The sequence below is a fragment of the Bradyrhizobium daqingense genome (assembly GCF_021044685.1).
GTDB lineage: Bacteria > Pseudomonadota > Alphaproteobacteria > Rhizobiales > Xanthobacteraceae > Bradyrhizobium > Bradyrhizobium daqingense.
This window is the reverse complement of record NZ_CP088014.1, coordinates 2,301,866-2,527,016: the sequence shown is the minus strand read 5'-3', so window position 1 is coordinate 2,527,016 and position 225,151 is coordinate 2,301,866. Positions and strand designations below refer to the sequence as shown.

At 64.5% G+C, this 225,151-nt stretch carries 211 protein-coding genes, 3 tRNA genes and 2 pseudogenes (2 of these 216 cut by a window edge); 86 read left to right on the top strand and 130 right to left on the bottom strand.

Features of this window, described 5'->3' with window-relative positions; translation table 11 throughout:
* Positions 1–283 carry the end of a pyruvate kinase gene (gene pyk, locus LPJ38_RS12090; protein ID WP_145632685.1) on the top strand. Its footprint begins 1,154 nt before the window's first position, so 283 of the gene's 1,437 nt are visible here — the last part of the coding sequence; its start codon lies off the left edge, out of view; it ends in the stop codon at positions 281–283.
* Between the two features lie 147 nt (positions 284–430).
* On the opposite strand, the gene LPJ38_RS12085 is transcribed toward pyk, so the two are convergent.
* Positions 431–1,111 (bottom strand): TetR/AcrR family transcriptional regulator, encoded by a 681-nt coding sequence (locus tag LPJ38_RS12085; RefSeq protein ID WP_145632688.1) that lies wholly within the window; start codon positions 1,109–1,111, stop codon positions 431–433.
* 447 nt (positions 1,112–1,558) lie between these two features.
* Here LPJ38_RS12085 and LPJ38_RS12080 point away from each other — a divergent pair, with 447 nt between their 5' ends.
* Positions 1,559–2,386, top strand: coding sequence for a hypothetical protein (locus tag LPJ38_RS12080; RefSeq protein ID WP_145632691.1), 828 nt, complete (start codon positions 1,559–1,561; stop codon positions 2,384–2,386).
* Positions 2,387–2,492: 106 nt separating this feature from the next.
* Here the strand turns inward: LPJ38_RS12080 and LPJ38_RS12075 are convergent, their stop codons facing one another.
* On the bottom strand, positions 2,493–2,657 hold the full coding sequence (locus tag LPJ38_RS12075; RefSeq protein ID WP_145632694.1) for a Flp family type IVb pilin: 165 nt from the start codon (positions 2,655–2,657) through the stop codon (positions 2,493–2,495).
* Positions 2,658–3,042: 385 nt separating this feature from the next.
* On the opposite strand from LPJ38_RS12075, the gene LPJ38_RS12070 reads away from it, so the two are divergent.
* Positions 3,043–4,533 carry a hypothetical protein gene (locus LPJ38_RS12070; protein ID WP_145632697.1) on the top strand — a complete coding sequence of 497 codons (1,491 nt, stop codon included), beginning with the start codon at positions 3,043–3,045 and terminating at the stop codon, positions 4,531–4,533.
* A gap of 87 nt (positions 4,534–4,620) precedes the next feature.
* On the opposite strand, the gene LPJ38_RS12065 is transcribed toward LPJ38_RS12070, so the two are convergent.
* Together LPJ38_RS12065 and LPJ38_RS12060 are read right to left on the bottom strand one after the other, a co-directional pair.
* Positions 4,621–5,574, bottom strand: coding sequence for an ABC transporter substrate-binding protein (locus LPJ38_RS12065; protein WP_145633282.1), 954 nt, complete (start codon positions 5,572–5,574; stop codon positions 4,621–4,623).
* Positions 5,575–5,745: 171 nt separating this feature from the next.
* Entirely contained in the window at positions 5,746–7,473 is a 1,728-nt protein-coding gene (locus LPJ38_RS12060) for a cache domain-containing protein (RefSeq protein ID WP_145632700.1), read from the bottom strand.
* A 167-nt stretch (positions 7,474–7,640) separates the two neighbouring features.
* Here LPJ38_RS12060 and LPJ38_RS12055 point away from each other — a divergent pair, with 167 nt between their 5' ends.
* Positions 7,641–8,504, top strand: coding sequence for an alpha/beta fold hydrolase (locus LPJ38_RS12055; RefSeq protein WP_145632703.1), 864 nt, complete (start codon positions 7,641–7,643; stop codon positions 8,502–8,504).
* Between the two features lie 260 nt (positions 8,505–8,764).
* Here the strand turns inward: LPJ38_RS12055 and ftsH are convergent, their stop codons facing one another.
* The 10 genes from ftsH to tolQ all read right to left on the bottom strand — a co-directional run bounded on the left by ftsH (position 8,765) and on the right by tolQ (position 21,168).
* On the bottom strand, positions 8,765–10,687 hold the full coding sequence (gene ftsH, locus LPJ38_RS12050) for an ATP-dependent zinc metalloprotease FtsH (protein ID WP_061880851.1): 1,923 nt from the start codon (positions 10,685–10,687) through the stop codon (positions 8,765–8,767).
* A 276-nt stretch (positions 10,688–10,963) separates the two neighbouring features.
* Entirely contained in the window at positions 10,964–12,019 is a 1,056-nt protein-coding gene (gene tilS / locus LPJ38_RS12045) for a tRNA lysidine(34) synthetase TilS (protein WP_145632706.1), read from the bottom strand.
* A gap of 81 nt (positions 12,020–12,100) precedes the next feature.
* The gene (gene ybgF / locus LPJ38_RS12040) at positions 12,101–13,180 is read right to left on the bottom strand and encodes a tol-pal system protein YbgF (protein WP_167520443.1); all 1,080 of its coding nucleotides are present in this window, start codon (positions 13,178–13,180) and stop codon (positions 12,101–12,103) included.
* A gap of 205 nt (positions 13,181–13,385) precedes the next feature.
* Positions 13,386–13,874 carry a peptidoglycan-associated lipoprotein Pal gene (gene pal, locus LPJ38_RS12035; protein ID WP_035704649.1) on the bottom strand — a complete coding sequence of 163 codons (489 nt, stop codon included), beginning with the start codon at positions 13,872–13,874 and terminating at the stop codon, positions 13,386–13,388.
* Between the two features lie 280 nt (positions 13,875–14,154).
* A complete protein-coding gene (locus LPJ38_RS12030; RefSeq protein ID WP_145632712.1) occupies positions 14,155–14,880 on the bottom strand; it encodes an N-acyl amino acid synthase FeeM domain-containing protein in 726 nt (241 codons plus the stop codon).
* Between the two features lie 157 nt (positions 14,881–15,037).
* The gene (locus LPJ38_RS12025; RefSeq protein WP_145632714.1) at positions 15,038–17,368 is read right to left on the bottom strand and encodes a putative bifunctional diguanylate cyclase/phosphodiesterase; all 2,331 of its coding nucleotides are present in this window, start codon (positions 17,366–17,368) and stop codon (positions 15,038–15,040) included.
* Positions 17,369–17,607: 239 nt separating this feature from the next.
* Complete coding sequence (tolB, locus tag LPJ38_RS12020; RefSeq protein ID WP_208750535.1) at positions 17,608–18,972, bottom strand: Tol-Pal system beta propeller repeat protein TolB; 1,365 nt, start codon at positions 18,970–18,972, stop codon at positions 17,608–17,610.
* A 23-nt stretch (positions 18,973–18,995) separates the two neighbouring features.
* Complete coding sequence (locus tag LPJ38_RS12015; protein WP_145632717.1) at positions 18,996–19,955, bottom strand: protein TolA; 960 nt, start codon at positions 19,953–19,955, stop codon at positions 18,996–18,998.
* Positions 19,956–19,958: 3 nt separating this feature from the next.
* On the bottom strand, positions 19,959–20,408 hold the full coding sequence (gene tolR, locus LPJ38_RS12010) for a protein TolR (protein WP_008546340.1): 450 nt from the start codon (positions 20,406–20,408) through the stop codon (positions 19,959–19,961).
* 43 nt (positions 20,409–20,451) lie between these two features.
* Positions 20,452–21,168, bottom strand: a complete 717-nt coding sequence (gene tolQ / locus LPJ38_RS12005) for a protein TolQ (RefSeq protein ID WP_145633288.1) — start codon at positions 21,166–21,168, stop codon at positions 20,452–20,454.
* A 381-nt stretch (positions 21,169–21,549) separates the two neighbouring features.
* Between tolQ and LPJ38_RS12000 the strand changes: the two genes are divergently transcribed.
* The gene (locus LPJ38_RS12000; protein WP_145632720.1) at positions 21,550–22,068 is read left to right on the top strand and encodes a DUF2231 domain-containing protein; all 519 of its coding nucleotides are present in this window, start codon (positions 21,550–21,552) and stop codon (positions 22,066–22,068) included.
* A gap of 112 nt (positions 22,069–22,180) precedes the next feature.
* Here the strand turns inward: LPJ38_RS12000 and LPJ38_RS11995 are convergent, their stop codons facing one another.
* Positions 22,181–22,438 (bottom strand): hypothetical protein, encoded by a 258-nt coding sequence (locus LPJ38_RS11995; protein WP_145632723.1) that lies wholly within the window; start codon positions 22,436–22,438, stop codon positions 22,181–22,183.
* A gap of 128 nt (positions 22,439–22,566) precedes the next feature.
* On the bottom strand, positions 22,567–23,334 hold the full coding sequence (locus LPJ38_RS11990; protein WP_145632725.1) for a serine acetyltransferase domain-containing protein: 768 nt from the start codon (positions 23,332–23,334) through the stop codon (positions 22,567–22,569).
* 280 nt (positions 23,335–23,614) lie between these two features.
* Between LPJ38_RS11990 and LPJ38_RS11985 the strand changes: the two genes are divergently transcribed.
* Positions 23,615–24,778 carry an acyl-CoA desaturase gene (locus LPJ38_RS11985; RefSeq protein ID WP_145632728.1) on the top strand — a complete coding sequence of 388 codons (1,164 nt, stop codon included), beginning with the start codon at positions 23,615–23,617 and terminating at the stop codon, positions 24,776–24,778.
* 134 nt (positions 24,779–24,912) lie between these two features.
* Here LPJ38_RS11985 and LPJ38_RS11980 read toward each other — a convergent pair whose 3' ends face one another.
* The 4 genes from LPJ38_RS11980 to LPJ38_RS11965 form a co-directional block, all read right to left on the bottom strand.
* Entirely contained in the window at positions 24,913–25,404 is a 492-nt protein-coding gene (locus tag LPJ38_RS11980; RefSeq protein ID WP_145632732.1) for a DUF2852 domain-containing protein, read from the bottom strand.
* Between the two features lie 121 nt (positions 25,405–25,525).
* Positions 25,526–26,266 (bottom strand): TetR/AcrR family transcriptional regulator, encoded by a 741-nt coding sequence (locus tag LPJ38_RS11975; RefSeq protein ID WP_145632736.1) that lies wholly within the window; start codon positions 26,264–26,266, stop codon positions 25,526–25,528.
* Positions 26,267–26,392: 126 nt separating this feature from the next.
* A complete protein-coding gene (locus LPJ38_RS11970; RefSeq protein ID WP_145632739.1) occupies positions 26,393–26,758 on the bottom strand; it encodes a YciI family protein in 366 nt (121 codons plus the stop codon).
* Positions 26,759–26,812: 54 nt separating this feature from the next.
* Positions 26,813–27,217, bottom strand: a complete 405-nt coding sequence (locus tag LPJ38_RS11965; RefSeq protein WP_145632741.1) for a YciI family protein — start codon at positions 27,215–27,217, stop codon at positions 26,813–26,815.
* Between the two features lie 367 nt (positions 27,218–27,584).
* Here LPJ38_RS11965 and LPJ38_RS11960 point away from each other — a divergent pair, with 367 nt between their 5' ends.
* The 4 genes from LPJ38_RS11960 (at position 27,585) to LPJ38_RS11945 (ending at position 31,699) form a co-directional block, all read left to right on the top strand.
* Positions 27,585–29,249, top strand: a complete 1,665-nt coding sequence (locus tag LPJ38_RS11960; protein WP_145632744.1) for a methyl-accepting chemotaxis protein — start codon at positions 27,585–27,587, stop codon at positions 29,247–29,249.
* Positions 29,250–29,414: 165 nt separating this feature from the next.
* A complete protein-coding gene (locus LPJ38_RS11955; RefSeq protein ID WP_145632747.1) occupies positions 29,415–30,203 on the top strand; it encodes an SDR family NAD(P)-dependent oxidoreductase in 789 nt (262 codons plus the stop codon).
* A gap of 136 nt (positions 30,204–30,339) precedes the next feature.
* On the top strand, positions 30,340–30,777 hold the full coding sequence (locus LPJ38_RS11950; protein WP_145632750.1) for a hypothetical protein: 438 nt from the start codon (positions 30,340–30,342) through the stop codon (positions 30,775–30,777).
* Between the two features lie 556 nt (positions 30,778–31,333).
* A complete protein-coding gene (locus tag LPJ38_RS11945; RefSeq protein ID WP_145633291.1) occupies positions 31,334–31,699 on the top strand; it encodes a hypothetical protein in 366 nt (121 codons plus the stop codon).
* Between the two features lie 105 nt (positions 31,700–31,804).
* Here LPJ38_RS11945 and LPJ38_RS11940 read toward each other — a convergent pair whose 3' ends face one another.
* From LPJ38_RS11940 to LPJ38_RS11925, 4 genes are all read right to left on the bottom strand, one after another.
* Entirely contained in the window at positions 31,805–32,218 is a 414-nt protein-coding gene (locus LPJ38_RS11940; protein WP_145632754.1) for a VOC family protein, read from the bottom strand.
* A gap of 33 nt (positions 32,219–32,251) precedes the next feature.
* Positions 32,252–32,791, bottom strand: coding sequence for an SRPBCC family protein (locus LPJ38_RS11935; protein WP_145632757.1), 540 nt, complete (start codon positions 32,789–32,791; stop codon positions 32,252–32,254).
* Between the two features lie 162 nt (positions 32,792–32,953).
* Positions 32,954–34,246 carry an RNA polymerase sigma factor gene (locus tag LPJ38_RS11930; RefSeq protein ID WP_145632761.1) on the bottom strand — a complete coding sequence of 431 codons (1,293 nt, stop codon included), beginning with the start codon at positions 34,244–34,246 and terminating at the stop codon, positions 32,954–32,956.
* Positions 34,243–34,611 carry a YciI family protein gene (locus LPJ38_RS11925; RefSeq protein WP_008546388.1) on the bottom strand — a complete coding sequence of 123 codons (369 nt, stop codon included), beginning with the start codon at positions 34,609–34,611 and terminating at the stop codon, positions 34,243–34,245. The genes LPJ38_RS11930 and LPJ38_RS11925 overlap by 4 nt, the downstream gene beginning before the upstream one ends.
* A 140-nt stretch (positions 34,612–34,751) precedes the next feature.
* Here LPJ38_RS11925 and LPJ38_RS11920 point away from each other — a divergent pair, with 140 nt between their 5' ends.
* Positions 34,752–35,717, top strand: coding sequence for a 2-hydroxyacid dehydrogenase (locus tag LPJ38_RS11920; protein ID WP_145632764.1), 966 nt, complete (start codon positions 34,752–34,754; stop codon positions 35,715–35,717).
* Positions 35,718–35,752: 35 nt separating this feature from the next.
* On the opposite strand, the gene LPJ38_RS11915 is transcribed toward LPJ38_RS11920, so the two are convergent.
* On the bottom strand, positions 35,753–36,421 hold the full coding sequence (locus LPJ38_RS11915) for a TetR/AcrR family transcriptional regulator (RefSeq protein WP_145632767.1): 669 nt from the start codon (positions 36,419–36,421) through the stop codon (positions 35,753–35,755).
* 117 nt (positions 36,422–36,538) lie between these two features.
* On the opposite strand from LPJ38_RS11915, the gene LPJ38_RS11910 reads away from it, so the two are divergent.
* Positions 36,539–37,183 carry a glutathione binding-like protein gene (locus LPJ38_RS11910; protein ID WP_145632769.1) on the top strand — a complete coding sequence of 215 codons (645 nt, stop codon included), beginning with the start codon at positions 36,539–36,541 and terminating at the stop codon, positions 37,181–37,183.
* Positions 37,184–37,232: 49 nt separating this feature from the next.
* Here the strand turns inward: LPJ38_RS11910 and LPJ38_RS11905 are convergent, their stop codons facing one another.
* From LPJ38_RS11905 to LPJ38_RS11865, 9 genes are all read right to left on the bottom strand, one after another.
* On the bottom strand, positions 37,233–38,537 hold the full coding sequence (locus LPJ38_RS11905; protein ID WP_145632772.1) for a TRAP transporter large permease: 1,305 nt from the start codon (positions 38,535–38,537) through the stop codon (positions 37,233–37,235).
* A 31-nt stretch (positions 38,538–38,568) separates the two neighbouring features.
* Positions 38,569–39,159 (bottom strand): TRAP transporter small permease subunit, encoded by a 591-nt coding sequence (locus LPJ38_RS11900; protein WP_145632775.1) that lies wholly within the window; start codon positions 39,157–39,159, stop codon positions 38,569–38,571.
* 13 nt (positions 39,160–39,172) lie between these two features.
* A complete protein-coding gene (locus LPJ38_RS11895) occupies positions 39,173–40,174 on the bottom strand; it encodes a TRAP transporter substrate-binding protein (protein ID WP_145632778.1) in 1,002 nt (333 codons plus the stop codon).
* 40 nt (positions 40,175–40,214) lie between these two features.
* The gene (locus LPJ38_RS11890; RefSeq protein WP_145632780.1) at positions 40,215–41,873 is read right to left on the bottom strand and encodes a hydantoinase B/oxoprolinase family protein; all 1,659 of its coding nucleotides are present in this window, start codon (positions 41,871–41,873) and stop codon (positions 40,215–40,217) included.
* Between the two features lie 2 nt (positions 41,874–41,875).
* Positions 41,876–43,960 (bottom strand): hydantoinase/oxoprolinase family protein, encoded by a 2,085-nt coding sequence (locus LPJ38_RS11885; protein WP_145632783.1) that lies wholly within the window; start codon positions 43,958–43,960, stop codon positions 41,876–41,878.
* Positions 43,961–44,101: 141 nt separating this feature from the next.
* On the bottom strand, positions 44,102–44,923 hold the full coding sequence (locus LPJ38_RS11880; protein ID WP_145632786.1) for an NAD-dependent protein deacetylase: 822 nt from the start codon (positions 44,921–44,923) through the stop codon (positions 44,102–44,104).
* Between the two features lie 74 nt (positions 44,924–44,997).
* The gene (locus tag LPJ38_RS11875; RefSeq protein WP_145632789.1) at positions 44,998–46,797 is read right to left on the bottom strand and encodes a cation:proton antiporter domain-containing protein; all 1,800 of its coding nucleotides are present in this window, start codon (positions 46,795–46,797) and stop codon (positions 44,998–45,000) included.
* A gap of 128 nt (positions 46,798–46,925) precedes the next feature.
* Positions 46,926–47,762 carry an SDR family oxidoreductase gene (locus LPJ38_RS11870; protein WP_145632792.1) on the bottom strand — a complete coding sequence of 279 codons (837 nt, stop codon included), beginning with the start codon at positions 47,760–47,762 and terminating at the stop codon, positions 46,926–46,928.
* 72 nt (positions 47,763–47,834) lie between these two features.
* A complete protein-coding gene (locus LPJ38_RS11865; RefSeq protein ID WP_145632795.1) occupies positions 47,835–49,154 on the bottom strand; it encodes a solute carrier family 23 protein in 1,320 nt (439 codons plus the stop codon).
* A gap of 141 nt (positions 49,155–49,295) precedes the next feature.
* Between LPJ38_RS11865 and LPJ38_RS11860 the strand changes: the two genes are divergently transcribed.
* Positions 49,296–50,630, top strand: a complete 1,335-nt coding sequence (locus LPJ38_RS11860) for a dicarboxylate/amino acid:cation symporter (protein ID WP_145632798.1) — start codon at positions 49,296–49,298, stop codon at positions 50,628–50,630.
* Between the two features lie 183 nt (positions 50,631–50,813).
* Here the strand turns inward: LPJ38_RS11860 and LPJ38_RS11855 are convergent, their stop codons facing one another.
* The 10 genes and pseudogenes from LPJ38_RS11855 to LPJ38_RS11810 form a co-directional block, all read right to left on the bottom strand.
* Positions 50,814–52,424: an ABC-F family ATP-binding cassette domain-containing protein gene (locus LPJ38_RS11855; protein ID WP_145632801.1), complete on the bottom strand. Its 1,611-nt coding sequence runs from the start codon at positions 52,422–52,424 to the stop codon at positions 50,814–50,816.
* Between the two features lie 168 nt (positions 52,425–52,592).
* Positions 52,593–52,940 (bottom strand): RidA family protein, encoded by a 348-nt coding sequence (locus tag LPJ38_RS11850; protein WP_145632804.1) that lies wholly within the window; start codon positions 52,938–52,940, stop codon positions 52,593–52,595.
* A gap of 15 nt (positions 52,941–52,955) precedes the next feature.
* A pseudogene (locus tag LPJ38_RS11845) lies at positions 52,956–54,076 on the bottom strand (NAD(P)/FAD-dependent oxidoreductase).
* Complete coding sequence (locus LPJ38_RS11840; protein WP_145632807.1) at positions 54,073–55,491, bottom strand: FAD/NAD(P)-dependent oxidoreductase; 1,419 nt, start codon at positions 55,489–55,491, stop codon at positions 54,073–54,075. Before LPJ38_RS11840 ends, LPJ38_RS11845 begins: the two are co-directional and overlap by 4 nt.
* The gene (locus LPJ38_RS11835; protein ID WP_063694135.1) at positions 55,488–55,784 is read right to left on the bottom strand and encodes a (2Fe-2S)-binding protein; all 297 of its coding nucleotides are present in this window, start codon (positions 55,782–55,784) and stop codon (positions 55,488–55,490) included. Before LPJ38_RS11835 ends, LPJ38_RS11840 begins: the two co-directional genes overlap by 4 nt.
* Before the next feature lie 27 nt (positions 55,785–55,811).
* Positions 55,812–57,008: an NAD(P)/FAD-dependent oxidoreductase gene (locus tag LPJ38_RS11830; protein WP_231088613.1), complete on the bottom strand. Its 1,197-nt coding sequence runs from the start codon at positions 57,006–57,008 to the stop codon at positions 55,812–55,814.
* 8 nt (positions 57,009–57,016) lie between these two features.
* Complete coding sequence (locus tag LPJ38_RS11825; protein WP_145632810.1) at positions 57,017–57,823, bottom strand: ABC transporter permease; 807 nt, start codon at positions 57,821–57,823, stop codon at positions 57,017–57,019.
* The gene (locus LPJ38_RS11820) at positions 57,820–58,695 is read right to left on the bottom strand and encodes an ABC transporter permease (RefSeq protein WP_145632812.1); all 876 of its coding nucleotides are present in this window, start codon (positions 58,693–58,695) and stop codon (positions 57,820–57,822) included. Before LPJ38_RS11820 ends, LPJ38_RS11825 begins: the two co-directional genes overlap by 4 nt.
* Positions 58,692–59,732: an ABC transporter ATP-binding protein gene (locus tag LPJ38_RS11815; RefSeq protein ID WP_145632815.1), complete on the bottom strand. Its 1,041-nt coding sequence runs from the start codon at positions 59,730–59,732 to the stop codon at positions 58,692–58,694. The genes LPJ38_RS11820 and LPJ38_RS11815 overlap by 4 nt, the downstream gene beginning before the upstream one ends.
* A 27-nt stretch (positions 59,733–59,759) precedes the next feature.
* Entirely contained in the window at positions 59,760–60,794 is a 1,035-nt protein-coding gene (locus LPJ38_RS11810; protein WP_145632818.1) for an ABC transporter substrate-binding protein, read from the bottom strand.
* Between the two features lie 271 nt (positions 60,795–61,065).
* On the opposite strand from LPJ38_RS11810, the gene LPJ38_RS11805 reads away from it, so the two are divergent.
* Positions 61,066–61,992, top strand: coding sequence for a LysR substrate-binding domain-containing protein (locus LPJ38_RS11805; RefSeq protein WP_145632821.1), 927 nt, complete (start codon positions 61,066–61,068; stop codon positions 61,990–61,992).
* Positions 61,993–62,044: 52 nt separating this feature from the next.
* The gene (locus LPJ38_RS11800) at positions 62,045–62,779 is read left to right on the top strand and encodes a type 1 glutamine amidotransferase (RefSeq protein ID WP_145632824.1); all 735 of its coding nucleotides are present in this window, start codon (positions 62,045–62,047) and stop codon (positions 62,777–62,779) included.
* A gap of 203 nt (positions 62,780–62,982) precedes the next feature.
* Here the strand turns inward: LPJ38_RS11800 and LPJ38_RS11795 are convergent, their stop codons facing one another.
* The 9 genes from LPJ38_RS11795 to LPJ38_RS11755 all read right to left on the bottom strand — a co-directional run bounded on the left by LPJ38_RS11795 (position 62,983) and on the right by LPJ38_RS11755 (position 68,163).
* Complete coding sequence (locus LPJ38_RS11795) at positions 62,983–63,450, bottom strand: nuclear transport factor 2 family protein (protein WP_145632827.1); 468 nt, start codon at positions 63,448–63,450, stop codon at positions 62,983–62,985.
* Between the two features lie 94 nt (positions 63,451–63,544).
* On the bottom strand, positions 63,545–63,949 hold the full coding sequence (locus LPJ38_RS11790) for a YbgC/FadM family acyl-CoA thioesterase (RefSeq protein ID WP_208750537.1): 405 nt from the start codon (positions 63,947–63,949) through the stop codon (positions 63,545–63,547).
* A 53-nt stretch (positions 63,950–64,002) separates the two neighbouring features.
* Positions 64,003–64,446: a tol-pal system-associated acyl-CoA thioesterase gene (gene ybgC, locus LPJ38_RS11785; protein WP_011089947.1), complete on the bottom strand. Its 444-nt coding sequence runs from the start codon at positions 64,444–64,446 to the stop codon at positions 64,003–64,005.
* 222 nt (positions 64,447–64,668) lie between these two features.
* Entirely contained in the window at positions 64,669–64,854 is a 186-nt protein-coding gene (locus LPJ38_RS11780) for a hypothetical protein (protein ID WP_014492328.1), read from the bottom strand.
* Between the two features lie 288 nt (positions 64,855–65,142).
* The gene (locus tag LPJ38_RS11775; protein ID WP_014492327.1) at positions 65,143–65,352 is read right to left on the bottom strand and encodes a hypothetical protein; all 210 of its coding nucleotides are present in this window, start codon (positions 65,350–65,352) and stop codon (positions 65,143–65,145) included.
* 46 nt (positions 65,353–65,398) lie between these two features.
* Complete coding sequence (locus LPJ38_RS11770) at positions 65,399–65,869, bottom strand: hypothetical protein (RefSeq protein WP_014492326.1); 471 nt, start codon at positions 65,867–65,869, stop codon at positions 65,399–65,401.
* Positions 65,832–66,206, bottom strand: a complete 375-nt coding sequence (locus LPJ38_RS11765; RefSeq protein WP_162130959.1) for a hypothetical protein — start codon at positions 66,204–66,206, stop codon at positions 65,832–65,834. Before LPJ38_RS11765 ends, LPJ38_RS11770 begins: the two co-directional genes overlap by 38 nt.
* A gap of 221 nt (positions 66,207–66,427) precedes the next feature.
* A complete protein-coding gene (locus LPJ38_RS11760) occupies positions 66,428–66,697 on the bottom strand; it encodes a hypothetical protein (protein WP_167520444.1) in 270 nt (89 codons plus the stop codon).
* Positions 66,694–68,163 (bottom strand): tyrosine-type recombinase/integrase, encoded by a 1,470-nt coding sequence (locus LPJ38_RS11755; protein ID WP_231088612.1) that lies wholly within the window; start codon positions 68,161–68,163, stop codon positions 66,694–66,696. The genes LPJ38_RS11760 and LPJ38_RS11755 overlap by 4 nt, the downstream gene beginning before the upstream one ends.
* A 746-nt stretch (positions 68,164–68,909) precedes the next feature.
* Between LPJ38_RS11755 and LPJ38_RS11750 the strand changes: the two genes are divergently transcribed.
* On the top strand, positions 68,910–69,710 hold the full coding sequence (locus LPJ38_RS11750; RefSeq protein WP_145632833.1) for a class I SAM-dependent methyltransferase: 801 nt from the start codon (positions 68,910–68,912) through the stop codon (positions 69,708–69,710).
* Between the two features lie 93 nt (positions 69,711–69,803).
* Here LPJ38_RS11750 and LPJ38_RS11745 read toward each other — a convergent pair whose 3' ends face one another.
* The 3 genes from LPJ38_RS11745 to LPJ38_RS11735 all read right to left on the bottom strand — a co-directional run bounded on the left by LPJ38_RS11745 (position 69,804) and on the right by LPJ38_RS11735 (position 73,697).
* On the bottom strand, positions 69,804–71,873 hold the full coding sequence (locus tag LPJ38_RS11745) for a discoidin domain-containing protein (RefSeq protein WP_231088611.1): 2,070 nt from the start codon (positions 71,871–71,873) through the stop codon (positions 69,804–69,806).
* On the bottom strand, positions 71,870–72,526 hold the full coding sequence (locus LPJ38_RS11740) for a glycosyltransferase family 2 protein (RefSeq protein WP_145632840.1): 657 nt from the start codon (positions 72,524–72,526) through the stop codon (positions 71,870–71,872). Before LPJ38_RS11740 ends, LPJ38_RS11745 begins: the two co-directional genes overlap by 4 nt.
* Positions 72,527–72,797: 271 nt before the next feature.
* The gene (locus LPJ38_RS11735) at positions 72,798–73,697 is read right to left on the bottom strand and encodes a LysR family transcriptional regulator (RefSeq protein WP_145632845.1); all 900 of its coding nucleotides are present in this window, start codon (positions 73,695–73,697) and stop codon (positions 72,798–72,800) included.
* Between the two features lie 113 nt (positions 73,698–73,810).
* On the opposite strand from LPJ38_RS11735, the gene LPJ38_RS11730 reads away from it, so the two are divergent.
* From LPJ38_RS11730 to LPJ38_RS11720, 3 genes are all read left to right on the top strand, one after another.
* The gene (locus LPJ38_RS11730; RefSeq protein WP_145632847.1) at positions 73,811–74,590 is read left to right on the top strand and encodes a carboxymuconolactone decarboxylase family protein; all 780 of its coding nucleotides are present in this window, start codon (positions 73,811–73,813) and stop codon (positions 74,588–74,590) included.
* Between the two features lie 115 nt (positions 74,591–74,705).
* Positions 74,706–75,101: a (R)-mandelonitrile lyase gene (locus LPJ38_RS11725; RefSeq protein ID WP_208750546.1), complete on the top strand. Its 396-nt coding sequence runs from the start codon at positions 74,706–74,708 to the stop codon at positions 75,099–75,101.
* Between the two features lie 46 nt (positions 75,102–75,147).
* Complete coding sequence (locus tag LPJ38_RS11720) at positions 75,148–75,921, top strand: SDR family NAD(P)-dependent oxidoreductase (RefSeq protein WP_145632851.1); 774 nt, start codon at positions 75,148–75,150, stop codon at positions 75,919–75,921.
* 26 nt (positions 75,922–75,947) lie between these two features.
* Here LPJ38_RS11720 and LPJ38_RS11715 read toward each other — a convergent pair whose 3' ends face one another.
* The 4 genes from LPJ38_RS11715 to LPJ38_RS11700 all read right to left on the bottom strand — a co-directional run bounded on the left by LPJ38_RS11715 (position 75,948) and on the right by LPJ38_RS11700 (position 78,286).
* Complete coding sequence (locus LPJ38_RS11715) at positions 75,948–76,622, bottom strand: hypothetical protein (RefSeq protein WP_145632855.1); 675 nt, start codon at positions 76,620–76,622, stop codon at positions 75,948–75,950.
* 126 nt (positions 76,623–76,748) lie between these two features.
* Complete coding sequence (gene greA, locus LPJ38_RS11710) at positions 76,749–77,231, bottom strand: transcription elongation factor GreA (protein ID WP_145632858.1); 483 nt, start codon at positions 77,229–77,231, stop codon at positions 76,749–76,751.
* Between the two features lie 68 nt (positions 77,232–77,299).
* Complete coding sequence (locus tag LPJ38_RS11705) at positions 77,300–77,797, bottom strand: hypothetical protein (RefSeq protein ID WP_145632861.1); 498 nt, start codon at positions 77,795–77,797, stop codon at positions 77,300–77,302.
* 159 nt (positions 77,798–77,956) lie between these two features.
* The gene (locus LPJ38_RS11700) at positions 77,957–78,286 is read right to left on the bottom strand and encodes a hypothetical protein (protein ID WP_145632865.1); all 330 of its coding nucleotides are present in this window, start codon (positions 78,284–78,286) and stop codon (positions 77,957–77,959) included.
* Between the two features lie 257 nt (positions 78,287–78,543).
* Here LPJ38_RS11700 and LPJ38_RS11695 point away from each other — a divergent pair, with 257 nt between their 5' ends.
* Positions 78,544–78,777, top strand: a complete 234-nt coding sequence (locus LPJ38_RS11695) for a DUF3551 domain-containing protein (RefSeq protein WP_008563627.1) — start codon at positions 78,544–78,546, stop codon at positions 78,775–78,777.
* Between the two features lie 103 nt (positions 78,778–78,880).
* On the opposite strand, the gene LPJ38_RS11690 is transcribed toward LPJ38_RS11695, so the two are convergent.
* From LPJ38_RS11690 to LPJ38_RS11680, 3 genes are all read right to left on the bottom strand, one after another.
* Positions 78,881–79,807, bottom strand: a complete 927-nt coding sequence (locus LPJ38_RS11690; protein ID WP_231088610.1) for a Bug family tripartite tricarboxylate transporter substrate binding protein — start codon at positions 79,805–79,807, stop codon at positions 78,881–78,883.
* A gap of 320 nt (positions 79,808–80,127) precedes the next feature.
* Positions 80,128–80,643: a hypothetical protein gene (locus tag LPJ38_RS11685; protein ID WP_145632871.1), complete on the bottom strand. Its 516-nt coding sequence runs from the start codon at positions 80,641–80,643 to the stop codon at positions 80,128–80,130.
* 36 nt (positions 80,644–80,679) lie between these two features.
* On the bottom strand, positions 80,680–82,227 hold the full coding sequence (locus LPJ38_RS11680) for an acetolactate synthase large subunit (protein ID WP_145632874.1): 1,548 nt from the start codon (positions 82,225–82,227) through the stop codon (positions 80,680–80,682).
* Between the two features lie 263 nt (positions 82,228–82,490).
* Between LPJ38_RS11680 and LPJ38_RS11675 the strand changes: the two genes are divergently transcribed.
* Together LPJ38_RS11675 and LPJ38_RS11670 are read left to right on the top strand one after the other, a co-directional pair.
* Positions 82,491–83,069 carry a L,D-transpeptidase gene (locus LPJ38_RS11675; protein ID WP_145632876.1) on the top strand — a complete coding sequence of 193 codons (579 nt, stop codon included), beginning with the start codon at positions 82,491–82,493 and terminating at the stop codon, positions 83,067–83,069.
* A 90-nt stretch (positions 83,070–83,159) separates the two neighbouring features.
* A complete protein-coding gene (locus LPJ38_RS11670) occupies positions 83,160–83,975 on the top strand; it encodes a DUF2927 domain-containing protein (protein WP_145632880.1) in 816 nt (271 codons plus the stop codon).
* 183 nt (positions 83,976–84,158) lie between these two features.
* Here LPJ38_RS11670 and LPJ38_RS11665 read toward each other — a convergent pair.
* A pseudogene (locus tag LPJ38_RS11665) lies at positions 84,159–85,286 on the bottom strand (threonine synthase).
* Between the two features lie 312 nt (positions 85,287–85,598).
* On the opposite strand from LPJ38_RS11665, the gene LPJ38_RS11660 reads away from it, so the two are divergent.
* From LPJ38_RS11660 to LPJ38_RS11645, 4 genes are all read left to right on the top strand, one after another.
* Entirely contained in the window at positions 85,599–86,855 is a 1,257-nt protein-coding gene (locus LPJ38_RS11660; RefSeq protein ID WP_145632883.1) for a GTP cyclohydrolase II, read from the top strand.
* A gap of 7 nt (positions 86,856–86,862) precedes the next feature.
* On the top strand, positions 86,863–88,101 hold the full coding sequence (locus LPJ38_RS11655; RefSeq protein ID WP_145632887.1) for a URC4/urg3 family protein: 1,239 nt from the start codon (positions 86,863–86,865) through the stop codon (positions 88,099–88,101).
* A 128-nt stretch (positions 88,102–88,229) separates the two neighbouring features.
* Complete coding sequence (gene upp / locus LPJ38_RS11650) at positions 88,230–88,859, top strand: uracil phosphoribosyltransferase (RefSeq protein WP_018317218.1); 630 nt, start codon at positions 88,230–88,232, stop codon at positions 88,857–88,859.
* A gap of 63 nt (positions 88,860–88,922) precedes the next feature.
* The gene (locus LPJ38_RS11645; RefSeq protein WP_145632890.1) at positions 88,923–89,135 is read left to right on the top strand and encodes a hypothetical protein; all 213 of its coding nucleotides are present in this window, start codon (positions 88,923–88,925) and stop codon (positions 89,133–89,135) included.
* 18 nt (positions 89,136–89,153) lie between these two features.
* On the opposite strand, the gene LPJ38_RS11640 is transcribed toward LPJ38_RS11645, so the two are convergent.
* Both LPJ38_RS11640 and LPJ38_RS11635 read right to left on the bottom strand, forming a co-directional pair.
* Entirely contained in the window at positions 89,154–90,266 is a 1,113-nt protein-coding gene (locus tag LPJ38_RS11640; protein WP_145632893.1) for a M48 family metallopeptidase, read from the bottom strand.
* A 3-nt stretch (positions 90,267–90,269) separates the two neighbouring features.
* Positions 90,270–91,415, bottom strand: coding sequence for a YjgN family protein (locus LPJ38_RS11635; RefSeq protein WP_208750547.1), 1,146 nt, complete (start codon positions 91,413–91,415; stop codon positions 90,270–90,272).
* A 309-nt stretch (positions 91,416–91,724) separates the two neighbouring features.
* On the opposite strand from LPJ38_RS11635, the gene LPJ38_RS11630 reads away from it, so the two are divergent.
* Both LPJ38_RS11630 and LPJ38_RS11625 read left to right on the top strand, forming a co-directional pair.
* On the top strand, positions 91,725–92,990 hold the full coding sequence (locus tag LPJ38_RS11630) for a cytochrome P450 (protein ID WP_145632899.1): 1,266 nt from the start codon (positions 91,725–91,727) through the stop codon (positions 92,988–92,990).
* 25 nt (positions 92,991–93,015) lie between these two features.
* Entirely contained in the window at positions 93,016–94,290 is a 1,275-nt protein-coding gene (locus LPJ38_RS11625) for a cytochrome P450 (protein ID WP_145632906.1), read from the top strand.
* Between the two features lie 229 nt (positions 94,291–94,519).
* Here LPJ38_RS11625 and LPJ38_RS11620 read toward each other — a convergent pair whose 3' ends face one another.
* A complete protein-coding gene (locus tag LPJ38_RS11620; RefSeq protein ID WP_145632909.1) occupies positions 94,520–95,440 on the bottom strand; it encodes a LysR substrate-binding domain-containing protein in 921 nt (306 codons plus the stop codon).
* Between the two features lie 125 nt (positions 95,441–95,565).
* Here LPJ38_RS11620 and LPJ38_RS11615 point away from each other — a divergent pair, with 125 nt between their 5' ends.
* The 4 genes from LPJ38_RS11615 to mdlC all read left to right on the top strand — a co-directional run bounded on the left by LPJ38_RS11615 (position 95,566) and on the right by mdlC (position 100,474).
* Positions 95,566–96,735, top strand: a complete 1,170-nt coding sequence (locus LPJ38_RS11615; protein WP_145632912.1) for an acyl-CoA dehydrogenase family protein — start codon at positions 95,566–95,568, stop codon at positions 96,733–96,735.
* Between the two features lie 10 nt (positions 96,736–96,745).
* A complete protein-coding gene (locus LPJ38_RS11610; RefSeq protein ID WP_145632915.1) occupies positions 96,746–97,849 on the top strand; it encodes a CaiB/BaiF CoA transferase family protein in 1,104 nt (367 codons plus the stop codon).
* 14 nt (positions 97,850–97,863) lie between these two features.
* Entirely contained in the window at positions 97,864–98,715 is an 852-nt protein-coding gene (locus tag LPJ38_RS11605) for an HTD2 family dehydratase (protein ID WP_145632917.1), read from the top strand.
* Between the two features lie 136 nt (positions 98,716–98,851).
* Positions 98,852–100,474 (top strand): benzoylformate decarboxylase, encoded by a 1,623-nt coding sequence (mdlC, locus tag LPJ38_RS11600; RefSeq protein ID WP_145632920.1) that lies wholly within the window; start codon positions 98,852–98,854, stop codon positions 100,472–100,474.
* A gap of 82 nt (positions 100,475–100,556) precedes the next feature.
* Here mdlC and LPJ38_RS11595 read toward each other — a convergent pair whose 3' ends face one another.
* Entirely contained in the window at positions 100,557–101,333 is a 777-nt protein-coding gene (locus LPJ38_RS11595) for an SDR family NAD(P)-dependent oxidoreductase (protein WP_145632923.1), read from the bottom strand.
* Positions 101,334–101,411: 78 nt separating this feature from the next.
* Here LPJ38_RS11595 and LPJ38_RS11590 point away from each other — a divergent pair, with 78 nt between their 5' ends.
* The gene (locus LPJ38_RS11590; protein ID WP_167520445.1) at positions 101,412–101,873 is read left to right on the top strand and encodes a MarR family winged helix-turn-helix transcriptional regulator; all 462 of its coding nucleotides are present in this window, start codon (positions 101,412–101,414) and stop codon (positions 101,871–101,873) included.
* 131 nt (positions 101,874–102,004) lie between these two features.
* On the opposite strand, the gene LPJ38_RS11585 is transcribed toward LPJ38_RS11590, so the two are convergent.
* Together LPJ38_RS11585 and trhA are read right to left on the bottom strand one after the other, a co-directional pair.
* Positions 102,005–102,799: an SDR family oxidoreductase gene (locus tag LPJ38_RS11585; RefSeq protein ID WP_145632929.1), complete on the bottom strand. Its 795-nt coding sequence runs from the start codon at positions 102,797–102,799 to the stop codon at positions 102,005–102,007.
* Between the two features lie 63 nt (positions 102,800–102,862).
* Complete coding sequence (trhA, locus tag LPJ38_RS11580; RefSeq protein WP_145632932.1) at positions 102,863–103,558, bottom strand: PAQR family membrane homeostasis protein TrhA; 696 nt, start codon at positions 103,556–103,558, stop codon at positions 102,863–102,865.
* Between the two features lie 179 nt (positions 103,559–103,737).
* Here trhA and LPJ38_RS11575 point away from each other — a divergent pair, with 179 nt between their 5' ends.
* Both LPJ38_RS11575 and LPJ38_RS11570 read left to right on the top strand, forming a co-directional pair.
* The gene (locus LPJ38_RS11575) at positions 103,738–105,207 is read left to right on the top strand and encodes a YcjX family GTP-binding protein (RefSeq protein ID WP_145632934.1); all 1,470 of its coding nucleotides are present in this window, start codon (positions 103,738–103,740) and stop codon (positions 105,205–105,207) included.
* Positions 105,204–106,232 (top strand): YcjF family protein, encoded by a 1,029-nt coding sequence (locus tag LPJ38_RS11570; RefSeq protein ID WP_145632937.1) that lies wholly within the window; start codon positions 105,204–105,206, stop codon positions 106,230–106,232. Before LPJ38_RS11575 ends, LPJ38_RS11570 begins: the two co-directional genes overlap by 4 nt.
* A 123-nt stretch (positions 106,233–106,355) precedes the next feature.
* Here the strand turns inward: LPJ38_RS11570 and LPJ38_RS11565 are convergent, their stop codons facing one another.
* On the bottom strand, positions 106,356–107,924 hold the full coding sequence (locus LPJ38_RS11565; RefSeq protein WP_231088659.1) for a glycosyltransferase family 39 protein: 1,569 nt from the start codon (positions 107,922–107,924) through the stop codon (positions 106,356–106,358).
* Positions 107,925–108,141: 217 nt separating this feature from the next.
* On the opposite strand from LPJ38_RS11565, the gene LPJ38_RS11560 reads away from it, so the two are divergent.
* The 5 genes from LPJ38_RS11560 to LPJ38_RS11540 all read left to right on the top strand — a co-directional run bounded on the left by LPJ38_RS11560 (position 108,142) and on the right by LPJ38_RS11540 (position 113,395).
* Positions 108,142–109,869, top strand: a complete 1,728-nt coding sequence (locus LPJ38_RS11560; protein WP_145632946.1) for an adenylate/guanylate cyclase domain-containing protein — start codon at positions 108,142–108,144, stop codon at positions 109,867–109,869.
* Between the two features lie 299 nt (positions 109,870–110,168).
* Positions 110,169–111,122 carry a hypothetical protein gene (locus LPJ38_RS11555; RefSeq protein ID WP_145632950.1) on the top strand — a complete coding sequence of 318 codons (954 nt, stop codon included), beginning with the start codon at positions 110,169–110,171 and terminating at the stop codon, positions 111,120–111,122.
* A 344-nt stretch (positions 111,123–111,466) separates the two neighbouring features.
* Positions 111,467–112,666, top strand: coding sequence for a SorA family sulfite dehydrogenase catalytic subunit (gene sorA, locus LPJ38_RS11550; RefSeq protein ID WP_145632953.1), 1,200 nt, complete (start codon positions 111,467–111,469; stop codon positions 112,664–112,666).
* Positions 112,667–112,678: 12 nt separating this feature from the next.
* Positions 112,679–112,987 (top strand): SorB family sulfite dehydrogenase c-type cytochrome subunit, encoded by a 309-nt coding sequence (gene sorB, locus LPJ38_RS11545; RefSeq protein WP_167520446.1) that lies wholly within the window; start codon positions 112,679–112,681, stop codon positions 112,985–112,987.
* 207 nt (positions 112,988–113,194) lie between these two features.
* Positions 113,195–113,395 (top strand): cold-shock protein, encoded by a 201-nt coding sequence (locus tag LPJ38_RS11540; RefSeq protein WP_008563500.1) that lies wholly within the window; start codon positions 113,195–113,197, stop codon positions 113,393–113,395.
* Between the two features lie 173 nt (positions 113,396–113,568).
* Here the strand turns inward: LPJ38_RS11540 and LPJ38_RS11535 are convergent, their stop codons facing one another.
* Complete coding sequence (locus tag LPJ38_RS11535; RefSeq protein ID WP_129274244.1) at positions 113,569–114,030, bottom strand: Lrp/AsnC ligand binding domain-containing protein; 462 nt, start codon at positions 114,028–114,030, stop codon at positions 113,569–113,571.
* 114 nt (positions 114,031–114,144) lie between these two features.
* Here LPJ38_RS11535 and putA point away from each other — a divergent pair, with 114 nt between their 5' ends.
* Entirely contained in the window at positions 114,145–117,144 is a 3,000-nt protein-coding gene (gene putA, locus LPJ38_RS11530) for a bifunctional proline dehydrogenase/L-glutamate gamma-semialdehyde dehydrogenase PutA (RefSeq protein ID WP_145632959.1), read from the top strand.
* A 115-nt stretch (positions 117,145–117,259) separates the two neighbouring features.
* Positions 117,260–118,465 carry a CaiB/BaiF CoA transferase family protein gene (locus tag LPJ38_RS11525; protein WP_145632962.1) on the top strand — a complete coding sequence of 402 codons (1,206 nt, stop codon included), beginning with the start codon at positions 117,260–117,262 and terminating at the stop codon, positions 118,463–118,465.
* A gap of 51 nt (positions 118,466–118,516) precedes the next feature.
* Here LPJ38_RS11525 and LPJ38_RS11520 read toward each other — a convergent pair whose 3' ends face one another.
* From LPJ38_RS11520 to LPJ38_RS11495, 6 genes are all read right to left on the bottom strand, one after another.
* On the bottom strand, positions 118,517–118,681 hold the full coding sequence (locus LPJ38_RS11520; RefSeq protein WP_167520447.1) for a hypothetical protein: 165 nt from the start codon (positions 118,679–118,681) through the stop codon (positions 118,517–118,519).
* 80 nt (positions 118,682–118,761) lie between these two features.
* Positions 118,762–120,312, bottom strand: a complete 1,551-nt coding sequence (locus LPJ38_RS11515) for a hypothetical protein (RefSeq protein ID WP_145632964.1) — start codon at positions 120,310–120,312, stop codon at positions 118,762–118,764.
* 87 nt (positions 120,313–120,399) lie between these two features.
* On the bottom strand, positions 120,400–121,377 hold the full coding sequence (locus LPJ38_RS11510) for a hypothetical protein (RefSeq protein WP_167520463.1): 978 nt from the start codon (positions 121,375–121,377) through the stop codon (positions 120,400–120,402).
* A 325-nt stretch (positions 121,378–121,702) separates the two neighbouring features.
* A complete protein-coding gene (locus tag LPJ38_RS11505) occupies positions 121,703–122,200 on the bottom strand; it encodes a TPM domain-containing protein (RefSeq protein WP_145632970.1) in 498 nt (165 codons plus the stop codon).
* 5 nt (positions 122,201–122,205) lie between these two features.
* Entirely contained in the window at positions 122,206–123,099 is an 894-nt protein-coding gene (locus LPJ38_RS11500) for a TPM domain-containing protein (protein ID WP_167520448.1), read from the bottom strand.
* Between the two features lie 137 nt (positions 123,100–123,236).
* Positions 123,237–123,845 (bottom strand): LemA family protein, encoded by a 609-nt coding sequence (locus LPJ38_RS11495; protein ID WP_008563456.1) that lies wholly within the window; start codon positions 123,843–123,845, stop codon positions 123,237–123,239.
* Between the two features lie 143 nt (positions 123,846–123,988).
* Between LPJ38_RS11495 and LPJ38_RS11490 the strand changes: the two genes are divergently transcribed.
* From LPJ38_RS11490 to LPJ38_RS11480, 3 genes are read left to right on the top strand one after another with little or no spacing between them, the layout of a single operon-like run.
* Positions 123,989–124,843, top strand: a complete 855-nt coding sequence (locus LPJ38_RS11490; RefSeq protein WP_145632976.1) for an enoyl-CoA hydratase — start codon at positions 123,989–123,991, stop codon at positions 124,841–124,843.
* 4 nt (positions 124,844–124,847) lie between these two features.
* A complete protein-coding gene (locus tag LPJ38_RS11485; RefSeq protein ID WP_145632979.1) occupies positions 124,848–125,996 on the top strand; it encodes an acyl-CoA dehydrogenase family protein in 1,149 nt (382 codons plus the stop codon).
* A 15-nt stretch (positions 125,997–126,011) separates the two neighbouring features.
* Positions 126,012–127,208 carry an acyl-CoA dehydrogenase family protein gene (locus LPJ38_RS11480; RefSeq protein ID WP_145632982.1) on the top strand — a complete coding sequence of 399 codons (1,197 nt, stop codon included), beginning with the start codon at positions 126,012–126,014 and terminating at the stop codon, positions 127,206–127,208.
* A 120-nt stretch (positions 127,209–127,328) separates the two neighbouring features.
* Here the strand turns inward: LPJ38_RS11480 and LPJ38_RS11475 are convergent, their stop codons facing one another.
* The 4 genes from LPJ38_RS11475 to LPJ38_RS11460 all read right to left on the bottom strand — a co-directional run bounded on the left by LPJ38_RS11475 (position 127,329) and on the right by LPJ38_RS11460 (position 132,968).
* Entirely contained in the window at positions 127,329–129,650 is a 2,322-nt protein-coding gene (locus LPJ38_RS11475; RefSeq protein ID WP_145632985.1) for a xanthine dehydrogenase family protein molybdopterin-binding subunit, read from the bottom strand.
* Between the two features lie 138 nt (positions 129,651–129,788).
* Positions 129,789–130,895, bottom strand: coding sequence for a S1C family serine protease (locus tag LPJ38_RS11470; RefSeq protein ID WP_145632989.1), 1,107 nt, complete (start codon positions 130,893–130,895; stop codon positions 129,789–129,791).
* 166 nt (positions 130,896–131,061) lie between these two features.
* Positions 131,062–131,937: a dihydrodipicolinate synthase family protein gene (locus LPJ38_RS11465; RefSeq protein WP_145632991.1), complete on the bottom strand. Its 876-nt coding sequence runs from the start codon at positions 131,935–131,937 to the stop codon at positions 131,062–131,064.
* Positions 131,938–132,002: 65 nt separating this feature from the next.
* Positions 132,003–132,968: a VOC family protein gene (locus LPJ38_RS11460; protein ID WP_145632995.1), complete on the bottom strand. Its 966-nt coding sequence runs from the start codon at positions 132,966–132,968 to the stop codon at positions 132,003–132,005.
* Between the two features lie 197 nt (positions 132,969–133,165).
* On the opposite strand from LPJ38_RS11460, the gene LPJ38_RS11455 reads away from it, so the two are divergent.
* Together LPJ38_RS11455 and LPJ38_RS11450 are read left to right on the top strand one after the other, a co-directional pair.
* Positions 133,166–134,023: a S1C family serine protease gene (locus tag LPJ38_RS11455; protein ID WP_145632999.1), complete on the top strand. Its 858-nt coding sequence runs from the start codon at positions 133,166–133,168 to the stop codon at positions 134,021–134,023.
* A complete protein-coding gene (locus LPJ38_RS11450) occupies positions 134,020–134,391 on the top strand; it encodes a response regulator transcription factor (protein WP_145633003.1) in 372 nt (123 codons plus the stop codon). Before LPJ38_RS11455 ends, LPJ38_RS11450 begins: the two co-directional genes overlap by 4 nt.
* A 140-nt stretch (positions 134,392–134,531) precedes the next feature.
* On the opposite strand, the gene LPJ38_RS11445 is transcribed toward LPJ38_RS11450, so the two are convergent.
* Positions 134,532–136,868 (bottom strand): Tex family protein, encoded by a 2,337-nt coding sequence (locus tag LPJ38_RS11445; RefSeq protein WP_167520449.1) that lies wholly within the window; start codon positions 136,866–136,868, stop codon positions 134,532–134,534.
* A gap of 280 nt (positions 136,869–137,148) precedes the next feature.
* Between LPJ38_RS11445 and atzD the strand changes: the two genes are divergently transcribed.
* Positions 137,149–138,261, top strand: coding sequence for a cyanuric acid amidohydrolase (gene atzD / locus LPJ38_RS11440; RefSeq protein ID WP_145633009.1), 1,113 nt, complete (start codon positions 137,149–137,151; stop codon positions 138,259–138,261).
* Between the two features lie 131 nt (positions 138,262–138,392).
* The gene (locus tag LPJ38_RS11435) at positions 138,393–139,862 is read left to right on the top strand and encodes an amidase (RefSeq protein WP_167520450.1); all 1,470 of its coding nucleotides are present in this window, start codon (positions 138,393–138,395) and stop codon (positions 139,860–139,862) included.
* 39 nt (positions 139,863–139,901) lie between these two features.
* Here the strand turns inward: LPJ38_RS11435 and LPJ38_RS11430 are convergent, their stop codons facing one another.
* Complete coding sequence (locus tag LPJ38_RS11430) at positions 139,902–140,219, bottom strand: hypothetical protein (protein WP_008563405.1); 318 nt, start codon at positions 140,217–140,219, stop codon at positions 139,902–139,904.
* Between the two features lie 144 nt (positions 140,220–140,363).
* Between LPJ38_RS11430 and LPJ38_RS11425 the strand changes: the two genes are divergently transcribed.
* Together LPJ38_RS11425 and LPJ38_RS11420 are read left to right on the top strand one after the other, a co-directional pair.
* Positions 140,364–141,272: a PaaI family thioesterase gene (locus LPJ38_RS11425; RefSeq protein ID WP_145633012.1), complete on the top strand. Its 909-nt coding sequence runs from the start codon at positions 140,364–140,366 to the stop codon at positions 141,270–141,272.
* A gap of 65 nt (positions 141,273–141,337) precedes the next feature.
* Complete coding sequence (locus LPJ38_RS11420; protein ID WP_167520451.1) at positions 141,338–141,703, top strand: hypothetical protein; 366 nt, start codon at positions 141,338–141,340, stop codon at positions 141,701–141,703.
* Positions 141,704–141,761: 58 nt separating this feature from the next.
* On the opposite strand, the gene poxB is transcribed toward LPJ38_RS11420, so the two are convergent.
* The 3 genes from poxB to LPJ38_RS11405 all read right to left on the bottom strand — a co-directional run bounded on the left by poxB (position 141,762) and on the right by LPJ38_RS11405 (position 145,166).
* Positions 141,762–143,498: a ubiquinone-dependent pyruvate dehydrogenase gene (poxB, locus tag LPJ38_RS11415; RefSeq protein WP_145633016.1), complete on the bottom strand. Its 1,737-nt coding sequence runs from the start codon at positions 143,496–143,498 to the stop codon at positions 141,762–141,764.
* 107 nt (positions 143,499–143,605) lie between these two features.
* The gene (locus tag LPJ38_RS11410; RefSeq protein WP_145633019.1) at positions 143,606–144,238 is read right to left on the bottom strand and encodes a 2-dehydro-3-deoxy-6-phosphogalactonate aldolase; all 633 of its coding nucleotides are present in this window, start codon (positions 144,236–144,238) and stop codon (positions 143,606–143,608) included.
* A gap of 13 nt (positions 144,239–144,251) precedes the next feature.
* On the bottom strand, positions 144,252–145,166 hold the full coding sequence (locus tag LPJ38_RS11405) for a 2-dehydro-3-deoxygalactonokinase (protein WP_145633022.1): 915 nt from the start codon (positions 145,164–145,166) through the stop codon (positions 144,252–144,254).
* A gap of 218 nt (positions 145,167–145,384) precedes the next feature.
* Between LPJ38_RS11405 and LPJ38_RS11400 the strand changes: the two genes are divergently transcribed.
* Together LPJ38_RS11400 and LPJ38_RS11395 are read left to right on the top strand one after the other, a co-directional pair.
* A complete protein-coding gene (locus LPJ38_RS11400; RefSeq protein WP_145633025.1) occupies positions 145,385–146,482 on the top strand; it encodes an LLM class flavin-dependent oxidoreductase in 1,098 nt (365 codons plus the stop codon).
* Between the two features lie 57 nt (positions 146,483–146,539).
* Positions 146,540–147,109 (top strand): flavin reductase family protein, encoded by a 570-nt coding sequence (locus LPJ38_RS11395; RefSeq protein ID WP_167520452.1) that lies wholly within the window; start codon positions 146,540–146,542, stop codon positions 147,107–147,109.
* Between the two features lie 26 nt (positions 147,110–147,135).
* Here the strand turns inward: LPJ38_RS11395 and LPJ38_RS11390 are convergent, their stop codons facing one another.
* The 3 genes from LPJ38_RS11390 to LPJ38_RS11380 form a co-directional block, all read right to left on the bottom strand.
* Positions 147,136–149,001, bottom strand: coding sequence for a sigma-54-dependent Fis family transcriptional regulator (locus tag LPJ38_RS11390; RefSeq protein WP_167520453.1), 1,866 nt, complete (start codon positions 148,999–149,001; stop codon positions 147,136–147,138).
* Positions 149,002–149,248: 247 nt separating this feature from the next.
* A complete protein-coding gene (locus tag LPJ38_RS11385) occupies positions 149,249–152,548 on the bottom strand; it encodes an acetyl-CoA carboxylase family protein (RefSeq protein ID WP_145633031.1) in 3,300 nt (1,099 codons plus the stop codon).
* A 195-nt stretch (positions 152,549–152,743) separates the two neighbouring features.
* A complete protein-coding gene (locus tag LPJ38_RS11380) occupies positions 152,744–154,423 on the bottom strand; it encodes a methyl-accepting chemotaxis protein (RefSeq protein ID WP_145633034.1) in 1,680 nt (559 codons plus the stop codon).
* 363 nt (positions 154,424–154,786) lie between these two features.
* On the opposite strand from LPJ38_RS11380, the gene LPJ38_RS11375 reads away from it, so the two are divergent.
* Both LPJ38_RS11375 and LPJ38_RS11370 read left to right on the top strand, forming a co-directional pair.
* Positions 154,787–155,287, top strand: coding sequence for a hypothetical protein (locus LPJ38_RS11375; RefSeq protein ID WP_145633038.1), 501 nt, complete (start codon positions 154,787–154,789; stop codon positions 155,285–155,287).
* A gap of 11 nt (positions 155,288–155,298) precedes the next feature.
* Positions 155,299–155,772, top strand: coding sequence for a hypothetical protein (locus tag LPJ38_RS11370; RefSeq protein WP_167520454.1), 474 nt, complete (start codon positions 155,299–155,301; stop codon positions 155,770–155,772).
* A gap of 143 nt (positions 155,773–155,915) precedes the next feature.
* Here LPJ38_RS11370 and LPJ38_RS11365 read toward each other — a convergent pair whose 3' ends face one another.
* The gene (locus LPJ38_RS11365; protein ID WP_145633044.1) at positions 155,916–156,515 is read right to left on the bottom strand and encodes a TetR/AcrR family transcriptional regulator; all 600 of its coding nucleotides are present in this window, start codon (positions 156,513–156,515) and stop codon (positions 155,916–155,918) included.
* A 168-nt stretch (positions 156,516–156,683) separates the two neighbouring features.
* Between LPJ38_RS11365 and LPJ38_RS11360 the strand changes: the two genes are divergently transcribed.
* Positions 156,684–157,061, top strand: coding sequence for a tautomerase family protein (locus LPJ38_RS11360; protein WP_145633048.1), 378 nt, complete (start codon positions 156,684–156,686; stop codon positions 157,059–157,061).
* 19 nt (positions 157,062–157,080) lie between these two features.
* On the opposite strand, the gene LPJ38_RS11355 is transcribed toward LPJ38_RS11360, so the two are convergent.
* Both LPJ38_RS11355 and LPJ38_RS11350 read right to left on the bottom strand, forming a co-directional pair.
* Positions 157,081–158,007, bottom strand: coding sequence for a CobW family GTP-binding protein (locus LPJ38_RS11355; RefSeq protein ID WP_145633052.1), 927 nt, complete (start codon positions 158,005–158,007; stop codon positions 157,081–157,083).
* Positions 158,008–158,010: 3 nt separating this feature from the next.
* A complete protein-coding gene (locus LPJ38_RS11350) occupies positions 158,011–159,501 on the bottom strand; it encodes an amidohydrolase family protein (RefSeq protein ID WP_145633055.1) in 1,491 nt (496 codons plus the stop codon).
* 279 nt (positions 159,502–159,780) lie between these two features.
* On the opposite strand from LPJ38_RS11350, the gene LPJ38_RS11345 reads away from it, so the two are divergent.
* Together LPJ38_RS11345 and LPJ38_RS11340 are read left to right on the top strand one after the other, a co-directional pair.
* Positions 159,781–160,218 (top strand): hypothetical protein, encoded by a 438-nt coding sequence (locus LPJ38_RS11345; protein WP_145633058.1) that lies wholly within the window; start codon positions 159,781–159,783, stop codon positions 160,216–160,218.
* A 129-nt stretch (positions 160,219–160,347) separates the two neighbouring features.
* Positions 160,348–161,373: an alpha/beta hydrolase gene (locus LPJ38_RS11340; RefSeq protein WP_145633061.1), complete on the top strand. Its 1,026-nt coding sequence runs from the start codon at positions 160,348–160,350 to the stop codon at positions 161,371–161,373.
* Positions 161,374–161,398: 25 nt separating this feature from the next.
* Here the strand turns inward: LPJ38_RS11340 and LPJ38_RS11335 are convergent, their stop codons facing one another.
* Positions 161,399–163,216 carry a DEAD/DEAH box helicase gene (locus LPJ38_RS11335; RefSeq protein ID WP_145633064.1) on the bottom strand — a complete coding sequence of 606 codons (1,818 nt, stop codon included), beginning with the start codon at positions 163,214–163,216 and terminating at the stop codon, positions 161,399–161,401.
* A 165-nt stretch (positions 163,217–163,381) separates the two neighbouring features.
* Positions 163,382–164,065 carry a TetR/AcrR family transcriptional regulator gene (locus LPJ38_RS11330; protein WP_158644756.1) on the bottom strand — a complete coding sequence of 228 codons (684 nt, stop codon included), beginning with the start codon at positions 164,063–164,065 and terminating at the stop codon, positions 163,382–163,384.
* 27 nt (positions 164,066–164,092) lie between these two features.
* Between LPJ38_RS11330 and LPJ38_RS11325 the strand changes: the two genes are divergently transcribed.
* The 3 genes from LPJ38_RS11325 to LPJ38_RS11315 all read left to right on the top strand — a co-directional run bounded on the left by LPJ38_RS11325 (position 164,093) and on the right by LPJ38_RS11315 (position 167,482).
* Positions 164,093–164,476, top strand: coding sequence for a hypothetical protein (locus LPJ38_RS11325; RefSeq protein WP_145633068.1), 384 nt, complete (start codon positions 164,093–164,095; stop codon positions 164,474–164,476).
* 784 nt (positions 164,477–165,260) lie between these two features.
* Complete coding sequence (locus LPJ38_RS11320) at positions 165,261–165,980, top strand: response regulator (RefSeq protein WP_145633071.1); 720 nt, start codon at positions 165,261–165,263, stop codon at positions 165,978–165,980.
* On the top strand, positions 165,977–167,482 hold the full coding sequence (locus tag LPJ38_RS11315; protein ID WP_145633074.1) for a sensor histidine kinase: 1,506 nt from the start codon (positions 165,977–165,979) through the stop codon (positions 167,480–167,482). Before LPJ38_RS11320 ends, LPJ38_RS11315 begins: the two co-directional genes overlap by 4 nt.
* 104 nt (positions 167,483–167,586) lie before the next feature.
* Here the strand turns inward: LPJ38_RS11315 and LPJ38_RS11310 are convergent.
* From LPJ38_RS11310 to LPJ38_RS11300, 3 genes are all read right to left on the bottom strand, one after another.
* Positions 167,587–167,661, bottom strand: a tRNA-Glu gene (locus LPJ38_RS11310).
* Between the two features lie 139 nt (positions 167,662–167,800).
* Positions 167,801–168,388: a DUF2846 domain-containing protein gene (locus LPJ38_RS11305; RefSeq protein ID WP_145633077.1), complete on the bottom strand. Its 588-nt coding sequence runs from the start codon at positions 168,386–168,388 to the stop codon at positions 167,801–167,803.
* Between the two features lie 96 nt (positions 168,389–168,484).
* The gene (locus LPJ38_RS11300; protein WP_145633080.1) at positions 168,485–168,829 is read right to left on the bottom strand and encodes a hypothetical protein; all 345 of its coding nucleotides are present in this window, start codon (positions 168,827–168,829) and stop codon (positions 168,485–168,487) included.
* Between LPJ38_RS11300 and LPJ38_RS11295 the strand changes: the two genes are divergently transcribed.
* Positions 168,828–169,835, top strand: a complete 1,008-nt coding sequence (locus tag LPJ38_RS11295; RefSeq protein ID WP_145633083.1) for an RluA family pseudouridine synthase — start codon at positions 168,828–168,830, stop codon at positions 169,833–169,835. The two genes, LPJ38_RS11300 and LPJ38_RS11295, sit on opposite strands and share 2 nt — an antisense overlap.
* Positions 169,836–170,052: 217 nt before the next feature.
* Complete coding sequence (rpoH, locus tag LPJ38_RS11290; RefSeq protein ID WP_145633086.1) at positions 170,053–170,952, top strand: RNA polymerase sigma factor RpoH; 900 nt, start codon at positions 170,053–170,055, stop codon at positions 170,950–170,952.
* Between the two features lie 137 nt (positions 170,953–171,089).
* Here the strand turns inward: rpoH and LPJ38_RS11285 are convergent, their stop codons facing one another.
* The 4 genes from LPJ38_RS11285 to LPJ38_RS11270 all read right to left on the bottom strand — a co-directional run bounded on the left by LPJ38_RS11285 (position 171,090) and on the right by LPJ38_RS11270 (position 174,710).
* Positions 171,090–171,713 carry a peptidoglycan recognition protein family protein gene (locus LPJ38_RS11285; RefSeq protein WP_145633089.1) on the bottom strand — a complete coding sequence of 208 codons (624 nt, stop codon included), beginning with the start codon at positions 171,711–171,713 and terminating at the stop codon, positions 171,090–171,092.
* 37 nt (positions 171,714–171,750) lie between these two features.
* The gene (locus tag LPJ38_RS11280; RefSeq protein WP_167520455.1) at positions 171,751–172,959 is read right to left on the bottom strand and encodes a GGDEF domain-containing protein; all 1,209 of its coding nucleotides are present in this window, start codon (positions 172,957–172,959) and stop codon (positions 171,751–171,753) included.
* Positions 172,960–173,673: 714 nt separating this feature from the next.
* Entirely contained in the window at positions 173,674–174,285 is a 612-nt protein-coding gene (locus LPJ38_RS11275) for a LysE family translocator (protein ID WP_145633098.1), read from the bottom strand.
* A 50-nt stretch (positions 174,286–174,335) separates the two neighbouring features.
* Complete coding sequence (locus tag LPJ38_RS11270; RefSeq protein WP_145633101.1) at positions 174,336–174,710, bottom strand: response regulator; 375 nt, start codon at positions 174,708–174,710, stop codon at positions 174,336–174,338.
* A gap of 121 nt (positions 174,711–174,831) precedes the next feature.
* Between LPJ38_RS11270 and LPJ38_RS11265 the strand changes: the two genes are divergently transcribed.
* Entirely contained in the window at positions 174,832–175,662 is an 831-nt protein-coding gene (locus tag LPJ38_RS11265; protein ID WP_145633104.1) for an SDR family NAD(P)-dependent oxidoreductase, read from the top strand.
* A gap of 77 nt (positions 175,663–175,739) precedes the next feature.
* Here LPJ38_RS11265 and LPJ38_RS11260 read toward each other — a convergent pair whose 3' ends face one another.
* Positions 175,740–176,546: a lytic murein transglycosylase gene (locus LPJ38_RS11260; RefSeq protein ID WP_145633107.1), complete on the bottom strand. Its 807-nt coding sequence runs from the start codon at positions 176,544–176,546 to the stop codon at positions 175,740–175,742.
* 62 nt (positions 176,547–176,608) lie between these two features.
* Positions 176,609–176,944: a hypothetical protein gene (locus LPJ38_RS11255; protein ID WP_145633111.1), complete on the bottom strand. Its 336-nt coding sequence runs from the start codon at positions 176,942–176,944 to the stop codon at positions 176,609–176,611.
* 262 nt (positions 176,945–177,206) lie between these two features.
* Between LPJ38_RS11255 and LPJ38_RS11250 the strand changes: the two genes are divergently transcribed.
* Positions 177,207–177,443 (top strand): hypothetical protein, encoded by a 237-nt coding sequence (locus LPJ38_RS11250; protein ID WP_145633114.1) that lies wholly within the window; start codon positions 177,207–177,209, stop codon positions 177,441–177,443.
* Between the two features lie 18 nt (positions 177,444–177,461).
* Here the strand turns inward: LPJ38_RS11250 and LPJ38_RS11245 are convergent, their stop codons facing one another.
* From LPJ38_RS11245 to dnaG, 6 genes are all read right to left on the bottom strand, one after another.
* A complete protein-coding gene (locus tag LPJ38_RS11245; protein WP_145633117.1) occupies positions 177,462–177,842 on the bottom strand; it encodes a thiol-disulfide oxidoreductase DCC family protein in 381 nt (126 codons plus the stop codon).
* A 216-nt stretch (positions 177,843–178,058) separates the two neighbouring features.
* Positions 178,059–179,774: a coiled-coil domain-containing protein gene (locus tag LPJ38_RS11240; RefSeq protein ID WP_158644757.1), complete on the bottom strand. Its 1,716-nt coding sequence runs from the start codon at positions 179,772–179,774 to the stop codon at positions 178,059–178,061.
* 199 nt (positions 179,775–179,973) lie between these two features.
* Complete coding sequence (locus LPJ38_RS11235; protein ID WP_145633122.1) at positions 179,974–180,489, bottom strand: ABC-three component system middle component 5; 516 nt, start codon at positions 180,487–180,489, stop codon at positions 179,974–179,976.
* Positions 180,486–181,070 carry an ABC-three component system protein gene (locus LPJ38_RS11230; RefSeq protein WP_145633124.1) on the bottom strand — a complete coding sequence of 195 codons (585 nt, stop codon included), beginning with the start codon at positions 181,068–181,070 and terminating at the stop codon, positions 180,486–180,488. Before LPJ38_RS11230 ends, LPJ38_RS11235 begins: the two co-directional genes overlap by 4 nt.
* A 362-nt stretch (positions 181,071–181,432) precedes the next feature.
* Positions 181,433–183,577 carry an RNA polymerase sigma factor RpoD gene (rpoD, locus tag LPJ38_RS11225; protein WP_145633127.1) on the bottom strand — a complete coding sequence of 715 codons (2,145 nt, stop codon included), beginning with the start codon at positions 183,575–183,577 and terminating at the stop codon, positions 181,433–181,435.
* Between the two features lie 376 nt (positions 183,578–183,953).
* Positions 183,954–185,972, bottom strand: a complete 2,019-nt coding sequence (dnaG, locus tag LPJ38_RS11220) for a DNA primase (RefSeq protein WP_145633130.1) — start codon at positions 185,970–185,972, stop codon at positions 183,954–183,956.
* A 234-nt stretch (positions 185,973–186,206) separates the two neighbouring features.
* Here dnaG and LPJ38_RS11215 point away from each other — a divergent pair, with 234 nt between their 5' ends.
* Complete coding sequence (locus LPJ38_RS11215; protein ID WP_145633132.1) at positions 186,207–186,770, top strand: chlorite dismutase family protein; 564 nt, start codon at positions 186,207–186,209, stop codon at positions 186,768–186,770.
* On the opposite strand, the gene LPJ38_RS11210 is transcribed toward LPJ38_RS11215, so the two are convergent.
* Positions 186,767–187,165, bottom strand: coding sequence for a gamma-glutamylcyclotransferase family protein (locus LPJ38_RS11210; RefSeq protein ID WP_145633137.1), 399 nt, complete (start codon positions 187,163–187,165; stop codon positions 186,767–186,769). The two genes, LPJ38_RS11215 and LPJ38_RS11210, sit on opposite strands and share 4 nt — an antisense overlap.
* A gap of 122 nt (positions 187,166–187,287) precedes the next feature.
* Between LPJ38_RS11210 and LPJ38_RS11205 the strand changes: the two genes are divergently transcribed.
* Positions 187,288–188,091 (top strand): N-formylglutamate amidohydrolase, encoded by an 804-nt coding sequence (locus tag LPJ38_RS11205; RefSeq protein WP_145633141.1) that lies wholly within the window; start codon positions 187,288–187,290, stop codon positions 188,089–188,091.
* Between the two features lie 3 nt (positions 188,092–188,094).
* On the opposite strand, the gene LPJ38_RS11200 is transcribed toward LPJ38_RS11205, so the two are convergent.
* A complete protein-coding gene (locus LPJ38_RS11200; protein WP_208750545.1) occupies positions 188,095–188,715 on the bottom strand; it encodes a LysE family translocator in 621 nt (206 codons plus the stop codon).
* A gap of 106 nt (positions 188,716–188,821) precedes the next feature.
* Positions 188,822–190,270, bottom strand: coding sequence for an LVIVD repeat-containing protein (locus LPJ38_RS11195; RefSeq protein ID WP_145633144.1), 1,449 nt, complete (start codon positions 190,268–190,270; stop codon positions 188,822–188,824).
* A gap of 128 nt (positions 190,271–190,398) precedes the next feature.
* Here LPJ38_RS11195 and LPJ38_RS11190 point away from each other — a divergent pair, with 128 nt between their 5' ends.
* Together LPJ38_RS11190 and LPJ38_RS11185 are read left to right on the top strand one after the other, a co-directional pair.
* Entirely contained in the window at positions 190,399–190,713 is a 315-nt protein-coding gene (locus LPJ38_RS11190) for an ArsR/SmtB family transcription factor (RefSeq protein ID WP_145633311.1), read from the top strand.
* A gap of 69 nt (positions 190,714–190,782) precedes the next feature.
* Positions 190,783–191,295, top strand: a complete 513-nt coding sequence (locus LPJ38_RS11185; protein WP_145633147.1) for an SRPBCC family protein — start codon at positions 190,783–190,785, stop codon at positions 191,293–191,295.
* A 149-nt stretch (positions 191,296–191,444) separates the two neighbouring features.
* Here the strand turns inward: LPJ38_RS11185 and LPJ38_RS11180 are convergent, their stop codons facing one another.
* The 7 genes from LPJ38_RS11180 to LPJ38_RS11150 all read right to left on the bottom strand — a co-directional run bounded on the left by LPJ38_RS11180 (position 191,445) and on the right by LPJ38_RS11150 (position 197,204).
* On the bottom strand, positions 191,445–192,218 hold the full coding sequence (locus tag LPJ38_RS11180; protein ID WP_145633150.1) for a DUF2189 domain-containing protein: 774 nt from the start codon (positions 192,216–192,218) through the stop codon (positions 191,445–191,447).
* A gap of 130 nt (positions 192,219–192,348) precedes the next feature.
* Complete coding sequence (locus tag LPJ38_RS11175) at positions 192,349–192,792, bottom strand: hypothetical protein (RefSeq protein ID WP_145633153.1); 444 nt, start codon at positions 192,790–192,792, stop codon at positions 192,349–192,351.
* A gap of 2 nt (positions 192,793–192,794) precedes the next feature.
* Positions 192,795–193,091 carry a nuclear transport factor 2 family protein gene (locus LPJ38_RS11170; RefSeq protein ID WP_231088609.1) on the bottom strand — a complete coding sequence of 99 codons (297 nt, stop codon included), beginning with the start codon at positions 193,089–193,091 and terminating at the stop codon, positions 192,795–192,797.
* A 152-nt stretch (positions 193,092–193,243) separates the two neighbouring features.
* A complete protein-coding gene (locus LPJ38_RS11165) occupies positions 193,244–193,711 on the bottom strand; it encodes a MarR family winged helix-turn-helix transcriptional regulator (protein WP_145633159.1) in 468 nt (155 codons plus the stop codon).
* Between the two features lie 9 nt (positions 193,712–193,720).
* Positions 193,721–195,331 carry an acyl-CoA synthetase gene (locus tag LPJ38_RS11160; protein WP_145633162.1) on the bottom strand — a complete coding sequence of 537 codons (1,611 nt, stop codon included), beginning with the start codon at positions 195,329–195,331 and terminating at the stop codon, positions 193,721–193,723.
* A gap of 150 nt (positions 195,332–195,481) precedes the next feature.
* Positions 195,482–196,618, bottom strand: coding sequence for an epoxide hydrolase family protein (locus LPJ38_RS11155; RefSeq protein WP_145633165.1), 1,137 nt, complete (start codon positions 196,616–196,618; stop codon positions 195,482–195,484).
* 130 nt (positions 196,619–196,748) lie between these two features.
* Positions 196,749–197,204, bottom strand: coding sequence for a GatB/YqeY domain-containing protein (locus LPJ38_RS11150; RefSeq protein ID WP_145633168.1), 456 nt, complete (start codon positions 197,202–197,204; stop codon positions 196,749–196,751).
* 226 nt (positions 197,205–197,430) lie between these two features.
* Here LPJ38_RS11150 and carA point away from each other — a divergent pair, with 226 nt between their 5' ends.
* The gene (gene carA, locus LPJ38_RS11145; RefSeq protein ID WP_145633171.1) at positions 197,431–198,621 is read left to right on the top strand and encodes a glutamine-hydrolyzing carbamoyl-phosphate synthase small subunit; all 1,191 of its coding nucleotides are present in this window, start codon (positions 197,431–197,433) and stop codon (positions 198,619–198,621) included.
* A 248-nt stretch (positions 198,622–198,869) separates the two neighbouring features.
* On the top strand, positions 198,870–199,397 hold the full coding sequence (locus tag LPJ38_RS11140) for a cupin domain-containing protein (protein ID WP_145633174.1): 528 nt from the start codon (positions 198,870–198,872) through the stop codon (positions 199,395–199,397).
* A gap of 118 nt (positions 199,398–199,515) precedes the next feature.
* Here the strand turns inward: LPJ38_RS11140 and LPJ38_RS11135 are convergent, their stop codons facing one another.
* A complete protein-coding gene (locus tag LPJ38_RS11135) occupies positions 199,516–200,040 on the bottom strand; it encodes a Dps family protein (RefSeq protein ID WP_008544798.1) in 525 nt (174 codons plus the stop codon).
* A 104-nt stretch (positions 200,041–200,144) separates the two neighbouring features.
* On the opposite strand from LPJ38_RS11135, the gene LPJ38_RS11130 reads away from it, so the two are divergent.
* Both LPJ38_RS11130 and LPJ38_RS11125 read left to right on the top strand, forming a co-directional pair.
* Positions 200,145–200,846 (top strand): class I SAM-dependent methyltransferase, encoded by a 702-nt coding sequence (locus tag LPJ38_RS11130; protein WP_145633177.1) that lies wholly within the window; start codon positions 200,145–200,147, stop codon positions 200,844–200,846.
* Between the two features lie 55 nt (positions 200,847–200,901).
* Positions 200,902–200,977: transfer RNA gene (locus LPJ38_RS11125), tRNA-OTHER, on the top strand.
* A 106-nt stretch (positions 200,978–201,083) separates the two neighbouring features.
* Here LPJ38_RS11125 and LPJ38_RS11120 read toward each other — a convergent pair.
* Positions 201,084–201,461, bottom strand: coding sequence for an ArsR/SmtB family transcription factor (locus tag LPJ38_RS11120; protein ID WP_145633180.1), 378 nt, complete (start codon positions 201,459–201,461; stop codon positions 201,084–201,086).
* Between the two features lie 113 nt (positions 201,462–201,574).
* On the opposite strand from LPJ38_RS11120, the gene LPJ38_RS11115 reads away from it, so the two are divergent.
* The 3 genes from LPJ38_RS11115 (at position 201,575) to greA (LPJ38_RS11105) (ending at position 207,038) form a co-directional block, all read left to right on the top strand.
* Positions 201,575–202,744, top strand: coding sequence for an MFS transporter (locus LPJ38_RS11115; protein ID WP_145633183.1), 1,170 nt, complete (start codon positions 201,575–201,577; stop codon positions 202,742–202,744).
* A 143-nt stretch (positions 202,745–202,887) separates the two neighbouring features.
* Entirely contained in the window at positions 202,888–206,352 is a 3,465-nt protein-coding gene (gene carB, locus LPJ38_RS11110) for a carbamoyl-phosphate synthase large subunit (protein ID WP_145633185.1), read from the top strand.
* 212 nt (positions 206,353–206,564) lie between these two features.
* Complete coding sequence (greA, locus tag LPJ38_RS11105) at positions 206,565–207,038, top strand: transcription elongation factor GreA (RefSeq protein ID WP_008544783.1); 474 nt, start codon at positions 206,565–206,567, stop codon at positions 207,036–207,038.
* 356 nt (positions 207,039–207,394) lie between these two features.
* Here the strand turns inward: greA (LPJ38_RS11105) and LPJ38_RS11100 are convergent, their stop codons facing one another.
* A complete protein-coding gene (locus LPJ38_RS11100; RefSeq protein WP_008544781.1) occupies positions 207,395–207,874 on the bottom strand; it encodes an Lrp/AsnC family transcriptional regulator in 480 nt (159 codons plus the stop codon).
* Between the two features lie 266 nt (positions 207,875–208,140).
* On the opposite strand from LPJ38_RS11100, the gene trxB reads away from it, so the two are divergent.
* The 5 genes from trxB to LPJ38_RS11075 all read left to right on the top strand — a co-directional run bounded on the left by trxB (position 208,141) and on the right by LPJ38_RS11075 (position 212,004).
* Complete coding sequence (gene trxB, locus LPJ38_RS11095) at positions 208,141–209,106, top strand: thioredoxin-disulfide reductase (protein ID WP_145633188.1); 966 nt, start codon at positions 208,141–208,143, stop codon at positions 209,104–209,106.
* A 4-nt stretch (positions 209,107–209,110) separates the two neighbouring features.
* Entirely contained in the window at positions 209,111–210,034 is a 924-nt protein-coding gene (locus LPJ38_RS11090) for a LysR family transcriptional regulator (RefSeq protein ID WP_026312114.1), read from the top strand.
* A gap of 448 nt (positions 210,035–210,482) precedes the next feature.
* On the top strand, positions 210,483–211,391 hold the full coding sequence (locus LPJ38_RS11085; RefSeq protein WP_145633191.1) for a 4-hydroxy-tetrahydrodipicolinate synthase family protein: 909 nt from the start codon (positions 210,483–210,485) through the stop codon (positions 211,389–211,391).
* A 189-nt stretch (positions 211,392–211,580) separates the two neighbouring features.
* Positions 211,581–211,727, top strand: a complete 147-nt coding sequence (locus LPJ38_RS11080; RefSeq protein ID WP_167520456.1) for a hypothetical protein — start codon at positions 211,581–211,583, stop codon at positions 211,725–211,727.
* A 130-nt stretch (positions 211,728–211,857) separates the two neighbouring features.
* Complete coding sequence (locus tag LPJ38_RS11075) at positions 211,858–212,004, top strand: hypothetical protein (RefSeq protein ID WP_156489447.1); 147 nt, start codon at positions 211,858–211,860, stop codon at positions 212,002–212,004.
* A gap of 78 nt (positions 212,005–212,082) precedes the next feature.
* On the opposite strand, the gene LPJ38_RS11070 is transcribed toward LPJ38_RS11075, so the two are convergent.
* A complete protein-coding gene (locus LPJ38_RS11070; RefSeq protein WP_145633314.1) occupies positions 212,083–212,760 on the bottom strand; it encodes a ParA family protein in 678 nt (225 codons plus the stop codon).
* Between the two features lie 367 nt (positions 212,761–213,127).
* Positions 213,128–213,478, bottom strand: coding sequence for a hypothetical protein (locus LPJ38_RS11065; RefSeq protein WP_145633194.1), 351 nt, complete (start codon positions 213,476–213,478; stop codon positions 213,128–213,130).
* 506 nt (positions 213,479–213,984) lie between these two features.
* On the opposite strand from LPJ38_RS11065, the gene LPJ38_RS11060 reads away from it, so the two are divergent.
* The 4 genes from LPJ38_RS11060 to LPJ38_RS11045 all read left to right on the top strand — a co-directional run bounded on the left by LPJ38_RS11060 (position 213,985) and on the right by LPJ38_RS11045 (position 217,998).
* Positions 213,985–215,151 carry a CaiB/BaiF CoA transferase family protein gene (locus tag LPJ38_RS11060; RefSeq protein WP_145633197.1) on the top strand — a complete coding sequence of 389 codons (1,167 nt, stop codon included), beginning with the start codon at positions 213,985–213,987 and terminating at the stop codon, positions 215,149–215,151.
* A 2-nt stretch (positions 215,152–215,153) separates the two neighbouring features.
* Positions 215,154–216,077, top strand: a complete 924-nt coding sequence (locus tag LPJ38_RS11055; RefSeq protein WP_145633200.1) for an HpcH/HpaI aldolase/citrate lyase family protein — start codon at positions 215,154–215,156, stop codon at positions 216,075–216,077.
* 225 nt (positions 216,078–216,302) lie between these two features.
* Positions 216,303–217,241: an AEC family transporter gene (locus LPJ38_RS11050; protein ID WP_145633202.1), complete on the top strand. Its 939-nt coding sequence runs from the start codon at positions 216,303–216,305 to the stop codon at positions 217,239–217,241.
* Positions 217,242–217,593: 352 nt separating this feature from the next.
* Positions 217,594–217,998 (top strand): nuclear transport factor 2 family protein, encoded by a 405-nt coding sequence (locus LPJ38_RS11045; protein WP_145633205.1) that lies wholly within the window; start codon positions 217,594–217,596, stop codon positions 217,996–217,998.
* 181 nt (positions 217,999–218,179) lie between these two features.
* On the opposite strand, the gene LPJ38_RS11040 is transcribed toward LPJ38_RS11045, so the two are convergent.
* The 5 genes from LPJ38_RS11040 to LPJ38_RS11020 form a co-directional block, all read right to left on the bottom strand.
* A complete protein-coding gene (locus LPJ38_RS11040; RefSeq protein ID WP_231088608.1) occupies positions 218,180–219,430 on the bottom strand; it encodes a vanadium-dependent haloperoxidase in 1,251 nt (416 codons plus the stop codon).
* A gap of 292 nt (positions 219,431–219,722) precedes the next feature.
* On the bottom strand, positions 219,723–220,397 hold the full coding sequence (gene tenA / locus LPJ38_RS11035; RefSeq protein WP_145633210.1) for a thiaminase II: 675 nt from the start codon (positions 220,395–220,397) through the stop codon (positions 219,723–219,725).
* Between the two features lie 523 nt (positions 220,398–220,920).
* A tRNA-His gene (locus tag LPJ38_RS11030) sits at positions 220,921–220,997 on the bottom strand.
* 71 nt (positions 220,998–221,068) lie between these two features.
* Entirely contained in the window at positions 221,069–221,239 is a 171-nt protein-coding gene (locus tag LPJ38_RS11025; protein WP_167520457.1) for a hypothetical protein, read from the bottom strand.
* A gap of 167 nt (positions 221,240–221,406) precedes the next feature.
* Positions 221,407–221,841: a phasin gene (locus tag LPJ38_RS11020; RefSeq protein WP_008544748.1), complete on the bottom strand. Its 435-nt coding sequence runs from the start codon at positions 221,839–221,841 to the stop codon at positions 221,407–221,409.
* A 656-nt stretch (positions 221,842–222,497) separates the two neighbouring features.
* On the opposite strand from LPJ38_RS11020, the gene LPJ38_RS11015 reads away from it, so the two are divergent.
* Positions 222,498–225,151: the 5' portion of a PAS domain-containing protein gene (locus LPJ38_RS11015; protein ID WP_145633213.1), read on the top strand. 667 nt of this gene lie beyond the right edge of the window; 2,654 of the gene's 3,321 nt are visible here — the first part of the coding sequence; the start codon lies at positions 222,498–222,500; its stop codon lies beyond the right edge, outside the window.

Sequence of the window (225,151 nt, the reverse complement as noted above, 5' to 3'; positions counted from 1 at the left end):
CGTGGCGCGCGAGCGGCCGAAGCCTCCGATCGTGGCGATCACGCCGAACATCACCGCCGGCCGCAGGCTCGCCGTGGTCTGGGGCGTGCATTGCGTGGTGGCCGAGGATGCCCGCGACCAGGACGACATGGTCGGCCGCGCCGGCCAGATCGCGTTCCGGGACGGCTTCGTCCGCGCGGGCCAGCGCGTCATCATCGTCGCCGGCGTGCCGCTCGGCATTCCCGGCACGACCAACATGGTGCGCATCGCCTCGGTCGGCCCCGAGGGGGACGCCAACATCTGATTTTTCGGCCGCTCGCACCAAACTGCGAAAACAACCCCATGCACAGTAGAAGGCGCGCCCTGCGCCGGTGCTGTGGTCTTTTCGAATAACCCTGCGCGACCAACGGCCTGAGCGCGATCAAGCCGCCGATCCGCTTCGCGCGGCGATCTACGCCCCGACCAGCGCCTTGGTGGTCGGCAACAGCGTCTGCTGCACCACCAGGCCCCTGGCGCGAGCGTCCATGACGCCGACGGCACGCAGCGCCAGCAGCGTCACGGTCTGCACCGCATCGCGCATCTTGACGGGATCATCGAGATTGTCGGGCGCGAGCGGTCCGACCAGCGCCTCATGCAGGGCGCCGAGCAGCGCGGTGGCGGCGAGCGCGGTATCCTGCGCCGGCAAATGACCCGCGCGCACGGCGGCATCGATCCGCGCGGCGATCTCGCCCGCGATCTCGCGCCGGCTGGCAAGGCGGGAGGCGCTGACATCGACATCGACCGGCTCGGCCAGGATGCCCCAGGCCAGCCGGCGCTGCGACAGCGTATGGACCGCCACGGTGGTGACGGCGGCCGCCAGAGCCGAGGACGGCCCTGGCGCGGCGTCGGCCGCCCGCCGGATCGCCGCGAGCTCATCGCGCGAGACCTCGGCAATGAGCTCGGAGATCAGCTCGGCCTTGGAGGGGAAGTAACGATAGACCGTTCCGGCCGCGACACTGGCCCGGACCGCGACCGGCGCAATCTGCACCGCCGCCATCCCGCCTTCCGCCGCTGCCTCCCGCGCCGCCGCCAATATCGCACTGCGCCGGGCCGCAAGGCGCTTCACCACTTGATGCGTCCGCCGATAAACCATGGCGCGCTTCCTGTCCCACCCACGCCAGCCGCACGCCCTGCGGCCGAACGCTTCGTCACGTCGAAAGATGCAAATCGCCCCGCAAGGACTGAACAACTATTCAGGGGGGATGACAAGATGGAAATGCGTGGGGCGCCATTGCGAGCGGGCTGGAGCGTCGAAACTCTGTCGGCGGCATCTTGCCGAAGCCACCTTCAGAATGGTCGCAAGGCCACACGAGCAAGGCGGGATCAACGTCATCTTTATCGTCCGATCACTTGCAGCGAACCGCCCGCAAGACCGAATGGGCATTCTTCGGCGTCCGGACTGCCAATTCACATCAGATTTGGATCTTCGCCATCTGCTCGTGAAACGCAGCCTCAGGATGCGTTACGATAAGTTACTCTTATGGGTTTATTTACACAATTCGCAGCCGGACGTTGACGCGAGTCGGTGCGCAGTGTGCTGATGGCGTCGACCTTCGACGCCAAGCCACGTCAAAAAGTTCGAGGGGCTTTCCGGCGCTGCCAAGCCACGGCGGAAAGTCTCATGCAGGAAGGAGCGCGCGACATGAATCGGTTTTGGGGTCTCGCCCTCGTTCTCTTCCTGACGCTGGCGGCAGGTCACGCGGCAGCCGCTGAACTGTTCTCGGTGCGGTGCGAAGGTGGCGCACCCGCCCGCCCCTACTTTGCGACGATCGACGTCGATGCCAAGACTGTTGTCTTAGAAACGCCGCCTATAAACATCGAAACAAATTTCGGCATCAATGCCCATTCGGGAGAGATCGTTTCCGCAAACGATGGCAAGATCGAATTCATGCTGCGCGTCTATCCAGGCAAGATCGACCTGATCTTTGATCGCATTAAGAAGACGATGACGTGGCCAGGATTTGATGACCCCACTTTCCGGCCAACATTAACCCATCAGTGCAGCATCACGCCTCCGCGAAGCATTTTAAGATTCCGGGTTCGCGATCCCATTCAGCACCCAATCTCCGTCCGCTGTGAAGACGCCGGATACATGTACTTCACGATGGATGTCGCTTCAAAACAAGCACTCTTCGAGCGTGGCCAGGAAGCAAGGGGGTTTCGCGGTGAGGTCACTGATGCGAGCCAGGATGAGGTCACGTTATTGATGAATTTCGACGTTCCCCGCCGCATCGTATGGAACCGAATAAGCAAGACCATCACGATTGAAAGCATCGCGGGCGATGCAGCGCGACCCCGGACCGTCATGCACTGTGAGGAAGTGCCGGGCCGAACAATGATAGAAATTTATAGAGACCCACAGCGGTAAGAGCCGCCTCTCGCCCTTGGAGAGAGACCGCCAGCCAAGGCACTCAGCCCAAAAGAAAAGAGCCCCGTCGGGGACGGGGCTCTCGAAATTCTCTGGTCGTCCGGTCTTACTTCAGGCTGGACGAGATCGAGCCGAACTTGGTGTTCATCGTGCTGCCGAGGTTGTTGACGACGGTGATGATCGCGAGCGCGATACCGGCGGCGATCAGGCCGTATTCGATGGCGGTGGCGCCGGATTCGTCCTTCACGAAACGCGAAACGAGGTTCTTCATAGACTGCTCCAAGGAGTAAACGGGGCTACAAAATGGTCTGGTCTTCTCGGCTTCCCAGCACCGCCCGACCATGAAACGAACGTAGAGGCAAAGAATTTCGCCGCAGTTAATTCGGCTGCGTAAACAGGGAGCGGTTTGCACGTATTCGCCGATGGTAAACCGAAATTGAAAACAATCGGTTAAATCGTCGAAACCTGAGGGCTGCCGAAAGCTGCCGGTTTACTCGAAGTTATGTCCGGCCATGCTCCAATGCGGCCCGCCCGGACTGACGCGCGATGATGTTCAACGCGTTCCGGCTCATCGTTCGAGCATGATGTTCCGGAAAGCCGCACCACGCTTCTCCGGATCAAGCTCGGCGGGCAAGAACAACAGGACGACGAGGCGGATGTCCCTTTCCTTTGCCAACAGCATTGCGGTGCAGAGCCGCGCCCGCACCATGGTGCCGCTATGCGTCGGTGCCGGCGCCTATCTCTTCTTCCTCTTCGTAGGCGACACCCTGCTTCAGGACTCCGACTCGTTCTGGCAGATCAAGATCGGGCAATGGATCCTCGACCACGGCACCATGCCCACCACCGATCTCTATTCCTTCACGCGGACCGGCGCGCCATGGATCTCGACGTCGTGGCTGTCGCAGGTGATGTTCGCGTTCTCCTACGCGCAATGGGACTGGGCCGGGCCCGTGATCCTCACCGCGATCGGGGTCGCGCTATCGGTCGCGATCCTGGTCCATCTGCTCGACGCGCAGATCGAGGCTCCGCGCGCGGTGCTGTTCGCAATGCTGGCGCTGCTGCTCGCGCTGCATCACGTGCTGGCGCGTCCGCACATCCTGGCGCTGCCCGTGATGGTGGCGTGGGTCGGCCTCCTGATGGCGGCCGCGGACCGCAGGAACGCGCCGTCCTGGGCCTGGCTGCCGCTGATGGCGCTGTGGGCGAATCTGCACGGCGGCTTCGTGCTGGGCCTCGCGCTGATCGGGCCGATCTCGCTCGAAGCGGTCGAGCATGCCGAGAAGGGAAAACGGCTTCAGCTGTTCCTGCGCTGGGTGCTGTTCGGCATCGGCGCGCTGGTCGCGAGCTGCTGCACGCCTTACGGCTGGAAGACGCTGATGGGCGCGACCGGCATCCTCGGCCTCGGTGAGCTGCTGTCGGTGATCTTCGAATGGATGCCGGCGAACTTCGCCACCTTCACTGCGTTCGAAGGCGCGCTGCTCGGCCTGATCGCGCTCGGTTACTACCGCGGCCTCGTGCTCTCGGCACCAAGGATCTTCCTGATCCTGTTCCTGACCTGGAGCGCGCTGACCCACGTCCGCAGCATCGATGCCTTCGCCTTCCTGGTGCCGCTGGTGCTGGCCAAGCCGCTCGGCGAGATGTTCGGCCGCCCGCCTGCGGACGCCGCCGGCGCTGACCGCCGGCCGGCCCGCTACCTCACCGTGCTCGGCGCGTTGATGATCGTGGCGGCGAGCTGGACCTCGACCTCGCTCTACATGAACCACCACCGCTTCACCTTCACGATGACGCAGACGCCGGTCGCGGCGGTCGACCTGCTCGAGAAGCTTGGGGCGCAACGCATCTTCAACGCCTATCAATTCGGCGGCTATCTGATCTCGCGTGACGTCCCCGTGTTCGTCGACGGCCGCGCCGAGCTCTATGGCGAGAAGTTCGTCATGGACTTCTTCAAGGCGACCGAGGGCAAGAAGCCCGAGCTGCTGCCGCGCCTGCTCGACGAATACAAGATCGACGCGACGCTCCTGGTCGCCGAGGCGCCGGGTCCGCAGATCCTCGACCAGCTCAAGGGCTGGAAGCGCATCTATGCGGACGGCATCGCGGTGATCCATGTGCGGGAGAACGCGAACGGCGCGGCGACGACAGCGTCGAAGTGAGGCGCGGCTTATCCTCTCAAAGGCGATGTTCGCCTGGAGATGTGAGGCGGACTTGAGCACGCTCTCCGACCGCTTGTGAAGCGCAGTTTACTCGAGCACCTCATCTGCGCCGGCAACGAATGCGGAGGAGAACGGGTGACCTAGCAGTTTGGCTGCCTTCAAGTTGATCACGAGCTCCACCTTGGTCACGAGCTGGACGGGAAGATCAGAAGGCTTCTCGCCCGACAGGATCCGGCCGGCATAGATTCCCGCGCGCCGGTGCGACTGCATGAAATCTCCGCCATAGCTCATCAAGCCTCCCGCAATGGGGAAGTCCCGGGTCTGCGTGATCGCGGGCACGCGATACTTCATCGCGAGAGCAGCCAACCGGGAGCTGCGAAAGGCAAAATAGGGGTCGGAGGTGAACACAAGTCCACCTGCCCCGTCACTGGTCGCGGCAGCGAACACAGATTCGAATTCATCTTCCTTGCTTGCACCCAAAACTTCCAATCGAACACCCAGCGTGGCTGCAGCTGCGTGAAGCTTCTGCAATTGTGACTGTGCGGTCGGGCTTGTCGGGTTGACGACAACCATCAGTTTCGTCGCCGTGGGTACCAGGTCGCGCATGAATTCAAGGCGCTTTGGCGAAACGTCGACACTCAGGCTCGAAACCCCCGTGATGTTTCCGCCCGGCCGCGACAGGCTGTCGACCACGTGGAGCTGGACGGGGTCGCCTCCCATCTCGAAAACGATCGGCTTGGTCGCGCTCGCAGCTTTCGCGGCAAGTGCGACGGGAGCGCCGCCAGGCGCCACGAGGACATCCACATTGCGGGCAACCAGATCGGCTGCCAAGGCAGGTAACCGGGAATATTGTCCGTCGGCCCATTGGAATTCGATCTTTACATTGCGGCCCTCGACGAAGCCGGCTTCTCCCAGTCCCTGGTGGAAAGCCTGAAGTCGGCTGGCAAATAGCTCGGGCGACTCCGGACAGAGATAGCCAATGATCGGCATGGAGGGCTTCTGCGCATGCGATCTGGTCGTTGACATCGCGACGCCTGCCATCAAGAGCAGGACATCGCGCCGCTTGACGCGACGTCGCAGCATTACCGCTCGAGAGTTGGCGCGCCTCATGGTCTACGAACCCGCTGCCGTCAGCCGATTGGCAGAGCATAGCCCCGAACGCTCGAGCAGTCCCCAACTGGATGACCTTGGCGACCCGGTCGTCAGCCTCTATCAGAGAGAGTGGAAGGATATCCCGAAGACCGGAATGGCTTCGTCAAATCCCTTGATTTTGCGCCCGCCAAGCTCCTCAACGGGCCGCTTGCCCTTGACGTCGGCGGCGACCTTGGCGTCGATCAGAATTTCCTTGTCTGCGGCAGATGCGCACAGTCGGGCCGCGAGATTCACGACGCTGCCAATGGCGGTGTAATCGAGCCGATCCTTGTAGCCGATCCGGCCGACCGTCGCGGGGCCGCTGGCAAGACCAATTCCGAAACCAACGTGGTAGCCACGGGATCGCCAGCCGGCGATGAGGGCTTGCACGTTCTTCTGCATGTCGACCGCGAGATCGATGGCTCTCAGAGCAGGCTCTTCGATCGGGACGGGAGCGTTCACCAGAACCATCAGCCCGTCTCCAGAGAAGTTGACCAGCGTTGCCTCGAATTTCGCGATGACCCCGCCAAGGCTCTCATAATATTCCGACAGGACACCCATGACCTCTTCAGGCGTAGCTCCTGCTGAAAACGCGGTGAAACCTCTCAAATCGCAGAAGACAACGACGACTTCCGTACGGCGGCCGTCCAGCACACTGTCGTCGCCGGCTCGATCGACGAGATCGGCGACCTGAGGGGCAAGAAAACGCCTGAGCCTGGCTATGCGCTCCTGGTGCTGCTGCGCCAGCTCCAACTCGGAAGCCATTCTGTTGAAACTATCTGCAAGGCGCTGAAACTCGTCCCCGGTGTGTATTGAGATGCGGTGGTCAAACGACCCGGCACCAATCTTCTCCGTGCCCTTCTCGAGCAATTTGATTGGCTCCGTCATCCGGTCCGCCAATGCATAGGCCAGAATCCCCGCGAGTAGGCTGCTTATTGTGAGAAGCATTGCTGTCCGCCACAGTGCGGCATAGATCGGCGCGTAGGCTTCGGATAGCGGCTGCTCGACCACGACTGTCCAATCGGTGCCCTGTACGGGAGCCGCGCTAGCAGCGACATAGTGTCCTTGCGCATCCCGGCTCGTAGCGAAACCTCGTCCCGGCCCTATCGCGTCCCGCACGGCCCGGAAACGTTTGGAGGTTGCTTCTTCCGCCCCGCGCAGAACGAGGCTGATGTCTGGGTGGGCGATCAGGCGGCCTGATCCGTCCAGGATGAAGGCGTAGCCGGTTTTTCCAAACTTGATCGCCGAGACCACGTCCCAAATCAGCTTGAGGTTGACTTCGGCCACGACGGCGCCGGCAGCCGGCCGGTTGCCGACGGTCGCAACGGTCAGGTACGGCTCGGAGCCTCTGTTGTAGCTGACGTCGCTGAACCAGATCTGAGTTGCGCGGGCACCAACCAAGGCGGGATCGGCTGATCGGTCCGCGCGGCTCTCAATTCGATTGAGGCCGATCCGCGAGACGTACAGACGCTCCAGACCATTGCCGTCGAGGAGCGTGAGACTGGCGATGGCAGGCGCCTGTCGAAGCAAGCGCAACGCGTCGGTTCGCCGGCGTTCATCGGGCTCCTCGGTCCACGGAAGCTGGACCAGCCAGCCCAGCTGAGTTGTGATCCCGTGGATGAAATCGTGGATTTCCGCGGCCGCTGATGCCGACTGGAGACCAAGCCACTGGTCGAGCCTCGCGCGCTGATCGCGATAGCCGAACCACCCTTCGATAACGCCATTAAAAGCCAGCGGGGTTGCGACAGCCACGAAAAGCGCGAGCAAGTATTTATGAAAGAGGCTGCGAAACCGATCTCGAGGAATCATGATTCGGTCTCCTGGACAATCACTATAGATACTATGGCTTAGAATAACATGTCGCTCCGCCCGCGCGGCAAATGGAGATCAAGAGGCTTCTCGTAGCGGACTATGTCGCGACGCGACGCACCCGCCTCGCCATGCGGTAATATCCAGGGGTCGAACAGGAGGGTCTCATGCGGGTTCGCAATCTCGTCATCGCGCTTGCCGTGATGGTCTCGATGGGCACGCTGCACGCGGCGCCGCGATGGCTGAGCCTGCCGCCGACGCCGGCTTTGCCCAAGGCCGCCCAGAGCGGATTGGCGCCCATCAATGGAGTCAAGATCTGGTACGCGGTGTTCGGCCGTGGACAACCGGTGCTATTGCTGCATGGTGGTCTTGCCAACGCCAATTATTGGGGCCACCAGGTCCGCGCGCTGCAACGGCATTATCAGGTCATCGTCATGGAAAGCCGCGGCCATGGGCGCAGCAGCCGCAACCAGGAGCCCTACAGCTACGATCTGATGGCCTCGGACGTGATTGGGCTGCTCGATCATCTCAAGATCAGCAAGGCTGCGATCGTGGGCTGGAGCGACGGCGCGATCATCGGCCTCGACATCGCGATGAAGCATCCAGAGCGAGTGAGCAGGCTGTTCGCCTTCGCGGCGAACTCGGATCCGTCGGGTGTTGCGGACATCGCGACGAGCGACGTGTTCAACGCCTACATCGCCAGGGCCGGCGAGGAGTATAAGCGCCTCTCACCGACCCCGACCGAATACAAGAGCTTCGTCGCCGACATCACCAAGATGTGGGAGAGCCAGCCGAAATGGACCGCGTCCGACCTCGCGACGATCAAGGTCCCGACCTGGATCGTCGATGGCGATCATGACGAAGCGATCAAGCGCGAGAACACCGAATTCATGGCGGCGAACATTCCGGCGGCCGGCCTCTTGATCCAGCCCGAGGTCAGCCACTTCTCGTTTTTGCAGGACCCCGAGCAGTTCAATGAGGATGTGCTGCGTTTTCTTGAGCGCCAGATGCCAGCAGCATCGGCGAAATGAGGCATCGTAGGGGAACGGCGCTTTGCGTAATTGAGCATCGTGCCTTCCTCTCGTGGCCCGGACGCGCTGCAACGCGCCAGCGTTGCTGTGCAGAGCCGGGAGCCAGAAGGCCGCACACCCCCCGCTGCTGCATGGGCCCCGGCTCTGCATTGCACCACGTCGCAAGGGCGACGCGCACGAGAGCATTGAGCACAATGCGATCAGCCCACAAAAAACGCGGCGTTGCCGCCGCGTTTTCAATTTGACCTGCCGCGTGGAGCTTACGCCTGCGGCTGGGGCTCCAGGCCGGGATCCGGGTCGGGACGCGGGCGCGACTTGCCGGCGGGGGGCACGGCGGAGGCGCGCGGGGTGGTCGGCTCGAGCACGGACTCGCGGTTCGGCTTCTTGCCCTTGAGGAGGTCGACGATCTCGTCGCCGGTCAGCGTCTCGAACTCGAGCAGGCCCTTGGCCAGCGCCTCGAGGTCGGCGTGCTTCTCGGTGAGGATGCGGGTCGCTTCCTTGTAGCCTTCCTCGACCAGGCGCTTGATCTCGGAGTCGATCTTCTGGACGGTGGCTTCGGAGGCGTTCTGCGTGCGCGACACCGACATGCCCAGAAACACCTCGTCCTGGTTCTCGCCATAGGAGACGGTGCCGAGCTCTTCCGACAGGCCCCAGCGCGTCACCATCATGCGGGCAAGGCGCGTGGCCTGCTCGATGTCGGAAGCGGCACCCGAGGTCACCTTCTCGCGGCCGAAGATCAGCTCTTCGGCGACGCGGCCACCCATCATGATGGCAAGGCGCGAGGTCATCTGCTCCAGCGACATCGACAGCTTGTCGCGCTCCGGCAGCTGCATGACCATGCCGAGCGCGCGGCCGCGCGGGATGATGGTCGCCTTGTGGATCGGATCGGTCGCAGGCACGTTGAGGCCGACGATGGCGTGACCGCCCTCGTGATAGGCCGTGAGCAGCTTCTCTTCCTCGGTCATGACGAGCGACTTGCGCTCGGCGCCCATCATCACCTTGTCCTTGGCTTCCTCGAACTCGGCCTGCGTCACCATCCGCTTGTTGCGACGGGCGGCGGTGAGTGCAGCCTCGTTGACGAGGTTCATCAGGTCGGCGCCGGAGAAGCCGGGCGTGCCGCGCGCGATGGTCTTGAGGTTGATATCCGGCGCCAACGGCACCTTGCGGACATGAACCTTCAGGATCTGCTCGCGGCCGACGACGTCGGGATTGGGCACCACGACCTGGCGGTCGAAGCGGCCCGGACGCAGCAGCGCGGGATCGAGCACGTCGGGGCGGTTGGTGGCGGCGATCAGGATCACGCCCTCGTTGGCCTCGAAGCCATCCATCTCAACCAGCAGCTGGTTGAGGGTCTGCTCGCGTTCGTCATTGCCGCCGCCGAGGCCGGCGCCACGGTGACGACCGACGGCGTCGATTTCGTCGATGAAGATGATGCAAGGCGCGTTCTTCTTGGCCTGCTCGAACATGTCACGGACGCGGCTCGCGCCGACGCCGACGAACATCTCGACGAAGTCAGAGCCCGAAATGGTGAAGAACGGCACGTTGGCTTCGCCCGCGACCGCACGCGCGATCAGGGTCTTACCGGTGCCGGGAGGTCCGACCAGCAGCACGCCGCGTGGAATGCGGCCGCCGAGGCGCTGGAACTTGCCGGGGTCGCGGAGAAATTCGACGATCTCCTGCAGGTCCTGCTTGGCCTCGTCGACGCCGGCGACATCCTCGAAGGTGACGCGGCCGTGGGCCTCCGTCAGCATCTTGGCGCGCGACTTGCCAAAACCCATCGCCTTGCCGGCGCCGCCCTGCATCTGCCGCGACAGGAAGATCCAGACGCCGATCAGGGCAATGAAGGGCAACCAGGAGACCAGCAGCGAGACGAACCACGGCACGTTGTCGCCGGGCGGCTTCGCGGTGATCTGCACCTTGCTGTCATAGAGGCGCTTCACCAGCGTCGGGTCGTTCGGCGCATAGGTCTGGAAGCTCGAGCCGTTGGTGAAGGTGCCGTGGATGTCCGGCCCCTGGATCACGACGTCGCGCACATTGCCGCGGTCAACTTCGCTCAAGAGCTGGGAGAAGGCGATGTCCTGCGAGGAGGCGCGCTGACCCGGATTCTGGAAGAGCGTGAACAACGCCAAAAGCAGCAAGACAATGATGACCCAGAGGGCGAAATTGCGCAGATTGGCGTTCATCGATCTTCCTTCGTGGTCGCGCGGATCGCGGCCTGATCCTTGGGCAAGTTGATTGGCTCAGTGCGAGGAAATCCCAAGGAATCCTCATCGTTAGACGCATACAATTTAGGTGCCGCCCCGGTCGCTGCCAAGGGAACGAGATGGGACTATTTATCCCATCTTACCGCGATTCCCGCTGAAATAATGGCGCCGAAACCGGGGTTTCTCCTGCCTGGTTAAGGTGGCCTGACGGCGCGGATTCGAATTGGCCGGTGTCATGATCCGCCCGTTTCGCGCTTATCTGCCTTTGCGCCGGCGGGCCGGCGCCGGCGCAATCTGGATACGCCCGCCGGCCAGGCTGATCAAGGCTCCCGCGAGGGTCTGCTTCAGGACCGGCCGGCCATTTGCGGCCGCTCCGGGACCGGCCATCGCCCGGTCGAGCGTAGACATCAGGTTTTCGACCTTGCCGAGTTCCGCGGGCCCCTCGTGCCCGAGCGCGTCGATGGCCCGCAGCAGCAGCCGCAAGCGAACCTCCTCCGGCAGAGCGGCAAAAGCCGAGGCCTCGAAGCTTCGAATCCCCACCTGCGGCGCAACGTCGCGATCCCGCAAGCGCAAGAAGCGCTCGGCGCCATCGGCCAGCACCTCGACCGCTGCATTGGCGCGCGCCAGCCTTGCCGCGAGCCGCACCAGCGTGCGGGCATCGCCGCCCTCGGCTGCGAGCAGCGGCAGCAGCGCGCGCAACCGCGGCCGGGTGAAGGCGGTGTCGCGGTTGGTGGGGTCGTCGGCAAAGCCGAGCTTCGCCCGCTTCAGCGTCGCGATCAGTTGCGCCTTGGGAACATCGAGCAGCGGCCGCGCCAGCACGATGCCGTCGCGCTGGCTGACGCCGGCCATCGCCGACAGCCCGCCAAGCCCGCTGCCCCTGAGCATGCGCATCAACACGGTCTCGGCCTGGTCGTCCCGGGTGTGCGCGGTCAGCACGTGGCTGGCGCCCACGGCCCGCGCGGCTTGGGCGAGCAGGCGGTAGCGGGCCTCGCGGGCTGCGGCGGGAAGCCCGGTCTTCGGCTTTGCACCACGCCAGCGCAGGGTCCGGTGCGGCAGTCCGAGTTCAGTTGCCAGGCGCTTGACCTCGCGTGCCTCGCGGGCCGCTTCCGGGCGCAAGCCGTGATCGACGGTGACGACGGTGAGCTCAGGGCCGCGCGCAAGAGCGCGCCGCCAGCGCGCCGCGAGCCACATCAGCGCGACCGAGTCGGGCCCGCCGGAGACCGCGAGCACCAGCGCCGGCGCAGCCTTCAGGCCGGCGAAGAGCCGCCTCGCCTCGCGCGCGGAGATGGGTGAATTGTCGTCCTCTGACATGACGCGGCCCGGCATCAGCGGCGGATGGTCCGCGATGTTTAGCGCAGCACCATCCGCATTGTCAGGACCCGGACGCGGGCGTCAGCACTTCACCCGCTTCTGCTCGCGGTCGACCGCGGCTTTGACGCCGGCGGAGGCGCGCGGATATTTGCGGCCGATCTCGCCGAAGGCGGCGCAGGCGGCCTCCTTCTCCTTGAGGGCGGCGAGCGACTGGCCGAGCCGCAGCAGCGCGTCCGGCGCCTTGGCCGATTTCTCGTATTTGGTGGTGACGGCGAGGAAGGCTTCCGCGGAGTCGCGATATTGCTGGCGCTGGAAGTAGCTCTCGCCGAGCCAGTATTGCGCGTCGCCGAGCAGCGGATCGCTCGGGTATTTCTGCGCGAAATTCTTCATGGTCTGCTCGGCGAGCGCATAGTCCTTGCGCTGCATGTAGCCGATGCCGAGATCGAACTCGTCGCGCGGCGTCGCCGAGGGCGGCAGCGTCGTCAGGCCGGCGCCGCCGGACGGCGCGGGATAGCCGGATTGGGCCGGCGGATAGCCGGGCTGCGCGGCCGGAGGAGCAGCCTGCTGCTGATAGCGGGGGCTGGTGTTGGCGAGATCGAGCGGCTCGCCGGCGCCGCGGCCGCCGGGCGCGCCAATGGGGGCTCCCGCCGACATCGGCTGCTGGCCGCCGCCGAGCGCACGCGGCGCGCCAGGCGCGTTCGGGTTCTGGTTCGGATCGAAGGCATCACCGCGACGGCGCGTGCCGGGGGCGCCGGGCGCCGGCTGCTCCTGCACGATCGGCGCGGGCGCGGCGATCTGCGGCTGTTCGTAGTTCGGCTGCACGGCCTGCTGTTGCGGCTGCTGCTGACGATAACCCGGGGCGACTTGGCCTGGCCCGATCTGGGCGGGTGGCATCGCCGCGACGCTGGGCGCCTGTCCGGGCGCGGCTTGTGCACCGCCTTCGAGCGCCCGCAGCCGCTCTTCGAGCTGGCGATTGCGATATTGCAGCTCTTCGTTCTGGCCGGTGAGCTGGCGCAGCTGGTTCTCCAGCCGCTCGATCCGCATCTCGGGATCGGCATCATCGGACTGCGCAAAGATCGATTGCGCAAGCGCGGGCGAGCACAAGGACAGCAGCGCGGCGGTCGCCACGGTGCCGGTAAAGACCTTAAATCTGGATGACATCTTGCCCTGACGACAAAAGCGAAATGGCCTGCGACGGAACATTCGTGGCGCCACACATCGAAGTGGAGTACGCCAAAAATGTGACTGGTACCAAGGGGTTTCTGTCACAGAATGCTGAAACGAAACCGGCGCCCGAGAGGGCGCCGGCATAATCGGTTTGTGAAGATGAACGGCGGCTGACTGATCGTCAGGACCTGACTGAGCCTCAGGAGCTCGCGTTCAAGACGGTGACGGCGCGCCGGTTCTGCGACCAGCAGGAGATGTCGTTACAGACAGCGACCGGCCTCTCCTTGCCGTAGGAGATCGTGCGCATGCGGTTCGGATCGATGCCGCGCGAGGCGAGGAACGAACGCACCGACTGGGCTCTGCGAGCGCCGAGGGCGATGTTGTATTCGCGGGTGCCGCGCTCGTCGGCATGGCCTTCGATGGTGAAGCTGTAGCGCGGATAGGTCTGGAGCCACTGCGCCTGCTTCTCCAGGGTCACGATGGCCTGCGGGGTCAGATCGGTCTGGTCGCTTTCGAAGAACACGCGATCGCCGACGTTGACCACGAAGTCCTGCTGGCTGCCCGGCGTCGCCGCGTTGGCCATCGCATCCGTCGCAGCATTCTTGTTGGCGCAGGCGCCCATCGACAGCGCGACGGCAAGTACCGCGACCAGCTTCAATCCCTGGAGGATACGCATAGGATGTTTCATTCCGGAGCCTCCACGCTCGCGTTAGTCCACTGCTGTCCGGTCTACAGGGGGTTGGTTAAGCGAACGTTCCGTCAACCTTGACGGAACCTTGCCTCAGCCGCTCAAATGCCCCCAACCAGCGAAAAGCAAACGCCATGGTTAATGGGTTGTAAATGTGGCGCGAGGGTGAAGGCAAGTCGCATGGCCGGCAAAAACCCCGGCGTTTGCTGGAAATTTGGGCCGATCTCGTCTGCGTCGCCGGCCGCACGGGTCGGTTGGAGGCAAAATTGCGGGCCGACCTTCAGGCCTGCGCCGTACTTGCGACGAGCACCGGGCGCTGCACCGCGTTGCGCACGTTCGCACGGTCGAACAGCATGCGCCGCTCGAAGGCGCTCGAGCGCATGATCGGGAAGCGGGTCAGGACCCGCTCGCGCAGGCTGCGGAAATCGGAAGCCATCAAGGCGACCGGCTTCAGCACGTTCGGGAACGAACGCGGCTCCGTGATCGCCTCGTGCAGGAAGACCCGGCGGTAGAACGCCTGATGCTCCGCCCGGACCTGCGCGAGCCCGGTGTCCGCGTTGAAGTGGTCGCAAGCCAGATAGGCAAGGCGCAGGGTGACGTAGGGCAGCTCCGGAAACCGACGGGCCTGCTCCGGATCGGCAACGAAGCGCGCCGGATCGACGAAAACCTCGCCGCGGTCGAGACGGGGGTGAAGCACGTCGCCGAACAGCTCGGTCGCATAGGACATGCGCTGGTCCGACGTCAGGATGTGCAGGCGGACGGAGCTGCAGAGCTCGCCATCGACGTGTATCCCGAACGTCCAGGCGTTCGGCGCATCGTCATAGCGGTCGCTGACGCGACGCGTCTCGGACGGCAGGATCAATCCGCCGTGCAGATAAGCGCGATAGCGCATTTGATAGAGGCGGTCTTTGTCTTCCGGAGTTTCGATGAGCCTGTAGTCGACCCGATCAAAAATCCCTGCCCCCCGCATCAACAGCGGAGCGCGCGGCTCGGCCCGGGATTCCATCTGATACTCCACTCATCCAGCAACTTCCGCGAGTTTAAAACATTAACGCCTCCTTAACCGAATTGCAAAGGCTTGAATCGATTACGGTTAACCCCCCGTACGACTACGGTGGCGCTGCAAAGCGCAGCAAACGACGGGAAATCTCGAGACTGGAGAATCAGGCGAACGAGCGTGAGGAGAGCGCAACGACCTGACCGTCTTGCATCCGACGACCATGCGAGGCGTTGAGCAATTGGCGCACGCGCACCGCCGGCACCGGCCGGCTGAACAGATAGCCCTGTCCCTCGGTCACCGTGCCGTCGGCACTGATCAGTTCGAGCTGCTCGTTGGTCTCGATGCCCTCGACCACGACGGCCATGCCGAGATCCGCCGACAGCCGTGCTACGCCGCGCAGCAGCGTCAGCGGCCGGTCGGTATCGATGCCCTCCAGGAATGAGCGGTCGATCTTCACCTTCTGCATCGGGAAATTGTGCAGATAGCTGAGGCTGGAATAGCCGGTGCCGAAATCGTCGAGCGAGATGCGCACGCCGAGCGCATGCAATTGCGACAGTATGTCGTGCGTGAGCTGGGTGTTGCGCAGCAGCGATGATTCCGTGATCTCGATCTCCAGGCGGTGGGCCGGAAGCCCCGAGACCTCGAGCGCGTAGCGGATTTCGCTCAGCACGTCGCGCTGATGGAATTGCTGCGGCGAGAAATTCACGGCGACGCTGACGCCCTCCGGCCACTTCATGCATTCCATGCAGGCGCGGCGCAGGATCCAGCGGCCGAGATCGACGATCAGGCCCATGTCTTCGGCGACCGGGATGATGTCGACCGGCGAGACCGTGCCGCGCACCGGATGATTCCAGCGCAGCAGCGCCTCGCAGGTGGTGATCTTGCCGGACCTCAAATTGACCAGCGGCTGATAGAACAGCTCGAACTCCTCGTTGGCGAGCGCCTTGCGCAGGTCGAGCTCGAGGATGCGGCGGGCCTCGACGGTCGCCGCCATCTCGTCGCGGAAGAAGCAGAAGGTGCCGCGGCCGTCGGCCTTGGCGCGGTACAGCGCCATGTCGGCGTTCTTGAGCAGCGTGTCGGCGCTGGTGCCATCCGGCGCGGTCAGCGCGATGCCGACGCTGGCGCCGATCTCGACCAGATGATTGTCGATGCGATAGCGCTCGCTCAGCCGCTCGACGATGCGGCGGGCAAGGCTGGCGGCATCCTCGGGCGACGACAGGTTCTGCTGGAACACGACGAACTCGTCGCCGCCGAAACGGGCGACGAAATCCTCGGGGCGCAGCATCTCGCGCAGGCGGTTGGCGACCGCGCACAGGAGCTGGTCGCCGCAGGGATGGCCGAGCGTGTCGTTGACCTGCTTGAACTGGTCGAGATCGATGAACAGCAGCGCGGAGAGCTGCTCGGCGTGGTGCGCGCTCGCCAGCAGCCGCTCGATCTCGTCGCGGAAGCTGACGCGATTGGGCAGCGCCGTGAGCTCGTCGTAGCGGGCCAGATGGCTGATCTTCGCCTCGGCACTCTTGCGCTCGGTGATGTCCTCGAGCAGGAGGACAGCACCTCCGTCCGTCATGGGCTGAATGGTCCATGACAGCGTACGCCCGCGTGCGAGGTCGGGATCGGTCGTCACAATCTCCTTGTTCCGGAGCTCGCGGATGCCCTGCAGGATCAGATCACTACTGTCCTTCGAGATGGATTGGGTATCGACGCAGGCCGCCATGATGCGCGCCGCACTGGCGCCGCTCTTCACGAGATCGTCGGGCAAGCTCATCATCTCGCCGAAGCGATAGTTCATGACCGCGAGCTGACCGTCGACGTGGAACATGCAAAGGCCGTGCGGCATGTTGTTCAATGCGGTGTCGAACTGGCCGGCAAGCGCCGCTTCGCGCTCGCGCGCGGCCAGTGCGCGCATGAATATCCGGTGCAGATTGGCCGAGATGCCCATCAGCGAGAACAGGAACGCCGCGCTGACGATCGACATCGCCACGTAGAACGGCGTGCCGCGCAGCGCGAGGGCAATGACGATCGGAACGAAGACGAGGCTGACCTGGAGTTGGAAGATCCATTGCCGGCCATAGGCTCTGCCGGCGCCGCCCGCCGCGATTCCTGTGGTGACGGACAGCGCGATCATATGAGCCACGGCATCGTCGCTGGCCAACAGGGTCGTCGAGCACCACGTGCCGATCGCAGCCGCCTGAACCATCGCGCCGATCTGATAACGCTTCTGCCAGCGCGCTGCCCCTTCGGCCGTCAGCGCCGATTTGCGTTTCTGGTACAGATGCAGGTCGAACGCGCGGATGATGCCGGCGAAGACGAGACATCCGACGCAGGCCCAGATCAGGGGCTCTCCCGTCTTCAAGGCAGTGAGCGCCGCGCCGATGGAGACGAATACGAGGCCGGCCAGCAGCGGACGGGGAGCCTCGAACAGCGAATCGATCAGCGCCGCCGAAATCTTCGGCGATGCCTGCTCAGGTTCTTCGCTCTGGCTTGCGAACTGCATTTGTGTTTGTACGCGCGTCCTGTCTGGCGCGTACTTTTACTCAGGCCTGATGAAGCCTTTCTGAGGGAACATCGTTAAAGTCGAGTTGTTTTTCGGCAATGACGAACCCGTTTCCGCTTAGATTTCAAGCAACTAGGCAAGCCTTGCCGGGCACAAGGTGAAGAAAGGCTTGCCTTGCGCAGCGGATCCGAAAAAATCGGCGCATTTTTTCGACAACATCGCGCGTCTGAACGGGTGAACTATTGGCCTGCAGTCGAGGACAATAGCGGCGACCAGGCCGGGTCGGAGGCGAAGCCCGGCGTCGGCACCTTCAGCTCGTTGCGACCGGAGATGTCGACGCTGTACAGCGACGGGCCGCCATTGCCGCCGGGATCGCGGAAGAACATCAGCACGCGGCCGTTCGGCGAAAAGGTCGGCCCCTCGTTGTGGAAGCCGGAGGTGAGGATGCGCTCGCCGGAGCCGTCCGGCTTCATGACCCCGATCGCGAACTGTCCGCCGCCCTGCCTGGTGAAGGCGATGTAATCGCCCTTCGGCGACCACACCGGCGTCGAATAGCTGGCATTGGTGTCGTCCTTGGAGAAGGAGATGCGCTGCGCCTGCCCTCCGCCCGCCGCCATCACGTAGATCTGCGACCTGCCGCCGCGATCGGATTCGAAGCAGATGCGGGCGCCGTCCGGCGAGTAGGACGGCGACGTGTCGATCGCCGGCGTGTCGGTGAGGCGCGTGGTCGAGCGCGAGCGCAGATCCATCACGAACAGGTTGGAATTGCCGCCCTGCTGTAGGCTCATGATGACGCGCTGGCCGTCCGGCGAGAAGCGCGGCGCGAAAGTCATACCCGGAAAATTGCCTACGATCTCGCGCTGGCCGGTCTCGATGTTGAAAAGATAGACCTTCGGATCGCCCTGCCCGAACTCCATGTAGGTGATCTCTTGCGAGTTCGGCGAGAACCGCGGCGTCAGCACGAGGTCGGAGCCGCGCGTCAGATAGCGCACATTGGCGCCGTCCTGGTCCATCATCGCAAGCCGCTTGACGCGGCGCTCCTTTGGTCCGGTCTCGTCCACGAACACGACGCGGCTGTCGAAATAGCCCTTCTCGCCGGTCATCCGCTCGTAGATCTGGTCGGAGATGATGTGGGCTATGCGGCGCCAATATTCCGGCGAGGTGAAATATTGCTGTCCGGTGAGCTGCTGGCCACTGACCACGTCCCACAGGCGGAATTCTGCCTTGAGGCGACCGTCCGGCTGGCGCGTCATCCGGCCGGTGACGAGGGCCTGCGCGTTGATGGTTTTCCAGTTCTGGAACTGCGGCGCGACGTCGATGTTGCTGATGCGCTCGATGAAAGCGGCCTGGTCGATCGGGGCGAAAAGACCCGAACGCTTCAGATTGTTGGTGATGACCTGCGTGACACCGTTGCCGACGTCGCCGTCGGACGGCGAGCCCGGCACGAAGTTGCTGATCGCGATCGGGATCGGCTGGAATTCAGTTGGATTGATTTCAAGCCGTTTTTGCGCCTGGGCCACGGTACGTCCAGTCCCGAGCGTCGCGAGCGCGGATCCGGTCAGCGTCATGAAGCGGCGGCGGTTTATTGATCGAACGTCATTCATCGCAGAATTCTTTTGTTCGGATGTCACAACATATCCTTCAGGCCGAAGCGCATCGGAATGGTTTTCCAAGTGTCATACTGTTGCTTCGGCAGGAACGAATAGGCCTGACATTGCATGATGGCGCGCTTGCCACTGTCAGCCACCGCCTGTGCAATCGACCGCGACGGTCCCCTCACCGCGACGACGACCGGCTCCGATGCCAGCGTTCCATCGATCTTCATGTAAATATCAATGTCAGCTTCGTATTGATCGGCGTCCTGGCCGTTGTAGGTCGGCGTGAAACAGCGTTTGACCGCTGACAAAAACGCACCTTGCCAGGTTGCGACGTTGTTGGCCGCCGTCCCGGTCGCCGCCCCCAGCGAGGCCGACGCATTCAGTGCCGAACCCGTCTGCTCGTGCCGGGTCGCGGCGCGCTTGTCGAGATCACGCTGGATCTGCGCGGGATCGAAGGTGCGCTCCTTCGGCTTGGGCTGCTGCTGCGGCTGCACCGCCGCAACCTTCTGCTCCACGGGCTTGGGCGGCGGCTTCTTGGTGTCCAGCTTCTTCTGCAGCTCGGCGATCGGATCTTCCTTGGCCGGATCAGGCTTCTTTTCCTGCGGCTTCGGCTCTTCCTTCGGCTTGGCCTCGGCGACGGGCTTCGGCGGCTCGGGCTTCTTCTCGACCGGCTTCTCGACGGGTTTCGGCGGCGGCTCCGGCTGCGAGTTGGTCTTGATCAGCTCTTTCTTCTCCGTGACCTTGCCGACGGCGTCTTCCTCCGGCTTGGGCTCGGCGATCTTCTCGATCTTGGGCTTCAGTTCTTCCTTCTTGCCGGTCTTCTGTCCCGCCATCATCTTGGCGAGCTGATCCGAGGAGATGATGTCGACCGGCAGCGACTCTTCCGGCGCCACATAGGCCTTGCTGCTGAAGGTGACGAGCCCCCATCCCAGCACGAGGACATGGAGCACAATCGACGCAACGAGTGTCTTGTCGACGTTCACCTTCACGGCCTACCCCTGATCCGCTTCGGTGACGAGGGCAAGCTTCTTGAATCCTGCGCCGGACAACTGGCCCATCACCTTGGCCACCGTGCCGTAATCCGCCTTCTTGTCGGCGCGCAAATAGATGCGCTCCTCGAGCCCGCCGCGCGCGTCCGTGATCGCCTTGAGCTTCGGCACGAGGTCGTTGATGGCGATTTCGGCATCGTTGATGAACACTTTGCCCTTGATGTCGACCGACAGCTGGATCGGCTTCTGGTCGCTGTTTTCGATGCTCTTGGCCTGGGTCTGCGGCAGATCGAGCGGCACGCCGACCGTCAGCATCGGCGCCGACACCATGAAGATGATGAGCAGCACCAGCATCACGTCGACCATCGGCGTGACGTTGATCTCGGCCACGACGGGCTTGCGCCGGCCACGGCGCCCGCCGCCTCCGGATGAACTTGCGACGTTCATGCCCATGGTCTGGTGCCCAAATTGCCCTTCACACTATACATGCCGTCCGTCAGCCACGCTCATCGATCTGACGGGACAGGATGGCTGAAAATTCATCGGCGAAGCCCTCGAGCCGCTGGGCCTGCCGGTTCACCTCGGACGTGAACTTATTGTAGAAAATAGTGGCAGGAATGGCGGCGATAAGGCCGACGGCGGTCGCAAACAGCGCCTCCGCGATACCGGGCGCCACCACCGCCAGAGAGGTATTTTTCGACGCCGCGATCGACTGGAAGCTCGACATGATACCCCAGACCGTGCCGAACAGGCCGACGAAGGGGCCGGCGGAGCCGACGGTGGCGAGCACCAGCAGGCGGCGTTCCAGCCGCTCGACCTCGCGCGCGATCGAAACGTTCATCACCTTGTCGATGCGCATCTGCAGGCCCGCGACGGAGCGGGCATGGCTCTCGAACGAGCGCTTCCATTCGCGCATCGCCGCGACGAAGCATGCTGCCATGGAATGCGTCGGCTTGGCCGAGAGCGTGCGGTAAAGCTCCTCGATCGATTCGCCGGACCAGAAGGCCTGCTCGAAGCGGTCCATCGAGCGCCGCGTCCGCGCATAAAGGAAGATCTTGTCGATGGCGATGGCCCAGACCCAGACCGAACAGGACAGAAGTCCCAGCATCACCGCCTTCACGATCCAGTGAGCCTGCCAGAACAGCGCAATCAGCGACACGTCGGCGGAGGCAGCAACCGGAAGGGCTGACTGAGCCATGTCGGCCGGATTCATAAGCAGTATCCTCTCAAGGCGATCGTTACCTAATGTCCTTCGGCCAGCAAATCGGCCGGTGCTCCCCAACAGCCGCGCTAGAACCCGCGCGGCCGGCAAGCCTGCTCAAAGCCTTGTCTTTCTGGGGTGCAGGGCTCGTCCAAAGCCAGCCGCCTGCATTCCCCGCCAAGATGTCAAAACTATGGGCCTCGACACGACTTCGGGCGTGACTGTCCGCAAATACCAGAGCCCGGCGTTGGTTAATGCGCGGTTACCGGCGACGAATTTGGCTGCGGGAAATGCAGGCCGCAAAGGGGGATGCCCGGGCGCCCGTCGCCCGTAGGAACCGGCCCACCCGGCAGAAAATTGTCCCGGAAATGACCCTTTTGGCGAGGTTATGCCATGAGTATCAACCCTAAAACGACCGCCGCGATCGGCGATCATCCCCTGCACCCCATGCTGATCCCGTTCCCCATCGCATGCCTGGTCGGCGCGCCCATCGCCGATCTCGCCTTCATCGGAACCGGCGACGGTTTCTGGGCAAGAGCCGCAATCTGGCTGATCGGCGCCGGCATCGTCATGGCGCTCCTCGCTGCCGCGGCGGGCTTCATCGATTTCTTCAGCGAGCCCCGCATCCGCAGCCTGGAGGACGCCTGGTATCACATGGTCGGCAACCTCGCGGCAGTCGTGCTGGCGCTGGTCAATTTCTATGTCCGCTACGCCCAAGGCGCTGAAGCCGCCGTAAAGCCGTGGGGCGTGGTGCTGTCGCTGATCGTCGTCGGCATCCTCTTGTTCACGGGATGGAAGGGCTGGGAGATGGTGTACCGGCATCATGTCGCAGTACTGGACGCACCCGGCCAGACCAGCTCGGAGCCCGTCAATCCGCATCATGGCGGCGAAAGGCACCGCCGCGCCGCCTGAATGCAGCGAGCGTGTTACGGGCGAGTCCGCTGACGCAGGCTGAGCGCATAGAGCCAGCCGCCCGCCGCGATCAGCACGGGCAGAACAAAGAGCGCAAAGTCGCGGAGCAGGATCATGGGTCCAACTCCGCTTGTGCAAAGGAGACGGCGCGCCTGAGCGCAAAAGCGGCAAGGCAATAGAGAGCCCCGCTCAGAAAGACCTGCCAGGCGTTGGTGGTTACGAGGTCATGATAGGACTTGAACTCGGTCGGCCATCCATTGAGGAGGGCGATCGCGAGCGGCAGATAACATCCGAACCGGTCGAACAGGTCCGAGGCACGCGCGAGCAACGCGATGCGCCGCCTGGTCTCCTTACACACAGCAGTGGTCATGGTCGTACCCGTCGGCGCAGGCGAAAAGGCGCCGTATGGGCTTTGGTCGAGCTTCGTCGCGATCGGGTTCTAAGGCGCCTTGTCTTTTGCGCAGGCGCATGGACCAGACCGTCACCTCTCGGTGAGCGTCAGGCGGCGGACGCTGGTTCGGGGCAATTGGTGAGCCGCGCGGGATTGCCGATTGCGGTGCAGCCGGCGGGCACGTCGGCGGTCACGACCGTGCCGGCGCCGATCTTGGCGAAATCGCCAACATCGATGTCCCCGAGGATGGTCGCGCCGGAGCCGATGAAGACGCCGCGACCGATGCGAGGCGAGCGCATCGGTAGGCCGCCATGGCGCCCGATGCTGACGTTCTGAAGAATGGTGGCCTCGTCGCCGACAACGACATTGGCACCGATCACGATGCCGGTGGCGTGGTCGAGATACACCGACGATCCAAGGCTCGCGGCTGGATGAATGCTGACCTGCAAAACGTTCGACGCCTCGTTCTGCAACAGCAGCGCCGCGTCGTGCTGGTCATGACGCCATAGCCAGTGCGAGACGCGCCAGGCTTGCAGCGCGACGTAGCCCTTGAAATGGAGCAGCGGCGGCAGCAGGCCGGCGACGGCGGGATCACGCAGCACGATGGCGCGCAAGTCGCGGCCGGCCGCTTCGACCAGATTTGGCTGACCGCGAAAGGCATCGCGCGAAAACGTCGTGAAGCGCTCGCGTTCGGCCGCGGTGCCGCCGAGCCGACGACCGATCAGGTCGGCCAGGGCGGAGGTAAAATCGTCATGGGCAAGGATGGCGCCGGCAACAGCCTTGCCGAAGATTGGATCCGCCGCTGCGGCGCGCTGCGCCTCGCCGCGGATGTCACGCCAGAGGATCTCGCTCGCTATGATCACAGTCTCCGCCATCTTCGCCGCCTGCGGTGTTTTGACGCTTGCTTCTCGTATCGAATATAGGAGGCAGGCCGCCTGCCCGCCAATTGGCGTCAGCAACACGCGCGGTCGTCTGTGCGCCATGCTCCCCCGTGAGGCTACGAGCTTGCTTGCCAGAGAGCCGTAACCATATAGTCGGTCGGTCCTTCGACCGAAGCCCGCGGTGGTCCGCCATCCGCGGGTTTTTCGTACCCGGCCGCCGCCAAGCTGCCCGATCCAATTCCGCATCCACGTCATCCAAGGTCACGCTGAAAATATGTCGCCCAACGCCCCTGCCGACGACCACCACGACGACATCATGTACCCATCCGCCATACCGTTCCTGCTGGTCCATCTCGGCTGCTTTGCGGCGATCTGGTCCGGCGTCACCTGGCAGGCGGTCGCGATCTGCGTCTCGCTTTATTGCCTGCGGATGTTCGGTATCGGCGCAGGCTATCATCGCTATTTCTCGCATCGGGCGTTTGCAACCGGCCGGGTGTTTCAGTTCATCCTCGCCTGCATTGCGCAAAGCAGCGCGCAGAAGAGCGTATTGTGGTGGGCGGCCAAGCATCGCCACCACCACCTGCATTCCGACACCGAGAACGACGTGCATTCACCGCGTCACCGCGGCTTCCTCTACAGCCACCTCGGCTGGATCTTCGACCGGCAGCACGACGCGACCGACCTCGTGAAGGTCGGCGATCTCGCCGCCTATCCCGAGTTGATGTGGCTGCATCGGCTGGAGCTGCTGCCGGCCTTCGTGCTGGCAGGACTCTGCTTCCTGGTGGCAGGATGGTCGGGTCTGGTCGTCGGCTTCCTCTGGAGCACGGTGCTGGTCTATCACGCCACCTTCTGCATCAATTCGCTCGCCCATGTGCATGGACGTAAGCGCTACGTGACGGGCGACGATTCCCGCAACAACTGGCTTCTAGCCTTGTTCACGCTGGGTGAGGGCTGGCACAACAATCACCACGCCTACCAGAGCAGCGTGCGACAAGGCTTTCGCTGGTGGGAAGTCGACGTGACCTATTACGTCCTGACGGTCCTGTCTTGGATCGGCGTCGTCTGGAACATGAAGGCACCGCCCGAACAGGTGCTACGCAACGAGCAACCGCTCGGCGCGCGGGTCATCCAGCGGGCCGGCCGCGAGCTCGCCGGACGGTTCGATGCGCAGACTCTGGCGCATGCGATCTCGTCGGCCCGCCGCCGGGCCGATCTCGCGCAGCTGCAGCTGCCGTCGCTGCACGACATCCTCAACCGCGCACATGAAGGTGTCGACGCGCTGACGCATCTGCATCTGCCGAAGATTCCGACCCGCGAGGAGTTTTTGGCGGAGGCCAAGGCGATGTTCGCGCGCACGCGATCGCTCAACGAGATCGTTGATCACGCCTACGACCATTTCCTCTCGTCGGTTCGCGCGCAGCTCGCGGCGACGGCCTGAACCGTCCCGGGGCTGCCGCTAAGCTGCCCCCAAAACCAGACCGCCCGCCTGCGGGTTGCGCAGGCGGGCGGCTCGGGGCCATCAGGACTTTGGGGGCATGCGCCTGAAGGCTTTGAGAGGTGCAAACCTTCGGATCAGCCCTGCTGCTGGTCGGTCGGCGGCGGGGTCGGACGCGTCTTGTGCTGCGCCATGAACTGGTCGAACTCTTCCTTGTCCTTGGCGTGACGCAGACGGTCGAGGAAGTTCTTGAACTCGACCTGCTCCTCCTCGAGCCGGCGCAGCGTCTCAGAGCGATATTCGTCGAAGGCGCGGTTGCCGGAGGACGGCGGGCCGAAGCCAAAGCCGAAGCCGCGGCGTTCCATGCGATCGCGCATGCGATCCATCTTGTACTGCATCCGCTCCATCTTGTTCTGCCAGCGATCCTGGTGGCTCCAGCACGACATTCTTCTGCTCCCGAGTGTGAAAAAGAGAAGGGCAAGTCCGATCGGCCACCAGATGATGAAGCCGAGGATGGTCACGGCGATCCAGCCCGGATGCCAGGGCGTATCAAGCATGCGAGGACGCTCGTACTGTTGGTATTGGTCCGAGGGGCCGCGCCATCGATTGACATCAGCGGTGTAGGCCATTTCCCATCTCCATCACGGCACCAGCGCCGTTGTGAATGTAAATAACATTTACATAGGTAGACCATCCCGCGATTTTGTCAAGCTGGCCGCCAGACACGCCCGCGTGATTATTTGCGTAACTTTATTTCGGCTTGCCCGAGGGACTGGCGGGCGGCAGGCCCGAACCGGAGGACGCCTCCGGCGGCACCGGCGGTGGCTCGGCGCCCTTGGCTGGAGGGCGGCGGTCGGTCGGGAAGCCGAGGCCGCGCAGATAAATCAGCACCTCGGCCTCCAGCAGTTCGTCCGGCGACATCGGCAGTTTTCGTCGCGCGGCATCGCCGCGGGAAAACAGCGAGGCCACGCCGTGCGCCATCGACCAGATATGCAAGGCCATCATCATCGCCGGCGGCCGTGGCGTGCCGGGCGGCGTCAGCGCCGCGAGCCGCTCGGCTGCAGCGCGAATGATGTTGAAGGCCCGTTCGCTGGCGGTCTGGAGCGCGGGATTGGCATCCACCGGCACGCCCGATTCGAACATCGCGTTATAGAAGGCGGGCTCCTCGCGGGCGAAGGCGAGATAGGCCTTACCGACGCGCTCGAACGCGGTGACCGTATCGGGGCGCCCGTCGTCCCAGGCCGCGGACAGTCGTGCCTCGAATTGCTCGAAGCCGCGCTGGGCGATCGAGGACAACAGCTCGTCGCGGTCGCGGAAATGCCGATAGGGAGCCGCGGCACTGACGCCGGCCATGCGCGCGGCATCGGCAAAGGTGAAGCCCGCCGCGCCTTTCTCGGCGATCAGGCCGAGAGCGGCCTGCAACAGGGCCTCCTTCAGATTGCCGTGGTGATAGCCGCGCTCGGCGCGGCGCTGCTCCTTGCGCCAGCTCATGTGAACGACCTTTACATGAGCTTGGCGTGAAGGTCACTAGCGGCGGTGAGGCGTGACTGGCCCGTAGATCCACGGGTGGTGCCGGGCCCGACACTCGGGAGCGAGCCCGGAGGCGAACTGGCGACGCTACATCTGCGGAATCGGCAGCACGGGCATGACCTCGATCGCCTCGCCCGGAAAGATCGCAAAATGCGGATGGTCCTCGAACAGCCTTGCGGCTTCCTCCTGCGAGGCGGCGCGCACCACCGTGAAGCCGGTCAGCGCATTGCTGATCTCGGTGATGCCGCTTCCGTCAATCCTGCGGGTCTTGCCGAGCGGGCCGCCCATCTCGACGATGACGGCCTGATGTTTCTCGACCCAGCCGTGCCAGGCGGCCATGCCCTCCTGCTCCTTTGCCTTCCGTTCAGCCTCGGGCAGCGCACGCCAAGCCGCCATTTTCGCTCCGCTCATGCTGCCGAGGTAGACGGCGAGGAATCTGTGTTCGGTGCTCATCGGTCTCTCCCTTGTTGATCTCTTGACGACAGCCGCGGAATTCTCCGCGGCCGGCTACTTCCTCAGATCGTCCAATCCGGCTGCGGCCTGCTCCACGTCAGGCGGAAAGTCGCTCATCTCCTGCACCTGCCGGATTTCGACGATTTCGTTCGGCGAGGCCGGGCATTTCTTCGCCCAGGCGATCGCCTCGGCGCGCGAGGCGACCTCGATCATCCAGTAGCCGCCCAGGACTTCCTTGGCCTCTGCAAAGGGCCCGTCAGTGACCACGGGCTCGCCGGTCGCGAACGAGACGCGCGCGCCCGTCGAGGGCGGGTGCAGGCCGTCGAGTGTGATCAGCACGCCGGCATCCTTCAGCGCCTCGTTGTAGCGCATCATCGCCGCGACACGCTCGGGATCGAGTTGAACGTCCGGCGGCGCGCTCTCGTAGCCGAGCGGGATCATCAGCATCATGAATCGCATGGGTCGTGTCCTGGGTTCTGCGGGCCGGCGCTCACCTCCAGGACGAACGACCGGTTGCGAATCCGACAAGCGAGCAGAAATATTTCGGGACTGACCAACGGGCCGGCTTTGGCGGCGTTCGGCAGCGAGAGCCGGAAAAATAATGCCCCCACGCTCCCGTACAATTACGGGCGCCCTCTGAACAGCACCGTGCATATAGACCCAAAAGTCTCGTTCATTGAACAGGATAGACGGCGCACGAGCTACAGGAGCGGCAGCAGCCTCCGCAAGAATTTAACCATTTGGTCAAGAAGGTCGGGCAACTTTTTGTCTCCGGAAAAACCGTACGGCAATCCTTCATTATTCATCGAGCTATTGCGGGGCTTACGTGTTCAATTTCCAAAGCAAGAAAGTCAGGCACGCCGTTGCGGAGGTCGAGGCACTCGACCGGTCGCAGGCTGTGATCGAATTCGGTCTCGATGGGACCATCCTCGATGCCAATGAGAACTTGCTCAAGCTGAGCGGTTACACACTTGCCGAGATCAAGGGCAAACATCACAGCATCTTCGTCAGCCCGGCCGAGCGCGAGAGCGCCCGTTATCGCGACTTCTGGGCCGGCCTGAACCGCGGCGAGTTCCAGACCACGCAATACAAGCGTTTCGGCAAGGGCGGAAAGGAAATCTGGGTTCACGCCTCCTACGCGCCGCTGCGCGACGAGAACGGCAAGGTGGTCAGCTTCATCAAGTTCGCCACCGACATCTCGGCGAACAAGATCAAGGCCATGGAGGATTCCGGCAAGATCGCTGCGATCAACCGCGCGCAGGCGGTGATCGAGTTCAACATGGACGGCACCATCGTTACCGCCAACGAGAACTTCCTGAACGCGATGGGCTACTCGTTCGACGAGGTCAAAGGCAAGCATCACAGCATGTTCGTGACGCCCGAGGACCGCGCCGGTGCGGCCTATGCCGCCTTCTGGGCCAAGCTGAACCGCGGCGAGTTCGAGGCCGCCGAATACAAGCGGCTGGGCAAGGGCGGCAAGGAGATCTGGATCCTCGCCACCTATAATCCGATCCTCGACGAGAACGGCAAGCCGTTCAAGGTGGTGAAGTTCGCGACCGACGTCACCGCGCAGAAGATGAAGGCGGCCGACAATGACGGACAGCTCGCCGCCATCCAGAAGTCGCAGGCGGTGATCGAATTCAACATGGACGGCACGATCCGAGCCGCCAACGAGAATTTCCTCGCGGCGATGGGCTATTCGCTGACGGAGATCAAGGGCCAGCACCACTCCATGTTCGTCGAGCCGAACGAGAAGAATTCGGCGGCCTATCGCCAATTCTGGGAGACCCTCAACCGGGGCGAATACCAGGCCGCCGAATACAAGCGGATCGCCAAGGGCGGGCGGGAGATCTGGATCCAGGCCTCCTACAACCCGATCTTCGATCTCAATGGCAAGCCCTACAAGGTGGTGAAATACGCCACCGACATCACCGCGCAGGCGATCGGCCGCAAGAAGGCCGACAATGCGCGCGGCCTGATCGAGGCTGTCGCAGCCGGCAGCGAACAGATGAGCGCCTCGATCCGCGAGATCTCCGAGACCATGGCGAAGTCGCGCGAAACCTCCAAGGTCGCGACGACCAGGGTCGAGTCCGCGGACGGCCAGGCACAGAAGCTGGCCGCAGCGGCGCAAGCCATGAGCGGCATCGTCGAGATGATCTCGGGCATCACCAGCCAGATCAACCTGCTCGCACTCAACGCCACGATCGAATCGGCGCGGGCGGGCGAAGCCGGCCGCGGCTTCGCGGTGGTCGCCTCCGAGGTGAAGAGCCTCGCGAACCAGGCCAAGCAGGCGACCGACACGATCACCTCCGAGATCGACGCATTGAACGTGATCTCGGGCGACGTTGCGAGCTCGCTCACCGCGATCAAGGCCGCGATTGCCGGCGTCAACGAGTTCATCGCCTCCACCGCCGCCGCGGTCGAGGAACAGAGCATCGTGACGTCGGACATGTCGGCCAACATGCAGCGGGCCTCGGCGGAGCTGGCCTAGGCGCCATCCTCTTCTCTATCGCCATCATCCCCGATTTCGCGGCCACTCTCATCGAGGTCTGCGAACTCGGCCGCATCGCTGTAGCCCCCTTCCGCGCCGGGACGAAAGCACAGTAAAAGGAGCCTGCACGCGACGCACCCTCTCGACACAGGACGGGATCCACCCATGCCGCAAGCCCCGCAAAAAGTTGTCCTCGTCACCGGCGCCGCGCGCGGAATTGGTCTGGCGACGGCGAAGAAATTTCTCGCCGAGGGCTGGCGTGTGGCGCTGCTCGACATCGAGGGCGAGCTGCTCGGCCGCGCCGTTGCCGAGATCGGCCAGGACGAGGCAACGCTGGCGCTGACCTGCGACATTTCGGATGCAGCCGAGGTGAGCGCGGCAATGACGATGGTCGAGCGGCGGTTCGGCCGGCTGGACGCGCTCGTCAACAATGCCGGCATCGCGGTGTTCGCGCCGCTGATGGAGACGTCGGAGGCCGACTGGCGCCGCGTGCTCGAGGTCAATCTCACCGGCCCGTTCCTCTGCACCAAGGCCGCGGTGCCCCTGATGCGCGACGGCAATGGCGGCGCCATCGTCAACATCACCTCGATCTCGGCGGTGCGCGCCTCGACGCTGCGCTCGGCCTACGGCACCAGCAAAGCGGGCCTCGCCCATCTCACCAAGCAGCTCGCCGTCGAGCTCGCCTCGCTCAACATCCGCGTCAACGCGGTCGCGCCGGGGCCCGTCGACACCGCGATGGCGAAGCAGGTGCACACCAAGGAGATCCGTGCCGATTATCACGACGCCATCCCGCTCAACCGGTACGGCTTGGAAGTGGAGCTCGCGGACGCGATCTACTTCCTGTGCTCGGCGAATGCGAGCTACATTACCGGCCAAATTTTGGCCGTTGATGGCGGCTTCGATGCGGCGGGTATCGGCCTTCCGACGCTGCGCGGCGAACGACGGAACGGGTAGAACCTGGAGGGTGAATGAGCACGGCGGCTGCGCGAAGCGCGGCCGGCGGGCGTAACCCACCTCTTCTCACGCGGCGCCAAGATGGTGGGTTACGCTACGCTAACCCACCCTACAAGATCCAGTTGGTGGAGGCTTCATGCGACGCGTCTCATTCCTCAATGTCCTGATGCTTGCAGCCACGCTGCTCGTCTCTGCGCCCGCGGCCGCCGAGATCCGCATCCTCCAGTCGCCGGGCGGACAGGTCGGCCCGTTCCTCGATCTGTTCGAGAAGGTGCGCGAGAGCGGCGAGCGCGTCGTGATCGACGGTCCCTGCCTGTCCGCCTGCACGCTGGTGCTGAGCATCGTGCCCGGCGAGCGCATCTGCGTCACCAAGCGTGCGGTGCTCGGCTTCCATGCCGCGCGCTCGGTCGACCGACGCGGGCGCTTCTATGCCGAGCCGGAAGCATCGGTCGCGGTGCTCGACGCCTATCCCGGCCCGGTGCGCGATTGGATCAGCCGTCGCGGCGGTCTCACCTCGCGGTTGCTCCTGCTCAAGGGGCGCGATCTCGCCGCGATTTATCCGCGTTGTCGCTGACGAAGTTGGCAGCTGCCCGCGTGTGACGTGAATGGGCTCTGTGAACCGCGTCACATTAGAGGCGATCTTGGCAGTTGACTTGGCGGCTTACTTGGCTGGCCCCAGGCCATACGCCGGGTTCCCTGTGCTCGCATGCAGCGTACGCACCGGGAGATTTGCGCCATCAGGCGCTGGCTGCATTCAGAAGAGAGTCTGTATCACCGGTGCCAGCTTCGCGCTGGCGCAGATGAGCATTCCCCAAAGAGCAAAGTTGATCTGTAGCGCCGCTGCCATCGGTCGCTCCCCTAAGTGACGTCCATCCCAGTTTGTAGCTTTTATGAATCACCAATAGCGATTCTGGCGTGCAGATCACAGCCCAATATTGCGTCAATTGTTGTGCGATGCAGTTGGCGTGATTTCACGAAGCGGCCGCACTGCTCCCGCAAAGTGATGCGAATCGCGAGTTAATTACATGGCCGTGCCGGCCGACCCGTTTGCCTTAAGTTCCATTTCACCGACGCGATGCAAGCCCTCCCGCGTGGAACTTGCGCAGCGCGCAGCGAACTTTGGGTCCGGCATGATGCGATACGGCTTTATCTTGCTTACTTTCTGCACAACGCTGCTTGGCTGTGCAGTCGCAGCAGCGCAGGAGCGCCGTCCGATCGCGTGGGATGGCCTCGGCCAGGACCCCAACAAGAGCGCGAACCGCGTTCATGCCGCGAAGCGGCCGACAGCGCCCCCTGCGCCCGCAGCGAGTGATCCCAATCAGGATCGGGAACGCGTGCTCGGCACCTTGCGGCCTTATTCCGAAGCGTGGTGGGCGGTCCACGACGAGATCGAAGCGGAGAAGGACAGGCAGCTCGGCACCAAGCTCGTGATCTGTCCTCGCTGCGTGCAACCATCATCGCCGCAGGGCGAGGACGTAACCGGCTCGATCCGGTGAGACCACGGCGATCGGCGCGCGACGGAACGATCCCATGCGCGTCCCCTCTCCCGCAGCATGGAGAGAGGGAACCGCAGCTCCATCAAACATGTGCGCAATCGCGCATCACATTCCTTCGGCCGGACAGTTCACCATCCAGGGAATGCCGAACTTGTCGACGCACATGCCAAACCCTTTCGCCCAGAACGTCTTGCTGAAGGGCATGGTGACGGTGCCGCCGTCGGCGAGCGCGTTGAACTTGCGCTCGCCATCCGCGGGATCCTTGACCGTGAGCGAGATCGCAAAGCCTTGCGGCTTCTGAAAATGCTCGGGCGGCGAGTCGGACGCCATCAGCACAGTGCCGTCAGGCAGCGACATCCGCGCATGCATGATCATCTTCTCGCGGCCGGGTGTAGCCGGCATCTCCGGCGGCGCGTCCGACGAACGCATCAGCGCGTCGATCTTGCCGCCGAGACTCTTTGCGTAATAGTTGAACGCGGCTTCGCAATTGTCCTGATAGAACAGATAGGGATTGAGCATCGTTTCTCTCCTCTTCTTCCTTCGCGGTGAAGTCTATTGCTTCTCGGCAAGCTTCTTCAGGCTGGCGAGGCCGGTCTCGAAATCCTTGCCGATCATGCTGTCCATGTTGATGAACACCTGCATCACTTTGGACACGAACGGGGCCGGACCGTCCATGGTCCATGTGACCAGTGTGCCATCGCCTTGCGGCACAAAGGTGAACTCGGCGGTGTTGTGGCCTTCGAACGGACGCTCGAAATCGAGCTTGATGCGGAGCTTCGAGGGCGCATTCGCCTCGAGGATTTCCATGTGCCCGGCGCCGACATTGCTGTTGCCGTCCCAGGCGTAGGTCGCGCCCTTGCCTTCCGCGGTTCCGCCAAAGGTCCGCTTCATGGCGGGGTCGCGGTTTTCATAGGGCGACCAGGCGGTCCAGCGGCGGAAATCGGCGACCACCGGATAGATCGCATCGGCCGGCGCTTTCACGGCAAGACTGCGCTCGACGCGGAAAGTGTCGGGCTTCATCAGGGCAAAGACGAGGATTCCCGCAAGTCCGGCCGCGAGAACGATGGCGATGATGGCAATGGCTTTCAGCATGGATGACTCCCTGGATACGGGATGAAGACGAAGGGAGGGAGCCGGCGCCGACAATCATGGCAATGTTTTTTGATTGTCATTCCGGGATGGTCCGAAGGACCAGACCCGGAATCTCGAGATTCCGGGTTCGATGCTTCGCATCGCCCCGGAATGACGAGGCCGCTACTTCACCTTCGCCTTGCCGGACGCCGCCCCCTTCGGCTGGCTGTCCCGAATCAAGCGATCGAGATGCATGCGGATGTGGGCGGCCTCCGCGGACGTGTTGGCCAGCGCAATGGCGCGGTCGAAGGCGATGCGGGCCTCGTCGTTGCGGCCTAGCTGCATCAGGAAGGCGCCGCGCACGCCATAGAAGTGGAAGTAATTGGCGAGCTTCGGCGCCAGCGGCTCGATCAACTCGAGCGCAGCCTGCGGCCCGCGCACCTTGGAGACCGCGACCGCGCGGTTGAGCGTCACCACCGGTGAAGGCTGCACCACTTCGAGCGCGCCGTAGAGCAGGTCAATCTGGGTCCAGTCGGTCTCCTCCGGAGTCGCTGCGCGCGCATGCAGCGCGGCGATCGCGGCCTGGATCTGGTAGGGTCCGCTACGGCGGTGGCGCATCGCCTTGTCGATCAGCGCGAGGCCTTCCGCGATCATAGTGCCGTTCCACAGCGAACGGTCCTGGTCGTCGAGCAGGATGAGCGAGCCATCCGCGGCAAAGCGCGCGGCGCTGCGCGCATGTTGCAACAGGATCAGCGCCGTCAGGCCCATGATCTCCGGCTCACTCTGGAACAGCCGCAGCAGCAGGCGCGCCAGCCGGATCGCCTCTTCGCACAGCGGCTTCCTGATTTCCGCGGTGTCGCCGCTCGCCGAATAGCCCTCGTTGAAGATCAGGTAGATCATCGCCGCAACGCCAGCGAGCCGCTCGGAGCGCTCGATCGCGCCGGGCGCCTCGAACGGGACGCCGGCGTCGGCAACCTTGGCCTTGGCGCGCGTGATGCGCTGCTCCATCGCCGCTTCCGAGACCAGGAAAGCGCGTGCGATCTGCTTCACGGTGAGACCGGAGACGATGCGCAGCGCCAGCGCGATCTGCTGCGTCGCCGGCAGCTGCGGGTGGCAGCAGATGAACATCAGCCGCAAGATGTCGTCGCGGTAGTGCGAGCCGTCGAGCCGCTCGGCGAGCGCACCCTCGGCATCATCGAGATCGGAGATCGCCTGGTCGTCCTCGGGCAGCGGCTGCTGCCTGCGGGCGCGGCGCACCTCGTCGATGGCGACGTTGCGGCCGACCATGATCAGCCATGCCGCGGGATCGCGCGGCGGCCCGTTCTGCGGCCAGGTTTTCAGCGCGCGCAGGCAGGCGTTCTGGAAGGCCTCCTCGGCCGTATCGAGATCGCGGAAATAGCGCAGCAACGCGCCGACCGCCTGGGGTCGCGCCGAGGTCAGCGCAGTCTCGATCCAGGCGGTGTCGGCTTCGCTCACGTCAGATTCCCTCCGGGCCTGAACACGCCGACGGGACGCACTTCATAGGCACCGCCGGGATTGGCCGCACCGAGATCGCGCGCGACGTCGAGCGCGTCGTCGAGGTTCTTGCAATCGACGATGTAGAAGCCGAGCAGCTGCTCCTTGGTCTCGGCGTAGGGGCCGTCGAGCACCAGCGGCGGATCTTCCTTGCGCAGCGTCGCCGCCGCCGTGGTCGGCAACAGCCGAGCAACCGGGCCGAGCCGGCCCTGGCTGGTGAGCTTCTCCTGCACCACGGCGAGCTTCTTCATCACGGCCTCATCCTGCTCCTTGCTCCAGGAGCCGACGAAGTCCTCATCGTGATAGCAAAGGATGGCATAAAGCATAGGCAACACTTTCCTCGTCTGTTCTAAAGACGCGCCAATATGCCCCGCTCCGACAGGGCTGCGGAAAAAATTTGCAAGAAAAATCCGTCAGATCATGCCAAGGAGGGCCTTCTCAAGCGGAACTCGACGAGGCACTTCGAATGACCAAGGGCACACTGGCCGTCCTGATCAACAGCATGCAGCAGAACTGGTCGCCGGAGCGCTGGAGGGCCCGGTTCGACGCGGTCTGCGGCGGCCGCCGCGTCGTGCTGCTGCCCGACTCCGCGCTTGATCCGGCCGAGGTGCACTATGCGGCAGTGTGGAAACCGGTGCCGGGCGATCTCGGCGCCTTCCCCAATCTGCGTGCGATCTTCAATCTCGGCGCCGGCGTCGACGCGTTGATGGCGGACAAGAGCCTGCCCGACGTGCCGCTGGTGCGCGTCGCCGTGCCCGACCTGACCAACCGCATGACCGAATATGTCGTGCTGCACGTGCTGATGCACCACCGCCAGGAGCTTTATCTGCGGGAGTCGCAGCGCGTAAAGCGCTGGGCACCGACATATCAATGGCCCGCCAGCGCGGTCACCGTCGGCATCATGGGATTGGGCACGCTGGGCACGGATGCTGCCGACGTGCTGCGCCGGCTCGGCTTCCGCGTTGCCGGCTGGAGCCGCAGCCCGCGGACGATCGAAGGCGTCGAATGCTTCCATGGCACGGCCGGGATGGATGCGTTCCTGCGCAAGACCGATATCCTCGTCAGCCTGCTGCCGCTGACGCCCGACACGCATGGCATCCTCGACCGCGACGTCTTCGCAAAGCTCAACCGCAACAGCCCGCTCGGCGCGCCGGTGCTGATCAATGCCGGCCGCGGCGGCCTGCAGAACGAGGCCGACATCCTGGCCTGCCTCGACGACGGCACGCTGGGCGCCGCCTCGCTCGACGTCTTCGTGCAGGAGCCGCAGCCGCAAGACAGCCCGTTCTGGACCCACCCCAAGGTGGTGCTGACCCCGCATAATGCCGCCGACACCGACGCGGACGCGATCTCGGCCTATGTCGCCGAGCAGATCGCGAGATTCGAGGCGGGCGCCACGCTGGAGAACGTGGTGGATCGGGCAAAAGGGTATTAGAGGCGCTACACACTCGCTGTCGTCCCGGCGCCGGCTCAGGTTTTTGGCCCAGCCCCCACCATCACGTCGATCGCGCCCTTCACGATCGCCTCGAGCTCCTTGCGTGGAACGCGCGCACGCGAGCGGATGGCGATGGTGTGAATGGTGGCGGAGGCGATCTGCGCCAGCGCGAATGGATCGGCGCTCTCCGGCAGCTCGCCTTTCTCCTTGGCGCGGCGGAAACAATTTGCAAAAGCTTTGTCGAGGCCAGTGAGGCCTTCGAGCACCATGGCGCGGATATCGGGATCGCCAACGGCTTCGGACGCCGCGGTCACCACCGTGAAGCAACCGCGAGGGCCAGTGTCACCGGACAGATAGATGTCCAGCGCGGCGGCGTAGATGCGCTCCAGCCGCTGACGCACCGGCATCTCCTCGCGGAAGATATCGACCATCGCCGCGCCGGCTTGCTCGCGGTAACGCTGGTAGCTCTTGATGTAGAGCTCGCGCTTGTCGCCGAAGGCGCCATAGAGACTCGGACGATTCATCCCCGTCGCCTCGCTGAGATCGTCGAGCGAGGTCGCGGCAAAGCCCTGCTTGCGGAACAGGTCGAGCGCGCGGCCGAGCGCGACATCGGGCTCGTAGGCGCGCGGACGGCCGCGGCGCTTGGGTTCGCCGCGGCGCGCGGGCGCACTTGCGGCGGCTGGCGGCTTCGATTTTTGTACCATTTCGCAATTTAATCCTTGACCGCCCCCATATTATGCAAGATGGTACAAAAATCAATCTGGCCAGGTTGAGCGACACTCCGAAAAGTCACATCGAGGAATTGCCCAAGGAGGCTACAGATGGATCTCTATTTCTCGCCGCTCGCCTGTTCGATGGCGACCCGCGTCGCGTTGTACGAAGCCGGCGCCGAGGCGAATTATGTCGAAGTCGATCCGCCGTCCAAGCAGGTGCTGAACGACGGCTCCGACTTCCGTACCGTGAATCCGATCGGCCTCGTGCCGACGCTGCGCACCGATGAGGGCGTGGTACTGACCGAGAACGCGGCGATCCTGCAATATGTCGCCGACCGCTTTCCGCAATCCGGCCTCGGCGCCGCCGCCGGCATCGAGCGCACGCGGCTGCATCAATGGCTCTGCTTCATCGGCACCGAGCTGCACAAGAGCCTGTTCGTTCCCCTGCTCGACCGCAAGGCGCCGCAGGAGGCCAAGGCCTATGCGCTGGAGAAGAACCTGTCGCGGCTCGACTATCTCGACGACCATCTCAAGGGCCGCGACTTCCTGCTCGACCATTTCAGCGTCGCCGACGCCTATCTCGTCACGGTCATCAATTGGACCATGGCGACCCCGCCGGTCGAGCTCGCGAAATGGCCGAACCTGAAGGCCTATCACGACCGCCTGCGTCAGCGTCCTTCGATTGCCCGCGCGATCGCCGAGGAGTTCGAGCTGTACAAGGCCGAGCTCGCGCGGAAGAAGGCGGCGGCGTAAGCCTGGAGAATCGAAACGCCGTCCCGGCCGCAGCCGGGACGGCGCGACTCTACCCGTACAGCACACGCGGCAGGATCGTGACGATGCCCGGCCAGACCGTCAGCAGCAGCACGAAGCCGATCATGATCACCAGATAAGGCAGCGTCACGCGCGCGATGTAGCCGAGACCGTCGTCGGTCAGTCCCTGGATCACGAACAGGTTGAATCCGACCGGCGGTGTGATCTGCGCCATCTCGACGGCGAGCACGAGGAAGACGCCGAACCAGATCTCGTCGAAACCCGCGCCCTTCACGATCGGCAGCACGATCGGCAGCGTCATCACGATCATCGAGAAGCCGTCGAGGAAACAGCCGAGGACGAGATAGAAGACGACCAGCACCACGATCAGCATGAACGGCGACAGGCCGAGGCCCTTGACGAAGGCCGCGACCGCCTGCGGGATGCCGAGGAAGGCCGCGGCATTGCCGAGGATCGAGGCCCCCAACACGATCAGCGCGATCATCGAGCAGGTCACGACCGAGCCGATCAGCACGTCGCGCATCACCTGCTGCGACATCGAGCCTTGCGCCCAGGCCACCAGCGCGGCGCCGAGCACGCCGACGGCAGCGGCCTCCGACGGCGTCGCCAGCCCGCCATACATCGAGCCGAGCACGCAGGCGATCAGGAACAACGCCGGCGCGAGATCCTTCAGCGCGGCGAAGCGCTCGCTCCACGGCACCTCGGCGAGCTTTGCTTCGGTCTCCGGCCCCATGGTGCGGTTGAGGGTAGTGTGCAGCATCACCCAGGCCATGAAGGTAGCGGCCAGCAGAAATCCCGGCAGGACGCCGGCCGTGAACAGCTTCAGGATCGAGACGTCGCCGAGCACGCCGTAGATGATCATGATGTTGGACGGCGGAATCAAAAAGCCGAGCGTGCCGGCGCCGGCGAGCGAGCCGATCGCGATGTCGCGCGAATAGCCGCGGCGCGTGAGCTCGTTGAGCGACATGCGGCCGATGACCTGCGTGGTCGCCGCCGACGAGCCGGAGATCGCCGCGAAGATGGTGCAGCCGATCACGTTCACATGCAGCAGGCGGCCGGGCAAAAGCCCGGCCCAAGGTGCCAATCCCTGAAACAGCGAGCGCGACAGACGGGTGCGAAACAGCAGCTCGCCCATCAGGATGAACAGCGGCAGTGCCAGCAGCTCCTGCGTGGTGAGGATGTTCCAGGCGTATTGCGGCAGCAGCTTGTCGAGCGGGATCGAGCGGAACATCGCGAGCAGCAGCGTCGCGGTCAGCGCCAGCGTGAGGCCGATCCAGACGCCGCAGGCCAGCAGCGCGAACAGGATCGCAAAGAGAGCGACGACTTCGATGGTCATGCGATCCTGAATCCTGGAACGAGCAAAGCGATCATTCGACGGGCGAAGCCTTCATGCGGTGATCCTCCAGCGGCAGCCCGAGCGCGGCCTGGATCGCGCGCGCCAGGAACTGGAGCGTCAGCAGCAGCATGCCGAAGGTGACGACCGCTTCGGGAAACCACAGCGGCGTATCGCTGGACGTCGAGACCTGGCCGCGCACATAGGCGGCGAAGGCGAACTTCGCCATGGCCGAGGTCAGGAACGCCATGAAGGCGAACCCGGCCGCCGCCGACAGGATCTCGAGCGCACGCTGCACCGGCGCTGGAGCGTTCTTGAGCAGCAGCACGACGCGGATGTGACCGCCGACCCGCAACGTCATGGCAGCGCCGAAAGTGAAGGACGCCGCCATCAGATAGGAGGAGTATTCCCAGGCGATCGAGATCGACGGCGGGAAGAATGAAAAGAAGTTCGAGAGGAAGCGCGTTGCGACCTCGCACAGCATCAACAGTGTCAGCATCAAAAGGCAGCCACCGCCGATCCACCCGTCGAGCCGGCCGAGGCGGTCGATACCGTCAAGGATGATCCGCAGCGGCGCGGGCGCCGCTGCGTTGAGGCTCTGCGGAGCTTCGGACGAGACGCTCACCTTGGACGACCCCTCAGCCGCGCTTCATTTCGGCGAGATAGGCCCGCACCGGCTTGTCAGCGGCCGGCACGCGTTTGAGGAACGCATCGAGCTGCGGCGCAGTCTTGGTTCGGATGTCCTTCATCATGGCGTCCGAGACCGGCACCACCTCCATGCCGCCCTCCTTGAGGCGGTTGAGGCTGTCGACGTCGGCCTTGAGCGAGTTGGCCCAGAAGATTGGCTCCATCTTCGCCGCGGTATCCGCAACGAGCTTCTGTTGATCTGCGGACAGAGCCTTCCAGGAATCGAGATTGACGGTGAGCATCTGCGACGACCAGACGTGGTTGGTCGGGTAGACGTATTTCAGGAATTCCCAGAATTTTCCGTCGACACCCGAGACGGACGAGGTGGACACGCCCGAGACCGCACCCGAGGCCAGCGCCGGTATTGTCTCGCCCCAGGGGATCATCACCGGGGCCATGCCGACCACGGCCAGCATGTCGACGGCGTTCTTGTCGGGCACGCGGATCTTGATGTTCTTCAGGCCTTCGACGTCAGCGACCTTGACCTTGAGATGCAGATATTGCGTCGGCCACGGCACGATGTAGAGGATCTTCTGGTTGTTGCGCGCGGCGACCTTCTCGTATTCGGGCCGCACATATTTGTGCAGCACCTTGAGCTCGTCCATCGAGCTGCACAGGAAGGGAATGCTCTCGACGCCCATGAAGGGCTCGTCGCCGACCTGCTGGATGTTGAGGACGTCGGCGAGCGGCACCAGGCCATCGCGCACGGCGCGCAGATGCTCGGGGCCCTTGAAGCCGAGTTGGCCGCCGGCCTTCACGGTGATGCTGACCGTGCCGCCGCTCTGCTTCTTCACCTCCTCCGCGAAGGCCATCGCGTTCTGGGTGTGGAAATTGCCGTCCGGCCAGACCGTGGACAAGTCCCAGCTCACGTTCGCCGCCTGGGCGCGGGTCGAGACGTGGCCGGCCGCCAGCAGCGTCGCTGCGCCCGCGGTGAAGTTTCGACGCGTGATCATTGCACCCCCTCCGTTTGCTATCGCACAAGACGGCAGCGCGTCACCGTGCGTACCCATAGACCGCAACTGCATTGTCAGCAGACACCAGGCCGCTTTCGACGTCGTCCTGGATCGCCGCTCGATCGCGCTGGGCAGGCGCGCCGATGCCGGCGCCGCCAGGCGTCAGCACCACCAGCCGGTCGTCCGGCGGCACCTGCTGAAAGCCTTTTCCACGCAGCTTCTTGCCCGACTTGAGGCCGACATAGCCGGCCTCGCCGTCCTTGCCGCCGTCGCGCCCGCGCGGCGGATGATCGATGCGGTCGAACGCGGCCAGGATGTCGAACGGCGCATCGACGCCGCTGCCGACCTCGATGATCTGACCGAGCCCGCCGCGCGTGCGCCCCGCTCCGCCGGAATCCGGCCGCAACTCCTTGCGCCAGAAGATCAAGGGCGTCTGCGTCTCCGCGATCTCGACCGGGGTGCCGCGCACGCCGCTGGGATAGGCGGTGGCCGACAGCCCGTCCTTGCCGAAGCGCGCGCCGGTGCCGCCATTGGAGGTCACCGCCATCGAGAATCCGTAATTGCCGCCGGCGCCGCTGCGCGTCTGGCCGCGCACGTTGAGATTCCACAGGCACGAGGTGCCTTCGGCCGGCACGCGCTCGGGAATGATCTGGCGCAGGCAGCCGAACACGACGTCGGGCAGCATCTGGCCGATGACGTGGCGCGAGGCGACCGGCGCCGGCTTCGGCGCATTGAGGATCGCGCCCGGCGGTGCCGACACCGTCAGCGGCGAAAGCGAACCGGCATTGTTCGGGATTTGCGAGGCGACGACGCAGCCGAGCCCGAATACGGTATAGGCGGTGGTGTAGGACAGCGGCACGTTGATGCCGAACTTGGAGGCAGTCGAGGTGCCGTCGAAATCGACGTGGATGCCTGCATCCGAGATCGTCAGCGTCGCCGCGAGCGTCACCGGCGCATCATAGCCGTCGACGACCATGGTGTTGCGCCAGCTCCCCTTCGGCAGCTTGGCGATCTCCGCGAGCACGGCCTCGCGCGAGCGGTCGCAGATGTAGTCGCCGAGCTCGTCGAGCGTATCGATGCCGAACTCGGTCATCATCTCGACCAGGCGCTCGCAGCCGACGTCATTGCAGCCGGCGAGCGAATAGGTATCGCCCTCGGTGTCGATCGGCAGCCGCGTATTGGTGCGGATCATCGCCATCAGCGTCTCGTTGACGACGCCCTGGTCGATCAGCTTGAGCATGGGGATGTAGAGCCCCTCCATGAACACGTCGGTGGCGTCGGGCCCGAAGCCGATGCCGCCGATGTCCATGAGATGGCTGGTGCAGGAGAACAGCGCGACCGGCTTGCCGTCCTTGAAGCAGGGCGTGGTGACGACGAAGTCGTTGAGATGGCCGGTGCCCATCCAGGGATCGTTGGTGATGTAGGCATCGCCTTCCTTCATCGTCTCGATCGGGAAGTGCGCAATGAAATGCTTGACCGATTCCGCCATCGAGTTGACGTGGCCGGGCGTACCGGTCACCGCCTGCGCCAGCATGCGGCCCTTGAGATCGAACACGCCGGCCGAGAGATCGCCGCATTCGCGCACGATCGGGCTGAACGCGGTGCGCAGCAGCACCTGCGCCTGCTCTTCGACGACGGCGATCAGCCGGTGCCACATAATCTGGAGATCGATCAGGCTCGCGCCGTTTGCCTTGCTCATGATCAGGCCGCCTTCCGTTCCATGACGATGCTGCCAGCACCGTCGATATGGGCGTCGAAACTGGTGGAGACGAAGGTCGAGGTTTCGTCCTCCGCGATCACGGCCGGGCCGGCAATGGTCGCGCCCGGCGCCATGTCCTCGCGGCGATAGAGCGGGATCTCGATCACCTCGCCTGCGCGGCCGTCGAAGAATTTGCGACTGCCGATGGCCTTTGCCGCCGGCTTGCGCGCGACGGCCGCAACAGCAGATGGATTACGCGCCTCCGTCGTAGCGAGCACCGACCAGCTCAGCACCTCGATCGCGGCGCCCGGGATCGGCCGCTCGAACATCGCGGTATAATCCGCCTCGAACTTCTGGCGCAGGCCGGCGAGATCGGCCGTGGTCAGCCGCCGGTTCGGCAGCTCGACCGAGATCTCGTGGCCCTGGCCGACATAGCGCATGAAGGCGGCGCGGCGCTCGCGCACCGGCGCGCCGGCGGCACCCGGCTCGACCAGCGCGCGCGCTTCGCTCGCCATCTCCTGCAGCAGATCGGAGACCGCCTCGGTGTCGAAATCATCGAGGCGGACATGACGGCTGCGCACCAGCTCATAGGCGATCGGCGCGGCAAGAAAGCCGACGGCCGAGCCGACACCGGCATTGGACGGCACGATCACGCGGGAGACGCCGATCTTCTCGGCAACGCGCGCCGCATGCAGCGGCGCGGCGCCGCCGAACGCGATCAGCGTGTGCTGGCCGACCACGGCGCCGCGCTCGACGGCGTGCACGCGCGCCGCGCTCGCCATGTTCTCGCAGACGACTTCGTGCACGGCATAGGCCGCGGTTTCCGCCGACAGGCCGAGCGGCGCACCGACGTCGCGCAGCAGCGCCTGTTTCGAAAGCTCCGGATCGAGCTTGATCGTGCCGGCCGCAAAGGCATCGGGATCGATCATGCCGAGCGCAACGTCCGCATCCGTCACCGCCGGACGCTGGCCGCCGCGGCCGTAGCAGGCAGGTCCCGGCTCCGATGACGCACTCTCCGGCCCCACGGTGACGCGCTTCATCGCATCGACATGCGCGATCGAGCCGCCGCCGGCGCCGATCTCGACCATCTCGATCACGGGGATGCGCACCGGCAGACCGGAGCCCTTGAGGAAGCGGGCAGCGCGATCGACCTCGAACACGCGCGAAGTCTCGGGCTGATACTTCTCGATCAGGCAGATCTTCGCCGTGGTGCCGCCCATGTCGAAGGACAGCACCTTGCTCTCGCCAAGACGCGCGGCGATCTGCGCCGCGAAGATCGCACCGCCGGCCGGACCGGATTCGACGAGACGCACCGGAAAACGCCGCGCCGTCTCGATGGACGTCACGCCGCCGCCCGACGTGACGAGATAGATCGCACCGCGGAACTGCTCCACCTGCAAGGCGTCCGCCATGCGAGCGAGATAGCCGTCGATCAGGGGTTGCACATAGGCGTTGGCAACCGCAGTGGAGGTGCGCTCATATTCGCGGATCTCCGGACACACCGCCGACGACACGGTGACGGCGATGCCGGGCATCTCTTCGCTGATGATCGCAGCCGTGCGCCGCTCGTGCTCGGGATTGGCATAGGAGTGCAGGAAGGCGATCGCGACACTCTCGACGCCTTGTTCACGCAATTTAGGCGCGAGTGCGCGCACCGCCGCTTCGTCGAGCGGGAGCCGGACGGCGCCGTGCGCGTCGATACGCTCGGGCACGGTGAAGCGGAGGCTGCGCGGCGCCAGCGGCTTCGGCTTGTCGATGCTGAGATCATATTGGTCGTAGCGGCTCTCGGTGCCGATATCGAGCACGTCGCGAAAGCCGTCCGTCGCGATCAGCGCGGTTTTCGCGCCGCGGCGCTCGATGATGGCGTTGGTGGCGAGCGTGGTGCCGTGAATGAAGACGTCGATGTCGCTGATATGCGCGCGCGCATCAGTGAGGATGAGGCGCATCCCCTCCAGCACCGCCTGCTCGGGCCGCTGCGGCGTCGTCAGCACCTTGCGTGTCTTGCGATCCTGCCCCACGTCCAGCACGATGTCGGTGAACGTGCCACCGATATCGACAGCAAGCCGTACCTCGGCTCCCTCAAGCATTCCAAATTCTCCGCGCTGATCGTCAAGACTGAGGTCGAAAGCGCAGCAATTTCCATGCCATGGACGACGAGGACAACGCCGCGCCCGGCTATTCTGCTCGGCACCTATGCAATAGGCAAGACGTGTTCGTGGTCGAGGCGATCAGAGCAGGAATGCGAGCGCCGCCTCGCAGCGCTCCTCGACCTTCAGCGTCAGCAGATCGTCCGCGCGGGTGCGGCCGAGATTGACTGCCGCAATCGGAATGTTGCGCTGCGCGGCAGCCTGCACGAAGCGAAATCCGGAATAGACCATCAAGGAGGAGCCGACGACGAGCATGGCGTCGGCCTGCGCCAGATGATCCCGCGCAGTGGCGACGATGTCGCGCGGGACGTTCTCGCCGAAGAACACCACGTCGGGCTTGAGGATGCCGCCGCAGGCTTCGCAAGCCGGCACCTGGAAGGACGAAAAATCCTCGTGCTCTAGATCCGCGTCGCCGTCGGGTGCATCGGCGGCATCGAGTGTCAGCCACGCCGCATTCGCGCGGCCAAGCGCGTGCTGAAACTCATCGCGCGGCGTCTTCGCGCCGCAGCCCATGCAGCGGACCAGATCGAGCCGGCCGTGCAGGTCGATCACCTGCCGGTGGCCTGCAGACTGATGCAGCCGGTCGACGTTCTGCGTCAGCAGCATCCCGCACCGACCGCTCGCCTCGAGCCGTGCCAGCGCATGATGCGCATCGTTCGGCAGCGCCTGGCCGAACCGCCGCCAGCCGATCAGGCTACGCGCCCAATAGCGCCGGCGCGTATGCTCGTCCGACATGAAGGCCTGGAAATTGACTGGCTGGGTTCGCTTCCAGTTGCCGTGGCTGTCGCGATAATCGGGGATGCCCGAATTGGTGCTGCAGCCGGCGCCGGTCAGCACGAACAGGCGTTCGTGCCGGCCGATGAAATCCTGAAGCGGAGGGGTTGCCGGAGGAGCATTCGTCATGGCGCATGATGTAGGTCGTGCGGGCTCGTTTTGCCAGATCAAGGCCAATGCGCATGGCGGGCCCGCATAGCCCGCTATCGCGGGGATCGCCGCCCCGTCAGATCGAGCGGGCGAGGCTTCTCCTGTCCAGCCTTGCGAGCGGCTTGCTGCAGCGTCAGCCGGAATTCGTCCCGCTTCTCGTGCACCGAGGCGATCGCATGACCGACCGCAACGCCGAGACCGACCAGCGCGGCCTCGGAAAGCTGCAGGCTCGCCTCGATGGTTTCGGGCACCGCATCGGTTACGCCGATCGCATAGAGATGGCGGGCATGATCAGCATCCCGCGCACGGGAAACGATCAGCACATCCGGGCGCACCGCGCAGATCCGCTCGACGACGGCATCGATCGCCGGCCGCGACTGAATGGTGATGATCACGCCGGTGGTCTGCATCAGGCCGCAGGCTTCGAGGAAGCCCGGCTCTGTCGCATCACCGAAATAGACCTTGTGACCGTCGCGGCGGTCGCGCGCCACGGCGATCGCGTCATGATCGACCGCGATGTAGTCCAGGCCATGGCTGGTCAGCAGGGAGCAGACGACCTTCCCGACGCGGCCGTAGCCGACCACGATAGCCTGCGCCCGATCACCGGGCGGCCGAACCGCCAGTTCGGGATCGGGCGAGCGCTCGGGACTTAGCTTCGCAGCCAATCGTCGTCCGAGCATGCCCAGAAACGGCGTCGAGGCCATCGTCACCGCGGTGACGGCGACGGCGAAGCTCGACACGCGAGGCTCGATCAGGCCAGCGGCCACCGCCATTCCGATGCTGACGAAAGCGAATTCGCCAACGGGACCCAGCAGAAAGCCGATCTCGACCGCCGCCGGCCATGACAGCCTGAAGAGGCGCCCCAGGATGATGAGCACAATCGCCTTGCCGGCGACAATGCCGATAACCGCGGCCAGCAGCCAACCCGGGTCGCGCATGAACACGCGGAAGTCGATGGCCATGCCGACGGTGAAGAAGAAGATGCCGAGCAGCAGGCCCTTGAACGGCTCGACGGTGGCCTCGATGGCCTTGCCATACTCGGTCTCCGCTAGCATCAGTCCCGCAACGAATGCCCCGAGCGCCATCGACAGGCCGGCCTGGTGCGCGGCAAGCCCTGCGCCGACGACGACGAACAAGGTCGCGGCGACAAACAATTCCGTCGAATGGGTGCCCGCAACCATCTGGAACAGCGGGCGCATCAACAGCCGTCCGACCAGAGTGAGGAAAGCGACCGCCAATGCAGCCTTCAAGACCGCACTGGAAATGTGCGCCACGACGGAGCCGCCGCTGTCTGCGCCGAGCACCGAGACGAAAACCAGAATGGGAACCACTGCAAGATCCTGTGCCAGCAGCACCGAGAAGCTGGCACGCCCGGCGGTCGTGGAAAGCCGCCTCTCAGCGGACAGGAGCTCGAGCACGATCGCGGTGGAGGACAGCGCAAGGCTCGCGCCGAGGATCACGGCCGTATCGGAGCTCTGTCCGGAGAGCAGCGCGGCGCCGAAAATCAGGGCTGAGGTGACCAGAACCTGCAGGCCGCCGAGCCCGAACACCAGGCGCCGCATCGTCACGAGCCGTCTGAAGGACAGCTCGAGCCCGATCAGGAACAGCAGGAACACGATGCCGAGATTGGCGATCCCCTCGACATTCTGCGCGTCCGCCACCGTGAACCAGTACAGGAACGGAAGGTCCTTGACGAGCGAGCCGAGCCCGAGCGGGCCGAGGATGGCGCCGGCGCCGAGATAGCCGAGGACCGGATTGATGCCCCAATGGCGGACGATCGGCACCACGACGCCGGCCGTGCCGAGGACCACCAGCGCGTCGCTATAGGCATTGATGTTGATGGTTGTGGTCACGAGCCCTTCACGTGTCGGCGTCTGCCAATAACGGCAGCGTCGTCCACGGTCGATAGCACACGGCGCCGCAGAGGCCCAACCGGGCCCGAACCACTATCCCGCGCGGAGGGCGTCCCCCAAGCCGGTTTTCAGCTCGCCCAGTTCTCCCGAAACTCTGGAAACAGCGTCAGGCCTCCGCAGGCATAGAGGGTCTGCCCGGTGATGTAGCTGGCGTCGTCCGAGGCGAGGAAAGCGAACACGGCGGCAATCTCCTCCGGCGTGCCGACGCGCCCCATGGGGATGTGGGAGGTGACGACGCCCCGCTTTTCGGGATCGCCGGTCCAGGCCGCGTTGATCGGCGTGTCGATCGCGCCGGGACCAACCGCATTGACGCGGATGCCCTGGCCGGCGAATTCGAGCGCCAGCGTGCGCGTCAGATTGGCCATGCCGCCCTTGCTGATGGAATAAGCGAGATAGCCGGGCTTGGGAATGATCTGGTGCACGCTGGAGCAATTGATGATGCTGCCGCCTCCGCCGCGCGCGACGAAATGCGCGAGCGCCTTCTGCGCGCACAGCACCGCGCCATTGAGGTTGACGTCGATGATGCGGCGATAGGTTTCGACGTCGAGCGCGTCGCTCGGCGATTCCCGCTGGAAGCCGGCATTGTTGACGAGACAGTCCAGGCGCTTCCAACGCGAAAGGATGGTCTCGAACATCGCGGCGATGTCCTGCTCGTTGCCGACATCGGCCTTGACCACGACATGGTCGAGCCTGCCATGGCCGCGGTCGGCGGCTGCCGTTCGTGCGAGCGCGAGCGTCTCGTCGGCCCCTTCAGGGCTGCCGAAATAATTGATAGCGACGGTCGCCCCTTCCTGGGCAAGCCGGACGGCAACGGCACGGCCGATGCCTTGGGAGGCGCCGGTCACCAATGCGTGTTGGCCGACGAGACGCGAGGGAAAGGAGCTTGAGCGATCGGTTTGCGGCATGAGAGATCTCCGGGGGATGCGTGATCATCGACGGAAACGGCGTTTTGTTCCATCCCTCAACGCATTGTGCACTCAGTCGGCGTGCTGGGCGCGAGTCAGGGTCAGGATCTGGTAGAATATGATGGCGCCGAAGGTTGCCGTGCCGATGCCGCCGATCGTGAATGCACCGAATTTGAGCGTGAGATCGCCGGCGCCCGCAATGAGCGCCACCGCGACGGTAATCAGGTTCGCGGGATCTGCAAAGTCGACCTTGTTCTCGACCCAGATCCGGCCGGCCATCGCCGCAATCAAACCGAACAGCACGATCGAGAGGCCGCCGATGACGGGGCCCGGGATCGACAGGATCAGCGCGCCGAATTTCGGCGAGAAGCCGAGCAGGATCGACACAAGGGCCGCGAAGGCGAACAGCAGGGTGGAGTAGACCTTCGTCGCCGCCATGACGCCGATGTTCTCGGCATAGGTGGTCACACCGGTGCCGCCGCCGCTGGCGGCCACGATGGTCGCAAGGCTGTCGGCGAACAGGGCGCGGCCGAGATAGCGATCGAGGCTCCGGCCCGTCATGGCACCGACGGCCTTGATGTGCCCGAGATTCTCGGCGACGAGGATGACCGCAACGGGCGCAATCAGGAAGATGGCATCGGCCTGGAATGTCGGCGTGGTGAAGTTGGGCAGACCGAACCACGGCGCGGCCGAGAGTGGCGCGAAGTCGATCGGCTTGCCGAAACCGAAGCCGTTCGCGAACACCAGGTACAACAGATATCCGCCGATCGCGCCGACAATGATCGGCAGCCGGCGCCACAGGCCTGGCGCTGCAACGGCTACCACGCCGATGATCAGAACGGTCGCAAGCCCGATCCAGGTGTCGAATGCGCCGGCGCTCACCGCCTTCACCGCCACGGGCGCGAGGTTGAGGCCGATCGCGGCGACCACGGCGCCGGTGACGGCCGGCGGCAGCAGCCTCTCGACCCAGCCGACCCCCGACCACATCACGACCAGCGCAATCAGGCCGTACAGCACGCCGGCTCCGACGATGCCGCCGAGCGCCACCGAGACGTTCGGGTTCGGCCCCTGTCCGGCATAGCCGGTGGCGGCAATGACGACGGCGATGAATGCGAAGCTAGAGCCGAGATAGCTCGGCACGCGCCCGGCGACGATGACGAAGAAGATCAGTGTGCCGACGCCGGAGAACAGCACCGCAACATTGGGATCGAACCCCATCAGCAGCGGCGCGATGATGGTCGAGCCCGACATTGCGACGCAATGCTGGAGACCGGAGACGACGGTCTGGCCCCAGGACAGCCGCTCCTCCGGCATGATCACGCCCGAGGTCTTGAGCTTCCAGCGCGGAAAATAGCTTTCCGCTTGCTCGTCCGAGGCGATTGCAGTCGGCACGTTTCCCCCAGTTCCGGTGCAGCGATTGATCTTCGTGCGATCCGACAAAAATGTGATTGTCACTTCTGCGGCGGCCATCACATGGTGCAAATCAAGCAGGAGCCAAATCCTGCAAGATCAATGCGTTCCGGGGCCTACAATATGACACAAGTCGCGATCCAGCCAGCAATCCTCCGCCGGCGCCAGCCCTGGTACAAGATTCTCTACATCCAGGTCCTGATCGCGATCGCGCTCGGCGTGCTCATCGGCTACCTCTATCCGGATCTCGGCAAGGCCTTGAAGCCGATCGGCGACGGTTTCATCGCGCTGATCAAGATGATGATCGCACCGGTGATCTTCTGCACCGTGGTGCACGGCATCTCCTCGATGGGCGACCTCAAGCGGGTCGGGCGGGTCGGGCTGAAGTCGCTGATCTATTTCGAGACGGTCTCGACTGTCGCTCTCGCGGTCGGCCTCCTGGTCGGCGAGATTCTCCAGCCTGGGCACGGCTTCAACATCGATCCCGCTACGATCGATCCAAAATCGGTGGCGACCTACGTCACCAAGGCCCACGAAGAGGGCATCGTCGCCCATCTGATGGCGATCATTCCCGACAGCTATCTGGGCGCGATCGCGCGGGGCGATTTGCTTCAGGTGCTGCTGATCTCGATCCTGTCGGGCTTCGCCATCGCCTTCCTCGGCAAGGCCGGCGAGCCCATCGCGGACGCGATCGACAAGGCCGCGAAGATGTTCTTCGGCATCATCCGCATCATCGTGCGCGTCGCCCCGATCGGCGCCTTCGGCGCGATGGCGTTCACCGTCGGCGCCTACGGTCTCGGCTCGCTGCTCAACCTCGCCGCCCTGATCGGCACGTTCTACCTGACCAGCATGCTGTTCGTCTTGGTCGTGCTCGGCGCCATCGCCCGGCTCTCCGGCTTCTCGATCCTGCGCTTCATCGCCTACATCAAGGACGAGCTGCTGATCGTGCTCGGCACCTCGTCCTCGGAGACGGTGCTGCCGCAGATGATCCAGAAGATGGAGCATCTCGGCGCCTCGCGCTCGGTGGTCGGCCTCGTCATTCCCACCGGTTACAGCTTCAATCTCGACGGCACCAATATCTACATGACGCTGGCGACGCTGTTCCTAGCACAGGCGACCAATACCCATCTGACCATCTGGCAGGAGCTCGGCATCCTCGGCATCGCCATGATCACCTCGAAGGGCGCCTCCGGCGTCACCGGCGCCGGCTTCATCACGCTCGCCGCGACGCTCTCCATCGTCCCTGACATCCCGATCCAGTCGATCGCGATCCTGGTCGGCATCGACAAGTTCATGAGCGAATGCCGTGCGCTGACCAATCTGATCGGCAACGGCGTCGCCTGCGTCGTCATCAGCATCTCCGAAGACGAGCTCGATCGCGACGCGCTGCACGAGACCATGGCCCACCCGCTGGAGATGGGCGAAGCCCTGGAGCCTGGCGGTGGCACCGCCTCGTAGTCGCGCGGCAGAACTCCGGTTCCATTCCAGTGCGGTAGTTTCCCGGAGTAGAAAATTGACGCAGCACGAGTCACAACAATGGCGTTGGGATCACGGATTGATACTCAGTTTTTCCGCCCGACGCGCTGGGGGCAGGGCGTCGGGCTTTTGATATTCTCCACCACATTTTGACCGGGGGTGAGATCAGATGATCTCACCATTGGCGCGCATCCCGGCGGCAAGATCGAGCCGTCGCGTAATTCGGATCGCCTGCAGGAACGCCTGGTCGTGGCTGACGACAAGCAGCGCGCCGTCATAGGCCCTCAAGCCAGCTTCAACGGCTTCGGTGGACTCGATGTCGAGATGATTGGTCGGCTCGTCCAGGATCAGCAGGGATGGCGGCCTCGTCCCGCCCAGCACGCAGGCTAGCCCCGCACGGAACACTTGGCCGCCGCTCAGGCTGCCGACGACCTGCAACGCTGCATCGGCGCGAAACATGAACCGGGCCAGCGCGGCATGGCACGCATTGGTGCCCGCCGCTGGATTGAGACGGCCGAAGTTCTCCAGGATCGATAAGGCGGGATCGAGCAGGCTGACTTTCTGGTCGAACAGCGCGAAATCGGGCCTGACCCGCACGGTGCCCACAATTGGGCGCAACTCGCCGGCGATCAGCTTCAGCAGCGTCGACTTGCCCGAGCCGTTGGGCCCGACCAACGCGACACGCTCCGGCCCGACCATCGTGAACGACAGATCGCGGAAGACCGGCTGCTCCGGCCGATAGCCGGCGCTGACGCCGTCGAGCCAAAGCACTTCCCGGCCCGCTGGCAGGCCAGTCACAGGTAGCTTTACCGACAGCGGCTGAAGCACTTCGATGCGGCGGCGTGCCGTATCGACGGCGTCGAGCGCGTCCGCGCGCCGCCGCTCGGCGATTTGCGCATTCTTGCCGCCGGTATCCTCGCTGCGGTCCCTGCGTGCACCGGCCAGGATGCGCGGCATGTCACCTTTCGCCCCCTTCTTCCTGCCACCGCTGTCCTTGCGCGCTTTCCGCTCGGCGGCCTCCTGGGCCTTGCCGTCGATCTCAGACAGGCGCCGCTCGGCATGCGCGAGATCGTGTCTCACGGCCGCGAGCTCGACGGCTTTCTGCGCGCGAAAACTGCTCCAATTGCCGCCGTATCGTGTTGCGCCCAGCGACGTCAGCTCGACGATCGCATCCATCGTTTCGAGCAAGTTCCGGTCGTGGCTGACGACGATTGCGCCGCCGCGCCAGCCGGCGAGGAGATCGGTCACCGCCTTGCGTCCGTCCCGGTCGAGATTGTTGGTGGGCTCGTCGAGCAGCAGGAAGTCGGGCTCGGCAAACACAAGTGCGGCAAGACGAACGCGCGTGATCTGGCCGCCGGACAGGCGCGACAGCTGCGTCTCGGGAGAAGGGTTGAAGCCGAGGCGCGCCAGCGCGGCCTGAAGCCGCGCTTCGAGCGTCCAGTCGATCGCGGCGATGTCGTCAGCCGAGGCGTCGCCCCGCTCCGCACGGCGCATCAGCTCCAGGGCCTGCCGCACGCTGAACAGATCAGCCACCGTGCTATCTGCGGGCGGTTGAACGTCCTGGCGCAACAGGCCGATGGTGCCATTGATCAGAACACGCCCGGACTGGGGAACATGCTCGCCCAGGATCGACGCAAGCAGCGTCGTCTTGCCGACGCCGTTGCGGCCGACGAGACCGGTGCGCTCGGCAGCGAAAGTCAGATCGATGCTTGAAAGAAGAGAACGGCCGTCAGGCGTGGACAGCGAGAGGTTCGACAGGATGATTGAAGCAGGCATGGAATTCCCCGTGAGCAAGGCGGATGGGCGTTGCGGTCGGGGTAGAATCCATGGCTGCGAAGTTCCTGATTGAGAGCCCTCTAACTAGTCCTGCAAAGGCGCAAGATCAAGCCGCTGTTCGAGGGAACGACAGCGCCGCGGAAAGCGCTGTCGTCGATAGGCCGGCGATCAGCCCTTGAGCGCGGTGACCACCACCTCGATCAGCGCGCTGCCGCCGAGATCGGCGACGCCGACGGTGGCGCGGGTCGGCAGATTGTCGCCGAAGAACTCGGTCCAAGCCGCGTCCATCTCCTTCTTCTTGGAGAGGTCCGTGACGAAGATCGATGCGCTGACAACGCGTGACTTGTCGGTTCCGGCTTCCTTCAGATAACCGGCGATCTTGCCGAGGATGTTTCGGGTCTGCTCGCCCATCGAGACCGACGTGTCGTCGGCAATGGTGCCGCCGAGGAAGACGAAGCCGTTGGCTTCGACGGCGCGGTGCATGATCGGCGTGCGGATGCTGCGGCTGATGCTCATGATGTCCTCTTGTTGTTAGAGCGTGGTGGGATGGAAGCGGTCGATGCCGAGATCGCTGATTCGGGTCTGGGTGCCGCCATTGACGATCAGCTCCGCCATGACGGCGCCGGCGCCGGGGCCGAGCTGGAAGCCGTGCAGCGAGAAGCCGAACTGGTGATAGAGACCTTTGTGACGGCTGCTGGGTCCGAACACGGGGATGTCGTCCTTCATCTTGGCTTCGATGCCGGCCCAGGCGCGCACGATGGTGGCGCTGCGCATCACCGGGAACAGCTCGAACAGGTCTGCGCGCTGGTCGCAAGGCTTTTCCAGTCCAGCACCGTCTCGTTGCGGTCCTGATAGGGCGTCGCCAGATGGCCGCCGCCGATCAGAACGGTGCCGTTGGAGAACTGCTTGAAGGACAATTTGCGCCCGCGCAGGATCACGACGGGATCGATGAAGTGCGGCACGCGCGAGGTGATCATCAGCATCGGCGCCACGGTCTCGACCGGAACCGGCTCGCCGAGCGCGGCCGCGATTGTCCCGGCCCAAGCACCGGCAGCATTGACGAGCACCGGCGCGGCAAAAGTGTCCGCGCCGACGTCGACGTGCCAGAGGCCGCCGCTGTGACGGATATTGCCGGCCGCGACGCCCTCGCGCACGGTCGCACCTAACTGTTCGGCCTTGCGACGGAACGCCGTCGTGGTCTGCGCCGGATTGGCCGCGCCGTCGCGGCGCGAGACCACGCCGCCGGGGCAGGTCTCGGCAACCGCCGGAACGAGACGGCGCAGTTCAGCCGCGTCGATCAGCTCCTCATGGGTGAAGCCGAGCGCGTTGAGCTCGGCCACGCGCGTCCGGCAAACCGCAAGCTCCTCCTCGTTCTCCGCGACCAGCACCTGGCCGTGGCTCTCGAAGCTGCAATCGTCGTCGAGGAGATCGCCGATCTTCTCCCAGATCCCCATCGAACGGATCGACAGCGGGATCTCGGGGATGTGCCGCGCGAGCTGGCGCACGCCGCCGGCATTGACGCCGGAGGCGTGCCGCCCGGCATAGTCCTTCTCGATCAGCACCGGTTTCAAGCCGGCGAGGCACAGATGCAGCGCCGTCGAGCATCCGTGGATGCCGCCGCCGACGACGATCGCATCCACGTTCCTGGTCATCCGCGCACCACCGCCTTGACGTCCGCCTCGCTCTTGGGAACGGCGGCGAGCTCGGCGAGCGTGATCGGCTTCACCGGCGCGCGCAGCCTATAGTAGCCGATCTCCTGCGGCGTCTTCCCACGCGCCTGCGCCATCAGCTCGGTGACGGTGAGACCGCAGAGCCGGCCCTGGCACGGGCCCATGCCGGTGCGGCGATAGGCCTTGAGTTGGTTCGGTCCCGTCGCGCCGATCGCGACGGAATCGAGAATGTCCTTTGCCGTCACCTCCTCGCAGCGACAGACGATGGTATCGCCCGAGGGAATGCGGAACTGCGGCGACGGGCGGAACAGCGTGTCGAGGAAGACGCGGCCGCGCTCGGCCTTGGCGAGATCAGCGCGCAACGTTGCCATCGGCGCGAGCTTCGCGGCGGCCGCTGGCGCCAGGGCTTCCACCGCTGCGCGCGCAGCAATCCGCCCGCGCACCACGGCGGCATTGGCGCCACCAATGCCGGCGCCATCGCCGGCGATCGCGATGCCTGCGACCGACGATTCGCCGCTCGCGTCCAGCACCGGCGACCAGCACAATTGCAGATCGTCCCAACGGTGCTCGACGCCGGCCGCCATCGCCAGATTGACGTTGGGCACGACGCCCTGATGCAGCAACAGCAGATCAGCGGGGATGGTCTCGCGGTGGCCACCAGCGACATAGCTCACATTCGCCAGCTGGCCGTCGCCGGATGCGGCGAGATCGGTGACGGCGGAGACCACCTGCACCTTCGCCTTCACCTCGCGCATCATCGACAGGCCCTTGGCAAAATAGGGCGAGGTCAGGAAGCCGAAGGCATGCGGAAGCGCGGCGAAGTAATTGCCGCGCTCGGTGGTATCGAGGATGCGGTCGATGCGGCCACCGAGACGCAAAATCTGCGCGGCGAGCAGCCAGAGCAGCGGCCCCTGCCCCGCGATCACCGTGCGGCCGTCGGGCACCAGCGCCGATGACTTGAGCATGGTCTGCGCCGCGCCGGCGGTCATCACGCCCGGCAGCGTCCAGCCCGGTATCGGGAACGGCCGCTCCAGCGCGCCGGTCGCGAGGATCACGCGCTTCGCGTTGATGAACGCGGACGCGCTGCCGATCGACACGGCGATATCGAGGTTGCGATCGAGGCTCCAAACGGTGGCACGATGGATGACCTCGGCATTGCTCGCGCGCAACGCCTGCACGAGGTCGGCACCGGCCCAATAGTCCGCGCCGAGTTGATCGCGCTCCGTGACCGGCGTCGAGGAGATGGCGCGAAACACCTGGCCGCCGGGGCCGATGTTCTCCTCGAGCAGCAGCGTCGAAAGACCGGCTTCGGCGGATGTCGCTGCAGCGGCCAGGCCTGCCGGGCCGGCGCCGATCACCACGACGTCATAGGCTTCGCGCTTGGGAGCCACACTCATCTTCCGATCTCCCGCTTGCCCTTCTGGATCTCGACTTGCATGCCCTCGGCGACGGGCACGAGGCAGCCCTGGCGGTTGCCGACGCCATCGATGGTGACGAGGCAGTCGAAGCACACGCCCATCATGCAATAGGGCAGCCGCGGCGCGCCGCTCACCGCAGTCGAGCGTCGCGCGTCAACGCCGGAGGCCAATAGCGCCGCGGAAACGGTGTCGCCCTGGCGCGCCGCGACGGCAACGCCGTCGACGAAGATCTGCACCTGAGGACGCTTGTCCTGTTCGGATCGTCTAAACATGGATGCCTCTTGGCTCCTTCAATATCGCTAATAGCCGCTGTTGTTCGCAGCGCCCACGCCGCCGAAGCGGCTCGCAGAGAACGCGCCGACCAGCTTCGGCTCCAGCGCGCCCTGCACCACCATGCGCGCGATCTCGAAGGCGTGGTTGGAGGCGAGCGTCACGCCGGAATGGCAGCAGGCGACGAAGGCGCCGGGATGCGTCTCCGACTGGTCGTAGATCGGAAAGCCGTCCTGCGGCATGACGCGGATGCCGGCCCAGCTCCTGACCACGTTGAGCCGCGACAGATGCGGGAACATGCGCTGGGCGCGATCGGTCATCACGGCGCTGATCGAGTGCTTCAGCGCGCGATCATCCAGCTCGTCCTCCTTGCTGTCGCCGATCATCACCGTGCCCTCGTCGGTCTGGCGGATCGTCGTCAGCGGATGCGGCAGGAACGGCATGGTGCGCTCGGTCACCACGATCTGGCCGCGCGTCGGCCCCATCGGCGCGTAAAGGCCGACCATCGGCGCCAGCGTCTGGTTGGCGTTGCCGGCGGCCAGCACGATCTTGGCGGCGCGCAGCTCGCCCTGCGGCGTGGTCAGGCGAAATTCGCCGCCGCTCTTGCTGATCGCCGAGACCGGACGCTCCGGAAAATAGTCGATGCCGAACACCTTGAAGCCGGTGTGGAACGCACGGAACGTGCGCAGCGAATTGACGTGACCATCGAGCGGACAATAGCTGCCGCCGGAGACCTCCGGCCCGATCAGCGGCAGCGCCTTCTTCACTTCGGAGGCGGGCAACATTTCCATCTTGTAGTCGGCGGCGCCGGCTTGGTTGTGCATGCGCTTGACGAGCTCGGTGCGCTGGCCGAATTCGTCTTCACCCAGCGTGAGGTGGAAGCCGCCGTTCTGCTGAAGCGAGACGTCGAGGCCGGTCTGTTGCTTCAGTTCGGAGGCAAGCCGGCCCCACGCTTGTGATGCCTGCACGGTCCACACGGTGTAGGCCGGCATGCCCAGGCCCTTGCTCTGGACCCAAACCAACGCAAAGTTCGCGCGGGAGGCGCGCTTGGTGATGTCGCCTTCGTCTAGCACGGCCACGCTCTTGCCGAGCCGGCCGAGGCCCCAGGCAATGGCGGAGCCGAGCAATCCGCCGCCGACCACGGCGACGTCATAGTCAGACTTCTGTTTTGACGCGTTTTCTCTACGCGAACCGGCGTCCACTTCGCTCGAAAACGCTTTAGGCATAGGTTCTCCTATCGTCCCGTATCGCCCTTGCCGGCGAGCACGCGGTCGAGTCCGTAGAAGCGGTCGAGCACAATGAGGGCGCCCATGGTGATCGCGATCACGCAAGCCGAGACCGACGTCACCAGCGGATCGATGTTGTCCTGGATGTAGAGGAACATGCGCACCGGCAATGTCTCCGCGCCCGGTGCCGCGAGGAAGACGGTCATGGTGAGATCGTCGAAGGACTGGATGAAGGCGAGCGCCCAGCCGCTGATGACACCGGGTAGGATCAGCGGCAGCGTCACGCGGCGGAACAGCGTCCAGCCGCCGGCGCCGAGCGAGACCGCCGCCATCTCGACCGTGCGGTCCATGCCGGTCGCGGCCGCCAGTGTCAGCCGCAGCGCGAACGGAAATACAATGATGACATGCGCAACGAGCAGCGCCACGAAGCTGCCCCCGAGCCCGGCGGAGGTGAAGAAGCGCAGGAAGGCGATGCCGAGCACGACATGCGGGATCATCAGCGGCGACAGGAACAGGGCTGCCAAGGCGTCGCGACCGCGAAAGCGATAGCGCGCGATCGCGAGCGCCGCCGGCACCGCGAACAGCAGCGCCACCAGGGACGACAGCGCGCCGAGCCCGAGGCTGACCCAGAAGGCGTGGACGAATTCCGGATAGTTCGCGATCGTCCTGAACCAGCGCAGCGAAAAGCCGTTGGTCGGCAGCGACAAATATCCCTCGGGCGTGAACGCGACCAGGCAAACCACCAGGATCGGCGCCACCATGACCACGACGAAGACGGCGTGGAAGATCAGGGCGAGCGGGCCGTTCCGTCTCATCGGAACACCTCCGCATAGCGGCGCTCGATCAGCGCGTTGCTGCCGACGACGATCAGCACAAGCGCGGCCAGCAGCAGCGTTGCGACGGCCGCACCGAGCGGCCAGTTCAGCGTGTTGAGGAATTCGTCATAGGCGAGCGTCGCCGCGACCTTGAGCCGGCGGCCGCCGATGATCGCCGGCGTCGCGAAGGCGCTGGCCGAGAGCGAGAACACGATGATGGCGCCCGACAGCACGCCGGGCATGATCTGCGGCATGATGATGCGGCGGATGATGGTCGCAGGATTCGCGCCGAGCGACATCGCGGCATTCTCGATCTGGGGATCGAGACGCTGCAAGGCCGCCCACACCGACAGCACCATGAACGGCATCATCACATGCGCGAGCGCGATCACCATGCCGGTTTCGGTGAACATGAAGGGAATCGGCGAGCCGATCACCCCGAGCGACATCAGGAGCTTGTTGACGAGCCCGTTGTTGCCGCCAAACAGCAGCGCCCAGCCCAGCGTGCGCGCCACCACGGAGATCAGCAGCGGCCCGAGAATGATCAGCAGGAAGAAGCTCTTCCAGCGGCCGCTCATACGGTTGAGGATGCAGGCTTCGGGCGCCCCGAACAAGGCCGTGAGCAGCGTGGTCAGGATCGCGATGCGAAACGTTCGCCAGAACATCTCGGCGTAATAGGGGTCGGTCGCGATCTCGTGCCAGTTCTTGAGGATGAAGACCGGCTCGATGCCCTTGTACTGGCCCCAATCATGGAACGACAGCATCACGGTCATCGCCAGCGGGATCAGCAGCACGCCGACGAACAGCATCAAAGCGGGCGCCGTCAGCGCCCATGGCGCACGCGTGCTGCGTTCCTCGGCGACCGCACTCATGCGCCGGCCCTTGCGCGCACGCTCATGTCCTCGGGCCGCCAGGCCAGGCGAACCGCCTCGCCTTCGGCCGGCTGCGTCTTGCCGTCGTTCTGCCGGATCACGATGGCCGGGCCGCACTCGCTCTCGCACTGGAACAGCCAGTGATTGCCCTGGAAGATGCGCGTGAGGATTTTTGCGTTGAGGCCCGCTTCGCCAAAGCCGATGCGCTCGGGGCGGATGCTGACGGTGACGGGACCATTGAGACCGGCCGGCGCCGGCGCCCTCCAGGAGCCCGCGGTCAATTGCGCCGGCGTCGCGGTCCGGTCGACCGTCGCGGCAAAATCGTTGGTCTTTCCGAGGAATTGCGAGACGAAAGCCGAGGCCGGCTTCTCGTAGGTCTCCTGCGGCGACCCGATCTGCTCGATCTTGCCCTGGCTCATCACCACGATGCGGTCGGACAGCGACATCGCCTCGTTCTGGTCGTGGGTGACCAGGATCGTGGTGGTGCCGATGGTGCGCTGGATCTGGCGCAGCTCGATCTGCATCTCCTCGCGCAGCTTTGCATCGAGATTGGACAGCGGCTCGTCGAGCAGCAGCACGCTCGGCTTGATCACCAGCGCGCGCGCCAGCGCCACGCGCTGCTGCTGGCCGCCGGACATCCGGCGCGGATGACGGTCCTCGTAGCCGGCAAGGCCCACCATCGCGAGCGCGGCACGGACGCGCTCGGCGCGCTCATTGCGCGGCACGTTACGCATTTCGAGACCGAAGGCGACATTCTCCGCCGCGGTCATGTGCGGAAACAGCGCGTAGCTCTGGAACACGATGCCGAGGCCGCGTTTGGCCGGAGGGATCGCGGTGAGATCCTTGCCCTCCAGGCGGATCGCGCCGCGCGTCGGGTCGAGGAAGCCCGCGATCATCTGCAACGTCGTGGTCTTGCCGCAGCCGGACGGGCCAAGGAAGGAGATGAATTCCCCCTTCCCCACCGACAGGCTGAAGTCGTCGACCACGGTCTGCGTGCCGAACTGCTTTGCGACCCGATCGAGCTCGAGATAGGCCATGCGCTGTCTCCGCTAGCGACGATCAAGTCAGCGCTCGACCTCGCGATTCCAGCGCTTGGTCCACTCCTCGCGCTTTTCGTTGATGACGGTCCAATCCGGATTGTAAAGCTTGGCCGCGCGCTCGCCGATCGGCGCCATCTTGCCGAGCTCGGGCGGGATCACCAACGATTTCAGCACTGGGCCATAACCGTAATCCTTGAGCAACACGAGCTGGATCTTGGGATCGAGCAGCATCTTGACGAAGCTCGCAGCGAGCGGCGAGGCATTGGGCTTGTTGATCGGACACGCCGTCGTCAGCAGCGTTGCCGCGCCTTCCTTCGGATAGACGAAGTCGACGGGGAAGCCGGTGTTGGCAAAGCTCTGCACGCGGCCGGTGCCCCACACTGCGATCACGGCCTGACCGGACTGGAACAGCTCGGTCATCTTGCCGGGCGACGGCTCATAAGCCAGCACGTTCGGATTGATCTGCTCCTTGAAGATCTTGAAGCCGGACTCGACATTGGTCTCGCCGCCGCCGTTCATCTTCGACAGCATCACCAGCGCTTCCAGGCCATAGGTGTTGTTGATCGGCGGGATCACCAGCTGCTTGGCGTATTTCGTGTCCTTCAGATCGTTCCAAGAGGTCGGCGGCGCCCAGCCTTTCTCCTTGAACACCTTGGTGTTGTACATCAGGCCGGTCGCGACGATGCCGATCGCGACCGCGCGATCGTCCTTGAAGCGCGCGGTGTCGTAGAGATCGGCCGGCAGTCCCTCGAGCTTGCCGCAGAAGCCGAGCTGGATCGCTTGGTACATCGGGCCGTCATCGACGATGGCGACGTCGATCTGCTGGTTGCCCTTCTGCGCCTGGAGCTTGGCCAGCGTGTCGGTGGAGTTGCCGGCGACGTACTCGACCTTGACGCCGTTCTCCTTCTCGAACGCCGGGATCACCTCGTCGCGAATGGTCTTCTCGAACGAGCCGCCATAGCCGGCGACATAGAGCGTCTTTTGCTGGGCCGAGACGGCCGACGGGACGGCAATGAGGGCTGCGATGCTGACCGCGGCCAGAAGGCGAAAAGTCTTCATGTGGTCCGATCTCCATACCGGAATGAGGTGACGTGCCGACAAGTCTCCGGCCGAAGCGCCTTCCGCATTTCCTTCCGCGCATCCCCTCCCCGGCCAGGGCTCCGGCCCCTGGTCGGCGGGTTTTGGCGCGATCTGGAGGTTGAACCCCTCCAATCTGCCGAAAAAGCGGGCTGGCTCCAGCTCTGATGAAAAAGATCGCAAACCCAAGCTTCCATCGTCCAATGAATAATGGCACCCTCTGCATGCCGAAATGTTATGAATGGACGTTGGAATGGGGCGGATCAATTCGCGGCAGGTGGAGGCCTTCCGGGCGACGATGCTGACCGGCAGCGTCACCGAGGCTGCGAAGCTGATGGTGGTGACGCAGCCCGCGGTCAGCCGGCTGCTGCGCGACTTCCAGGCACTCTTGAAGATGGAGCTGTTCGAGCGCCGCGGCACCGGTCTGGTGCCGACTGCGGCGGCGATGGCGCTCTATACCGAGGTCGAACGCTCCTTCGTCGGTCTCGAACGCATCACCGCGGCCGCCGAGGAAATCCGCGGCCGCCGCACCGGCTCGCTGCGCATCGCCGCGCTGCCTGCCTTGGCGAACGGCTATTTGCCGCGACTAGCGGGGCACTTCTTGAGGGAGCGGCCCAACCTGAACCTCGCCTTTTTCGGCGTGATCTCGCCGATCGTGGTCGACTGGGTGCTGAACAATCAATGCGACATCGGCTTTGCCGAGGTGCCGATCGCGCATTCCGGTCTGCCCAGCCTGCGGCTGCCGGCGCTCGCCCGCGTCGCCGTGCTGCCGACCGGACATCATCTGGCGGAGAAGGAGGTGCTGGAGCCGCGCGACTTCGAGGGCGAGACCTTCATCTCGCTGTCGGCGGGCTCGTCGAGCCGCCACCTTGTCGACCAGGTTTTCCATCGCAGCGACGTCCGCCGCGTGCTCCGGGTCGAGACCACACTGTCGGAGATCATGTGCGGGATGGTGTCATCGGGACTCGGGGTGTCGATCTGCGATCCCTTCACCGCACAGGAATTTGCCACGCGCGGCGTCGTCGTGCGCCGCTTCCTGCCGCGCATCGACTTCGAATTCTCCGCCGTCTTCCCGGCGCAGCGCAGTCCCTCGCCGGTGGCGCTGGATCTGGTCGAAACCATGCGCAAGGCGCTCACCGAGCTCGAGGACGAGTTCACGCGGGATTTTGCGCCGGGTTGACTTGGACGTCTTGCAGGTCCTGAAGTATCCTCCCCGTCTCCGAAGGCACCACATGACACGCATCACCATCATCGAGACCGGGCTCGTTCCTGAAAAACATCGCGAGCGCCATGGCTCTTTTCCGGACATGTTCGCGCGCATGGTCCGCGCCGAAGATCCAGCAGCCGATGTGGATGTCATCAGTATCCCGAACGGCGATGCCCTGCCCGATCCACGCACGCTCGACGCCGTGCTGATCACCGGCGCGGCGGCCGGCGTCTATGACGGACTCGATTGGATCGCTCCACTGGAAGATTTCGTTCGCACGGCTTACGCCAAAAAGACGCCGATGGTCGGCGTCTGCTTCGGCCATCAGCTGGTCGCACAGGCGCTCGGCGGCACCGTGCGCAGGTCGGACAAGGGCTGGGGCATCGGCCGCCACGTCTATCAGGTGCTGCCGGAAAACGGTGTCGTCGATGGCGAAACGGTCGCGATCGCCGCCTCGCATCAGGACCAGGTGATCGAGCCGCCGTATGACGCGCTAACGATCCTCTCGTCAGACTTCACGCCGCATGCCGGCCTGCTCTACGCCAACGGCACCACGCTGACCGTGCAGCCGCATCCGGAATTCGACGTCGAGTTCGCACAAGTGTGCTGTGATCTGCGCGACGGCAAGGCGCCAGATGACGTCGTTGCGACCGCGCGGCAGTCGCTGGCGCTGCCGATGGACAGCGCGAAGCTCGGCGGCGCGATCACGCGGTTTTTGGCGCGGCGCGCGGCGCCTAAACTTTCTGCTGGATGGGAATGAGCCTCGTCGCACGATCAGTCTGATGTTTGCCTCGGCCCTAATTATCGTTGGGCTGGTGGGTTTGATATATCTCCTTTTCTTCGCGCTTCAGTGGACGGGCTGGATGCTGATGGCCGCCGGTTTCGTGACGGCGCTAGGAGCCATGTGGGCTTGGGAGGACCTTCCGAAAGCAGGAGCCAAGAGCAATTCAGGCAGTTAGGTAATCAGAACGGATCCGTCCCCAGCCCCGGCACATCGGCCGGCCGCGGGCCCGGCGCAGGCCAGTGAAAGCGGCGGTCCTTCTCGGCGATCATGATGTCGTTGATCGAGGCCTCGCGCCGCTTCATCAGGCCGTGCTCGTCGAATTCCCACTGCTCGTTGCCGTAGGAGCGATACCATTGGCCTTTGCCGTCGTGCCATTCGTACTGGAAGCGCACCGCGATACGGTTCTCATCGAAAGCCCAGAGGTCCTTGATCAGACGGTAATCCTGCTCCTTCTCCCATTTGCGGGTGAGGAAGGCGACGATGGCCTCGCGGCCCTGAAACACTTCCGAGCGATTGCGCCAGCGGCTGTCCTCGGTATAGGCGAGCGACACCTTCACCGGATCGCGCGAATTCCAGGCGTCCTCGGCCATGCGCGCTTTCTGCGCGGCGGTTTCTCTCGTGAAGGGCGGAAGCGGCGGGCGCGACATCGGGGACCTCGTCGATTGGGTGAGGACGCAATCTATCGCCGCGTCTGACGGAGTCGATAGGCCATCACAAATCAGGCGATCACTTATCGGGCGATCACGAAATCAAATCGGCCTTCATCAAGGTGCGGATCGATTTGGGGATCGGCTGGGCGCGGCCGCCGCTGATGAAGGCGACCCGTACCTCGGCCTTCACCAGCACGTCCTCACCACGCCGCACCTCCTGCGCCAACATGATGGAGGCGCCCTTCACCGCGATCGGCCAGGTCACGACGTCGAGCACGTCGTCCATCCGCGCGGGCTTGAGGAAATCCAGATGCATCGAGCGCACGACAAAGGCAAAGCCCGCGCCCTCGGTCTCGACCTGGTCGAACAGCGCCTGCTGCTCGGCGCCCATCAGCCTCAGATGATTGGTCCGCCCGCGCTCCATGTAGCGCAGGTAATTGGCGTGATAGACGATCCCCGAGAACTCTGACTTGACGATATCGCAACAAAAGGCCAACGCATTGATTTCATTGGGTCGCTGGAGCGTTAAAGCGTGAACGAAAGGCAGATTTATCTGTGCTCTTCCATAGCAAGCCTCAGAGCCTTTGGGATGCGCTGCGCTTTTCCGCCTGAGATAAACGCGACCCGTACACGCGCCGAGACCAAGAGATCACCCCCGCGCCTGCACTCCTGCAGCAAGGCAATCGACGCGCCTCTCACCTCTTGCGGGACCGTGACAATGTCAAGCAGGTCGTCCAAGACTGCCGGTTTTAGAAAATCGATTGTCATCGAACGGACAACGAAGGCGAAGCCCGGCGCATCGTTCCGCGTTTCCTCGAGCAGCGCTTGCTGATTGGTGCCGAGCAGGCGCAAGTAATTCGTTCTGCCACGTTCCATGAAACGCAAAAAATTCGCGTGATAAACAATCTGGCCGGAATCGGTATCTTCGAAATAGACGCGGACCTGCATGTAATGCCGTCCGTCTCGAATTTCGCCGTCAAGAGAGAGTGTCACAGCGCGGTTTCCTCTTATTGCGCGTACAGGGACCCATTGTCTTGCACAGAGGCGGTTTTCTGAGCAATCGTCTTGAGCTTGGCTCCTGCTGCCGGAAGCTGAGGCAACCGCCTGAATGCGGCAGGCGTCGCGCTGCTGCCATCGACTTCGGATGAATATGTCGGAGATCTATCGTCAACGCGTACCCGGCTTGAGGACGACGTTCATGAATGCGCCTCCGGCTCATGAACCTAGGCGAGCCAGTCCTTCGCCGCAATCGCTGAACGAAAAATCGCCGAGGCCGGCGAGGCCGTAAATGGCCTTGCCCTTGGCGATGGCCTCGTGCTCGCTGCTGGCGAGCACGAGGGGTTCGTATGTCATCCAGCTTTTGAAGCCGACGTCGTAGCCCCGCGTGGCGGCTGGGCTCATTGCCCCGCCTCCGCGTCGGCCTTGGGTTCGCGAACCACGAGGCGGCCGTTCAATGGCAGGCAGCTCAACTGGATGTTGAAGCCCTTGCCGTCCTGTTGCCAGGCCGCGCGCCGATCTTGGTCCAGAAGGGTCTACAAGGCGACAAAAGCAGAAGACCTCACTCAACTGCCTGCGAGGAGCGGGCTTGGCCTGACGCACATTGATGGCGGAAGCATCGAGCCTGTTCTTGATGTGCGCCGCATAGAACTTCTCGATCATCTCCACTGAGGTTCGGCAGTTCTTCGCTATCTAGTAGCTGTCCGCCCCTTCCATCAGGCGCATGCAGATGTAGGTATGCCGCAGGCTGTATGCGGTCCGCCGATTGCCATCCCGATCCAGCTTCAACTCGCTCCTATCAAGCAGGGCATTGAACATCTTGATGTGATTGCCCGGAAACACGTGGTCGGTCGGCTTGGGCAACTGCGGCGGCTCGTTAGAGGGCGGCAGCTTCGCCAGCACCCGCGCTCTGCCCTGCTTCACGTATTTCGCGCGGCCTAGCAGCCGCTCATAGGGGTCGCACCGCGCTCGGCATGCTCTTGCAGTAGCCGACGCCCCGCTTGCCGCGCACCTCGATTTCCAGGATGCGCTCGCCGCTACGTTCGTCCTCAACAATGGTCACGTCGCGATGCTGGAGGTTCTTGGCCTCATCCGGCCGCAAGCCGGTGTTGGCCAAGAACAGGACGTAATCATGCAATTGCTCGGCACTCCAACGGTGGTGGATCTGGCTGGCCTTCGCGTGCGCCCGCGTGGTTTCGTAGAGCTGCTTGTATTCCTCGGGGCTGAACCACGGCCGATGCACCACCTTCCCCGAAGTCTTATAAGGAGGAGAGAAGTCCGGCAGGTGCGCGAGCCATTCATGGCGAATGGCAGTCTTCAACACCTGCCGCAACGTCACGACCTCGTCGTGGATAGTGCTGCGCGCGGGCGCCTTGCCGGTCTTAGACGTTGCGATCCGGTGTAGGCGATATTCCTGCACCTTGCCTGAAGAACGGCAACAGGTGCAGGCGAAGCCTGATCTCGTAACCCTGGACCCAGCGCTCGCTGCGCTGGCCCTCGGTGATCACCTCATACTCTTTCAGGAATTGGTCAGCGGCTTGGCGAAAGGTCTTCTCATTCACCAACAGCCCCTCCCGCGCCTTCCCACGAAGACCGATAAACGAGTCCTCCGCAAACTGCTTGGCGAGGGAGAGATCTTCCTCTCCGGTCGTGCTGCGGTGTTGGCGGCCGTCGATGGAGGCCGAACAGTGCCAATACCGGCCGTTTCGCCGGTATACCTGAATCAGACCACCTAGAAGCTCGTGCCTGGCCATCATGCACCTCCACGTGCATTTTAGCGCAGGGAACCAAAAAGTCGAATTTTGTGCTAGGCGCGTGCTAGGCCATTTACGAAAAATTAAAGGGTTAGGCTTTCGCCCAACCCGTTGTATTACATCAGAAATTTGGTTGCGGGGATAGATTTGAACCTATGACCTTCAGGTTATGAGGCCGAAGGTCTGCCGGGCTGGAACCGGTTCGTCCTATTTGTACGCCACAGCTACCCAGCAACCATACCTGCGCACTTGGTTTCTTTCTTGCCGGAGCAGCCTACGATCTTATTGCCCAGACCGATCATGGTTCGGGGCGGAGGCATGCGCGGCAAAGACGAAAAGATTGGGATCGAGGCATTTGGGTCGGCAGGTTCCAGCAAAATACCGCGGGCGAATCGCCGTCGCAAGAACCGTGGCATGCCGCCGCCCGCGACGTTCGATATCGATACGCTGCCGGGCAGCTCTAATTTGACGGCATTTGAGGCGGCCGCGGTCATCCGGCGTACGCCCGGCGCGTTGGAGCAGTGGCGGCGCAATCCGAGCCACCCGCTGAAATGGCGCTACGTCGATGGCCGCCCCCTCTATCGTGTCGATGCGGTACGCGACTATCTGGCCAAGTGCGATAAGACCACTGAGATGCCTCAGCCGCATAATGCTCACGGAGACGGCCGAGGAGCTCGGCCTTGATCGGGTCAAGCGGATTCGTCCGCTGCAGGCGCACGATTTTGCCGACCCGTTTCGCGCCGACCAACTCCGCAATGTAGTCGTGAGCCGCTTCGAACGCCATTTTGCGGATGATCCACTGTTCGTCGTGATTGTAGACCTGATCGATTCCGCTTGGCCTTTGCCCGACACACAGCCGCTGGATTTCGTTGTCGTAGCCGCAGCGAGACATGACGGTTCGTAAGCTGCGCCTTAGGTCATGCATGGTAAACTTGGCAACACCCGCTTCCTTGACCAGGCGGTTGACCATCTTGGTGAACCCGGACATCTGGCCGCCGGTCTTTGGTGACGGGAAGACATAGTCGGACGTTGCGCGCTGGAAGTGTTTGGCGGCCGCGAGCACCTCGTTTGCGAGGTGGGTGCGCGGCACGTCGTGGTGCAGGCCCATCTTGGTCCACGCCGCATCGAAGGTGATACGGTCATCCATGATGTGCTTTCGCCACTCGATCATGGTAGGCTCGCTGCGGCGCGGGCCACCGAGCAGGCACATGCGAGCCAGGAGACCAAAAGCCCCGAGCTTGCCGGATGCATCCCAGACTTTGATGATTTCCTCATCGGTCAGCGCGCGGCCCTTCGTTCGGCGTCCGACCCTTTGCGCGCGGGTTTCCTTGGGCGCGCGATAGCCGGCGAGCACGTTGTGCTCGACATAGCCCTCACCGACGCACCATTCGAGCAAAGTATGCACGTGCTTGCGCAAGTCCTTGGCTGCACCACGCTTGCCGGTCTTGGCAATCTTATCGACCGCAGCCATGATCTGCCGTCGCGTCAGGTCCCCCACGCCGCTCTCGGCGTGATCCTTGAGCCCGCGCCGCAGCGCCGACATTGCTGGCTTCCAGTTGACGACTTGACGTTCGGTCATAGACGTCTGGTAAGGACCATCTTCAACAATGAGGGTCGCGAGCGTGGTGCGCTGCTTCTCGGCTGCCTGTTGCCGCCTCGCCTCGCGCTTCGCGTCGTTCGGGTCCAAGCCCTTGACGACTTCGCCTGCGGCGATGGTGGCGGCCTTGCGGGCGGCCTTCTCATTATATTTGGGCCACGCGCCGAGGGTCTTGCGCTGGGTCCCCCTCACCCCCGGCTTGGTGAAGAGGTAGACCCAGGTCCGGCCGCCGGTGGCGCGCATGCGCAAGGCGAGGCCGGGCAGCTTGTCGTCGTGGAGATAATGCTGCGCCTTACCCGGCGGCAGCGTTGCGTTGCGGATCACCGCATCGGTGAGTGTCAGCTGGTTGGCCGGCTCCGTCATGATTCCTTCCCTCTCTCTGTGCCCCAGTGTGCCCCGCAAGAAGGGCGGTGAGCCTCGAACAGAACCGGGTCTCAGACCTCCCCCGTTTGTGTGCCCCAAGGGAATATCCGCGGCGGGCACAACGGGGGCATACAAAATGTAGTAAGGTCAGGTATGGGCTCTTATAGCCGTAGTAGGCCATAACTCTCATTAATTTAAGGAGTTTTTACACCTCAACTATGGCCGGATTTGGTTAGCTCGGGTCTACGGATTGTGGTTCACACGGGAGAGGTCCAAGGTTCGATCCCTTGTGCGCCCACCATCCATTGTCCTGAACCATCTTGGCGATCATCGAAGGCCCAGCGGGCGTTTTGCGGCCGTCTCGATTCCAATCTGCGAAAACAACCCCATGCACAGTAGCCGACATGAGCAAAAACAAGGAGTTACGCGTTTTCCGAATTCTTATGCGAGGCGTCGGGCAAAACAGGGGTAGGATGGGCATGTCTGGAGAGCGGCTTTAGTGTAGGGGACAAGTCGGCGCTCGCCGACGTCCGCGCCGGTCATTGGCATTGGCTTCGCTAGAATGGCTCGCATGACACCCGAGAGGCGGTTTCGATCTCTTATGTAACCACCACATATAGCGAGTCTGCATGTCGGTGCCCGTGACGACGGATTGTCACAAGCTCTGCACGCTGTAATGATTGCCTATCGCGAAAAATCCCGCCCAGAAGATTGGGCTGCAAAAGTCCGACACATTGGAATGCTGGATGTCAACCGCGTCGAAAATAAAGCGTGCCCGTCTCTTGTATCGTGAACGCGGGTTGAAGTGGCTGGCGGTATCGGCGCTCGGCGAGCTACCGGTACTCCCCTCGATCTTCGCCAAGGTGGCCAATATCGCAATGCCATCCGGCCCATTCGTGGCTCTGGCCGGCGTGCATTCCAATCAGCTTTGGCAAGAACGCCGCAACAGCATCCGAAGAGTGGCAGGGCAATTTCTTACAAAGCCGTGCGACGTCCTAGAGATCGGAACGTGGATGGGGAAAGGATCGACTCAAGTCTGGCTGCAAACCCTGCCGACAGGTTCCTCTCTGATGCTGGTCGACGCATGGCGCCCCTACATTGCAGAAGGCGAGACAGCCGCCGCGACAGTTGGAATGGACGGCCTCCACCATGTTGCGATCAACACGGCGTTGAAAGAAATTTACAAGAACGAAGCGAGGCTTTCCGTCTCGCTCGTACGAGCGGAATCGAAAACCTTCCTCCCTCTCCTCAAGGAACGGTCTTTCGACTTAATCTATATCGACGGGTCACATTACTATGCCGACGCCAAGCGAGACATGCAGGAGGCCAAGCGGCTTTTGCGTCCCGGCGGCGTGATCTGTGGCGATGATCTCGACACTGCGCCCCGAGACGATCTGGTTGCGCTTGCCCGAGCCAACATGGAAAGCGACTTATTCGTTCTCCCCGACGGCAGCGCATTTCATCCGGGTGTCCTGCTCGCGGTCACAGAAGAGTTCGAACGAGTAAACTGCGAGAACGGCTTCTGGTGGACTGATCCCGTGCATTAGATCGCCTCTGCAACCGATGACGGGACAACGCCAATCGTGAGGCGTTGAACGCCCATCCTCATCGAGCGACGCCCTCCGAGATGAGACGACAGGTCATTCCACCTTCAAGCCTTTCAGCGTCAGAATATCGGGATGGCCGCAATTCGACAAAATCTCGATCTGCAAGAACCGCGATCGAACCCGCTCGGGAATTTTCACGGTACGCCAGCCTCGCAGATCATCCAACGCGCAAATATCGCCTACAGACGCAATCGACGTCCAGGCACTCCCGTCATCGCTGATCTTGATTCTGACCTCCTTCGGCATCCGCTCGACAAGGCCATTCTGAGACTCGAAACTTACGCTGCTGAACGATTTGGCATCCGTGAACTCCACCGTGATGACCTGCGGGTAGGTCGGGTATCTCGAAGCATGCCAGCCAGGCTGTGCTGACCAGAACAATCCGCCGGGGCCATATTCGCCCAAGACACTGGTGGCACTGATCTTCACACCGACCACCGAAGGCGTAATGGGCTCGGCGGTCATCCTGGAAAAGTCCATGATATATGGCTTGACCGGCCCGTAGATCACCTCAGCACCGGATGAGAAACTCACGACGACACTTTTCGAACTCGCCAGCGCGTAATTGACGCAAGCTTGGTCGGATCCACAATATTCCACCGGAACACCGGGATAATCTGCTCGCTCGCGAAGCAGTGCATTGATCATCCAGGGTATGCCGACAGGATTTCTGGAGGTCGCCAGGACTGCATTTTCGTTGCCGAATTGAGGGCTGAGTTCTTTCTCGGCGCTCGGCGGACGAGGACGGATTGGAACCACCACCAGCAAATGCCTGCTGTTGATCCATCCCTTCATATCAAGCCAATCTGACAACTTGTCCCGCATCAGCTGGATTTCCGCGCCCGTGACAACGGTCTCAAGCTTGGACTGCTGGTTTTGAATCCAGGCGATCGGCAAGAAACCGCCGAACAACAGGATCGCAGGTGCCCATCTTGCAGTCGCCGGATAGCGCCGAAGAAGCAGGGAGAGAAGCCCGACCGTGGCGCCGCAAAAAAACAGGTTCCAGGGGAGCACGTGTCTGGAAGCAAGGGCTTGGGATGGGCTGAACAGCCAGGGCGAAATCGCTGCAAACAGGACGACAAGACTGATGATCAGGAACGACAGGCTAACCGTGAGGACAGAGTGCCCTCCTTTCGGGGCCCTGCTGCCGAGCCATGCGAGGCTACCGCAAAAGGCAACCAGAATAACAAGCGACAATCCCGGCGGCGAAGAAAAGTCGAATGGCGACATATTGACGAAATGGATGGCGGCCACCTTCGCCTGGTGAAGGAGGACAGAGCCGAGTTGCACGGCAACCTCGTACCCGACCGGTAGATCACCCGCCTTACGCTCGATGAAGGATACCGTTACCTTGACGAGTCCATAGTAGAACAGGCACGCGCCGAAATAGAACCCCAGGGTCGAAACAAGATTCTTCAGCCTGTTCGATAAAGACTCCGCCAGATCAAATCCGAACTCCAACAGAGCAAGAGGTACGACAATGAAGGCGTAAGCGGGATAGATCAGGCACGCGCTCAAGAACAGGCAGAAGGATATTGCGACCGCTTTTTGCTTACGCCTGGGCTCGCGATTTCGTCCGCTGTAAAGATGGAAGGAAGCGGCAGCCAAGATCGGGGCAATCAGAACCATCCCCGCCGGCAGGCCTTGCAAAAACATGAATGAATAGGCCGGCGTGAGGACCATTGCGGCGGCGGCCAACGTTCCAAAGGCCATCCCCCCCAAGATCGGCGCCAAGACGAAACCCAGGTACATCACCGTCGCAAGCGCGACCGCAAGCATGATCGGGCGCAGGTAGGCGAAGTCTGCAATTCTGGCGACCGCGGCATGCTCGATGCATTCGGTCATCCATACAAAGGGGCGTCCGGTCAGGACATAAAAACTCGGAATCATGGTCGCGCACGCCTGGCCACGATCGAGCGCCGACTGCGGCACGGTAGAGTATCTAAACGCGCGCCACTGATCCTGCGTCGCATAGTCGAATTGGAGGGTCGGCAAATATGCAAACACCACCAGTAACAGCGAGACAAGGATCACTCCCTTGGACAAGCCATCTTCAGCTCGCAATGCGGCGATCAATGGCTTGATCAACCCGGATCGCTTCACTTGGCCGGTCTCCAGAACCATATCTCCCGGATGAACTGGAAGTAGTAGGCGGCGCCCCAGCGCAAAATCTGTAGTTTTCGTTCTCCGCCGATCCGCGCGGGTTCATCCCCTGGTATTTCCGCGATCTTCAGCTTCGCTTTCGCCGCTCGCACCGACAAGAGCGGTTCCCAGCTGATCTTGGTACCGAACATCGTTTCGGGCAACGCATATGCATCCTCACGATCGAGCCCGAGTTGGTGTGCCAGCCCCTTGCGATAGGCACGGAATATCACCATCACGTCGGTGTATCGGCCGCCATACAGCAGATTGACCGTTCTGGTGAACAGCCAATTGCCGAAGGCCGTGATGACGTCGTCGTCATCGCTCTTGGCATCGCCCAGATAGCGGGAAGCTACGACCATGTCGTATCCCTCTCTCATCTTGGCGATGAGATCAGGAATGAGTTCAGGGACGGAGTTCCCATCGGGACTGAACGTGACCACCACGTCGCCTTCTACAAGCGGCCATACCTCGGTGTATGCGTGGCGGAAGCCCCTCTTCTGCTGCACATAGACCTGATATCCGTTTTCCTTGGCCCACTCGATGCTGCCGTCGGTCGAGCCACCGTCGACGACGATGATTTGGTCGAGACAAGATCGGTCAACACGAGGCATGATGACAATGCATCAAAGAAGATTTGTGTGATAGGCCGCTTGCTGCGCGGAATGTTCTTGCGGCTGCTCTTGTGATTTTCTCCCTAGGTGTTGCGCGGTCGTGCTCGTAACTCAGTCGCTTCTTGTCCTGGAGCGTTTCGACTTGCTCACGATGCTTCCAAATTCGGACCGTCGCCGCGGAGCGTCTTGCGGACCACAGCAAGGGTTGAGTGACAGGCGCGACGAGATTGATTCGATGGACCACGAGCTCCGCGCCCGCAGAGGCTGAGCCCTACTTGCCGCGGTATCGCAGCGCTTCCACGAGCAGCGAGAAGGCGGGCGAAGGCTGGCGGCGGCAGGGATAGTAGAGATGGTAACCCGAGAAAGGCGGGCACCAATCCGAGAGCACACGGACCAGACGTCCCTGTGACAATTGAGGCTGCACCTGTCCCTCGGTGAGGTAGGCAAGGCCCAACCCCTTCAACGCGCCGTCGAGGAGAAGGCCCGCGCTGTTGAACACGAGCTGGCCCTCCACCCGCACATTGAGCTCCCGCCCGTTCTTTTCGAATTCCCAGGCATAGAGACTGCCGCCATGCGTCGGCAGACGCAGGTTGAGGCAATTGTGGTGGGTCAAATCCTGCGGCGTCTTCGGCCGCTTGCGTTCGGCGAAGTATGACGGAGAACCGACGACGGCCATGCGAAGGTCGGGGCTGACGCGCACGGCGATCATGTCCTTGGCGACGAGCTCGCCCGGGCGAATGCCGGCATCGACCTGCTGCGCCACGATGTTGGTGAGCCCGTAGTCGACGATCACTTCGACGTGGATGTCCGGATATTTCGGCAGGATTTTCTGCAACGCCGGCAGCAGGATCTCGCCGGCGGCAAACTCCGTCGCCGTCAGCCGGATGGTCCCGGCGGGTTTCTCGCGCAATTCGCTGAGCGCGGCGAGATCAGTCTCCATCTCCATGAATTTCGGGCCGACGCTGAGAAATAGCCGCTCTCCAGCCTCAGTCGGCGTGACGCTCCGCGTCGTTCGGTTCAGCAATCGCACGCCGAGCCGCTCCTCCAGATTGCGGATGATCTGGCTGAGCGCGGACTGCGTCATGCCGAGCTTCGCCGCGGCGCGCGTGAAGCTGCGCTCCCGCGCCACGGCGAGGAAGGCAAGGAGATCGCTGGCGTCCTCTCGATTCATTCATTAGTCCGGCTAATGACTGCATGCGAAATCTATCACCTAATCGGAGAAGCACGGAAGTCCTAGGTTCGGATCAACCGTCGGGCGGACACCGCCCTGGAAGGAACCCCGTCATGAAAATGGCCGCAGCGAGTCTGCTTTCATTGTGCCTGCTCGCCGGCCCCGCCGCCGGGCAGACCTCCACTGCAGGAGCAAACACCATGTCCAAGCCGGACGACATCCGCAGCGTGGCTCCGGCCCTCGAAGCTTATACGCAAAAGTTCGTCGTCGGCGATCTCTGGAAACGAGCGGGACTGTCGCGCCGGGATCGCGGCATCGTCACCGTTGCCGCACTGATCGCACGCCGTCAAACGGTCGAGCTGCCCCACTATCTGGCGCTCGCGCTCGACAACGGCGTGAAGCCGTCGGAGATATCGGAGATCATCACGCATCTGGCCTTCTACACCGGCTGGGCCAACGCGCTGGACGCGATCCCGGTGGCGAGCGAGCTGTTCAGGAGCCGCAACATCGGCGCCGATCAGCTGCCGCCCGCTTCGGGGCCGCAACTGCCGCTCGACGAGGCCGCCGAGAGGCAGCGGGCCACGCGCGTCGGCGAGCAATTCGGGCAGATCACGCCGAGCCTCGTCCAGTATACGACCGACGTGCTGTTCCGCGATCTCTGGCTGAGGCCGGCCCTGGCACCGCGCGACCGCAGCCTCGTCACCGTGAGCGCGCTCATCGCGACCGGCCAGGTCGCGCAGATCACCTATCATCTGAACCGCGCGATGGACAACGGCCTGACGCGGGAGGAAGCCGGCGAGGTGCTCGGCCATCTCGCCTTCTACGCCGGCTGGCCCAACGCGTTCTCCGCGGCACCTGTCGTCAAGGACGTCGTCGAGAAGCGGCCGCGTTGATCGGAGAGATGCCGTGATCACACGACGAGGCGTCCTCATGGCAGGCAGCGCTGCCGCAACGCTCGGGATTCAGCGGATGGCGCTCGCCGCCGACGCACAGGAGGCTCGAATGGAGATCGACATCAAGAGAAACGGCTCACGGCCCTCGCAGAAGGGCTCGCAGGACTGGTTCACCGGTCCCGTCCGCGTCGATCCGCTGTTTCAGGCACCGGATCCCGCCCGCGTCGGCGGCGCTCAAGTCACATTCGAGCCCGGTGCCCGGACCGCCTGGCACACGCATCCACTCGGGCAGACGCTGATCATCACGGCCGGGCTCGGCTGGGTTCAGCGCGAAGGCGGTCCGGTCGAGGAGGTCCGGCCCGGTGACGTCGTCTGGTTCCCGCCCGGACTGAAGCACTGGCACGGCGCCTCGCCGACGACGGGGATGACCCACATCGCGATCCAGGAATCCTCCGGCGGCAGGAATGTGGATTGGCTGGAGAAGGTGAGCGACGAGCAGTATCGGAAGTAATCAACGCGCACTGTAGAATGCGCTTGTTGTATCTGAGGGAGCACGCATGGCGACCATATTCATCACGGGCAGCACGGACGGTCTCGGCCGTGCGGCGGCACAATCGCTTCTGGATCAAGGTCACCGCGTGGTGCTGCACGCGCGATCAGCCGATCGCGCCGCCTCGCTCGGCGAGCTCAAATCGCGTGCCGCTGGTATCGTGGTCGGCGATCTCAGCAGCGCCACCGACACGAGGCGCATTGCCGACCAGGTCAACGCAATCGGGCGGATGGACGCGGTCATTCACAACGCCGGCGTCTATACACAGCCGAGCCGCGGCGCGACGCCGGAAGGCCATGCCGTCACCTTCGCCATCAACACACTGGCGCCTTACATGCTGACGGCCCTGATCCGGCGGCCCGACCGCCTGGTGTATCTGAGCAGCGGACTGCATCGCGGCGGAGAGGGCTCGCTGGACGACCTCGACTGGAAGAGCCGGGCCTGGGATTCCGCAAGAGCCTACGCGGAGAGCAAGCTTCAGGTGGTGGCGCTGGCGTTCACGCTGGCACGGCGCTGGCCCGACGTCCTCAGCAACGCCGTTGATCCCGGCTGGGTACGCACGAAGATGGGCGGCTCGAGCGCGCCGGTCGATCTCGACACCGGACAACGGACCCAGGCCTGGCTCGCGGTGAGCGAGGATTCCGCTGCCAAGGTGAGTGGCCGCTACTGGCATCACTTGCGGCAGGAACAGCCCGCAGGTGAGGCGACCGATCCGGAATTTCAGGACCAGCTCGTCGACAAGCTGAGCAAGCTGACGGGCGTCGAGCTGCCGGAGGCCTAAACCCTCCGGCAATGACGGAGCAACCGTCAGTCGGCTGCAGCCGGCCGCCAGGCGGCGTAGAGACCGACGAGGGTCCCGATGGCGATCAGCGCCGCCGCCAACAGCACCTGCAATTGCCCATCATCGGTCGGGCCTACCGATGACACGAGCCGGGACACGATGACGAACAGAACGCCGACCGCGACCGCTGCACCCACGCCGAGATAAGCGAGCTCTCGCGTCAGCTTCCCGCCGAGAAGGCCGAGCGCCGTGAAATACATCGCGCAAGCATTGGGATGAACGAACAAGGCAATTCGCGCGTAAGACCCGTAGGCATCGAGTAGAGACTCGCATCGGCGCAGTGCCGCGCTGGAAGCAACCCGCTGCAACAGCGGCCTGAAGAAGCGAGCCTGTCCGTAACTGATGACGGCGCCGACGATGATCGCCAGCCACGCCGCGATGAAGACGGAGACATCCACGGACTTCGGACTGAGCGTCACCGACATCAGAATGAGGGCGGTTCCCGGAAAATAGCCGAAATACGGGAAGACCGACTCCAGCAGCACGCAGACGAACATGAAGACCAGAAACCATGAGCCGGTCGCACCCTGGACGATGGCGTTCAGGTCAAAGAGGTTCGTCCTGTAGAAGACGAGGTACATGCACATGGCGAGGCCAGCCAGCGCGTAGAACGGCAATGCGCCCGACAGAAATCGTCTCATCCAACCATCGCGCTCTGTTTGGCGGAGACGTCGGCCTCGCGCTGTTCCGGATCATGCTTTAGGCGAATGAGATCGCTCCTGTCGATAGCGCCGTTTGCCACGCAATGCTCGCCTCCCCTGACCGCCCTACGCGATCGACAAAATCTCGATCTCCTGCGCGCCCGCCCCAACGACGTCGCCGACCGCCTTCCCCATCAGCGATCGCGCCACCGGCGAGACGAACGAGATCGTGCCCGCCTTCGGATCGGCTTCGTCTTCGCCGACGATGCGATAGGTCTGCACCCGGCCGTCCGCGCGGCCGAAGGTGACGGTGCTGCCGAAGGCGACGGTATCGGTCGAGGCCGGGTCGGGAACGAGCTGCGCAGTGCGCAACCGTTCGGTCAGATAGCGGGCATCGCGCAGGGGCACGGCCGATTGCCGGCGCTTCTCGTTGACGTCCTCGATGGCTTGCGCGGCCTCATAGGCCTGCCGCGCCTCGGCAAGCTGTCTCTGCAACGCCTGCAGGCCGGCCTCCGTCACGAGGTTCGGATGCGGCGAGATGGGACGATCCGGCAACAGCGTCTCGGACGCGGTTTCGGCGCTCTCTTCCTTGGTGAAGGCGACGCTCAATGCTGGCTTCCTGTCGAACTGTTCGGGCGACCCGGCAGCGCGTTCCCCGCGCCCGGTGTTGACCCTGACTATATCTCAAGTTCGACGAAACGACGGAGCTTGAAGACGAGATCCGGCAGGGCCTGGCGGAACCTGGTCGCATTCTGGAACGTGGTCGAGAACGGGGCGAAGGTGATCATGGCGTTCCAGTGCCTGTAACCATAGACCGTGACCGAGGCCCCGGTCGCCGGAAAATTCTCCATCTTGCGCAGCTCGCCGAGCACGAGATCGGCAATCGCTTCCGCAGGCAGCAATTGCTTGCCGTCACGCGTGGTGGCGATTTTCGGTGGTGCTTCGGCCGGCTTCGATTCGGCCGGCGCGGCCTCGGGCGCAGGCTCTGGCGTGGTCTCGGGCTCAGCCGGCGAGGCATCGAGAGCGGGCGGCTCGACTGGCTCGAGTTCGTTGGCCGGCGCTGTCGGGGGAGCCTCGGTGAGCGGCGGCGGGGTTACTGTCTCTGCGCGCTTGTTGCCTCCCAGGATGCTGGTGATCATGGCCACCAAGCCAGCATCCTTCCCGTCGTCGCTCATTCCTTCCCCCGGACCTTGGCCTCTTTACTCGAAAACGCTAGCGCGACCCCGCGCCGGCAGATCGCCACAATGTATGTCGTTGGATGCCATGGCAAAGGCCACCCTTCAAGGCGCAACGGCGACGCAGCCGGCGATCCCGCCGCGCCGCCGTGCGATCGCTTATCGCTTATCGAAGGGAATGTATTGGTGGTACTGTTTCGGCACCGAGCTGCGGTAGCGGGCCGGGACAGTGCCGGTGTCGACCGAATGATCGATCTCCTGTTGCCGCGTCATCTTCTTCTTCGCCGGCTTCTTCGACGCGCTCTTCTTGGAAGTGCCCGGCTCGCTGGCATCGGTGGCGGCAGCCGGTGCCGTCGCGGCCGGCGCTGGAGCTGTCGCCGCAGGCGCAGCGGTTCCGCCGGCGGCCGGCGCGCTCTGCGCCAGCGTAAATGTCGTGTGCATCATGACAACCAGCGCTGCCGTCGCAGCCAGCAAATATGATTTCTGCATCAGAACCTCCAAAAATGCCTGATCCGAATGAGGCAAGCCTAGTCCCACGGGATCGAGGCATGCAAGTTCGCCGAGAATAGGTCGGAACCCGCGTGCGAACTGTGGCCGAGATCACAGTGGCCGCCGCCGGCTGCGGCACGATGTACCTCGCCTCGAACGCATCCGGCGTCGTCGACACCAACACAGCATGACCGTGCGTCAGACAGGCCACGGGAACGCCAAGCACGGCCGTTCCACCACCATCGAAGGAGATTGAAATGCGTCGCACCATCCTCACGCTTGCATCGTTCGCAACCCTGATCGCCGCGTCGTTGTCGGCGGCGCCGGCCCAGGCCGGCAGCGACAGATATTGCCTGCAAGGCCGCCACTGGGGCTATCCCGGCAACTGCCAGTTCTCGAGCTATCAGCAATGTGCGGCGAGCGCCTCCGGCACGTCGGCCTATTGCGGCATCAACCCGCGCTACGCCTACTCGCAGCCCTATTACTACTGACGAGAAAGCGGCGTGCGCAAAAGCGCACGCCGCTTCGCATCTTGCTGCTGTTTACGAATGACCTTTCCGGAAACCCACGCTTCGCGCTTTTCCGGATCATGCGTCAGAAGACCTCTACGCCCGAATCCTTGATCACCTTGCCCCAGCGGCCGTAGTCGGCCTTGATGATGTCGGTAAATCCCTCGGGCGTCGAGGTGGTGACGCGTAGTCCCTGAGCCCCCAACCGAGTTCGGACATCGGGCTGCGCTCCGATGCGCACGACTTCCGCGTTCAGGCGCTGGATGATTTCAGCCGGGGTACCTGCGGGCGCAACCAATCCAAACCAGGAATCGACCACGAAGTCCGACACACCGGCTTCGGCTGCGGTCGGGACGTCGGGCAGCTGCGATGAGCGCTCGCGGCTGGTGACGAGAAGGCCCTTGATCTTTCCGTCGCGGATCTGCGGCGCCAGCACGGTCAGCGTGTCGAACGACAGATTGACGACGTTGCCCAGGAGTGCGTTGACCGCCGGGGCGCTGCCCTTGAACGGCACATGCAGGAGCTTCGTGCCGGTTTGGCGCTGGAAGAGTTCGCCGCTCAAATGACAGAGCGTGCCAGGACCGCAGGAAGAATAGGTCAATTTGCCCGGATCTTTGTTCGCGGCAGCGACGAGGTCCCTTGCGTTCGAGACCGGCGTGTCCGGACCGACCGCCAGCACGTAGGGGACCGTCGCCAGGTTCGACACTGGCGCGAAACTCTTGAAGGGATCGTACCTGATCTCCTTGTTGATGTGCGGCAGGATGGTGAGCTGGCCGGCGGGAGCGAGCGACAAGGTGTAGCCATCGGGCTCCGCGGCGGCGACGGCTTCGGCCGCAATCGCGGTGCCTGCGCCTGCCTTGTTCTCGATGACGACGGGCTGCTTGAGCGCCTCGCTCAGCTTGTCCGCGTAGACGCGTGCGACGGTATCGGCGGCGCCCCCGGGAGGGAACGGCACGATGAGCTTGATGGTACGGTTCGGCCAAACACCGGCGCTCGCGCCGCTGGCACTCATGAGCACCGATGCGGTCAAGATGGATGCGGCCAGCAAGCGGAGAGATCGAACGAAGCGCACAGCAGAAATCCTCATTGAAGTTCGACAAGCCCGAACGTCCGTTTCGCCAGACGTCTCAGCAACTTGCCGCGGCAACCATTCAATAGATGCGATGTAACCGCGCTCGCGGCAATGGAATCGCGTTGCAAATGCGCGTTGGTGGAAGGAGGATTATTTCTGTCCGATGCGCGATGGCGAGAAAAAGCGCCTAAAGAGCCGCTGCAGGCGGATGAAGGCGCACGAAGGCCAGAGTTGCGGGACGGAAGAAAGCAGTAAGCGCTTCAAGGGGCCGCTAGTCCGACCCCCGCCAGCCGGCTTGCGAACCAGCGCGACTGCGCCTCATCGAGCGTCGCGCTGACATAGACTTCCGACATCGTCACGTGGTGCCTATCCAGCACCAGCAGCACGCCGATCCAATACGGAAACCAGACATGCACGTCGGTCAGCGCGCGCAGCTTGTGCCGGTCGTGCTCCAGCGGCGTGTGATTGCTGGCCTTGCGGATCTCGACGGTAAGCAGATTGTTCGGGATCTCGCGCTGGTGCACCGCGACGTCGGGATAGATCGATTTGCCCAGATGATCGTCGGTCGAGATGATGCTGCCGTGTGGCAGGTGCAGCGTGCGCTCGCCGAGCCGGTCGTAATTGCAATCGACCGACCAGCCCGCGAACTGCTTCTCCAGGTGCACCGCGAAGCGATGCGTGATCGCACGCTCGCCGACGTCCTTCTCGAACAGGAACGTCTCGTTGGCGTAGAAGTCCCGGAGCGCCGCGATCACCTTGTTCAGCTCGGTCTGCATTTTTCCTCAGCCCCGCCGCGCCGCTCCAATGTTTCTTTACATCTGGACTTCGATGAGGCGCGGCCCGGGCTCGGCGACGGCTTCAGCCAGCGCCTTGTTGAACTCGTCGGCATTGGTGACGGCCCGGCCGGGCACGCCCATGCCTTTCGCGAGCGCGACGAAATCCAGCGTCGGGCGATCGAGCCTGAGCATGTCGTTGGCACGCTGGCCGGGCTCGCCGGCACCGACATTGTCGAACTCGCCGCGCAGGATCTGGTAGATGCGGTTGGCGAACACGATGGTGACGATGTCGAGGTTCTCGCGCGCCTGCGTCCACAGCGACTGGATGGTGTACATCGCGCTGCCGTCGCCGACCATGGTGATGACCTTGCGGTCCGGGCAAGCGATCGCGGCGCCGATCGAGAGCGGCGTCGAGAAGCCGATCGAGCCGCCCATGTTCTGGAGCCAGTCGTGCGGAGCCGCCGCCGCCGTCGGCGGGAAGAAGCCGCGGCCGGTGGTGAGGGATTCGTCGACCATGATGGCGTTCTCGGGGATCGCACAGGCGATCGCCTGCGCGATCGAGGCGAAATTGAGCGCGCCGGTCGGCTTGACCAGCTCAGCCAAGGCCTGCGGCTTGACGTCCTTGGCGCTGGCCTTCACGACGCCGGCCAGCGCTTCGAGCGCCGCGACAGAGTTCTCGCCCCAGGACGTCATGCGATGGACCTCGCAGCCCTCGGGCTTGAGCATGCTCGGCTTGTTCGGATAGGCGAAGAACGCCACGGGATCGTCGGACTCGACCAGCACGATGTGCCGGAACTTGGCCAGCATCGGCAGCGCCTGCTCGATCACGTAGTGGATGCGGTCGATCGAGAAGCGGCCGCGGCCGCGCGCCATCTTGGGGCGGAAGGTCGGGCCCATCACGGTGCAGCCGGTCTTGCCCGCGATGCGCTCGGCCAGGGCCAAGCCCTGCTCGCTCAAGGCGCTGCCGGTCATCAGGAGCAGCGTGCCCTCGCCGTCGCCATGCAGGATCCTGGCGGCCTGCTCGACCGCCTGCGGCGAATAGCTCGCGCGCTGCTGCTCGGCCGGAACCTCGGCAATGCCGTCGGCCTCGTTCCAGGCGGTATCGGCGGGCAGGATCAGGGTCGCGATCTGCGGCGGCGCGCTCTTGGCGGCGGCGATCGCCGCGGCGCCGTCGGCAGCGACCGATCTGGAATCCGGCGAGGTGCGGACCCAGGACGACATCGGCCGGGCCAGGCCCTCGATGTCGGAGGTCAGCGGCGCGTTGTAGCCGATGTGGTAGACCGCGTGCTGGCCCACGATGTTGACGATGCCGGAATTAGCCTTCTTGGCGTTGTGCAGATTGGCAAGGCCGTTGGCGAGCCCGGGGCCGAGATGCAGCAGCGTCGAGGCCGGCGTTCCCTTCATGCGGAAATAGCCGTCGGCGGCGCCCGTCACCACGCCTTCGAACAGGCCGAGCACGCAGCGCATGCCGGGAACGCGGTCGAGCGCTGCTACAAAATGCATCTCGGAGGTGCCGGGATTGGTGAAGCAGACGTCCACCCCGCCCTTGACCATCGTCCGCACCAGGCTTTCCGCACCATTCATTCTTTTTGCTCCGCAACCGGTCTTTTCAGGTGATCCACCCGATCAATCATTGTTCGCGCGGTCCGTCAAAGCAATAGCCGCCGTTGCTGCCCTGCCCCGCGCGGGCATGCGCGGGTTTGGCTAATGTTTTTCGGCAAATTGTGGTTGCCGATTTGGTAACGCCAATCATGGAGCATGGCCCCCCTCACGGCCCCGTGGCTTGCGGAATCCCCGCGAATATGGCCTGTGGCGTTCATTGAATCGATTTCTTGCTGGGGAAAACAATGATCCGGTTTTTTGCCGCGCCGATCGCCGCCGTCGCTCTGCTGTCCGCGACCGCAGGCGGAGCGCTCGCCGAAGAGTTCGACTCGCGCGACATCATGGGCGGCGGCCCGAACTTCTTCCGTTCCGGCGCCAATCCCGTCCCCCGCACCACCGTCATGTATAACGGCAATTACGCGCCCGGCACGATCGTGGTGAACACCAGTGAGCGGCGGCTGTACCTGGTGCTCCAGAACGGACAGGCGCTCCGCTACGGCATCGGCGTCGGCCGGGACGGCTTCCGCTGGGGCGGGGTGCACAGGATCACCGCGAAGAGGGAATGGCCGGCTTGGACGCCACCAGCGCAGATGCTGGCCCGCCGGCCCGACCTGCCGCGCCACATGAAGGGCGGCGTCGACAATCCACTCGGCGCACGCGCGATGTATCTGGGCTCGACGCTGTACCGCATCCACGGCTCCAACGAGCCGGAGACGATCGGCCAGGCGGTGTCCTCGGGCTGCTTCCGCATGACCAATGACGACGTCACCGACCTCTACAGCCGCGTCGCCGTCGGCACCACCGTGGTGGTGCTGAACAACTAGGCCGCAACGGCGACGGCGGTGGGAACCCATAGGGGCGCGTGCATTTGCGGGCTTGTGCGCGCGGGGTGAATGCGGCAGCGTCGGCGGACGATGAGCGCTCTAAATCCGCCCTCGCCTCGCCTCCGCATCGCCCTCCTGGTGCTCGCCGCGTTTACATTGGTCCCTGACGCCGCATCCCGGGCTGCGGCGGGCGAACTGCCCGCGGTCACCTCGCGCCAGCGCTCCGAGCGGAAGAGCTTCACCGACGGCGAGATCGTCGAGGGCTTCCTGAAGACGGCGTTCGGCGCCGAATATCATCTCGCCGGCCGCGTCGACCGCATCCGCAAGTTCGACGGGCCGGTGCGCGTCTATGCCGAGAGCGACCGCGCCGATCGCAAGGCGCAGCTCGCGAAGGTCGTCTCCGACATCGCCCGCCGCGTGCAGCATCTCGACATCGCCATGATCGAGACCAACGAGGCGGCGAATGTGCGCGTGAAGCTCGTGCGCGACCGCGACCTCTTCCGCACCCTCACCAGCTTCTACGGCGCCGAGAAGGCGCGCGAGATCCGCTCCTCGCTCGATCCGCAATGCCTGTCCGGATTCCGCAAGAACGACAATTTCGAGATCGAGCATTCCGACGTCATCCTCACCGTCGACAACGGCGATTTCACCTTCCTCGATTGCGCCTATGAGGAGCTGCTGCAATCGCTCGGGCCGATCAACGACACCTCGAGCGTGCCCTGGACGATGTTCAACGACAACGTCTCGATGGGCTATTTCGACGTCTACGACCAGTACATCCTCAACGTGCTCTACGATCCCCGCATCAAGGCCGGCATGACGGTGGCGGAGGTCAAGGCGGTGCTGCCCGCCGTGCTCAAGGACGTGCGCGCATGGGTGAAGCGCGTGAATGATTTGAAGGAGTGAAGTCGGTCTTACCCTCCCCTGGAGGGGGAGGGTCGGCTCGCATTGAGCGCAGCGAAATGTGAGACGGGGTGGGGTGATCTATCCTCAAGGGACTGCCCGAGGGGAGAGATCACCCCACCCCGCTCGCGCTACGCGCGATCGACCCTCCCCCTCCAGGGGAGGGTAAGCACGGCCCGCTCCGCCCTACTGCACGAGATCGGCCACCGTCGTCGCGGCCTTCAGACCGGTGCCGGTGAGAACCGCCACCGTGGTCTCGTTCGCCTTGATGGCGCCGGTGGCGGAGAGCTTGTCGAGCGCGGCGGCCGCGCTGGCGCTGGTTGGCTCGGCGAACAGGCCTTGCCGCGCAAGACGCCCGAGGGCGGCGATGAGTTCGTCCTCGGTCAGTGCGACGGTGCGGCCGCCGCTCTCGCGCAGGGCCGCGATGATTTCGCGCAGGCGCAGCGGGTTCTTGATGGCGGTGCCTTCGGCGATGGTCTTGTGCACCTCGCGCGCGACGGGCGTGTCGACGCCGGCCTTGAAGCTCGCATCGATCGGCGAGCAGTTTTGCGGCTGCGCCGCGAACAGCCGCGGCAGCTTCGATATCTGGCCGGCCTTGAGCAACTCGCGGAAGCCGAAGGCGCAGCCGAGCAAGCTGCTGCCGGCGCCGACGGGCACGATGACGTTATCGGGCGCGCGGAAGCCGAGGTCCTCCCAGATCTCGTAGGCGAGCGACTTGGTGCCTTCGAGGAAGAACGGCTGCCAATTGTGGCTGGCGTAAAAGGTCTCACTGGACTGGCGGATCGCCTACGCTTCCGACTCCTCGCGCGGTCCCTCGACGAGCTGCACCGTCGCGCCGTAAGCGCGCACCTGCGCGATCTTGGCCGGCGAGGTCGAGGCCGGCGCCAGGATCTTCACACGCATGCCGCCGGCGGCACCCAGCCCTGCCATCGACGAGCCGCCGTTGCCGGACGAGTCCTCCAGAATCGCGTCCACACCGATCTGGCGCAGATGGGACAGCATCACCGAAGAGCCGCGGTCCTTGAAGCTGCCGGTCGGGTTGAACCATTCGAGCTTGAAGAACGGGCGCAGTTCGCCCCAGCCCTGCTGCACCAGCGGCGTGCAGCCTTCGCCGAGGGTGATCGGATTCTTGATGTCGACCGGCAGCGCCGCCCGGTAGCGCCAGAGCGAGCGCGTGCGGCCGTCGATGTCCTCCCGCGAGATGCCGGCTCCCGACGTCACCAGCAGCGGCGTGCGCTCGTCCGAGCACCAGCGCGGCTGGTCGAGCGGGTAGAGCTGTCCGTTGCGGGGGTCGATGTAGCTGGCGGCAGGCATGGCAGTCTCCAAGGCAGGCGATGGCAAGGCGTCCGAACGGACCTCGCCGTCCACACAGCCGGACCATTCAACCCTTGAAAACACGAAAACCGACAATATTTCAATCTCTTAAACTGACTTTTGCGGAGGTCGGCAGGCAGCAGCTATTTGGCCGCAAAGGGCCCTGCCCGCCCCGGCACGATTAACTTGTCTGTCGCGGCTTGCCGCTACAATATGTTGGATTGAGCTCGCGTCGCCGGGGTCCTCGACTGGCAACGCGACCGAGCCAGGCCCGTCCGAGCGGCGGGCCGTTGGCTTTTTGGGAGCCTGGACATGAGCCGCGCGAACCGTACCGACCACATCCGCCTGACCTCCCATCCGGAGCCGGGCCGGAAGGCCGCCTTCCCGATCCATTGGGGCGCCACTGATGCGCGCGCCCGCGGGCCGATCATCGGCACGGTGTCGCGCTCGGGCGATCGCAACGTGATCGGCAGCCATGGCGGCTCCTATGCGATGTACCGGGCGCTCGCGGTCTCCGCCGGCGCACTCGATCCGATCCGCCGGCCCGATCTCACCAACACGTTTCCGGCCGCGACCATCGGGCCGTTCGAGCAGTGGCAGGACCCCGCAAAGATCGTCGCGCTCGATCCCTGGGGTCATCTCGTCGCCGAAAACTTCCGCCAGGAGATCGCCGAAGGCGTCGACATTCGCCCGAGCATTGCGGTGACGCGGGCCCGGCTCGACCTACCGGAGATCCGCGAGGCGCTAGCCGCAAAGCGCTTACGCGCCGACGGCGAGGTCGTGCACGCCAATGGCAGCGTGTCGGTGGTGAAGATCGCGATCGATCCGGTCTGGTACCTGCCCGGCCTTGCGACGCGCTTCGGCACCGGCGAGACCGAGCTGCGCCGCACGCTGTTCGAACAGACCGCCGGCATGTTCCCGGAGCTGGTGACGCGGCCGGACATGAAGGTGTTTTTACCGCCGATCGGTGGCACCACGGTCTACCTGTTCGGCGACGTGACGAAACTGCCGGACCATCGGACAAAGATCACCTGCCGCGTGCATGACGAGTGCAACGGCTCCGACGTGTTCGGCTCCGACATCTGCACCTGCCGTCCCTACCTGATCCATGGCATCGAGGAATCCGCGCGTGGCGCGCAGGAGGGCGGGCTCGGGCTCGTCGTCTATAACCGCAAGGAAGGCCGCGCGCTCGGCGAGGTCACCAAATTCCTGGTCTACAATGCGCGCAAGCGCCAAGAGGATGGCGATGCGGCCGCGGCCTATTTCGAGCGCACCGAATGCGTCGCCGGCGTCCAGGACGCGCGCTTCCAGCAATTGATGCCGGATACGATCCACTGGCTCGGCCTGAAGCGCATCGACCGCCTCCTGTCGATGAGCGACATGAAGTACGACGCGCTGACCTCGCAGGGCATCGACATCGTCGAGCGCGTGCCGATCCCGCCGGAGCTGATCCCGGCCGATGCCTATGTCGAGATCGCCGCAAAGAAGGCGGCCGGCTATTACTCGACCGACATCGCGCCGGAGAAGGACGTGGATGGCGTGGTCGGGCGTTCGCTGGAAAAATACTGATCGCGCGATGACGGAGGCTTTGGAATTGCAAGCGCGTTCGCTGCTCACCGCAAATGCGGTTCGCACGCGGGCTCACCGGATGCTCGAAATCGGCCTTGCCGATGGCTTGCGCCATTTCACCGTCGATCTCGACCGCATGGACGGTGCCGCGGACGCCGTGCTCGCCGTGACGCGCAAGGCTTATCCGGCACTGGACATCCCCTTCCATGCGCGCTGGCGGCACTTTGTGCTGGGCGGTGTCGATCGCTGGGCACAACTGGCCGGCGCAGTGTCGTGGCCCGACCGCGCGGCGCGGGCGCGCGCGGAGTTCGACCTTGCGATCGTCAGCGTGCTGCTCGATGCCGGCGCGGGGGCTACGTGGCGATACCGCGACGTGGAGACGGGACAAGCCATCGGCCGCTCCGAGGGGCTTGCGATCGCAAGCCTCGACATGTTCGCGGGCGGGCTCTTCTCGCACGATGCAAGCGCAGCGTTCAGAGCCGATGCGGACGTGCTCGCGCAATTGCCACTCTCCGCTCTCACGTCCGCCTTTCAAGTCGGCGACAACAATCCGCTGCTCGGGCTCGAGGGACGTGCCGATCTGTTGCGCCGGTTGGGGAAGCTGGTGGCAGAGCATGCCGATGTCTTCGGCTTGCACGATACGCCGCGGCCGGGTGGGCTGTTCGATCACATCGCAGCGCAGGCAAATGGCGGCGCCATTGCCGCGCCCACCATCCTGTCCGCGGCGCTGAACCAGCTCGGGCCGATATGGCCCTCGCGGCTCGAACTCGCCGGCATTCCGCTCGGCGATTGCTGGCGCCATCCGGCGATCAAGGCGAACGACGCAACGGACGGCCTCGTGCCACTGCATAAGCTGTCGCAATGGCTGAGCTATTCGCTTATCGAGCCGCTGCAACACGCCGGCTTTGCCGTCACCGATATCGACGGCCTGACCGGGCTTGCCGAGTATCGCAATGGCGGCTTGTTCGTCGATCACGAGGTGCTGCGCCTGCGCGATCCTGCCGATGCCGAGCGCGCACATGCGGTGGATTCACTGCTTGTCGTGGAATGGCGCGCGCTGACCGTGGCGCTGCTCGACTGGCTGGCCGAACGGATTCGTACCAAGCTCGGCCGCACGGCCGAGACATTGCCGCTCGCCAGCATTCTCGAAGGCGGCACCTGGGCCGCCGGCCGCGCCATTGCCTTCGCACGCCGTCCTGACGGTTCGCCGCCGCTCAAGGTGATCAGCGACGGCACGGTTTTTTGATCATGATTTGCAGCCACGCACGTCATTGCGAGCGCAGCGAAGCAATCCAGAGTCCTACCGCGGAACGATTCTGGATTGCTTCGCTGCGCTCGCAATGACGACTTGATGAATTTCAGGAGCATCCCGTCATGGAAGGCGTCACCATCGTCGATCATCCGCTCGTGCAGCACAAGCTGACTTTGGTGCGGGACAAGTCCATCTCGACCAAATCGTTTCGCGAGCTGATCAAGGAGATCGGCATGCTCTTGTGCTACGAGGTGACGCGCGATCTGCCACTCGCCGATACCGTCATCGAGACACCGCTGGCGACGATGCACTCAGCGAAGATCGCAGGCAAAAAGCTGGTGTTCGTGCCGATGCTGCGGGCCGGCACCACTTTCGTCGACGGCATGATGGATCTGGTGCCGACGGCGCGCGTGGCGCATATCGGACTCTACCGCGAGCCGCACAGCTTTGCCGCGGTCGAGTATTTCTTCAAATCGCCGTCCGATCTCGGCGAGCGCCTGGCGATCGTGGTGACGCCGGTGGTCGCGACCGCCAACACGGCGGTCGCCGCGATCGACCGGCTGAAGGAGCGCGGCGCCAGGGACATCCGCCTCGCCTGCCTGATCGCCGCGCCGGAAGGGCTGGAGCGCTTGCGCGGCCTGCATCCGGACGTTCCGATCTGGACAGCGGCGGTGGACGAAGGCCTCGACGAGAACGGCTTCATCCTGCCGGGCCTCGGCGATGCCGGCGACCGGGCCTACGGGACGCGATAAGTCCAAGCGTTTAGGAACAGCTTGCATCGCGCGAGGTTCTCCTGCTTTGCGATGGAGAGCACGATGACCTATCAGAATGACGAGCGCAGGGCCGACAGAGCCCGCCGCAACAGCCCGGTGGGCTGGGCGGTCGGCGCGATGTTCGTGATTGCCGTGGTCGCCGCCGTCTTCTTCTACAATGGGCGGGAGGTCGGTCCGCAGACCACGACCTCGAACCCGAACACGGCGCCCAACGTCACGACGGGATCGAATCCACCTGCAACGCCGGCGAAGTGATGCGCTGAAGGCAGGCCGTCACACCTTCCCGCCCCCGCAGATGCCCTTCAGCGCCTGCCACTCCTTGTCGGTCAGCAGCGGCGGGCCGCTGACGGGACGATCTTCCTTGGTCATGCGGGCGAGCCGGTCCTCGGTCAGCGGATGGCTGGCGAGAATGTTGGTCAGGCCGGAGCCGCCCTCCTTACCCGTGATGCGGAACATCAGCTCTGCCGCAGGCTTGGGCGACCGGCCGAGCGCGTGCATGGTCGCGATCGCAAACGTATCCGCAGCGGTCTCGGCCTCGCGCGAATAGGAGGCTTCGACCAGGCTACGCGAGGCGAAGATCACCGCCGAGGAACCGGTGACGTCGCCGAACAACAGACCGATCAGGAACGAGGTGCCGCCGTTGTAGATCAGGCCGCGCATGTTGTCGTGATGCTTGAGGTGGCCGAGCTCGTGGGCGAGGATGCCGGCGAGTTCGTCGGGATTTTCGGCCTTATCGAGCAGACCCTTGAGCACGAACACCTTGCCGCCGGGCAGCGCGAACGCGTTCGGCACTGGCGTCGACATCACGCCCGCCGTCATGGAATCGTCGTCGAGGCCGGCGGCGTCGCGCAGACGATTGACGAGCTTGGTGAACGCGGCCTTGCCCGCGGGATCTTCGCACACGCTGCGGCCGAAGATGGTCTTCATCTGCACCTCGGCGGCATCGCCGATGCGGCGCTCGACCGGTTTGGGCACCAGCGGCGCGAGGCGGTCGGCGGCGAGCGGCACGCCGAACAGGACGACGCAGACGATGGAGACGGCGGCCGCGACCGACCAGCCCACGATCCTGGCGACACCGCCGCGCGTGGCCTGGTGCCCGTCGAGCCGCGTGCAACGGACGACCACATCTGCCGCGAGCTCGGCATCGCGGATCTCGAGCCGTGCCAAAGGCGGCGCCGAGGTCGAGGCCAGGCGCAGCATCCCGGGCGGGCCGTCGGCACGGCGGATATCGGCATAGGTCCAGCGAACGGGCGCGGCCCCCTCCTCGACGATCTCGAGGGCGTCACCGAGGATCAGCGTCACCTGACGCTTGCGGCTCGAGACGCCGTCGAAGAAGATCGTCGGCTTGACGGACTGCGCCGGAGCTTCGGTCGACAACTCACTCACGGTTCAAAACCCTGCAACATCCAGGCCGTCGGCAAAACCTTCGCCGAGCGCGTTGGCGAGCTGACCGCTACCACGCACATCCGCCGCGGCCGCGATGTTGTGCACCTCGACGGTTTCCAGCACCTTGGCCCAGAGATCGCGCTGAAGATAGACGCGCATGACGATGTTGATGGCAAGAGCGACCGCGAAATAGCCGATCACCATCATCACCACCATCGGAATGCTCTTGGTGGCGTTGTCGCCGGCGAACACCTCCTCGGCTGAAACGCCGCTCAGCGTGACGACGAGGAACATACCGGCGACCATGTAAACGCCGAAAGCGGCCGAGAGCAGCGTCCACCAGCCGATCACCTTCCAGTACAGGCCGTAGAACGCGTCGTGCGGCAGCTGCGAGGACAGGCTGACGCCGCCGATGCGGATGCCGTCGAGCCACCAGCGCCATTCGCGCGCCTTGAACTCGGCGTAGAGGAACGGCGCGATCGGAAAGATCACGAAGGCGATCGGGCTAAGCAGCCACAGCCACCAGCCGCGCCTGAAGAAGGTCCAGCCGTCGCCTTCGAAATCGCCGGTGAGATCGCCATAATGGGTGTGCTGCATCTTGTAGCGTTCGAGCGCAGCCTCACGCCAGGGCAGCGCCAGGCCGAGCGTGAGGAACACGAGCAGGCCCCACAGCATGGCGCGGAGGGAATAGGCCCAGCCCGAGCCGTCCATCCAGAAGCGCACGCCGCGCCACACCGTGCGCGTCAACCGATAGCGTCGCGCGCGAAAGATCGCGAACTGGCCGAAAGCGTAGAAGGCCAGGAACAACGGCACCGAGGCGAAGGCCTGCCAGCGCTCGAACTCGATGCCAACAAGGAAATAGGCGAGATAGATCGGCACCAGGATCGCCAGCGCGACTAGGAAGCCGATCAGGAGCTCCTTGGCCCGGCCGGTGTATTCGGCGGCATCGCCGTCGACCGCAGTATGCGTCCACAGATGACGACGAATGTCGGTGACGAGCCAGAACCGGTAGAAGCCGAAGGTGACGAGCTCCAGCATGGCACCCTTGGTGACCAATTTGCGGAACTCGGTACGGTTGCCGGTGAAATCGACCCGCGCGGGCGGCAGCGGCGGGGGCAAGGGTTCGGAGCCGATGGGCGCCCATTGCATGTCATTCACGGCAGCAACCTCGAGATGCGGATCAGTTCCGGTCAAACTATAGGTCAGAGGTTAGTCGATCCCCAAGATAGGCGGGTTCGATTTAGCTCGATTCCAGTCGGCTTCTTGCATGATTCTCCGGTGCGTGGCGTGCGGGAGGTCACGTTCGCGTGGAGGCGTGACGGCCGTCCGACGCTCTCGCAAAGGTTGGATGTGGCAAAACTCGCCCTTGCCCCGACGCAGACAACCGGCTGTAATTGCACGTCGAATACCGCAGCGCAGAATTCAACGACGCGCGGTTCATTATCAGGGAGAGCGGTCATGCATGGGACCATCGAGAGCGCATCCAAGCTCGACGCCCTGCGCGCGCGCGCCACGTCGCTGCCGCTGGAGCAATTCGATCCGGGTGATCCGGAATTGTTCAGGACCGATACGTTCTGGCCCTATTTCGACCGGTTGCGCCGGGAAGATCCCGTGCACTATTGCAAGGACTCGATGTTCGGGCCGTATTGGTCGGTGACGCGCTACAACGACATCATGGAGATCGAGACGAACCATTCGGTGTTCTCCTCGGCTTCCGCGCTCGGCGGCATCACCATCCGCGACATCGATCCGGACCTGCGCCGCGAGAGCTTCATTTCGATGGACCCGCCGCGGCATGCGGCCCAGCGCAAGACCGTGGCGCCGATGTTCACGCCGACGCACCTGGACAATCTCGCGATCAACATCCGCAAGCGCTCGGCCGAGTGCCTGGACAACCTGCCGCGCGGCGAGGTGTTCGACTGGGTCGACCAGGTCTCGATCGAGCTGACCACGCAGATGCTGGCAGTCCTGTTCGACTTTCCCTGGGAAGACCGCCGCAAGCTGACGCGCTGGTCCGACGTCGCCACCACCATTCCCGGTCCCGACGGTCTCGTCGCCACCGAAGACGAGCGGATGGCCGAGCTGACGGAATGCGCGGCCTATTTCTCCCGGCTCTGGAAGGAGCGCAGCGCGCAGCCGCCGAAGAGCGACCTGTTGTCGATGATGGCGCATGGCGCCGCGACGCGCGACATGGACGCCAAGAACTTCCTCGGCAATCTCATCCTTTTGATCGTCGGTGGCAACGACACCACCCGCAACACCATGTCGGGTTCGCTTCTGGCGCTGAGCCAGCATCCGGAGCAATATCGCAAGCTGCGCGAGAACCCTGATCTGCTCGACAGCTTCGTGCCCGAAGTGATCCGCTGGCAGACGCCACTGGCGCATATGCGCCGCACCGCGCTTTCCGATTTCGAGTTCCGCGGCAAGCAGATCAAGAAGGGTGACAAGGTCGTGATGTGGTACGTCTCGGGCAACCGCGACGAGGAGGCGATCGAAAAACCTTACGAGTTCATCATCGACCGCGCCCGCCCGCGCACCCACCTCTCCTTCGGCTTCGGCATTCACCGCTGCGTGGGCCTGCGGCTCGCTGAACTCCAGCTCAAGATTATTTGGGAAGAGATTCTTAGGCGTTTCGACCATATTGATGTGGTCGGCGAACCGAAGCGGGTCTATTCGAGTTTCGTGAAGGGTATCGAGACGCTGCCGGTGAAGATTGCGGCGTGATTAGAACGCAACTGGAGCCACGACCATGAACATCCAAGCACCGGTCAAAGTGGACAAGGCCGAACGCATGCGCAGGGCCCGCGAGGAGGCCTATGCGACGCCGCTGTCGCAATTCCACCCCGGCGCGCCCAGGCTGTTCCAGGACGACACGCTGTGGCCGTGGTTCGAGCGGCTGCGCAAGGAAGAGCCGGTGCATTATTGCACCAACGCGCCGATCGAGCCCTATTGGTCGGTGGTCAAGTACAACGACATCATGCATGTCGACACCAATCACGGCATTTTCTCCTCGGACTCGACGCTCGGCGGCATCTCGATCCGCGACGTCCCGCCCGGCTACGACTATCCGAGCTTCATCGCGATGGACCAGCCTCGCCATTCGGCGCAGCGCAAGACGGTGTCGCCGATGTTCACCCCTCAGCATCTCGACGAGCTGGCCAAGCTGATCCGGCAACGCTCGCAGACCGTGCTCGACAATCTGCCGCGCAACGAAACCTTCAACTTCGTCGAGCGCGTCTCGATCGAGCTGACGACGCAGATGCTGGCGACGCTGTTCGATTTCCCCTGGGAGGAGCGGCGCAAGCTGACGCGCTGGTCCGACGTCTCGACCGCGCTGCCCAAGAGCGGCATCGTCGCCTCCGCCGAAGAGCGCCGCCGCGAGATGGACGAGTGCTACGCCTACATGTCCAAGCTGTGGAACGAGCGGGTCAACTCCGCGCCGCGCAACGACCTCTTGTCGCTGATGGCGCACAACGATGCCACCCGCCACATGGACCCCGACAACCTCATGGGCAACATCATCCTGCTCATCGTCGGCGGCAATGACACCACGCGCAACACCATGACCGGCTCGGTGCTGGCGCTCAACGAGAACCCGGAGCAGTACGACAAGCTGCGCGCCAATCCGGAGCTGATCGATTCCATGGTGCCGGAGGTGATCCGCTGGCAGACGCCGCTGGCGCATATGCGGCGCACTGCGCTCCAGGATACCGAGATCGGCGGCAAGCACATCAAGAAGGGCGACCGCATCGTGATGTGGTACGTCTCGGGCAACCGCGACGAGGAGATGTTCGAGAAGCCGAACGACTTCATCATCGACCGGCCGCGGCCGCGCACCCATCTCTCCTTCGGTTTCGGCATCCACCGCTGCGTTGGCATGCGCCTGGCCGAGCTGCAGCTCAAGATCGTCTGGGAGGAAATGCTGAAGCGTTTCGACCGCATCGAGGTAGTCGGCGAGCCGAAGCGGATCTATTCGAGCTTCATCAAGGGATATGAGACGCTGCCGGTGCGGATCCCGGGCTGAACTCTCTCCTCCCGTCATTGCGAGGAGCCCTTGCGACGAAGCAATCCAGACTGCTACCGCTGAGAGATGCTGGATTGCTTCGCTGCGCTCGCAATGACGAGGCGACTTCCGCGCATCACATTGGCCGCGGCAAGCTCAGCGGCGCCCCCAGCTATAAAATTCCGGCATGACAGCTCGCGCCAGATGCGAAGGCAAGAGGGCGCCTGACTGTTTTACGACACAGGCACATCTAACTCAGCCGGATGTCCCAGACCTCTTCCTTGCGGCAGGCGGCGACCTCCTCGCGCAGGAGCGCGGTGATGGCGAGCGAGGCCGTCGAGGCCGGACGGTCGATCGGAGAAGCAAAGATGAGCTCGCGCGTCATCGGTTTCGAGACGACAGCGGTTTCCAACCGCCCGTCCGCGACCTCGGCGTGGACCGACGATGGCGGCAAGAGCGCAAAGCCGAGCCCCTCCTCGACGAGGCTGGTCAGCACGCGAAAGGAATCCGCCTCCAGCTGCACGTTGAGCTTGATCTTGCGCTGGGCGGCGGCGTGCTCGATCAGGGCGCGGAGGCCGTGGGAATGACTAGGCAACACCAGGCGCTGCCGCAACAGCCAGCCGATATCGACGCTCTTCTTGCGTGCGAGGCCGCAGCCGCGCGGGCCGACCGCGACGATGTTATCACGGCCGAGGCTCTCGACGTTGAGATGCAGGTCGGCCGAGCGGCCGTAGAGGATGGCAAGATCCATCTCTCCGCGATGCAGCCATTCCACGAGATGGCCGCTGTAGCTCTCGACGATGCGCAGCGAGATGCCGGGAAACTTTTCGACGCTGCGCCGCGCAAAGCGCGCCGACAGCACGCAACTGACGGTCGGAACCAGGCCGAGCACGACCTGGCCCGACGGCAGGCCCTTGGTCGATTGGATATCGTCGCGGATCTGGTCGATCTGCCGCACGATGCCAGAGGTGCGCGCCAGGAGCAGGCGGCCGGCTTCTGTCAGCACCATGCCGCGGCCGTTGCGGGTGAAAAGCTCGGTGCGCAGCTCGTGTTCCAGGAGCTTGATCTGCCGGCTCAACGCCGGCTGCGCGACGCGCAACGTATCGGAGGCCTTGGAGAGGCTGCCGAGCTCCGCCACACAACTGAAGGTCCTGAGCTGCCGGAAATCCATGCTTGCCAATCCTGGAAGGCTACTCCATACGCTATAGCAAATGAGCATAGGGGGCTGGCGATGTTTTCACAACGCCAGAGGATGGGCCGGCGTTATCTTAACTGCCGCTATCGATTGGAAACGCCATGAGCCAAGACCACCACAGCGAAGATCACGCCGACATCCGCGAAGCCGTCGCAAAACTCTGCGCGCAGTTTCCCGGCGAATACTGGCGCAAGCTCGATCGCGAGATGGCCTACCCCAAGGCCTTCGTCGATGCGTTGACGCAGGCCGGCTATCTCTCGGTGCTGATCCCCGAGGAATATGGCGGCGCCGGCCTGAAGCTTTCGGCGGCCGCCGCGATCCTGGAAGAGATCCAGCGCGCGGGCTGCAACGGCGGCGGCTGTCATGCCCAGATGTACACGATGGGCACCGTGCTGCGGCACGGCAATGACGAGCAGAAGGCGAAATATTTGCCGAAGATCGCCAGTGGCGAATTGCGTCTTCAGGCGTTCGGCGTCACCGAGCCGACCAGCGGCACCGACACCTCCTCGCTGAAAACCTTCGCACGCAAGGACGGCAACGACAGCTACATCGTCAACGGCCAGAAGATCTGGACCAGCCGCGCCGAGCATTCCGATCTGATGATCCTGCTGGCTCGCACTACGCCGAAGGATCAGGTCAAGAAGCGCACGGACGGGCTCTCAGTGTTCATCGTCGACATGCGGGAGGCCAAGAACAATGGGCTGGAGATCCGTCCGATCCGCACCATGATGAACCACGCCACGACGGAAGTGTTCTTCACCGACATGAAGGTGCCGGCGGAGAATCTGATCGGCGAGGAGGGCAAGGGTTTTCGCTACATCCTGTCCGGCATGAATGCCGAGCGCATCCTGATCGCTGCCGAATGCGTCGGCGACGCCAAATGGTTCATCGCCAAGGCGACGAACTATGCGAAGGAGCGCAGTGTGTTCGGCCGGCCGATCGGCCAGAACCAGGGCATTCAGTTCCCGATCGCCAAGGCCTACGCCTCGATGCGCGCGGCCGAGCTGATGGTGAAGGAGGCCACGCGCAAATACGAGGCCGGGCTCGATTGTGGTGCGGAGGCCAACATGGCCAAGATGCTGGCTGCGGATGCGTCCTGGGAAGCGGCGAATGCCTGCATCCAGACCCATGGCGGCTTTGGCTTTGCCGAGGAATACGACGTCGAGCGCAAGTTCCGCGAGACGCGGCTCTACCAGGTGGCGCCGATCTCGACCAACCTCGTGCTCTCCTTCGTCGCCGAGCACGTGCTCGGCATGCCGCGCTCGTACTGAGGCGGCCATCATGGGAGCATTGGACGGGATCAGGGTGATTGCGGTGGAGCAGGCGGTGGCGGCGCCATTCTGCTCGTCGCGACTGGCGGACGCTGGCGCCGAAGTGATCAAGATCGAACGGCCGGAAGGCGATTTCGCCCGCGGTTATGACGCGGCGGCCAAGGGCCAGAGCAGCTATTTCGTCTGGCTCAATCGCGGCAAGCGATCGGCCGTGGTCGACCTCGCCACGAAAGAAGGCTGCGCCGAGCTGGAGAAGCTGATCGCGAGCGCCGACGTGCTGATCCAGAACCTCAAGCCGGGCTCGATGGAGAAGCTCGGCTTCTCGCGCGAGCGGCTGCTGAGGGACTATCCGAAGCTGATCTCCTGCACCATCACCGGCTATGGCGACGAGGGGCCCTACGCGCATCGCAAGGCCTATGACCTCTTGATCCAGGCCGAGAGCGGGCTCGCTTCGATCACCGGCAATCCTGACGGCGCCTCGCGCGTCGGAATGTCGATCGTTGACGTCGCGACCGGTGCGACCGCGCACGCGGCGATTCTGGAGGCGCTGATCGCGCGCGGGCGCACGGGCAAGGGCGCCGACATCCGCATCTCCATGTTCGACGTGATGGCGGACTGGTGCACCGTGCCGCTGCTCAACTCGGAAGCCGGCAATCCGCCCAAGCGCATGGGCCTGCGCCATCCCTCGATCGCTCCTTATGGCGTGTTCACCTCGAAGGACGGCAAGGACATCCTGATCTCGATTCAGAGCGAGCGCGAGTGGAAGACGCTCTGCGCCAAGGTGCTCGATCAGCCGGATCTTCCCAGCGACCCCCGCGTCGCCAACATGGTCGAGCGCGTGCGCAACCGCGAGTTCACCGACACGACCGTTGCAGACATCTTCGGCAAGATGACGCGCGACGAGCTCTTGAAGCGGCTGTCGGACGCCGACATCGCCTTCGCCGAGGTCAACACCATGGCGGATCTCACGGGCCATCCGCATCTGCGCCGCATCGAAGTCGATACGCCGAACGGGCGCGTCAGCTATCCCGCACCGGCGCCGATCATCGTTGGTGAGACCCGCTCCTACGGCCCGGTGCCCGCCATCGGCGAGAATCCAAAATCGAAGAAGTAACAGAGCGAGGCATCATGACCGAGAAGCTCGACATCGATCATTTGCGGCAATGGATCGGCCGCAGCATGGAGGCCACCGACATCGTCACGGCGCAGCTCGTGATGGGCTTGCGCGCGACGCTGTTCCAGGAAATCGGCGAGCCCAGGAAGGGCGACGCCGCACCGTTCACGGTGCATTGGTGCCTCGCGCAGCCGGTGTTTCCGATGTCGATGCTCGGGCCCGACGGTCATCCGACCCGCGGCGGCTTCCTGCCGCCGGTGCCGCTGCCGCGCCGGATGTGGGCCGGCGGCGAAATCGAATTCCTGCAGCCGCTGTGTGTCGGGGATGACTCGACGCGGACCTCACGCATCGCCGATGTGCAGGTCAAATCAGGCTCGACCGGCACGCTGTGCTTCGTCTCGGTCGAGCACAGCATCTCCTCGCCGCGCGGCACGGCGATCCGCGAACGGCAGGACATCGTCTATCGCGAGATGACGAGCAGCGCACCCGCTGGCAGCAAGCCCCCACCCCCGCTGCCGAAGGCGCAGCACCGTGAGGTCCATGTCTCCGATCCCGTGCTGCTGTTCCGATATTCCGCGCTGACCTTCAACGGCCACCGCATCCATTACGATCGCGACTACGTCACCAAGGTCGAGGGCTATCCGGGCCTGATCTTCCACGGGCCGTTGCAGGCGGCGCTGATCATCGAGATGGCGGCGAAGCTGCGCGGCGGCAAGGCGCCGAAGAAGTTCAGCTATCGCGGGCTGCAGCCGCTGTTCGAGGGTACGGAGTTTTCCATCAACGCCAACGAGATCGATGCGGGCATGGAGCTGTGGACCGCGAATGCGGACGGGCAGCCGACGATGAAGGGCACGGCGGTGTGGTAGGCCCTCTCCTCGTCATTGCGAGGAGCGAAGCGACGAAGCAATCCAGACTGTCACCGCGGAGAGATTCTGGATTGCTTCGCTGCGCTCGCAATGACGGGTGGGTTGCTACTTTCAATAAATAGTAGGGACGGAAACCATGTCCAAGAACGGCAAGACCGGCAGCAAAACCGTCACTGTGAAGCAGGCGACGCTCGACCTGCTGCGCGCCTTCGGCATCGACAAGGTGTTCGGCAATCCCGGCTCGACCGAGCTGCCGTTCCTGTCGGACTGGCCTGACGACATCGACTACGTGCTGGCGCTGCAGGAAGCCTCCGCCGTCGGCATGGCCGATGGCTACGCGCAGGCGACGCGCAATGCCGGCTTCGTCAACCTGCATTCGGCGGCGGGCGTCGGCAATGCGCTCGGCAACATCTACACCGCGCATCGCAACCAGACCCCGCTCGTGATCACCGCGGGGCAACAGGCGCGCTCGATCCTGCCGCTGCAGGCGTTCCTCTATGCCGAGCGCGCCTCTGAATTCCCGCGGCCCTACGTCAAATACAGCGTCGAGCCGGCGCGACCCGAGGACGTGCCGGCCGCGGTCGCGCGGGCCTATTACACTGCGATGCAGCCGCCGTGCGGACCGACCTTCGTGTCAATCCCGATCGACGATTGGGCGCATGCCTGCGCACCGGTCGAGGCCCGCAACGTCAGCCGCGAGATCGGCCCCGAGCCTGACGCGATGAAGGGTCTGGTCGCCGCACTCGGCGCCGCAAAACACCCTGCCCTGGTCGTCGGACCCGCTGTCGACCGCGCCGGTGCGGTGGAGCTGATGGTTCGTGTCGCCGAGAAAGCGAAGGCCAGCGTCTGGGTCAGCCCGTTCTCGGCGCGCTGTTCGTTCCCCGAGCGGCATCCGCACTTCGCGGGCTTCCTGCACGCCTCACCCGCCCAACTCTCCGACGCGCTGCGCGAGCACGATCTCGTCGTCGTGATCGGTGCGCCGGTGTTCACCTTCCATGTCGAGGGCCATGCCGCGATCTTCGACGGCGGCGCGACGATCTTCCAGATCACCGACGATGCGGATGCGGCGGCGGTGACGCCGGTCGGCAACAGCATCATCGCGACGATGAAGCCGGCGCTTTCGATGCTGCTCGACCTGCTGCCGGAGAGCAAGCGCGCGGCGCCAAAGGGCCGCGCGCTGCCGCCGGCGCCGCAAGCGGCCGATCCGTTGCCGGTTGAATTCCTGCTGCATTCGCTGTCGCAGGCAATGCCGGAAGCTGCATCACTTGTCGAGGAAGTGCCCTCGCACCGGCCGGCGATGCAGAAATTCCTGCCGATGCGCGGCCAGGACAGTTTTTACACGATGGCCAGCGGCGGCCTCGGCTATTCGCTGCCGGCCGCCGTCGGCATGGCGCTCGGCAAGCCGGACAGCCGCACGGTCTGCCTGATCGGCGACGGCTCGGCGATGTATTCGATCCAGGCGCTGTGGACCGCCGCGCAGCGCAAGCTGCCGCTCACCATCGTCGTTCTCAACAATTCCGGCTATGGCGCGATGCGCTCGTTCAGCCAGGTGATGCAGGTGCGCAATGTGCCCGGGCTGGAGCTGCCGGGGATCGATTTCGTACGGCTCGCCGAAGGCATGGGCTGCCATGCCGTGCGGGTGACGAAGGCGGCGGAGCTCGGCGAGGCGCTGAAGCGCGGGATGGCGCATGCGGGCACGAGCCTCGTCGAGGTCGTCGTGGATTCGGCGGTGCCGGTGCTGTACGGGCAGAAGCATTGACGCTGCCGTAGCCCGGATGAGCGTAGCGATATTCGGCGTGCTGCAACGACAAAAATCCCGGATGTCGCTTCGCTCATCCGGGCTAGGAAGCGAGGAATCCTCCATCCGCCGCCAGCACGTGTCCTACCACGTATGATGACACGTCCGACGCCAGCCACACCACGGCCTCCGCCACCTCCTCCGGGCTGCCCATCCGCCGCAGCGGCAGGCCGGCACTGACCGTCGCGACATCGCCGACGCCGGCGCGCAGCATCATGTCGGTGACGACGCGGCCAGGGGCGATCGCGTTGATGCGGATGCCGCGCGGGGCGTTCTCCATCGCGGCCGAGCGCGTCAGCGAGATCGCGGCGGCCTTCGAGGCCGAATAGAGCGAGAAGCCGGGATTGGGATTGCGCACGCCGCTGACCGAAGCGTTGACGACGATGCTGCCGCGGCCCTGTGCGAGCATAACAGGCAGTTGGTGGCGCAAGCACAGGAACAGCGCACGGACATTGGTGTCGAACACGCTGTCGTAGATGTCGGTGCCCTGCTCCTCCAGCGGGGCGCGCCGCTCCTGGAAGCCGGCATTGTTGAAGGCGACGTCGAGCCGGCCGCAACGCGCGATGGCCGTCCCGACGAGGCGCGCGACGTCGTCCTCGCGTGTGATGTCGGTTTGGAGTGCGATCGCGACCGCGCCGAGGTCGCGGCAGCCCGCGGCGGTCGCCTCGATCTCGGCCGCGCGGCGACCCGCGACGAGGATCGCTTCCGCACCTTCGGACGCCATCCGCAGTGCGGTGGCGCGGCCGATGCCGCTGCCGCCGCCCGTGACGAGGCAGACGTTGCCCCTCATCCGCTGACTCGCCGGCGAAGCTCCGCTCATGGCTCACTCCAAAACGCTTGCGCGCGCCGTTGCACCGCATATAGTTGTATGATACAACTATATGCCGGGAGTCAAGAGATGGCCGAGCTGGCGCTGATCGACGACATTCGTGCCGCGTCGCGCCTGATGGTGCGCGAGCTCGGCTTCATGGACGCAACGGTGGCGGCCTTTGACTATCCGCCGTCGGCGGTCCACACCATCCTGGAGATCGGCATTCGCGGGCCCATGACCTCCGCGGAGCTGGGTGATTTCCTGCGCCTGGAGAAATCCAGCGTCAGCCGCCTGGTGCGGAAGCTGATCCACTGCGGCGAGCTGCGCGAGACGCCGGATGCGAGGGATGCGCGCAGCAAGCTGTTGTCATTGACGGCAAAGGGCCGGCGCACGCTCGAGGCGCTGCACGCGTTCGGCCGCCAGCAGGTGCGCGCCGCGCTGGCTGCGCTGACCGAGGCCGAGCAGCGGACGGTGCGCGAGGGCATGATGCTCTATGCGCGGGCGCTCAGGCAGAGCCGGGGGGAAAGCGAGTCCGAGTCGGTGGCCTGACCGCACTCTCGGTGTCATCGCCCGGCTTGACCGGGCGATCCAGTACTCCGAGACGTCAGTGGTTCAATCGATATGCCGCGGAGTACTGGATGCCCCGCTTTCGCGGAGCATGACAGCGTCAGGCGTGGGGATCACTTCCCGAACTCCTCCCGCATCTTGGCCTGGATCTTGGCCATGCCGCCGATCCAGCGGTCGTAATTCTCGGTCTTCTTGCGCATGTAGCCGAGCACTTGCGGATGCGGCAGGATCAGGAACGTTTCCTGCTCGAGACCGGCGAGCACGTCTTTCGCGACCTGCTCGGGCGTGAGGTCGCCGTCGCCGGATTGCGGGCCCTTCGGGATCGAGCGCAGCATGTTGGTGTCGACGCCCTGCGGGCAGAGGATCGAGACCTTGATGTTGTCGGCCTTGTGCGAGATCGCGAGATTCTCGGCAAAGCCGACCGCGGCATGCTTGGTCGTCGAATAGGCCGGGCTGCCGACCTGCGACAACAGGCCCGCGGCCGAGATGGTGTTGAGGAAATAGCCACCGCCGCGCGCCTTCATGCGCGGGATCAGATGCCGCGCGGCATAGACGTGCGCCATGACGTGGATCGCCCAGCTGCGCTGCCAAGGCTCATCCGAGGCGCCGCCGGCATTGACCGACATTGGATCAAAGCCGCCGCCGATGCCAGCATTGGAGCAGAACAGCGCGATCGGGCCGAACTGCCGCTCGGTCTCCTCGATGACGTGGGCGATGTCCTTTTCCTGCGCGACGTCGCATTTGAAGGCGGCCCCATTCACCACGGCGGCGACCGCCCGCGCATTGGCGGCGTCCATGTCCGCGACGACGACCTTGGCTGCGCCCGCATGGTGAAAGGCCTCGCACAGCGCCTTGCCGATGCCGTTTGCACCGCCCGTGACGACCACGACCTTGCCGGTCACCTGCATGCGACGTCTCCCCTTGTCTTGGTCCGTTTGTACCGCGTCTCTTTATACCGCTTCGCGGCTTGCTCAGCTCAACACGAGGTCGAGCACCGCGGTATAATGGCACGCCGCACCGGCCAAGACAAAGCCGTGCCAGATCGCATTCTGGAAGCGCAGCCGCCGCCAGGCGTGGAAGATCACGCCGCAACTGTAGAGCAGCCCGCCGGCAAGGATGAAGCCGAGCACCAGCGCAGGCAACGCCCTGACTACAGGGCCATAGAGCATCACGCCGCTCCAGCCCATCGCGAGGTAGATGCCGACCGAGACCCGGTCGAACCGCCCGGGATAGAGCAGCTTCAGCACGATACCAAGGATCGCCACGCACCAGACGCCCGCGAGCAGCACCAGCGCGAACACGCTGTCTTTCACCTCCAGAATGAACGGAGTGTAGGTCGCCGCGATCAGCAGATAGATCGCCGAATGGTCGAACCGCCGCAGCAGCCATTTGGCCGGTGAGACCGGCCAGAGATTATAGGTCGCCGACAGCACCAGCATCGAGATCAGGCCCGCGACATAGATCGAGACACCGACGATGTCGGTGGCGTCGGCATAGATCGCCGTCAACACCACCAGCACGGTCGCGGCAATGATGCCGGAGAGGACACCGATCGCATGGATGATGCCGTCAGCGATCAGCTCGGCGCGATCGTAGTTCCAGCCGATCGCGTCGGCTGCAGCGTGGACGGAGGTGGATGCAAGCTGCTTCAGTTGGAAAACGGTCATGGCAATCCGTTGGACGCTAGACAAGGTCTTCTTCGATGGGTCTTCTGGGATCGGCGCGTCGTTCAATCGCTGATTTGCCGACAAAGGCGGTGGAAGTATGAAACTTGATTTTCCTCACGCAATTGCCACTTTTGTGAACGGTCACACATCCCGCCCGCCCGAGATCAGTTAACATTCATATGGCATTCAGTTTCCAAGATATGGTCGAAGAAGCGCGGCTGTCGGCGCGGGCGCTGATCGACTATGGCGAGCATTTCTTCAATCCGACGGTGCGGCTCGGGGTCACCGGCCTGTCGCGCGCCGGCAAAACGGTGTTCATCACCGCGCTGATCCATGGCCTCACCCGTGGCGGCAGGTTTCCGGTGTTCGAGGCCTATGCCTCGGGCCGGATCGCGCGGGCATATCTGGCGCCGCAGCCCGACGATGCCGTGCCGCGTTTTGCCTATGAGAACCATCTGCGCGCGCTGATCGAGGAGCGTCGCTGGCCGAACTCGACCGTCGACATCAGCGAGCTCAGGCTCGTCGTCGACTATCAGCGCCCGAACGGCGCCGACCGCACGCTGACGCTCGACATCGTCGACTATCCCGGCGAATGGCTGCTGGACCTGCCGCTGCTGCAGAAGAGCTATGAGCAATGGTCGGCTGAAAGCCTCGCGCTGTCACGCGAAGCACCGCGCGCGCATCTGGCCGCGGACTGGCACGCGCATCTGGCGACGCTCAAACCCGAAGCACGCGAGGACGAGCAGGCGACGCTGACGGCCGCCAAGCTCTTCACCAATTATTTGCGCGCCTGCCGCGACGAGCGCTTCGCGATGAGCCTGTTGCCGCCCGGCCGCTTCCTGATGCCCGGCAATCTCGCCGACACGCCGGCACTGACCTTTGCGCCACTTGACGTGCCCGCGGGCAGGCAGGCGCCGGACGGCTCGCTGTGGGCGATGATGGTGCGCCGCTACGAAGCCTACAAGGACATGGTGGTGCGGCCGTTCTTCCGTGACCATTTCGCGCGTCTCGATCGCCAGATCGTGCTGGCCGACGCGCTCGCCGCATTCAACTCCGGCCCCGAGGCGCTGCACGATCTCGAAGCCGCGCTTGCCGGCATTCTCGACTGTTTCAACATCGGTCGCAGCACCTTGCTCTCCAGCCTGCTCCGGCCGCGCATCGACCGCATCCTGTTCGCGGCGACCAAGGCGGATCATCTCCACCATTCCAGCCACGACCGGCTCGAGGCCGTGCTCCGCCGTGCGGTCATCCGCGCCGTGTCGCGTGCGGAAAACACCGGCGCGGCGATCGACGTCGTGGCGCTCGCCGCCGTGCGCGCGACGCGCGAGGCACAGGTCGCGCATGGCCGCGACAAACTGCCGTCGATCCTGGGAACACCGGCCGCGGGCGAGAGCGCGGGCGGCGAGTTCTTCGACGGCACCACCGAGGTCGCTACATTCCCGGGCGATCTCCCGCTCGATCCTGAACCGCTGTTCAACGGCACGGATTCGTTCCGGGGGCTTTCGACGCAGGCCGCCGGGAACAGCGACTTCCGCTTCCTGCGCTTCCGCCCGCCGAAGCTCGAACGCGAAGGCACGGAAGAGCCGACGCTGCCACACATCCGCCTCGACCGTGCCCTGCAGTTCCTGATCGGAGACAAGCTGTCATGACCGAGCGATCCCAGCAGCGGCGGCCGGCGACGTTCCGGCTCGACGATCCCGGTGTCGTCGTCACCGAGGCCGACGAGATCAGCCGGCTCGGCCGCGCCACGATCCAGATCACGCCGGAGCCCGATCCGGCCACGCTGCCGGTGCCGGTTCAAGCTGCGCGCCCGGCGCGGCGTGGCTTTCCCTGGGGCACGCTGTTCTGGTCGGGTCTTGCCGGGCTGACGCTGCTCGGGGTCGGGCTCGGCGTGGTCCATCTGATCGAGGATCTGTTTGCGCGCAGCGAAACGCTCGGCTTCGTCGGTCTTGCCTTTGCATTCGTCACCGCGCTCGCGCTCGCGGTGGTGATCGGGCGCGAAGCGTTCGGTCTGGCGCGGCTTGCGACCATCGAGAAGCTGCATCAGCGCGCGGCTGCGGTGCTCGCCAGCGACGATCGCAAGGAGAGCCGCGTCATCGTGCAGGACCTCCTCGACATTGCGCATCAGAACCCGCAGCTCGCGCGCGCCCGCGCCAAGCTGGAGAGCCATGCCGGCGAGATCATCGACGGCGCCGACATGATCCGGCTCGCCGAGCGCGAGCTGATGTCGCCGCTGGATGCGGAAGCGCGGCGGCTGGTGTCGTCAGCCGCGCAAAAGGTCTCGATCGTCACCGCAGTGAGCCCACGCGCGGCGATCGACGTGCTGTTCGTGTTCGTCGCCGCGCTGCGGCTGATCCGCCAGCTCGCCTATCTCTATGGCGGCCGCCCCGGTGCGCTCGGCATGATCCGCCTGCTCCGCCACGTCATCGCTCACCTCGCCATCACCGGCGGCATGGCCGCGAGCGACAGCCTGGTGCAGCAGATGCTCGGCCACGGCATCGCGGCGAAGCTGTCACAACGGCTCGGCGAAGGCGTGCTCAACGGCTTGTTGACGGCGCGGCTGGGCCTGGCCGCGATCGACGTCACACGCCCGCTGCCATTCGCAGCGCTGCCGCCGCCGAAGCTGGCGGATCTCGCGACGGATCTGCTGCGGAAGAAGGATGACGAGGAGTAGCGCGTCGTGCGACTCACCCTCTCCCCTTGTGGGAGAGGGTGGCTCGCCGCAACGCGGCGAGACGGGTGAGGGGTATCTCTCCGCACGTAAGCCCTCGCAGTCGTGTCCGCGGAGCGATACCCCTCATCCGGCGCTTCGCGCCACCTTCTCCCACAAGGGGAGAAGGAAAGAGGAGCGCGTCGCGCTGGCTGTGCGCTCCCGTTTCTCGAATTCGCCCGCCAGCACTTTCCACTGAAACAGCGGCGAGTCCTTCGGCGGTGACAGCTCCGGGGTCCAGCCGGTGAGCTTTTCCAGCACATAGGTGTCCATCACGCGGCCGCGCCAGCTGCGTTCGACTCTGCCGAGTTGCTCGCGTTTGGCCGGGATGTTCTCCCACAGCGGCGAACGGTTGTCCGGCTCGCGGCCGACATAGATGCCGGCGCGGCCCCTGATCCTGTCCATGCCGGGATCGCGGAAATCCTGGAAGCGGCCGCGTTCGTTGATCTCGATCACGGGTACGCGGCCCCGGAACAGCCAGCGCATCATGGCGTAGGTGCGGTAGTCCGTGGTTGCGATCCAGGTCGCGCCGGTGTCGTCGAGTGCGGTCTGCGCGCGCGCGGCAACCTGCTCGTAGCCGGCTTCGGCGCCGATCGGATCGAGCTTTCCTAGAAAATTCCACGGCGCGGCGACATAATAGAGGAACACGATGACGACGAAGGCGATGCCGGAGGCCACCGCTGTGTTGGCCCAGAACAGCGACGATCTGATCATCCGCTCTGACCACCTCTCCTTCGTCATCGTCCAGAGGTTGATGGCGGCGGCGGCAAAACCGACCGGCCACATGAACATCGGCCAGGTGTCGCCGACACGAAGCGTCAGCGATTTGAAGAAGAAGTAGACAAACGGTACCAGCACCGCGGTCGAGAGCAGGATCGCGACCGGCTCGCGCGTGCGATAGCCGCGCCACGCCGTCATCACCAGTCCCGACAGCACCACCGGCAACATGACGAAACCGACCAAGCCGAATTGCAGGCCGATGTAATCGCCGATCGTGCGCAGCGAGATGCCGTAATTGGCGGTGGCGCGTACGCCCTGGAAGCGGAACGAGGCCCAGTCATGCTGCGCATTCCAGATCAGCACCGGCGAGAACACCGCGATCGCGACCAGCACGGCGAGATAGGGATAAGGACTGCGCAGCCAGCGCCAGCGCCAATCCGGCACCAGCAGAAAGGCGGCAACCGCAGGCGCGAACATGATCGCGGTGAGTTTCGACAGCATCGAAAGGCCCGCGAACAGCCCGGCCGCCAGCCACCAGCGGCCGTCGCCGCCCTGCGCCAGCCGCACCAGCGACCACATCATCGCCACCGCAAATGGGATCATGGCGACATCGGGCGCGACCTTGGCCATCAGCAGGCCGTAATAGAGCGCGGCCTCCGGCATCAGCACTGCGAACAAGACGGCGCGCGCATCACACGTGAGGCGGCGGACGATGTCGGCGAGCAGGAGCTGCGTCACCAGCATCGCCACGATGCCGCCGAAGCGGACACCGAGCGGGGTGTCACCGAAGATCGCGGTGCCGAAGCGGATCAGCCAGGCAATGCCGGGCGGATGATCGAGGAAGCTGAGCGCGCTCTCCTTGGACCAGGTCCAGTAATAGGCCTCGTCGGTGCGCAACTCGATCGCGGAGGCGTAGACGATGCGCAGGACGGTCATCGCGGCGATGACGAGCAGCGCGATAACGATGAGACGGCGTTCGGCGCGGTCCGGCCTTGCAGCGATGTCGGGAGCGATCGTCACGGCGGCGCTTTTCCCCGACTTGGGAGGGGGAGTCAATGTGCGGGTTGCCGGGCAAGTGATCCGGCGTGCTGTCCACGTCAGGAATTAAAGGCTACGCTGGCTGTTGTCTTTCATGAGCTGATACAATCGAATCATGGCCACCGCTCCCATACAGATGTCCGTCGTCCGCGCCACCGGCGTGCGGCAGGTGCGGCTCGTTTGCGGCATCATCCTGTTTGCCTACGTGGTCAGCCACTTCCTCAACCATGCGCTCGGCAACATCTCGGTCGAGGCCATGGAGGCCGGCGTCTACTACCACACACTGTTCTGGCAGTTCCTTCCCGTCTCGATCATCTTCTACGCGGCCGCGCTCACCCATTTGGGGCTCGGCGTCTACGCGCTGTACCAGCGCCGGCAGTTCCGGTGGCGGACCATCGAGCCGCTCCAGCTGGTGCTGGGCCTCAGCATCCCCGTTCTGGTCATGGGACATGTGATCGGGGTGCGGCTCGGCTACACGCTGTACGATCATCAGAAGCTCTATCCGCAGGAGCTCTATCTGTTCTTCGTCGCGGCACCGGGCCGGCTGTGGCAGATGACGATCCTGCTGCTCATCGCCTGGGTGCACGGCTGCATCGGGATTTATTTCTGGCTCCGCCTCAAGCCGTTCTTCCCGCGCGCTGCGCCCTATCTGCTCGCAGCCGCCGTGCTGATCCCGACGCTGTCCCTGCTCGGCATCTATCAGGGCGGCCGCAGCGTCGAGATCGAGAGCGACGATCGGGACTGGCGGACGCAAAATCTCACCCGCCGTCAGGTCGGCACGGTCGCGGAAAACAATACGCTCGACCGCGTCGCGGGCGGTCTCACCGTGGGTTATTTCGGATTGCTCGCCCTGGTGCTGGCGGCGCGCGGCGTACGGGCCTGGCGCGAACGGCGCGGCGGCATGATCGCGCTGTCCTACGGCAACGGCAAGACGGTGCGTGTCCCCAAGGGCTTGTCCGTGCTGGAAGCAAGCCTGCGCCACAACGTCCCGCATGCCAGCGTCTGCGGCGGCCGCGCCCGCTGCTCGACCTGCCGCATCCGCGTCATCGGCGATCATGACGTACTGCCGACACCGTCGCAGCGCGAGGCCTTCGTGCTCACCCGCGTCGGCAGCGCCGATCCGTCGATCCGGCTGGCCTGCCAACTGCGGCCGACCTCCGACCTCTCCTTCTTCCAGCTCTTCACGCCCCACACGCATGCAACGGACGGAGCCTCGACATCGGCCAGTATCGGCCAGGAGCGCTATCTCGTCAGCCTGTTCGTCGACATGCGCGGCTCGACCCAGCTGGCGGAAAAGCGGCTGCCGTTCGACACCGTCTTCATCGTCAACCGCTTCCTCGGCGCGGTGTCGCAAGCGGTGATCGAGAACGGCGGCCAGCCCAACCAGTTCGTCGGCGACGGCATGCTGGCGCTGTTCGGGCTCACGGCCGATCCGCAAACCGCCTGCCGGCAGGCGCTGAAGGCGGCCGCCGGCATTGCCACGCATATCGACAAGCTCAACGAGCTGCTGAGCCACGATCTGCGCCAGCCGATCCGCTTCGGCATCGGCATTCACGGCGGCGAGGTCATCATCGGCGACATCGGCTATCGCGATCACGTCGTCTTCACCGCGCTCGGCGATGCCGTCAACGTCGCCGCCCGCCTCCAGGACATGACCAAGACACTGGCCTGCGAGGCCGTCGTCTCGGACGAAGTCCGCCGCAGCGCGGGCCTTGCCGACGACGCTCTGCCGCAGCAGGAGGTCGCCATCCGCGGCCGCGACGAGCCGCTCGCCGTGCGCGTGGTGGCGGATGCGAGGGAGTTGGCCGCGCTGGTTGATCACGGCGCGCGCGTCGCGGCGTAGGGCGTAAGCCAAGCACGAGGTGGATACTGGAGTTTGCGTGAAGTACGGAGGCGGGTCTTGCTAAGACGCTTTCAATGTCGCCGAACCTGTCCGCCAGAGCGAGCGATGTTTCTCCCATTCTTACTTTCGTCCGTCTGGCTCATTCGTCGCGTCGGAAGGGTATGGGCGTCAGGTCGGAGAGACCGGCAAGGCGGGAGGTGGAAACAGGCCACCGTCTTCAGAGGGTGCGACGATACCACCCCAGGTGGCAGGCTTTTTGCTAAGCTACCGGCGACTGGAACGGCACCCGGAGCCTCGTGATGCTATCGACGCAACGTTCGCTTGCCACAGCCCAAATTGGCCGCAACAGCTTTCAGGAGATCGCTGAGTCCCGGACGCCCCTGCGTGAGGCCACCCTGGAGGCGTTCCGCCGCAGAAACGCGGTTCTCGACGGATTCTTCTACGACATCGGCAAGATCTCTCACGAGGAGGCTCTCAAGACGGCACCCTGGCTGGCGCGTGAAGGGGCAATCCTGATCGTCCCGCCAGCCGGCGCGGGCTCGCTCTGCCTCTGCAATACGGTGGAGGACTTCGCGAGCGCCGGCGGTGCAGATGTGCGTGTGCTCGCCGTGGCCGGCGTTGGGAGCTCAGCATTGGGGGCGGCGGCTTTCGCGCGCAACGTCGCGGACGCATTCGGGGTGACGGTCGCGGCCGTAGTGTCCGGTTACGGACTCGCGGATCTCCTCACCGAGGCGCTGGGTGGCTGGTTCTGGTTCGGCATCCTGAACCGTCTGCGCCACCAGTTCGAGAGCCTGGACGAGATGAGCCGGGCCCTTAACCGACGCGAGGTGCTCAACGAGACGGTCTCACCTCTTGAACTCGGCCGGGTCAGCCTGGATACCCGAACCGTCATGGCGTTGCTTTCCGATCGCCGCTTCAGCTTTTCCGCAATAGCGGGGCACTCCAAAGGCAACCTCGTCATCTCGGAGGCCCTGTACGAGTTGGAACGGCAGCCGGCGGGAGAGCCCATTCCTGGGGACAAGTTCTGGATCATTACGGTGTCGGCGGCGGTCGCGATGCCCCCACGCTACGGGAAGATCATCGATGTCATGGGCACGATTGACGGGTTTGGCGCGCTCAATTCGACAGTTGGAGTTTCTATCGAGAAACGCTGTGCACTCTCTTGGCACCACACCAATACGGACCTGCCCTTTCACCTTCCCGTCACACAGGCGTTCAGGGAGCTCATCAGCGAGCGAAACGTGACTGTCTGAGCTGCATTTGTTGAGGATGGCCGGGCCAGACGGGGCTCGATTGCTGCCAAGGTGCTTCTACGATGGGACATTCCCCTAGAGGATAGAACCCTCACCCGCGTGCGGGAAGATGCTTCGCATCGCCCCGGGGCGCGACCTCTCCCGCAAGCGGGAGAGGTGCACCACCGCCTCGGCCACAGGCTTGGGCTCAATCTCATAGAAAACGTAACACCGGTCTGCTGCAACGCAGCGGCATGGGCTCGCTGCGAAAGCACGAATTGACTTCATCCAGATCGTTGCGACAGATGAGCGCAGGATCGCGGTGATGACCGCCGGTCCAACGAAAAGCTCCGGGAGGAGAAAGCATGTTCGATCGACGCGACCTGCTCAAAGGAGCGGGCCTTGCCGCCATGGCGGCCGCACTGAACTCCACCAAAGCGCTGGCGCTCGACAACCTCACCCTGCCCTTTGCCAATGGCGAGCGGCCGCTGGTGAAATATCCGCAGAAGCGGCCGATGATCGGCCTGACCAGCCGCCCGCCGCAGCTCGAAACGCCATTTGCGGTGTTCAACGACGGCCCGATCACGCCGAACAATGCGTTCTTCGTGCGCTATCACCTCTCCGACCTGCCCTACAATCTCGATCCCGACACGTTCACGCTCGAGGTCAAGGGCAAGGTCGACAAGCCGCTGACATTGTCGTTGAAGGACATCAGGAAGATGAAGGCGACCGAGATCGTCGCCGTCAATCAGTGCTCCGGCAACAGCCGCGGCTTCTTCGAACCGCGCGTCGCCGGCGGCCAGCTCGCCAACGGCGCCATGGGCTGTGCGCGCTGGCGCGGCGTACCGTTGAAGGCGGTGCTGGAGATGGCCGGCGTGCAGGCCGGCGCCAGGCAGGTCACCTTCAACGGCATGGACGGCCCCGTCAGCGACAAGACGCCCGACTTCGTCAAGGCGCTCGATCTCGATCATGCCGCCGACGGCGAGGTGATGCTGGCCTATGGCATGAACGGCGAGGATCTGCCGTTCCTCAACGGCTTCCCGTTGCGGGTGATCGTGCCTGGCTATTACGGCACCTACTGGGTCAAGCACCTCAACGAGATCACGGTCATCGACAACGTCTATGACGGCTTCTGGATGAAGTCGGCCTACCGTATTCCCGACACGCCCAACAACGCGGTCGAGCCCGGCACCGCGCCGAAGGCGACGATTCCGATCAACCGCTTCACGATCCGCTCCTTCATCACCAACATCCCCGACGGCGCCAAGCTGAAGGCCGGTCGCACGACCCTGCGCGGCATCGCCTTCGACGGCGGCAAGGGCATCAAGCAAGTCGAGGTCTCCGCCGACGGCGGCAAGACCTGGGCCAGCGCCAAGCTCGGCAAGGATCTCGGCAAATACGCGTTCCGCGAATGGAAGCTGCCGGTGAAGCTCGCGGCCGGCAGCCACGAGCTGAAGGTCCGCGCCACCGGCAATGGCGGTGAGAACCAGCCCGACACGCCGCGATGGAACCCGGCGGGTTATCTACGCAATGTCGTCGAAGCGGTCCGCGTGACGGTGGCCTAAGGGAGAATGATCATGCAGCGCACCGTTCTCCTCGCCGTGCCCCTCGCCCTTGCTGCCGCGGTAGGGGCGGCGCTTGCGGCGCCGATGAATTACAAGACCCCCGACGAGGTCGCCGCCTTCAAGCCCGGGCCCAATCTCGAGATCGTGCAGGGCAATTGCAGCGCCTGCCATTCGTCCGACTACATCGCCACACAGCCAGCGATGAAGGACAAGAAGGCCTTCTGGCAGGCCGAGGTGACCAAGATGATCAAGGTCTATGGCGCACCGATCGACGATGCCGATGTCAGCAAGATCGTCGACTACCTGGCCGCGACTTATTGACGGAGGGGACGACACTCGCAGTCAATTGACCGCGAAACGGGCAAATCCGGTAAAATCGCTGCGAAGTTGAGCCGAATTCGGTGAAATGCCGATGTGGTTTGAGCTACCAAGCCTGCCACATTCCGCGTATCCTGTTAGGACCGAACCGGCCGGTTGGCGGGGACTGGCGGTTCGAGATCTCGGAGGAAGACCCGCGGAGAAGTCGTGATGGCTAAAGGTACGGTCAAGTGGTTCAACCCGACGAAGGGTTATGGATTTATCCAGCCTGCGTCGGGTGGCAAGGATGTGTTCGTGCATATCTCGGCAGTGCAGAAAGCCGGTTTGTCCACGCTGAACGAGGGACAGACGGTGGAATACGAAGAGATCGCAAACCGGGGCAAGACCTCCGCAGAGAACCTCAAAGTATAAGCCCGCGCCAGCCTTTGCTGCCTCCCGGACCCATCCGGGAGCGGGGCCAAAAAAATTTCAGAAGACGGCCAGTGCATTCGACGACAGGCGTTGCGATTGCACAGGGATAGCTATTTTTCCTGCAAAGGCCGCGTATCAACGCCACAGCAATGACAATCGCGACGGCATTTCCGTCAGCCCACCGGCAACGGTGCGTCGCGCTTGATCTCCTCCATCACCGCATAGGTCCGCGTCTCGCGCACACCCGGCATCGACAGCAGGGTCTCGCCGAGAAAGCGTCGATAGGCGGTCATGTCGGCGAGCCGCGCCTTCACAAGATAGTCGAAGCCGCCGGCAACCATGTGACACTCCAGCACCTCGGGCGCGAGTTTCACGGCACGGGCGAAACGCTCGAAATTGTCGGGCGTGGTCTTGTCCAGCAGCACCTCGACGAACACCAAGAGGCCAAGGCCAAGCCGGTGCGGGTTGAGCCGCGCGCCATAGCCTTCGACGAAGCCCTCGCGCTGCAGGCGCTTCAGCCGCTCGCCGATCGACGTCGGCGAGAGCCCGATGCGCTCGGCGAGCTCGACATTGGCAATGCGGCCATCCTCCTGCAAAATCGCGAGGATCTTCCGGTCGATTCGATCCAGTTCCATATCTTATGAGGCAAGCTTGGTTACAATCTTTATTTTCTAAGGCAATATTGCTAACTTGTCTATCGAACTACGGTAACGCGGGCCTTATCCTGGATTTCAACCACAGGACACGCCATGCCGAACATTCCGCCGCCCTTCTCCGCGCCCTATGCGCCCGATGATGCCGAGATCGCCGCACGGCTCTTGCCAGCCGCGCCGCTCAGCCCGCCGCAGGAGGCGCGGATCGACCGCACCGCGACCCGGCTGATCGAGGCCATCCGCAAACGCGACGACCGGCTGGGCGGGGTCGAGGACATGCTGCGGGAGTTCGCGCTCTCGACCAAGGAGGGCCTCGCTCTGATGGTGCTGGCAGAGGCGCTGCTGCGCGTGCCCGATGCGCGCACCGCCGACCAGTTCATCGAGGACAAGCTCGGCGAGGGCGACTTCATCCATCACGAGACCAAGTCCACGGCGTTCCTGGTCAACGCCTCGGCCTGGGCGCTCGGCCTGTCGGCACGGGTGATCCAGCCCGGCGAGACGCCGGACGGCACCATCGGCCGTCTGGTGAAGCGGCTCGGGGCGCCTGCCGTGCGCACCGCCACGCGCCAGGCGATGCGGCTGATGGGCAATCATTTCGTGCTCGGCGAGACCATCGAGCAGGCGCTGGAGCGGGGGAAGCCGCGGTCGGGCCAGAAGCCGCGCTATTCCTTCGATATGCTTGGCGAAGGCGCCCGCACGGCCACCGACGCCAAGCGTTATTTCGACGCCTATGCCAGCGCGATCGAGACCATCGGCAAGGCGGCCGGCAGCCATCCCCTCCCGGACCGGCCGGGCATCTCGGTCAAACTTTCGGCGCTGCATCCGCGCTTCGAGGCGATCAGCCGCGACCGCGTGATGGCCGAGCTGGTACCGCTGCTGCTCGACCTCGTGCAGCGCGCCAAGGCGCATGACCTCAACTTCACCGTCGATGCCGAGGAGGCCGATCGGCTGGAGCTGTCGCTCGACGTGATCGCGGCGACGCTCGCCGATGCGTCACTTGCCGGCTGGGATGGGTTCGGGTTGGCGATCCAGGCCTATCAGAAGCGCGCGAGCGCGGTGATCGACTATGTCGATGCGCTGGCCCGCGCGCATGATCGCAGGCTGATGGTGCGCCTCGTCAAGGGCGCCTATTGGGACACCGAGATCAAGCGCGCGCAGGAGCGCGGGCTCGACGGCTATCCCGTGTTCACGCGCAAGGCGGTGACGGATCTGAACTATGTCGCCTGCGCGAAGCAGCTGCTGGCGTTGCGGCCGCGCATCTTCCCGCAATTTGCCACCCACAACGCGCTGACGGTTGCGACCGTGCTGGAGCTTGCCGGGACCAGCGGCGGCTTCGAGTTCCAGCGCCTGCACGGCATGGGCGAAGCGCTGTACGAGCAGCTCGCCAAGGATCATCCCAATATTGCCTATCGCACCTATGCGCCGGTCGGCAGCCATCGCGACCTGCTCGCCTATCTGGTGCGGCGGCTGCTGGAGAACGGCGCCAACTCGTCCTTCGTGGCGCAGGCGGCCGATTACCGCGTGCCGGTGCCCGCGCTGTTGCAGCGTCCCGCCGATGCCATCGCGAAGCCGCAACAGGCGGCGCATTCCAGGATTCCGCTGCCCGGCGATCTCTTTGCGCCGGAGCGGCGCAATTCGCGCGGCGTGGAGTTCGGTGAGCGTACCGCACTTGCCCAGTTGCTCGCTGACGTCAGGGCCGAGGCGGCTGATCTCGGCCCCATTACCGACGCAACGCCGGACCAGGCCAACGCGGCGGTGATTGCTGCGCGCGCCGGATTCGCCGGCTGGAGCCGGACGCCGGCGGCCACGCGCGCGGCGGCACTCGAGCAGGCCGCGCATCTGCTGGAGAGCCGCAGCGCGCATTTCATCGCGCTCTTGCAAGCCGAGGGCGGCAAGACGCTCGACGATGCGCTGTCCGAATTGCGCGAGGCCGCCGATTTCTGCCGCTACTATGCCGCGCAGGGCCGCAAGCTTTTCGGAAGCGAGGCCGCCATGCCGGGCCCGACCGGCGAAAGCAACGCGCTCGCCATGCGCGGCCGCGGCGTGTTCGTCGCGATCTCGCCGTGGAATTTTCCGCTGGCGATCTTCCTCGGACAGGTCTCGGCAGCGCTGATGGCCGGCAACAGCGTGGTGGCAAAACCCGCCGAGCAGACGCCGCGCATCGCGCGCGAGGCCGTGGCCCTGCTCCACGAGGCCGGCGTCCCCAGGAGCGCGCTGCATCTCGTCACCGGCGCCGGCCGCATCGGCGCCGTGCTGACCGCGCATGCGGATGTCGCGGGGGTCGTCTTCACGGGCTCGACCGAAGTGGCGCGCCAGATCAACCGAACGCTCGCTGCCAAGGACGGGCCGATCGTGCCGCTGATCGCGGAGACCGGCGGCATCAACGCCTTGATCGCGGATGCCACCGCACTGCCGGAGCAGGTCGCCGACGATGTCGTGACCTCCGCGTTCCGCTCCGCCGGCCAGCGGTGCTCGGCGCTGCGGCTCCTGTTCGTGCAGGAGGACGTTGCCGACCGCATGATCGAGATGATCGCGGGCGCGGCGCGCGAGCTCCGGATTGGCGATCCCGCGGATGTCTCCACGCATGTCGGGCCAGTGATCGATGACGACGCCAAGCAGCGGCTCGACGCGCATATCGCGCGGATGAAGAGCGAGGCGCGGCTGCACTTTGCAGGCCACGCGCCGGAGGGATGCTTCGTCGCGCCGCATATCTTCGAGCTCAAGGAGGCCGGCCAGCTCACGGAGGAAGTGTTCGGCCCGATCCTGCATGTGGTGCGCTATCGCGCCGAAAACCTCGAACGCGTGCTGGCCGCGATCGAGCGCACCGGCTACGGACTCACGCTTGGTGTTCATTCCCGCATCGACGACACGATCGAGGCCATCATCGACCGCGTCCAGGTCGGCAACATCTACGTCAATCGCAACATGATCGGCGCCGTTGTCGGCGTGCAGCCGTTCGGCGGCAACGGCCTGTCAGGCACCGGCCCTAAGGCCGGCGGGCCGCACTACCTCGCGCGGTTTGCGACCGAGCAGACGGTGACGATCAACACCGCTGCTGCCGGCGGCAATGCGGCATTGCTTGCGGGGGATGAGTGAGGCCCTGCGTCGGGCGCCGTTGCATCCCTCGGAAACATCGGTCTAATGCTCCCACGATAGTCCCGCGCCAATTCCAGCGCGCGGGAAACGACAGCAGCGAGGGAGCAACGCCGCGATGGAAAAAGGCATTTTCTCGGGCCTGAAGGTTCTGGACTGCGCGAGCTTCATCGCAGCGCCCGCGGCCGCGACGGTGCTGTCGGATTTCGGCGCCGACGTCATCAAGATCGAGCCGCCGGGCGCCGGCGATCCCTACCGCAATCTGCCAAACCTGCCGGGCTATCCCTCAGGCGAGCACAATTTCGCCTGGCTGCTCGAGGCCCGCAACAAGAAGAGCATCGCGCTCGACCTGTCCAAGCCGGAGGCTCAGGCCGTGCTCTACAAGCTCGTGGCGGAAGCCGACGTCTTCATCACCAACATGCCGCCGCCGGTGCGCGCCAAGCTCGGCATCACCTATGACCACCTCGCCCATCTCAACGACCGGCTGATCTACGCCTCCTTCACCGGCTATGGCGAGAAGGGCGAGGAGGCCAACAAGCCCGGCTTCGACAGCAACGCCTATTGGGCGCGCTCCGGCCTGATGGACCTCGTCCGCGCCGACATCGACACCACCCCGGCCCGCTCGGTCGCCGGCATGGGTGACCATCCCTGCGCCATGGCGTTCTATGGCGCGATCGTCACCGCGCTCTATCAGCGCGAGAAGACCGGCAAGGGCTCGCATGTCGCCTCCAATCTGATGGCGAACGGGGTGTGGGCCGCCAGCGTGCTGGCACAGGCCAAGCTCTGCGGCGCCAAGTTCGGCGAGCGACGCCCGCGCGAGCGCGCGCTGAACGCGGTCGCCAACCACTATCAGTGCAAGGACGGCCGCTGGCTGATCCTGTCGCTGCTCAACGAGGAGAAGCAGTTTCCGACGCTGGCGCGCTGCCTTGGCCGCGAGGACCTGATCGACGATCCTCGCTTCGCCACCAAGGCCGACAGGCATGCCCGCTCCGTCGAGCTGATCAAGATCCTGGACGAGACCTTCGCCACCAGGGATCTCGCCGAATGGCGCAAGATCCTGGACGGCAACGGCCTCGTGTTCGGCGTTGTCGGCATTCTCGACGACATCCCAAACGACAAGCAGATGCTCGACTCCGAGGTGCTGGTGCCGTTCGAGAACGACACCATGCTGACCATCAACAGCCCGATCTGGATCGACGGCACCAAGAAGGTCCAGCCGCGCAAGCCGCCCGGCGTGGGCGAGCACAGTGACGAGATCTTGCGCGGCGCGGGATACGACGAGGCGGCGATCAAGCAGTTGCGGGCAAAGGGGGCTGTGGGGTAAGGGCGCGGCGAGTCACGTACACAGCCGTCGAGCGGGGAAGAGGTAAGAAGATCATCGCAGCGCCAACCAGCCCAGCGTGAACAAAATCCCGCCGACGATCACCACCACCGCGACCGCCCAGGTGCTGACGCGGATGCTGCCGGTGACCTGCTTGGCTTCTTCATTGCGCGCAATCTCGCGATTGCGCGCCTTATTGGCATTGCCTGTATCTGTCATCGGTCATCCAAATCGCTTGTTGGCTTTATCTTGCGCGTGATCTTTTCGGAAAACCGCTACACACTTTTCCGGATCACGCGCTAACGCGTCTTGATGAAGCACATGCCGATGCGGCTGGAGGTTGCCGCAGCCTGACAGGTGAGACCTTTAGCACAGCTCCATGACGTAAAACTCTTGTCCGCCGTTCCCGATCCCTGATTTTGCAAGGAACAATGCGCGCCCCAGCCGTCCTGATATTCGGTGCCGGCGAGTTCGCGGCTGCCGCGGGTCTGCGGCCGGCTGGCAAATCCGCGTGAGAAATCAGGGCGTTTGCCCGCGGCGAACGCGGTCAGGATGTCGCGGCGGCGGAGCTGGTCGCCGAAGAAATGCGGCGAGGCCGCTACGATGGAGGAGTTCGACGAACTGTCCGCGAACCAGTCGACGCCCGGGAAATGGAAGCCGCCGATGCCGCGGGTCTGGTGACAGCCGGCGCAGGTGACGTCGTTGAGACGGCGCTGGAAGCCGGCGACCGAGCGGACGTTCTGCATGTCGACGCCGCGCGCCGCCGCCCGCTTCAGCGCGCCGACCACGTCGTTGTCGGAGTAGACGGGATCGCCCCTGCCTTCCCCGTCTCCTTCGCCCTGCATCATGCCGAATTCCGGCTGCAGCGCCGACGCATCGAGGCCGGCCGGCGTCGGCACCACCGCGGCCTTGGCCAGGAATTTTTCCGGGATCAGCACCGTGCCGCGATCGAACTCGCGCAAATTCTCGGGCGCGAGCAACCAGTCCCGGAAGTCGCGGCGCAGCGCGTCGTCGGCAAGGATCCGGTCGCGATCGATCTGGTTCTCCAGCGTCGATTCCTCGAAACGTTTGGTGGCAGGGTCGTATTTGAACACCTTGAGCAGGTAGTCGGAGCGGAAATCATGCAGCGCCGATTTCGGCGCGATGGAGACCTGGATGTTGGTCTCGATGCGGTCGAGCATGGCGTCGTAAGGGGAGATGCGACGGCCGATCAAGCCTTGCCAGTCGCCATTGTCGAGCCAGCGCCGCGCGATCTCGGCGCAACTGACCGGCTTGCCGTTCGCATCCGTCTGGCGCGCGTCGCGCGCCTTCATCACCAGGTTGAGCGTCATCGGCAGGCGCGTTGCGGTCTTGCTGCCGTCCGGTCTGCTGTCGAATCGCGCGAGACGGTAGATCAGCCGGATCTCGCCGCAGGACTCCTCCGAGACATAGGCGCGGTCCATGCGGTTGACGATGCCGACCAGCACGAAACGCGTGTCGCGCGATGTCAGATTGGCCCGATCGAACAATTGCGCGTCAAAGCCCTCGCCGACGCCGATGGTCTCGCCGGGATATGTCTCCCTGTAGCGCGAGACATAGCGGTCGAGCTCCGCCTCGATCGCGGGAGGAATTGGCGCGAGCTGCGGCAGCGACGCGAACATCAGGTCCGTCGTGAGTGGACCATCGGCATTCCGCTCCGGCGACAGCAAACGTGAGATGCTGAGCGCATCGCTCTGGTCGAGCCGGCGCAACAGATCGGGATCGGTAATCGCCGTGCCGCGCGAAAGCTGCGCGGTCTCCGCCGCCGAAAGCGAAACGATCCCGCCCATCAATGCGGCGACAGCAATGAGAATTCGCAGCGCGCGGCTCATGCCTGAGGTAACACCGTGCAGGCACGCCTATTCAAGTAAAAAGGCGCCTCACTCGGTGGTGAAGCGCCTTTTCGAAAGGCGAATAGCTCAGCGCCCGACGATCAGGCCCTTGCTGGTGACGACGACCCAGCGGCCGTCCTGGCGGCGGATCGCATCGACGCGACCGACCCCCGGGATGGGATCTCCGGGATAGACCTCGTAGAGGCCGTCGCGGCCCTCGATCAGCGCAGCGCCGTTGGAGGCGTTGCGCAGCCTCCAGCCTTCGATGGTCGGCAGGCGGCCGACTTCGGTCTTGGGCGCGGCGGGAACCGGAGCCGGAGCAGCTGCGGCGGTCGCGACCTGGGCCGGTGCGATCGAGCCGGTGGTCTCCTTGGCGGGCACGGCGGCTGCGTCCTGGGCAGGCGCGGCCGGCGGCGTGGCGCGCAGCTTGTCGACGGCCTCCGACAGCTTGGCGATCTTGGCCAGCGGCTCGGCCTGGGCCTTCTCGAGCTTGTCGAGGCGGTCGTTGGTCCGGTTGACCTGGCTGACGCCGGTCTTCGAGCTATGCTCGACATTGGCCTTCAGCGCGACGAGATCGGCATCGATCCGAGCGACCGACGCATCCAGCGCGCTGGTGTCGGCGACCTGCACCGGCGCTTGCGCCGGGGCGGCGAAACGCATCACGCCGGCGGTGGCGAGCGCGCCGCTGATCGCGCCGACGCAGGCCGCAATCGCCACCACTGCGGCCATCGCCGACAGGCGGCGCTTGCCGCCGGTCTCGCGCGGCTCCTCCGCCTTCACATGGGGGGCAAACTCCTCGCGGTCCCAAGAGCCGTCCCAAGAACGGTCCGAGGGCGCCATCACGATCAGCTTGCCGGGCTTCGGCTCGGGCTTGGTCTCGGCCTTGGGTTCATCCTTGGCCTCATCCTTGGCCTCGATCTTCGGCGGCTCGACCTTGACCGGGTCAGGCTTCGGCGGCGCCTCATGGTCGGGGGCAATCGAGGGGGCCTCGATCCCGGCGACAGCCTGCGGCGCGGTCGAGGCGGCGTCGACGGCGTCGTTCTCCTGGGCAGCCTGCACGGGCATTGGTTCGCTCACGGCTCAAATACTCCAGTCTCGGTTGACCTTTTGGTAACTTTCATTGCTTGCGAAATCCTTACCTCCGGACCCGCTTACCGAAATTTTAGGAACTCGTCCGGGGCCGAATTGGGCCGGGAAAATGGAACCGGTGTGGCGCCGCGCAACAAATTGTCAGCGGGGAGCGGCAATGGGGCGCATTGCGTTGCGGCAGCCCGTTGCTTGCAACAACGTCACTGCGCGCTGCTCCGCGGAGGCAGCCTGGATTGCTCCGTCGCAAGGGCTCCTCGCAATGACGAAAGCGGGCAGCGCCGGCTCTGCATTGCTCACGTCGTTACATCACCACGGGTGCATCCGGCAGCTCGTTCGAATGCGAACCCTGCGGTGGGAAATGCCGGGCCAGTTCGCGGGAGACGGCCTCGATGCCGGCGATCACGCCGCGCTCGAACTGGCCTGATCTGAACTCCGCCTCCATCGCGCGGCAGATGTTCTCCCAGCCCTGCGCGCCGACCTTCAAGTCGATGCCACGGTCGGCCACGATCTCGACGTCGCGGTCGGCCAGCAGGAGATAGATGAGGACGCCGTTGTTGTGCTCGGTGTCCCAGATGCGCAGATGCGAGAACACGTCCAGGGCGCGCGCGCGTGCAGGCTGGTTGCGGAACAGCGGCGCACCGTCGAGCGCGCCTTCGACCACGAAGCGGACCTGGCCGGAATGGGTGGCTTCGCCCCGCTTGATCGCCTGCTCGATGCGATCGAGCACGGCTTGCGGAAAAATCTGTTTCGCCCGCCAATGATGCTGCACGAGATGTCGGGCAACGCGTTTGATGCTCATGACCGCTACCAGCTCCCCGAGGCGCCGCCGCCGCCGAAACTGCCCCCGCCGCCGCTGAAGCTGCCGCTGTCGCTCGACGAGCCGCTACTCCAGCCGCCTCCCGAGGAGCCGCTCGACCAGCCTCCACCGCGCGACGACCCCGTGCTCGGTCCCATCCCCGCAAACAGATCGGCGATGAATCCGATAATGAAGCCGAGGACACCGAGACCGATGGCAAACGCAAAAGAGCCGAGAATGAACCAGGCGAACACGGCGACAATGCCGCCGGTCGCCAATGATCCGAGCAGTCGCCCCAGCATGGCCCGGAAGACCCCCCCGACCCCGATCGATGCGAACAGCGTCACGATCAGGAGCGGCCCGAGATCGTCCAGGCTTCCGAAGTGGGCGGCCGGTGAAGGAACCGGCAGCGGCTCGCCGTCGATCACGCGGATCATGCGATCGACGCCGTCGGAGATGCCGCCGGCAAAATCGCCGGTCCTGAATTTCGGCGTGATGATCTCGTCGATGATCCGCCGCGAGGTGACGTCGGTGAGCGCGCCTTCGAGTCCGTAGCCGACCTCGATGCGCAAATGCCGGTCGTTCTTGGCGACGACGAGGATCGCGCCGTCATCGATGTTCTTGCGCCCGAGTTTCCAGGCCTCGGCGACGCGGATCGAGAACTGCTCGATCGTCTCCGGCTGTGTCGTCGGCACGATCAGGACGGCGATCTGGCTGCCCTTGCGGTTCTCGAAGTCACGCAGCTTTTGCGAAAGAGTGGCGACGTCGGCGTTCGACAGCGTGCCGGTCTGATCGACCACACGGCCGGTGAGCTCCGGCACGGCGACGTCGGCGTGGGCGGGGATGACGAAGACGAAGAAGAGTGCGACGGCGACGAGCGCGCGCCACACCCTCACTGTCATCGCCCGCGAAGGCGGGCGATCGAGTATTCCAGCGGCCGCAGGGCTCGAACTGTGATGCCGCGGCGTACTGGATTCCCCGCCTCCGCGGGGAATGACATCAGTGGATGGGGTAAAGCGCATTCGCAAACGGCGTGCGCTTACTTCGACGGCGCTGGTGCCGGGTTGAAGTCCACCTTCGGCGCGGTCGAGATCGCTTTCTCGTTCTCGACCGAGAAGTTCGGCTTCTCCTTGTAGCCGAACATCATCGCGGTGAGGTTGCTCGGGAAGGAGCGGATCGTGACGTTGTAGTCCTGCACCGCCTTGATGTAGCGGTTGCGGGCCACGGTGATGCGGTTCTCGGTGCCCTCGAGCTGTGACATCAGATCCTTGAACAGGGCGTCCGATTTGAGCTGCGGATAATTCTCGGTGACGACCAAGAGGCGCGACAATGCGCTGGAGAGCTCGCCCTGGGCAGCCTGGAATTTCTGGAACGCGGCGGGATCGTTCAGCACCTCCGGCGTTGCCTGGATGCTGCCGACCTTGGCCCGCGCATTGGTGACGCCGAGCAGCACGTCCTTCTCCTGCTGCGCGAAGCCCTTCACCGAATTGACCAGGTTGGGCACGAGATCGGCGCGGCGCTGGTACTGGTTCACGACCTCGGACCAGTTGGCCTTAATCTGCTCGTCCTCGCTCTGGATCGCGTTGTAGCCGCAATTGGTCAGGCTCAGCGAGGCCAGGGCGGCCAGCACGGTCAGAATCTTGCGCATCAAATTTCTCCCGGTGGAATCCGGCGCAAACTATCAGATTGCGCGCGCGAGGAAAGCAGCCGGCTGACGCAAGCCTCTTGCCTATCGCAGGCCGACATAGTCAACTCCGGCAAAACAAAAGCGGAAACGGCAGGGGGAACGCGATGTCCTCGTTCGAGACTATCCTCGTGGAACGGCCGGAGCCGGCCATCGTCCGGGTCGTGATGAACCGGCCCGAGGCGCGCAACGCACAGAACCTGCAAATGACCTACGACCTCAACGCCGCCTTCGACGCGGCGGTGCAGGACGATACGGTCAAGGTCATCATCCTCGCCGGCAATGGTCCGCATTTTTCCTCCGGCCACGACCTGCGCCCGGGCGGCAAGAACGCAGCCGGCGCCGATTTTCCGCCGATCGGAAATTGGGGCGGCTTTGCCGAGCCCAATGCCCATGGCCGCTTTGCGCGCGAGCAGGAGATATATCTCCAGATCACGCGGCGCTGGCGCAACCTCGCCAAGCCGACCATTGCCGAGGTGCACGGCAGGTGCATCGCCGGTGGCCTGATGCTCGCCTGGGCCTGCGACCTCATCGTCGCCAGCGACGATGCGCAGTTCTGCGACCCCGTCGTGACCATGGGCGTCTGCGGCGTCGAGTGGTTCGTGCATCCCTGGGAGCTCGGGCCGCGCAAGGCCAAGGAGTTCCTGTTCACCGCCGACAGCTGGAGCGCGCAGGAGGCGCATCAGCTCGGCATGGTCAACCAAGTCGTGCCGCGCGCGGAGCTGTCGTCGCGCGTGCTGGAGCTGGCGCGCCGGATCGCGACAAAACCGGCCTTCGCGCTGAAGCTGACCAAGGAGGCCGTCAACCGCTCGGTCGACGTCATGGGCCAACCCGCCGCGATCGATCAGGCCTTTGCGCTGCATCAGCTCTGCCACGCGCATAATCTCCAGGAGTTCGGCATGATCGTCGATCCCTCGGGCCTGCATCCCTCCGTGCGCAAGCCGCCGACGGCCGCGGAGTAGCGATATGGACCTCAATCTCAGTGACGAGCAAAAGTTGCTGCGCGAAAGCGCAGAACGCTTCGTGGCCGAAAGCTACGATGCCGCTCACCGCCGCAAGATGGCGAACGATCCGCTCGGCTTCAGCCCGGATGTATGGAAGCAATTCGCCGAGCTCGGCTGGCTGGCGCTGCCGCTTCCCGAAGACTTCGGCGGGCTCGGCGGCGGCGCGGTCGATGTCGGGATCCTGATGGAAGCCTTCGGCCGCGGACTGGTGTCGGAGCCCTATGTCGCGACGGTGGTGCTGGGCGCCGCGCTGATCGAGCGATGCGGCACTACCGAGCAGAAGCAGGCGAGCCTGCCCAAGGTCGCGGACGGATCGCTGAAGCTCGCGTTGGCGCATTCCGAGCGCGCGGCACGGTTCGATCTCGCCAAGGTCGCAACCAGCGCCACCACGACGGCGCAAGGCTGGCGCCTGTCCGGCAGCAAGATCGCCGTGCTCGACGGGCATGCTGCCGACGAGATCATCGTCTCCGCTCTGATGCATGACCACCGCGGCCCTTCGGGGCGGATCGGCCTGTTCGTGATGCCAGCCACAGTGCCCGGCCTTGTGATCTCCGACTATGCACGGCTCGGCGGCGGGCGCGCCTGCAATATCGAGCTGTGCGACGTGCATCTGCCTGCAGACGCCTTGCTCGGCGACGGCGACAACGCGCTGCCCGCGATCGAATGGGCCGTCGACCGCGCCATGGCTGCGCTCGGCGCGGAAGCCGTCGGCATCATGCAGACGCTGCTCGACACCACGCTCGAATACACCAAGATCCGCAAGCAGTTCGGCCGGCCGCTCTCCGCCAACCAAGTGATCCGCCACCGCCTCGCCGACATGGCGATGCAGGTCGATGAATCCCGCTCGATGGCGCTGCGCGCTTCGCTCAAGGCCGACAGCACGCCAATCGAGCGCGCGCGGGCTGCCTCGGGCGCGAAGGCGAAGATCGGCAGATGCGCGCGCTTCGTCGGCGAGCAGTCGATCCAGCTCCATGGCGGCATGGGCGTGACCGAGGAGCTCGAGGTCGGCGCCTATTTCAAGCGGCTCGTCGCCTTCGACACGCTGTTCGGCGGCAGCGCGCACCATTATGCCCGCCATGCCGAGCTGGGCCGCACCACCGCGCCCGCCTGACACTGGGAGAGCCTCATGGATCTGTCGTTCAATGCCGAGGAACGCGCCTTTCAGGACGAGGTGCGCGGCTTCATTGCCAAGAACCTCACCGAGGAGATGAAGCACGCGACCGCGCTGACGCCGTCGGTGTTCTCCGATCCTGATATCGGCATGGCCTGGCAGCGCGCGCTGCACCGGCAGGGCTGGGGCGCGCCGGGCTGGCCGGTCGAGCATGGCGGGCCGGACTGGACGCCGGCGCAGCGCTGGATCTTCGAGACCGAATGCGCGAGGGCCGGCGTGCCCAATGTCAACGTGATGGGCGTGAAGATGGTCGGGCCCGTCATCATCGGCTTCGGCTCGCCGGAACAGAAGAACTTCTACCTGCCGCGGATTCTCTCCGGCGAGGATTATTGGTGCCAGGGCTATTCCGAGCCGGGCTCCGGCTCCGACCTGTCGTCATTGAAGACGCGAGCCGTGCGCGACGGCGATGACTACATCATCAACGGCACCAAGATCTGGACCACGCATGCCCATCACGCCAACCGCATGTTCGCGCTGGTCCGCACCAGCGACGGGCCGCGGCAGCAAGACGGCATCAGCTTCATCCTGATCGACATGAAGATCCCCGGCATCACCACGCGTCCCATTCTCACCATCGGCGGCGACCACGAGGTCAACCAGGTGTTCTTCGACGACGTGCGCGTGCCCGTGGCCAACCGGGTCGGCGAGGAAGGCAAGGGCTGGACCTACGGCAAATATCTGCTCGAGTTCGAGCGCGGCTCCGGCATCGCCTCGGCCAAGCTGCGCGAGGGCTTGAAAGCGATCGCAGGTCTCGCGGAGTCCGACCTCACCGGCCGAGCCATCGACAGCCCCGATATCGCGACGCGCATCTCCGAGGTCGAAGTCGACATCGACGCGCTGGAGATGACCGAGCTGCGCGTGCTCTCGGCCCTGCAGACCGGGCAAAATCCCGGTGCGGTGTCGTCGATCCTGAAGCTGCGCAACAGCGAGATCCGCCAGGCTGTGACGCGGCTCGGCGCCGACGTGATCGGGCACGACGCCCTCGCCGTCGAGCCGATGCGCCCGCTCTACAAGCTCAATCACGAGCCGGCGATCCCTGAGGAGATGCTGACGGTGATGCCGGAATATCTCAACGGCCGCGCCTACACGATCTTCGGCGGCACCTCGGAGATCCAGCGCGATATCATCGCGAAGATGATGCTGGGGATTTGAGCTCAAGGCTCTCTCCTCCGTCATTGCGAGGAGCTCTTGCGACGAAGCAATCCAGGCTGTCTCCTCGGAGATATTCCTGGATTGCTTCGCTGCGCTCGCAATGACGGTGTCGTTGAAGGCCTAACCCGCCCTCGCCTCCCTGATCGCCTGCCAGATCTTCTGAGGCGTCAGCGGCGTGTTCAGCTGGGTGATGCCGAGCTCGGCCAGCGCGTCCATCACGCCGTTGGTGACGCAGGGCGGGCCGCCGATGGCGCCGGATTCGCCGCAACCCTTGGCACCGAGCGGATTGGTACGGCAGGGCGCGGAATCATCCAGCGTCACCACGATCGGCGGCACGTCGTCGGCGCGCGGGATGCAGTAGTCCTGATAGCTCGCAGTGAGGAGCTGGCCGTCGGCGTCGTAGGAGACGCCTTCATACAGCGCCTGGCCGATGCCTTGCGCGACGCCGCCATGGATCTGCCCCGTCACCAGCATCGGGTTGACGGCGACGCCGACGTCGTCGACGGTCGTGTAGCGCACGACGCGCGAGACGCCGGTCTCGGGGTCGATCTCGACCTCGCAGATATGCGTGCCGTTCGGCCAGCTCGGGCCATCGACTTCGCCCTCGGAATCGACGCTGAGCTTGGCGCCGTTCTCCTTCTCCGCGAGATCGAACAGGCTGATGCGGCGGTCGGTGCCGACCACGGTGAGCATGCCGCCCTGATATTCGATGTCCTCGACCGAGGTTTCCAGCACGTTCGCCGCCCTCTCGCGCGCCTTCTGGATGAGATCATTCGAGGAAACCGCGACCGCCGTGCCGCCGACGAACAGCGAACGCGAGCCGACGCTGCCGAAGCCCATGGCGAGATCCGTGTCGCCCTGGACGACGTCGATCTTGTCCATGGGAATGCCGAGCGTGTCGGAGATCATCTGGGTGTAGGTGGTCTGCAGTCCCTGCCCCATCGCCATGGTGCCGGAATGCAGCACGACGCGGCCCTGCGAAGTCGCATGCAGGCTGACCTTCTCAGTATGGGCGCGACCTCCGGTCCATTCGATATAAGAGGTGAGCCCGCGGCCGTAGAGCAGGCCCTTCTTCTTCGCCGCCTTTTTGCGCGCGGCAAAGCCGTCCCAGTCCGCAAGCTTCACCGCGCGGTCGAGCATATGCGCGAAGGCACCGGAATCGTAAACCTGGCCCGCAGCATTCGTGTACGGCAGCTGCGCCGGCTTGATGTAGTTGGCTTTGCGGATCGCGCGCGGATCCATGCCGATCTTGCGCGCAGCAGCGTCGAACAGGCGCTCGACGATGAACACCGCCTCGGGACGGCCCGCGCCGCGATAGGCGCCGACCGGAGCGGTGTGGGTCATCACCGACTTCACCTCGAAATGCACCAGCGGCAGATCGTAGACGCCGGTCTGCACGAACGGCCCGAGCACCAGCGGGATGATGTTGGCAGCGCCGGAGGAATAGGCCCCGGTGCAGCCGATCGACTTGACGCGATAAGCCAGCACCTTGCCCTTTTCGTCCAGGGCAAACGAGGCCGTCGAGGTGAGATCGCGGCCATGGGTGCCGCCGACGAACTCGTCGGTGCGATCGCCGCGCCAGCGGATCTTCTTGTTCAGCTTGGTCGCGGCATAGGCCACGATGCCGTCCTCGGGATAGAGATTGGTCTTCTGGCCGAAGCCGCCGCCGATGTCGCCGACCAGCACGCGCACGCTGTCCTTGGGACGCTTCAGCACGGCTTCCGCCAGCACGTCGCGCGTCGAAGCCGGGGTCTGCGACTGCACGTGCAGGAGGAGACGTCCGGACTTCTTGTCGATCTCGGCGATGGTTGAGCGCGGCTCCATCGCGGAGGGCACCAGGCGCTGACTGACGATGTCGAGCTCGACGGTGTGCGCCGCCCTGGCCAACGCCTCGTCCACCTTGGCGGCATCGCCATAGCTCATGGCGCCGACGATGTTGTCGGGCGCCTCCGGCCACACCACGGGCGCACCTGATTTCACCGCCTCGACGGGATCGACCACCGCGGGCTGCACGTCATATTCGACCATGATCGCTTCGGCCGCGCTCTGGGCGTCGGCACGCGACGACGCCACCACGGCGGCGACGGCCTCGCCCGCATAGCGCACGATCTCGTGGGCGAGCAGGCGGCGCGGCGGCACCGTCATCGGCTTGCCGTCGGGGCGCTTGAAGATGTTCAGCGTCGGAATGGTGCCGATGTCGTCGTTGACGAGGTCGGCGCCGGTGTAGATCGCGGTGACGCCAGGCATCGACGCCGCGGCGCTGGTGTCGATCGAGGCAATCTTCGCGTGGGCGTGCGGCGAGCGCAGCACGTACAACCACAGCGCGCCCTCCTCAGGCTTGTCGTCGATGAACTGTCCCTTCCCGGTGAGCAGCCTCTGGTCTTCCAAACGCTTGACGGGCTGCCCCGCTCCGAAACGCAAATTGCCGGGAAGAATGTTCATTCCGCTATGTCCCTGAAATCCGGAAAACGACCGCGGCGGTTTTAGCCGATTTTGCGGTCGATACAACCGAGCCGCGGCACATCTGCATTGCGTGCCACGCCCATTTTGGCGGCAGAGATTGCCAGGTCAGATGGTTCGTCAGGAACGCTCGATGTCGATGATGCCGACATTCACGTCGCGGCTGTCCGAACCCCGCTTGACGGTGAGGCGGACGGACTTCCCGGCGCCCACCTGCTCCAGCGCATCGGTCAAATCGGCGAGGCGCCGCACCGGCTTGCCTTCGACGGCGGTGATGATATCTCCGACCGCACCCGTCGAGAAGTTGACGCCGCGAATCCCAGCCCGCTCGGCCGGACTGCCGGGCGCGGTGCGCACCACGATCACCCCTTCGACGCCAAGCCGGGTCGAGACATCCTCGCCGGCGGCCACGATACCGATGCCGGGCGTCGGCACGCGGCCGTTGCGGATGAGCTCGGGGACAATCCGGTTCACGACATCGACCGGCACCGCGAAGCCGATGCCGGCATTCGATCCCGACGGCGAGATGATCGCCGTGGTGACGCCGATCAGCCGGCCGGCAGAATCCAGCAGCGGCCCGCCCGAATTGCCCGGGTTGATCGCCGCATCCGTCTGAATGACGTTGGCGATCTCCCGGCCGCCATGGGTCGGGAGCCTGCGCTTGAGCGCGCTGATGATGCCGCTGGTCATCGATTGATCCAGCCCAAAGGGATTGCCGATCGCGAAAGCGGATTGTCCGACCTTCAAATCGTTCGAGCTGCCGAGTGCGATCGGCGGCGGAAGCTGGCGCACGCTGCGGATCCGCAACACCGCGAGGTCGTAATTGGGAGCCCGGCCGACGAGATCAACCTCGGCCACCTCACCCGAGGCGAAGCGCACGGCGATCTCGTTGCCATTGGCAACGACATGGTTGTTCGTCACGAGGTGCCCGTCGCGATCCCAAACGAACCCCGTACCGGAAGCGCCGCCGCCGCCCTGCCCTTCCTCGCCCATGAGAGGATTGGCGTCCGACTTGACGGCAACCTGGACGACCGAAGGTGATACGCGCTCGAAGATGTCGATGGTTGCCTTTTCGCCATCGGACAGCGGGCCGCGCTGCTCGACGGCGCGGGCGGATGGCGCCGCCCATGGGGCGAACGAGATCGGGACATGCAGGATCTTCGCGGACGTGACGGCGAGGAGCAGGCCGGCGGCGACGGCCGCGGCAATCGCATAGCGACGATTCATCGGGGATCACCGTCTCTTGTGCCGGATACGCTATCGGGACGCACATGCATGGGGTGACAGACCTCGCTCACGCAGCAACGTCGCAAACGAACGGAAGTTTCTCCGGGAGGTAATGACCTTTTTGCGTCCGGCACGGGTGCCGGGGCAAATTGCCGCGTGCAAGCAGCTAGGCCAGCTCGCGCAACGCCGCCTCCACGATCTTGCGTGCGTCGGCCGCCAGCGGCACCTGCGGCGGGACGGGGTCGCCGACGTCGTAGCCCTGGATCGACAGGCCGGCCTTGATGCAGGCGGCGAGATTGAAGCGGGCGAATGCCTCGTTGATGCGCCACAGCCGGCGCTGCAGTGCCATCGCCTCGTCCCAGCGACGGGCCTTGCAGAGCTCGTAGAGCGCAACGCTCTGGCGCGGGATGATGCAGGCAGGCCCGGCCATCCAGCCGAACCCGCCGATCAGCATCACCGCGGCAGGGATATGGGCGGAGGCCGAGAACACGCGCAAAGAATCGCCGCAACGGTTCATGATCGAGAGCAGCCGCCCGGTATTGGTCGAGGCGTCCTTGATGTAGCCGATGCGCGGATGCTCGGCGAGGCGTGCGATGACGTCGAGCGTGAGATCGGATCGCTGGAATTGCGGATTGGTGTAGATGACGACGGGGATGTCCACGGCATCGGCGATGGCACGGAAGTAGGATTCCACTTGCGAATCGGCGAGCGGAAAATAAGCCTCCAAAATCGCAAGGATGCCGTTAGCGCCGAGCTTCTGATATGCCCTCGCCTGCGCCACCGCGTCTGCCGTCGAGGTGGAGGCGACGCCGGCCACGACCGGCACACGGCCCTTGGCGGCTTCGATCGTGGTCTGCACGATCGCCAAGCGTTGCGCGGCATCGAGATAGGGGAACTCGCCGGTCGAGCCCAGCGGGGTCAAGCCATGCACGCCGGCGCCGATCAGGTCGTCGCAGAGCTTTGCGAGAACTTCGGTTCGGACAGCGCCATCGGCATCGACAGGCGAGACGAGATAGGGGAAGACGCCGTGGAGTTCGGACATATCGGATGTGGCTCCCGGTCAATTGGTTCGCGCACGATCGGTCTTACCAATGCCCGCGCCTGCGATCAAACCCTGAGCAGCCGCACACGCGTGCCCCAGGGATCGATCGCCTCGACCCCATCCGCGATCGTCGTGATCTTCACGCCACCCTTGCGCAGGCGCTCTTCCTGCGCGGCGAGCAATTCCGGCTTGGCCATCACCAGCGAGAACCAGGCAAGGCCCGTGCTCTGATCGTCGCGTTGGCCGGCGCCCTGACTCTGCCAGACGTTCATGCCGAGGTGATGGTGATAGCGGCCCGACGACAGGAACGCGGCGCCGCTACGGCGGCGGGTCGGATCGAGACCGATGGCCCCGTGATAGAAGCTTTCGGCCTGCGCGAGATCGCCGACGCGCAGGTGCATGTGACCGATGCGCATTCCGTCCGGCGCCTTGGCATAATCAGGAATGCGCGGGTTTGTCAGCGACAGCAGATCAGGGATGTTGAGTTCGTCGGTTGCCATCTTCACGCTGCCCTCGCTCCACTGCCATTGCGAGGGATCGCGATCGGCATAGACCTCGATGCCGTTGCCCTCGGGGTCGTCGAGATAGACCGATTCAGAGACGAGATGATCAGAAAAGCCCGACAGCGGCACACGATGCGAGGCGGCATGGACCAGCCAGCGCGCGAGATCCTTCCGCGTCGGCATCAGGAACGCGGTGTGATAGAGACCGGCCGCGGTGCGCGGCTCGATCGCCGCATCGGGACGGGCTTCCAGCACCAGCAGCGTGACGCCTGATGTGCCGAGCTTCGCAGCGGTGCCCGAGCGTTCCATCACGGTGAGCCCGATCACGTCGCGGTAGTAATCGGCAACCTTGTCGAGATTCCTGACCCGGAGCGTCACCATGCCGACACGCATCGGCGTCCGGCTGGCATAGGTCGGCCCGCCGCCCTGCGCATGGCCCTCGGCGCGTGCCGCGGCTGCGGCGGCCATCGCCAGCGAGGTCGTGCCAGCGAGCTGAAGCAGGGTGCGGCGGGTGAGATCGATGGTCATCGGGCGGAGCTCGCTGCAATGGTTGAGGGCCGTCGGGCGCAATGTCGGGCCGATTGCTACACGTTCCCGTGAGCGGCTCCCAATCACATGTTCGTCGGCTTTGGCCCTCCGGAGGGAGGCCCCAATGTCCTGGCCACCCGGCCAGTTTCGCAAACGCCTGCGACGCCCCAGATTGAGGACAGTTACAGGAGCCTGCCATGACCGACCTGACTGCCCTATCGTCCGCACTTGCGGACGTCGTGGCGCGCACCGCGCCGTCCGTTGTCTCCGTGCATTCGCATCGCGCCCGCGCCACCGGCTTCGCCTGGAAGGATGGTCTGATCATCACCGCCGACGAGGCACTGGCCGACGAGGGTGCTGTCGAGATCGGCCTGCCCGACGGCAGCCGGGCGGCCGCCACGATCGCCGGCCGCGACCATACGACCGACATCGCACTGCTGCGCACCGAGGCTTCCCTCACGCCGGTCAAGCTGTCAGCGACGGTCCCGCCCCTCGGGGCCCTGTCGGCGGTGGTTGCCACCAACCGCGATGCGCCGAGCGCGGCGCTCGGAATGGTATCGGCATCCGGCAAGAGCTGGCGCTCCTTGCGCGGCGGCGACATCGACGCGCGGATCGAGCTCGATGTCCGCCTGCGCGGCAGCCAGCAGGGCGGGCTCGCGCTCGATGCATCGGGCGACGCCTTCGGCATGGCCGTGCTCGGCCCGCGGCGGGTGCTGGTGATCCCGACGGCGACGATCGAACGGATCGCGTCCCAGCTCGAGGCGCGCGGCCGCATCGCGCGCGGCTATCTCGGCCTGGGGCTCCAGCCGGTGCGGCTCGACGACGGCATCGGCGCGATGGTGATGAATGTCGACGAGGCTGGACCTTCGGCTGCCGCAGGCATCCGCCAGGGCGACGTGATCGTGGCGGTCAACGACCAGAAATTGTCCGGCGTCCGCGCGCTGTCGCAGGCGCTGGGACCGTCGAGCGTCGGCGCGGTGATCGACATCGCGGTGCGCCGCGGAGGCGAGCCGGCCAGCTTCAAGGTCACGGTCGGCGAGAGGCCGGAGGCGTGAGCGCGAACAATTCACCCGAGGTTGTGCTGGCCCTGGAAATCGACGATCCCGCTCTCGCCGATCGCCTGGCGAAGCTGCTCGGCAGCGTCGCCGGGATTCGCCTTGCGGCGCCCGGCGAGCCAGCTGCGGCGACGGTGGTCGCCCGCGATCCGCGCGTCATGCCGGACGACATCGCGCTGACGCAGCGCGAGCTCGACGTGCTGGCGTTGATGGCCGAGGGCGCTTCCAACAAGATGATCGCGCGCCAGCTCGGCATCTCCGTGCATACCGTGAAATTCCATGTCGGCTCGCTGCTCGACAAGCTCGATGCGACCGGACGCACGGACGCGGTCGCGCATGCGGCTCGACGCGGCGTGATCGAGCTGTAGGCGAATGAATTTCTCCGCGTCATTGCGAGCGCAGCGAAGCAATCCAGGGTGTTTCCGCGGAGGGATTCTGGATTGCTTCGCTACGCTCGCAAGGACGTGGATAGAGCTGTCCTTTGGCGAGAAGGCGGGAGAGGACTAGCTCACACCCGCTTGCCGTTGTTCTTCTCCGCCGCGCGGCGCATGGCCTCGGCAAGCGCGCCGCCGCCACCGGACGATTCCTGCTTGCGCGGCGCCGAAGACGTCATGCGGGACGTGTTGCGACTGTTGTCGCGCTGCATGCCGGGGGCGTCCTTCTTGGCGCCGACCTCGTCGTCGAGGCGCAGCGTCAGCGAGATGCGCTTGCGGGCGACCTCGAAGTCCAGCACCTTCACCTTGACGATGTCGCCGGGCTTCACCACCTCGCGCGGATCCTTGATGTAATTCTTGGACATCGCCGAGATGTGCACGAGGCCGTCCTGGTGCACGCCGATGTCAACGAAGGCGCCGAAGGCGGCGACGTTGGTCACGGTGCCCTCGAGGATCATGCCCTTCTGGAGATGCTTGATCTCCTCGACGCCCTCCTTGAACACCGCGGCCTTGAACGCCGGGCGCGGGTCGCGGCCGGGCTTTTCGAGCTCGCGCAGGATGTCGGTGACGGTCGGCAGGCCGAAGGTCTCGTCGACGAAATCCTTCGGCTTCAGCGTGCGCACGATCTCGCTCGAGCCGATCAGCGCCTTGATGTCGCTCTTGGTCGCCGCGAGGATCCGGCGCACCACGGGATAGGCTTCCGGATGCACGCCGGAAGCATCGAGCGGATCCTCGCCGCCGAGGATGCGCAAGAAGCCCGCGCATTGTTCGAATGCCTTAGGGCCGAGCCTCGGCACATCCTTGAGCGCCTTGCGCGATTTGAACGGGCCGTTGGCGTCACGGTGCGCCACGATGCTCTGCGCAAGGCCGGAGCCCACGCCCGACACGCGCGCCAGCAGCGGCGCGGAGGCGGTGTTGACGTCGACGCCGACGGCGTTCACGCAATCTTCGACCACGGCATCGAGCGATTTGGCGAGCTTGGCCTGGCCGAGGTCGTGCTGATATTGGCCGACGCCGATCGCCTTTGGCTCGATCTTGACCAGCTCGGCGAGCGGATCCTGCAACCGCCGCGCGATCGAGACCGCGCCGCGCAGGGTGACGTCGAGGCCCGGCAATTCCTCCGAGGCGAAAGCCGAGGCCGAATAGACCGAGGCGCCGGCTTCCGACACGACGATCTTGTTCATCTTCAGTTCCGGAAGGCCTTTGACGAGATCGGCGGCGAGCTTGTCGGTCTCGCGCGAGGCGGTGCCGTTGCCGATCGCGATCAGCTCGACACGATGCTTCATTGCGAGCCTGCCGAGGATCGCAAGCGACTCGTTCCACTGCCGCTGCGGCTCGTGCGGATAGATCACGGCAGTATCGACCACCTTGCCGGTGGCATCGACGACGGCGACCTTGACGCCGGTGCGGTAACCGGGATCGAGCCCCATGGTAACGCGGGTGCCCGCGGGCGCCGCCAGCAGCAGGTCGCGCAGATTCGAGGCGAACACGCGCACGGCCTCGGTCTCGGCCGCGTTCCACAGCCGCATACGCAAATCGATGTTGAGATGCACCTGGATCTTGGTGCGCCACGCCCAGCGCACGGTATCGATCAGCCAACGGTCCCCGGCACGCTTGAGATCGCCGATGCCGAACCGCTTCATGATCTTCAATTCGTAGGCGCTCGGCACGCCCGGCGGCGGCGCCTCGGCCTCGGCCTGGATCTGCAGATCGAGGATCTCTTCCTTCTCGCCACGGAACATCGCGAGGATGCGGTGCGAGGGCAGCTTGGTCAGCGGCTCGGAGAAATCGAAATAGTCGGCGAACTTCTCGCCCTCGGTCTTCTTGCCGTCGCGCACCTTGGAGGCCATGCGCGCATTGGTCCACATCTCCTCGCGCAGGGCGCCGATCAGGTCGGCGTCCTCGTCGAAGCGTTCGACCAGGATAGCGCGGGCGCCGTCGAGTGCGGCGGCGGCGTCCGCGACGCCCTTCTCGGCGTTGACGAAGCTTTCGGCGACGACCTTGGGATCATTGCCGGGCTCCGCCAGCAGCTGATTGGCGAGCGGCTCGAGACCGGCTTCCTTGGCAATCTCCGCCTTGGTACGGCGCTTCGGCTTGAACGGCAGATAGATGTCTTCGAGGCGCGCTTTACTGTCGGCGGCGAGAATGGAAGCTTCGAGCGCGGCGTCGAGCTTGCCCTGCTCGCGGACCGATTCGAGGATGGCCTTGCGGCGGTCCTCGAGCTCGCGCAGATACACCAGGCGCTCCTCCAGGGTGCGCAATTGCGCGTCGTCGAGCGCACCGGTCGCTTCCTTGCGGTAGCGGGCGATGAAGGGAACCGTGGCGCCGCCGTCGAGCAGCGTCACCGCAGCCTCGACCTGCTCGGCCCGAACCCCAAGCTCCTGCGCAATCTTCTGGTTGATGTTTGCCACGCGAGAATCCTCTATCCAAGCACGCGACGCGGCGGCGAACCACCGGCCACGGGACGCCGCTTATGGACCAAGCGGGGTTGATTCATCAAGGTACAGCGGAGGATCGTCGACAAGGGATTTTTTGTTGAACCGATGCGATCTCGCCACATTCGTGGGGATGGCGCGGGCGCTCTTGGTACGAGGACTCTACGCCTTTTGTCGTCCTGGCGGCGGGGATTGACAGCAGCCTCCGTTCCACGGCTGGTGGACTCGCCGGACCACCGAATTCTGAGGACCATTCATGCGCACCACATCGGCCGGCGTCGTCAGGATCGCCACCAAGGGACCCGGCGACGTCTCCGGCCTCATGAGCATGATCGACTCCGGCGCGATCGATCCCCGTGAGATCCTGGCGATCCTCGGCAAGACCGAAGGCAATGGCGGCGTCAACGATTTCACGCGGGAATATGCCGTGGCAGCGCTGTGCACGGCGCTGGCGCCGCGCCTGGCGCTGACGCCGCACGAGGTCGAGCAGCGCATCGCCTTCGTGATGTCCGGCGGCACCGAAGGCGTGCTCAGTCCGCACATCACGGTGTTCACGCGGCGCGAAGTTGAAGGGCGGCCGGCGCTCCTGTCCGTCAAGCGCCTGAGCATCGGCATAGCGCAGACGCGCGACTTCCTGCCCGAGGAGCTCGGACGGACCGCGCAGATCGTCGAGACGGCAGAGGCGGTGAAGGCGGCGATGAAGGATGCCGGCATCCTCGATCCTGCCGATGTCCATTTCGTACAGATCAAGTGCCCGCTGCTCACCAGCGATCGCGTCGAAGCCGCCAGCGCGCGTGGCAACAAGACAGTGACCACCAGTGCCTACAATTCGATGGCCTATTCCCGCGGCGCCTCCGCGCTCGGCGTCGCGGTCGCGCTCGGCGAGATCGCACCCGATGTCCGCGACGAGCACGTGCTGCGGCGCTACGACCTGTTCTCGACGGTCGCCTCCACCTCAGCCGGCATCGAGCTGATGCACAACGTCGTCATCGTGCTCGGTAATTCGGCATCGTCGGTGAGCGCGTTCGAGATCGGGCATGCCGTGATGGACGATGCCATCGACGCCACGGCGGTGAGCGCAGCGCTGCAAAGTGTTGGGCTGGGCATCGCATCTCAAGCGCAAGCGGGCCGCGAGCTCGTCAACATCTTCGCCAAGGCCGAGGCCTCACCTGACGGCACCGTGCGTAGCTTCCGCCACACCATGCTGGAGGACACCGACATCAGCTCGACGCGCCACGCACGCGCCGCCGTGGGCGGGCTGATCGCGGGCCTTGCCGGCACCAGCGCGGTCTACGTCTCCGGCGGCGCGGAGCATCAGGGACCGCCAGGCGGCGGACCGGTTGCAGCGATCGCGCGACTGTCGGATTGAGACGGCCTGCAGCCCCGCGCCCCCGCCGCCTCTCCGCCCCATGCAACCCTGCCCCTCGCGGCGGCTCGGTTGATTCACGCCGGCCTTTGCGAAAGGAAGGGAGCGCCGTCACCCAAGGGGATTTTGACTACATGACTTTGCCGATGAGCTGGAATGAATGGGCGCAGCATGACGGCGTGGCGCTGGCCGCCCGCGTCCGCAAGGGCGAGCTGACGGCAAAGGAGCTGGCGCGCCAGGCCGCAGCCGGGGTCGCCAAGGTCAATCCGGCGTTGTCGGGCGTGGTCGAGCTGTTCGAGGACGTGATCGCCGACCCCGCCAAGGACGGCGCCAACCTCTCCGGCCCGTTCGCCGGCCTGCCCTTCCTGATGAAGGATCTGGGACCGACCATGAAGGGCCGACTCCAGGAGATGGGCTCGCTGCTGATGCGCGGCAATCGCGCGGCGGCCGACACCTTCCTCACCGGAAAATTCCGCCAGGCAGGGCTCAACCTGATCGGGCGCACCACGACGCCGGAATTCGGCGTGTGCAGCTCGGCCGACAATCCCGCCGTCTACGTCACGCGCAATCCCTGGAATACCGACTACACCACCTGCGGCTCGTCGGCCGGCAGCGCCGCGATGGTGGCCGCCGGCGTGGTGCCGATCGCGCATGCGACCGACGGCGGCGGCTCGATCCGCATTCCCGCCGGCGTCAACGGCAATATCGGGCTGAAGGTCTCGCGCGGCGTGTTCTCGCTCGCCCCGCACATGTCCGATCTCAACGGTCTCGTCTCGATCCAGGGCTGCCAGTCGCGTTCGGTGCGCGACACAGCCGCCTTCGTCGATCATGCGCGCGGACCTGCGCCCGGCGAGTTCATGCCGTTCTGGACCACGGCGCAGCCCTATTCCGAAATGATCAAGCGCGATCCCGGCAAGCTCCGCATCGCGCTCTCGCACAGCTGGGGCGATTACACCGCGACACCAGAGCTCGCGACCGAGCTGGAGAAGACCGGCCGCTTCCTCGAAGGCCTCGGCCATCAAGTCGACTACGCCCTGCCCGAGCTCGACTTCCGCGCCGCATTCGCCGCGCAGACCACCTGCTACATCTCGAATTTCGCAGTGGTGATCTCCAACATGCTCGCCGCGCGCGGGCTGGAGACGCCGCCAGAAGATCTGATCGAGCCCATGAACATCCGCATCTGGGAAGCCGGCCGGCACACAAGCTTTGCCGAGCGAGCGAAGATGCAGGCCGTGTTCAACACGACCTCGCGCGGCTTCGGCACGTTCTTCGAGCAATGGGACGTGATCCTGACCCCGATCACCGCGCTGCCGACGCCGAAGGTCGGCACCAGGGAATATCTCACCATCTCCGACAATCCCGATGTGCGCGACTGGTTCGACAATCTCTGGCGCTTCTTCGCCTTCACGCCGCTCGCCAATCTCTGCGGCATCCCCGCGATCTCGATGCCGATGGCAGCGCAAGACCACGGCCTGCCGCTCGGCATCCAAGCCATCGCCAAGCAGGCCAATGACGGCCTCTTGCTCCAGCTCGCCGCCCAGATCGAGCGCGCACTCGACGGCAAGTGGAACGGTGGCCAGAAGCCGAAGGTGCATGTGGGCTGAGAGACTGCGATCGCGCGAACGGCGATCGCACCTGCAACCTCAGTTCTTCACCGCAGGGATCTCCTCGTTCGGCTGCTGCTGACCCTGCTTGTACATCGCCAGCGCCTTGTCGAGAGCTTCGCGCAGGGCCAGCGCTGCGGCCACGCTGCAACGCAAGTGCGCGGTCTGGACCACGTCGACCCTGACCGCGGCGCCGACCGGCATCAGGAGATTTGCGGCGAGCTCGATCTGGATCGCGCCATTGTGATGGCCGAAGCAGGAGGCACCGTCGAAATAGATGATCGGCGCCCGCTCGGCGCTGGAGCTCGAAATGATGACGGGCCCCTGGACGGTCGAGGGCGTTTCGGGGTCGGCCATGGGTGCTCCTTGCGGCTAATCGAACGAACGAAGCCCCACCATCGTCGCTTCGGCCCGCCCTGTCGAGGCCAAACCGGCCGCGGCCGACCCGCGATGTCCATACGGGCTTTTGCACGGCGCCCGCCGCTGGTCTAGAACGTCATTATGTCCACGTTACCTGCTACGCTCCCCTTCGAGGAACTCGCCGAGGCGATCCAGGGCCGTCGCTCCGATTACGGCCATATCAGCGGGCTCCAGCTCGACCGCTTCGCGCCCGGCGAGGCCTGGTCCAGCCTGCCCTACCGCCCCGTCTTCGTCGGCGACGCCGAGACCGGCGTTTTGCATGGCGGTGTCGTCACTGCGATGCTGGACGAGAGCTGCGGCATGGCGGTGCAGCTTGCGCTCGACGGCACGCGCGCGATCGCAACCCTCGACCTGCGCATCGACTACCAGAAGCCGGCAACGCCCGGCCTCGACATCAAGGCGCATTCGGTCTGCTACCGCACCACGCGCTCGATCGCCTTCGTCCGCTCCACCGCGTACCAGGAGTCCGAAGACGATCCTGTCGCGACCGCGACGGCCTGCTTCATGATCGGCGCCAATCGCACCAACATGCTCGCCGACCGCCGGATGGATGCACGCGACATCCCGACGCTGGAGGCGCCGGAGGATCCGGATGGCCCGTTCGCGAACAGCCCGTTCGCACGCTGCCTCGGCATCCGCGTCAACGACGACGGCACGCTGACGATGCCGTTCTCGCCGAAGATCATCGGCAATCCGATCCTGCCCGCGATCCATGGCGGCATGACCGGTGCCTTCCTCGAGACCACCGCGATCATCGGCGTGGCACGCGAGCTCGGTACGGCCGCGCCGCCGAAGCCGATCGGCCTCACCGTCAATTACTTGCGCTCAGGTCGCGCGCTCGACACCTTCGCCAACGTCTCGATCGTGAAGCAAGGCCGGCGCATCGTCGCCTTCGAGGCGCGGGCCTGGCAGGACGATGCGGAGAAGCCGATCGCCACCGCCTTCGGTCATTTCATGTTGCGGCCAACGCCTGGAAGTGACGAGGAATAAGCGTATTTTACTTGACGGCCGTGGTCCCGGCCACAACGATAGCGCGTCCCGTAAGAGGTACTCTGTTGCGGCATCCACTCGACATCATCGCCATGTTCGCCGCACTCGGGCTGCTGGCCTCCATGGTGCTCGACGCGCTGACGCCGACGGAGCTGACGGCCGTTATGATCGGCATTGCGATCGGGCCCGCCGTGATCATCACCGCCGTGTTCTACTACCTTCGTTGCCCGCGCCTGGATTTCGCGGTGATGTTCGCGGCGCTCTGGTTGATCTCTGACATCGCAATTGCATTCGTCTCGCCGGCGCAGCTGCCGCATTTCCTGATCATGCTCGGCTTCCTGCCGGCGCTGCTGATCGGCAGCGTGCTGCACTGGCAGCGCTTTCAGAACCGCCCGGAGCGGCTGCCCGCGCCTTCGGTGAAGCGGGGGTGAGGCGGCGCAGCCGGTGATCACCTCTCCCGTTGCGAGAAGTGACCCGACTGCTTGGCAATCATCGCGGCAAGAGATTCGTCTTCGCGAGATCCAGCACCTCGTCGCCGCGGCCGTTCATCACCGCGCGCAGCACCCAGAGGCTGAAACCCTTGACCTGCTCGGCGGTGATGGTCGGCGGCATCGACAGCTCCTGCTTGGCGGTGACGACGTCGAGCAGTGCCGGCCCATCATGCGCCAGCATCTCCTTGACCGCGCCGGGCAGCTCGCCGGGATCCTCGACGCGTTTGGCGAAGATGCCCATGGCGCGCGCCATCGCGGCGAAATCAGGATTCTCCAGATCGACATTGGTGTCGACGAAGCCGGCCGCCTTCATCTCCAGCGCGACGAAGCCGAGCACGCCGTTGTTGAACACGACCACCTTCACCGGCAGCTTCTCTTGCGTCAGCGTGATCAGATCGCCCATCAGCATGGTGAAGCCGCCGTCGCCCGACAGTGAGATCACCTGCCGGCCGGGCTGCGCAGCCTGCGCGCCGATCGCCTGCGGCATGGCGTTCGCCATCGAGCCGTGCACGAAGGAGCCGATCAGCCGACGGCGGCCGTTCATGTCGAGATAGCGCGCGGCCCATACCGTCGGCGTGCCGACATCGGCGGTGAACACGGCATCATTGCTCGCATGGTCGCTGATGACCTTCGCGAGGTATTGCGGGTGGATCGGCTTGCTGCCTGGTGTACCCTTGGCCAGCGAATCGAGCCCTTCGCGTGCCTTCTTGTAGTGCCCGACCGCGTCGTCGAGGTGCTTGCGCTGCGTCTTGGACTTGAGCAGCGGCAGCAGCGCCTCGATGGTGAGCTTGACGTCGCCGACGAGACCGAGATCGATCTTGCAGCGCCGGCCCAGATTTTCCGGACGGATGTCGATCTGCGCGATCTGGCAGTCGGTCGGGAAGAACTGCTTGTAGGGAAAATCGGTCCCGAGCATCACCAGCGTGTCGCAGGCGTGCATGGCCGCATAGCCCGAGGAGAAGCCGATGAAGCCGGTCATGCCGACGTCATAGGGATTGTCGTATTCGACATGCTCCTTGCCGCCGAGCGCATGGACGATCGGGCTCTTCAAGGCTTCAGCGAGCTGCATCAAGGGCGCATGCGCGCCGGCGCAGCCGCGGCCGCAGAACAGCGTGATGCGTTCGGCGCCGTCGAGGAGATCCGCGAGCGCCTTCAGCTCGTCCGCCTGCGGGACGATTTTCGGCGGCGCCAGCGCAAGGCCGCGCGTGGTCGACAGCGCACGCTTGGGCGGGCTGCGGAAAGCGACGTCGCCGGGCATGGCGACGACGGCAACGCCGCGCAGGCCCACTGCCGCGCGGATCGCGTTCTCCAGCACGTAGGGAAGCTGGCTCGGGTCCGAGACCAGCTCGCAATAATGGCTGCATTCGCGGAACAGGTTCTGCGGGTGGGTTTCCTGGAAATAGCCGCCGCCGATCTCGGCCGAGGGGATTTGCGCTGCGATGGCCAGCACGGGAACCCGGCTGCGATGCGCATCGAACAGGCCATTGATCAGATGCAGGTTGCCGGGACCGCAGGAGCCAGCGCAGACGGCGAGGCTTCCCGTCATCTCGGCTTCGCCGGCGGCGGCGAACGCTGCGACCTCCTCGTGCCGGACATGGATCCATTCGATGGTGCCCCGGCGGCGCAGCGCCTCGGTGATCGCATTCAGACTGTCGCCGACGATGCCGTAAATGCGCTTGACCCCGGCTTGTTCGAGCGTTGCCACGAACAGATCGGCCACGTTGTTGATCGCCATGTCGGTCTCCTGATTCAGCCAGTCACTTGCACACGGTGTGCAGACATCGATTGCGATGCTGCGCAGCACAATAGACTATGAGTCGATCCAGGCGTATCCGTTCCGGCTCAATCTTTCGCAATCGCCCGATCGTAGGCCGTGATCGTCACCTTGGCACGATCGGCGACATCGGCGGCCGACATGCCGGGCTTGTAGAGGCTGGAGCCAAGGCCGAACGCGGTCACGCCGCCCTTGATGTATTCGGCAAAGTTCTGGTCGGAGACGCCGCCGACCGCGGCAATCATCACCCCAGTCGGCAGCACGGCGCGGATCGCGGCGATGCCGGAGGCGCCGAGCACGCTGGCCGGAAAGAATTTCAGGCTCGACGCACCGGAGCGCGCCGCCAGCAACGCCTCGGTCGGCGAGAACACGCCAGGCATCGTGACCATGCCATGCTGATGCGCGCGCGAGAGCACTTCGATATCGACATTGGGCGAAACCATGAGCTTGCCGCCGACATCGTTGAGACGATCGACATCTGCTGCCGTCAGCACCGTGCCGGCGCCGATCAGCACACCTGAAGGCGCGAGCTTCGCAGCGGTCGCGATGGAGCGGAACGGATCGGGCGAATTCAAGGGAATCTCGATCGCGGTCATGCCGGCTTCGATCAGCACACCGACGATCGGCTCGGTCTCCTCTGGCTTGACGCCGCGCAGGATCGCGACCAGCGGACGCTTCATCGGCGGGAAGGGAACGCTCATCTCGGTCATCCTCTCACTTCGTCCAGATCGCCGCGGCCGCCATCGACAGGCCGCCGCGGACGGCTTCATCGGCATCGATCGGATGAACGGCAACCGACAGCGCATCGAAGGCGAGCCGGTACAGCATTGCAAGACGCCCCGAGGCGATCAGCCTGACGCCTGCTTCCGGCACAGGACCGGAAAGACCGGCCGCGAGCTCGACGCCGATCAACGTTCCCGACAGCGTTTCGCGCGCCGCAGCCGGCGTGCCGCCGAACAGCAACTGACGCGACCGCGCGGTGAACAGAAGATTGGCGGCGAAGGCCGGCGCCTTGAACGCTGCAACGACCGCCGCCTTGAAGCTTGCGACATCCTCGGCTTCATCGGCGCCTGCGACCGCAAGCGACAAGATCGTCTCGCGCGAGACGGCACTGAACAGCTCGCCGGTCATGAAGGTGGAGAAGTGCGCGACCGCGCCGTCCTTCACCCAAACCCATTTGGAATGCGTGCCGGGCATACAGACCAGCGCCTCTCCGGCGGCATCGAGGCCGAGCGCGCCAAGCAATTGCGTCTCCTCGCCGCGCATCACGTCAGGCGATTTGGGATCGCGTTGGGCGATGCCCGGCAGGATGCGGATGTCACGCGCCTCGCCCGGCACACGCGCGGCCTGCTTCAGGATCGCCGCAAGCGGCGCGGGCGTATCGACATAACCGGCCTCAACCCAGCCGGTCTTGGCGCCCGCCATACCGCAGACGAGAACCGGCAGATGATCCGGCGCCTCAATCGCGGCAAGGTGCGATTGCAGCACGGCAGGGAATCCGATCTTGACCGCAGCCAGCATGCCCTCGCCGCTGCGGCGTCCTGCCAGCACCCCGCCGGCGCGATCGACCAGCCACAGGCGAAAACTGCTGGTGCCCCAATCCACCGCGACATAGGCGGGTTCGCTCATCTCGACACGCATCCTCGTCTCACCGGCAAGACGCCGTCTCGCGACAATGAGACGAGGTCTTGCAAAATCTCTCCCGGGATATCGGCTATTGCCGCCGCAAACCAGCCCTTTCTCAGAAGGATTGGACCCGTATCGCGCTGGCACACCCTTTGCTGAAGCGTTCCCACTCACGTCCGTGAACCGCGCAACAAGACGCGTCAATTGTGGAGAGGAAACCCATGGAGATCGGCTATTTCACGATGCCTTCGCATCCGCCGGAGTGCGGCCTGAAGGAAGGGAATGACTGGGACCTGCAAGTCATGCGCTGGCTCGACGAGCTCGGCTATCAGGAAGCCTGGGTCGGCGAGCACCACACGGCGCCCTGGGAACCCAACCCCACGCCGGACCTGCTGATCGCGCAGGCCTTGATGCAGACCAAGAAGCTACGCATCGGACCGGGCGGCTTCCTCCTGCCCTATCACCACCCGGCCGAACTCGCCAACCGCGTTGCCATGCTCGACCATCTCTCCGAGGGCCGGCTCAATTTCGGCGTCGCGGCGAGTGGCCTGCCGAGCGACTGGGCGATGTTCAACGTCGACGGCATGAGCGGACAGAACCGCGACATGACCCGCGAGGCGCTGGAGATCATCCTGAAGCTCTGGACCGAGCCGGCGCCGTTCACCCACAAGGGCAAGTTCTGGACGGTGACCAAGCCGGACACGATGTTCGACTTCCTCAAGCCGCACATCAAGCCGTTGCAGGCGCCGCATCCGCCGATCGGTGTCGCCGGGCTGTCGAAGAACTCGGACACGCTGAAGCTCGCCGGCGAGCGCGGCTTCATTCCGATGAGCCTCAACCTCAACCCGGCCTATGTCTCCAGTCATTGGGAGTCGGTCGAGATCGGCGCCGCCAAGACCGGGCGCAAGCCGAACCGCGCGGATTGGCGGCTGGTGCGCGAGGTCTTCGTCGCCGACACCGACGAGGAAGCCTGGAAGCTCTCCACCGGCGACATGATGGGCCGGATGATGAGCGAGTACTTCCTGCCGCTGCTCGGCCATTTCGGCTTCAAGGACTATCTGAAGCACGCGCCCGACGTGCCCGACAGCGACGTCACCGTCGAATATTGCGCCAAGCGGAACTGGATCGTCGGCTCGCCCGCGACCGTCGCCGAGAAGATCGAGAAGATCTACGACGAGGTCGGCGGCTTCGGCGTGCTGCTGGTGTTCGGCTTCGACTACAAGCACAAGGCGGAGGCCTGGCACCACTCGCTCTCGCTACTGAAGAACGAGGTGATGCCACGCCTGACGCATCTCGGCTCCGCGAAGAAGGCGGCTTGACCGCCAACGGGTGCGGCGCGATCGTGCCGCACCCGCATTCATTTCGGAGATTTCCGCGTGACGGTGGACGCCAATTCTTTCGACGTCAAGAATTTCAAGCAGGCGATGCGCCAATGTGCCGGCGCGGTTGCGCTGGTCACGGTGGGCGCCGAGCACGGCAAGCGCACCGGCCTGACCGTGACCTCGGCCTGTTCGCTGTCGGACTCGCCGCCCTCGCTGATCGTCTGCGTCAACCGCAACGCCAGCGCACATGCCCGCATCCGCGAGGAAGGCGCGTTCGCGATCAACTTCCTGCATGAGGATCACGCGTTGCTCGCGCTGACGTTCAGCGGCCAGAAGGGCGTCAACGGCGACGACCGCTTCGCCTTCGGCCAGTGGACGCGGGGCGAGACCGGCGCACCGGTGCTGACGGACGCGGTCGCCGCATTCGACTGCGTGCTGGCGCAGGAGTTCGAGACGACGACGCATTCGATCTTCGTCGGCGAGGTCCGCGGCGTGTCGCATTCCGCTGCGGCCACGCCGCTGGTCTATCTGCGCAGCAATTTCCACACGCCGCGGGAGATCCGCGAGGGCGTGACGATTGGCGACCTCGACGCACGGCATCTGATCTGGACGGATTTTTCGTAAGAGCGCTCGCTGCATGCAGCTAAGCGCTATCGCGGCGTCTCGATCTTCATTGTCTTGATCTTCCGATACAGCGTGGCGCGGCTGAGCTTCAGCGCGCGCGCTGCCTCGGTGACGCGGCCGCCATGCTTGCGCAGTGCCTCGACGATCGTGGCGCGCTCGGCCGCTTCGAGGTCGGGCTCCGCCCTCCCAAACGGCGGCAAATCGAGATCGGCACCGATGATGACACCGCCCTCCGCCGTGCAGCCGGCGAGCCGCAGCACGTGGCGGAGCTGGCGCATGTTGCCGGGGAACGGATAAGCCGCAAGCCGCGACCAGGCGTCGTCCGACAGGCGGCAGGCCGGCGCCTCCTCGCTCGCGATCTGGCGGATGACGTCGTCGCGGTCGGCGCGCTCGCGCAAGGCCGGCAATCGCACCTCCATGCCGCGCAGGCGGAAATAGAGATCGGCGCGGAAGGCGCCCTGCTCGGCCATGCGGCCGAGATCGCGATGGGTGGCGCTGATCAGCCGGATGTCGACGGGGACGGGCTTGAGCGCGCCGAGCGGCCAGACCTCGCGGTTCTCCAAAACGCGCAACAGGCGCGTCTGCAGCGCGACCGGCATGTCGCCGATCTCGTCGAGGAACAGCGTGCCACCATCCGCCTGCACGATCAGCCCCTTCGAGCCGTCGCGCCGCGCGCCGGTGAAGGCCCCGGCCTCGTAGCCGAACAGCTCCGCGTCGATCAGGCTCTCGGGCATCGCCGCACAGTTCAGCGCGACATAGTTGCTGCGCGCACGATTGCTCCCCGCGTGAATGGCGCGCGCGAACACGTCCTTGCCGACGCCGGTCTCACCATGCAGCAGCACCGGCAGATTGTGGTCGCCGATGCGCTTCAGCCGCATCACGCTTCTGACCAATCCAGGATCGCCGCCGGCGAGCCGATGCAACGCATCGAAGCGGTCGGCGGACGCATCTCGGCGCGGCGCCAGCGGCCGCGTGCTCGATCTCGCGCGCAGCGGCGGCGCAACACGGCCCCGGCCCAAGGCACGGCCGTCGGCGCGGCGCAGCTCGACGACGCCATCCGCGCCACGCACGCCCTCATGGTCGAGTTCGACGTAGCGCGACAGGTCGATGCCGGATGCAATGGTGCCGTCAGTGAGACCTAGCAGAGCGCGTGCCGAACGGCAGGCGCCGACGATGCGCCGATCCTCGTCATAGGCCAGCAGGCCGTCGCCGCCGTCGCCACCCGGCACACGCGCGATCGAAGCGTTACGAAAATGATCGCGGAAAATCGCGCCTTCGATGCGGCGCGTCGCCTCCATCGTGACCGCCAGCGCAAGCTGATGCGCGGTGCGGCTGAGATCGCCACGACAGGAGGTGATGTTCACCGCGCCCGCGATGCGGCCGGCCGGATCGAACAGCGGCGCCACCGCACAGGAGAAGATGCCCCATTGCTCGCGGAAATGCTCGTCGCGATGCACCAGGATCGGCTTCTCCTCCGCGAGTGCGGTGCCGAGCCCATTGGTCCCCTCGCAACTTTCCGAGAAGTTCGAGCCGGTATAGACGCCCCAATGCAAGAAGATGTCGGCATCGGGGGCGCCGGGCAGCCAGCTGAGCAGCGCGGTTGCGCTGGGGTCCGCGAGATTGACGCAATAGCCGGCCTCGCGCAGCACCTTCGCGAGGCTTTCGAGCTCCGGCGTCGCGAGCCGGATCAGCTGCTCCATCGGTTCGGCGGCATGCCGTATCTCGGCTTCGGTCAACGTCTGCGGCGGGCCCTTGCGGGCGGGATCGAGCTTGTGATTGACCAGGCAGCGCCGCCAGGAATTGGCAATCCGCGAAGAGGCATCGACGTCGGCCACTTGGTCGGCGACGGACAAGACCCGGGCGACATGGTTCGAGGCCGAAAGGCTGGCCATCGCGGACGTCTCCACCCTGTATTATTGTGCAAAGTCTGGCACCACAGGCGGGGATGTCAATCGGGAAACCGGGACCCAGTTGTCGAGCGCGATGCCTCCGCGCCGTCATGCCCTGGCTTGTCCCGGGCATCCACGTTCTTCGCACGCGCCGCAAAGGCGTGGATGGCCGGGACAAGCCGGGCATGACGATGTTGATGCGGGTCGCCTAGAACTCGAGTGATTCAATGCGCGGATTGCTGCACCGCCCTCACCACGTATCGATACACGGCCGCTTCTTCCCCGTCCGCACGGGCGGCTTCGGTACCGAGCGCAAGCCCGCTAGGATCCAACGCCGCGTCTCGGCGGGATCGATGACGTTGTCGATCTCGAACACCGACGCGATCGAGACCGCCTTGCCGTTGGCATAGAGCTCGGCGACCTTGTTGCGGTAATAGGTCTCGCGCTCCTCGGGATCGGCGATCGCTTCCATCTCCTTGCGGAAGCCGAGGCGGACATAGCCTTCCAGGCCCATGCCGCCGAACTCGCCGGTCGGCCAGGCCGCGGTGAAGAACGAGGCATGGAAGCCGCCACCGATCATCGATTGGGCGCCGAGGCCGTAGCCCTTGCGCAGCACGATGCCGAACAGCGGCACGGTGAGGCTCGCGCCGGTCACGAACATGCGTGAGACGTGGCGGACGATCGCGGTCTTCTCCGCTTCCGGTCCGACCATGAAGCCGGGCGTGTCGCAGAGCGAGACGATCGGCAGATCGAAGGCGTCGCAGAGCTGGAGGAAGCGCGCGGCCTTGTCGCCGGCGTCGGCATCGATGGCGCCGCCGAGATGGCGCGGATTGTTGGCGATCAGGCCGAACGGCTTGCCCTCGATGCGGATCAGCGCGGTGATCATGCCGACGCCGTAGTCGCGGCGCAACTCCAGCACGGAATCCTTGTCTGCGACGAGATCGATCACGCTGCGGATGTCGTAGACGCGAAGCCGGTTCTCGGGAATGGCGCGGCGAAGCAGGCGCTGGTCCGCCGCCTCCCAGGAGGTCACTGCGCCCTGGAAATAGGACAGGTATTTCTGCGCGACCCTTGTCGCCTCCTCCTCGTCCTCGACCAGGATGTCGATGACGCCGTTCGGGGATTGGAACGAGACAGGGCCGACCTCGGCCGGATGATAGACGCCGAGACCGCCGCCTTCGATCATGGCGGGGCCGCCCATGCCGATCGAGGCGTTCTTGGTGGCTATGATGACATCGCAGCAGCCGAGCATCGCGGCATTGCCGGCGAAGCAATAGCCGGAAACGATGCCGACGACGGGCACGAGGCCGGAGAGCCTTGCGAACTGCACGAAGGAGGGACCGTCAAGGCCGGTCATGCCGAGCCGGTCGGTGTCGCCGGGCCGGCCGCCGCCGCCTTCCGCATAGAACACCAATGGAACGCGCCAGTCTTCCGCAAGCGTCAGCATGCGGTCGATCTTCTTGTGGTTCATGTGGCCCTGCGTGCCCGCGAGCACGGTGTAGTCATACGCCACCACGATACAGCGGCCACCTTCAGGCCCGAAATTCTCAGCGTTGACGGTGGCAACGCCCATGACGAGGCCATCGGCCGGCGTGTTCTTGATGAGATCGTCGAGCTTGCGCCGGCGCCGCTGCGCGGCAATCGCCAGGCTGCCATACTCCATGAACGAGCCGGCGTCGACGAATTGGGCGATATTCTCGCGCGCGGTGCGCTGGTTGGTGTTGCGGCGGCGCTCGACCGAAGCCGGCCGGTTCGCATCGAGCGTGTTGGCCTGGCGCGCGATCAGCTCGGCAAGATCGGGACGGATGTGATCGAGATCGATGTCGGCTTCCGCCGCCGCGCTATCAGCCGCGACGTCGAGCGGTTCGAGATAGAGGATCGGTTCGCCATGCAGCAGTGTGACGCCATCCCCAGCGAGCTTCATGACGCGGCCGCCCTGCTCGGCCATGACGAGGTGCTCCATCTTCATGGACTCGATCACGGCGAGCTGCTGGCCAGGACGTACGATCTCGCCTTCCTTCACCTGGATAGTGACGATGGTCCCTTGCAGAGGCGCGGCGACCATCACCGCGCCTTCGGGCACTGCTTGCGCGACGTGCGTCTCGGTGCCGTGCCCGCTTCGCTCGGCCGCCGCGAAATACAGCGGCTTGGCGGCGCCATCGGCCGCCTCGACGAGCTTTGCGATGTTGCAATCGATGAAATCGGTCGCGATACGGTTGGTCCTGAAATCGGGATGTGCGAGCACGGCCTGGAGGAAGGCGATGTTGGTGACGACGCCGTCGATCCGAAACTCGCGCAGGACGCGCGTGGCTTTCGCGACCACATCGTGCCAGGCCTCGCCCCGCGTATGCACGATCACCTTGGCCAAGAGCGAGTCGAAGGCGGCGCTGGTCTTATAGCCGGCATAGCCAAAACTATCGACGCGGACGCCGGGTCCCGAGGGCGGCTCGAACACGGCGAGCACGCCGCCGGTCGGATGCGTGGCGCCTGTTTCGTCCAGCGTTTCCATGTTGACGCGGAGCTGCATGGCATAGCCGCGCGGCTTCGGGATCGACCCTTGTGCGAGACCGAGCGAGGCGAGCGTCGCGCCCGATGCGACCGCGAGCTGGGCGCGGACGAGGTCGAGGCCGAGCACCTCTTCCGTCACGGTGTGCTCGACCTGGAGTCGCGGATTGGCCTCGATGAAGGCAAAGCTGTCCTCGGCAGTGCCGTCGACCAGGAACTCGAACGTGCCGAGATTGTCGTAAGAGGCAGCCAAGGCGAGCTGCTTCGCCGCCTCGATGATGCGGCTGCGCAAGGAATCACTCAGCGACGGGCTCGGCGCCACCTCGATCAGCTTCTGGTGCCTGCGCTGGATGGTGCATTCGCGTTCCCAGAGATGGGAGATCGCACCACGATGGTCGCCGATGATCTGCACCTCGATATGACGCGCCTGCCGGATCAGCCGCTCGGCATAGACGCCGTCGAAGCCGAACGCTGCCTTGGCCTCGGACTGGCAGCGCGCATAGGCTTCCGCCAGATCGGCTGAGTTCTCGACCACGCGCATACCGCGACCGCCGCCGCCGGCCATCGCCTTGATCACGATCGCCGCGTTGCTGCCGAGGGATGCAAAGAACGCCGTGATCTCCTCCAGCGTGGACGGCCCACTGGTGCCGGCAATGATCGGCACGCCGCAGCGCTTTGCCAGTTGCCGTGCGGCAACCTTGTCGCCGAACAGCTCCAGCGCGGCCGGCTTCGGCCCGACGAAGGCGATGCCCGCTTCAGTGCAAGCCTTCGCGAAGGCGGCGTTCTCGCTGAGGAAGCCGTAGCCGGGATGCACGGCATCGCAGCCGGTCGCCTTCGCCGCCTTCACCACCGCATCGATGTCTAGATAGGCGCGCGCGCCGCGGCCGGGGATCTCGATGGCTTCGTCGGCAACGCGCACATGCAGCGACAGCGCATCGTCGGCAGGATGGATCGCGACCGTCGTGATGCCGCTATCGGCTGCGGCACGCGCGATGCGGATGGCGATCTCGCCGCGATTGGCGATCAGGAGTTTTTTGAACGACATGCGGCGGTCTCCACGCCCGCGATGGCAGACGCGGGTCGGCAGGTTCGATGGTCCTGCTTCGCCACTTTAACCGCAGCCGTCAAGGACGGGAAAGCCGGTCGCGGTGACCACTCCCGCAGGCCGGAATTTCGAGCCAGCCGCACGCGCCGTGCCGAGGCGAATTATCCACGTCACGGCAGACGCGACCGGCGACGATCAGGCCGCCCGCACGCCCGCAACGAAGGTGCTGACCTCGTTCTCGAGCGACTGCAGCTTCTGCGTCAGCCGGCCACTCGATTGCAGCACGAGGCCGGCGGCTTGGCCGGTCTCCGCCGTGGCATCGGTGACGCCGGAGATATTCTGCGAGACCTGGTCGGTGCCGGAGGCGGCCTCCTGCACGCTGTGGGCGATCGCCTGGGTCGCGGCGCCCTGCTCTTCCACTGCGGCCGCGATCGACGAGGAGATCTCGTTGACCTCCATGATGGTCTTTCGGATGCTGTCGATGTTGCCGACGACCTCGTTGGTTTCGGCCTGGATCGCGGTGATCTGCGCGCCGATCTCGTCGGTCGCCTTCGCGGTCTGGCTCGCCAGCGATTTCACTTCACTCGCGACCACCGCAAAGCCCTTCCCGGCTTCGCCGGCGCGCGCCGCCTCGATGGTGGCGTTGAGCGCGAGCAGATTGGTCTGCGAGGCGATCTGGTTGATGAGGTCGATGACCTCGCCGATCTTGTGTGCGGCCGCCACCAGGCCCTGGACGGTGTCGTTGGTGCGTTGCCCGTCGGCGGCGGCCTTGTCGGCCACGCTGGCGGCCTGCGCGACGCGCTGGCTGATCTCGGTGATCGAGGACGACAATTCGCCGGCGGCGGAGGCCACCGTCTGCACGTTGCTGGAAGCCTGCTGGCAGGCGGCGGCAACGAAGCTCGCGCGGTCGGTCGCCTTGTTCGCGGTCTCGGACATGCCTTGCGCGGCCTGCTGCATCGCGCGCGCCTCGTTGAAGACGTCGCGGACGACGGCCTGGACGCTTGCCTCGAACTTGCCGGCGAGGTCGGCCATCGCCCTGCGCTTCTCGTCGTCGGCCTTCTGCTTCAGCTCTTGCTGCTCGGCATGCATCCGGCTGACGGCCGATGCATTGTCCTTGAACACGGCGAGCGCCTTGGCGAGCCCGCCAACCTCGTCGCGGCGATCGGTGTAGGGCACGTCGAACGCCGCATCGCCGGAAGCGAGGCGCTCGGTCAACGACGTGATCCGGGCCAGCGGCCGGGTGACGCTGCGGCCGATCAGGAAGGACGCGCCGAGAACCACGACCAGCACCGCCAGGCAGATGTAGGCGAACGTCATCGCGTTCTGGCGGAAGACGGCGTCGACGTCGTCGAGATAGATGCCGGTGCCGATGATCCAGCCCCAGGGCGCGAAGCCCTTAACGTAGGAGATCTTCCCGACCGGCTGGTCGAAGCCGGGCTTCGGCCAGAGATAGCCGTAGAAACCCGCGCCCTGCTTCTTGACGACGTCAACGAAACCCAGGAACAGCGCGTTGCCGGCCGGATCCTTCATCCCGGAGAGATCCTTGCCGTCGAGCTCGGGCTTGATCGGGTGCATGACCATCTTCGGGGCCATGTCGTTGATCCAGAAATACTCGACCTTGTCGTAGCGCAGGCTCTTGATTTCTGCCATTGCAGCGGCCTGGGCCTGCTCGCGCGAGAGCTTTCCGTCGCTCTCGAGCTTCTGATAGTGCGCCAGGATACCGTAGCCGATATCCACCATGTGCTGCTTGGCCTGGCGATCGGCGACCATCTGCGTACGCAGGGTCGAAAGCGCGATCGGCGCCAGCACGATCATGCCGAGGAGGCTGATGCCGACAATCAGGACCAGCTTGAAACTGATGCGGGAGAAAAACATCGGAGCTCACAAGAATTCGGAGGGCTGATATGTCAGTTTATCCTGCTCCCCTTAGCAAAGCTTTAAGCATTGGCTCCCCGGACCCCCCAAAAATGCGTGGAGACGGCCGCCATCCGCCGAGCCGCTTCGGCGATGCCGTGCCCCTCCTCGGCGCCGCTTAGAAGATCGATAGTCGCGGCGCTCCCCCTGCATTGGAATCGTTCAAGACAGGACGGGCGCATCCGCGCCTCCAGGCTTCTTTAGATCTAGAAGACCTCGATATCGTCGCTCCGAGCGTTGACTTGCGAAAGCCTCTGGCGGAACGATCGACGCAGATCATCAACGCCGGAAGTGGCGTGAGCGCAGCCGAAGGCCAGAGCCTCCATGCATCAATCGACACAGACGAGATCCCTCGACCTTCCTGCGCTGAGCGCGGCGGAGCGGCTGTTCATCTGGGGATTCAGGGCGAAGGCACGCAGCGGAGGTGCGGTCCCGACCGCGGCCGATATCCAGCAGGTGTACGACCACTTTCGCGTCGGTGACGCCGTGTTCTCGCTGGAAGCCATCATCGAGATCTTCGCGTGCACGGCGCATACCGCGATCGAAGTCCACTGTCCCACCTGCCCGCGCATGTCCGACAGCGAGCACGGAATCTTACGGGCGATCGCCGCGGCCCAGCAGGACCGCATCGACGTCGTTCGCGAGCAGTTCGAATGCTGGCTGCCGCCGGTCGGGGCCGATTGGGCACTCGCGCCCGTGCGCGGACTTGCAACGATCTTCCGTACGGCAGGTCTCATCCTGCCCGAGCGGCACATCCGGACTTTCGAGCATGATCGGACCATGGCCATGAAGAGCTGGTTCGTGGGCAGTCCGACGCTGCACTGATGGGACCGTCAATGGTGCAGGACGCATGCGGCTCGGTGGCGGTCCCGGAAGCCGGCGAGGCTCGGCTCTGTCCGCTCCAGACCGCGCTTTCGACGCGTCCATGCATCGACAGCTACGATCAATTTTCCCGTGTTGCGCTGGCACTGTTCCGCTTCATCGGCGCGGCCTACGCGACCGGTGCATCGGATTGCTGGGAGGCTGCCTATCGCTTCGCCGACGAGGCGCCTGATATTGCCGACAGCCCGCTGCTGGTGGCACGGGCTGCCGCGCTCATCAGGATCCTTCGCAGCGGCAGGCCGTGCGAGCTGTGCTTCATGCCGCCGTCGTGCCGGCGACTGTCGAAGGACGAGACCGAATTGATGCGACTGCTCACGGTCGCACGACGCAAGCATCCTGGCGAGCTCGAGTCTGTCGTGTGCCAGTTCGTCGGCCACGAGAACGAGATTGCGACAACGCGGGCCGTCAACGCGCTCGCCTTGTGCTGACCCTTTGACAGGTTCTATTCGCATCCGACGCGGCATTGCGGTATCAACCTCGCATGGAGACGCAGAGCTCGATGCCCTCCATGAGACCTCCAGACGATCCCAGCGCGACCAGCGCGCTGGGATCGCCATTCTGGCATGACCATCTAGCCACCCTTCTTGCCCAGCACGAGGTCGATCGTATGGGCGGCGATCTTGCGCAGTTGCGGCTCGTCGTCGAAGGCACGTTCGAGCACGGCAAGACCCCGCGTCACCGTGACGATATGCAGCGCTGCTGCCGCGGCGTTGCCGCTGAACTCGCCGCGCTCGGCGCCGGCCGACAACGTCTCCTGAATGAGAGCCGTGATGCGGGAGACGAAGCCCGCAAAAGCCTGGCGCGCCTCCTCGTCGAGCCCCTCGCCTTCGGCCGCGCCGAGCTCCATCAGGCCACGCGTAGTCGGACATCCCCGTGGCGGCGTGCCCGCGCGGAAGTTGGTGATGGTCAGATCGAAGAACGCGGTGAGGCGTTTGCGCAATGAGCCCACACCGAGCGCCTTTTGCAGCGTGACGAGATACTCGCCCGCATAACGCTCATAGGCCTGCAGGAACAGCGCCTCCTTGCTGCCGAAGGCGTTGTAGAGGCTGCCACGCTGGACACCGGCATCGCGCGCGATGTCCGATAGCGAGGTGCCACGCACGCCCTTACGCCAGAACTGCCCGAACGCGATGCGCAGCACGTCGTCATGGTCGAACTCGCGCGGCCTCAAGACCTGCCTCCCTCGTTAACCGAGATATTTGACACGATGTCAAAAATATGTTTTCTAGACAGCGTGTCAAAAACAGATTGGGATTGATCAACCGTTTCGTCAATGGGCCGAAACCGCAGGCGCGGCACGCGCCTTGGCGGCCGGGCCCGCATGCAAAGGGACCAGCTCATGCCTCTCCTCCACGTCTCGATGCGCGCCGGCAAGCCGGACGCCTACCGCCAGGCGATCCTCGACAACCTCTACCGGGCCATGCGCGAGGCGCTGAACGTGCCCGAGGACGATCAGTTCATGACCATCAGCGAGCTTGCGCCGGCGAATTTCCGCTGCGGCAACGCCTACGGCGTCGAACGCAGCGACGATGCGGTGCTGATCCAGATCACCGTGTTCGCCTCGCGCACCGCAGAGCAGAAGGGGGCCCTGTATCGCCGGATCGCGGACCTGCTCGGCGAGAGCCCGGGCATCCGCCCCGAGGACGTCTTCGTCAACGTGCTCGATGCGCCCAAGGAGAACTGGTCCGTAGGCCACGGCATCGCGCAATTCGCGTGACGCAGCACGCGTTGCAGCTTCAGCCTGCGACACAGCCCTCCATGATCGCGTCGAGCTCGGCCCGCGACAGCATGCCGAGCTCGGCGATGAAGACGATCCGCGATCGCGGCACGCCCGGCATCGGGGCGTCACCCGGCGCCAACGTCGCGCGGCCGGCGGCGAACTGAAACACCATCATGCGGCCGGGTTGCTCGACCGTCTCGAACAGGCCCTTTGCGCGCGCGAGCTTCGGTGCCAGCTTGCCGATCGCCTGCTGCAGACGCGGCAGCGAAAGCGGCTGCTCCGAGGTCCAGCTCAGCGTCTCGAAGCGCTCCTCCGCCGGCCGTCGCGGCCCGATCTCGCGCGGCGTCGGCGCGCGATCAACATGGGCGGGAAACAGCAGCGCGGCAGGGATCTCGCCATGGTGCGCATCGACCACCACGGCAGGCACGCGCTGCGCGCGGATCGCCTCGCGCATCCGCAGGCCCGCACCCTCCTCCGCCAGATCCAGCTTGCTCAACGCCACGATGTCGGCGACGCGCAGCTGCGATCGGTGCAGCGCGTCCTCCAGGGCACTCGGCGGCGCGGTCGCATCCATCACGCAGAGCACCGTCTCCAGCGGCGCCTCGCGCAGGATCACCGGGTCCATCAGATTGCGTACGATGTCGGCGGGATCTGCGACGCCGCTGGTTTCGATGACGATGTGCTCGGGCTTGGGATCGCGCCGCAGCAGCGTCGAGAGCGTACGCAAGAGGTCACCCTCCAGCGAGCAGCAGATGCAGCCATTGGCCAAACTGATCACGCCGTCGCTCGCACCCGCGATCAGCTCGGCATCGACGTTGATCGCGCCGAAATCGTTGACGATGGCGGCGATGCGTCGTCCCTCGGCACTGGCCAGGAGATGATTGACGACCGTGGTCTTGCCCGCCCCCAGAAAGCCCGTCACCAGCAGAATGGGGACCGGCATGGATCAGCCCCGGGCGACGGGCCGGCGCACCGGCCTGCCCGGCCGCGCCGCCACGTCGAGAATGCCGTCGCTGATCAGCGGCTGGCCGCTGACGATCAGATGCCGCACGCCTTCGGAGGGACGGTTCATGGCCGTGAAGGTGGCGCGGTCCGAGAGCTTCTCGTAATCGAACACGACGATGTCGGCGTCCGCGCCCTTGGCGAGCCGGCCCTTGGCGCGCATCGCCGGCGTGCTCTGCGACAGGATCTCCGCCGGGATCAGCGCGCATTTGCGCACGCCTTCGAGCAGCGACACGGTCTTGCGCTCGCGGACCCATTCGCGGATGAATTTCGTGAAGCAGCCGGCCGAGCGCGGATGCGAGGTGGCATCATCGGGCAGCGGCCAGGCATTGCCGGTGTAGGTCGAGCCGTCGGGCAGCGTCCACGGCATCGCATCGGATGCGATCGCGCCGCCGGGATAGAGCACCGACATGTCGAGCAGGTCGCGGTGATGCGCGTTGTTCTCGGTGTCGAGGATGTGCCAGAGCACCAGCGAGGACGGCTCTTCCGCCTGCGCCTTCAACAGCTCCTCGCGGTCGCGGAAACGATGGCCATCGGTCACCCGCTGCACGGAATCGTAACCGGTGCCATTGCGCTCCACGAATTCGGGATCGCTGAAGAAGGCCGCCGCCAGCACGGTCGAGCCGGTGCCGTAAGGATAGGCCTCCACCGTGATGGGCAGGCCCTGCGCCTGCGCCTTCGCGATCAGAACGCGGCAGCGCTCGACGTCGGTCTTGCTCGACGAATTGAAGTGACAGATGTGCATATGCGCGCCGGTGGCGCCGGCATAGCCGATCAGGCGGACATAGGCCTCCGCCGCGCTTTCGGGATCGATGCGCGACATGAAGGCGACATGGGTGAAGGTCGGCACGTCCTTTACGGCCGCGAGCTGGCACACCGCGGTCAGCTCCTGCACGCCGGCGCCCGGGGCGTAGGCGTTCAGGATGCCGATGCCGATGCCGCCTTCGTCGAGGCCGCGCGACAGACGCTCGAGAATGCCCGCGACCTCCGCATCGGTCGCGACGTTCTCGATCCAGCGGCGGTCGCGCATGGCATTGCCGAACGCCTCGAGCGAGCTCTCCGCATTGGAGCCCGTCATCGCGCCGATGCGCGCGAACGCCCAGTTGGCGGCGCCGCCGTAATTCAGCACCCGCCCCTTCCGCGCCTGGCGCTCATACCAGGAGGCGACCGGCAGCACCCCGGCCTCGAGATCGAGCGTGGTCGTGACGCCGTCGAACGCCTGCATGCGGTCGGCGGGCACGGACTGGCCATGCGCGTGCAGATCGATGAAGCCGGGCGCGACCACGAGGCCGGTGGCGTCAAGGACCCGCTCGGCGCCGCCGAGATCGGTGCCGACCGCGGCGATCTTGCCGTCCACCACCGCAACGTCGCCGATGGCATCCATCCCGCTGGCGGGGTCCACCACCCGACCGCCAGAGATCACCAAGCCGTTCATGTCGCACTCCTCCGCGCTGAACTTGTATCAAGGCAGATTCTGGGCGCAACGACCACCTCCACAGAGGCCGACGCATCATGCTTGCACGGAAGGTCATTTGGCAGGCAGTGATCGAGCGCATTGCGCGCAACAAAAGCCCGTCACAGCCAACGCGCTGGGCGCGGGAAAATTCTTCAAGACAGGCGCCGCGTTCTGGATGAATATATCCACACTCGTCGCGGCTTGCGAGGCCGGCCGAAAAGCGATGGATCCAATGTGAGCACACGGTGGCCCAACCCGATGCCGGTGAAGTTCAATGACATCCTGGAAGCCCTTGAGTTTGCCAATACCGGTACCGGTGGCGGCCTGGGAGACTTCCGCGCCTTCGTCTGTAAACAGACAGCGGAGATCTACTACCAGACTAATCCTCTTTACTCGGGAGAGTTGGACGACGAACTGCCTGATGACATCGAGAACGAGGACAAATATATCCCGCTCCCCGACAAGCGCGATCTCGATCTCGGCAAACCCCTGGTGCTCGCTTTTGCCCGCGAGTTCCTGCCGGATGATTTCGATGACGTCCGCTATTTCTTCAGCAAGCGAGGCGCTTATCCGAAGTTCAAAGCCCTGCTCGCTCGACGACGTGCGATCGAGCGCTGGCATGCCTTCGAGAAGGAGGCAACCGAGCAGGCCTTGCGCGAGTGGTGCGCGCTACATTCGATCGAAATCATCGGCTGATGGGACATTCGTCCGGATACCCCGACTGAACCGGTCGCAGAGACGGCTCTGCCGTCTTCTTGCCCCCATTGTCATTCAGTGAGCGGGGCGGGGCGGCATTGTGGTGGGCAAAGTTCCCAAAGGTTCCGTGTGATCGTCCGACGTCTTCTGCAACGCTACTCCCGTCATTCCGTTTCGCGCCGCGCGTTCCTCGGCGGCTTCGCGTCGGCCGGGAGTGCGCTCGCGCTCGGTGGATGCGCCGGCTTGGGTGCGACCGGCGCGCGCTTCGACGCATCGTCCCTCTCCGTTGAACCCACATTGCTCGTCACCACCACGCGTAAGCCGGTGAACGGCGGCCGCACCAAGCCGTGGTTCGGGCCGGAGCGCGCGACCGGCATGACGGTCGCACGGGCCAAGCTGGTGGCGCCGGACGAGAGCCGGCTCTCCCTCGCTTCGGTTGGTCTGGGCAATTGGCGCCTTGATCGGGTCGAGCCGGTATCGGCCGACGTTGGCGATCTCGCTGCGCAGGCCGGCAGCGGCGACGTGCTGATCTATGTGCACGGTTTCAAGCAGACATTCGAGGCGGCGGTGCTGGATGCCGCCTTTCTCTCCGACGGGATCAAGTTCCGCGGCCGGACCATGGCGTTCTCCTGGCCCTCCAAGGCCGGATTGTTCGACTACGCCTATGACCGCGACAGCGCGATGTGGTCTCGCGACGATTTCGAACGCGTGCTCTCCGCACTGGTGTCGGCGCCGAGCGCCGGCCGCGTGCACATCGTTGCGCACAGCATGGGAACCATGCTGACGCTCGAAAGCCTGCGTCAGCTCTACGCGCGATACGGCGACACGGTCACGGGCAAGATCGGCTCTGTGGTCTTTGCCGCGCCCGACATCGACATGGACGTGTTCTCGTCGGCGGTCCAGCGCATCGGTCCGCTCGCCGGCAAGATCACCGTGATCGCCGCGACCAACGATCGCGCTTTGGCGCTGTCCGGCCAGATCGCAGGCGGCATGACCCGGGTCGGCGCCGCCGAGAAGGCCGTCATCGCGCGGCTCGGCGTGCGCGTGGTCGATGCCTCGGCGGAAGGCTGGGGCATCATCAACCACGATCTGTTCCTGTCGAATGCGGAAGTGCAGCGCGTGATCCGCCGCTCGATCGACGGCACGACGGCGTAGGCGTATCCCCCTGCGCGGCGCCAGTCTACGCAATCAGACGCTGCACCAACGCCGACTCGCTCGAATACGTCAGCAGCGCCTCGTGCGTTGCCCGGGTCACGCCGACATAGGTCAGCCGGACACATTCCTCGACGGTCTCGCCGTGACGGCCGAGCAAGCCCAGGCCGGCAATGGCGACGCAGGGAAACTCCAGCCCTTTCGCGCTGTGCATGCTCAGGAATCGCACGGCCACCCGCTTGACCGAAACTCTGTTGCGATTGTCCTTGGCCATATCGATCGGCACGTTGTGCCTGGCAAGGATCTGCGCGACCCGGCCGCCGATCCAGTGCTCCGGGTATAGACACGCCATCTGCGACCACTCGTATCCCGCTTTCTTCCGGTCAAGAAACCACTCGGCGACGCAGTGAGCTTCTGCGTCCACGCTCACGCAGCGTTGCACGGCGGGCTCCAGTCCCTGCCGTCCCGCATCTTCGGGCAACAGGATGGCGTGCTCATCGTCGGCGGTGACGCCGGGAGCGCCAATGACGTCCGCAGCAAAGCGTCTGGCGAAGGCCACGATCTGCGACGTGTTGCTATAATTGACCTTTAAGACGGTCGTTCTGCCCTTGGCCTCGATCCCGAGCTGGCTCCACACCGGGCGCTCACGTCCTTTGTAGATGGCCTGGATGTCGTCGTAGACGACCATCAGCGCTTTGGTGCGCGGGTTCACCATCTTGGCCGCAAGCGCGAGCCATTGCGGCTCGAAGTCGTGCGCCTCGTCGATGAGGACAGCGTCATACTGCTCCATCGGGATATGGCCTTCATCGACGGCCTTCACGACCTCCGACACGCTCGCAGCCAGCCGCGCTGCATAGTCCGGATAGTCCCGCTCCGACGGGGCGGGAATCCCGTAGGTCCGCAGCATCCGGTAGCACCAGGAATGGAAGGTGAGGACCTGAACGCGGTTCTCCACGCCCCTGCTCTGCATGGCATCCTCGAGCCGCCCGGCGATGCCGTTGGCGTAACACAGGATGAGCACCGGCTTTGCCGCCGCACGTGCCAGATATTCGGCGCGAAAGGCAAGGATCAGGGTCTTGCCCGATCCGGCGACGCCGCGGATGATGCGATGTCCCTCTCCCAGACTGCGCGCGAACTGCTCCTGATGCAGGTCCATGACAGCGAGCGTCCGGTCCGAGGGATCAGCTCTGGGCGCGTCATCCAGAGGCAGCGCGATCTGCCGGATGCGGATCTCGGGAAACAGCAGTGCGCGCAGCCGGTCGAACTGCGGCATGGAGAGCGGCTCGCCGAAACGCGGATGAACCATGCGCCACAATCTGGACCGGAATTCCTCGGGATCCGCGCCCTCCGTCATCTCATCCTTGAACAGGCAGAGATGCTCCGGGAATACCTCCGTGAGATTGGTCTGATCGAACTGCTTGCGAGTGATGTTCGTGAAGACGGCGCCGAAACCGAACGGGACGATGGCCCGGCCCATGTAGCGATGGCCGGGCGGAAACAGCAATTGCCCGTCGCGCTCCAGCGTGCGCATGACCTCGAAGGTATATTTGCGCGCCTGCTCCAGCGGGTTGCTCTCCCGTACCACACCACGATTTGTGAGCAGCTCGACCTTCGTCTTGTCCGCCGCAACGATCGTGTCCAGGCGCCAGTCCTTCACCTCGAGCACGAGCAGGCCGTTCGCGGGATGAACGATGATGAAATCCGGATGCCGGTTGAGCGGGCCGACAGGAAGGTTGTGCCAGACGATGGCGTTCTCTTCGAGGAAGTCCTTGAGCCGTTCCGCCAGTCGCAGCTCGCCACGGCTGTCGAAGCGCGCAAAGCCGAGACTGGGGATCAGGATTGCCATGTGACGGACGCGATCGCCATTGTGGACCACCTTGTGAGTCAGACGTGAACAGCTGTCACTCCATGCTCTTATGGTTGCCTAGAGTGCGTAGGTTTTCAATGGATCAGGATTGTCTGGCGCCCCACTCGGAGCAAGACCCGCGAACTTGTCTGATTGAGGTTGCCATTAGTTCGAGCCCATTCGGTCGCCGCCGTACAGCAGCAGGAAAGCGCGGGCGGCGCGGGCGGCGCGCGCCTCGATCTGCGCCCTGCGAGGGCGCGGCAGCACGCCGTGAAGCCGCCTGATCTGGGTGTCACCAAGCAACAGGCCGAGGAAGTCTTCGGCCGCCAGTGTGGCGTCGTCGAGCTGTAGGACCTCATGCTCGGCATATCCTTCCAGCAAGCGGATGAAGGTGGGCAACACGGCCTGGCGTCCGCCGGCAGCCAGCATTCGCGCAAGCGCGGGATCCGACTTCACCTCGGCGATCACGGCGCGGTTGATCGCGACCGCAGTATCCCCCAACAGCAGCTCAAGCAGGGCGCGACCAAATTCGAGCAGCACACGCTCGGGAGGCGCCTCCCCTTTCAGGTGTCCTGCGAGGACTGCTTGCACGTGTTGTGCGTTTCTTTCGATCAAGGCCGCAAGCAGGCCTTGCTTGTCACCGAACCAGGCGTAAAGCGTTTCCTTGGACGCCGCTGCACGGTTGGCGATTTCGAGCATGCTGGCATCGCGATAACCGCGCTCGAACAGGACCTGAACGGCGACATCCAGGATCTCGTCGCGACGACCGTCGCGGGAAGCCCGCTTCACGAACACCACCTCATCGATAGAGCTTGACAATAACCGTACCTCCGCGTACGGAAACGTCAAGGCGTACCCACAAGTACGGAGGGTGAGATGGCACAATCGTCACGATCGGGTGTCCAGGCGGCGGTTCTCGTGCTCCTGGTGCTCACGGCGGTGATGTTGCTGGCCCTGCTCACGCGCACCGCGCCGCATCCGCCGCTCGAGGTGGCGCCATTCGCTCTTGCCCCTTTCCTAGGCGCGTCATTGGCGATTGGCGCGGTGGCGTTCCAACTCGGCCACGATGGTACCCGCATCGGCAGTGCATTTGCGCTCCTTTTCGCCCTGACGGCACTCGTGTCGTTCGGTCCTCAGAAATACGTCGACCCGGCCTTTTCGCGCATTTGGCCGGCCGTGATCACGGCTCAGGGGGCGATCATCATCATTGTCGTCTTAGGCATCAAAGCTTTGATCGAAGAAAAGGCTTCGGATCGTTAGATGGTGCGACGCCACAATGCCTTGGCGCGGTCGGCACCTTGCCGACCAATCTCTACGGGCATGCGAACCTGAGATGCGGGCGTCCGCCGGTCGTCATCGGCCACGAGACGCGAAATGGCCACGCGACTTGCGCCCTGGGTCAAATCAACGGGCGTCGCCGAAGAGGACGAATTTCGCAATACGAGAACGAGCAGGCAGGTTATCCGAAATGCTGCTCTGCCCACGAGCCATGCCTTTGTGATGTCGCCATCACTGTGCCCGACTGTTGAGCCCCCCGAGATTTCCAGATCTGCTCTCTGAGAAACGGCGTCCCTCGCACACATGCAGCGCTCCTGCTCGATTGAACATGCGCGCATGATGGGACCGCGTTGTCGCAGGACTTTGCCTGCGGTACCGGGAATTGTCGCGATCTGTCTCAGGTATGCTGCATTGCATAGTTCGCGACAAAGTTGACCGTCTTTGCCTGTATCCCCTCCTGCCTGCCGTTTTTCAACCACGTTGATTCAGTGCGGCTTCGGAGATCGCATCATCCTGATGGGCATGCGAGTTTGCGACAATTTGCGACAGATGCGGCCCGTCAGGACAAAGTTCTGCGACAGCTTGCAGCTAAGACGTTTGAACCAGGATCGAAACACTTGCAGATGCAGGCGGTTCCTCCCGGAACAGACCGGCCCTGCGATCTGATTTGATCGCCACGTTGCATTCAGGAAGCCGTCCCGCAAGGATGTGATTTCAGTCGATCGTATGCGGCCGATACATTCTGGATGCTGAACGGAGCAATTGGATGGACTCGGCACCACACATCGCCGTCGTGGACGATCATCGCGACATCCGCGACCTGGTCGGCAAATACCTGATGCAGCATGGCTACCGGATCAGCCTCGCGGAAAGCGCTATCGCACTGCGTCGTTTGCTCGAACGAAGTGCTCCGGACCTCGTGGTTCTTGACATCATGATGCCAGGCGAGGATGGCTTGTCCCTCTGCCGCCATCTGCGCAGCACCACGGAGCTTCCCGTTATCCTTTTGACTGCCATGGCGGAGGAGACCGACCGCATCGTCGGCCTGGAAGTGGGTGCCGATGACTACGTGACCAAGCCATTCAATCCCCGCGAACTCCTCGCCCGCATCAAGGCGGTGCTTCGGCGCGTGCAAAGCCTGCCGCCGCAAAAGGGCCGGCTGGCCAGCAAGATCGTACGTTTCGACCGGTGGACCTTTGACGTCAACCGGCGCGAGTTGCTGGGAAGCGACGGCGTTGCCGTGCCGCTCAGCACGGCGGAGTTCCGTCTCTTGTGTGCATTTCTCGATCATCCGGGCCTGGTCCTCAGCCGCAACCAGCTCCTTGACCTGACGGTCGGCCGGGATGCCGATCCGTTCGACCGGAGCATCGACAATCAGGTCAGCCGTTTGCGGAAGAAGATCGAGGCCGACCCGAAAGTACCCTCCTTGATCAAAACTCACTGGGGTGGCGGATACAGCCTCGTCGCCGAGATCGGGCAACCATGATGAGCTTGTGGACGCGCAGTCTTGCAGCCCGCTTCATCTGCTTCACGCTGCTGTCGCTCGTGCTGTCGCAAGCAATCGTGTTCTTCATTTCCTGGGACGAGCACGGGCAGTCGATCCGGAAGGCGGCCAAGGGCGAGATACTCAGCAGGTGTGCCTCGCTGGCCCGGGTCCTGGAAGCGACCCCTCAATCGCTGCAGACCGACATCCTCAATGCCAGCAGTACCAGTGCGGCGAGATATTGGATATCGACCGACGGCCTGAAGAATGCCTCGGAATGGCGAGAGGACGCATGGGAGCGCCTGGCGCAGCCATTGCCGCGCGTGTCCTTTCCCGGTCACGTGCCCGCCGAGGTCAGGCCGGACTTCACCCGAAACACAGCCAAGAGCAGCAGCGCCACCTCCTCACAGTGGATCGACCTCAGACCGGAAGCCTGGCCGCTCTCCCGCCCGGCCAAGTTTCTTTATCTCGATGACACCACTGGCATGGGCCTGGCGGTTCAACTGGCGAACGGGACATGGCTGAACACTGCATTTGCCAAACCCGCACAAGACGGCTTCTGGACCTCCAAGTCCACCTTGGCACTCGGCCTCTCAGCGTTGTCTTTGTCCATTATTGCGGTGTTTGCCGCACGCGGCATTGCGCAACCCTTGCGCCGCCTCGCCGTAGCCGCCGATGCGCTTGGCCGTGGCCAGGAGATCGTGCCGTTGCCGGAAACCGGCCCTGACGATATCCGACGCACCGCCGAGGCATTCAACCGTATGCAAGCGCGCCTGCATCGTTTCGTCGACGACCGCACCAAAATGCTGGCCGCCATCGGACATGATCTGCGCACCCCCCTGACCTCGCTCCGTTTGCGTGCGGAATTCGTTCGCGACGACGACGTGCGCGAGAAGATACTTTCCACCATTACCGAAATACAGACGATGACAGAAGCGACTCTCGCATTCGCTCGCGAAGATGCGACTGCGGAGAATACGCGCACCGTGGAACTCTCGGCGCTCGTGGAAAGTCTCTGCCATGATCTTGCCGAACTCGGTCACGACGTCTCGTTCTCGAACGGACAGAAGATCGGCTACGGCTGCCGGCCAGAGGCGCTCCGCCGCGCGTGCCGTAACCTCATTGAGAACGCCATCCGTTATGGGGAGCGGGCGCGCGTCAGCGTGGGAAGACGCGCAGACAATATCGAAATCATCGTCTCGGACGATGGGCCCGGCATTCCCGAGAGCGCGCGGGAGCAGGTTTTTACGCCGTTTTTCCGGATCGAGAACTCGCGAAATCGCGAGACAGGAGGCGTTGGCCTCGGTCTTTCCATTGCTCGGACCATCGTCCGGCACCACGGCGGAGACATCGTCCTGACCAACGGGCCGAAGGGCCTCTACGCGGTCATCAGCCTGCCGGCGCAGGAGGGCGCGCCGCCTCCCGTCAGCCGGCCAATCATGGCCGCAGCAGCGAAGGACGTCATCAACGATCTCGAACCGGCGCCGCGCGGCATCTCCGCTTGAAATTCGGCGGTGCACGTGTGCGCCTTCGCTGGCGACCTGCTCGCTGCCCGAACCGGTGCCGCATCGCACGATGTCGCAGAAGATCGCAAGCTTGATGTGTAGGCTGGCGCTCCCTAGGGGAATCGAACCCCTGTTTCAGCCTTGAGAGGGCCGCGTCCTAACCGCTAGACGAAGGGAGCGTGAGGGGTACGACATAGCCGCGAATTTGGACGGCGGCAAGCCTCGATCGGGTGCGAAAGTGCCGAATATCACGATGAGTCCGGTTGAGGCTTAATGCGCGACGGCCTTGTCAGGCGCCTCGCAAACCGCCGGCAGCACTCACGGCGTCTTCAGTTTCTCGATCGCGGCGGCGCCAGCGGCAGGCTCAAACCGGAACAGACCCGCGCCGGCGAAAGAGGCCTTGAAGGGAGATGACGAGCTGATCTGCTCGCCGCTACTGCCCGCGACGGCCTGATTGAACAGGTCCTGCACGGGGGCGCCGCCACGCCGGGTGCCGACGCCGAAGTAGTAGGTCTTGCCGGCCTCGATCGGGACTTCGATCTCGTAATCCGCCATCGACAGCTTCATGCGGGTGGCGATCTTGGTGACGCCCGGCGGCCGGTCGACGACGAAGAACGTTCCCATGTCGACCTTTCCGGCGGACTTGCCATCTATCAGGATCTCGATGGAGGCGGCGAGCCCGCCGATCGCGCCCAAAATGCCCTTCTCGCGCAGGAAATAGAGTCGGGCGGTCCGCGAGCCCGTCGGCTTGGCCTTTGCTGCGGCTTGCTTGGCCGGCGCTGCGAGCCCAGCCTGTTTGGCGGGAGGTGCCGGCTTGGCCGGCTCTGCAAGCGCGGCAAATCCAGCACAGCCGAGCGATCCGACGACGAATGTCATCGCAACAACGAGTGACTTGATACGCCCCATTCCCGGTCCCAGCCCCAACTTTCCCTGCAAGAGCTAAATCAGAAGTTGCGTCGCAGGACAATGTGGACCGGACACGATCCCCAGATCGGGCCGTCCTCACGGCTCATTGGCGAATTTCAGCTTTCCGGCCGGCTTCAACGTATGGGCGTCGAAGGTGCGGATCTCGGTGACGCCGCCGAGATCGAGCGTGATCACGAGGCGGTCGCCGGCGATCCCGGTCGCGACGATTTTGGCGCCCTTGGGCAAGGTGGCGGTGACGTCGGCCGCGGATTCAACCGCCCTTCCCTCCGACTTGAAAAGGCGGTAGCCCACCGCGATCAGCACGGCGCAAAATGCCAGCGCCGTGGTCAACCCCGCGATCAGCATCATCCGCCGCACCCGCGCGAACAGCGCGGCCTGCTCGGGGGTCGGTTCGGGAACAGCGGTATCAGACGTCGTCATGGAAAGCTCTGGGTCAGCGCAACGGTTGGAGGTCGTGGTCGGCGGCGACGAGGGCTCGGCCCGGCTCGACCGCGTGCTGGCGGCGCACCTCACCGACCTCTCGCGATCGCGGCTGAAAGCCCTGATCCTGGCGGGAGCGGTAAGCCTGAGGGCCTCCGCGGTCCGCGACCCCGCTTATCACGTCGCATCCGGCGATACGATCACAATCGACGTGCCGGAGGCCGCGCCCGCGGAACCGCAAGGCGAGGATATCGCCCTCGACATCGTGTTCGAGGACGACGACATCATCGTCATCAACAAGCCGAAGGGCCTGGTGGTGCACCCCGCGGCCGGTCACGAAACCGGAACGCTGGTGAACGCGCTGATCGCCCATTGCGGCGCTTCGCTCTCGGGTATTGGCGGGGTGCGCCGGCCCGGCATCGTGCACCGGCTCGACAAGGACACGACCGGGCTAATGGTGGTCGCCAAGAACGACCTCGCCCACGCCTCGCTGTCCGCCCAGTTCGCCGACCACGGCCGCACCGGTGAGATGCGGCGCGGCTACATGGCCTTTGCCTGGGGCGTGCCGCACCGCCATCGCGGCACGGTCGACGCGCCGATCGACCGCCATCCCCATGCGCGGGAGAAGATGGCGGTGCGCCAGGGCGGCCGCGAGGCCGTGACCCATTGGGAGATCCTGGAGAGTTTTGTGGGCCGCGACGGCAAGGGCGTCGCCGCCCTGCTCGCCTGCGAGCTCGAGACCGGGCGCACCCACCAGATCCGCGTCCACCTCGCCCATATCGGCCATCCCCTGATGGGCGACGCCGTCTATGGCCCGCATTTCAAGACCAAGGCGAACCAGCTCGGGCGCCAGTCGCAGGCAGCTTTGGCCGCGCTGGGGCGGCAGGCCTTACATGCTTACCTGCTGGTATTGGAGCACCCGAGGACGGGAGAACTACTCCACTGGGAGGCCCCTCTGCCGGAGGATTTGCTTCTCCTTCAAAGCTGCCTGAAAGCGGCGCAATGACGCAGCAGCCTTAAGAAAAGCGTTACATTACAAAAAGTTATAGCTGCCACACGGGGTCGTGACGTCAGCAATCCTTCCCTTTTCGACCTGCCATGAGGTATATTGCGCCCGCGTTGAAATCACCAACGCGGAACATCGCAGCCCGGCCGGCTTTGACACAGCGGTCGTCTGCCTGGCCCGCCGCTATCGGGGGCCTGAACCTTTTGGAGGGCGCACTATGGCCCGTACCGCAGCTTTGCCGGTCCTCAATGGAGAATCCGGCCTTTCTCGCTACCTCGCCGAGATCCGCAAATTCCCAATGCTGGAACCCCAGCAGGAATACATGCTCGCCAAGCGTTGGCGCGAGCATGACGATCGCGACGCGGCGCACCAACTCGTCACCAGCCACCTCCGCCTCGTGGCCAAGATCGCCATGGGCTATCGCGGCTACGGCCTGCCGATCTCCGAGGTCGTCTCGGAAGGCAATGTCGGCCTGATGCAGGCGGTGAAGCGATTCGAACCCGAGAAGGGGTTCCGTCTCGCCACCTACGCGATGTGGTGGATCAAGGCGTCGATTCAAGAGTACATCCTGCGTTCCTGGTCGCTCGTGAAGATGGGCACCACCGCGAACCAGAAGAAGCTGTTCTTCAACCTGCGCAAGGCGAAGAGCAAGATCAACGCGCTGGACGAAGGCGATCTCCGCCCCGACCAGGTCGCGGTCATTGCAAAGCGCCTCGGCGTCACGGACCAGGACGTGATCGACATGAACCGCCGCCTCGGCGGCGATGCGTCGCTCAACGCGCCGATCCGGGACGACGGCGAAGCCGGCGAATGGCAGGACTGGCTGGTCGACAACACGCCCAACCAGGAAGCCTTGATGGCGGAGCACGAGGAGTATGATCACCGCCGTGACGCGCTGAACGGCGCCATGGGCGTGCTCAACCCGCGCGAACGGCGCATCTTCGAGGCCCGCCGCCTCGCCGATGAGCCGATGACGCTGGAAGACCTTGCTGCCGAGTTCGGCGTGTCGCGCGAGCGCGTTCGCCAGATCGAGGTCCGCGCCTTCGAGAAGGTGCAGTCCGCGGTCAAGGGCACGATCGCGAGGCAGGAACAGGCTGCGCTCGAAGCCGCGCATTGAGCGGGGCGTGACGGCGCCAGGAATTGGCGGATCGAAAAGTCAGAAAGCCGGCGGCAACGCCGGCTTTTTGTTTGTCTGATGGAAGACCGGACCGCCCGGTTGAACCGGGCGATGGCGGCGGTGAGGGAGTGCGACTCCTACTCCCCCCAGACACGCGCCAGAGTCGCGAGCCAGCAGCCTTCGCAATAGCGGGCGTCCTTGTAGTCGATCCAGTTGTGCGCGTAGACGCGGTCGAGCGGGATGCTGTAACGGGTGCGCAGCACCTTGACGAGGATCTTCCAGGCGGCGACCTGCGCGTCGGTCGGACCAGATGCGACGTCGGGAAAATTGCCGGCGAACTCGACGCCGATCGAATTGTCGCGCACGACCTGGCGATAGGTCGATCGGTTGTCGATGTACTTGTTGTCGTTGCGGTTGGCGCCGTCGCCATGGGTCGGCACCAGGTTCTCCGCCACCGCCCAATAGACCGTGCCGTCGGTCTCGACCCAGACCGTGACGCCGCGCCGGGTCGGGTTCTTCGCCTGCGCTTGCGCGCCGCCGCGCGCCGAGCCGGCGGGACCCTCGGTCTGATGCACGATGATGTTGCGCCAGGGGTTTGCGCTGCCGACGTCGCCCCATGGCGCCAGCCACACCATCTTCAGGCCGGGAATTTCGGGCGTGCCGGAAGCGCGCGCGAGCTTTGCCAGGTCAGCGTCGTCGGCGAAGGCGGGGACGATCAGAAACAGGGCGGCGAGCACGGCCGCGAGCAGGCGAGATATCATGGCGAGGTCCAATCACGGCCCCTGACGTAGCACAGCTCTATGCGAAATGGCGCGCGGGCTCGCCGGGACCGATCGGCGCGGGCGAGAGCGGCGGCGCCGGATCGTAGACGGCAAAGTCGTTCTTGCCGTTCTTCTTGGCGGCGTAGAGCGCGTGGTCGGCATGCGCGATCAGGCGGTCCGGAAATTGGCCGATGTCGCGATCCCACTGCGCGACGCCGATCGAGATTGCGATCGGAATGTCGCCGCCGGTACAAGTCGCGGCATCCTGGCGGCACACGTCGAGCACGCGGCGGGCGATCGCGGCGGCTTCGCGCAGCGACGACGACGGCAACACGATGCAGAACTCGTCGCCGCCGGTGCGGGCCAGCATGTCGCCGGGCCTCAAGCGCGTCTGCGCCATCAGGGTGAAGTGTTTCAGGCAGGCGTCGCCCGCGGCATGGCCGTGCGTGTCGTTGATGGTCTTGAAGCCGTCGAGATCGATCACCAGCAGCGAGAAGGGCTCACCGCTGCGCTGCGAGCGGACGCATTCCTCGGTCAGGCGCTGGAGCAGATGCCGCCGGTTGGCGACGCCGGTGAGATCGTCGAGCAGCGCGAGGTCGGCGACCTCATTGCGCAGGCTGTCCATCGCCATCAGCAGGAAGCCGAAATTGAGCGTCATCGACAGGAATAGCAGGCCCAGCACCATGACGGCATGCGCCTGGCCACCGGCACGCGCCGAGAGATCGTGGCCGAGCAGATTGCCCACCGTGCGCGCGAGCAGGATCGCGAGGATGCTGAGGATGACGATGCCGGACAGCCGGGCACCCGGACTGACGCGGCCTTCCGGCGACAACAGCAGACACAGCGCCAGCACCAGCGGCAGGGCCTGACCGAACGTGTAGCTGAGCATGCGTAGCTGCATGTGGTCGAAGCCGACCATGAACACCACGACGCCGGTAAGACTCAAGCACCCCGTCGCGATCATGAGGCGCCAGGAGACCGGACGGTCATAGAAGCGCTGAATGCCCATGGCAGCGAGGCAACTCGCGGCGATGACGCCTCCGGCGCCAAGCAGCAGCGGCAGCGGCGAAGCGACGAACAGGCGGACAAGAGCCGTCATCGCGCCGGCCGCGCCGACGAAGGACGAGGCCATCCAGAACCGCGCGGCCGCGAATTTCGGATAGGAGCGCGTCACATAGGCCCAGATCACGCCGAGCGCCAGGAAGTTGACGACGAAGACCGTCCACAATGTCGGTACGTTCAGCATGGCGCGTACAGCACGCGCAGAGTCCCGCCCCCCGTCCCTGGCAGCCGTCCGTCCATGACCCATCCCCGTTTTCTTGCGGGGACAATGCGCGGGTTGCGCTTAATGGAGTCTCACTGCGACTTGCGAAACTGCGCCTTTGGTTTTGGATTTCTGAACGACGCGCGGCAATTGTCGGATCGTTAAGCCTGTTGCCGGCGAAGGCGTCTCCGACGGCGATGCGGATTCGCGGCCAAAAATCACCCGAAAATGCATCTGAGCTGTGGATAACACGATGACACGGATGTGACGGCGCGGGGCAGGCGCCTCCGAATCTGCTGAGTTTGTCGTCGAGGATGTTGCGAGGCTGGCCCTCCGCCGAGCATCCCTCGTGTCGCGTTCCACCATTAAACCTGAAGAGGATACTATGGCTAAGAAAGCGAAGAAGGCGGCGAAGAAGAAGGCGAAGAAGGCCAAGAAGGCGGCGAAGAAGAAGTAACGAGGCTTCTTTCTCTTTGCCCGGGTGGAGCCTCGCTCCGCCCGGGCGTCGGACAGGATCGAGCGGATTGAAGGTGGCGGGCGCAAGGCCCGCTTTTTTATTGGTGAGCGTTGGAAGTGTACATGTCCGACCGCGTCATGGCCGGGCTTGTCCCGCCATCCACGCCTTACCGCGCAGCTCGAAGAACGTGGATGCCCGGGACAAGCCCGGGCATGACGACCTTTCAGAGCTGAAGAAGCTTACCGCTCCGCAAACGCGAGCTTGGCGCCGAGGGCGGCGAAGCCGGCGGCAAAGCTGCGCCGCAGCCAGGCCATGACGGCGGGACGGGAGATGACGCGCTCGCGCACCGAGGCCGCGCAGAGGCCGTAGACGACGAACACCGCAAACGTCATCGCCATGAAGGCGCCGCTCAATTCCAGCATGCGCGCCAGCACATGCGCCTCGTCCAGCGCGATGAACTGCGGCAGGAAGGCGAGGAAGAAGATTGACAGTTTGGGATTGAGGATGTTGATCAGGAAGCCCGTGACGATAACGCGGCCGCTCGACCGCTCCGCGATCCTGCCCTCGACTGCGAGCGCGCCGGTCTCGCGCAGCGCCTGCCAGGACATGTAGAGCAGATACGCCACGCCGCACCATTTCAAGGCGGCGAAGGCGAGCGCGCTGGTGTGGAGCACGGCGGCAAGACCGAGCATCGCCGCGACCATGTGCGGCACGATCCCCAGCGTGCAGCCGAACGCCGCCGCGATGCTGGCACGCGAGCCGCGGGTGAGCGCAGCGGCCAGCGTGTAGAGCACGCCGGTGCCGGGCGATGCGACGACGATGAGCGAGGTGAGCAGAAAGGACCAGGTCATGGACCGACCTTATCACCGCCCCTCGCTTCGCAAAAGCGGCCGGACAGTCGTCAGGACAGCTGCGCGATCTCGGCCTCGCGGAGCACGTCGAGCGGCGCCCAGGGCTTGGCCCAGAACTTCGCGCCGTCGGGCAAGGGCTGCTTCAAGGGACGTCCGGAGGTGACGACGACGTCGAGCTTAGGGTTGCGATCCTTGGCGACGTGCGCGAGCTCTACGCCGGTCATCCGGCCGGCGAGCTGGACGTCGGTCATCATCAGGCAGAGCGCGCCGGCGTTCTTGTCGAGGACGCGCTCGGCCGCCTCGGCACTTTCGCACTGGATCACCTGGTAGCCGCTCTCTTCCAGCAGGAGACTGAGCATCTCCCGCTGCATGACGTCGTCTTCGACGATCAGCGCAGTTGCACGAAATGGTTGTGCCTGTCCCATCGGCAGCTCTCCAATGCTTGCTTGCGTAACGAATGTTAAGGAGCCAATCCGCTTGCGGTTCGGTTCCATTATGAAAAAATGTAAATCGAAGTTCCACAGGCCATGACTTGACGGGGGATTCATGACTGCGATTCGCGGCGCCGCCGCCATCACGGGAGCGGCCAGCGGCCTCGGCCGCGCGCTCGCCATCGAGCTCGCGCAGCGCGGCTGCGATCTCGCGCTGGCCGATCGCGACGAGCGCGGATTGAAATCGCTGGCAGCCGAGATCGGAACGGGGCGCAAGGTCAGCCTGCATCGCGTCGATGTCGGGGTGCCCGAGGACATCGCGCAATTCGCGAGCGAAGCGACCATCGCGCATCCCGCGCTCGGCATCGTCGTCAACAATGCCGGCGTGGCGCTGCTCGGCGCGTTCGAGGAGATCGACCAGGCGCAGATGGATTGGCTGTTCGACATCAATTTCTGGGGCGTGGTGCACGGCACGCGCGCCTTCCTGCCTCATCTGAAGACGAGACCCGAGGCGCACATCGTCAACCTCTCCTCGATCTTCGGCATCATCGCGCCGCCGGGACAATCGGCCTATGCGGCGGCGAAGTTCGCCGTGCGCGGCTTTTCCGAGAGCGTGCGGCACGAGCTCAGCGTCGCGGGCAGCCCGGTGAGGCTGTCGGTGGTGCACCCCGGCGGCGTCGCCACCGCGATCGCGCGCAACTCGCGCACCGGAATCGGCGTCACCGACAATGCCCGCCGCGCGCAATCGATCGAGCGCTTCGAGAACGCAGCGAAGACCACGCCGAAGGACGCCGCGCTGCGCATCATCCGGGGCATCGAGAGGAACGAGCCCCGCATCCTGATCGGCAACGACGCCCGCTTCATGGACCTCCTGCAGCGCTTCCGCCCGGGCACGTATTGGGCGCCGCTGCAGAGGAAGCTGGAGAAGATGGCGAAGGGGAAATGAGTGTTGCGTGGAACGACAACGCCGCCTCCCCTCAATCGTCGTCCCGGCGATGGGGGAGATCGTGCGTCACGCCTCCTTCACTGCCCCATCAGCCGATCCGCGAAATAGCCGATCGTCTTGCGGTACACCACCGCCCTGTTCCACTCGCGCATCGCTTCGAAGTTCGGCGTGCCCTCGCTGTAGGGCTGGCCCATCTTGAAGCCGCTGACGTGGAGCAGGTTCGCGGTCGAGGCGAGGACGTCGGGAATGCTGTGGCGGAGGTCGACATGGCCGTCACCGTCGAAGTCGACGCCGTATTTGATGTAGGACGACGGCAGGAACTGGGTCTGGCCGATCTCGCCGGCGAACGCGCCGACGAGGTCGCGCAGCGGCAGGTCGCCGCGCTGCACGATCTTGAGCGCGGCGAGCAGTTCGCCCTGGAACAGGTCGGTGCGGCGGCAATCATGCGCGAGCGTCGCAAGGGTGCGGACCACCGGCATCTTGCCGATATCTCCCTTGCCGAAATCGCTCTCCAACCCCCAGATCGCGACCAGGATGTAGCGCGGCACGCCGAACTTCTGCTCGACGCGCGAGAGCAGCGCGGCATGGCGCTGCAGCAGCGCGCGCCCGCCATTGATGCGGCCGGGGCCGACGCGGGTCGAGACATACTGCTCGAAGGTCTTGTTGAAGGTGTAGCGCTGGCGGCGGTCGAAGGCGAGCACCGCAGGGTCGGGCGTCACGCCGCTGAGCGCCGCACTGGTCACGCTCGCGGAGACGCCGGCGGCCTGTGCTTCCTGCGCCATGGTGGCGACGAAAGTGTTGAAGTCGCCGCCGCAGCGCGCGGCCTGCGCCGACCCGCCGGCCAGGGAAAGGACGACGGCGGCGGCGAGTAGCGGTCTCAGCATGCAGGAATCCTCTGAAGAACGGGCGTGGAAAGCATCGATCATGCCCGGGAACCGGATTCGCGTCAAAGCGGCAAGCTGATCTTCGCCGACAACTCATCCGGCGTCGCGCGCTGGTGTTGCTGCTGTCGGCCTTCCTCATCACCGCTGACGCCGCGCAGGTGCACGCGTTGAGAGATGCATCCGACAGTGGAACTCGGCCGGCGCACTTCCGCAACGCAGGCGGAAGACGTGCAGGCGGGCGCGCTTTCATACAAGACGCGCGCTTTGCGAGCAGCAATCTGAACAACTGATTTAACTGCCCAAGCAATTGCTTCGATGCAGCATCGACAGCGGCGCCGCGACGCGCATATCTGATACGCACGCTGCGACATCAACGCCACCACGATGGGTCTTGCCATCGCAGGACACAGCCGATAGAATTCTATTCTAGGTTGTCGCCCCGCCAGCCCCGGGCGACACTGAAGACCAAGATAAACGGCGGGCTTCGCGGCCCGCCGTTTATTGAGGCAAGGGCCGCATCGAAGCAGCCGCAGCAGGCCCCCGCTTCCGCGATGAACGATTGCAGTCCTGCTGCGGGCCATCCACCGATCCGGTGCGACGTTGATGTCGACAACCGCCGAAGTCATTTGACTGCGACGCTGCTATCGACGACAAGCCGCCATGGCCAAGAAACCCGGAACTAACCCCAAAGGCGAATTCGCCTTCTTCAACATCGTCTACGAAGACGATTCCCAACGCTCCAACCGCCGCGTCCCCGCCGAGCTGCTCGGCGGCCTCGACGGCGACGAACCCGCCCGCGGCTTCATCATGGAGCAGGACCGCGAGATCGCAGAGAAGAGCGGAAGACCGCCGCTGGAGATCAAGCGGATCGAACGGGTGGGGGCGAAGAGGAAGTAGGGCGGCCCAGGCAAGCGCTCACCAGCGCCCGCTCCACTTGTTCCAGGCAAACAGCAGATCGGCAAACCGGTCATAGACAAACCGCGTGACCGGCAGCGCCGCGCGATTGCCGAACAGCACCGCGAGCCACCCCTCCCCCGGCGTCAGCCGCCACAGCGCAATCGCGACATCCGCACCGACGGTGAGCCGACCCGCTTCATTGGTCGCATGCAGGCGCCGCCTGATGTCGTCGAGCGAAGCACCGAATTGCGCCAGCGCGTCGGGCTGCTCGTTGATATCCTTGAACTCGACCGTACCCGCGCGCACCAGCGCCAGCAGCTTGTTGCGCTGCCAGTCGATGCCGGCGTCACAGACGGGGCAGCGGGTGTTGTAGTAGACGGTGAGGTGGGCCGGCATCATCGATTCGCTTTTCGGGGCGGAAGTATAAGTCGATCGAAAGGCAAATGAACCTGTTTGGCCGAACGATGCGGCAAGTCTGCACAAATAAGAAACGGCGAGCTTTAGCCAGCCGCTCTTTCCTATGCCCAAGACCATAACGATCGGAACAGCCGCGCGCAGTAAGCCAGGAACTTACCATCAGCACCGCTGTCCAGACTCATTTAGGCGGAATTACCCCTAATGAGTTTGTCTCAACGTTTTGATGTTCAATGTCGGGCGCTTGAGCGTGGAATAGTGTCCCACCGTAAGATTAGGAATATCGAGCTCCGGAGCGATCATTGATGTCGCAAAGATCGTCTGATGTTCGCAAACTGCAGCTTGTGAAACAGCGATCAACATTCGTTGGAAGTTGTGGCTTCGATCGGGCTGCATACCCTTATCTTCGATAGAGTCGAGAATACAAAGTCGAAGATGCCTAAATGATGGATCCTTCGTCGCTGCACCGAAAAGGCCGACGAAAAAGCTATTTCTTAGAATTACGCGTGAGCTTGCCGAAAAGTACGACTGATTGTTGACGCCGAGCTTGTTAGCAGCAAAGTCGAATTGAACTGAGGTCGCCTGAATGAACGCCTGCTCGCGGGGCAGATCGGCACGCAGCAGCGCTAGGATCTCCTTTTCGACAGCTCCATAGGCGACGCTGAGTCGCTTGCTAAGGGCAGCCTTTAAGGCAGCATTTCGGTCCGCAAGCCGACCTATCTCAGCATTTAGCTCACCCTTCCGCGCGATGAGCCCCTCCAGCACAGCAGACAGACGCGCCTTGTTTTCGAGGTCCTCCAACTGCCTATCCACGTAACCTGCGGCTCGCTGCAGAGTCCTAAGATTTTGGAGAGCTTGAGAGGATGGGGCCTGCACTGAGCGGGTTAGCTTGTCTGAAGCACTCTGCCAACGAGAATTAAGCTCGACCAGACTTCCGCCAAGACGGCCAAGCTCCTCCGTCCGATCCTTCTGCAGAGAACGCGATTGCTTCAACTGTCTAGAAGTATCATTGACCAACGAAACGAGGCGAGAGCGCGCACGCTCGCTATCAAACGGCGTTTTGCAGAGGTGACACGCATGCTCAGGATGCTGCGCCTCAATCGCTGAGTAACACGCCGGGCAGTACTGAAAGGTGATCTTTCCAAATGCATCTGACGTTGCCGAAGAGTCATTCAAAGCCCTAAGCTTTGCTTCTAGATCAGCGATGAATCTTCCTGCGTCAGCAATCTCGAATTTGCTAGCATCGATCGCCGCAGTAACTCGGCCAATCTCGCCCTGAAGTTTCTGGACCTCAGCATAGGCGCGTCGCTGCGCCTCCAACGAGAGACTGTCTTTAAGGCCGGACTCGTAGACCACTCGCTCTGCTTCGGAGATTTGCAAGTCGATCGCCTTGCGCTCCTCCTGGACACGCCTACGCTCCGCTTCGAGCCAAGATGGCGTGAGAATCTGCTCAGTCTGCCCTACTAGCTTTGAAATGGCCTCCAGTTCGGAGCTTACACCTGTAAATTCCTTATCGAGCTGACGAAGACGAAGCTCGTTGGCATAAAGCTCGTTCTCATAGGCACCAAAAACAAGTCGACCGACCGTATCGCGCAACAACGGTGGATCAAACTGCTCAAACTTGAAGATCGTCCCTATCGGACTGAGCTGGTCCGCGTACATCAGCCTCAGTATCTGGTGAATCGTTACGTTGCCGCTAGCTTCATTGCTCGCCTCCGGTATGTCGAGCAACTTAAATAGAAACTGAGAGAAGCTCTCTCGCGATTCTGACCGTCGATAGGGATATCTAGCCCAAGCTGCGGCTGACGCCTTGAGCGCATCATCCATTTGGCCGCCAAAAATATCCATTGGCTGCCCCGATTTCTCGGTTATGTCGCGAGCCAGAGTTGCGACGTTTCCATTGAGCGAAACCTGCACCAAAACTCGGGTGCAGAGGAGAGCAATATCACTCCAATCGCTAACGTCTCCTCCAATGCTATAATATAGCAAATTCAGAATCGTGGACTTTCCCGACGAGTTATCTCCACGGAGTATGTTTACGCCTTGGTGAAAAAGCTCATCGTATGCCGCCGCTCCGAGTCTTTCGACCCGAAGCCGCTGGACTTGAAGGGTAGGCTTAAACCTTGTCATAGCGATGCTCTAGCAAGGATGTGCGCCCCTTCAGACCATCCTGCCCCAACAAGGGATAAGTGTTCAGAACATCGATGATCTTCATCGCGTCCACATCTTCCGCGGTCCGGTCTTCGATCCTTTTCTTGAGCCCATCAGGAAGCGCAAAGGCCTTGAACTTCACGGTGCCGTCTCTCAGAGAAACAAGATCGACAATCCCATCCATGGCCATCGTCTGGAGTGCAGCGACTTGCGACGGTCGCATCCGCTCCAGAAGGGCATCCCCCGTCGGCAAAGTTGCGTAGTCTCGCCGCTCCTCCAATCGCTTTGCAAGCCGTCGGACTTCAAGGTCCTTCTGAGACAACCGAATAGCCGAGGCCCGCCACGGAAAGAGCAAATAGTAGTCTAGTATACGAAGCTTATCGACTTCGATCTCTGAAATGCCCGTTCTGAAGGTTACGCGCAAAAAACGAAAGATGGCATGAAACGCATCGAAAGCGGGATGATATGAGAGATGGATCATGCATGCCACCGGATGTAGCACTGCTCAGCTAGCCAATACACCATGCCGGCAGCGATTGCTGAGTTTAGGCAGAACACGCCAGATTTTATCTCGCTCGCGCAGGGATTGATTACATACTGACCAAACAGTAGATCGATCTCCCCGGACGAGCTGTTGGCGAGATTCGGTAGAACGTATGAGCGAAAATCTTGTTCAATCTTCGAGAGCAGGTACGCAAATATCTGCTGCGCAGAATCAAACATCGAGTACTTCGCGAGAAGCCGGCTAAACAACTCCTTCTTCCGGAGCGCGAGAGACACCTCCGAGTTCCGCCCAGAATGAAGAAGCTTCGCTTCAAGCCCCTCCACTCCATCATAACTATGCTTCTGATGGTACATCTGAAGGGTGTCGATGAAGTCGCTAACATGCTCGTTGCTTTCGATCTCATGGACCAAAAGCGCCATCCACGCTGCGATTGGCGATCTCTCATCGCCTAGCGTAACGTTGAAGGTTCGATTATTTGAATTCGTGTTTGTGATATTGCCTGCGGCGTTGTCACGACCAGCAGCAACATCACTCTGAGTGGTGCGATCGCCAAGCATCCGCGACGGAATCAGTCGTTGTTTATGCGGTCGCCGCCAATATTATCGCGACCGGCCGTGATACCAGACTGACGGACGTTTCGATTTCGATTAACCGACGAAGATCGCACAAACTTAATGGTCACGAGCGAACCAATGGTAGCTCCGCTAAATAGACCAGCAACAAACGTGATCGCCTGCGTCATCCATTCCGGCATCGCTCCCCCGTGGTTCTTTCTTTATTCGGCTTTACCCTACAACAAAAGGTTTAGTGTGAGCAAACTACACTTTGGTTGAACGACAACATTCGAGGGCAGGACACCCCAAAATAACAGCGGCGGGCCCCTTGCCGCCGCTCAGTTCTGCTTGGTGTGGCACCTACCTTAGTTATCCAAGAAGCTCCGCAGCTTCCGGCTCCTCGACGGATGCTTCAGCTTTCGCAGCGCCTTCGCTTCGATCTGCCGAATTCGCTCGCGCGTCACCGAGAACTGCTGGCCGACTTCTTCCAGCGTGTGGTCGGTGTTCATGCCGATGCCGAAGCGCATGCGCAGGACGCGTTCTTCGCGCGGGGTGAGCGAGGCCAGCACGCGCGTGGTGGTCTCGCGCAGGTTGGACTGGATCGCGGCGTCGATGGGCAGGATCGCGTTCTTGTCCTCGATGAAATCGCCGAGATGCGAATCCTCTTCGTCACCGACGGGCGTCTCCAGCGACAAGGGCTCCTTGGCGATCTTGAGGACTTTTCGCACTTTCTCCAGCGGCATGCCGAGCTTTTCGGCCAACTCCTCAGGCGTGGGCTCGCGGCCGATCTCATTGAGCATCTGGCGGGACGTGCGCACGATCTTGTTGATCGTCTCGATCATGTGCACGGGGATGCGGATGGTGCGCGCCTGGTCCGCAATCGAGCGGGTGATCGCCTGCCGGATCCACCACGTCGCGTAGGTCGAGAACTTGTAGCCGCGGCGGTACTCGAACTTGTCGACCGCCTTCATCAGGCCGATGTTGCCTTCCTGGATCAGGTCGAGGAATTGCAGGCCGCGGTTGGTGTATTTCTTCGCGATCGAGATCACCAGACGGAGGTTGGCTTCCACCATCTCCTTCTTGGCCTGGCGTGCTTCGCGCTCGCCCTTCTGCACGGAATGCACGATCTTGCGGAACTCGACAATCTCGAGGCCGGTCAGCGCTGCGAGCTGATGCACCTCGTGGCGAAGATCCTTGATGCGGTCCTTCTCGTGATGGACGAAATTCTTCCAGCCCTTGGCCGAAAGCTTCGAGACGCGGTTGAGCCAGCGCGGATCGAGCTCCGAGCCGGTGTAGTTGCGGAGGAAGTCCTCGCGCGCGACGCCGTGGCTGTCGGCAAGGCGCATCAGGCGGCCCTCGTGCGAGACGAGGCGCTTGTTGATGTCGTAGAGCTGCTCGACGAGCGAGTCGATACGCGCCTGGTTGAGGCGCAGCGACTTCACCTCGACGATGATCTCGTCCTTCAGCTTCTTGTACTTGCGCTCCTGGTGCGGCGAGAGCGACTCGTTCTGGAGCTGGTTCTGGATGTCCTGCTCCTGAAGCTTGCGCAGCTTCTTGTAGCTGTCGGCGATCTTGTCGAAGATCTCGACCACCTTCGGCTTCAGCTCGGCCTCGATGGCCGCGAGCGACATCTGGTTCTCGAACTCATCGTCCTCGTCCATGTCGGCTTCGGCGGCAGCCTCGCCCGGATCCTTGTCCTCGCCCCCCTGGCCGCCCGGCGCCGGCTGCGCGGCGCGGAACGGGGTCGGCGACGGGGGCGCTGCGGGCGGCGCCACATGCGCGGGCGCAGCAGCGGAAGCCGCGGCTTCGCCGCCCTCGGCCGGTGCTTCGCCGCCTTCGCCGTTGGGACCTGCGATCATCGCATTGTTCATGCCGCCCTTGGCGTCGGGACCGGCATAGGTCGCTTCGAGATCGATGATGTCGCGGAGGAAGATCTTGCCTTCGTTGAGCTCGTCGCGCCAGATGATGATGGCCTGGAACGTCAGCGGGCTTTCGCACAGCCCTGCGATCATCGCCTCGCGGCCGGCCTCGATCCGCTTGGCGATCGCGATTTCGCCTTCACGGGAGAGCAACTCGACCGTGCCCATCTCGCGCAGATACATGCGCACGGGATCGTCGGTGCGCTCGCCCGGCTCGCTCTTCTTGACTTCGGTGACGGCCTTCTGGGTGACCTCGACGAGCTCGTTGTCGGTCTCGTCCTCGCCCTCGTCCTTGTCTTCCTCGCCTTCCGAGTCGTCGGCTTCGGTGACGTTGATGCCCATGTCCGAGAGCATCGACATGATGTCCTCGATCTGTTCGGGCGAGGTCTGGTCCGACGGCAAGACTTCGTTGAGCTGATCGAAGGTCACGAAGCCGCGCTTCTTGGCCTGCTTGATCATCTTCTTGACTGCCGCGTCGGACAGGTCGAGCAAGGGAGACGGCGCGTCCTGGGAGTCCTTCTCCGGCGCATCCGCTGCCTTGTCGTCTTTTTCCTTGTCCTTCGCCTGCAGCGTCTTTGCCTTGGTGGCCATCCATTGCTCCTAAACGCGCTTCAATGCAGACCGCGCGCCGCGCCTGCCTGAATTCACATGAACCTGTTGCTCGACGCTCTCGCTTCGGCAGCTCTCGACACGGAAAGGGCGGCGCACGTGTCTCTCGCCACCCCCAACTCTCTCTCGCCGGAATTGCCTAACGCTTCGTCAGCCTCTTTGTCGCAGCGGATGCAGGTGTAGTGCCAACAGCGATTGCGCGGATTCATTCCTGACGCGTCTGTTCTGCCTGCGGCCGCCTCTGGGCCAAAGTGCTACAAGACCGTTAAGCCTCGATTAACCCTGTTTTTGCCGCCAAACCCAAGATTTGGCGAGTCTTTTAGCGGTTCCGGCCCCGGCCGTCCGCATGATTCTTTCATCACACGCTCTTCTGGAGCCGGCCCGACAGCTCGCCAAAACCCTCGATGAGGGCCTCGGTACCGTCGACTTCGCCTATCCGAGCCTTGACGTCACGCAGCCATGCCAAATTGGCCTCGCTGGGGTCCTCCCCCAAGGCCAGCTCGGCGTCTTTCAGCTCTCTAAGTAGTGAATGCCATTGCCGATGCAAGGCAACCAGCTGATGCCAGGTGGCGAGAACGTCATCCCTTGCCGCGCCCTCGCGGGCGCCCCACACCGCCGCGGTCGTGATGCCGCCCTCAACCCTTTGAAGAACTTGTGAAAATCCACTCTTCTCAAGATCGCTGCGCATCTTCTCGGCCTGCTCGCCGGGGTCGGGCGAGTGGTGGTGGTCGTTGGCGAAGGCGGCGATGATGCCGGCCCGGAGCTTATGCGCCTCGGGGTGGGCCAGCTCCAGGGCGGCAACCTCCTCGAGGTGCTCATGCAACAGCCAGGGGTGGTTGATCAGGCTTTGCAGGATCAGGGCCTCCCGGCGGGAGATGGCGCTGCGCTGGCCCCGCATGATCGGGCTGGCCGCCAGCTGCGGACTGGCGGCCTGATAGGGGCCGGATGGCAGCGGGATGGAACCGGGGGCGCCGCGGCGGCCTCCGCCAAAGCCGCCGCCAAAACCTTGGCCGCCGAATCGATTCGCGCCCATCCCGCCCCGCGGCTGGAAGGGGCGACCGCCACCCTGGCGGAAATTGCCCCGGCCGCCAAAGCCGCGCCCGCCCTCGGGAGCGAACGCGCGCTGCAGCCGATCGGCGAAATCGTCGCGATAATAGCGCCGCACCACCTCGTCGCGGATGCCGTTGGACAGCTCCTTGATGCGCGCCTCAAGCGCGGCACGGCGCTCGGGCGTGGCGAAATTGCCGCCTTCGAGCTCGCGCGACCAGATCATGTCGGCGAGCGGACGTGCAGCTCCGATCACCTCCTCGATCGCGCCGCGCCCGCCGGAGCGGACGAGATCGTCGGGGTCCTGCCCCTCCGGCAGCAGCGCGAAGCGCAGGCTCTTGCCCGGTGCGAGGAAGGGCAGCGCGAGGTCGGCGGCGCGATACGCCGCCTTCTGACCGGCGCGGTCGCCGTCGAAGCAGAGGATCGGCTCGTCCGCCATCTTCCAGAGCAACGCGAGCTGGCTCTCGGTGAGCGCGGTGCCGAGCGGCGCGACGCTGCCCGCAAAGCCCGCGGTGACCATGGCGATGACGTCGACATAGCCTTCGACCACGATCAGCGGCGCGCCGTTGTGGGATGCGGCGCGCGCGGTCTGGTGGTTGTAGAGATTGTCGCCCTTGTGGAAGAGCGGCGTCTCCGGCGAGTTCAGATATTTGGCCGGGACGTCCTTCTCCAGCGCGCGGCCGCCGAAGGCGATGACGCGGCCGCGCAAATCCGTGATCGGAAACATCACGCGATCGCGGAAGCGGTCATAGGGCACGGGGATGTCGTCGCCGCCGATCAACAGGCCGGTCTCGACCATGTCCTCGACAGAGATGCCGAGCTTGCCGAGATGCTCCTTCAGCGCGAAGCGATCGGGTGGGGCATAGCCGAGGCGGAATTGCAATTGCGTCGCCGGCGAGATGGCGCGGTCGGCGAGGTAGCCGCGCGCTTTGGCGCCGAGCCGCGAGGCCAGTGTCTCCGCGAAAAACTTCGCAGCGAGATCCATGACGTCATGCAGGGTGCGGCGGCGCTGCTCGTGCCGCGCCGCATCCGGCGTCACCGCCGGCAGCGGCAGGCCCGCCATGTTGGCGAGCCGCTCCACGGCCTCCGCGAACGGCACACCGTCGGTCTCCATCACGAAGGTGATGATGTCGCCATGCTTGCCGGAGGAGAAGTCGTGGTAAAAGCCCTTCTGGTCGTTGACGTAGAAGGACGGCGTCTTCTCCTGCTGGAACGGGGACAGCCCCTTCCACTCCCGCCCGGCCTTCTTCAGCTTGACGCGCTTGCCCACGACCTCGGAGACCGAAAGCCGGGCACGAAGCTCGTCGAGGAACTGGGGCGTGAAGCGCATGAGGTGAGTTTAGCCGAGCGTTTGAGTCGGGCGAAGGATCAGGGATATAGGGACGACGGGCCTAAAAGTCAGGTTTGTCGGGATTATGCGCGCTGTTCACAGGCCGCAGCTCCCGTCATTCCGGGGCGCCCACAGGGCGAACCCGGAATCTCGAGATTCCGGGTTCGATGCTGCGCATCGCCCCGGAATGACGAGCCACTTGAACCGCGCCCGGTTCCACGCTTCCATACGCCCATGTTCAGGACCTTTCGAGGCGGCCACAGCGGGGGCTGGCGGGTGACCTCGCTTTCGCCCGTGACGGGCGAGTCCCTGCCCTTCGTGCCGGCGCTGTCGGTGACCGACAGCGAGGCCGTCTCGTTGCCGCTGGTACCCTCGCGCAATGCGTGGCGGCTGGTCGGCGTTGCGAGCAGCCTGCGTTACACCGAGCGGCCCGAGAAGCAGCAGCTCGTCGCCGTGCAGGCCGGCCTCGGCCGGCTCGAGGCAACCTCCGCGGCGCTGATCCCGATCCGCAAGTCGCCGGCCTGGTGGGAGCTGACGCAGGAAGAGCGCCGCAAGATCTTCGAGGACAGATCGCATCACATCGCCAGCAGCCTGCGCTATCTGCCCGCGATCGCGCGGCAGCTCTACCATTGCCGCGACCTCGGCGGCCCCTTCGACTTCCTGACCTGGTTCGAATTCTCGCCTGCGCATGCCTCGCTGTTCGAGGAACTGGTGGCGATGCTGCGGCGGTCCGAGGAGTGGACTTACGTCGAGCGCGAGGTCGACGTGCGCGTGGTGAAGGAAGTGCTGTCGGCTTAATGCTCCAGGAAGCGGCCGGACTCGATGATCGGCAGATCGGTGACCGGCCAGTTGTAGATGTAGGTCCAGGCCTTGCCGACGGTCCCGTCCGCCAGTGTCACGTCGATCAGCCGGCGCAGATATTCGGTCGGCTCCGGAAAACCCTCGCCGCAGGCCTCATACATGTCGAGCTCGCGCAGCAATTCGTCGGCCAGGCGCATGTGAAACAGCTCGCCGTGCACGATCTCGGACGGCGCGTCCGACAGCAGCAGTCCCGGATAATGCTTGATGAGGAACAGCCGGCCGCGGCAGCTCGCCTCGCCCAGGAAATCCGCATGAGACGCGAGCAGCCGCGCCATCGGATGGTCGAAGCCGCGCATCAGGGTGCCGTAGACGAAGAGACGGTCGGTGATCATGGGACTTGTTATCCCGCGACCGGGCGCTCATTCAAGCCGTCTTCGCAAGTAGTGCTTTGAAGTCGCATGCTCTATAGCCTGATAGATCAGGCCCACAATGCTGCTTCGACAGGCAACCGCGCATGGATTTCGACGCAACTGACGCGCTCTCACAACTGCTCGGCGCGGACGAGGTTCATCCGGTCCATGAGGTCAGCGTCGGCGGCCAATCGCCTTTCCTGCTCACGTCGGACCATTATGGACGGGCGCTGCCGCGCGCGCTCGGGGACCTCGGCGTCGCCGAAAGCGAGCTGGTCAGGCATATCGCCTGGGACATCGGCATCGCCGGCGTCGCCGAGCGGCTCGCAAAGCTGCTCGACGCGCATCTGATCGCGCAGCGCTATTCGCGGCTGGTGATCGACTGCAACCGCCCGCCCGCCGCGGTGAGCTCGATCCCGGTCATCTCCGAAGCCACCGCGATCCCGCGCAACGAAGGAATCTCGGCGAGCGAGCGCGAGGCGCGGCGGCGCGAGATCTTCGCGCCTTATCACGATCGCATCGACGCCGCGATCAGCCGCCGCCTACGCGACGAGCGGCCGACCGTGCTGGTGTCGCTGCACAGCTTCACGCCGGTCTATGCCGGGGTGGCGCGGCCCTGGCACATCGGCGCGCTGTACAACCGCGACACCGTGCTGCCGCAGCTGCTGCTCAAACATCTTCGGAGCGAAAGCGATCTCGTCGTCGGCGACAACGAGCCCTATGCGGTGAGCGACCTCACCGACTACACCATCCCCGTGCACGGCGAGGCGCGCGGCCTCGTCAACACCGGCATCGAGATCCGCCAGGATCTCATCGCCGACCAGTCCGGCCAGCAGCAATGGGCCGAGCGGCTGGCGCGGATCCTTGCCGAGATCGAGGTGGAGCTGAAGGCGCAGCTGCTGCTGTAACCGTCACTTCGCCCGGGTCAGGGCCAGCCAGATGCCGCCGCCGATCATGAAGCCACCGGAGATGCGGGACATCATGCGCGTGCGGCGCGCCGAGAAGAATTTTCGGGCGCGGCCGGCGGCGATGGCGTAGAGCGCATCCGTCACGACGGCTGTGACCATGAAGGTGGCACCCAGCAGCGCGACTTGCGGAAAGTGCGGCTGGTTCATGTCCATGAATTGCGGAATGAAGGCGCCGAAGAAGACCAGCACCTTCGGGTTCGACAGCAGCACCAGAAAGCCCTGCAGGAAGAAGCCGCCGCGCGGCGGCGGAGGCGGTGCGTCGACATCGACGCCCTCGACCGGCGCCCAGACCAGCCTGATGCCGAGCCAGATCAGGTAAGCAGCGCCGGCAAAGCGCACCCAGTCGAACCAGTAGCCCATAGTCGCCATCAGCGAGGTCAGGCCGACCGCGACGATGCCGATGACGATGGCAAGGCCTGCTTGCGCGCCGGCAACGTTGATGAGGGCTGCGCGGGTGCCGTGGCGCAGGCCGTTGGCGATGACGAGGGTGACGATCGGCCCCGGAAGCAGCGCCAGCGCAATGCAGGCGGCGACGAAGGCGAGATAGGCTTGCATGGACATCATGGGGAGGACTCAGCTGCGGTTTGTGCGCATTAATGCATGACGCTCATTGCCCGTCCAGCGCCGCTATGGCCGCGCATCTCGCCGGGTTCGACCGCGCAGCGCATCGTCAGTTCTTCGGCAGGCCGGCGACCCCGCGCGCCGGTCCCGTCAGCTCGAGAACATGCAGGCCGGTGTTGGCACGATCGACGACGTAGATGTAGCCGCGGTCGTCGGTCTCGACATTGTTGGTCTGGATCACGACCTTGCAGCGCTCGCCGCCTTCGATCGGAATGCAGCGCTTGTCGGTCGCAGCGGTGATCGACGGAATGAAATAGCCGACCTCCTTGGGGTGATAGGGATCGCGGATGTCGAGCGCGCGCACGCCGGCATTGAAGAAGGCGATGAAGGCCATCTTCTTGTAATAGATCGGCGCCATGCTCTCATTGGAGGAATGCGCGCCGAAGCGGCCGCCGCGCTGGCAGAACTGCCCGCTCGCCTCCGGCACGGTGTAGCTCGAGATCATCATCGGACGCGTCTCGGTGGTCACGTCGGCGAACCAGACCATCTGCCGCGCTTCGCCGCATTCGTTCAGGATCGCTTCGTTCACGATCATGACGATGTCGCGGGTCTTGCCGTCCTTGTCCTCGGAAAATTCCGCGATGGGCATGTCGAGCATCGGGAACGTCGTGTGCGCTCCATTGAAGGCGGACATCGGCATGCGCGCAATCTGGGGATAGCGCAGATTGTCCGGCGTCGGCTCCTTCGGCCCGCTCAAGAGCTTCTCGCGGTCGACGATCTGCAGGATGCCGCCTTTGTTGGTGCCGTAGCCGAAATAGACACGGTTGCCGTCCGGCCCGGTCGAGATCGGCCCGTGCAGCTCGGTCGGCACCGCGCCGGTCGAACCGGGCTCCTGTCCTGGCAGGCCGAAATCGCGAATCTTCTGCGGACGTGCGGGATCGGAGAGATCATAGACTTGCGTCATGCGCCGCGTGCGCCAGTTCGGTGCGCCCGAGACGAGGAAGGCGATGCCGGTGTCGCACTCCCACCAGCTCTTGTGCGTGTCCTTCAAGCCGCCGATGCGGGTGAGGAGCACGGGGCTGGCGGGATCCGTGACGTTCCAGATCTCGTGCGCCTCGCCGCCGAAGGTCCGCAGCATGTAGACGGCATTCGGATCGCCCTTCGGCAGCGTCCTGCCGTCGCAGACCCGCACCATCTGTGCGCCGCCGGATTCGTATTTGCCCTCCTGCCCCGGCAGGTGCCGCAGATATTTGGGACGCGCGGGTTCGGTGACGTCGACGATGGAGGTGCCGTTCGGCTCGGCCATGCCCGTCATCGGATTGACGGGCGCGGGCACGTCGTCGGTACCGCCGTGATGGCCGATATAGGCGATCCAGCGATCGCCCTGGTGATGGATGGTCGGCTGATAGGCGCTGCGTCCCTGAAGGTCGTTCATGCCAATGAGCTTCATGTTGGACGCTTCCGGCGCCGCGCCGATCACCTGCTGCTTCTGGGCGTGAACGGCCGTGCTGCCGGCAAGAAAGACGAGGCAGGCAGCAGTCAGGACGCAACGAAGCATGAAGTCCTCCCGAAACCAATCTGCGTTGGCTGAGCCTGAACGCTAACACGGCTGATTGCGCACGACCAAAACAAGATTTCTCAAGCCACGCTTGACATGCAACTATTTGGTTGCCTATTCTCACCGCCATGGATGAGGTCTTCAAAGCGCTCGCCGATGCGTCGCGACGGTCGCTGCTCGACAGGCTTCACGCCAGGAACGGCCAGCCCCTGAACGAGCTCTGCGACGGCCTGGCGATGACGCGCCAGGCCGTGACCAAGCACCTTGTCATTCTCGAAGAAGCCAACCTCGTCACCGCCATCAGGCATGGCCGCGAGAAGCTGCACTATCTCAACCCCGTGCCGATCCATCAGATCGGCGAACGGTGGATCAAGAAATTCGAGCGCGGCAAGCTCGCTGCGCTCAGCGAGCTGAAACGTCAGTTGGAGAAGCGCGATGAGTAAGCCGGAGTTCATCTACGTGAGCTATATCGAGACCAAACAGGCTGCGCTCGGCATCGAAGGATTTGTGCGATGACCATCGACCAATTCAAGCCGCTGACCGTCTACACCATCTACATCGCCTCCACGCCGGAGAAGGTATGGCAGGCGCTGACCTCGGCGGAATTCAGCCGGCAATATTTCTTCGGCAATGCCGTCGAGGTCGAGCCGCGGCTCGGCGGGGCCTTCACCGTGCGCACGCCGGACGGCGCGGTTCACATCAGCGGCGAGGTTCTCGCCTACGACCCGCCGCGAAAGCTCGCGGTCACGTTCAACGTCAACTGGCCCGCGCTGATCGAGAAGCTGGGACCGACGCTCGTCACCTACGAGATCGAACAGGTTGGCGACGCGGTGCGGCTCACCATGAGCGAAGGCCATGACCGCCCGCTCAGCGACGATATCCTTGCCGGCGGACGCTCCGGCTGGCCGGCAATCCTGTCCAGCCTCAAGAGCCTACTCGAGACAGGCCAGCCGCTGGTCGTCAAGGTGGGCCCGCCGCAGCGGATGCTCGATGCGCTGAAGGCGATGGGGATCAAGGTGCCGTAGGCAACGCCTCAGCCGTGGTCCGGGACCAGTACCGTAGGGTGGGCAAAGGCGCACTTGCGCCGTGCCCACCACACCCCATGCACAGCAACAGACACGGTGGGCACGCTTCGCTTTGCCCACCCTACGGGCGCTGGCTTTCGCCAGGACGACTAGGGGACCGGCACCACCAGCCGCCGATAGAGATGCCAGGTCGCATGCCCCAGCACCGGCAGCGTCACGACCAGTCCGAGAAAGTAAGGCAGCGCCGAGACGATCAGCAGCATCACGATCACTGCGGCCCAGCCGATCATCGGCAGCGGGCTTGTCACCACCGCACGCACGCTCGTCACCGTGGCCGTGACGAAATCGACGTCGCGGTCGAGCAGCAGCGGAAACGAGACCACGGTCAGCGAGAACAGGATCAGCGACAGCACGGCGCCGACCGCGTTGCCGATGCCGAGGAACAATAGGCCCTCATTGGTGGTCAGCACCACCGTCATGAATTCCTGCAAGCTCGAGAACGAGGCACTGAGGCCGAGCAGCAGCGCGATCAGGAGGCGCACCTGGTACATCCAGACCACGAACACGAACAGCGTCACGAACGCCATCCAGCCGATCTCGCTGCGCGAGCGCACCGCTGACCAGATCGCGCCGAAGGACACGGGCTCGCCGCGCTCGCGGCGGCGGCTGACCTCATAAAGACCGATCGCGACGAAGGGCCCGATCAGGGCGAAACCGGCGGCCAGGGGATAGACGAGGTAGACCATGCCGAAAGCGGTGAGGCAGAGCATGATGGCGATGCCGCCGGCGGCATAGAGCGCGCCGAAGCAGAGGCCGTAGAGCGGCAGCGCCTGGAAATCGCGCAGACCCTCGACCAGCGCCTCGGCGATGTCGGTCGCCGCGATGGGACGCACCACCGGATCGACCTTGCCCGAGATGGACATCAGCACCCTCCCTCGCGCGATCTTCGCCGCGCGTTGGCCGGCTGATGTTAGCGCGCCCCTGCGGTCCTTGCACGCGCGAGTTGGGCGGTCGGAAAATACCGCTGCGACTTCACTTGAGATGCGAGCTGCGTCAGGCCCGCAAGGTGAGCAGAAGCGCCGCAGCGAGATTGGCCGCGAACAGAGCCGCATCGATGACGAAGATCCTGAGCATCGGGCCCTTCAGCACCGGCCAGTACGCCACGCCGACGCGCCCTCCCCGCATCAAGACCGGAACGTTGTAGACGAACTGGCTGAAGTGGCAGCCGGCGAAGAACAGGAACAGCGCGAGTTGTGCCTCGATCGGCTGGAAGAAGGACGGACGCGCGACCATGAGGTAGAACGACAACAGTCCGATCGGCAGGTTCATCCCGCCCAGGAACGCCACGCTGGCGGCCAGGGTCGGCGCGATCGGATTGCTGCGCTCTTCGCGTGGCAGCAGGATCTTCAGTGTGTTGGTTTGCGCGATGCTGAACTGGATGAAGGCGCCGACGAACCAGAGCGTGTTGAGAAGCAGAACGATATCCGAAAGGCGCATGCTCATTTTCCGTAAAAGGCTTCACTGCGGACCACACGGCCCGCATCGTCGAAATCCATGAATTCGCTCGCGCGCGTGTCGCCCAGCTGCCACCACACCGTCAGCCGCGCGATGGTATCGTCAAAGCTCCAGCTAAGGATCTTCAGGTCGGCGCTTTCGATGTGGCCATAGGCTTTCCGCCAATAGGCACGGATGTTCTCGGCGCCGGCGACCGTGGGAGAACCCGTCAGCGTGAGAGCAAGAGGACTCCGCATCTGCGCATCGTCGGCGAAATGCGCGACGACGGCGTCGATATCCACCTTGCGCCAGCTCGCGCACCATGCCGCGACGAAGGGTTTGGCGGACGCGCGATTCATTGCCTGTCCAGTCATGACACGGCCCTCCCTGGCTCGTTGGCCGGGAAAGTGGCAAACCGCGCTCCTCATGTCAACTAGATTGACTTGAGAATTCGTCAGTTGTTGTCGGCGATCGCCTCCATCACGCCCATCCATGCGGACGCGCCCGACGCCCCGACGCGGTCGAACGCCTCGCGCAGCACCTTGCGTTCGTGGTCCGACGCCCTTTGCTCGATGCGTCGCCCCGCTTCCGTCAGGCGCAGCAACTTCGAACGGTGCTGCTCGGGCGAACGCTTCGACGTCAGCAGCTTGCGCTCCAAGAGCAAATTGAGTGGCCGGTTGAGGGCTTGCTTGGAGATGCCGAGGACCTCGATCAGCGCGCCGATCGCGATGTCGGGCCGGCGTGCCACCACGTAGAGGATGCGGTGGTGCGGACGCGACAGGCCTTGCTTGGCAAGATAGGCGTCGGCCTCCAGCGTCATGCCGCGCCAGCCGTAATACATCAGCTCCAGCGCCGCATCGAGATCGTGCAGCTTCGTCAACGAGGCGCGGTGAAGCCCCGCGGCTTGAGAGGTCTTTGCCATGGTCGGACGCTAGCCCTTGGCCCGCAGTTCGCGCCGCAGCACCTTGCCGGTGGCGGTCATCGGCAACGTCTCCGCGAACGCCACGAAGCGAGGATATTCGTGGGCGGCGAGCTGCACCTTGACGAACTCCTGGATCTCGCGCGCGAGCGCGTCGCTGCCGGTGAAGCCGGGACGCAGCACGATCCAGGCCTTGATCGATTCGGTGCGGATCGGATCGGGAATGCCGACCACCGCCGCCATCGCCACCGACGGATGTTTCATCAGCGTGTGCTCGATCTCGGACGGGCCGACGCGATAGCCGGCGGTGGTGATCACGTCGTCTTCGCGGCTGACATACCAGAAATAGCCGTCCTCATCTTGTACGCCGAGATCGCCGGTGAGCAGGAATTCGCCGGCATATTTCTTCGCCGTCGCTTCCGGGTTGTGCCAATATTCCAGCATCGTGACGGGGCACGGTTGGCGCACGCCGATAATGCCGCGCTGACCGCGCTTCTGCTCCTCGCCCTTGTCGTCGACGATGCGGACGTCGAAGCCCGGTGTCGCCTTGCCCATCGCGCCGGGGCGGATCGGAAACAGGTTCGAATTGCTGCCGATCACGAGATTGCACTCGGTCTGGCCGAACACTTCGTGGGCGTCGATGCCGAAAGTCTCGCGCACCCAGCCGAGCAGTTCGCCGCCGAGCGATTCACCGCCCGTGAAGATGCTGCGCAGCTTGACGCCGGAATGCTTCACACCGGCCTGCCGCATCAGCTTCAGCGCGGTCGGCGGCAGGAAGACGTTGCGGACGCCGAGATCGGCCATCATCTGCATCGCCGCCTGCGGCTCGAACTTGCGCGCGCGATGGCCGACCAGGGGAATGCCGTGATACCAGAACGCCAGGAGGCCGTTGACGAGGCCGCCGATCCAGGCCCAGTCCGCCGGCGTCCACATCAGGTCGCCAGGCCGCGGCAGGAAGTTGTGGCACATCTCCACGTTCGGCAGATGCCCGAGCACGACGCGATGCGCATGCAGGGCGCCCTTGGGATTGCCCGTCGTGCCCGAGGTGTAGATGATCAGCGCGGGATCGTCGGCCGAGGTGTCGACGGTCGTAAAGTCCTCGGACGCGGTTTCGATCGCCGGCCAGAACGGCTTTGCGCCGGCATGGACGGCGCCGCTCGTGATGTAGATGTCCTGCAAATAAGGCAGCCGTTCGCGGATTCTGGTGAGCTTCTCCCAGCCCGCCTCATCAGTGATGATGGCCCTTGCCTGCGAATTCGACAAACGGAATTCCAGCGCGTCCTCGCCAAACAGCGCAAACAGCGGGATCGAGATCAGGCCGGAGCGGAACGCGGCCATGTGCGCAATCGGCAATTCCAGCGACTGCGACAGGAACACCGCGACGCGGTCGCCGCGAACGAGGCCATCCGCCTTCAGCACGTTGGCGAAGCGGCGCGACATCTCGGCGATCTCGTCGAAGGAGGTGCGCGACGTCGCGCCGTTCTCGTCGACGTAGATCAGTGCGAGCCGGCCCGTGCCGTCGGCATGGCGGTCGCAGCACGCCTGCGCCATGTTGAAGCGTGCGGGGATGTCCCAACGGAAATTGCGATAGAGCTCGTCATAGGTTGCGGCTTCGGTCAGCATGGTCGTTTCCCGGGATCGGCGTTATGGCCGGGCAAAAGCGCGAAGCGCGTCTTCGCGATCAGAGGCCCGGCCATCCACGTTCTTCTTGCTTCGCCGGCAGTTTAAAGACGTGGTTGCCCGGGACAAGCCCGGGCATGACGGCGGAGAGAGTCACCGCAGCGTCGCAAAGAACTTCCTGACGTCGCGCACGAACAGCTCCGGCTGCTCGAAGGCGGCAAAGTGCCCGCCCTTCTCCATGTCGCTCCAATGGGTGATGTTGGGGAAGTTCGGCTCCATCCAGCGCCGCACCGGCGTGATGATCTCCTTGGGGAATGCGGCTACGCCCGTAGGCACCTTCACGACCGGCGTCGTCCGGCGCTTGCCGAAGCTCTCCCAATAGAGCCGCGCGGAGGAGGTCGCCGTCTCCGTCGTCCAGTACAGCATGACGTTGTCGAGCAGCTCGTCCTTGCTGAAGATGTTCTCGGGATGTCCGTTGCAATCGGTCCAGGCCCAGAACTTCTCCAGGATCCAGGCGGCCTGCCCGCTCGGCGAATCCGTGAGGCCATAGCCGAGCGTCTGCGGCCGGGTCGACTGCTGCTTGGAATAGCCGGAATCGAGATCGACATAATGCTTGAGGCCGGCGAGCGCGCGCTTCTCCTCCGCCGTCGGCTCGCCTTCGATGCGCGGCGGCGCATTGAAGGACAGCGTGATGTGGATGCCGGCGCAATGCGCGGCATCCTGTGCGCCCAGCGAAGTCGTCACCGCCGAGCCCCAATCGCCGCCCTGCGCGCCGTAGCGCGCATAACCGAGGCGCTCCATCAGCTTCGCCCAGGTCGCGGCGATGCGGTCGACACCCCAGCCGGTCGTCTTCGGCTTGGCGGAGAAGCCGAAGCCCGGCAGTGACGGGCAGATGACGTGAAACGCATCCGCGGGATTTCCGCCATGCGCGGCGGGATCGGTGAGCGGCGCGATCACCTTCTGGAATTCGACGATCGAGCCCGGCCAGCCATGAGTGATGATCAGCGGCAGCGCGTTTGCCTCTTTCGAACGCGCATGAATGAAATGGATGTCGAGCCCGTCGATCCCGGTGGTGAACTGCTCGAAGCGGTTCAGCTTTGCTTCGCGCGCCCGCCAGTCGTAATCGCTGGCCCAGTAGGCGCAGATCTCCCGGATCCACTTCAGCGGCGCGCCCTGGCTCCAGTCGTCCACCAGCTCCGCCTCCGGCCAGCGCGTGCGGGCGAGGCGCGACTTGAGGTCGGCGAGGACGTCATCGCTGATGGCGATGCGGAACGGTCTGATGGCGGTCATCGGCGGCCTCCCCTTGTTCTTGTTGTCATTCCGGGGCGCGCGTAGCGCGAACCCGGAATCCATTTCGCTGCGGGATCGGCGCCCCAACAGATTCCGGACTCGACGCTTCGCGTCGCCGCGGAAGGACGACCTAGCCTGACAGCGCCGCCTTCACGAGACCTGACGCCTTGCCGAAATCCATCTGTCCCGCGTACTTCGTCTTCAGCACGCCGATCACCTTGCCCATGTCCTTGATGCCGGCCGCGCCGGTTTCGGCGATGGCCTCAGAGATCGCCTTCTTCACCTCGTCCTCCGCCATCTGCTTCGGCAAATAAGCCGAGATCACCGCGATCTCCTCGCGCTCCTGGGCGGCGAGCTCGGCACGTCCGCCCTTGTCGTAGAGCTCGACCGCCTCCTGGCGCTGCTTGATCATCTTTTGCAGCACCGCCAGCAGGTCGGCGTCCGACAGCGGCGGCTTACCGCTGCCGCGGGCGTCGATGTCGGCATTCTTGATGGTCGAGTTGACCATGCGCAGCGTGGACAGCTTGCGCTCGTCCTTGGCCTTCATGGCCTCCTTGACCGCATTGTTGATGTCGTCGCGCAGCATGTCGGGATCCTCTCGATCTGTCGGGCCTGATCTAAGCCGTTCACGGGCAAGAGGCCATACCGGAGCGGCCGCCGGTTCATTGTTTCCTTGCCGGAGGTTGAAATGGCTCAAAATTGCCGGTTCCGGCCCAAGCGCCTGAAGCCGCCCGTCAATTATGCAAAAACGCATGTGAATCGGGCCTTTCCCGCTTTGACGGCAGCCTTCGCCGGGACTATGAAACGCGCTCATGACACAACATGACAACGATCCCGCCTGGCCGGACCACAAACCGACCGCGCTCCTCGTGCTTGCCGATGGCACGGTGCTCGAAGGTTTCGGTCTCGGCGCCGAAGGCCACGCCGTCGGCGAGGTCTGCTTCAACACCGCGATGACCGGCTATGAGGAGATCCTGACCGATCCATCCTATGCTGGGCAGCTCATCACCTTCACCTTCCCGCATATCGGCAATGTCGGCACCAACGATGAAGACATCGAGACGGTGAACATGGCCGCAACGCCCGGCGCGCGCGGCGTGATCCTGCGCACCGCGATCACCGATCCCTCGAATTACCGCGCCACCAAGCATCTCGACCAGTGGCTGAGGGCGCGCGGCATCATCGGCCTCTCCGGCATCGACACCCGCGCGCTGACCGCGCTGATCCGCTCCAAGGGCATGCCCAATGCCGTGATCGCGCATTCCAAAAATGGCGAGTTCGACCTGCACGGCCTCAAGGAAGAGGCGCGCGAATGGCCGGGCCTCGAAGGCATGGACTTGGTGCCGATGGTCACGAGCGGCCAGCGCTTCACCTGGGACGAGACGCCCTGGCTGTGGGACAACGGCTTTGGCCGTCAGGAGAAGCCGGAGTTCAACGTCGTCGCCATCGACTACGGCATCAAGCGCAACATCCTGCGCCTGCTCGCCGGCGTCGGCTGCAAGGTGACGGTGGTGCCGGCGACGACCTCGTCGGAAGACATTCTGGCGATGAATCCGGACGGCGTGTTCCTGTCGAACGGTCCGGGCGATCCGGCCGCCACAGGCAAATATGCCGTGCCCGTCATTCGGGACGTGATCAAGTCGGGCACTCCGACCTTCGGCATCTGCCTCGGTCACCAGATGCTCGGCCTCGCCGTCGGCGCCAAGACCAAGAAGATGCATCAGGGCCACCACGGCGCCAACCATCCGGTGAAGGACGAGACTACCGGCAAGGTTGAGATCACCTCGATGAACCACGGCTTTGCCGTGGACGAGACCACGCTGCCGAAGGGCGCGACCCAGACCCACATCTCGCTGTTCGACGGCTCCAATTGCGGCATCCAGCTCGACGGCAGGCCGGTGTTCTCGGTGCAATACCACCCCGAGGCCTCGCCGGGTCCGCGCGATTCGCACTATCTGTTCCAGCGCTTTGCCGAGCTGATGCGGCAGAAGAAGAGCGCGTAAGGTGCGCTACGGCTCTCGTACCCCGGGCGCAGTGCCATAGCGCGTCGAAGACGCGCGTGAACGCGCTTTAGGCGCCGCTCTTTGCGGCGTGATGCGCTGCTGAACCGGGGCCCATAGCTCGCAGCATTCTGGGTCCCGGCTCTGCGCAGCAGCGCTACACGCTGCAGCGCGTTCGGGACACGGGTCTTGAGGAACACCTCCACAAGCTAGAATGTTGTCCCGCTGCCGTTCGCAGCCGGAGCCCATCCATGCCCGTCGTCCGCGACAAGGCCGAGCCGCTCGCCATCGTGTTCGAGGATGACGGGCTCGTGCCGAACAACATCCTTCCGTTCCTGGTCTATCAGGGCGCGGTGACGCTCGATCCCAAGCGTCCCGAAGAGACGATCGAAAACCTGTTCGAAGCCAACGGCTGGGGCGGCACGTGGCGCAACGGCGTCTACGACTATCTGCACTATCATGCGACGGTGCACGAAGTGCTCGGCGTCGCGCGCGGAAATGCGCGGGTCCGCTTTGGCGGCGATCACGGCCAGGAGCTTCAGATCAAGGCCGGCGACGTCGCGATCCTTCCCGCGGGCACCGGCCATCAATGCATCAAGGCGAGCGAGGATTTCTGCGTGATCGGTGCCTATCCACCGGGCGCGAAGATGGAGATCACGCGGGCGACGGCCGAGAACCACGCCAAGGCGCTGAAGACGATTCGGCAAGTCGCGCTGCCCCCAGCCGATCCCGTGACCGGGAAGGATGGGGCATTGATGCGGTTGTGGCGGTCGCCATGAAGGCAGTGCCGTAGGGTGGGCAAAGCGCAAGCGTGCCCACCGAGCAATTTGAGCCGTACAGATAGATGGTGGGCAGCGCCCGAAGCGCGCGCCTTTGCCCACCCTACCGCACCGTGCCCTACGCCGCGTTGCTGCCTTCCTGCCGTGTCGCTTCGAACAGGAACCAGGTGCGGCGCTCGGTCTCGTCGATGAAGTTTTCCAGGATGCTGGCGCTGGCGACGTCGCCGGCCTCGTCACACACGTCGTGCGCTTTGCGCATCGCCGCGGCGACATGCTTGTTGTCCTGCATCAGCTCGCGCAGCATCTCGCGCGGCGGGACGTAGTCCTCGTTGTTGTCCTTGATGGTCTGAAGCTTGGCGACCTGGCCGATCGATTTCAGCGTGGTGCCGCCGATCTTGCGGACGCGCTCGGCGAGCTGGTCCGTGGTGGCGAAGATCTGGTCGGACTGCTCGTCGAGCAGCAGATGGTAGTCGCGGAAGTGACGGCCGCTGATGTGCCAGTGGAAATTCTTGGTCTTCAGATACAGCGCGAACGCGTCGGCCAGAAGCACGTTGAGCGCCTCCGAGACCTTCTTGACCCCATCGGGCGACAGATCGGTGGGGGTGTCGAGATCGGGCGAGACCTTGTTGTTGGTTTTGCTCACGGGGGACCTTCCTGTTAGACGCGGACATTGACGGCGCGCCGCCGCACCCCTAACGCAAGGCGGGCAGCCCGGTTCCTAGATAGGAACCGTTGGGTCGGGATACCATGGACGATTGGATCGATTATTACGACTCCACGCATACGATCTATGTCAGCAAGCTGCATCGCGGCTTGCACTTCCAGATCATCGCGCGGGACATCATCGGCTATATCCCCTCGCCCGAGGCAGTGGTGCTGGACTATGCCTGCGGCGAGGCGCTGTCGGCGGGCCAGGTGGCAGCCGCCTGCGGCAAGCTCATCCTGGCCGAGCCCGCCCCCGGGGTGCGCGGCCGCCTGATCGCGCGTTTCGCTCCGAACACGAAGATCCGCGTCCGCTCGCTCGACGACGTCCGCAAGATGCAGGACCAGTCGATCGATCTCGTCGTGATGAACTCGGTCGCGCAATACATGACGCCGGAGGAGCTGGATGGCGCCCTCCTCAACATCCGCCGTATCCTGAGGCCCTCCGGCAAGCTGGTGCTCGGCGATGTCCTGCAGCCGAATGTCGGCATGGTCAGGGACGTGATGGCGCTGCTCAGCTTCGGCCTGCGGCACGGCTTCCTGAAAGACGCGCTGGTCGGACTGATCAGCACCGCGCTGTCGGATTATCGCCAGCTGCGCACGCGGATCGGGCTCCAGCGCTACAGCGAGGAGGAAATCACCGCCAAGCTGACCGCGGCCGGGTTCGCGGTCCAGCGCGCTCACACCAATATCGGCCACAATCGCTGGCGTATGACTTTCATCGCACGACCACCTCTGGTTTATTAAGCATAAGTGCTAGCGGAGGTGGCCTCGCCCGTTCCCGATCGGTAATGATCGTCCCGGCCCGGTGGCGGAAGCGTCTACGCGAGGGCGGTGCAACGCTCTACATCCTGGTTCAAATCCAGGCCGGGTCTCCACGCTTCGCCCCTGCCACGCAAGGTCCACAGGGACGAAGCGTGTCCGGCGTAGCTTAAGCGAAGCGCAAGCGTAGACGGACTGGCCGCCAAGCAGCGCGCAACCGTCTCATTTTCGGTCAACGTCGATCAAGTCGCAGCCGGACACGAGCGGAAGCCGGTCGGCATCCTTGGCTGCGGAGCTGAGCACCGCATCGAGCAAGCCCGGGAAACGCGCCTCCATATCCTCTCGTCGCAGCCGCATGAAGCGATTGGTGCCGGCGATGCGCGTCTGCATCAAGCCGCATTCGCGCAGCTTGGCGAAGTGATAGGCGAGGTTGGACTTGCCGCTGAGCGCGCTGAAGTCGCTGCAGCGGAGTTCGCTGCTGACACGTTCCTGCTGGGCGAGCTGGTAGACGATCGCCAGACGGATCGGATCGCTCAGGCAATCCAGGACCATCGGCAGCTCGATCTGCTCGCGGGTGGGATGGTGCGGTGTGCGGCTCATGGTCCGGGAATCATAGCGACGCGATTGCAATGTTCAATAGTTCTTGAACCAATTGACAGCTAAATCATCTCGTTCGATAGTTCAACGAACCTTGAACATAGGGATCGTTTCCAATGAGCGTGTTCTGGCTGGCCCTGGCGGCCTTCGCGATCGGCACTGAAGGGTTTGTCATTGCAGGGCTTTTGCCGGCGATCGCCTCCGACTTGTCGATTTCCGTCCCGGCCGCGGGCCAATTGGTCACGGCCTACGCCCTCACCTATGCGGTGGGCTCGCCCATCCTCGCAGTCGTGCTGAACAATATCGATCGCCGCACCGTGCTGGCCTTGGCGCTATCGACCTTCATCGCCGGCAACCTCGCCGCGATGGTCGCATCCAACTACGCCCTGCTGCTGGCGTCGCGGATGCTGATGGCGCTGGGCTCGGGGCTGTGCATGCCGACGGCGCTTGCCGTGTCCGTGGCGGTCGCCGCGCCCGAACGGCGCGGCCGCGCGGTGGCGCTCGTCACCGCGGGCCTGACGGTTGCGACCGTGATCCGCGTTCCCTTCGGCAATCTCGTCGGCAGCCTGTTCGGCTGGCGTGCAACCTTCGCCATGGTCGCCCTGATCGGCGCTGTTGCGCTCGCCGGCCTGCTGCTCGGGCTGCCACGCGGCCTGCCGCGCAATACGGCCTCGCTCGCCGAGAGGCTGGCGGTGGCGCGCCATCGCAACGTTGTGGTCGCGCTGCTGATCACGATGTTGTGGGCCCTGGGCGGCTTCACGGTGTTTACCTATTTCGCAGTCCCGCTGCGCGGCCTCGGCTTCGACGCCTCGCAGATCAGCCTTGCTCTGCTGGTGTTTGGCGGCGCGGCGGCGATCGGGAACATGTTTGGCGGCGTCCTGGCCGACCGGCTCGGCACGCTCGCGACCGCGGGCCTCGGGCTCGCCGGCATGGCGGGCGCCCTGATCCTGTATTCGCTGGTCCTGAAGATGATGCCCGCACAGGCGCATTATGCGGTGCTCGGCACGATCTTCCTCTGGGGCGTCTCGGGCTGGGCGTTCTATCCGGCCCAGATCGCCAGCATCATCAGGATCGAGCCGCAGGCCTCGATGATTGCGCTCTCGCTCAACGCCTCGGCGATGTATCTCGGCTTTGCCTTGGGCGGCGCCTTGGGGGGTGCGGTGCTGGCCCCCCTGTCCCCCAACGACCTCGGCTGGATCGGCGGAACGAGCGTTGCCGCCGCGCTGCTGGTGCATCTCGCCCGGGGCTGGCAGGCCCGGCCAAAACCGGTCAAAATTGCCGGTTGATGGGCGTTTTTCGGGGTTTCGCCGCCCCGAAAACTGGTCTAAGACCCACCCGCGCGCGAGGGAGACCACCGCGCTCTCGGCCAAAGGGACGCGCAACAAGCGCGCCCTTTTTTTGTGCCAAAATTCCACTTCGGCGAGAGTTGATGCCCAAACGTACAGACATCACCACCATCCTGATCATCGGCGCCGGTCCCATCGTGATCGGCCAGGCCTGCGAGTTCGATTATTCGGGCACCCAGGCGGTGAAGACGCTGAAGGAAGAGGGCTATCGCATCGTCCTCGTCAATTCCAATCCGGCCACCATCATGACCGATCCGGAATTGGCGGATGCGACCTATATCGAGCCGATCACGCCCGAGATCGTCGCCAAGATCATCGAGAAGGAGCGCCACGTCATTCCCGGCGGCTTCGCCCTGCTGCCGACCATGGGCGGCCAGACCGCGCTGAACTGCGCGCTGTCGCTGCGCCGGCAGGGCACGCTGGAGAAGTTCGACGTCGAGATGATCGGTGCCACCGCCGACGCCATCGACAAGGCGGAAGACCGCCAGCTGTTTCGCGAGGCCATGACCAAGATCGGGCTCGAGACGCCGAGATCGCGGCTCGCCAACGCCTCCGAGCTGAAGAAATCTTTCCGCGACAAACATCAGGCCGAACGCGCGAAGCTGTCGGGCGCGGCTCTCGAAGAGCTCGACCGGCAGTGGACGCTGGGCGAGAGCGAGCGTCGGAAGCGCTACCAGGAATACGCATTCGGCCAGGCCATGATGGCGCTGTCCGAGATCGGCCTGCCCGCGATCATCCGCCCATCCTTCACCATGGGCGGCACCGGCGGCGGCATCGCCTACAACAAGGAAGAGTTCCTCGACATCATCGAGCGGGGTCTCGACGCGTCTCCGACCAACGAAGTGCTGATCGAGGAATCCGTGCTCGGCTGGAAAGAGTACGAGATGGAGGTGGTGCGCGACAAGAAGGACAATTGCATCATCGTCTGCTCGATCGAGAACCTCGATCCGATGGGAGTGCACACCGGCGATTCCATCACGGTCGCGCCGGCGCTGACGCTGACCGACAAGGAATACCAGATCATGCGCGACGCCTCGCTGGCGGTGCTGCGCGAGATCGGCGTCGAGACCGGCGGCTCCAACGTCCAGTTCGGCGTCAATCCCGAGGACGGCCGCATGGTCGTCATCGAGATGAACCCGCGCGTGTCGCGCTCCTCCGCGCTGGCCTCGAAGGCCACCGGCTTTCCGATCGCCAAGGTCGCCGCCAAGCTCGCGGTCGGCTACACGCTCGACGAGATCGCCAACGACATCACCGGCGGCGCGACGCCGGCTTCGTTCGAGCCGACCATCGACTACGTCGTCACCAAGGTGCCGCGCTTCGCCTTCGAGAAATTCCCGGGGGCATCGACCACGCTGACGACGTCGATGAAGTCGGTCGGCGAGGTCATGGCGATCGGCCGCACCTTCCAGGAAAGCCTGCAGAAGGCGCTGCGCGGGCTCGAGACCGGACTGACCGGCCTCGACGAGATCGAGATCGAGGGCCTCGGCCGCGACGACGACAAGAACGCGATCCGCGCCGCGCTCGGCACGCCGACGCCAAACCGGCTGCTCCAGGTCGCCCAGGCCATGCGGCTCGGCTGGTCGAACGAGGACATCTTCAATTCCTGCAAGATCGACCCGTGGTTCCTCGGCGAGATGCGCGGCATCGTCGATATGGAGGAGAAGGTCAGGAAGAACGGCCTGCCCGGCAATGCCTTCGGCATGCGCACGCTCAAGGCCATGGGCTTCTCCGACGCACGGCTGGCGGTGCTCGCCGAGACGACGGAAGCCGAGGTGACGGCGAAGCGCCACGCGCTCGGCGTCCGTCCCGTCTACAAGCGCATCGACACCTGCGCCGCCGAATTCGCCTCTCCCACCGCCTACATGTATTCGACCTATGAGGCGCCGTTTGCGGGCGCGCCTGCGGACGAAAGCACCCCGTCCGACAAGAAGAAGGTCATCATTCTCGGCGGCGGTCCCAACCGCATCGGCCAGGGCATCGAGTTCGACTATTGCTGCTGTCACGCCTGCTTTGCGCTGCATGACGCCGGCTACGAATCCATCATGGTCAACTGCAACCCGGAGACGGTGTCGACCGACTACGATACTGCCGACCGGCTCTATTTCGAGCCGCTCACCGCCGAGGACGTGCTGGAGATCATCGACAAGGAGCGGAGCAGGGGCACCCTGCACGGCGTGATCGTGCAGTTCGGCGGCCAGACCCCGCTAAAGCTGGCGCGCGCGCTGGAGGCCGCCGAAGTGCCGATCCTCGGCACTTCGCCCGACGCCATCGACTTGGCCGAGGACCGCGACCGCTTCAAGCGCGTGCTGGACAAGCTGCGGCTGAAGCAGCCCAAGAACGGCATTGCCTATTCGGTCGAGCAGGCGCGGCTCGTCTCCGCCGATCTCGGCTTGCCGCTGGTGGTGCGCCCGTCCTACGTGCTCGGCGGCCGCGCGATGCAGATCATCCGCGAGGAGAACCAGCTCAACGACTATCTACTCGGCACCCTGCCGGAGCTGGTGCCGGCCGACGTCAAGGCGCGCTATCCGAACGACAAGACCGGCCAGATCAACACCGTGCTCGGCAAGAACCCGCTGTTGTTCGACCGCTATCTGTCGGACGCCACGGAAGTCGACGTCGACTGCCTCAGCGACGGCAAGGACACCTTCATCGTCGGCATCATGGAGCACATCGAGGAAGCCGGCATCCATTCCGGCGACAGCGCCTGCTCGCTGCCGCCGCACTCGCTCGATGCGAAGATGATTGCGGAGCTGGAGCGGCAGACCCGCGAGCTCGCGCTCGGCCTCGACGTCGTCGGATTGATGAACGTGCAATACGCCATCAAGGACGGCGAGATCTACGTGCTCGAGGTCAATCCGCGCGCCTCGCGCACGGTGCCGTTCGTCGCCAAGGTGATCGGCACGCCGGTCGCGAAGATCGCGGCGCGCATCATGGCCGGCGAGAAGCTTGCCGACTTCAAATTGAAGAAGGCCGAGCTCAAGCATGTCGGCGTGAAGGAGTCCGTCTTCCCGTTCGCGCGCTTTCCCGGCGTCGACACCGTGCTCGGCCCCGAGATGCGCTCGACCGGCGAGGTCATGGGCATCGACGGCTCGTTTGCAGTGGCGTTCGCCAAGAGCCAGCTCGGCGGCGGCACGCGGGTGCCGCGCAAGGGCACGGTGTTCGTCTCGGTGCGCGAAAGCGACAAGACGCGTATCGCCGAGGCGGTCCGCGAATTGCATGCGCTCGGCTTCAAGGTGCTGGCGACCTCGGGCACGGCGCGCTTCCTGACCGACCAGGGCATTCCGACCGAGAAGGTGAACAAGGTGCTGGAGGGGCGGCCGCACATCGTCGACGCCATCACCAATGGCGACGTCCAGCTCGTCTTCAACACCACCGAAGGCCCGCAGGCGCTCGCCGACAGCCGTTCGCTGCGGCGCGCGGCCCTCTTGCATAAAGTGCCGTATTACACCACTCTTTCCGGGGCCGTGGCGGCCGCGCAGGGCATCCGCGCCTATTTGGGCGGGGACCTTGAGGTTCGTACCCTGCAGAGCTACTTTTCGGAAACCTGATCGCTAGCGGCAGCGAAGCTTCCGCTAAGTGGTTGGCAATGAAGCCACAATGGCCAGAGGAACTGTCCGGCCATGTGAGTGTTCTGTTCCGGCGCTAAGCCCATATCTGTCAACGTCCGGCGGCCCATGTGTCGAGCCCCGGAAAGACCGACGAATCAAGGTTGGGCGCTCCTTCGTGTTCTGGAGCGCACGATCGAAGGACGAGAGAGAAGATGGAAAAGGTTCCGATGACCCAGGCCGGCTTTGTCGCGCTCGGGGAAGAATTGAAGAAGCGCCAGTCGGAGGATCGTCCGCGCATCATCGAGCATATTGCGGAGGCGCGCTCGCACGGAGACCTGTCGGAGAACGCGGAATATCATGCCGCGAAGGAAGAGCAGTCCCACAATGAAGGCCGCATCGCCGAGCTCGAGGACAAGCTCGCGCGCGCCGACATCATCGACATCTCGAAGCTCTCCGGCGACACCATCAAATTCGGCGCCACCGTGACGCTGGTCGACGAAGACACCGAGAAGAAGACGGTGTGGCAGATCGTCGGCGAGGTCGAGGCCGACGCCAAGAAGGGCCGCATCTCGATCACTTCGCCGCTCGCCCGCGCGCTGATCGGCAAGAAGAAAGGCGCCACGGTCGAGGTCAATACGCCGGGCGGCGCCAAGGCCTATGAGATCACCAAGGTGGAGTGGCGGTAAGGATTTGCCGCTTGCGCTGAGATGCAAAAGGCCGCGCGCTGCGCGGCCTTTTCATTTTGGCGTGCCCGCGAAGGGTCTGGTGAACCCATGCTCTCGCCACGCGTCATTGCGAGCGCAGCGAAGCAATCCAGAATCCCTCCGCGGAGACAATCTGGATTGCTTCGTCGCAAGGGCTCCTCGCAATGACGGTGTTGATGCAGGCGCCCTCACTCTCGTGTCCCGGACGCGCTGCAACGCGCAGCGTTGCTGCGCAGAGCCGGGACCCAGGAGCAACGCGGCGAACGGTTAGAGATGGGCCCCGGCTCAGCAGCGCATCACTTCGTGCTGCGCTGCGTCCGGGGCACGAGAGCGGAGACCTACCTCCGTCCCTTCACCTCGAGCGGCACGGCCGCCTCGTATTTGGAATTGTGCAGCACCAGCGAGGTGCGCACGTTGCGGACGTGGGGCGCGGCGGTGAGGTGGGTGACGAAATCTTGGAAGGTCGCCATGTCGGGGGCGACGCATTTCAGGATGAAATCGACCTCGCCCGACAGCATCCAGCATTCCCGCACCAGCGGCTCGGCGCGGACGAAGGCCTCGAAGGCGCGCAAATCCGCCTCGGCCTGGCTGGACAAATGCACCGCAGCGAACACGGTGACGTCGAAGCCGAGCTTGCGGGCGTCGAGGAGACCCCGATAGCCGTGGATGTAGCCTTCCTCCTCCAGCGCCCGGACGCGGCGCAGGCAGGGGGGCGGAGAAATGCCGACGCGCTTGGCCAGTTCGACATTCGTGATTCGACCGTCGGCCTGAATCTCGGTGAGAATCTTCAGGTCGATCTCGTCTAGGTTCCGCGACACGTGATTGGAACTCCTGGCCTTTGCGGCGGTATTGCGTGGCTTATCGCAATCCTCATACCGACTCCGGGCGCCAGGCGCAATTTTATTGCGTGTGCAGCGCAATCGACTTTTGTTCCTTGTTGGAAAAATCCGCCGATAGGGAATGCAATTCTTGCATAGCTCACCAGAAGGCTTAGATTAGCTCTGATATTTCAGCGCCTCCGCGAGGCCTCCCGGCACGTTCCGCGTCCGCGCTGCAAAATCCCCCGTGAAAGGCGTCCATCGAAATGTCCGCTCCTGTTCATGCAAAGGTCGTTATCATTGGCTCCGGCCCCGCCGGCTACACGGCGGCGATCTACGCCGCGCGCGCGATGCTCGAGCCGATCCTGATCCAGGGCATCCAGCCGGGCGGCCAGCTCACCATCACCACCGACGTCGAGAACTATCCGGGCTTCGCCGACGTGATCCAGGGCCCCTGGCTGATGGAGCAGATGGAGAAGCAGGCGGTCCATGTCGGCACCAGGATTGTCACCGACCTGGTCACCAGGCTGGACACGTCGCAGCGGCCGTTCCGCCTCACCTGCGACTCCGGCGACGTCTACCTCGCCGACGTCGTCATCCTCGCCACAGGCGCGCAGGCGCGCTGGCTCGGGCTGCCGTCCGAAATGAAATTCCAGGGCGGCGGCGTCTCGGCCTGCGCCACCTGCGACGGCTTCTTCTATCGCAACAAGGAAGTCGTGGTGGTCGGCGGCGGCAATACCGCGGTCGAGGAAGCGCTGTACCTCACCAACCACGCCTCGCAGGTCACCATCGTGCATCGCCGCGATCACTTCCGCGCCGAGCGCATCCTGCAGGAGCGCCTGTTCAAACATCCGAAGATCAAGGTGATCTGGGACTCCGCCATCGACGAGATCTGCGGCACCGAGAACCCGAACAAGGTCACCCATGTCCGCCTCAAGAACGTCAAGACCGGCGCGCTGAGGGACGTGAAGACCGACGGCGTCTTCATCGCCATCGGCCACGCCCCGGCGACCGAGCTCGTCAAGGACACGGTCAAGCTCAAACCGTCGGGTTATGTCGAGGTCGCCCCGAACTCGACCGCGACCTCGGTGCCCGGCCTGTTCGCGGCCGGCGACGTCGCCGACGAAACCTATCGCCAGGCCGTGACGGCCGCCGGCCTCGGCTGCATGGCCGCACTCGAAGCCGAACGTTTCTTGGCCCTTCGCGCCAGCGAGCGCGCGGCAGCGGAATAGAATCATGCCCCGAACACGCGACGGATTTACGGATATGGACTGGGACAAGCTGAAGGTGTTTCACGCAGCGGCGGAAGCGGGCAGCTTCACGCATGCCGGCGAGCAGCTCGGCCTGTCGCAATCGGCGGTGTCGCGCCAGGTCTCGGCGCTGGAGCAGGAGCTCTCGGTCTCCTTGTTCCACCGCCACGCCCGCGGCCTGATCCTGACCGAGCAGGGCGACCTGCTCTTCCGCACCGCGCATGACGTGTTCATGCAGCTGCAGGCGGCGCGCGCCAAGCTCACCGACAGCCGCGAGCGGCCGAGCGGCGACCTCAAGATCACCACGACGCCCGGCGTCGGCATCAACTGGCTGATCCCCCGGCTCGGCGAGTTCACCGCGCTCTATCCCGAGATCCGGATCTCACTGATCGTCACCGACGAGGAGCTGGATCTGTCAATGCGCGAGGCCGACGTCGCGATCCGCACGCGCAAGCCGACGCAGCCGGATCTGATCCAGCGCAAACTGTTCGCGATGGGCTTCCACGCCTATTGCTCGCCGGAATACATCAAGCGCTTCGGCACGCCGCGCACGCTGGAGGAGCTCGACTCCCACCGCATCATCACGCTGTCCGACGGCAACTTCGCGCCGCATCTTCAGAACCGCAACTGGCTGGTGGAAGCCGCGCGCAACGGCTCGGGTCCACGCGAGGCTTATTTCAAGGTGAACAATATCCTCGGCCTCGTGCGCGCCTGCCAGCAGGGTCTCGGCATCGCCGCGCTGCCCGACTATCTCGTCGAGGAACAGAGCAAGCTGGTGCAGCTGTTCGGCGAGTCGGACTCGATCCAGCTCGACACCTACTTCGTCTATCCCGAGGAGCTGAAGACGGTCGCGCGCGTGCAAGTGTTCCGCGACTTCGTGGTGAGCAAAGCGCAGCGCTGGCCGTCCTGATTTCCGCATGACTGACATGCGGCCTCGGCTGTTGCTGCAAGGCGCTCGTCAAGCCCATACTGTTTGCACGCTGAGCCTTCGCGTTGCGCATTTGTCCCCCTCCTCCAGTGGCGCGGGAGTTCAGTAATCCCTCTTGGAAGGTGATTGTGTCGGCCTCACGTGGCCATACCTAAGCCGGGCCCTTTGGGTCCGGCTTTTTTTCTGCCGATTCAAGCCTTTCGCCCTGCGCGTGTATTGACAGTTCCATGTCTACCCCGCATCATTTGCAAATGATCACGAAGTCGTGCGCACGCGTTTCGAAAAAAGGTCCCCATCCGGGGACCTCGGAATGTTGCGCGCGCTAGACCGGCTTCGTCATCGCTGCAAATCCCGAAAACCCCGCCGCCTGGACGGGGTTTTTTCATGCGCCCTCCGTCTCAGGTGTTTTTCCCGAGAAGGAGATGGAAACATGACCGGACTACGCGACCAATTGCACGGGCTGTGGCTGCCGCTGGTGACGCCGTTTCGCGACGGCCGTCTCGACGAGATCTCGCTGCGGCGGCTGACGCGGCATTATTGCGGACAGGCCGTCGACGGCTTCATCCTGGGGGCAACCTCCGGTGAAGGCATGACGCTGCGCGAGGCCGAGCTCGAACGCCTCGTCGCCATCGTCCGCGACGAGATGGCGGCAGGCCGCAGGACGCTGCCGATCTGCCTCGGGCTCTCCGGCGCCGACACCTCGCGGCTGCTGGATCGCCTCGACGAGACCGCGGACTGGCCGATCGACGGCTATCTGATCGCGAGCCCCTATTATTTGCGGCCCTCGCAGCGCGGCCTGCTCGCGCATTTCGAGGCGCTGGCCGATCACGCGGCCTGGCCGATTGCGCTCTACAACATTCCCTATCGCACCTCGGTGAACATCGCCAACCAGACGCTGCTGCGTTTGGCCGAGCACAGGAATATCGTCGGCCTGAAGGATTGCGGCGCGAGCCGCGAGCAATCGATCGCGCTGCTGCGGGACAGGCCGAAGGATTTTCGCGTGCTCACCGGCGAGGACGCGAACTATTTCGAGGCGCTCACCGACGGCGCCGACGGCGGCATCGTGCTGTCGGCCCATGTCGAGACCGCGACGTTCGCGGCCGTCCATGCCGAACTCGAGCGCGGCAACCGCGATGCGGCGCAGGCGCGCTGGCAGGAGGTCGCCGAGCTGACGCGGCTGCTGTTCACTGAACCCAGCCCCGCCCCGGCAAAGTATTGGCTGTGGCGCTGCGGCCTGGTCGACAGTCCCGAAGTGCGCCTGCCGATGGTGGAGGTGAGCAGCGAGCTCGCGGCCACCATCGATCGCGAGATCGAGCGGCGGATGCAGGTCGCGGCGTAATCTCTCCATTCGTCATTCCGGGACGCGCGGAGCGCGAGCCCGGAATGACGGCGGAGGGCGCGACGCAGCTCGCCACACGGTTAACCGCACGCGAACGCCCTTCGCTGCTGCCGCATGACGCATCCACGTCTCGTTTACGCAGTGGGGCCTATCGTTCTCGCAAAGGACCTTTCAAAGGGGGAATGGATCATGGGACATCGTACCCGGCCGACGGCCGCGAAAGAGTTCGCGCCGGCTGATCTGTTGCAGGGAATTCTGGTGGTGTCGTCGTTCGGGTTCTGGGCGGTGATGCTCGGCCTGATGCCGGTGCTGCTGTTCCGGGTCTGGCTCGCCTGACCCTTTTCGAAGAGCGGATGGTTAATCCGAGGTAGCGGCCGCGCTCAAATGCGCGGGCAGGCGCGAGCCGGATTTTTAAATCATCGCTGCTATCACTAGCGCCATAAGCGAAGAACTCGCGGGGGCGTTTGTGAATAATCATAACGAGATGGCGTCGCATTACGACGCCGGACAGCAGAGCTTTACCACCGAAGACATTCTCTGGGCCGTCGGCATCTGGTCGGTGATCCTCACGCTATCACCGGTCATCGTGTTCTACATGCTGATGGTGGCCTGACCGCTTCAGCACATCCCGAAAACGCAAAACGCGCGGCTCGTCCGCGCGTTCGTCGTCCGGGGGAAATGAACAATGAAACTAGGCAGCCTGCTTGTGCATTGCGCCGGATGCCGACGCCGTGCCGCGAATGGCCTTCACTGAACGCTCGATCGCCGCCCACAGCCTTGCGATTTCCTGAGCCGCACGGCTCTCGGCCTGGTACTCGCGCGCGCCTTCGCCGTGGCTGAGCGCCATCAACAAATCGGAGCGGTTGGTGATCTGGCCGCCCCACACCGGGGCGCGGAATTTTGCGAGCGCTTCGCGGGCGATGGTGACGATCGGGCTTTCAGCCTCGTCGCGTTTGGCCGGCGCACCGTTGAGCACGACCGCATAGGGCTTGCGCGCGGCGCGGCACATCTGGATGGTTTCCTGCACCGCGTTGACGTCGAACACGCCCGGACGCGCCGGGATGATCACCATCGTCGCGTTCTTGATCGCGTCGTCGACGACGGCCGACAGGTTCGGCGGCGTGTCGATCAACACCCATTCATAACCGTCGCGCCTGGCTGCGGAGACGATGCCGCTGACCGAGTTCACGGCCGCCTTGATCGGCGGTTCGTTGGTGCCGCGCAGCTTGTGCCACAGCGTGAGCGAGCCCTGCGGATCTGCATCCACGAGCATGACCTGCTTGCTCGCCTTGATCTGTGCGGCAAGATGCGCAGCGAGGGTACTTTTGCCCGAGCCGCCTTTACGCGATGCAAAAACAATGACGTTCATACCTTCGGCCTCCAGATTGACCCCGTGGCGCGAAAATGAATCAGCGCGCTGATTCGTGAAAGAAAAATTTATCGGCAGTTGTCTTGCCGCCACGAAATAACAGGGGGTGTTGGCTTTTGAGTCACACTGTTGCGTGGGACGGCGCGGCTTGCGCAGGTTTGTGTGCGCTTTTTGAGCAGCGGCGGGACAAAGTGGAATGCAACCTCGCCGGGCAAACCGCTTTGCGGCTCTTTTCCATCCCGCCCGTTCGTAATTGTCACAGGCGTGCGCGGACCGGCGCGAACAAAACGAGTCCGGCGTCACACTGCGTCACTCCGCGCGGATGCAAAGCAGACGCCCGGTTTCAAGAAGGGAACGTGGCTCGCGCTCAGCTTGCCTCGGATTTCTTCTTCTTGGTCGCCTTCGCCGCCGGCTTGGTGCTCTTCCTGGCATGGGGCGTGATGTGGGTCGGCTTGCCGGCGCGCGCCTGGCCCGGCTCAGGTCCGCGGCGGAAGAACACCGCACATTGCGGCGAGAGCTGGGACTTCTTCTTGATCATGCAGGCGGTGATGGCATCGACGTTCGGAACGAACTCGCCGCACAGCCGCATCGCATCGGGCGTGCAGGCCTGCTGCTCTTCCTGCGTATAAGCGAAGCCGGCGCCCGGCTGGATCAGGATGCCAAGGGCGATCCCGAGGGTTGCAGCGGCCAAGGATGTCTTCAAGCGAAACGCCGGCATCGATTCCCCCAAATTTCGAACAGGAGGGAATGATGGGTGAACGGGCGTTCGTTGGCAACCGAGGGAGAATGCGAAAGCTCGCACCTGTGCGCTCTCGGCAACAGGGTGGGTGAATGCCTGCTCGCGGTGCCCACGTCATCCAGAATGCGCACGGGAATTGTCCGCGACGTCATGGCCGGGCTTGTCCCGGTCATCCACGTCTTCCCACGCCGCACCAAGAACGTGGATGCCCGGGACAAGCCCGGGCATGACGCCCACGGCTGTCGCTAGGCAAGACTGGCGCGCACCCGCGCCGAATTTTCCGTCCCTCCAAACCAAACCGCGAAAACAACCCCATGCACAGTAGGCAACCCACTGAAAACACTCAGCCTCCAAATCTTAGGATTTTTCGAAGTCAGATTTGACCGTCGGGCAAAACAATGGCATGATGGCAGCCTCAAAAGACGCGTGGGTGGTCGGACTGTCTCCTGCGCTCGACAGAAGCGAACGGGAGCGGAGGCGATCACATGCAGAGGAATGAGGCGGAGCTGCCGCTTTCGGGCGTGACCGTGGTCTCGCTCGAGCAGGCGATCGCGGCGCCGCTGGCCAGCCGGCATCTAGCTGATTGGGGCGCGCGGGTGATCAAGATCGAGCGGCCCGGCACCGGGGATTTCTGCCGCGACTACGATCATGTGATGAACGGCATGTCGAGCCAGTTCGTCTGGACCAATCGCTCCAAGGAGAGCCTCGCCATCGACATCAAAAGCCCCGAGGGGCGCACGGTGCTCGACGCGCTGCTGCCGCAGGCGGACGTCTTCATCCAGAATCTGGCGCCCGGCGCGGCGAAGCGGCTCGGCCTCGATGCCGCGTCGCTGCTGCAAAAATTCCCGCGCATCATCGCCTGCGACGTCTCGGGCTATGGCAGCGGCGGCCCCTACAGTGACAAGAAGGCCTATGATTTGCTGGTGCAGTGCGAAGCCGGCGTGCTCGCCGTCAACGGCACCGAGGCGGAGCCCGCCAAGGTCGGGCTATCAGTGGTCGATATCGCCACCGGCATGTACATCCTCAACGGCGTGCTGATGGCGCTGTATCGGCGCGAACGGACCGGCAAGGGCACCGCGTTCCAGGCCTCGCTGTTCGATTCCATCACGGACTGGATGAGCTATCCCGCCTTCTACACTGAGAGCACCGGCCGGCCGCTGCCGCGCACCGGGGCCAGGCACGCGACCATCGCGCCTTACGGCCCGTTCCGCGTCGGCGACGGCAGCACGATCTTCTTCGGCATCCAGAACGACCGGGAATGGCGTTCGCTGTGCCGCATCGTGCTCGGCGATGCCGGCTTCGCCGACCATCCGAGCTTCCGCACCAATCCGCTGCGCATGCAGAACCGGACCGATCTGGAGGCGCATATCGAGCAGCGCTTTGCCACGATGACCGGCGATGAGGTGCTGCGGCTGCTCGACGAGGCCTCGATTGCCAACGCGCATCTGAACTCGGTCGAGGCTTTCCTGAAGCACGAGCAGCTGCATGCGCGCGGGCGCGTGCAGAGCGTGGGATCGCCGTGCGGGCCGGTGACGAGCTTCCTGCCGGCGCTGACCATTCCCGGCGTGACGCCGCGGATGGACTCGGTGCCCGGTGTCGGCGAGCACAACGAGGCCATCCTCCGCGAGCTCGGCCTTGGCGGGGAGAACTGACGATGGCCTCCCTGCGGCCGAGCCGGGCCTATCTGGCTGTTCCCGCTCACCGCGCCCGCCTCGTTGCCAAGGCGGCGGCTTCACAGGCGGATGCGGTGTTCATGGATCTCGAAGACGCCGTGCCGCCCGGCGAGAAGGGCGTTGCGCTGGAGGAAGCGGCGCGGTCGCTCTCCTCGCTCGACTGGGGCGACAAGCGCGTCGCGGTCAGGCTCAATGCCGTCGACAGCCCGTTCATCGCGGACGAGATCCGCACACTGGCGGCCCTGCCGCGGCTGGATGCGGTGATCGTGCCGAAGGCGGAGCGCGCCGGCGACATCGTTGCCATCGCCGATCGCTTTCGCGCCGCCGCGCCGGATCGCGCTGCGCCGGTTGCGCTCGACCTGCTGATCGAGACCGCGCTCGGCCTCGTCAATGTCGATGCGCTCGCCGCCGCGCACGCGAGCGTCGCCGCGCTGCATCTCGGCGTCGGCGACCTCGCGGCCTCGCTCGGCGCCCGCACCTCCGACATCGGCATCTCGCCGGACGGCTATCGCCATGTCGGCTCCGCGCAGAGCGGCTACGCCTCCGCGCCGCTCGACCTGTTCGCCTATCCCATGATGCGCGTTCTGGTGGCCGCGCGCGCCTTCGGCCTGCGCGCCATCGACGGACCCTGCGGCGCGTTCCGGGATGCCAGGCTGACTGAGGCCAGCGCGCAAAAGGCCGCCGCGATGGGTTTTGACGGCAAGCAGGTGATCCACCCTGATCAGATCGAGCCGACGCTGCGCGCGTTCACGCCGTCCGACGAGGAGCTGGCGCAGGCGCGGCGCGTCGTCGAGGCCATGGAGAGCGCGGAGGCGCAAGGCCAGGGCGCGGTGACGCTCGACGGCAAGATGATCGACTATGCCAATGTGCGGATGGCGCGCCGGATCATCGAGCTGGGCTCTTAGCCAGGGCAATCGCAGCAGAGAGCTATTCCTGCGGCCATCCTTCGAGACGCCCGCTTTAGCGGGCTCCTCAGGATGAGGACGGAGTGCGTGGTTGCAGTTTATAAAGGCACCAAGGCTGATTAGCCTCATCCTGAGGAGGCGCGTCAGCGCCGTCTCGAAGGACGAGGCGTGCGCACCGGCCGCCGCACCAAGTCATATGCGATAACCCTGGAGTTTCGAGCGCGCATGGCCACCTTGCTGATCGTCGCGCCGGTGTTCGCGCTGATCGCGGCCGGCTATGCCTCGGTGCTGTTTCGCTTCGTCTCGGAGGGCGCGCACAAGGGCATCAGCGAATTCGCCTTCAGCATCGCGATCCCCGCGCTGTTGTTCCGCACCATCGTCGTCTCGGAATTCCCGGATGTCAGCCCCTACAGGATGTGGGGCGCCTATTACGGCGCGCTGGCGCTGACCTGGCTCGCGGCGATGGCGGTCTCGGCGCTGCTGCGCCGCCAGCGCGCCAGCGGCGAGGACGGCGTCGTGTTCGCGATCGGGTCGGTCTACGGCAACATCGTGATGCTTGGCATCCCGCTCGTGCTCTCCGCGCTCGGCAACGAGGCGGCGGGGCCGATGGCGCTGATCCTGTCGGTGAACACGCCGCTGCTCTGGCTGTGCGGCACGCTGCAGATGGAGTTCGTCAGCCGCAAGCACGAGGGATCGATGCTATCGATCATCTGGCCCGTGATCGCCGACCTCGCGCGCAACCCGTTGATGCTGGCGATCGGCTTCGGCGTGGTCTGGCGCCTTGCCGGACTCGGCCTCACCCCGGTCGTCGACCGCACCATCGAGCTGCTGGCGCAGGCGGGCTCGCCGACGGCGCTGATCGCGCTCGGCATCAATTTGTTTCGCTTCGAGGTGAAGGGCGAGAAGCTGAGCATTTTGGTGATGTGCGCGCTCAAGCTCGCGGCCATGCCGACAGCCGCCTTCGTGCTGGCAAGACTGCTCGACCTGCCACCAATCGCCGCCGGTGTCATCGTGCTGTTCGCGGCCATGCCCACCGGCGCGAATGCGTACATCTTCGCGGTGCAGTATCAGCGACTGGTCAACCCGGTCTCAGGCGCGGTGGCGCTGGGCACGCTGCTGGCGGCGCTGACGTTGCCGGTGGTGGTGTGGGCGGTGACGCTCTAAGGCGTCCGCGGCTTTGCGGGCAACGCCGCACGGCCTCCCCGCGCCGAATTGCCAATCAGCGCAGACCGAAGAACGAGAGCACTGCAGCAATTACCACGATCAGCCCGATGATATAGATGATACCGTTCATAGCTCAGCTCCCTCAGCGTTGTCAGTCCTGCCGCAGCTAGAAACACCCAAGGGCTTGGAAAGGTTCGCCGGTGCTGGCCGTCGTTTTCTTCCAGAAGCGGGGAACGAAAGCGAACGATCCCGCTTCGCCGGATTGGAGCCCCTCGCAGCACCACCCGGACCATTTTGCCTTTACACGCAAAGGTCGCTAATCTGCCCTGACACGTGTTGCAGGGAGGGTAACATGGCACAGCGCGAAGACATGCTCGCATTGGTCAGGAACGCCTACGCCGCTCGCGACGGTGATGATGCCGAGGGCCTGGTGACAGCCTTTCATCCCGAGGGCGCGTTCACCTTGATGGGAGACACGAGCACGCTCGAACTGACAGGAAGCGTACAGGGGCACCCGGCCCTGCGAGGGGCTTTCAGTCAGTTCATCAAAAACTTTGGCTTCGAAGGTCGCGAAATCCTGGCCGAGCTGGTCGACGGCGATCGCCTCGCCATCCATTCCCGCCTTGTCGTCCGTTATCGTCCAACCGGAAAGACGTTCAGCACCGAGCTGTTGGACCTGTTCAGAATTCAGGACGGCAAGATCATCGAGCTGATCGAGTTTGCGGATACGGCGCAGGTCAAGGCGATGATCTCCTGAAGGCCGGTGATTTCGACGTGCTTCAGAGCGGGCAGCAAGCCGCCATGAAAAATGGGCAGAGCACGGGCGGCCCTGCCCACCACGTTCGGACGTCGACGTGTCCTGGTATGGCAGGCGTAGATGCCTCGATTTTGAGCGCTTCTCGACCTCTGTTGGGTTCGCGATTCACCCGCACGCCGGCTTACTGCTTCGGTTCAGCTCGCGCTTCCAGCCCGCGAAGCTGTGTCGCGACAGTCAAGTCGCCGATCTTTCTTCCCATGTCTTTCCCGACCTCGGTCGAGAAACGATAATGGAAACCGGCATAGATGCGCGCATTTGAGACCTCGTCGCTATAGTCCTGGATCCTGGACCATTTGCGAGTCACCCCCGGCGCAGTGGGGCTGGTCACCGATAATTCTCCGATGTCGTCGCCGGCGATGGACCGGAGTACTGTTGAAACCGAAGCCGATACGATGCAGTGGGCGCATGGGTATTCGGGATGCATCGGCGTTTCGCCCAGCGGCAACCAGGACGAATCGCGTGGCGTCTTCGGGTTGTGCGTGATGTCCGCGTTGCGTATGGCCGTCGTTGGCCGCCACAAATTGTAGTGATACTTCGCATCAAGGACGGCGACAATTGCGTCGTTCCCCGCGATCTCGGCAAGGGCGAAGAGACGAGCGCAGTCAACGAGGTCCATGTGCTTGGCCAATGCGACTTGCCGGACGATTGGATTGAAGCTGGGAGGCCCGACCAGAAACCAGAATCGCCCGATATCCGTCTGCTCTGCTGTCCGGGTGGTGCTGTTGCGAGCGCCGACCTCCCGGATTTCGTTGACGTCTCTGCTCCAGGTCTCGGAATCAAGCGCCGGTGGTGGCGCCGGACGGAATTGTGAGACCGACGTCATGACCCAAGGGGTCATTGATCCAACCGTTGTGCCCAGCGGCACCACGGTCGGCACATAGACCCCCGCGGCCGTAGCCGGGCGATACGACTCCTGGGCGTTGCTGCCATCATCCCTGCGCAACGCTATCACGCCGGAAGCGGCTATCGTTCCAAGCTCAATTCCATTCGCCTTTCCGTCCGTATCCGGGATGCCGGAAAGCGATGCATGGAGAGCGGTATCAAGGGCAGATTTCTGGTCCGGATAGATCGTCAGAAGAATGTTGTAAGCCGCAGCAGCCGCCGCGGCTTCCTTGGACGTGGAGCGGTCTGCTACCAGATCCAGCTTGTATGGCGTGTACCGCCTGTCGATCGCGTTGACGGCCTCGAACATGGCGACGTGCAGCATCGACATCGTGCGGGCCTGCGGCACAGGCAGGACCTTCTTTTCAGCGGCAATCGCATCTGCTTTCGCATTCCAGTCCATGATGACATCGGCACGCGCAGTGCCGACGCAAACCGCGAGAGCGGCGACGATCAAGAATGGGGATCTTGTTGCAAGAAACGTCTTCATCTTCATGCTCCTCGTTGTTCAACAGAGAGCGACATCTTGTGCGGACGGGCCGCGCAAGAATGTGGAAGTGCAGAACAATCTTAAGATCGCAGCAAGCCGGCTGCTGTGAAGCAGCTTACACCCGCCTTCGCTTCCCTCGTAAAAAACCTGAAGTCGCGATCCGAAGAGTAAGATCGATTGCCTTACCTGATGCGCGAGCTAATTCGGCAATCTCGTGCGCCGATCGCATCCTTGGCGCGGGCGGGATCGACGACGGCGCTGATCTCCGAAATCTTTGAGACTGCCGCAAGGGCTATTGAACGCGCTGGCCCGCGCGCCAGGACATCGCCCAGAAGTCTGCCTCGAGGCGGGTAGCTTCCTTGAAGATTGCGATCAGCTCGGCCTCGCGGGCCGGCGTGGCGTAGAGATCGGCGAGATGATCCAGGTGCGCCCGCGCTTTGGCAGCGACCTCCTGGTACGGCACGCCGGCGTACTCGGCGATCCAGACGCGATAGGCGTTCGTCGCGGCGTTCGCATTGGGGCGCGAGGCGAGCCGCGTCGCAATCTCCGCGTACCCGATCACGCAGGGGGCAAGCGCCACCTTGAGCGCCAGCAGATCGCCGCGCATTCCCGCATCTAACACATAGCGCGTATAGGCCAGCATCTCGGCGGCCGGAGGGGCCTGCTCAAGGTCGGCCGGGGATAGACCCCAATCGGCACAGAGCTTCACATGCAGGTTCATCTCGACATCGAGGATGGCCGAAAGGCCGGCCGCTGCCTCATGCATGTCGGCAAGCCTGGGCGACTTGTAGACCGCGAGCGCGTAGGCGCGGGCAAACTCGATGAGGAACAGGTAATCCTGAACGAGATAGTGACGAAACGCGGCTTCGGGGAGCGAGCCGTCTGCCAATCCATTCGTGAAGGGATGCTCGGTGTAGGCCCGCCACTCGACGGCTGCTGCTGTCTTGAGACGCTCGAAGAAACTCACGATCTTTTCCGCCTGGCTTGCTTGTCCATGAAAGTCCTTGGCTTCGAAGGTTGCCTATTTCAGAGGTCAAACGTCCTAAGCGGTTGTTCGATAGTTCCGGGTGTGTCAGTTCTGATAACGCTCCAATCTCCGGCGGAACGTCGACCAAGCCAAATCTTGAAAGATCCAAACTTCTTTGCTGCCGGCGGAGCGCGTTGTTTGTGATACGATGACGCGCGAGTTTGTAGGCCTCGGCCGGATACTCAAACTTGTATTGTCCTTGCGATATTGTGGGCTCACTCATCCCCGACCCTCATCAGCATCAACACCCGGGTCGAGTTATGCATCTTCTGGAAGCGCGATCTACTACCCACCACCAGATTGCGGACTCGCCTAAATTAGATCAGGGTTCGCAACCGAGACTCGAAAGCCGAGGGCAACGAGGTGAGCAATAGTCACCCCTGTTTCTCGAACCGAGCGCTGAAGCCGTCCAACTCGAGAGTCGGCGCTTTCACCTTTCTGGGAGCTATGTCACCATCCAAGCTGGTACAGTTGGGTGGGCTCGAACCACCGACCTCCTGTTCCACAGACAGGCGCTCTAACCAACTGAGCTACAACTGCATCCTGGCGAGCCGCGGCTTGGGACGCCCTCAGTTAAGGGCCGGTGCCAAGGGGGCTGGACGGGGCGGAAACTAGGTGCAACGGGGGTTTTTGGCAAGGCCGCAGAGGGGCGAAAAACCTGCGGAAATCACCTTCGGTGCGATGAAATCGGGCTTGATGGCGAGGATGAGGGTGTTGGGCTCGCCTCTTTCCGCTTGCGGCGGGGCCATCGCATGGGCGCGCTTACGTTTCCACATCGTCATGGCCGGGCTTGTCCCGGCCATCCACGCCTTTGACTGCGGCACCAAGAACGTGGATGCCCGGGACAAGCCCGGGCATGACGACCTTCTTTGATTGAGGCAGAGGGATACACAAAGAAAAAACCCGGGCTTTCGGCCCGGGTTTCTCCAGTTCAAACTGGCCTCACCGCTCAGGCGGCGGAGGGGTAGTACTTCGAGGCGCTGGCCTTGATCGGCTCGGCGGTCTCGGCGGCGACGCGCTGGGTGAGCTCGACCAGCTCCTTGGCCTGGGACTGGAAGGTCTCGACCTGCTTGCGGGCGTGGCCGGTCCACAGCTCCAGCGCTTCCGTCGGCGACTTGGCGCCGAACAATTGCTGGGCGAAGTCGAGCTGGGCGCTGGAATTGGCCTTCATGAACTCGACCAGCTTGGCGGTGTACTCGCTCGCGCCCTTGCTGGCGGAGGTGAACACGGCCTCGACGGTGCCGTTATGGGTCTCGGCGGCGTCCTTGAACTTGGCGTAGTTCTCGCGGGCCTGCGCCGCGCCCTTTTCGGCGAACGCACGCATCTGCTCGGGAACCTCGAACGGGATGATCGAGGCAGAAAACGGATCAGTCGCACCTGTCATGTTGGTCCTCACGCTAATTGGAAAAAATGGAGTGAGCCTTCTGGCGCGCCCGCCGGCCCCGATCATGGGCCCTCGCATTCAGCGGGTACGAAGACTGGAAACGCGAAACAAAAAGGATGGCTCGCCCAGTGCCCAGCATTGTGGCTGCCTATCATGTCAACATTGTGCATCGCAACGCGCCACAACGGTGCGGTGCGAAATTTAATCTAGGTGAGGATGAGGTTCCCCGGCGGGGGAACCGGGGGTTGAGGCGTGCAGCTGGATAGCGGGTGCTGTCTTACCCTCCCTTGGAGGGGGGGAGGGTCGATCGCGCGCAGCGCGAGCGGAGTGGGGTGATCTCTCCCCACGGGCACTGCTTCCGTCGAGAGACTGACACCCCACCTCGGTGCGCATTTCGCTTCGCTCATGCGAACCGAGCCTCCCCCTTCAGGGGAGGATGGGCACCGCCGTTGTGACGGCGAGCTCCGAATCCCTTGGATGAACCGGGCGGCGGCTTGCGGGTTTGGCACGATTAAGGTTATCGCGGCTTAGAGGGCTTCCTTCGGGATCCCAGCCGTGGACCTGCCCGCGGCTGCGGGCGATACTAACCCTTTCTTAAGGCTGCCATTCCCGGCAGCCGCCCAGGATGCTGAGAAGCGGGACGCAAAGCCGGTCGGATGAAGAGTTCGGATTTCCAGTTGCGAGGCGTGGACGATCCCCGGCTGGCCGTGCACGCGACCTCTCCGCTCCCCACCTGGCTATGGTCGATCGACGGCACGCGCGTGCTCTGGGCAAATCCGGTCGGCGCACAACTGTTCGGCGCGGCCCATGCCACGGCGCTGGCGGAGAAGGTGTTCGGCCCGGCGGACGGCCATCGCCGCCAGATCGTCAGGCTGGCGCGCCAGCTGCCGGCGGGCGGCAGCGTGCGGCTCGAACGGCTGCGCGGCTTCGGCGCCCGGCTCGGCACGTTGATGACCTGCGCATGCACCCGGCTCGACTTCGCAGATGGCGGACACGCTGTGCTGGTCACCGCGATGGACCCGAGCTTGCGGACCATGCCGCTGGTCGAGCGGCTGCATCGTCTCGTCGCCGGGGCCGAGGTGCCGATGGCCGCGTTCGCGCCCGACGGCCTGTTTGCCGGCGCCAGCGAGACCGCCCGCTCCCTGCTCGGCTTTCGCGATCTCACCGAGGCCGGGCTCGACCAGGCCCGCAGCGATGCGCTGAGACGCGGCCGCGCCGAGACGCCGATCGGCATCGGCCAGATGGTGCTGCAACGGGTCGGCATCGGCGCGGATATCGGCCTGGTCGCGCTGATCGCGCCGGCCTCGCGCGAGGCGCCTGCGGCTGAAAGCAGGCCTGATACCCCAGCGCCTGATGAGGCCGAGCTGCAGGAGACCGACACGCCGAGCGGGCCGCCGCCATCGCAGGATGAGCCGGCGGAAATACCCTTGTTCGATGCCTTCGCCGAACCGATCGAAGCCACCGAGACCACCGAGACGGTGACGCCGGCGGCGGACGAGAACACCGAGGCCGCCGCCAAAACTCCAGTTGAAAACTGCGGTGAGGCCATGGTGTCGCCGCAGGCGGTGCCGAACACTATCGGCATGGTCGAGCCGGCATCGGGCCGAGAGCTGCCCGCACCGCGTCAGCATCCGCTGCGCTTCCTCTGGCAGACGGATGCAGAGGGTCGCTTTGTGCTGCTTTCCGACGAGTTCATCGGCCTGATCGGTGCGCGCACGGCGTCGGGCTTCGGCCGGCCCTGGCGCGAGATCGCCGCGGACTTTTCGCTGGATCCCGAGGGCCGTGTCGCGCTGGCGCTCGACAGCCACGACACCTGGGCCGGCGTCACCGTGAACTGGCCCGCGGACGGCGGCGAGCATCTTCCGGTCGAGCTTGCGGGACTTCCGGTGTTCGACAGCGAGCGCAACTTCGCCGGCTTCAAGGGCTTTGGCGTGTGCCGCGATCTCGACGGCCTCAACCGGCTCGAAGCGCTGCGGCGTTTCGAGGCGCGGAGCGTGCCGCCGGCGCAGCCGGGTGCAGCTGTCGATATGGTCGAGCCAGAACCAGGGCCCGTGGCAGAAGCGGAGCCGCCGCCGATCGTGCCGCGTGAGCCTTCGCCCGAGCCTGTCGCCGAACTGCCCGAACCCGCATCTGAACCGACTTCACATCCAACCGAGCTGGATACGCCAGTGGAAACCCCTCCCAACGTGGTGCCGTTCCGCCCGCACGGTGATCCCCTGAGATCGCCGACGCTGACGCCGGTCGAGAACAGCGCGTTCAACGAGCTCGCGCGACAATTGTCCGAGCGGCTCGAACGCGATCGCGAGACCATCGCGGCCGACAGTGTCGAGCCGCCGGCCGGGGAGATCACGTCCGAGCTGCCGGCGCCGGAAGCCGAGGCACCCGAGCCCGAGCCGCAGCAGGCCGCCGCCGAATGGCTGGCCGAGCCCGCGCCGCCCGCCCGCGCTGCGCCGACGCGCGACCGCGCGCTGCTCGACCTCGTGCCGACCGGCATCCTGATCTATCGGCTCGACCGGCTGCTCTATGCCAATCCCGCCTTCCTCGCGCGCATGGGCTACGCCAACCTCGGTGCGCTGGAGGATGCCGGCGGGCTGGATGCGCTCTATGTCGAACCGGGCGTCTCCACCGCCAGCAGCACCTCGCAGGCCGGCACGCCGGTGACGATCAGCGCAACGGTGGCGAACGGCGAGACACCGCTTGCGACCACCGAAGCGCATCTGCACACGATCGACTGGGACGGCGACAGTGCGCATGCGCTGATCTGCGCGCTGCCGCAGGCCGCGCCTGTCATCGCGGAGACCGTCGTCGCCGAGACCTTCGTCGAAGAGTCCTTGCCCTCCGCGCCCGAGCTCGAGCCCGCCGCCGGCGAGGCCGAGGCCGAGGATCTCGCCGCGATCCTCGACACCACGGCCGAGGGCATCGTGATGTTCGACGCCGAAGGCAACATCCACGCCTGCAACCGCAGCGCCGAGGCGCTGTTCGGCTATGACGGGCAGGCGCTGCTGGAGCAGAACCTGGTGACGCTGTTCGCGCCCGAGAGCCAGCAGATCGTTGCCGATTATCTCGCCAGCGTGAAGAGCGAGGACATCGCGAGCCTGCTCGATCACGGCCGCGAGGTGCTGGGCCGAGAGAAGAAGGGCGGCGTCATCCCGCTCGCGATGATCATGGGCCGCACCCGGCCGGACGGGCCGAACTTCTTCGCCGTGTTCCGCGATCTCTCCCACGCGAAGAAGGGCGAGAGCGAGCTGACGCAGGCCCGCCGTCTCGCCGACGGCGCGGCCACTGCCAAGGCCGACATGCTGGCGCGGAT

Excerpts from the sequence above, each read along its gene's own strand:
- LPJ38_RS12085 (WP_145632688.1), bottom strand. The coding sequence starts at position 1,111 with ATGGTTTATCGGCGGACGCATCAAGTGGTGAAGCGCCTTGCGGCCCGG.
- LPJ38_RS12080 (WP_145632691.1), top strand. The coding sequence starts at position 1,559 with ATGGCGTCGACCTTCGACGCCAAGCCACGTCAAAAAGTTCGAGGGGCT.
- LPJ38_RS12075 (WP_145632694.1), bottom strand. The coding sequence starts at position 2,657 with ATGAAGAACCTCGTTTCGCGTTTCGTGAAGGACGAATCCGGCGCCACC.
- LPJ38_RS12070 (WP_145632697.1), top strand. The coding sequence starts at position 3,043 with ATGTCCCTTTCCTTTGCCAACAGCATTGCGGTGCAGAGCCGCGCCCGC.
- LPJ38_RS12065 (WP_145633282.1), bottom strand. The coding sequence starts at position 5,574 with ATGGCAGGCGTCGCGATGTCAACGACCAGATCGCATGCGCAGAAGCCC.
- LPJ38_RS12060 (WP_145632700.1), bottom strand. The coding sequence starts at position 7,473 with ATGATTCCTCGAGATCGGTTTCGCAGCCTCTTTCATAAATACTTGCTC.
- LPJ38_RS12055 (WP_145632703.1), top strand. The coding sequence starts at position 7,641 with ATGCGGGTTCGCAATCTCGTCATCGCGCTTGCCGTGATGGTCTCGATG.
- ftsH (WP_061880851.1), bottom strand. The coding sequence starts at position 10,687 with ATGAACGCCAATCTGCGCAATTTCGCCCTCTGGGTCATCATTGTCTTG.
- tilS (WP_145632706.1), bottom strand. The coding sequence starts at position 12,019 with ATGTCAGAGGACGACAATTCACCCATCTCCGCGCGCGAGGCGAGGCGG.
- ybgF (WP_167520443.1), bottom strand. The coding sequence starts at position 13,180 with ATGTCATCCAGATTTAAGGTCTTTACCGGCACCGTGGCGACCGCCGCG.
- pal (WP_035704649.1), bottom strand. The coding sequence starts at position 13,874 with ATGAAACATCCTATGCGTATCCTCCAGGGATTGAAGCTGGTCGCGGTA.
- LPJ38_RS12030 (WP_145632712.1), bottom strand. The coding sequence starts at position 14,880 with ATGGAATCCCGGGCCGAGCCGCGCGCTCCGCTGTTGATGCGGGGGGCA.
- LPJ38_RS12025 (WP_145632714.1), bottom strand. The coding sequence starts at position 17,368 with ATGCAGTTCGCAAGCCAGAGCGAAGAACCTGAGCAGGCATCGCCGAAG.
- tolB (WP_208750535.1), bottom strand. The coding sequence starts at position 18,972 with ATGAATGACGTTCGATCAATAAACCGCCGCCGCTTCATGACGCTGACC.
- tolR (WP_008546340.1), bottom strand. The coding sequence starts at position 20,408 with ATGGGCATGAACGTCGCAAGTTCATCCGGAGGCGGCGGGCGCCGTGGC.
- tolQ (WP_145633288.1), bottom strand. The coding sequence starts at position 21,168 with ATGAATCCGGCCGACATGGCTCAGTCAGCCCTTCCGGTTGCTGCCTCC.
- LPJ38_RS12000 (WP_145632720.1), top strand. The coding sequence starts at position 21,550 with ATGAGTATCAACCCTAAAACGACCGCCGCGATCGGCGATCATCCCCTG.
- LPJ38_RS11995 (WP_145632723.1), bottom strand. The coding sequence starts at position 22,438 with ATGACCACTGCTGTGTGTAAGGAGACCAGGCGGCGCATCGCGTTGCTC.
- LPJ38_RS11990 (WP_145632725.1), bottom strand. The coding sequence starts at position 23,334 with ATGGCGGAGACTGTGATCATAGCGAGCGAGATCCTCTGGCGTGACATC.
- LPJ38_RS11985 (WP_145632728.1), top strand. The coding sequence starts at position 23,615 with ATGTCGCCCAACGCCCCTGCCGACGACCACCACGACGACATCATGTAC.
- LPJ38_RS11980 (WP_145632732.1), bottom strand. The coding sequence starts at position 25,404 with ATGGCCTACACCGCTGATGTCAATCGATGGCGCGGCCCCTCGGACCAA.
- LPJ38_RS11975 (WP_145632736.1), bottom strand. The coding sequence starts at position 26,266 with ATGAGCTGGCGCAAGGAGCAGCGCCGCGCCGAGCGCGGCTATCACCAC.
- LPJ38_RS11970 (WP_145632739.1), bottom strand. The coding sequence starts at position 26,758 with ATGAGCACCGAACACAGATTCCTCGCCGTCTACCTCGGCAGCATGAGC.
- LPJ38_RS11965 (WP_145632741.1), bottom strand. The coding sequence starts at position 27,217 with ATGCGATTCATGATGCTGATGATCCCGCTCGGCTACGAGAGCGCGCCG.
- LPJ38_RS11955 (WP_145632747.1), top strand. The coding sequence starts at position 29,415 with ATGCCGCAAGCCCCGCAAAAAGTTGTCCTCGTCACCGGCGCCGCGCGC.
- LPJ38_RS11950 (WP_145632750.1), top strand. The coding sequence starts at position 30,340 with ATGCGACGCGTCTCATTCCTCAATGTCCTGATGCTTGCAGCCACGCTG.
- LPJ38_RS11945 (WP_145633291.1), top strand. The coding sequence starts at position 31,334 with ATGATGCGATACGGCTTTATCTTGCTTACTTTCTGCACAACGCTGCTT.
- LPJ38_RS11940 (WP_145632754.1), bottom strand. The coding sequence starts at position 32,218 with ATGCTCAATCCCTATCTGTTCTATCAGGACAATTGCGAAGCCGCGTTC.
- LPJ38_RS11935 (WP_145632757.1), bottom strand. The coding sequence starts at position 32,791 with ATGCTGAAAGCCATTGCCATCATCGCCATCGTTCTCGCGGCCGGACTT.
- LPJ38_RS11925 (WP_008546388.1), bottom strand. The coding sequence starts at position 34,611 with ATGCTTTATGCCATCCTTTGCTATCACGATGAGGACTTCGTCGGCTCC.
- LPJ38_RS11920 (WP_145632764.1), top strand. The coding sequence starts at position 34,752 with ATGACCAAGGGCACACTGGCCGTCCTGATCAACAGCATGCAGCAGAAC.
- LPJ38_RS11915 (WP_145632767.1), bottom strand. The coding sequence starts at position 36,421 with ATGGTACAAAAATCGAAGCCGCCAGCCGCCGCAAGTGCGCCCGCGCGC.
- LPJ38_RS11910 (WP_145632769.1), top strand. The coding sequence starts at position 36,539 with ATGGATCTCTATTTCTCGCCGCTCGCCTGTTCGATGGCGACCCGCGTC.
- LPJ38_RS11905 (WP_145632772.1), bottom strand. The coding sequence starts at position 38,537 with ATGACCATCGAAGTCGTCGCTCTCTTTGCGATCCTGTTCGCGCTGCTG.
- LPJ38_RS11895 (WP_145632778.1), bottom strand. The coding sequence starts at position 40,174 with ATGATCACGCGTCGAAACTTCACCGCGGGCGCAGCGACGCTGCTGGCG.
- LPJ38_RS11890 (WP_145632780.1), bottom strand. The coding sequence starts at position 41,873 with ATGAGCAAGGCAAACGGCGCGAGCCTGATCGATCTCCAGATTATGTGG.
- LPJ38_RS11885 (WP_145632783.1), bottom strand. The coding sequence starts at position 43,960 with ATGCTTGAGGGAGCCGAGGTACGGCTTGCTGTCGATATCGGTGGCACG.
- LPJ38_RS11880 (WP_145632786.1), bottom strand. The coding sequence starts at position 44,923 with ATGACGAATGCTCCTCCGGCAACCCCTCCGCTTCAGGATTTCATCGGC.
- LPJ38_RS11870 (WP_145632792.1), bottom strand. The coding sequence starts at position 47,762 with ATGCCGCAAACCGATCGCTCAAGCTCCTTTCCCTCGCGTCTCGTCGGC.
- LPJ38_RS11860 (WP_145632798.1), top strand. The coding sequence starts at position 49,296 with ATGACACAAGTCGCGATCCAGCCAGCAATCCTCCGCCGGCGCCAGCCC.
- LPJ38_RS11855 (WP_145632801.1), bottom strand. The coding sequence starts at position 52,424 with ATGCCTGCTTCAATCATCCTGTCGAACCTCTCGCTGTCCACGCCTGAC.
- LPJ38_RS11850 (WP_145632804.1), bottom strand. The coding sequence starts at position 52,940 with ATGAGCATCAGCCGCAGCATCCGCACGCCGATCATGCACCGCGCCGTC.
- LPJ38_RS11840 (WP_145632807.1), bottom strand. The coding sequence starts at position 55,491 with ATGAGTGTGGCTCCCAAGCGCGAAGCCTATGACGTCGTGGTGATCGGC.
- LPJ38_RS11835 (WP_063694135.1), bottom strand. The coding sequence starts at position 55,784 with ATGTTTAGACGATCCGAACAGGACAAGCGTCCTCAGGTGCAGATCTTC.
- LPJ38_RS11830 (WP_231088613.1), bottom strand. The coding sequence starts at position 57,008 with ATGCCTAAAGCGTTTTCGAGCGAAGTGGACGCCGGTTCGCGTAGAGAA.
- LPJ38_RS11825 (WP_145632810.1), bottom strand. The coding sequence starts at position 57,823 with ATGAGACGGAACGGCCCGCTCGCCCTGATCTTCCACGCCGTCTTCGTC.
- LPJ38_RS11820 (WP_145632812.1), bottom strand. The coding sequence starts at position 58,695 with ATGAGTGCGGTCGCCGAGGAACGCAGCACGCGTGCGCCATGGGCGCTG.
- LPJ38_RS11815 (WP_145632815.1), bottom strand. The coding sequence starts at position 59,732 with ATGGCCTATCTCGAGCTCGATCGGGTCGCAAAGCAGTTCGGCACGCAG.
- LPJ38_RS11810 (WP_145632818.1), bottom strand. The coding sequence starts at position 60,794 with ATGAAGACTTTTCGCCTTCTGGCCGCGGTCAGCATCGCAGCCCTCATT.
- LPJ38_RS11805 (WP_145632821.1), top strand. The coding sequence starts at position 61,066 with ATGGGGCGGATCAATTCGCGGCAGGTGGAGGCCTTCCGGGCGACGATG.
- LPJ38_RS11800 (WP_145632824.1), top strand. The coding sequence starts at position 62,045 with ATGACACGCATCACCATCATCGAGACCGGGCTCGTTCCTGAAAAACAT.
- LPJ38_RS11795 (WP_145632827.1), bottom strand. The coding sequence starts at position 63,450 with ATGTCGCGCCCGCCGCTTCCGCCCTTCACGAGAGAAACCGCCGCGCAG.
- LPJ38_RS11780 (WP_014492328.1), bottom strand. The coding sequence starts at position 64,854 with ATGAGCCCAGCCGCCACGCGGGGCTACGACGTCGGCTTCAAAAGCTGG.
- LPJ38_RS11765 (WP_162130959.1), bottom strand. The coding sequence starts at position 66,206 with ATGATGGCCAGGCACGAGCTTCTAGGTGGTCTGATTCAGGTATACCGG.
- LPJ38_RS11760 (WP_167520444.1), bottom strand. The coding sequence starts at position 66,697 with ATGACCGCGGCCGCCTCAAATGCCGTCAAATTAGAGCTGCCCGGCAGC.
- LPJ38_RS11755 (WP_231088612.1), bottom strand. The coding sequence starts at position 68,163 with ATGACGGAGCCGGCCAACCAGCTGACACTCACCGATGCGGTGATCCGC.
- LPJ38_RS11750 (WP_145632833.1), top strand. The coding sequence starts at position 68,910 with ATGTCAACCGCGTCGAAAATAAAGCGTGCCCGTCTCTTGTATCGTGAA.
- LPJ38_RS11740 (WP_145632840.1), bottom strand. The coding sequence starts at position 72,526 with ATGCCTCGTGTTGACCGATCTTGTCTCGACCAAATCATCGTCGTCGAC.
- LPJ38_RS11735 (WP_145632845.1), bottom strand. The coding sequence starts at position 73,697 with ATGAATCGAGAGGACGCCAGCGATCTCCTTGCCTTCCTCGCCGTGGCG.
- LPJ38_RS11730 (WP_145632847.1), top strand. The coding sequence starts at position 73,811 with ATGAAAATGGCCGCAGCGAGTCTGCTTTCATTGTGCCTGCTCGCCGGC.
- LPJ38_RS11720 (WP_145632851.1), top strand. The coding sequence starts at position 75,148 with ATGGCGACCATATTCATCACGGGCAGCACGGACGGTCTCGGCCGTGCG.
- LPJ38_RS11715 (WP_145632855.1), bottom strand. The coding sequence starts at position 76,622 with ATGAGACGATTTCTGTCGGGCGCATTGCCGTTCTACGCGCTGGCTGGC.
- LPJ38_RS11705 (WP_145632861.1), bottom strand. The coding sequence starts at position 77,797 with ATGAGCGACGACGGGAAGGATGCTGGCTTGGTGGCCATGATCACCAGC.
- LPJ38_RS11700 (WP_145632865.1), bottom strand. The coding sequence starts at position 78,286 with ATGCAGAAATCATATTTGCTGGCTGCGACGGCAGCGCTGGTTGTCATG.
- LPJ38_RS11695 (WP_008563627.1), top strand. The coding sequence starts at position 78,544 with ATGCGTCGCACCATCCTCACGCTTGCATCGTTCGCAACCCTGATCGCC.
- LPJ38_RS11690 (WP_231088610.1), bottom strand. The coding sequence starts at position 79,807 with ATGAGTGCCAGCGGCGCGAGCGCCGGTGTTTGGCCGAACCGTACCATC.
- LPJ38_RS11685 (WP_145632871.1), bottom strand. The coding sequence starts at position 80,643 with ATGCAGACCGAGCTGAACAAGGTGATCGCGGCGCTCCGGGACTTCTAC.
- LPJ38_RS11680 (WP_145632874.1), bottom strand. The coding sequence starts at position 82,227 with ATGAATGGTGCGGAAAGCCTGGTGCGGACGATGGTCAAGGGCGGGGTG.
- LPJ38_RS11675 (WP_145632876.1), top strand. The coding sequence starts at position 82,491 with ATGATCCGGTTTTTTGCCGCGCCGATCGCCGCCGTCGCTCTGCTGTCC.
- LPJ38_RS11670 (WP_145632880.1), top strand. The coding sequence starts at position 83,160 with ATGAGCGCTCTAAATCCGCCCTCGCCTCGCCTCCGCATCGCCCTCCTG.
- LPJ38_RS11660 (WP_145632883.1), top strand. The coding sequence starts at position 85,599 with ATGAGCCGCGCGAACCGTACCGACCACATCCGCCTGACCTCCCATCCG.
- LPJ38_RS11655 (WP_145632887.1), top strand. The coding sequence starts at position 86,863 with ATGACGGAGGCTTTGGAATTGCAAGCGCGTTCGCTGCTCACCGCAAAT.
- upp (WP_018317218.1), top strand. The coding sequence starts at position 88,230 with ATGGAAGGCGTCACCATCGTCGATCATCCGCTCGTGCAGCACAAGCTG.
- LPJ38_RS11645 (WP_145632890.1), top strand. The coding sequence starts at position 88,923 with ATGACCTATCAGAATGACGAGCGCAGGGCCGACAGAGCCCGCCGCAAC.
- LPJ38_RS11635 (WP_208750547.1), bottom strand. The coding sequence starts at position 91,415 with ATGCAATGGGCGCCCATCGGCTCCGAACCCTTGCCCCCGCCGCTGCCG.
- LPJ38_RS11630 (WP_145632899.1), top strand. The coding sequence starts at position 91,725 with ATGCATGGGACCATCGAGAGCGCATCCAAGCTCGACGCCCTGCGCGCG.
- LPJ38_RS11625 (WP_145632906.1), top strand. The coding sequence starts at position 93,016 with ATGAACATCCAAGCACCGGTCAAAGTGGACAAGGCCGAACGCATGCGC.
- LPJ38_RS11620 (WP_145632909.1), bottom strand. The coding sequence starts at position 95,440 with ATGGATTTCCGGCAGCTCAGGACCTTCAGTTGTGTGGCGGAGCTCGGC.
- LPJ38_RS11615 (WP_145632912.1), top strand. The coding sequence starts at position 95,566 with ATGAGCCAAGACCACCACAGCGAAGATCACGCCGACATCCGCGAAGCC.
- LPJ38_RS11610 (WP_145632915.1), top strand. The coding sequence starts at position 96,746 with ATGGGAGCATTGGACGGGATCAGGGTGATTGCGGTGGAGCAGGCGGTG.
- LPJ38_RS11605 (WP_145632917.1), top strand. The coding sequence starts at position 97,864 with ATGACCGAGAAGCTCGACATCGATCATTTGCGGCAATGGATCGGCCGC.
- mdlC (WP_145632920.1), top strand. The coding sequence starts at position 98,852 with ATGTCCAAGAACGGCAAGACCGGCAGCAAAACCGTCACTGTGAAGCAG.
- LPJ38_RS11595 (WP_145632923.1), bottom strand. The coding sequence starts at position 101,333 with ATGAGCGGAGCTTCGCCGGCGAGTCAGCGGATGAGGGGCAACGTCTGC.
- LPJ38_RS11590 (WP_167520445.1), top strand. The coding sequence starts at position 101,412 with ATGGCCGAGCTGGCGCTGATCGACGACATTCGTGCCGCGTCGCGCCTG.
- LPJ38_RS11585 (WP_145632929.1), bottom strand. The coding sequence starts at position 102,799 with ATGCAGGTGACCGGCAAGGTCGTGGTCGTCACGGGCGGTGCAAACGGC.
- trhA (WP_145632932.1), bottom strand. The coding sequence starts at position 103,558 with ATGACCGTTTTCCAACTGAAGCAGCTTGCATCCACCTCCGTCCACGCT.
- LPJ38_RS11575 (WP_145632934.1), top strand. The coding sequence starts at position 103,738 with ATGGCATTCAGTTTCCAAGATATGGTCGAAGAAGCGCGGCTGTCGGCG.
- LPJ38_RS11570 (WP_145632937.1), top strand. The coding sequence starts at position 105,204 with ATGACCGAGCGATCCCAGCAGCGGCGGCCGGCGACGTTCCGGCTCGAC.
- LPJ38_RS11565 (WP_231088659.1), bottom strand. The coding sequence starts at position 107,924 with ATGACCGTCCTGCGCATCGTCTACGCCTCCGCGATCGAGTTGCGCACC.
- LPJ38_RS11560 (WP_145632946.1), top strand. The coding sequence starts at position 108,142 with ATGGCCACCGCTCCCATACAGATGTCCGTCGTCCGCGCCACCGGCGTG.
- LPJ38_RS11555 (WP_145632950.1), top strand. The coding sequence starts at position 110,169 with ATGCTATCGACGCAACGTTCGCTTGCCACAGCCCAAATTGGCCGCAAC.
- sorA (WP_145632953.1), top strand. The coding sequence starts at position 111,467 with ATGTTCGATCGACGCGACCTGCTCAAAGGAGCGGGCCTTGCCGCCATG.
- sorB (WP_167520446.1), top strand. The coding sequence starts at position 112,679 with ATGCAGCGCACCGTTCTCCTCGCCGTGCCCCTCGCCCTTGCTGCCGCG.
- LPJ38_RS11540 (WP_008563500.1), top strand. The coding sequence starts at position 113,195 with ATGGCTAAAGGTACGGTCAAGTGGTTCAACCCGACGAAGGGTTATGGA.
- LPJ38_RS11535 (WP_129274244.1), bottom strand. The coding sequence starts at position 114,030 with ATGGAACTGGATCGAATCGACCGGAAGATCCTCGCGATTTTGCAGGAG.
- putA (WP_145632959.1), top strand. The coding sequence starts at position 114,145 with ATGCCGAACATTCCGCCGCCCTTCTCCGCGCCCTATGCGCCCGATGAT.
- LPJ38_RS11525 (WP_145632962.1), top strand. The coding sequence starts at position 117,260 with ATGGAAAAAGGCATTTTCTCGGGCCTGAAGGTTCTGGACTGCGCGAGC.
- LPJ38_RS11520 (WP_167520447.1), bottom strand. The coding sequence starts at position 118,681 with ATGACAGATACAGGCAATGCCAATAAGGCGCGCAATCGCGAGATTGCG.
- LPJ38_RS11515 (WP_145632964.1), bottom strand. The coding sequence starts at position 120,312 with ATGAGCCGCGCGCTGCGAATTCTCATTGCTGTCGCCGCATTGATGGGC.
- LPJ38_RS11510 (WP_167520463.1), bottom strand. The coding sequence starts at position 121,377 with ATGCCCGTGCAGGCTGCCCAGGAGAACGACGCCGTCGACGCCGCCTCG.
- LPJ38_RS11505 (WP_145632970.1), bottom strand. The coding sequence starts at position 122,200 with ATGAGCATCAAACGCGTTGCCCGACATCTCGTGCAGCATCATTGGCGG.
- LPJ38_RS11500 (WP_167520448.1), bottom strand. The coding sequence starts at position 123,099 with ATGACAGTGAGGGTGTGGCGCGCGCTCGTCGCCGTCGCACTCTTCTTC.
- LPJ38_RS11495 (WP_008563456.1), bottom strand. The coding sequence starts at position 123,845 with ATGCGCAAGATTCTGACCGTGCTGGCCGCCCTGGCCTCGCTGAGCCTG.
- LPJ38_RS11490 (WP_145632976.1), top strand. The coding sequence starts at position 123,989 with ATGTCCTCGTTCGAGACTATCCTCGTGGAACGGCCGGAGCCGGCCATC.
- LPJ38_RS11485 (WP_145632979.1), top strand. The coding sequence starts at position 124,848 with ATGGACCTCAATCTCAGTGACGAGCAAAAGTTGCTGCGCGAAAGCGCA.
- LPJ38_RS11480 (WP_145632982.1), top strand. The coding sequence starts at position 126,012 with ATGGATCTGTCGTTCAATGCCGAGGAACGCGCCTTTCAGGACGAGGTG.
- LPJ38_RS11475 (WP_145632985.1), bottom strand. The coding sequence starts at position 129,650 with ATGAACATTCTTCCCGGCAATTTGCGTTTCGGAGCGGGGCAGCCCGTC.
- LPJ38_RS11470 (WP_145632989.1), bottom strand. The coding sequence starts at position 130,895 with ATGAATCGTCGCTATGCGATTGCCGCGGCCGTCGCCGCCGGCCTGCTC.
- LPJ38_RS11465 (WP_145632991.1), bottom strand. The coding sequence starts at position 131,937 with ATGTCCGAACTCCACGGCGTCTTCCCCTATCTCGTCTCGCCTGTCGAT.
- LPJ38_RS11460 (WP_145632995.1), bottom strand. The coding sequence starts at position 132,968 with ATGACCATCGATCTCACCCGCCGCACCCTGCTTCAGCTCGCTGGCACG.
- LPJ38_RS11455 (WP_145632999.1), top strand. The coding sequence starts at position 133,166 with ATGACCGACCTGACTGCCCTATCGTCCGCACTTGCGGACGTCGTGGCG.
- atzD (WP_145633009.1), top strand. The coding sequence starts at position 137,149 with ATGCGCACCACATCGGCCGGCGTCGTCAGGATCGCCACCAAGGGACCC.
- LPJ38_RS11435 (WP_167520450.1), top strand. The coding sequence starts at position 138,393 with ATGACTTTGCCGATGAGCTGGAATGAATGGGCGCAGCATGACGGCGTG.
- LPJ38_RS11430 (WP_008563405.1), bottom strand. The coding sequence starts at position 140,219 with ATGGCCGACCCCGAAACGCCCTCGACCGTCCAGGGGCCCGTCATCATT.
- LPJ38_RS11425 (WP_145633012.1), top strand. The coding sequence starts at position 140,364 with ATGTCCACGTTACCTGCTACGCTCCCCTTCGAGGAACTCGCCGAGGCG.
- poxB (WP_145633016.1), bottom strand. The coding sequence starts at position 143,498 with ATGGCGATCAACAACGTGGCCGATCTGTTCGTGGCAACGCTCGAACAA.
- LPJ38_RS11410 (WP_145633019.1), bottom strand. The coding sequence starts at position 144,238 with ATGAGCGTTCCCTTCCCGCCGATGAAGCGTCCGCTGGTCGCGATCCTG.
- LPJ38_RS11405 (WP_145633022.1), bottom strand. The coding sequence starts at position 145,166 with ATGAGCGAACCCGCCTATGTCGCGGTGGATTGGGGCACCAGCAGTTTT.
- LPJ38_RS11400 (WP_145633025.1), top strand. The coding sequence starts at position 145,385 with ATGGAGATCGGCTATTTCACGATGCCTTCGCATCCGCCGGAGTGCGGC.
- LPJ38_RS11390 (WP_167520453.1), bottom strand. The coding sequence starts at position 149,001 with ATGGCCAGCCTTTCGGCCTCGAACCATGTCGCCCGGGTCTTGTCCGTC.
- LPJ38_RS11385 (WP_145633031.1), bottom strand. The coding sequence starts at position 152,548 with ATGTCGTTCAAAAAACTCCTGATCGCCAATCGCGGCGAGATCGCCATC.
- LPJ38_RS11380 (WP_145633034.1), bottom strand. The coding sequence starts at position 154,423 with ATGTTTTTCTCCCGCATCAGTTTCAAGCTGGTCCTGATTGTCGGCATC.
- LPJ38_RS11375 (WP_145633038.1), top strand. The coding sequence starts at position 154,787 with ATGCATCAATCGACACAGACGAGATCCCTCGACCTTCCTGCGCTGAGC.
- LPJ38_RS11370 (WP_167520454.1), top strand. The coding sequence starts at position 155,299 with ATGGTGCAGGACGCATGCGGCTCGGTGGCGGTCCCGGAAGCCGGCGAG.
- LPJ38_RS11360 (WP_145633048.1), top strand. The coding sequence starts at position 156,684 with ATGCCTCTCCTCCACGTCTCGATGCGCGCCGGCAAGCCGGACGCCTAC.
- LPJ38_RS11355 (WP_145633052.1), bottom strand. The coding sequence starts at position 158,007 with ATGCCGGTCCCCATTCTGCTGGTGACGGGCTTTCTGGGGGCGGGCAAG.
- LPJ38_RS11350 (WP_145633055.1), bottom strand. The coding sequence starts at position 159,501 with ATGAACGGCTTGGTGATCTCTGGCGGTCGGGTGGTGGACCCCGCCAGC.
- LPJ38_RS11345 (WP_145633058.1), top strand. The coding sequence starts at position 159,781 with ATGCCGGTGAAGTTCAATGACATCCTGGAAGCCCTTGAGTTTGCCAAT.
- LPJ38_RS11335 (WP_145633064.1), bottom strand. The coding sequence starts at position 163,216 with ATGGCAATCCTGATCCCCAGTCTCGGCTTTGCGCGCTTCGACAGCCGT.
- LPJ38_RS11325 (WP_145633068.1), top strand. The coding sequence starts at position 164,093 with ATGGCACAATCGTCACGATCGGGTGTCCAGGCGGCGGTTCTCGTGCTC.
- LPJ38_RS11320 (WP_145633071.1), top strand. The coding sequence starts at position 165,261 with ATGGACTCGGCACCACACATCGCCGTCGTGGACGATCATCGCGACATC.
- LPJ38_RS11315 (WP_145633074.1), top strand. The coding sequence starts at position 165,977 with ATGATGAGCTTGTGGACGCGCAGTCTTGCAGCCCGCTTCATCTGCTTC.
- LPJ38_RS11305 (WP_145633077.1), bottom strand. The coding sequence starts at position 168,388 with ATGGGGCGTATCAAGTCACTCGTTGTTGCGATGACATTCGTCGTCGGA.
- LPJ38_RS11295 (WP_145633083.1), top strand. The coding sequence starts at position 168,828 with ATGGAAAGCTCTGGGTCAGCGCAACGGTTGGAGGTCGTGGTCGGCGGC.
- LPJ38_RS11300 (WP_145633080.1), bottom strand. The coding sequence starts at position 168,829 with ATGACGACGTCTGATACCGCTGTTCCCGAACCGACCCCCGAGCAGGCC.
- rpoH (WP_145633086.1), top strand. The coding sequence starts at position 170,053 with ATGGCCCGTACCGCAGCTTTGCCGGTCCTCAATGGAGAATCCGGCCTT.
- LPJ38_RS11285 (WP_145633089.1), bottom strand. The coding sequence starts at position 171,713 with ATGATATCTCGCCTGCTCGCGGCCGTGCTCGCCGCCCTGTTTCTGATC.
- LPJ38_RS11280 (WP_167520455.1), bottom strand. The coding sequence starts at position 172,959 with ATGCTGAACGTACCGACATTGTGGACGGTCTTCGTCGTCAACTTCCTG.
- LPJ38_RS11275 (WP_145633098.1), bottom strand. The coding sequence starts at position 174,285 with ATGACCTGGTCCTTTCTGCTCACCTCGCTCATCGTCGTCGCATCGCCC.
- LPJ38_RS11270 (WP_145633101.1), bottom strand. The coding sequence starts at position 174,710 with ATGGGACAGGCACAACCATTTCGTGCAACTGCGCTGATCGTCGAAGAC.
- LPJ38_RS11265 (WP_145633104.1), top strand. The coding sequence starts at position 174,832 with ATGACTGCGATTCGCGGCGCCGCCGCCATCACGGGAGCGGCCAGCGGC.
- LPJ38_RS11260 (WP_145633107.1), bottom strand. The coding sequence starts at position 176,546 with ATGCTGAGACCGCTACTCGCCGCCGCCGTCGTCCTTTCCCTGGCCGGC.
- LPJ38_RS11255 (WP_145633111.1), bottom strand. The coding sequence starts at position 176,944 with ATGGCAAGACCCATCGTGGTGGCGTTGATGTCGCAGCGTGCGTATCAG.
- LPJ38_RS11250 (WP_145633114.1), top strand. The coding sequence starts at position 177,207 with ATGGCCAAGAAACCCGGAACTAACCCCAAAGGCGAATTCGCCTTCTTC.
- LPJ38_RS11245 (WP_145633117.1), bottom strand. The coding sequence starts at position 177,842 with ATGATGCCGGCCCACCTCACCGTCTACTACAACACCCGCTGCCCCGTC.
- LPJ38_RS11235 (WP_145633122.1), bottom strand. The coding sequence starts at position 180,489 with ATGATCCATCTCTCATATCATCCCGCTTTCGATGCGTTTCATGCCATC.
- LPJ38_RS11230 (WP_145633124.1), bottom strand. The coding sequence starts at position 181,070 with ATGCTTGGCGATCGCACCACTCAGAGTGATGTTGCTGCTGGTCGTGAC.
- rpoD (WP_145633127.1), bottom strand. The coding sequence starts at position 183,577 with ATGGCCACCAAGGCAAAGACGCTGCAGGCGAAGGACAAGGAAAAAGAC.
- dnaG (WP_145633130.1), bottom strand. The coding sequence starts at position 185,972 with ATGCGCTTCACGCCCCAGTTCCTCGACGAGCTTCGTGCCCGGCTTTCG.
- LPJ38_RS11215 (WP_145633132.1), top strand. The coding sequence starts at position 186,207 with ATGTTCAGGACCTTTCGAGGCGGCCACAGCGGGGGCTGGCGGGTGACC.
- LPJ38_RS11210 (WP_145633137.1), bottom strand. The coding sequence starts at position 187,165 with ATGATCACCGACCGTCTCTTCGTCTACGGCACCCTGATGCGCGGCTTC.
- LPJ38_RS11205 (WP_145633141.1), top strand. The coding sequence starts at position 187,288 with ATGGATTTCGACGCAACTGACGCGCTCTCACAACTGCTCGGCGCGGAC.
- LPJ38_RS11200 (WP_208750545.1), bottom strand. The coding sequence starts at position 188,715 with ATGATGTCCATGCAAGCCTATCTCGCCTTCGTCGCCGCCTGCATTGCG.
- LPJ38_RS11195 (WP_145633144.1), bottom strand. The coding sequence starts at position 190,270 with ATGCTTCGTTGCGTCCTGACTGCTGCCTGCCTCGTCTTTCTTGCCGGC.
- LPJ38_RS11190 (WP_145633311.1), top strand. The coding sequence starts at position 190,399 with ATGGATGAGGTCTTCAAAGCGCTCGCCGATGCGTCGCGACGGTCGCTG.
- LPJ38_RS11185 (WP_145633147.1), top strand. The coding sequence starts at position 190,783 with ATGACCATCGACCAATTCAAGCCGCTGACCGTCTACACCATCTACATC.
- LPJ38_RS11180 (WP_145633150.1), bottom strand. The coding sequence starts at position 192,218 with ATGTCCATCTCGGGCAAGGTCGATCCGGTGGTGCGTCCCATCGCGGCG.
- LPJ38_RS11175 (WP_145633153.1), bottom strand. The coding sequence starts at position 192,792 with ATGCGCCTTTCGGATATCGTTCTGCTTCTCAACACGCTCTGGTTCGTC.
- LPJ38_RS11165 (WP_145633159.1), bottom strand. The coding sequence starts at position 193,711 with ATGGCAAAGACCTCTCAAGCCGCGGGGCTTCACCGCGCCTCGTTGACG.
- LPJ38_RS11160 (WP_145633162.1), bottom strand. The coding sequence starts at position 195,331 with ATGCTGACCGAAGCCGCAACCTATGACGAGCTCTATCGCAATTTCCGT.
- LPJ38_RS11155 (WP_145633165.1), bottom strand. The coding sequence starts at position 196,618 with ATGACCGCCATCAGACCGTTCCGCATCGCCATCAGCGATGACGTCCTC.
- LPJ38_RS11150 (WP_145633168.1), bottom strand. The coding sequence starts at position 197,204 with ATGCTGCGCGACGACATCAACAATGCGGTCAAGGAGGCCATGAAGGCC.
- carA (WP_145633171.1), top strand. The coding sequence starts at position 197,431 with ATGACACAACATGACAACGATCCCGCCTGGCCGGACCACAAACCGACC.
- LPJ38_RS11140 (WP_145633174.1), top strand. The coding sequence starts at position 198,870 with ATGCCCGTCGTCCGCGACAAGGCCGAGCCGCTCGCCATCGTGTTCGAG.
- LPJ38_RS11130 (WP_145633177.1), top strand. The coding sequence starts at position 200,145 with ATGGACGATTGGATCGATTATTACGACTCCACGCATACGATCTATGTC.
- LPJ38_RS11120 (WP_145633180.1), bottom strand. The coding sequence starts at position 201,461 with ATGAGCCGCACACCGCACCATCCCACCCGCGAGCAGATCGAGCTGCCG.
- LPJ38_RS11115 (WP_145633183.1), top strand. The coding sequence starts at position 201,575 with ATGAGCGTGTTCTGGCTGGCCCTGGCGGCCTTCGCGATCGGCACTGAA.
- carB (WP_145633185.1), top strand. The coding sequence starts at position 202,888 with ATGCCCAAACGTACAGACATCACCACCATCCTGATCATCGGCGCCGGT.
- greA (WP_008544783.1), top strand. The coding sequence starts at position 206,565 with ATGGAAAAGGTTCCGATGACCCAGGCCGGCTTTGTCGCGCTCGGGGAA.
- trxB (WP_145633188.1), top strand. The coding sequence starts at position 208,141 with ATGTCCGCTCCTGTTCATGCAAAGGTCGTTATCATTGGCTCCGGCCCC.
- LPJ38_RS11090 (WP_026312114.1), top strand. The coding sequence starts at position 209,111 with ATGCCCCGAACACGCGACGGATTTACGGATATGGACTGGGACAAGCTG.
- LPJ38_RS11085 (WP_145633191.1), top strand. The coding sequence starts at position 210,483 with ATGACCGGACTACGCGACCAATTGCACGGGCTGTGGCTGCCGCTGGTG.
- LPJ38_RS11080 (WP_167520456.1), top strand. The coding sequence starts at position 211,581 with ATGGGACATCGTACCCGGCCGACGGCCGCGAAAGAGTTCGCGCCGGCT.
- LPJ38_RS11070 (WP_145633314.1), bottom strand. The coding sequence starts at position 212,760 with ATGAACGTCATTGTTTTTGCATCGCGTAAAGGCGGCTCGGGCAAAAGT.
- LPJ38_RS11065 (WP_145633194.1), bottom strand. The coding sequence starts at position 213,478 with ATGCCGGCGTTTCGCTTGAAGACATCCTTGGCCGCTGCAACCCTCGGG.
- LPJ38_RS11060 (WP_145633197.1), top strand. The coding sequence starts at position 213,985 with ATGCAGAGGAATGAGGCGGAGCTGCCGCTTTCGGGCGTGACCGTGGTC.
- LPJ38_RS11055 (WP_145633200.1), top strand. The coding sequence starts at position 215,154 with ATGGCCTCCCTGCGGCCGAGCCGGGCCTATCTGGCTGTTCCCGCTCAC.
- LPJ38_RS11050 (WP_145633202.1), top strand. The coding sequence starts at position 216,303 with ATGGCCACCTTGCTGATCGTCGCGCCGGTGTTCGCGCTGATCGCGGCC.
- LPJ38_RS11045 (WP_145633205.1), top strand. The coding sequence starts at position 217,594 with ATGGCACAGCGCGAAGACATGCTCGCATTGGTCAGGAACGCCTACGCC.
- LPJ38_RS11040 (WP_231088608.1), bottom strand. The coding sequence starts at position 219,430 with ATGAAGACGTTTCTTGCAACAAGATCCCCATTCTTGATCGTCGCCGCT.
- LPJ38_RS11025 (WP_167520457.1), bottom strand. The coding sequence starts at position 221,239 with ATGACGATGTGGAAACGTAAGCGCGCCCATGCGATGGCCCCGCCGCAA.
- LPJ38_RS11020 (WP_008544748.1), bottom strand. The coding sequence starts at position 221,841 with ATGACAGGTGCGACTGATCCGTTTTCTGCCTCGATCATCCCGTTCGAG.